144 protein-coding genes, 2 tRNA genes and 1 pseudogene (2 of these 147 only partly in view) are annotated in these 230,686 nt (G+C 37.9%); 43 read left to right on the top strand and 104 right to left on the bottom strand.

The window, feature by feature from the left end; translation table 11 throughout:
• The 16 genes from ACFSR8_RS15665 to ACFSR8_RS15590 all read right to left on the bottom strand — a co-directional run.
• Positions 1–1,224, bottom strand: partial view of a two-component regulator propeller domain-containing protein gene (locus ACFSR8_RS15665; RefSeq protein ID WP_380293742.1) — the start only. The gene continues 2,835 nt to the left of window position 1, outside the view; the window shows 1,224 of its 4,059 coding nt (coding positions 1–1,224); it begins with the start codon at positions 1,222–1,224; its stop codon lies off the left edge, out of view.
• 175 nt (positions 1,225–1,399) lie between these two features.
• Positions 1,400–2,440: a GntR family transcriptional regulator gene (locus ACFSR8_RS15660; RefSeq protein ID WP_380293740.1), complete on the bottom strand. Its 1,041-nt coding sequence runs from the start codon at positions 2,438–2,440 to the stop codon at positions 1,400–1,402.
• 152 nt (positions 2,441–2,592) lie between these two features.
• Positions 2,593–4,023, bottom strand: coding sequence for a sulfatase (locus tag ACFSR8_RS15655; RefSeq protein WP_380293738.1), 1,431 nt, complete (start codon positions 4,021–4,023; stop codon positions 2,593–2,595).
• 9 nt (positions 4,024–4,032) lie between these two features.
• Complete coding sequence (locus ACFSR8_RS15650; protein ID WP_380293736.1) at positions 4,033–5,562, bottom strand: sulfatase family protein; 1,530 nt, start codon at positions 5,560–5,562, stop codon at positions 4,033–4,035.
• A gap of 25 nt (positions 5,563–5,587) precedes the next feature.
• Positions 5,588–6,571, bottom strand: coding sequence for a family 43 glycosylhydrolase (locus tag ACFSR8_RS15645; protein ID WP_380293734.1), 984 nt, complete (start codon positions 6,569–6,571; stop codon positions 5,588–5,590).
• Entirely contained in the window at positions 6,571–9,321 is a 2,751-nt protein-coding gene (locus ACFSR8_RS15640) for a family 78 glycoside hydrolase catalytic domain (RefSeq protein WP_380293732.1), read from the bottom strand. Before ACFSR8_RS15640 ends, ACFSR8_RS15645 begins: the two co-directional genes overlap by 1 nt.
• Complete coding sequence (locus ACFSR8_RS15635; RefSeq protein ID WP_380293730.1) at positions 9,314–12,109, bottom strand: family 78 glycoside hydrolase catalytic domain; 2,796 nt, start codon at positions 12,107–12,109, stop codon at positions 9,314–9,316. Before ACFSR8_RS15635 ends, ACFSR8_RS15640 begins: the two co-directional genes overlap by 8 nt.
• A gap of 197 nt (positions 12,110–12,306) precedes the next feature.
• Positions 12,307–13,116, bottom strand: coding sequence for an acetolactate decarboxylase (locus ACFSR8_RS15630; protein ID WP_380293728.1), 810 nt, complete (start codon positions 13,114–13,116; stop codon positions 12,307–12,309).
• 6 nt (positions 13,117–13,122) lie between these two features.
• Positions 13,123–15,174: a hypothetical protein gene (locus ACFSR8_RS15625; protein ID WP_380293726.1), complete on the bottom strand. Its 2,052-nt coding sequence runs from the start codon at positions 15,172–15,174 to the stop codon at positions 13,123–13,125.
• A 283-nt stretch (positions 15,175–15,457) separates the two neighbouring features.
• Positions 15,458–17,953, bottom strand: coding sequence for a T9SS type A sorting domain-containing protein (locus tag ACFSR8_RS15620; protein ID WP_380293724.1), 2,496 nt, complete (start codon positions 17,951–17,953; stop codon positions 15,458–15,460).
• Between the two features lie 127 nt (positions 17,954–18,080).
• The gene (gene rhaM / locus ACFSR8_RS15615; protein WP_380293722.1) at positions 18,081–18,395 is read right to left on the bottom strand and encodes an L-rhamnose mutarotase; all 315 of its coding nucleotides are present in this window, start codon (positions 18,393–18,395) and stop codon (positions 18,081–18,083) included.
• Between the two features lie 96 nt (positions 18,396–18,491).
• Positions 18,492–19,343, bottom strand: coding sequence for a T9SS type A sorting domain-containing protein (locus ACFSR8_RS15610; RefSeq protein ID WP_380293720.1), 852 nt, complete (start codon positions 19,341–19,343; stop codon positions 18,492–18,494).
• Between the two features lie 356 nt (positions 19,344–19,699).
• Positions 19,700–22,327 (bottom strand): hypothetical protein, encoded by a 2,628-nt coding sequence (locus ACFSR8_RS15605; protein WP_380293718.1) that lies wholly within the window; start codon positions 22,325–22,327, stop codon positions 19,700–19,702.
• A gap of 19 nt (positions 22,328–22,346) precedes the next feature.
• Positions 22,347–24,509: a beta-xylosidase gene (locus ACFSR8_RS15600; protein ID WP_380293716.1), complete on the bottom strand. Its 2,163-nt coding sequence runs from the start codon at positions 24,507–24,509 to the stop codon at positions 22,347–22,349.
• A gap of 141 nt (positions 24,510–24,650) precedes the next feature.
• On the bottom strand, positions 24,651–26,258 hold the full coding sequence (locus ACFSR8_RS15595) for a RagB/SusD family nutrient uptake outer membrane protein (RefSeq protein WP_380293714.1): 1,608 nt from the start codon (positions 26,256–26,258) through the stop codon (positions 24,651–24,653).
• 17 nt (positions 26,259–26,275) lie between these two features.
• A complete protein-coding gene (locus tag ACFSR8_RS15590; RefSeq protein WP_380293712.1) occupies positions 26,276–29,341 on the bottom strand; it encodes a SusC/RagA family TonB-linked outer membrane protein in 3,066 nt (1,021 codons plus the stop codon).
• Positions 29,342–29,606: 265 nt separating this feature from the next.
• Here ACFSR8_RS15590 and ACFSR8_RS15585 point away from each other — a divergent pair, with 265 nt between their 5' ends.
• Both ACFSR8_RS15585 and ACFSR8_RS15580 read left to right on the top strand, forming a co-directional pair.
• On the top strand, positions 29,607–30,452 hold the full coding sequence (locus tag ACFSR8_RS15585; protein WP_380293710.1) for a hypothetical protein: 846 nt from the start codon (positions 29,607–29,609) through the stop codon (positions 30,450–30,452).
• Between the two features lie 143 nt (positions 30,453–30,595).
• Positions 30,596–31,501 (top strand): annotated as a pseudogene (locus ACFSR8_RS15580) (IS982 family transposase).
• A gap of 89 nt (positions 31,502–31,590) precedes the next feature.
• Here the strand turns inward: ACFSR8_RS15580 and ACFSR8_RS15575 are convergent.
• From ACFSR8_RS15575 to ACFSR8_RS15475, 21 genes are all read right to left on the bottom strand, one after another.
• On the bottom strand, positions 31,591–34,569 hold the full coding sequence (locus ACFSR8_RS15575; protein WP_380293708.1) for a carbohydrate-binding protein: 2,979 nt from the start codon (positions 34,567–34,569) through the stop codon (positions 31,591–31,593).
• Between the two features lie 176 nt (positions 34,570–34,745).
• On the bottom strand, positions 34,746–37,664 hold the full coding sequence (locus tag ACFSR8_RS15570; RefSeq protein WP_380293706.1) for a glycoside hydrolase family 2 protein: 2,919 nt from the start codon (positions 37,662–37,664) through the stop codon (positions 34,746–34,748).
• Between the two features lie 81 nt (positions 37,665–37,745).
• Entirely contained in the window at positions 37,746–39,173 is a 1,428-nt protein-coding gene (locus tag ACFSR8_RS15565; protein WP_380293704.1) for a cellulase family glycosylhydrolase, read from the bottom strand.
• A 15-nt stretch (positions 39,174–39,188) separates the two neighbouring features.
• Positions 39,189–40,892: a GH39 family glycosyl hydrolase gene (locus ACFSR8_RS15560; protein WP_380293702.1), complete on the bottom strand. Its 1,704-nt coding sequence runs from the start codon at positions 40,890–40,892 to the stop codon at positions 39,189–39,191.
• Positions 40,893–41,021: 129 nt separating this feature from the next.
• Positions 41,022–41,795 (bottom strand): 3-keto-disaccharide hydrolase, encoded by a 774-nt coding sequence (locus tag ACFSR8_RS15555; RefSeq protein WP_380293700.1) that lies wholly within the window; start codon positions 41,793–41,795, stop codon positions 41,022–41,024.
• Between the two features lie 10 nt (positions 41,796–41,805).
• Entirely contained in the window at positions 41,806–43,368 is a 1,563-nt protein-coding gene (locus tag ACFSR8_RS15550) for a sulfatase (protein WP_380293698.1), read from the bottom strand.
• A gap of 38 nt (positions 43,369–43,406) precedes the next feature.
• On the bottom strand, positions 43,407–44,357 hold the full coding sequence (locus ACFSR8_RS15545; RefSeq protein ID WP_380293696.1) for a T9SS type A sorting domain-containing protein: 951 nt from the start codon (positions 44,355–44,357) through the stop codon (positions 43,407–43,409).
• Between the two features lie 196 nt (positions 44,358–44,553).
• On the bottom strand, positions 44,554–46,065 hold the full coding sequence (locus tag ACFSR8_RS15540; protein WP_380293694.1) for a nucleoside hydrolase-like domain-containing protein: 1,512 nt from the start codon (positions 46,063–46,065) through the stop codon (positions 44,554–44,556).
• Positions 46,066–46,134: 69 nt separating this feature from the next.
• Positions 46,135–48,993: an alpha-L-rhamnosidase gene (locus ACFSR8_RS15535; protein ID WP_380293692.1), complete on the bottom strand. Its 2,859-nt coding sequence runs from the start codon at positions 48,991–48,993 to the stop codon at positions 46,135–46,137.
• 123 nt (positions 48,994–49,116) lie between these two features.
• The gene (locus tag ACFSR8_RS15530) at positions 49,117–50,340 is read right to left on the bottom strand and encodes an enolase C-terminal domain-like protein (RefSeq protein WP_380293690.1); all 1,224 of its coding nucleotides are present in this window, start codon (positions 50,338–50,340) and stop codon (positions 49,117–49,119) included.
• Between the two features lie 15 nt (positions 50,341–50,355).
• A complete protein-coding gene (locus ACFSR8_RS15525) occupies positions 50,356–51,813 on the bottom strand; it encodes a sulfatase family protein (RefSeq protein WP_380293688.1) in 1,458 nt (485 codons plus the stop codon).
• A 78-nt stretch (positions 51,814–51,891) separates the two neighbouring features.
• On the bottom strand, positions 51,892–52,944 hold the full coding sequence (gene rhaT, locus ACFSR8_RS15520; protein ID WP_380293686.1) for an L-rhamnose/proton symporter RhaT: 1,053 nt from the start codon (positions 52,942–52,944) through the stop codon (positions 51,892–51,894).
• A gap of 29 nt (positions 52,945–52,973) precedes the next feature.
• Positions 52,974–54,377 (bottom strand): sulfatase, encoded by a 1,404-nt coding sequence (locus ACFSR8_RS15515; protein WP_380293684.1) that lies wholly within the window; start codon positions 54,375–54,377, stop codon positions 52,974–52,976.
• A gap of 12 nt (positions 54,378–54,389) precedes the next feature.
• On the bottom strand, positions 54,390–55,829 hold the full coding sequence (locus tag ACFSR8_RS15510; RefSeq protein WP_380293682.1) for an arylsulfatase: 1,440 nt from the start codon (positions 55,827–55,829) through the stop codon (positions 54,390–54,392).
• A 110-nt stretch (positions 55,830–55,939) separates the two neighbouring features.
• Complete coding sequence (locus ACFSR8_RS15505) at positions 55,940–57,352, bottom strand: hypothetical protein (RefSeq protein ID WP_380293680.1); 1,413 nt, start codon at positions 57,350–57,352, stop codon at positions 55,940–55,942.
• A gap of 25 nt (positions 57,353–57,377) precedes the next feature.
• The gene (locus tag ACFSR8_RS15500; RefSeq protein WP_380293678.1) at positions 57,378–60,626 is read right to left on the bottom strand and encodes a glycosyl hydrolase; all 3,249 of its coding nucleotides are present in this window, start codon (positions 60,624–60,626) and stop codon (positions 57,378–57,380) included.
• Positions 60,627–60,692: 66 nt separating this feature from the next.
• A complete protein-coding gene (locus ACFSR8_RS15495; protein ID WP_380293676.1) occupies positions 60,693–61,664 on the bottom strand; it encodes a PKD domain-containing protein in 972 nt (323 codons plus the stop codon).
• Between the two features lie 214 nt (positions 61,665–61,878).
• Positions 61,879–65,124 (bottom strand): family 78 glycoside hydrolase catalytic domain, encoded by a 3,246-nt coding sequence (locus tag ACFSR8_RS15490; RefSeq protein WP_380293674.1) that lies wholly within the window; start codon positions 65,122–65,124, stop codon positions 61,879–61,881.
• A 6-nt stretch (positions 65,125–65,130) separates the two neighbouring features.
• Positions 65,131–67,458, bottom strand: a complete 2,328-nt coding sequence (locus ACFSR8_RS15485) for a glycoside hydrolase family 78 protein (RefSeq protein ID WP_380293672.1) — start codon at positions 67,456–67,458, stop codon at positions 65,131–65,133.
• A gap of 51 nt (positions 67,459–67,509) precedes the next feature.
• Positions 67,510–70,041 (bottom strand): family 78 glycoside hydrolase catalytic domain, encoded by a 2,532-nt coding sequence (locus ACFSR8_RS15480; protein ID WP_380293670.1) that lies wholly within the window; start codon positions 70,039–70,041, stop codon positions 67,510–67,512.
• A gap of 23 nt (positions 70,042–70,064) precedes the next feature.
• The gene (locus ACFSR8_RS15475) at positions 70,065–73,322 is read right to left on the bottom strand and encodes a family 78 glycoside hydrolase catalytic domain (protein WP_380293668.1); all 3,258 of its coding nucleotides are present in this window, start codon (positions 73,320–73,322) and stop codon (positions 70,065–70,067) included.
• A 174-nt stretch (positions 73,323–73,496) separates the two neighbouring features.
• Here ACFSR8_RS15475 and ACFSR8_RS15470 point away from each other — a divergent pair, with 174 nt between their 5' ends.
• Positions 73,497–74,372 (top strand): AraC family transcriptional regulator, encoded by an 876-nt coding sequence (locus ACFSR8_RS15470; protein ID WP_380293666.1) that lies wholly within the window; start codon positions 73,497–73,499, stop codon positions 74,370–74,372.
• A gap of 7 nt (positions 74,373–74,379) precedes the next feature.
• Here ACFSR8_RS15470 and ACFSR8_RS15465 read toward each other — a convergent pair whose 3' ends face one another.
• From ACFSR8_RS15465 to ACFSR8_RS15295, 35 genes are all read right to left on the bottom strand, one after another.
• Positions 74,380–76,293, bottom strand: a complete 1,914-nt coding sequence (locus ACFSR8_RS15465) for a hypothetical protein (RefSeq protein ID WP_380293664.1) — start codon at positions 76,291–76,293, stop codon at positions 74,380–74,382.
• A gap of 137 nt (positions 76,294–76,430) precedes the next feature.
• Complete coding sequence (locus ACFSR8_RS15460) at positions 76,431–78,419, bottom strand: T9SS type A sorting domain-containing protein (RefSeq protein ID WP_380293662.1); 1,989 nt, start codon at positions 78,417–78,419, stop codon at positions 76,431–76,433.
• A 174-nt stretch (positions 78,420–78,593) separates the two neighbouring features.
• Positions 78,594–80,168, bottom strand: a complete 1,575-nt coding sequence (locus ACFSR8_RS15455; protein ID WP_380293660.1) for a T9SS type A sorting domain-containing protein — start codon at positions 80,166–80,168, stop codon at positions 78,594–78,596.
• Between the two features lie 75 nt (positions 80,169–80,243).
• Entirely contained in the window at positions 80,244–83,426 is a 3,183-nt protein-coding gene (locus tag ACFSR8_RS15450) for a BNR-4 repeat-containing protein (RefSeq protein ID WP_380293658.1), read from the bottom strand.
• Between the two features lie 18 nt (positions 83,427–83,444).
• Positions 83,445–85,859: a BNR-4 repeat-containing protein gene (locus ACFSR8_RS15445; RefSeq protein WP_380293656.1), complete on the bottom strand. Its 2,415-nt coding sequence runs from the start codon at positions 85,857–85,859 to the stop codon at positions 83,445–83,447.
• A 16-nt stretch (positions 85,860–85,875) separates the two neighbouring features.
• Positions 85,876–88,350, bottom strand: a complete 2,475-nt coding sequence (locus tag ACFSR8_RS15440) for an Ig-like domain-containing protein (protein WP_380293654.1) — start codon at positions 88,348–88,350, stop codon at positions 85,876–85,878.
• Positions 88,351–88,513: 163 nt separating this feature from the next.
• Positions 88,514–91,987 (bottom strand): glycosyl hydrolase, encoded by a 3,474-nt coding sequence (locus ACFSR8_RS15435; RefSeq protein WP_380293652.1) that lies wholly within the window; start codon positions 91,985–91,987, stop codon positions 88,514–88,516.
• A gap of 81 nt (positions 91,988–92,068) precedes the next feature.
• Entirely contained in the window at positions 92,069–94,666 is a 2,598-nt protein-coding gene (locus ACFSR8_RS15430; protein ID WP_380293650.1) for a glycoside hydrolase family 2 TIM barrel-domain containing protein, read from the bottom strand.
• Between the two features lie 29 nt (positions 94,667–94,695).
• Positions 94,696–96,441 (bottom strand): sulfatase family protein, encoded by a 1,746-nt coding sequence (locus ACFSR8_RS15425; protein WP_380293648.1) that lies wholly within the window; start codon positions 96,439–96,441, stop codon positions 94,696–94,698.
• Positions 96,442–96,513: 72 nt separating this feature from the next.
• Positions 96,514–97,641 carry a glycoside hydrolase family 88/105 protein gene (locus tag ACFSR8_RS15420; RefSeq protein ID WP_380293646.1) on the bottom strand — a complete coding sequence of 376 codons (1,128 nt, stop codon included), beginning with the start codon at positions 97,639–97,641 and terminating at the stop codon, positions 96,514–96,516.
• Between the two features lie 7 nt (positions 97,642–97,648).
• Positions 97,649–99,910: a glycoside hydrolase family 3 N-terminal domain-containing protein gene (locus ACFSR8_RS15415; protein ID WP_380293644.1), complete on the bottom strand. Its 2,262-nt coding sequence runs from the start codon at positions 99,908–99,910 to the stop codon at positions 97,649–97,651.
• Between the two features lie 24 nt (positions 99,911–99,934).
• Positions 99,935–101,251, bottom strand: coding sequence for a family 43 glycosylhydrolase (locus ACFSR8_RS15410; protein ID WP_380293642.1), 1,317 nt, complete (start codon positions 101,249–101,251; stop codon positions 99,935–99,937).
• Positions 101,252–101,287: 36 nt separating this feature from the next.
• Positions 101,288–102,262 carry a Gfo/Idh/MocA family protein gene (locus ACFSR8_RS15405; RefSeq protein ID WP_380293640.1) on the bottom strand — a complete coding sequence of 325 codons (975 nt, stop codon included), beginning with the start codon at positions 102,260–102,262 and terminating at the stop codon, positions 101,288–101,290.
• 267 nt (positions 102,263–102,529) lie between these two features.
• On the bottom strand, positions 102,530–104,389 hold the full coding sequence (locus tag ACFSR8_RS15400) for a DUF5060 domain-containing protein (protein ID WP_380293637.1): 1,860 nt from the start codon (positions 104,387–104,389) through the stop codon (positions 102,530–102,532).
• Between the two features lie 11 nt (positions 104,390–104,400).
• A complete protein-coding gene (locus tag ACFSR8_RS15395; RefSeq protein ID WP_380293635.1) occupies positions 104,401–106,497 on the bottom strand; it encodes a BNR-4 repeat-containing protein in 2,097 nt (698 codons plus the stop codon).
• A gap of 78 nt (positions 106,498–106,575) precedes the next feature.
• A complete protein-coding gene (locus ACFSR8_RS15390) occupies positions 106,576–110,109 on the bottom strand; it encodes a family 78 glycoside hydrolase catalytic domain (protein WP_380293633.1) in 3,534 nt (1,177 codons plus the stop codon).
• Between the two features lie 137 nt (positions 110,110–110,246).
• Complete coding sequence (locus ACFSR8_RS15385; RefSeq protein ID WP_380293631.1) at positions 110,247–111,668, bottom strand: sialate O-acetylesterase; 1,422 nt, start codon at positions 111,666–111,668, stop codon at positions 110,247–110,249.
• Between the two features lie 2 nt (positions 111,669–111,670).
• Positions 111,671–112,864 carry a Gfo/Idh/MocA family protein gene (locus tag ACFSR8_RS15380; RefSeq protein WP_380293629.1) on the bottom strand — a complete coding sequence of 398 codons (1,194 nt, stop codon included), beginning with the start codon at positions 112,862–112,864 and terminating at the stop codon, positions 111,671–111,673.
• 3 nt (positions 112,865–112,867) lie between these two features.
• The gene (locus ACFSR8_RS15375) at positions 112,868–114,211 is read right to left on the bottom strand and encodes a Gfo/Idh/MocA family protein (protein WP_380293627.1); all 1,344 of its coding nucleotides are present in this window, start codon (positions 114,209–114,211) and stop codon (positions 112,868–112,870) included.
• Positions 114,201–115,601, bottom strand: a complete 1,401-nt coding sequence (locus tag ACFSR8_RS15370; protein WP_380293625.1) for a 3-keto-disaccharide hydrolase — start codon at positions 115,599–115,601, stop codon at positions 114,201–114,203. Before ACFSR8_RS15370 ends, ACFSR8_RS15375 begins: the two co-directional genes overlap by 11 nt.
• Before the next feature lie 319 nt (positions 115,602–115,920).
• Positions 115,921–117,099: a DUF5627 domain-containing protein gene (locus ACFSR8_RS15365; RefSeq protein WP_380293623.1), complete on the bottom strand. Its 1,179-nt coding sequence runs from the start codon at positions 117,097–117,099 to the stop codon at positions 115,921–115,923.
• 39 nt (positions 117,100–117,138) lie between these two features.
• Complete coding sequence (locus ACFSR8_RS15360; protein WP_380293621.1) at positions 117,139–118,866, bottom strand: RagB/SusD family nutrient uptake outer membrane protein; 1,728 nt, start codon at positions 118,864–118,866, stop codon at positions 117,139–117,141.
• A gap of 27 nt (positions 118,867–118,893) precedes the next feature.
• Positions 118,894–122,100, bottom strand: coding sequence for a SusC/RagA family TonB-linked outer membrane protein (locus ACFSR8_RS15355; protein WP_380293619.1), 3,207 nt, complete (start codon positions 122,098–122,100; stop codon positions 118,894–118,896).
• Positions 122,101–122,138: 38 nt separating this feature from the next.
• Positions 122,139–124,070 (bottom strand): RagB/SusD family nutrient uptake outer membrane protein, encoded by a 1,932-nt coding sequence (locus ACFSR8_RS15350; RefSeq protein WP_380293617.1) that lies wholly within the window; start codon positions 124,068–124,070, stop codon positions 122,139–122,141.
• A gap of 11 nt (positions 124,071–124,081) precedes the next feature.
• Positions 124,082–127,228, bottom strand: a complete 3,147-nt coding sequence (locus ACFSR8_RS15345) for a SusC/RagA family TonB-linked outer membrane protein (protein WP_380293615.1) — start codon at positions 127,226–127,228, stop codon at positions 124,082–124,084.
• A gap of 514 nt (positions 127,229–127,742) precedes the next feature.
• A complete protein-coding gene (locus tag ACFSR8_RS15340; RefSeq protein ID WP_380293613.1) occupies positions 127,743–129,041 on the bottom strand; it encodes an MFS transporter in 1,299 nt (432 codons plus the stop codon).
• Between the two features lie 129 nt (positions 129,042–129,170).
• Positions 129,171–130,577, bottom strand: a complete 1,407-nt coding sequence (uxaC, locus tag ACFSR8_RS15335) for a glucuronate isomerase (protein ID WP_380293611.1) — start codon at positions 130,575–130,577, stop codon at positions 129,171–129,173.
• Between the two features lie 7 nt (positions 130,578–130,584).
• The gene (locus tag ACFSR8_RS15330; RefSeq protein WP_380293609.1) at positions 130,585–131,763 is read right to left on the bottom strand and encodes a DUF4861 family protein; all 1,179 of its coding nucleotides are present in this window, start codon (positions 131,761–131,763) and stop codon (positions 130,585–130,587) included.
• 18 nt (positions 131,764–131,781) lie between these two features.
• Entirely contained in the window at positions 131,782–132,624 is an 843-nt protein-coding gene (kduI, locus tag ACFSR8_RS15325; protein ID WP_380293607.1) for a 5-dehydro-4-deoxy-D-glucuronate isomerase, read from the bottom strand.
• Between the two features lie 14 nt (positions 132,625–132,638).
• Positions 132,639–133,814, bottom strand: coding sequence for a mannonate dehydratase (gene uxuA / locus ACFSR8_RS15320; RefSeq protein ID WP_380293605.1), 1,176 nt, complete (start codon positions 133,812–133,814; stop codon positions 132,639–132,641).
• 26 nt (positions 133,815–133,840) lie between these two features.
• On the bottom strand, positions 133,841–134,668 hold the full coding sequence (locus tag ACFSR8_RS15315) for an SDR family oxidoreductase (RefSeq protein WP_380293603.1): 828 nt from the start codon (positions 134,666–134,668) through the stop codon (positions 133,841–133,843).
• Positions 134,669–135,009: 341 nt separating this feature from the next.
• Complete coding sequence (locus tag ACFSR8_RS15310) at positions 135,010–136,011, bottom strand: GntR family transcriptional regulator (RefSeq protein WP_380293601.1); 1,002 nt, start codon at positions 136,009–136,011, stop codon at positions 135,010–135,012.
• 482 nt (positions 136,012–136,493) lie between these two features.
• Positions 136,494–136,568 (bottom strand) — tRNA-Pro (locus ACFSR8_RS15305).
• 21 nt (positions 136,569–136,589) lie between these two features.
• Positions 136,590–136,673: transfer RNA gene (locus ACFSR8_RS15300), tRNA-Ser, on the bottom strand.
• Positions 136,674–136,767: 94 nt separating this feature from the next.
• Positions 136,768–138,816, bottom strand: coding sequence for an HD family phosphohydrolase (locus ACFSR8_RS15295; protein ID WP_380293599.1), 2,049 nt, complete (start codon positions 138,814–138,816; stop codon positions 136,768–136,770).
• Positions 138,817–139,077: 261 nt separating this feature from the next.
• Here ACFSR8_RS15295 and ACFSR8_RS15290 point away from each other — a divergent pair, with 261 nt between their 5' ends.
• On the top strand, positions 139,078–140,256 hold the full coding sequence (locus ACFSR8_RS15290; protein WP_380293597.1) for an acetyl-CoA C-acyltransferase: 1,179 nt from the start codon (positions 139,078–139,080) through the stop codon (positions 140,254–140,256).
• Between the two features lie 96 nt (positions 140,257–140,352).
• Positions 140,353–141,102, top strand: a complete 750-nt coding sequence (locus tag ACFSR8_RS15285) for a C40 family peptidase (RefSeq protein WP_380293595.1) — start codon at positions 140,353–140,355, stop codon at positions 141,100–141,102.
• A gap of 22 nt (positions 141,103–141,124) precedes the next feature.
• Here ACFSR8_RS15285 and serB read toward each other — a convergent pair whose 3' ends face one another.
• From serB to ACFSR8_RS15250, 7 genes are all read right to left on the bottom strand, one after another.
• The gene (gene serB / locus ACFSR8_RS15280; RefSeq protein WP_380293593.1) at positions 141,125–142,348 is read right to left on the bottom strand and encodes a phosphoserine phosphatase SerB; all 1,224 of its coding nucleotides are present in this window, start codon (positions 142,346–142,348) and stop codon (positions 141,125–141,127) included.
• Positions 142,349–142,516: 168 nt separating this feature from the next.
• Positions 142,517–142,996, bottom strand: a complete 480-nt coding sequence (locus ACFSR8_RS15275) for a hypothetical protein (RefSeq protein ID WP_380293591.1) — start codon at positions 142,994–142,996, stop codon at positions 142,517–142,519.
• A gap of 29 nt (positions 142,997–143,025) precedes the next feature.
• The gene (locus tag ACFSR8_RS15270; protein ID WP_380293589.1) at positions 143,026–143,511 is read right to left on the bottom strand and encodes an ABC transporter ATPase; all 486 of its coding nucleotides are present in this window, start codon (positions 143,509–143,511) and stop codon (positions 143,026–143,028) included.
• A gap of 51 nt (positions 143,512–143,562) precedes the next feature.
• A complete protein-coding gene (locus ACFSR8_RS15265; RefSeq protein ID WP_380293587.1) occupies positions 143,563–144,354 on the bottom strand; it encodes a (Fe-S)-binding protein in 792 nt (263 codons plus the stop codon).
• Positions 144,355–144,407: 53 nt separating this feature from the next.
• Positions 144,408–145,724 (bottom strand): 4Fe-4S dicluster domain-containing protein, encoded by a 1,317-nt coding sequence (locus ACFSR8_RS15260; RefSeq protein ID WP_380293585.1) that lies wholly within the window; start codon positions 145,722–145,724, stop codon positions 144,408–144,410.
• Positions 145,725–145,726: 2 nt separating this feature from the next.
• The gene (locus ACFSR8_RS15255) at positions 145,727–146,665 is read right to left on the bottom strand and encodes an MlaD family protein (protein ID WP_380293583.1); all 939 of its coding nucleotides are present in this window, start codon (positions 146,663–146,665) and stop codon (positions 145,727–145,729) included.
• A gap of 56 nt (positions 146,666–146,721) precedes the next feature.
• Positions 146,722–147,843 (bottom strand): N-acetylmuramoyl-L-alanine amidase family protein, encoded by a 1,122-nt coding sequence (locus ACFSR8_RS15250; protein ID WP_380293581.1) that lies wholly within the window; start codon positions 147,841–147,843, stop codon positions 146,722–146,724.
• Between the two features lie 169 nt (positions 147,844–148,012).
• Here ACFSR8_RS15250 and ACFSR8_RS15245 point away from each other — a divergent pair, with 169 nt between their 5' ends.
• Positions 148,013–150,790: a putative LPS assembly protein LptD gene (locus ACFSR8_RS15245; protein WP_380293579.1), complete on the top strand. Its 2,778-nt coding sequence runs from the start codon at positions 148,013–148,015 to the stop codon at positions 150,788–150,790.
• Positions 150,791–150,849: 59 nt separating this feature from the next.
• Entirely contained in the window at positions 150,850–151,239 is a 390-nt protein-coding gene (locus ACFSR8_RS15240; protein ID WP_380293577.1) for a RidA family protein, read from the top strand.
• Here ACFSR8_RS15240 and ACFSR8_RS15235 read toward each other — a convergent pair.
• A complete protein-coding gene (locus ACFSR8_RS15235) occupies positions 151,236–152,666 on the bottom strand; it encodes a response regulator (RefSeq protein ID WP_380293575.1) in 1,431 nt (476 codons plus the stop codon). The genes ACFSR8_RS15240 and ACFSR8_RS15235 overlap by 4 nt on opposite strands.
• Before the next feature lie 111 nt (positions 152,667–152,777).
• Between ACFSR8_RS15235 and ACFSR8_RS15230 the strand changes: the two genes are divergently transcribed.
• Positions 152,778–153,818 carry a GMP reductase gene (locus tag ACFSR8_RS15230; protein ID WP_380293573.1) on the top strand — a complete coding sequence of 347 codons (1,041 nt, stop codon included), beginning with the start codon at positions 152,778–152,780 and terminating at the stop codon, positions 153,816–153,818.
• Here the strand turns inward: ACFSR8_RS15230 and ACFSR8_RS15225 are convergent.
• The 5 genes from ACFSR8_RS15225 to ACFSR8_RS15205 form a co-directional block, all read right to left on the bottom strand.
• A complete protein-coding gene (locus tag ACFSR8_RS15225; protein WP_380293571.1) occupies positions 153,806–154,939 on the bottom strand; it encodes an ATP-binding cassette domain-containing protein in 1,134 nt (377 codons plus the stop codon). The two genes, ACFSR8_RS15230 and ACFSR8_RS15225, sit on opposite strands and share 13 nt — an antisense overlap.
• A 135-nt stretch (positions 154,940–155,074) precedes the next feature.
• A complete protein-coding gene (locus tag ACFSR8_RS15220; protein ID WP_380293569.1) occupies positions 155,075–155,935 on the bottom strand; it encodes an N-acetylglucosamine kinase in 861 nt (286 codons plus the stop codon).
• Positions 155,936–156,024: 89 nt separating this feature from the next.
• A complete protein-coding gene (gene gap, locus ACFSR8_RS15215; RefSeq protein ID WP_380293567.1) occupies positions 156,025–157,026 on the bottom strand; it encodes a type I glyceraldehyde-3-phosphate dehydrogenase in 1,002 nt (333 codons plus the stop codon).
• Positions 157,027–157,047: 21 nt separating this feature from the next.
• Positions 157,048–158,034: a 6-phosphofructokinase gene (pfkA, locus tag ACFSR8_RS15210; RefSeq protein ID WP_380293565.1), complete on the bottom strand. Its 987-nt coding sequence runs from the start codon at positions 158,032–158,034 to the stop codon at positions 157,048–157,050.
• Between the two features lie 145 nt (positions 158,035–158,179).
• Positions 158,180–162,568 carry a translocation/assembly module TamB domain-containing protein gene (locus ACFSR8_RS15205; protein WP_380293563.1) on the bottom strand — a complete coding sequence of 1,463 codons (4,389 nt, stop codon included), beginning with the start codon at positions 162,566–162,568 and terminating at the stop codon, positions 158,180–158,182.
• A gap of 374 nt (positions 162,569–162,942) precedes the next feature.
• Here ACFSR8_RS15205 and tsaD point away from each other — a divergent pair, with 374 nt between their 5' ends.
• The 7 genes from tsaD (at position 162,943) to ACFSR8_RS15170 (ending at position 169,610) form a co-directional block, all read left to right on the top strand.
• Positions 162,943–163,965, top strand: a complete 1,023-nt coding sequence (tsaD, locus tag ACFSR8_RS15200) for a tRNA (adenosine(37)-N6)-threonylcarbamoyltransferase complex transferase subunit TsaD (RefSeq protein WP_380293561.1) — start codon at positions 162,943–162,945, stop codon at positions 163,963–163,965.
• A 687-nt stretch (positions 163,966–164,652) separates the two neighbouring features.
• Positions 164,653–165,291 carry a peptidylprolyl isomerase gene (locus ACFSR8_RS15195; protein ID WP_380293559.1) on the top strand — a complete coding sequence of 213 codons (639 nt, stop codon included), beginning with the start codon at positions 164,653–164,655 and terminating at the stop codon, positions 165,289–165,291.
• Positions 165,291–166,010: a 16S rRNA (uracil(1498)-N(3))-methyltransferase gene (locus ACFSR8_RS15190; protein ID WP_380293557.1), complete on the top strand. Its 720-nt coding sequence runs from the start codon at positions 165,291–165,293 to the stop codon at positions 166,008–166,010. Before ACFSR8_RS15195 ends, ACFSR8_RS15190 begins: the two co-directional genes overlap by 1 nt.
• Positions 166,011–166,013: 3 nt before the next feature.
• A complete protein-coding gene (locus ACFSR8_RS15185) occupies positions 166,014–166,655 on the top strand; it encodes a DUF4159 domain-containing protein (protein ID WP_380293555.1) in 642 nt (213 codons plus the stop codon).
• Between the two features lie 77 nt (positions 166,656–166,732).
• The gene (locus tag ACFSR8_RS15180) at positions 166,733–167,233 is read left to right on the top strand and encodes a TrmH family RNA methyltransferase (protein ID WP_380293553.1); all 501 of its coding nucleotides are present in this window, start codon (positions 166,733–166,735) and stop codon (positions 167,231–167,233) included.
• Positions 167,234–167,329: 96 nt separating this feature from the next.
• A complete protein-coding gene (locus tag ACFSR8_RS15175; RefSeq protein WP_380293551.1) occupies positions 167,330–168,418 on the top strand; it encodes an AI-2E family transporter in 1,089 nt (362 codons plus the stop codon).
• 7 nt (positions 168,419–168,425) lie between these two features.
• The gene (locus ACFSR8_RS15170; protein WP_380293549.1) at positions 168,426–169,610 is read left to right on the top strand and encodes a class I SAM-dependent methyltransferase; all 1,185 of its coding nucleotides are present in this window, start codon (positions 168,426–168,428) and stop codon (positions 169,608–169,610) included.
• A 166-nt stretch (positions 169,611–169,776) separates the two neighbouring features.
• Here the strand turns inward: ACFSR8_RS15170 and ACFSR8_RS15165 are convergent, their stop codons facing one another.
• Positions 169,777–170,271, bottom strand: coding sequence for a CAP domain-containing protein (locus ACFSR8_RS15165; RefSeq protein ID WP_380293547.1), 495 nt, complete (start codon positions 170,269–170,271; stop codon positions 169,777–169,779).
• Between the two features lie 167 nt (positions 170,272–170,438).
• A complete protein-coding gene (gene pdxH / locus ACFSR8_RS15160; protein ID WP_380293545.1) occupies positions 170,439–171,086 on the bottom strand; it encodes a pyridoxamine 5'-phosphate oxidase in 648 nt (215 codons plus the stop codon).
• Positions 171,087–171,194: 108 nt separating this feature from the next.
• Here pdxH and ACFSR8_RS15155 point away from each other — a divergent pair, with 108 nt between their 5' ends.
• Positions 171,195–171,608: a hypothetical protein gene (locus tag ACFSR8_RS15155; RefSeq protein ID WP_380293543.1), complete on the top strand. Its 414-nt coding sequence runs from the start codon at positions 171,195–171,197 to the stop codon at positions 171,606–171,608.
• On the opposite strand, the gene ACFSR8_RS15150 is transcribed toward ACFSR8_RS15155, so the two are convergent.
• The 5 genes from ACFSR8_RS15150 to pyrR all read right to left on the bottom strand — a co-directional run bounded on the left by ACFSR8_RS15150 (position 171,601) and on the right by pyrR (position 174,823).
• Entirely contained in the window at positions 171,601–172,509 is a 909-nt protein-coding gene (locus ACFSR8_RS15150; RefSeq protein WP_380293541.1) for a ribonuclease Z, read from the bottom strand. The two genes, ACFSR8_RS15155 and ACFSR8_RS15150, sit on opposite strands and share 8 nt — an antisense overlap.
• Positions 172,509–172,937 (bottom strand): hypothetical protein, encoded by a 429-nt coding sequence (locus ACFSR8_RS15145; RefSeq protein WP_380293539.1) that lies wholly within the window; start codon positions 172,935–172,937, stop codon positions 172,509–172,511. The genes ACFSR8_RS15150 and ACFSR8_RS15145 overlap by 1 nt, the downstream gene beginning before the upstream one ends.
• 9 nt (positions 172,938–172,946) lie before the next feature.
• Entirely contained in the window at positions 172,947–173,279 is a 333-nt protein-coding gene (locus ACFSR8_RS15140) for a ribonuclease Z (protein ID WP_380293537.1), read from the bottom strand.
• A gap of 3 nt (positions 173,280–173,282) precedes the next feature.
• Positions 173,283–174,212 (bottom strand): aspartate carbamoyltransferase catalytic subunit, encoded by a 930-nt coding sequence (locus ACFSR8_RS15135; protein ID WP_380293535.1) that lies wholly within the window; start codon positions 174,210–174,212, stop codon positions 173,283–173,285.
• A 71-nt stretch (positions 174,213–174,283) separates the two neighbouring features.
• A complete protein-coding gene (gene pyrR, locus ACFSR8_RS15130; RefSeq protein WP_380293533.1) occupies positions 174,284–174,823 on the bottom strand; it encodes a bifunctional pyr operon transcriptional regulator/uracil phosphoribosyltransferase PyrR in 540 nt (179 codons plus the stop codon).
• A gap of 137 nt (positions 174,824–174,960) precedes the next feature.
• Between pyrR and ACFSR8_RS15125 the strand changes: the two genes are divergently transcribed.
• Positions 174,961–175,515: an NUDIX hydrolase gene (locus tag ACFSR8_RS15125; RefSeq protein ID WP_380293531.1), complete on the top strand. Its 555-nt coding sequence runs from the start codon at positions 174,961–174,963 to the stop codon at positions 175,513–175,515.
• A gap of 26 nt (positions 175,516–175,541) precedes the next feature.
• On the opposite strand, the gene ACFSR8_RS15120 is transcribed toward ACFSR8_RS15125, so the two are convergent.
• Together ACFSR8_RS15120 and ACFSR8_RS15115 are read right to left on the bottom strand one after the other, a co-directional pair.
• On the bottom strand, positions 175,542–176,669 hold the full coding sequence (locus tag ACFSR8_RS15120; RefSeq protein ID WP_380293529.1) for a D-2-hydroxyacid dehydrogenase: 1,128 nt from the start codon (positions 176,667–176,669) through the stop codon (positions 175,542–175,544).
• Between the two features lie 170 nt (positions 176,670–176,839).
• Positions 176,840–177,406: a YceI family protein gene (locus tag ACFSR8_RS15115; RefSeq protein ID WP_380293527.1), complete on the bottom strand. Its 567-nt coding sequence runs from the start codon at positions 177,404–177,406 to the stop codon at positions 176,840–176,842.
• 370 nt (positions 177,407–177,776) lie between these two features.
• Between ACFSR8_RS15115 and ACFSR8_RS15110 the strand changes: the two genes are divergently transcribed.
• The 3 genes from ACFSR8_RS15110 to ACFSR8_RS15100 are packed head-to-tail and all read left to right on the top strand — an operon-like array spanning position 177,777 to position 181,262.
• Positions 177,777–178,262, top strand: a complete 486-nt coding sequence (locus ACFSR8_RS15110; protein WP_380293525.1) for an acetyl-CoA carboxylase biotin carboxyl carrier protein subunit — start codon at positions 177,777–177,779, stop codon at positions 178,260–178,262.
• Positions 178,263–178,265: 3 nt separating this feature from the next.
• The gene (accC, locus tag ACFSR8_RS15105; RefSeq protein WP_380293523.1) at positions 178,266–179,708 is read left to right on the top strand and encodes an acetyl-CoA carboxylase biotin carboxylase subunit; all 1,443 of its coding nucleotides are present in this window, start codon (positions 178,266–178,268) and stop codon (positions 179,706–179,708) included.
• 3 nt (positions 179,709–179,711) lie between these two features.
• Positions 179,712–181,262: an acyl-CoA carboxylase subunit beta gene (locus tag ACFSR8_RS15100; RefSeq protein WP_380293521.1), complete on the top strand. Its 1,551-nt coding sequence runs from the start codon at positions 179,712–179,714 to the stop codon at positions 181,260–181,262.
• A 327-nt stretch (positions 181,263–181,589) separates the two neighbouring features.
• On the opposite strand, the gene ACFSR8_RS15095 is transcribed toward ACFSR8_RS15100, so the two are convergent.
• Positions 181,590–183,158: a helix-turn-helix transcriptional regulator gene (locus ACFSR8_RS15095; protein ID WP_380293519.1), complete on the bottom strand. Its 1,569-nt coding sequence runs from the start codon at positions 183,156–183,158 to the stop codon at positions 181,590–181,592.
• A gap of 268 nt (positions 183,159–183,426) precedes the next feature.
• Here ACFSR8_RS15095 and ACFSR8_RS15090 point away from each other — a divergent pair, with 268 nt between their 5' ends.
• Positions 183,427–184,041, top strand: a complete 615-nt coding sequence (locus tag ACFSR8_RS15090) for a fumarylacetoacetate hydrolase family protein (protein WP_380293517.1) — start codon at positions 183,427–183,429, stop codon at positions 184,039–184,041.
• 4 nt (positions 184,042–184,045) lie between these two features.
• Here ACFSR8_RS15090 and acs read toward each other — a convergent pair whose 3' ends face one another.
• The 4 genes from acs to ACFSR8_RS15070 form a co-directional block, all read right to left on the bottom strand.
• Entirely contained in the window at positions 184,046–185,953 is a 1,908-nt protein-coding gene (acs, locus tag ACFSR8_RS15085; RefSeq protein ID WP_380293515.1) for an acetate--CoA ligase, read from the bottom strand.
• A gap of 204 nt (positions 185,954–186,157) precedes the next feature.
• Entirely contained in the window at positions 186,158–187,936 is a 1,779-nt protein-coding gene (locus ACFSR8_RS15080; protein WP_380294054.1) for a sodium:solute symporter family protein, read from the bottom strand.
• Positions 187,929–188,186, bottom strand: coding sequence for a DUF4212 domain-containing protein (locus ACFSR8_RS15075; RefSeq protein WP_380293513.1), 258 nt, complete (start codon positions 188,184–188,186; stop codon positions 187,929–187,931). Before ACFSR8_RS15075 ends, ACFSR8_RS15080 begins: the two co-directional genes overlap by 8 nt.
• A 2-nt stretch (positions 188,187–188,188) precedes the next feature.
• Positions 188,189–189,556: an alanine/glycine:cation symporter family protein gene (locus tag ACFSR8_RS15070; protein ID WP_380294052.1), complete on the bottom strand. Its 1,368-nt coding sequence runs from the start codon at positions 189,554–189,556 to the stop codon at positions 188,189–188,191.
• A 74-nt stretch (positions 189,557–189,630) separates the two neighbouring features.
• Here ACFSR8_RS15070 and ACFSR8_RS15065 point away from each other — a divergent pair, with 74 nt between their 5' ends.
• The 3 genes from ACFSR8_RS15065 to ACFSR8_RS15055 are packed head-to-tail and all read left to right on the top strand — an operon-like array spanning position 189,631 to position 191,653.
• The gene (locus ACFSR8_RS15065; RefSeq protein ID WP_380293511.1) at positions 189,631–190,737 is read left to right on the top strand and encodes a heparan-alpha-glucosaminide N-acetyltransferase domain-containing protein; all 1,107 of its coding nucleotides are present in this window, start codon (positions 189,631–189,633) and stop codon (positions 190,735–190,737) included.
• A 4-nt stretch (positions 190,738–190,741) separates the two neighbouring features.
• On the top strand, positions 190,742–191,113 hold the full coding sequence (locus ACFSR8_RS15060; protein ID WP_380293509.1) for a TfoX/Sxy family protein: 372 nt from the start codon (positions 190,742–190,744) through the stop codon (positions 191,111–191,113).
• Between the two features lie 30 nt (positions 191,114–191,143).
• A complete protein-coding gene (locus tag ACFSR8_RS15055) occupies positions 191,144–191,653 on the top strand; it encodes an IS1096 element passenger TnpR family protein (protein ID WP_380293507.1) in 510 nt (169 codons plus the stop codon).
• Between the two features lie 5 nt (positions 191,654–191,658).
• Here ACFSR8_RS15055 and ACFSR8_RS15050 read toward each other — a convergent pair whose 3' ends face one another.
• Positions 191,659–192,723 (bottom strand): hypothetical protein, encoded by a 1,065-nt coding sequence (locus ACFSR8_RS15050; protein WP_380293505.1) that lies wholly within the window; start codon positions 192,721–192,723, stop codon positions 191,659–191,661.
• A gap of 112 nt (positions 192,724–192,835) precedes the next feature.
• Here ACFSR8_RS15050 and ACFSR8_RS15045 point away from each other — a divergent pair, with 112 nt between their 5' ends.
• The 6 genes from ACFSR8_RS15045 to uvrB all read left to right on the top strand — a co-directional run bounded on the left by ACFSR8_RS15045 (position 192,836) and on the right by uvrB (position 210,372).
• Positions 192,836–193,732: an ABC transporter ATP-binding protein gene (locus ACFSR8_RS15045; protein WP_380293503.1), complete on the top strand. Its 897-nt coding sequence runs from the start codon at positions 192,836–192,838 to the stop codon at positions 193,730–193,732.
• Between the two features lie 10 nt (positions 193,733–193,742).
• Positions 193,743–194,567, top strand: a complete 825-nt coding sequence (locus ACFSR8_RS15040) for an ABC transporter permease (RefSeq protein WP_380293501.1) — start codon at positions 193,743–193,745, stop codon at positions 194,565–194,567.
• A 27-nt stretch (positions 194,568–194,594) separates the two neighbouring features.
• Complete coding sequence (locus tag ACFSR8_RS15035) at positions 194,595–197,369, top strand: T9SS type B sorting domain-containing protein (protein ID WP_380293499.1); 2,775 nt, start codon at positions 194,595–194,597, stop codon at positions 197,367–197,369.
• A 130-nt stretch (positions 197,370–197,499) separates the two neighbouring features.
• Positions 197,500–202,383: a T9SS type B sorting domain-containing protein gene (locus ACFSR8_RS15030; RefSeq protein WP_380293497.1), complete on the top strand. Its 4,884-nt coding sequence runs from the start codon at positions 197,500–197,502 to the stop codon at positions 202,381–202,383.
• 167 nt (positions 202,384–202,550) lie between these two features.
• Positions 202,551–208,286 (top strand): T9SS type B sorting domain-containing protein, encoded by a 5,736-nt coding sequence (locus ACFSR8_RS15025; RefSeq protein ID WP_380293495.1) that lies wholly within the window; start codon positions 202,551–202,553, stop codon positions 208,284–208,286.
• An 82-nt stretch (positions 208,287–208,368) separates the two neighbouring features.
• Entirely contained in the window at positions 208,369–210,372 is a 2,004-nt protein-coding gene (gene uvrB / locus ACFSR8_RS15020; protein WP_380293493.1) for an excinuclease ABC subunit UvrB, read from the top strand.
• A 61-nt stretch (positions 210,373–210,433) separates the two neighbouring features.
• Here uvrB and ACFSR8_RS15015 read toward each other — a convergent pair whose 3' ends face one another.
• Positions 210,434–210,847, bottom strand: coding sequence for a TerB family tellurite resistance protein (locus ACFSR8_RS15015; RefSeq protein WP_380293491.1), 414 nt, complete (start codon positions 210,845–210,847; stop codon positions 210,434–210,436).
• 373 nt (positions 210,848–211,220) lie between these two features.
• Between ACFSR8_RS15015 and ACFSR8_RS15010 the strand changes: the two genes are divergently transcribed.
• Positions 211,221–211,475 (top strand): DUF1456 family protein, encoded by a 255-nt coding sequence (locus ACFSR8_RS15010; RefSeq protein WP_380293489.1) that lies wholly within the window; start codon positions 211,221–211,223, stop codon positions 211,473–211,475.
• A gap of 34 nt (positions 211,476–211,509) precedes the next feature.
• Here the strand turns inward: ACFSR8_RS15010 and sucC are convergent, their stop codons facing one another.
• The gene (sucC, locus tag ACFSR8_RS15005; RefSeq protein WP_380293487.1) at positions 211,510–212,700 is read right to left on the bottom strand and encodes an ADP-forming succinate--CoA ligase subunit beta; all 1,191 of its coding nucleotides are present in this window, start codon (positions 212,698–212,700) and stop codon (positions 211,510–211,512) included.
• Positions 212,701–212,908: 208 nt separating this feature from the next.
• Here sucC and lysA point away from each other — a divergent pair, with 208 nt between their 5' ends.
• Entirely contained in the window at positions 212,909–214,144 is a 1,236-nt protein-coding gene (lysA, locus tag ACFSR8_RS15000) for a diaminopimelate decarboxylase (protein ID WP_380293485.1), read from the top strand.
• A gap of 61 nt (positions 214,145–214,205) precedes the next feature.
• On the opposite strand, the gene ACFSR8_RS14995 is transcribed toward lysA, so the two are convergent.
• Complete coding sequence (locus ACFSR8_RS14995) at positions 214,206–215,222, bottom strand: T9SS type A sorting domain-containing protein (protein ID WP_380293483.1); 1,017 nt, start codon at positions 215,220–215,222, stop codon at positions 214,206–214,208.
• 159 nt (positions 215,223–215,381) lie between these two features.
• Here ACFSR8_RS14995 and ACFSR8_RS14990 point away from each other — a divergent pair, with 159 nt between their 5' ends.
• The 11 genes from ACFSR8_RS14990 to ACFSR8_RS14940 all read left to right on the top strand — a co-directional run bounded on the left by ACFSR8_RS14990 (position 215,382) and on the right by ACFSR8_RS14940 (position 230,416).
• Positions 215,382–216,803 (top strand): amidohydrolase family protein, encoded by a 1,422-nt coding sequence (locus tag ACFSR8_RS14990; RefSeq protein WP_380293480.1) that lies wholly within the window; start codon positions 215,382–215,384, stop codon positions 216,801–216,803.
• A 195-nt stretch (positions 216,804–216,998) separates the two neighbouring features.
• Positions 216,999–217,724, top strand: coding sequence for a hypothetical protein (locus ACFSR8_RS14985; RefSeq protein ID WP_380293478.1), 726 nt, complete (start codon positions 216,999–217,001; stop codon positions 217,722–217,724).
• Between the two features lie 96 nt (positions 217,725–217,820).
• On the top strand, positions 217,821–218,702 hold the full coding sequence (locus ACFSR8_RS14980; RefSeq protein ID WP_380293476.1) for an ester cyclase: 882 nt from the start codon (positions 217,821–217,823) through the stop codon (positions 218,700–218,702).
• 361 nt (positions 218,703–219,063) lie between these two features.
• Positions 219,064–220,200, top strand: coding sequence for an FIST signal transduction protein (locus ACFSR8_RS14975; protein ID WP_380293474.1), 1,137 nt, complete (start codon positions 219,064–219,066; stop codon positions 220,198–220,200).
• 92 nt (positions 220,201–220,292) lie between these two features.
• A complete protein-coding gene (locus ACFSR8_RS14970; protein WP_380293472.1) occupies positions 220,293–221,432 on the top strand; it encodes an FIST signal transduction protein in 1,140 nt (379 codons plus the stop codon).
• Positions 221,433–222,467 carry a sensor histidine kinase gene (locus ACFSR8_RS14965; protein ID WP_380293470.1) on the top strand — a complete coding sequence of 345 codons (1,035 nt, stop codon included), beginning with the start codon at positions 221,433–221,435 and terminating at the stop codon, positions 222,465–222,467.
• 47 nt (positions 222,468–222,514) lie between these two features.
• A complete protein-coding gene (locus ACFSR8_RS14960) occupies positions 222,515–225,025 on the top strand; it encodes an ATP-binding protein (protein WP_380293468.1) in 2,511 nt (836 codons plus the stop codon).
• A gap of 113 nt (positions 225,026–225,138) precedes the next feature.
• Positions 225,139–228,387 (top strand): sensor histidine kinase, encoded by a 3,249-nt coding sequence (locus tag ACFSR8_RS14955; RefSeq protein WP_380293466.1) that lies wholly within the window; start codon positions 225,139–225,141, stop codon positions 228,385–228,387.
• A 32-nt stretch (positions 228,388–228,419) separates the two neighbouring features.
• A complete protein-coding gene (locus ACFSR8_RS14950) occupies positions 228,420–228,794 on the top strand; it encodes a response regulator (RefSeq protein WP_380293464.1) in 375 nt (124 codons plus the stop codon).
• Entirely contained in the window at positions 228,794–229,834 is a 1,041-nt protein-coding gene (locus ACFSR8_RS14945) for an adenylate/guanylate cyclase domain-containing protein (protein WP_380293462.1), read from the top strand. Before ACFSR8_RS14950 ends, ACFSR8_RS14945 begins: the two co-directional genes overlap by 1 nt.
• Before the next feature lie 12 nt (positions 229,835–229,846).
• Complete coding sequence (locus ACFSR8_RS14940; RefSeq protein ID WP_380293460.1) at positions 229,847–230,416, top strand: Pycsar system effector family protein; 570 nt, start codon at positions 229,847–229,849, stop codon at positions 230,414–230,416.
• A gap of 11 nt (positions 230,417–230,427) precedes the next feature.
• Here the strand turns inward: ACFSR8_RS14940 and ACFSR8_RS14935 are convergent, their stop codons facing one another.
• On the bottom strand, positions 230,428–230,686 hold the 3' portion of the coding sequence (locus tag ACFSR8_RS14935) for a hypothetical protein (protein WP_380293458.1). The gene runs 299 nt beyond the window's last position; only the last 259 of its 558 coding nucleotides appear in the window; its start codon lies off the right edge, out of view; the stop codon is at positions 230,428–230,430.

The raw sequence follows: 230,686 nt of genomic DNA, 5'->3' as shown, positions 1-230,686 counted from the left end.
TTTTACATATAACATAGATTGAATACCGTAGACTAAAGATTTTTCACGGTTCTGAACTTTAAAAAGCTCATACACAAGACCCTCATTATTCATTACATTTACGCTACCTCCATCTGTTCCAAAATAAATATTGCCCTTTTCGTCGGCAACGATACTTCTAGCTATGTTATTGTTAATCTTGCCATTGTAAAAATGCATGAAGTTTTGATTTGATTTATCCCAAATACAGACTCCCCTATTTTGTGTTGCCAACCAAATACTTCCGTTCTTATCCTTAAAAAGATTTCTTATCGAATTTTGGCTAATTGATGTATTTACGCTTTTATTCTCCATCAAAGCAACAACCTCTCCGGAGCTTGTGATAATAAACAATCCAGTTGTTGTGGCAATCCATAAATTTCCAAAATCATCCCGCTCTAAATCCCTGACGTCAATAGTCTTAGGTAAATCTATGGTTTTAGGGTAATAAAAGGCTTCTGTTCTGGTATCAAATAAAATATACCCATTAAACCTTGTAGCAAGACCCAAAACTCCTGGACTCACCTCCAAAATGCTATTCACGAAAAAATTCGTACTATCTGGAGTTAAATTATATGCCTTGGTAATGAATTTATTTTCTTTGGTTCTTTCTATCTTAAATATACCGTTGTTTGTTGATAGCCATATATGCTTATTGGAGTCCAAATAAATGTGTTTTACTACTTTAGGCTTTTCTCCATTTTTAGCCTGCAAAAATCTTATAAAATGCCCCTTTCTTTTATTGTAAATTGAAACCCCATTTCCGGTCCCAAACCAAATACTCCCATTCTTCATGTCCAGGCTGCTCATGATCAAGTTACTGCTCAAGGATTTAGTGCCCGACGATTTCCTGTAGTACCTCCTAAACGTATTGGTCTCTGGGTTATATTTGTTCAAGCCATTAATCGTCCCTACCCAAACAAAGCCGTCCCTGTCTTCTAATATGTTTAAAATCTCATTATTGCTTAGACTCTGTTTGTTTCTGTGGTCATTTCTATAAACAGTAAAGTCTTTGCCGTTATATTTGTTTAAACCATTATTAGTAGCAAACCATATTTGTCCTAACCTATCCTGTGTAATAGCCTCCACGGAATTATTTGACAGGCCATCACCAGTAGTAAGCTTGTCAAAGAAAAAACTAGTATTTTGAGCATTGAAAAAACTTATATAAACTAAAAAAAGAATGGTATATAAGCTCTTGTCCATAAAATTTTGATTTAATCCTTTACTTCGTTTCCAAATAAATATGATGTATTAGCTCTCCCTATTTTTCAACATACCTGAAGGAGGGTTTATCAAATATAATATAAGACTTATAAATTTCATGAAAAAAGAAAAGGAAGCCTGAAAAGACTTCCTTTATGTTCTAAATAACCAAGGCTTAAGCAGACCCTCTATCAATAAACCTAAAGGCTACTTTTTCCTTTTCTATTCTACTTTCTAAAATCATTTTTGCAGCCCTGATTCCAATATCCTCAAAATCTGTAGTAATAACCGTGATATTGGACACTTGTTTTAGTGGCGCATCATTATAAGATATTACTCCAACGTCCGACCCCAACTTAAAACCATTTTTTCTAATTCGAGAAATGACTTTTACAAGATCTTCTTCTTCAATTGTGATATAAAGATTCTTTGGAGCTACCTCAAATTCCATTGAAATTTCCTCGAGTATTTCAAAGTCAAAATTATTAAAAGAGCAGTATTTCATGAAACCATGCAAAATTTTCGTAGGATATGGGTAGAATGTTTTCCTCGGGCAAACTAAGTTCAGCTTATCATATTTAGAAATTTTTTCATGACCCGTTTCCAAAGCTTTTAATATATCATTTTCAAAATCTTGATATACCTCAATAAAATCACCTGGTAGTTGATGATTGTTATTATCCAATAAAACTAGCTTTTCATTTGGGATGCTTTTAATAACACTACTTACTTCTTCGGTAAAACCAGTGTACGATAAGTTTTCGGTTCTAAAATGGGGCAAAATCACAAAGTAATCATAGGCAGATTTGTACTTACTCATTAACTCTACAAATAGTGCTTGGTCACAATGAAAGCTGTGTATATCCACTTGACAGTTTTCCCCTATAGCATCCACAAACGCCTTATAAACTTTCATTTTATATGGACTCAGTTTGTTTACCAAAAACAATATTTTTTTATCTCTCACTAAATCAGCTTGAGCTATATAGGTCCCTCTGCCACGAACGGAAACCACAACATTTTTTTTCTTTAAAATATTGTAAGCCCGCTCTACGGTATCTCTCGATAGATAAAATTCTTGGCTTAAAGTATTTATAGATGGTATTTTATCTCCAATCTTAATGTTTCCCGAGGATACGTTATCAATTATAGAATTGATAATCTGAATATATTTTGGCACCATCGAGTTGCCGTCTATCCGAATGTAATCTAACATAGCTTAATTAGTTTAGTCAGCCCAAAGTTATTAAAGCCTCTTAAACCAATAATCTAAAATAGGGTAACCAAAAATTTTTTAACACTATCTAAGGTTTAACAACCTTAATGCTATGTTGAGCTATGCTATGTTTTGTTCACTTCAACCAGCTTTTATTTTCTTGGATTATCGTTTTGTGGAAATGGAACTCCGTTTCTTGGGAATTGAGATTCCAAAAGTGCTTTCATTCGTTCTTCAACATCCTTGTAGGCTTCATTGCCCGATAGATTAATAAAAGACAAAAGATTATTTTTATGCTCATATAATTCCGCTCCTAAAATTTCATGTGAATTAGAATCTCGCCATTCGGTATATCTCCAATTTCCATCCGTGGCAGTACAGCCCATAATATTTTTACCTCTTGCAAAAACGCTTGTAGCAACCTCATCCCACTTTGCATCAGGGTTATCTAATACTGGAACTAAACTTTTACCGTCGGACTTTGGCGTCTCAAAACCACAAATTTCGGTTAGCGTTGAAAAGATATCTACATTTTCTACCAATGCATTTGATAATTCGCCCGCATTTCTCTTTTTATAGTTTCCTTCTCTACTTATAATTAATGGAACCCTCGTGTCTATTTCCATATTGGAATGCTTGCACCACGCTCCATATTCTCCAATTTTATAACCATGATCGCTCATGAAAATAATCATGGTGTTTTTGCGTAAATCTAAATCTTCCAGAGTTTGCAATACTTTACCCACTTGGGCATCCATATAACTTACGCAAGCGTGATACCCATGAATTAAGGTTCTTGTAATATCATCATTCAAAGGGTCTTCCTTTGGGATTCCATGATAGTTCTTAAGCTCTCCCCATTTACTCAAAGCCAACCTGTACATGTCTTGTGGCTTTTCCTTTAATGGAATTTCAAACTTACTTTTATCATGCAAATCCCAATATTTTTTTGGCGCATTAAAAGGCAAATGTGGTTTCATCAAACCAACAAACATTAAAAATTTGTCATCCTTATATTGGTTCAACATTCTAATAGCATCGTTTGCAACAATGCCATCTTTATAGCCATCATCTGCTACGTCCGCATCTTCATAAGCTGGACCTTTTGTACGTTTTCCTGCCATAGCCTCAAGACTCTCTGGTTTTAAATATATATTAGAAGGCCTTTTTACAAGTTCTGTCCAACTTTCTTTATCATCCACAAAATGATGATATACCTTCCCTGTACTAATGGTTTTGTACCCATTTTGCTTAAACAATTGTGGAAGTGTTACGACATCTTTATGTACTTTACGTAACGGTGTAAAAATGCTATAAATCCCTAATGTTTCGGGTCTTAAACCCGTTAAGGTGCTCATTCTTGAAGGCGCACAAATGGCTTGTTGGGTATAGGCCTTGTTAAACATTATACCTTCAGATGCCAACTTATCAATATTCGGAGTAATTGCTGTTTCACTTCCGTAACATCCTAATTCCGCTCGTAAATCATCAATGTAAAAGACAAGAATATTTGGTTTTTCACTTTGAGAAAACACATTTGAAATGCAAAACACAAGTGCAATTAGCGCTAAATAATTTTTCATAATTTAATTTTAATTAGAGATTGGTTTTGGTGATTGCACCATTTTTGTAGTTCCTACATTTTTAAGCGCTCCTTCGCCTTCATTAAAGCCCCAATGTGGTATCGCTTTTTTCTTTTCGTCTAATATATAATTATACTTTTTCAAATAGAAGTCGCGTGTTCCAAACTCGTCATTAATTTGAGTTAAGGCTTTATTTAATTTGTTATCTAAATCGATTTGAATATCACTTAATTCAGCTTTTCCTATTAAGTTGTTTTGTTGAAAAGGATCCGCAATATTATCATAAAACATACTTGGTCCACTTGGAGTTCTAGCATACGTATATTGTTTGGTTTTAATGGCGCGATAAGGTTCATCTTTGAAATTAGCGCCAAAAGGTGCTGGATTCATAACTAAAGCGACTCTGTCAATATTTGGATTAGGATTTTTTATGAGCTGTTCCAAATTTTCGCCCTCTATGTCTTCAGGTATTTCAATATCGGTCAGCCCCAATAAAGATGGTAAAATATCCGGTGTGGTTAGAGGTGCATTTACTGTACTTCCTTTATGTTCCCCAATAGAAGGATAACGGATTAAAAAAGGTACTCTAATCGCTTCGTCCCAAGCCAATTGCTTTACGAATGGTTTCACACCGTGCGCCCCCATCATTTCTCCATGGTCGGCTGAAAATACGACTATGGTATTATCTATTAATTCAAGCTCTTTCAGCTTATCCAAAATAGCTCCAATAGCTTCATCTGTTGCGGTAGCATGCGCATAATAGCCTTGTAATTCTTTGCGACACCGTTCCTCAAATTCCTTTGGAATATTTGGACCTAGTGTTAATAACTCAGGAGGATACATATCCTTATATTTCTTAGGAGCAGAATTATGCGGATAATGTGGCGTTGCAATAGAAATAAAAGCTAAAAACGGTTGTTCATCATTAGCATGTTCACTAATATAATTGTTAGCGTCCTTTACAATTGCAAACGGCGAATACTCTTTCCAGTATTTTAATTCTGTATTGTCATTATCATAGTAAGGCATTTTAGTGTAATTATGCGAACACTCCAAAGCTTTCCAATAATCAAAGCCTTGACGTCTTTCTTTCGGAATGAAAGTTGACCTGCCATGACCGTCCAAATGCCACTTGCCCCAATAGGCTGTATTATAGCCCTCCTTTTTGAAGATTTCAGCCATACACAATTCTTCACTCGGTAAATACAAATCGTTTAGAAACATTCCCGTTGTAGTTGGAAACTTTCCAGTAAGCAATGATGCTCTATGCGGTGTACACACCGGCAATACAGAAACGGCATTTGTAAAATTAATAGCTTCTTTCGCAAAAGCGTCTAAATTAGGCGTTTTAACATCGGAATTACCCGCATAACCTAAAGCTGAACCTCGCCATTGGTCTGTAAGAATGTAAACAATGTTTGGTTTCTTTTGCTTGGTTTCTACTGAAGTTTTGTCTTCGTTTTGCTTTACTTCTTTTTTACAACTCGATAAAGAAAATACTAGTACTAAAAAAACTACTGAAAATAATTTAATTTTCATTTTTATGATTGAATTGTCTGTTTGTTTATTGATTTATCTTTTGCACGCCTTCCGTTGTAGCAACAATCTCTTGTATCGTACCATCTTCATTGTAATACAAATATTCTACACAAGTGTTTCTACTAAACTTTGAACCGCCTTTCCAATTTTGCCAGTGGTAAAAAAAATAATCTTGCCCTTTGTAATTTACGATAGAATGATGGTCTTGTCTTTGCTTTGGATTGATAGCACCTTTGTACTCAAATGGCCCATACGGATTGTTAGCCATTCCGTAAAAACCACCTAAACCTGCATTATAAGAAAAATAATAGATACCATTGCGTTTGTGCATGTAACTGGCTTCAAAAAAGTTATCGCTTCCATATTCAATGGTTCTTGGTGTTTCTGCTAACTCTAAAAGATTGTCTTTTAAACGTGCAATTTTAGGCACTTTTACGCCCCAGTATAAATACACTTTTCCATCATCATCTTCAAACACACAAGGGTCTAGCCATTGGCCCTCAACACCTTCAATCCAACCTAAATCTTTAAATGGACCTTCTGGAACATCACTAACGGCAACACCGCATCGCATATCGTCTTTTGAGCCTTTTACAGAATGTGGGTAGAGCAAATAGTATTTATCATTCTTATAAATCGCAGTTGGTGCCCACATCCAGCCTTTTGCACCCCAAGGAATATCTCTGGAATGTAATACTTCGCCATGGTCTATCCAATTTACCATATCTGTTGATGAAAACGCACGATACCCATCCATAGAATCGTAAAATGTTGCGTCCTCCATATCACGAGAGGTGTACATCCACACTTTACCATCGTTCCAGATATGAGCCGAAGGGTCAGCAGTTCGAATATGGCGAATTACAGGATTATTACCTTCATTTTGTACAGAGGGCTCTACTTTTACTTTATCAGCTGGATTAGCTTCTTGTTCTTTTTTTTCATTTTTACAGCTTATTAAGGATAAACCAAATATCAAAACAACAACTATTTGAAATCCTTGTTTCATTATAATTTAGAATTAAACGTGTAGGTTCCTGGTTGCACCAATAATTCTGTATCGCCAGTGTCTGAGCTCATCGATTTTATATCATTTGTATCTTCAATCGATTCTGCAGTTCCTGGTAGTATAACTTTTGCTGTTGTATTTGGTGGAATAGTGATATTTATAGTAAAAGTACCATCCTTAATTTCCCATGAAGAAGCCACTTTTCCATACGGCGTATTTAATTCAGCTGATGCTGAAGTTAATGGACTTTTAGGTTCTGGAGCAATACGAATGGCTTTATAACCCGCCTCTAATGGTGCAATCGCCCCAATTCTTTCGTACATCCATTCGCCCACTGCGCCATAAGCATAGTGGTTTAAACTATTCATTTTTTGCGGATTAAATCCTTCTGCCTTGCTATAGCTGTTCCAACGTTCCCAAATAGTTGTGGCTCCTTGATTAATAGAATAGAACCACGATGGATAGGTTTCATTAAATAATAGTTTATATATTAAATCTGTATCCCCCATTTCGTCCAGAACTCGTGATAATAGTGGTGTACCTAAAAAGCCTGTTCGTAAGTGATTATCGGCTTCCTCAATTTTTTGTAATAAATACATTTTAGCATTTTCTCTTTTATCTTCAGACAATAAATCATAAGCCAATGCTAATAGATATGAGGTTTGTGTTTCTTCAACGCCTTTTACTTTCCCCGATTCATCAAAAAACTCATTTTCAAAAGCATTTGCAACAGTTTTAAATAAAGCCTCATATTTCGCTTGTTCATCTTTTTTACCTAATACCTCTGCAGTTTTTGCCGTTAATTTGGCTGAATGTGCAAAAAATGCTGTTCCAATTAAGCTTTTAGATGTATCTCCTCTATTATCGCCGTTTTTAGGCAGTGGTTGCAACCAGTCTGCAAAAAATCCCATAGAAGAAATATAATTTTTGGTAGTAGCCTCATGGTATGCTACCCAGCCCTTCATGGTTTCAAAGTTTTCTTCAAGAATTCTTTTATCCCCAGTTCTGTTGTATATATCCCAAGGGATTATGGCACAGGCATCTCCCCATCCTGCACTTACTTTATTGTTAAAAAGCACATCTGGTACTACCCAAGGAATACCGCCATTTTCATATTGGGATTCTCGAACACTTTGTAACCAACTTGCCCAAAACTTATGCACATCGGCATTAAATATAGAGGTTGGTCCAAATACCTGTGCATCTGCAGTCCAACCCATACGCTCATCACGCTGTGGGCAATCGGTTGGAATATCAAAAAAGTTTCCTCTTAAGCCCCAAACAATATTACTTTGTAATTGATTTAACTTTTCGTGAGAGGATGTAAATGTTCCATTTTCTTCAAAATCTGAATACTGCACCAAACCTGTTACCCAATCAGTTGATGGGGTTTTTGAGGTATCAAACCCACTTAATTCCACATACTGAAATCCGTGAAATGTAAATTTTGGCATCCACTCTATAACACCATCTTTTGATGCTGTATAATAGTTTGTAGACAAAGCTGTTCTATAGTTTTTTGTATAAAACGAACCATCTGGAGACAACTTTTCAGCGAAACGAATTTTAAGTGTCTCCCCCTTTTTCATTGGTACTTTAAGTAATGGTACACCAACCATATTTTGCTGAAAATCGAAAATTAAAGCACCATCTTTTTCTACAACTTCCTTCGCTTTTAATTCAATTTTAGATTTTACGGTAGTGTGTCTTTTTGGCTCTAAACGAATAGCATCTGTTACAGGAAATGTATTAACCGTTTCCCAATTTTTATCACTAAAGTTATTGGTTGTCCAATTGGGCATTTCTAAATTAGCATCGTAAGTTTCGCCATCATAAATTTCTGAAAGTCTTATTGGCCCATTGGTTGTAGCTTTCCAGCTTTCATCAGATACAATTACTTCTTTAGAACCATCTTTCATGGTTAATTCTAACTGACATAATATTTTAGGCGTTTCTGTATCAACCCACAATTCTTTTTTCCATCCTAATCTACTTGAATGCCAACCTGAAGCTAATTCTACTCCAATAGTATTCTGACCTGATTCAATTAAATCGCCAACATCATAAGTAATGGTTTCTATGCGTTCTTTGTAAGGTGTGTATCCTGGAGGCATTACATCGTCACTTACATCTTCGCCATTAATTGCAACATCAAAAACACCTTTTGCTGTAATATATAATCTTGCAGATTCCACATCGTTAGATAGCTCAAAACCTTTTCTTAAATATTGTGGCCGATGAATAATATTATCTTGACTTCCTAATATTTTTTCTTTTTTAGTATCTAAACCAATCCACTTTGCTTTCCAATCACTGTTATTCAGTAATCCTAATTCAAAATGGTTTATTGAACTCCACGCTGAAGCATCTTCATCCTGATTCCAATATTTTACCTGCCAAAACACTTTTTGACGAGACTTTAAGGGTTTTCCTTGGTATTTTACCCAAACGGACTGGTCTGTCATTTGCTTACCCGAGTCCCATAAATCGGCATTATCGGGCAACAAATCTTCACTAGTCGCTACTACAATTTGGTATGCCGACTGATGCTTAACACCATCTGAAACTGGCAATTTCCATGAAAATGTTGGAGATGCGTCGTAAAACCCAAGCGGGTTTTTAAAGCCTTCGGAAATGGTTAAGTCTTTTGCGCTTGATAATGAAACCTTTTCTTCACATGAGGTGAAGCCTAAACTAATTAAGCTAAAAAAGATTAAAACATAAATCTTGACATTTGTTTTTTTATTCATCGGATTTTAATTTAGTTTGAAATTGATATGACCCTGAATTTACAGCGATTATAATATGATTATCGGTTTTTTCTATTAATTCAAACTTAGAAGATTCATCTAAGATTTCACCATTTACAAACGCATCTTGTTTTGAAGTCTTTGGGAGATGAATTTCTGCCGTCGTATTTGACGGAATAACAACATCTAAATTGAACATAGTATTATCTATTTTCCAAGAAGATGACCCTTTACCATAAGGTGTAGTTACGCTAGCAGAAGCCGAAGTTAAGTACTTAGTATTTGGCACAGGCGCAATTCTAATTTTTTTATACCCTGGTTCTAATGGTGCTATACCGGCAATCCGTTCGTACATCCATTGGCCTATTGCCCCATAGGCATAATGATTAAGGCTATTCATGGGCAGTGGGTTATACCCATCTGCCTTACTATAACTATTCCAGCGCTCCCACATGGTGGTAGCACCTTGATTTATGGAGTAAAACCACGATGGATAGGTTTCCTTAAACAAGATGTCGTACATCAAATCTACCTCTCCCATATCATCCAAAACTTTCGGTAATATTGGCGTTCCTAAAAAACCAGTTCCTAAATGATTATCTGCTTTTTTAATTTCTTCCAATAAATGTTGTTGCGATTTTGCTTTAGTTTCTGGTTGTAGCAAATCAAAATATATGGCTAATAAATAGCTAGTTTGGGTTTGTTTTTTGTTTTTAAACTTTCCGTTTTTATCAAAAAACTTGTTTTCAAAAGCTAGAGCGATTTCTTTATACAAGTCTTTGTATTTTTTTTCGTCTTCAGTTTTACCAAGAACACCTGCCATTTTCGAAACCAAGTGCGCCGAATGGGCAAAATATGCTGTATTTACAAATAATCTTGGTGTATCGCCTTTATTACCTTCTTTTCCAGATTTTGATGGGTAAGGCTGTAACCAATCTGTATAGGAGTAAATATTGGGAATAAAGTCTTTTGATTTAGATTGATAGTAACCAACCCATTTTTTTCCCATATCATAATTCTCTTCCAAAACTGATGTATCTCCTGTGATATTGTAAATATCCCAAGGAATAATAACACAGGCATCGCCCCAACCCGAACTGGCACTATTTCTCTGCAATATATCAGGAATCACAAATGGCACTAAACCATTATCGTGTTCAGATTGGGTTTCGCGCATACTTTGCAACCATGCCGTCCAAAACGCATGCCCTTTGAAATTAAACATGGCTGTTGGCGAAATCACTTGCGCATCACCAGTCCAACCCAAACGCTCATCACGTTGCGGGCAATCGGTTGGTATATCTAAAAGATTGTCTCTTAAACCCCAAGTGATGTTTTTTTGCAGTTGATTTAATTTATCGTGTGATGATGTAAACGTTCCATTTTTTTCAAAATTAGAATGTTGCACCAATCCTTTTACCCAAGTTGAATTTGGAGTTGCCGAGGTATCAAATCCTGACAATTCTAAATATTGAAATCCGTGAAATGTGAATTTTGGTGTGTACTCGATAAGGCCATCTTTTGATGCGATGTAATAATCTGTTGATTTTGCTGAACGGTAATTTGTTGTATAAAACGTGCCATCAGACAATAACATTTCAGAAAAGCGAATCTTTAACGTATCGCCTTTTTTCATGGGCACACTTACCTTTGGTACACCTACCATATTTTGTTTCAAATTGAAAATTACAGAAGATGTTGTCAATGATACAATTTCTGCATCCTCAATAACTGTCATTGTTTTTACAGTTTCATGACGTTTTGGTTCTAAGGTTACACTATCAGCTATGGGTTCTATTTCTGTATTTTCCCAAGAGGCATCATCAAACGTATTCATTGTCCAATTGGGCATTTCCAAATTTGCATCATACACTTCACCATCGAACAGACCTGCTAATCGTATTGGCCCATTTGTTGTGCCTTTCCAAGTTTCATCAGAAATAATGGTTTTTTTTGAACCATCTTTTAAAGTGATTTCTAACTGACATAACACTTTTGGAGATGCTAAAAAGTCATAAACAGCTGTTCCTCTGGTAATTCTTCCTGAATGCCAACCAGATGCCAATTCTACAGCAATTGCGTTTTTTCCTGAAGATAACATATCGGTTACATCATAGGTTAGTGTTTCAAAACGTTTGTTATATGGTGTCCAGCCAGGTGTTAACACATCATCACTAACATCTTTTCCGTTCAAATGCACATCAAAAACGCCTTTCGCGGTGATGTATAATCTTGCTGATGCTATATCTGATGGCAAATCGAACCCTTTTCGCAAATATTGAGGCCTGTGCATTAAAAAATTATTCACCCCTTTTATGCTATCTTTTGCAGTATCTAAACCCGCCCATTTTGCTTTCCAGTCAGAGTTTTTCAGTAACCCCAATTCAAAGGAATTAATATCGCTCCATATTGATGGGATACCATCTTGATTCCAAAATCTAACCTGCCAATACACTTTTTGACGGGATTGCAAATCGGCTCCCTCGTATTTTACAAAGCTGGACTGTGAACTTACTTGTTCTTCAGAATCCCATAAATCAGGATTATTTGGCAGTAATTCTTCCGAAGAAGCTACAACAACTTGATACCCCGATTGAGACACAACATCTGTTGAAACCGGTAATTGCCATGAAAAGGTAGGTTTCGGATTGTAAAAGCCTATTGGATTTTTAAATCCTTCAGAGACAGTTAAATTATTAGCCTGATAGACTAGTGCTTCTTCGCAAGATACAGTCAACAAAAAAACAAATAACAACGAGATTTTAAAAAATAGAGACAGACGCTTCATTAATCTTGAATAAATTTTAATACTGAATATAATAGAACAATATCCTACTTTTTTTGGTCAAAACTGTCCTGATGTATCTCGATTTTACAAAAATTCCCCAATCATATTAGCAGGTCGTTGAAGTTTATCAATACCAAAAGAAAAATAGAATGCAAAGCTATAATCTTCCAATAAAATTATATTAAATCAAAAATCGTTTAATTATACTGAAACTCACTATCAAGTTTTACGTTTTCAAACGTTTCATTTTTGGGAAGGTCGAATGCATAACTTGTTTTTTGATCCCAAGGAACATCGATATCATGCTGTGTTTTAAATTCCATCACATGGCCACCCCACTTACGGTCATCAGAGATAAAATGAAAATGATGACCAAAGGCATTAATATTACCAATATATTCCGGACAATAAAAACCAACCAAAGTGCCACTTATATTTTCAGCTTCAAAAACTGGACGAATAGGCAATAGTACATCAAGCCCATCGGTAAATGGTTTTTCAACCTTTGGCACACCTCCAAGCTTAATATAATCCAATTTTACGGGTACTCTGTAGGCATAAAAATAATGCTCAGATTCCATTTCCGAATTTAGACTTTTTTGGAACGATGCATAATCTATTGGTCCTTTTACTTGAAAGCTACCATCCTGATTGAAAAAGGTAGCATCGGAATATACAATTTCGTCCTCATCTTGCCCCACTGTTATTTCTCCGTTTTCCCTGATTCGGTATGGAACTCCGTCCAGCATTACTAATTCGCCATCTAGAAAATCAAAAGAGCCTAACCCTATATCACCTTTGGTTTTAAGTTCTGAAACTTTTAAATCGCCATCAAAAACCTTGTTAACAAAAGCGAACCAAATGGAATATTGGTAAAATATATCAGATTTGTTTTGAACAATCGCACGACTGTCTTCTTTAGTCTTAACTAAGGAATCACTTTCTTGCCTGCATGAAATTATCAATGTCGAAATTACAATTCCGATGGCTATATTTAATTTTTTCATAATATATTATTGTTTTGCAATTTCAATATCCTGTTTAACCCATTCGGTAATTTGAATCCAATCCACAATACCCACTCTGTTGGTCCACAAAGGATTATGATTTTGTAACATGGCTTGGTGCACATACTGCTTCCAAAAATCTAGTGCATTTTCTAAGGCTTTCACTGCCAAATCTTGGTACTCCTTTTTGTTAGAATTTCTAAATAGTGCTAAATAAGTTGCGCCTTCAATTTTGTAGGCATAATACTTTCCTAAAAAGGACACTGTTTTAATATCGTTTAAAGTGAATTGCAACTCTCTACTATCGGTAGCCTTAAATTCTTCCAAAACATTTAAAGCACTGTTTGATACATTCATGAGTTCTTCGGAAACCTGTAAAGGTGTTTTTAAAGTCGTGGTACTTCCGTTGGAAACCATTTTTACATAGTCTGGAATGGATTGATTTCCTGATTTAGGATGCACCCCAAGTGATATAAACCGATTGACATCATGAAACCCAGTTTCATTCTCCGCCTGTTTAGGTCTACTTTTACAACCCTCAATATACCATTGAAAATCCAGACTGCCCCAATGAAATCCAGTTGTTAGCGGGTAAACCATAGAAGCATTTTGCCATGCAGAAAATAATTTATCGGCATTTATTCCTTTAAATTTATGTGCCAATAAACCTTTAAAACGCTCGTTTGTTATTGTAGGATCATAACTTAAACGCCCCCAAAGTAACCATTGATACCAATGTTTTGACACTTCAATTTGATTGGGTGTTAAGGGATTTTTTGTTAAAAAATCGCGTCCCCAAATCCATTGGTCCGAACCAAAGTAAATACCTTTTGCAACATCTTCGTAAGGCAGGTTATTGATAAACTCCCTTGTGAAATCTGGTGCGCCCCACCTAAAGTAAAAGGTGTCATCATTACGCAAACCCCATAAGGTTTTCATACCTTCAATTTGTTCCAAGTAGTTGGCATCTTCATGATAAGGCTGTTTTGTAGCACTATAAACATGCGCTTTTGCATACTTAAAGCAGAATAAAAACTCCACGTTATCGGCATCAACAACAGCTTTAAATTTTTCAGCAATTTCCTTTGCTCCAGATTGGTGTTGTCTGTGAATAAATTTAAACTGTCGCTCTGGCATTTCTTTGGCAACATCTAAAATTCCTTTGGCATAGGTATCATAAGCCCAATTTTCCTTTTCTTCCCGTGAAGCTCCATGCATATTTTCTCCAGTTGTCAACCCTATTCCAGCCAAATCTGGATAGGTCACAAACAGTTGCTCAATGCTCTTTCTAAAATAGTCTTTGGTAATTTCATTATTTCTATCGTCCGTAATGCCATATTTTCCTTGGGTGCCATAGTCAAAAATATTCCATGTGATGATATGAAAATCAATGTTCCTGCGCTTTCCGTAGGCCATCACTTTTTTCCAGAATTCGATTTTTTCGTCAATAGTTATTCTTTTTAAAACTTCTACATTTTCTAAAATTTCTGGGGCATCAAAACCAATGGCCATAAGATTATAATTTTCCTTCCATTCTACGGTAGAACGTTGAACATCATCTAAAGCGACCTCTTCATACCCAGTCACTTTCACCAACGAAGGAAACGGATGCAAGCTCCATAATGAAATATAGTTATACCGGTACCGTGCCATTGTATCGATATAATCCTTCCAAAAACTGAAATCCCATATATGTGGAATATTGTACTGGGCCGCATCGGAAACATCGGTATAACTGGGCGTGCGTACATCAAGAGGTATATTAAATTTAGGCCCGCGCATTTCTAAATACGGATTACGAACCATTGGTTTTACACCCTCCAAACCATAAAGTTTAATCTGTTCCACCAATTCCAAAGTGCCGTACATTAAACCTGCTTCGTCATATCCCGTAACAACTATTCTATTCGCCTCCTTTCTTATTGAAAACCCTTCCTCACTTAAATGAGTTAAAGTATCAATCTGTAACGTAATATTCGGGGCGTCGTTCCCTGGGGGATTAACTTCAACATATCTATCTCCCAGCGCGATTTGCAAATCCTGCAGTGCGAATTGCACGCGAGCGTCTTTTGAAGTTTTAACAATTTGTATCTTGGAAGGCTGTTGTGAACATCCTAATAAGAAAAAAATAGATATAATGCACGCGAACGGCATGCCCCAATTTTTCATACTCAAAAATGTATTAGAAATATTATTTTAAATGTACAGCAACACATCAGAAAGTATATCCTGTGCTATACTGTATTAGCGATCTTCAAGGCTAAACGTATCTTCTTGGAAAGCAAAAAACCCGGAGAAAGACAATTTCTCCGGGCTTAATATGACCACTGTTTTGTTTAACCTATTTTATAACAAGCTTCTTGTGAAATACACGCTGGTATTCGTCAACTACTTTTATAAGATATAATCCCGATTTAAATCGACTGTTGTTTTGCACCTCTATTCTGTTGGAATTCATGGTGGTTTTATAAACTACTTTACCCAGCATATCGTTAATAGTCACGTTGGCCGAATGAAAACCATCAAGTACAATGTTAAAACTACCGCTGGAGGGATTTGGATACACCATTACGGCATTCGACGTTAACACATTGTCATCAATGCTCAAAGGTGCACTGCTTGCTAGCTCCAATTGCCACTTACTTCTTACATCACTTACGTCCGCAGAAAAGTTAATAAAATTACCACCTACATCATTGTAAAGATAGTTCCCAGTATTCCTTACTTCAAACCTATAGGTCTCATCTGTGGTAATGTAATGCGAAGTCCAAATTTTATCGACATCGTCATTTGGTGCAGATTTAGAAGTACTAAAAATAGCATTACCCTGACCCGGACCTGCTCCTCTTAAGGTTTCTCTAACCTTGCTTTTAATATTATAATAGTCCTGACCGTCACGAGAGGTTGCTACAAATGTCCAAATTAGTGCATCATCCCCTTCAACATAATCACTCTCAAACACATCCGTAGAGCTCGAGGAAGATTTAAGATACTTGCCAGTGGCCACATTCTTAAATCGATACTCAACCCCAGTCAAATCATTTGGGTTAATGGCTTGGGCGTTCACTGCTATTTCGGCGGAGTTTACTGTTTCATTACTTGCATTATAGGCAACCGCTTGAAGGGTGTATGCCCCTTCAGTTGATGGTGTCCAGTCAATCGTGTATGGCTCTGTAGTGTCCTCGTCAAAATATGTACCATTTACCCAAAATTCCACTTTCGAAATACTTCCATTTTCATCAACAGCATCAGCTGAAATCTGAATCGTTTGATCCACTTCATAAGTGTCTCCATCAAAAGGTGATGTTAAGGATACCCTAAACGGCTCTTTTACAATATCTAAATCTATAATTTGCAAATAAAGTGGAAGTGCATTGCCAGATCCACGCTCCATTAAGTAATAATAAAGCTTACCGTTATTAATATGCACCCTGCCGTGATCAAAGGTTCTTCCGGTTGTGGCTTCATACACTGTTGTAAAACTATTGGTACCACCTTCTGCCTTTTGAATAAACACCCTATTGCTTTTTAGGCCTATGATAAATACGCTATCGCCAGAAGTATAAATTGAAGTTGCACCTGCAAAATCTTCCGAAGTAATAAAATCAGTAGCCCCCGATGGTTTATAGGTATGCAAGTATTTGGTAATATTGTTTTCAGTATCCCTTACTTTGCTTATTATGTGTACATCCCCATTTTCGGTAACTGTCCAGTCAAAATCACCAACAATGTAAACTTCGTTTTTTGTTGTTGTTGGCACATAATCTCCAGGCTCCATTACTTTGACAAAATCGGCATTTAATAACGGCAGTGAGAAGCTTTGTCCTTGATGGTTTTTCCAACTATTTAAACCATCCTGATTATCTGAATATGCGTAATACACACCGTTTTGATATAAGTACTTGTCATTGTTATTGGAAGATCTTCGTTGAAAGCCAACCCTAATTTTTCCGTTCACATACTTCATGTTTCCATAAAGCCCCCAATTATAAGGTTCGCCCTGATTTTTAGCATTTACAACATTAAATTTTGTGAAATTGGACCAAGTAGATGTAGAAGCTGAATATTTAGAAAACTTGTAGGCGCCATTGTTATTACCGTTTTCACGCATATACATAAAAAGATCTCCCATATCGTTTACAAAGAATTGAGGATATGTCAGGCCGTTAAAATTGCTATAATCTTCTTCGGGATAACCCAATCTTCCACTATTTAATGATAAATGTTTATAAACTCCCGTTTTAGAAGGGTGTTCCACAAATTTATTTAAAGTGAATTCTGCATCAGAAACCGATAATGTACCGGCTACAGAATAGGAATACCTAAAATAATCATCGCTTAAGCTGCCGTTAGAAGGTTTTGTCCTACTGTAGGCGTGCATATCATAAATCAAGTGTATCGTTTGGTCTATGGGGCTTATCCCTATACCAATGGTATTATGGGATTCCCCTATCCACCATTGGTTTTGATAACCTGTATGCCTATGCGGAAACTCAATGGTCGCCATTGTTCCTGTTGTCGTGTTGTATCTGCTAAGCATGACATGCCTATCGTCTTTTCCTCCGCGATACCACGTCATAAAAACATATTCATTATAGGTTTTTATGCAATCACCATGTGCCGAAATATTATTGCCAAACCAATAATCGTATTGACCACTTTCAGAGGTATTGGGGTTCGATCTATTTCGGCTTCCATCAAAATGAAGTCCAAAATCCGTTATCTTAATTTCGTTTTCTAAAACAACCTGTGCGTTTAAAATAGTTGAAGACACCACAAGTAAAACTAGAAGTATCTGACCATGGAGCATTTTTTTGAGAGGGTAATTCTTTTTCATAATTTTCTTTTTTATAGCAATAACCTTAACCAAAGATGTATCGGATAAAATTACATCTAATTCAAACAAAAAGTGTCCTGCCCTATACTGTTAGTTATTAGCCGGTTATTGGACTTGTGGAACAAGGCTACTCTAAATAAAACAACTCCTCCAGCGGTATTGAAACAGGCGAGTTGTCCGGGTTGGTTTCCATGATATCAGCCATAAAATCCCACCACTTTTTAACAACAGGATTATCGGCCAAGTCTTGGGACCCTCCTTCTCCAGATACTTTTTGAAAAGCAAATAGCGTACTGGTTTCTTCATCCAAAAATATAGAGTACTCACTTACGCCATTGTCCTTAAGTAGTTGTTTCAATTCAGGCCATAGCTGGTCATGCCTTTTTTTATAGGCCTCCCTTTGCCCATTGTTCAATTTCATTTTAAATGCTAATCTCTGCATAGTATCATAATATTTTAAATCAAAAAAAACATCCTATGCTCAATATCAGCATAGGATGTTTTTAAAAAACTTTATTAAATAAGGTATTGGCCTTACTTATAGCTTTAATACTTTTTTAGTAAAGCTTCCACCATTTCCAGTGAAATTAACTAAGTACATACCGCTAGTAAATGCGCTAACATCCAATTTAAGCGAAGACTCTCCACTTAATTCTCTTGATAAAACCTCTTTACCAACAAGTGAGAATACAGTAACTTTTTCAACATTAGAAGTCAAACCTTCAATAGTGATTTCATTATTTACAGGGTTAGACACAAATATTGAACTGGTATCAAACTCATCGTTGCTCAATAGCGCTACTAAATGCATACGAAGCGGTGCAATTGCACCCGGACTTTGAAACAGTACTGGATCATCAGCTGCAGATGGAGCATCTCTATATCTTAAGTTTCCTTGTCCTGGAGGTTTAGCGAACAATGCATTGTTTCCAGGGCCTCCCCAACCACTCTCTCTTCTTCTTTGAAACTGGTCCCAACCGTAGTTTGCATCTCCTGCATCACTAATTGGTCCACCAGCTGCAGCAGTAATTTTAATTTCAGGATCTGAACCACTCCCATCAATAGAAGTTTGATCTACAACCATTCTCCAAGTTCCAGCACTAAGAGAAGAGAGGTCTGCTGTAATTGAAACATAGCCACCAGAAGCTGGATTTGGATGATCCTGTATCGTCCAAACTTGAGTTATATCATCACCCGGTAATTCTGCCGCCCATTTTAAATCGCCTGAACTAAGATCAAGGGTCATGTAAAGCTCGGGCGTCAGACCACATGTTGAAATCTTATAAGAACCTGGGTTCTCATATATTTCAGGACATGTTTGAGACTGCACTTGAAATGCAAACATGGCAAATAATACAAATGCACTAATTTTTAAAGTAATTTTTTTCATAATAAATTAAATGTTTATTAGTTAATAATAGTTTTACCCTATAGAAAATCCCTATAGACCAGCACAATATATAATACTTTTGGTTTTTAGCTATCCTGTACAATCATGGTTCAATAAAATATGCCTATTTTTTCTTTTTTTTGAAAAGGATCAATCTAAACGGACACTCTCGTGTTTGCGCCGTTTATTGACTATCAAACAGCAATTTCAGGGAATACTGACGGAAGCCCATATTATTTCAGGTTCACGGATTATGGTGCAACTATTTTCTTAATATGCTTTATAACTGACACTTTGTTTTAACGTCAATCATTTGTGCTGGCCTCACAATATTGATAGAAAAGTACTTCCAACCCTTACCTCTCAATATGGAGGTAGGGCATGCTGTGTGTTTCGTTATAAAGGCCAGGGTAAATTATGGCTTCCCCATTAGTATCCAACAGTGTAAAATATAACAGTACATCATAATTTGAATCCAACTCTTCAAGGGGTATTTTAGCTACATATTTTGTGCCGTCCCATTCCATATTCAGTTCGTTAAATTTACCTTTGGTCATATTTGCTTCTCTATAGTGTACTTTTGGCTGTTGGAAATCGTCTAATCTCGCTCCAGTTAGCAGAGTAACGGCTAATTCCCCTTTGGAGGGTACTTTACCGGGGACTGACGCCCTTAAACTTTTGGCAAATTCATCATTTTTCGATTCTAATTCTCTCCAATGGGTCAAGGTGGCTATTCCAGAGGGGTCTTTAATAATGCCCTCTATTTTTTTTATATCCTTATCCATTTCAACCAAACGGTCCTTCCACGAGCCATTGTCATGCAAAAATCGTGGTGATTCAAAATATAGCTGGGCCGTCAAACTATCAATGATAACCCAACAGCTTTTAGCTTTATACATCTGTTGTAATGATGACTTTAAATACCCCTGATTTTGCGTTTCTTCATAAAATGAAAAGTCTGTAGCAGCTCTGATTTTAAATGAATGGTACAGCGCTAGATTGGATAAAATTTTGAGATCAATTTCATTTGTAATAAATTCCTTTTTATGAGCTTCACGTATATCTACCAAACGGATGCTATCCAATGAGCGCGATACATCTTTGGCCAAAATACTGAAACGTCTTGCCAGTTGCATAGGAGTAATTTTTGGCCTGACGCTATCCTTTAACTGATCTTTTACGTAACCCTCTATACTATAAAACAGCCCAGGATCACCGGGTTCCGACGATTGATAGGTCCTATTTTTCAGAACATAATAGGGGTTGGCATTGTGTGGCACGAAAAGCGCCCCGCCGCTCTCTATTTCAGCCCAGTTATAATTGCCGGGGTGAAATGTAAGGTGTGAGGACGTAATTAAGGGCAATACTTTACTGGCCGAACTGTAAGCGCTCAAAATATTTTTATAGGCTTTGCCGTAACGTACTTTGAATTCCCGCTCCCAAACCTCTGGTTTCGTGTTGCTGGAATACCCTAACCTGCCAAATAATGCATACCATGCCCAATAGCGCTCATCTTCCCACCTGTAAAACTCCATGGCGACATCCTTGAAAAGACGCCAGGTATTTAGCTTTCTCCCCAATGGTGGCGTTACCTGAAATCCTTTGGCATTACCAAAACTAGTGCTTTGCGAAAACCGGCGCGTATAGTCGGGGTCTGCCCAAGTAAACATGCGCATCGTACCAACGCCCCATAACCTATAAATAAAGTCGAAATTGCGGGAACGGCTTAAAAAGTCTGCGTAACCATAGCGCTGCCGTTTATCAACGTTGTACAACATAGTCAGCTCTCCCTCCCTCATTTCCATGGGATGGTATGGCAACCCAACACCTTCCCAGGTATATTTACTGGTTACACTAAAATCCAAGCCTGTTTCAGTAACAAACTCCCTTATGGGTTTTGTGAGACCTTTTGCCCGTATGTCCAAAAAAACATTCCTGTTCTGCTCGCTATTACTAAGGGCAATAGCGTCGATTATTTCCTTCCAAAAATTGTCTGCTGTATTCCCAAATCCCCCGACACCGGACTCATAATTTACACGTAATTGAATACCATCTATCTCTGGCACTTTCTGCAACAGCGAAAGCATGCCTTTCGAGCAATATGTAGTATATGCCGTGTCGTCTTCGGGTAAACCAGAAACTAATTCATCGCTCCTGCCATGCCCCCAAATACCGAAAACAAAATCCAGCCCATAATCATGGCATGTTTTGCCTATTTTCCTTAGCTGATTAAGATACTGCGTTGGAGAATTTTTGTATTCCCCAATTAAACTAACCCCTTCAAATCCCTGAACATCAAAAAGGTAAGGATACACAGGAATCATAAATTCCTGATTTTTGCCATCATTGTAGCCCGTAATCAAGGTAAGTCTATTAAAGCGGTTTTTAACAAGCTGTCCACAATAATATTTCCAATACGCCTCAGAAAAGAACCATGAATCGTCGTGTTCACTGGCTATAAACTTATCCAACCCACGTACTTGATTGTCGGGATATTCAATAGTATTTTCAATCCCGGTTAAAGCATCAAGCCCTTTATGATTTACTTGATCTGCAAGCTCATTTAAAGCGTATGCTAGGCCTATGGAGTTTGTACCTCCTACAACCAATGCTGTCCCCTTCTCTGTATTTCGCCATTGGTAAAAAACCCCCTCTGGTTTATTCAATTTTATCTTGGGTTCATCAGCAACCCATCTACCGATAAGACTGTCACGTAAAGCACCAATAACAAGGGTAATGGTTTTAGTATTTGTTAGCGAATTCTGGACTTTATTAATTTTTCCACCGGACGCTTCTATGGCACGAATAAGATTGCGCTTTCCAAAGTTAACCGGGCCTACACTATCTTGAAGTGTAGTTCTGTCAATAAGTGTAATTTCATTATTCTGAACAAAGGTTTTCTCCTTGATAGATTGTGCTACTGCCTTAATTGGTAAAACTACACAGCAAAAAAGCACTAGATTTATCAGAGTAAAACACTTCATAGTATTATTTAGACACCCTTTATTTCACAGTTAATGTAGCAGTTTTCAAATCTTCATTCGAAGAGGAAGCTCCAATTGAAATGGTAAAAGTTCCTGGTTCAACGACTTTTTTCAATTCCTGGTTCAAAATATTCAATTCGTCAAAGCCCAAATTAAAGCTTACGGTTTTTGTTTCACCGGGTTTTAAGGTGATACGTTCGAAGCCTTTTAATAGTTTTAAATAGCGCCCAACCGAGGCATAATCATCACGAACATACATTTGCACCACCTCATCACCTTCTCTATCTCCGGTATTGGTAATGTCCACTGAAATAGTTGTGGAACCATCTACTGGAATCGATTCATTTTCAAGCTTTGGGGTCCCATATTCAAAAGTTGTATAACTTAAACCATATCCAAATGGAAATAATGGTGATTTATCTGCATCTTTAAATAAGCCTTTGCCCGAACCTATAAAATCTGGACGCTCTAAATACGTTACGGGAAGCTGTCCTACATATCTTGGAAAAGATACTGTAAGCTTACCTCCTGGATTCACATCTCCAAAAATAGCATCTGCAATAGCATCTCCAGAACGCATACCTAAATACCATGTTTCTAGAATTGATGGAATATTTTCTGCAACATAGTTGATTGATAGTGGTCTACCATTAATTAAAACAGCAACAACAGGTTTACCTGTTTTATGGATGGCTTTTACCAACTCTTGCTGCACACCATATAAATTTAAATCGGCTCTATCTACACCTTCACCACCTGTTTTTCTAGAGCCTCCAATAACTAAAACAACTGCTTCAGACTTTTTTGCTGCTGCAATAGCTGCTGGAAAACCTGCTTTAGAATTACTTAATAAATCACAACCTTTTGCATAATTAATTTTTACTTTATCTCCAACTTTAGCTTTTATTCCATCTAAAGCAGAAACATAAAATGGTGGTAAACCAGAATAGCCTCCTAATAAAGAATACGTTCCTTTTGCAGGTCTTTCTTCATGAGCATTAGGTCCAATTACTGCTAATGATTTAATTTTAGAAATATCTAAAGGCAATACATTATTATCGTTCTTTAATAAAATGATGGCTTTTTTTGCCATTTCATATGCAAAATCTTGGTGTTCTTTTCTACCAGCATATACCGTTTTTGTGTCAATCTCTTTTGGTTCTGTATCAAATAGACCCAATTGATATTTTGCGGTTAAAATACGAGATGTTGCTTTGTCTATATACTTCTCCAATTCAGGGTTCTTTGTTATTGTATCTTTCAACACTTTGCTATTATACGCTGCTAATTTCTCAATCTTTCCAATGACTAAGTCCATATCAACACCGGCTTTTAATCCTAAAATTGCTGACTTAGTTCTGGTTTCAGCAATAAAATGCATGGTTCCTAACCTCGCAATATCATTATTATCGGAAACTATAAGCCCGTCAAAACCTAATTCATCTCGTAAAATATCCTTGAGTAACCAGGTATTCATATGGTTTGGAATACCATTATAATCTTGATGACCTGGCATAAGAGAACCTATCTTTGCTTCCTTTATAGCAGCCTCAAAAGGTGGTAAATAAACTTCTCTTAATCTACGTTCAGACATATCACTAAAACCTCCGTTAATTCCACGTCGGTTTTCAGGATATCCAATAAAGTGCTTCGCTGTTGCCAGCACATGATTCTCATCAAATCGCTCCTCACCCATACCTTGTAAACCTTGAATGAATGCAACACCCATTCTAGATACCAAATAAGGGTCTTCGCCATACGATTCTTCAACTCTACCATATCTTGGATCTCCAGAAATAACATCTAAATTAGGTGAATAACAATGTGTAACACCTAAAGCACGTGCCTCTATTGCTGTTTGAGAAGCCATCTTTTTGACTAACTCAGGTTGCCAGGTAGAAGCTGCAGCAATAGCTTGTGGATACACCGTTGTATTACCATAATAATCAAGAACAAGCCATAATCCATGAAGAGCTTCCCCGTATTTCATATAAGGAATACCAAGCCTTTCATTGGCCGGAGCATCTTGAGTCATTTCTGCAATCTTTTCACCTAAAGTCATTTGACTTAGAAGTTTTTCTACTTTTTGATTTATTTCCTGGTTATCGGATACTTTTTCTTCTGACTTACAACTAATTAAAAAGGTAAGAATTAAAATTACGGGTAAAAAGCAATGTTTCATTTTTAGTCTGGATTATTTAAGCCACTAATCTAATACAAATTTGGATTAATCATATCCTGAACTCTCATGTGTTTCATAAAAAAGACCGAAAACTTTCGTCTTCGGCCTTTTCAACTAAACAACTAAAAAACTAACTTAATATTAATTTCCTGATCTATATCCGTTATTGGTTGGGTCTGATTCCAATAATGCAGGATTGTTTATAACTTCTTGTAGTGGAATCGGCAATTTTACATGCCAAGGCTCTATATTGGCCGCAGGTGTCCAGAAGCGGTATTCCAGATCTTCCACGACATCAAATAAAATACCCCATCTTATCAGGTCATATCTTCTCCAAGCTTCTCCGGCTAACTCCCATTTGCGCTCGTCATAAATAGCTTCTCTAAACTGTTGTTGAGTTAAACCAAGTATTTCTTCGGCTTCTGCAACGGTAGCAAAAGCACGCTCTCTAATTGGCCTAATATACTCGAAGGCAGCATCTGGATTTCCACCAGGACGCTCATTCTCACATTCAGCAGCCATTAAATGTACATCTGCCATACGGAACACCAGTCTGTTGTCAGAGTGGTTGAAACGTGGTGACGTAGCCAAGTTCAAATTCATAAACTTAGGCATATACGTATGATTCAATTGAATACCTTCATACATGTCGTTAACATTTAAAGGTCTTCTTAAATCATTCATAGGGAACTTCTCAGCAAAATCTTTTGATGCTATTTGAAGCCCTGTACCATTAAACGACTCTCCATTGGCCGCCAAGGCATCCTTTAAAGGTTCTAAATCTTCAGCATTTTGTGGCTCATCCCGTAAACGTGGATTAAACATACTTGGTCTCCAGTTTCCATTGGAGTCTCTTGCAAAATTAGGTAAGTTCCCATCAGCATCTTGAACACCAAGTTCGAACTGACCTATAATGTCTTTGGCAAAATCTAACGACCAAATAATTTCAGCGTTGTATTCATTATTAGGGTCAAACACTTCAGCATATGTTGGCAATAAAGAATGTGGCGATTGATTAATAATCTCTAGACATTTATCCAGACCTTCTTGCCATTTTTGTTGCTGCATAAGAATTTTTGCCTCAATCAGTGCAGCTGCCCATTTTGAAGCCCTTCCTGCATCATCACCAGTATAAGAATCTTTAAGATTTGCCTGTGCAAATTCTAAATCCTCTAAAACACCTTCTATTATTATGGCTTCATCTGTTCTTCCCAAAGAACTAATCTCTTCAAGCGTAAGAATCTCCGTATAATAAGGTGCATCACCCCAAAGATTTGTAATATGCCAATAACATAAAGCCCTTACAAACCTTGCATCCGCAATAAAGTCTGTTCTAGCTTCTTGCAAAATAGCTTCATTATCTGCAATTCTATTAATTAAAATATTTGTATTTAAGATAACTCTGTAAAGGTCTTTCCAAGTATCTGACACACTCATCTTTTGAGTTGATACGTCCGCAGATGCTTCCGTTAGAGAATAATTACCCATAGGCTCAAAGAAACCTGCTTGCCTATTAGGTTCTATAATGTCGGCTCCGTTGTCGTAAAATACATCTAATCCAACCTGTCCGTAAATGGAATTATTCTTTAAAATGGCATAATACCCTGTTCTAAAAGCCTCAGCCTCAGTTGCTGATGATAAAAATGTTTCTGGAGAGATAAGTGCTCTCGGTTCTTCTTCCAAAAATTTCTCACAGGCAAAACATGAGAAAATCATGAAGACGTATAAAAATATGCGCTTTGTTTTCATAATCTATTTTTTATTTTTTAAAATGTTACGTTAAGACCAAGTGTTATAATGCGTGGATTTGGATATGACCCATTATGATAACCTTGGGCAATATTACCTATTCCATCTCTTCCAAATCTACTTGCTTCCGGATCAATCAATCTAAAGTCTGAAAATAATAATAAATTATTTCCAGAAAAATAAATAGAGGCATTTTTAATCCCATCTAATCCCCAGTCGCTAACAGGCACATTATAAGCTAATCTTAATGTTTTAAGACGTATATGCGAGCCATCTTCAACATATTCTGAGTTAGGAGGTGTACCTGTTACAGTATCTTGTCCAGCTCTTGGTATATTAGATGTCTCATTAACACCTTCGATCCATCTGTTTGCTAAATCAGCATATTTAGTAGTTTCACCACGGTTAAAGTAATTATTACGCATGGTTAAATTAAATACTTCATTTCCTGTAGTCCCTTGAAAGTAAAAGGATAAATCCCAATTCTTGTAAGAGAAATTATTTTCAATTCCAAATATTAAGTCTGGAGTTGGATCTCCTAATACAACATAATCATCTTGAGAAATTCTACCGTCTGGCACTCCATCTGGCCCACTTATATCTTCAAATCTTGCACCTCCTACAATGGCATTATCAAGAAAACCTGAATCATCAATTTCTTGTTGACTCTTCCATGTACCTAAATATCTAGCCCCTGTATATACAGGAACAGACTCTCCAACAATTAAACGTGTGTTACCTGATCCTAGAATCTCATCAACGGTAACATCAATGAAATCGACATCTCCCAAGTCTAATATTTTGTTTCTATTAGCAGATAATGTTACCGTAGAGTTCCAGCTAAAGTTTGCGTTACTAACATTAGTAGAATTAACAAGTAACTCCCACCCTTGATTTTCTAAAGAACCAATATTTTGTAATTGACTTGTGAATCCAGTTTGTCTAGGAATCGTTACATCTAACAATAGGTCATCTGTTTGCTTATAGTAATAATTTAGCTCTGTAAACACTTTACCCCCAAAAAAGGATGCTTCTAAGGCAATATCATAAGAACTTGTGGTTTCCCACTTTAAATTAGGGTTGGCTGGTCTACCTACCGTTAAACCAATTAATTCATTACCTCCTAAAGTTGTATTTGCCTCTGTTAGTAGACCAAATGTTCTGTATGCTTCAATGGCTTGGTTCCCCGATTTACCCCAACTCGCTCTTAATTTCAAATCTTGGAACACATTCTGATTTTGCATAAAAGACTCTTCTGAAATTTTCCAAGCACCTGCTATAGAAGGATAAAACTCATATTTGTTACCTGGAGCAAAACGAGAACTACCATCTGACCTGCCTACTAAAGTCAATAGATATTTATCTTTAAAAGCATAGTTTATCCTTCCGAAGAAAGAGGCGATTTGGAACCCATCATAATCACTTCTGATTACAGACCTAGCGGGATCAGAAAAACCTAAATTGTTAAACCCAGCGGCATCACTAAAAATACCTAATGCTTCTGCAAAAGCTGTCTCCGTCTCTACCTTTTGAAAAGAAGCACCAGCAAGTGCTGTTATACTATGATCTTCATTTACATTGAATTGGTATTGAATCGTGTTTTCATTATTCCAACCAATACTAGATATTGTTTCAACACTAGCAAACCCACCATTAAACACATCTATCGCAAGATTACTTGGCGCTTGACTGGAAAAAAATCTATTTTGCTTAGAATTATTTATTTCTGGGCTAAATGTTGAACGGATAATTAAATTTTCTATTGGACTATACTCTAAATAAGCAGTTGCCAACAAATTATTACTCAATGTTTCATTTGTATTTTGCTCAAGGGCAGCTATCGGGTTATTAAATGGTGCTCCTACAACTTCATTAAATCCATTATAGGTTCCATCATCATTAAAAATAGGCTGTGTGGGAAGCGTACCAAAAGCACTTCCAAATCCAACTACACCATTTTGCCTGTTAATTCTAGAATAATTTATTCTAAAGCCAGCCTTTACCTTTTCACCTAATTTATAGTCTAAATTAGACCTGAAAATAAACTTTTCAATACCAGAACTTTTAATAATACCTTCTTGATTAAAATAGCTCAAAGAATTGTAGTAATTAAGGTTTTCTGTTGCGCCAGAAACAGAGACATCTGCACTATATATAGGTGCGGTATCCATTAAAAGATCAAACCAATCGTTGTCAGGATAGGTTGATGGATCGTTTGGAAATGGCTCTGTAACCCCTCTAAATCTTGCACTTTCGTTAGTATATGCAATTTGCTCCCTCTGAGAAAGCATATCTGGTAGTTCTGGAACACTTTGTAAACTTGTATAAAGGTTTACAGACACCTCTGGCTTTCCTGTTCCTGCGCCTTTACCATTTTTTGTAGTCACTAACACTACACCATTTGCACCTCTAGACCCATAAATAGCAATAGACGAAGCATCTTTTAAGATTTCAATAGATTTAATGTCATTACTATTTATATTATTAAGGTTGAAGTTAGTCCCTACTACAATACCATCAATAACCCAAAGTGGTTCGTTACTTCCTGTGATGGAATTACCACCTCTTACTCTAATTACAGTACCCGCACCTGGCGCACCATTAACCTGTGTTACCTGAACACCAGAAGCTCTACCTTGTAGCGCTTGATCCACCCTAGAAACCGGAACTGCAGTAATATCCTCTGCACTCACCGAAGATACAGATCCAGTTAAATCCGACTTTCGTTGCGTACCGTAACCAATTACTACCACTTCATCCAATGCATTGTCCTGCTCTAGTGTTACGTTAACTACGGTTTGATTGCCAACTGGCACCTCCTTTGTAGAATACCCCACATAGGAAAAAACCAAAGTACTTGTTGCGTCGGCATTGATGGTGTAATTACCATCAAAGTCAGTACTAGTTCCTGTAGTTGTTCCTTTTACCAAAACGGTTGCTCCGGGGAGAGGCTGGCCATCCGCAGTAACAGTTCCGGAAACGGTTTGGGCAAAGGACATTGCCACAAACGCAAAGAACAAAATGATGCTCAACTTAGCCTTTCTAAGATATAGCGTCTCATTTAGTTTAGTTTTTAATTTCATAAAATTTGAAGTTTAAATTAGTTAATTTTTCGTTTTCTAAAATATTTCTTAAAATTTTAACGCGTATCCTGCACTTCCTGTTCTGGACTGTGCTGTATCATCATTTAAAACATATTTTACGAGAAACAGGACACCACAGGTTAAAATAATAGACGGCATGATTTAGTTTTATAACTTATGAAGCGCCAATGCTTTATGTATATCAAAAATATAACTCTTTATATGTTGAAAAATGAATAGGACGTCATTAATATTAGTACTTTTTATGTTAGTTTCTTTTGTTAGCCCGGTTTGGGGTCAAACTATAAACCCACCCAAAGGAAGAATAGCCGTTGTTGCAGATGGCAATTCTCCAGACCCTGATGATTTGGGAGGTACGGCAATCACCATTGCCTTATTGCGTGCCAGTGGCTTAGAGGATAGATTGGTACATTATTCCCATAGTTGTGATTTGGTAAGGGACGATCGCATTTCAAAACAGGCCGAAAAAGAACGCCACCATTTAATGCAGATAGCTTGTGACATGACCGCACGACGCTGGGGCGGATTTGGAAATTTAACCTTTTACGATGCGATGTGGCAGAAAGAAGCTACTATCAATGATTTGTGCTGGGCCATTAATGCCTCAACTGCCGATGACCCATTATGGATTATCGAAGCGGGCGAACCGGATATTATTGGTATGGCATTGAAAAAAACACCCAAAGAGAAACATCAATTTGTAAAAGTAGTTACCCATCACCCTGCCAATGATAATGCGGGCGATTTTTACACGTGGCAACAGATTTTGGATTTTGGTATTGAAGAAGTTCGTATACCAGACCAAAATATTAATTTGAAACTAAATCATGACCAATGGGATTGGGCTAAAAACCATACCGACCCGCGTATACGATTAGTTTGGACTATCGGAAACCTTGCTGAAGTTGACAATATCGTTAATTTCCAAAAAGGAAAATGGGATTGTTCCGATGCGGGTATGGTATTGTATTGGATTACGGGTGCCAATGTGAATGATGGCCTTGAAGCTGGTAGTATGGAAGTGGTAAAGGAGCTTCTGGAAAGTTACATAGAGCGTCATCCAGAGCCGTCAAAAAAGAAGAAAAAATAATTTCCTAAAGATTGAGCTTAGCTCATATTGAATTTTTAACTAACGTGAGTTCGACATAAAAAATCATATTATATAGTATGAAAAAAGCGGAATATTTAGTAAATTAAAGTACTGAATTCCAATTAACTAAAACAATCCGCTTTATGATTTCTTCCTCTAAAATTACCGAAATTTTCTGTTCCATTGATGATTTTTGCAAAGAATTTGTTCCTTTATTTGAACAAAGGCTCATAGGAAATGGTAAAAAGCGCAAGAAACCCTCCAAATTGTCTCTGTCCGAGGTAATGACCATTCAGGTGCTGTTCCATTTGAGTGGTGTTAGGACTTTTAAGAAGTTCTATCTAGGCTATGTTGGTTTGTACTTGAAAGACTGTTTTCCAGATGTCGTATCCTATAATCGTATGGTAGAACTGTGTTCCGAGAGCATGCTTCCTCTTTTGGCTTACCTGAAAACGCAGGGGACGGGGCACTGCCCAGGTATCAGTTTTATAGACTCAACACCTTTAAGGGTGTGCCACAATAGGCGCATACATTCCCATAAGGTATTTGACGGCCTGGCCCAAAGAGGGCAATGCTCCATTGGTTGGTTCTTTGGCTTTAAGCTTCACATTGTGACCAATGATAGCGGGCAGATTATTGATTTACTGATAACCCCTGGGAATAAAGACGACAGAACGCCTTTAAGAATAAAAAACTTCATTAAAAGGTTATGGGGCAAGCTCTATGGGGATAAGGGGTATATCGGCAAGGAACTATTTACGAACCTGTTTTCCGAAGGCATACACTTGGTAACAAAACTCAAAAAGAACATGAAAACCAAACTGTTGACCCCAATGTATGATGTGATTATGTTAAGAAAAAGAACTATTGTTGAGACTATCATAGACCAGCTCAAAAACATATTCCAAATTGAACATTAAAGATATAGAAGCCCAATAAACTTTTTTACCAATGTATTCTCTGGACTTATTGCTTATAACTTTACTGAGAAGAAACCCAGCCTGAACATTAATTTTGAAAAAAACAATCAATTGTGTTTGAATCTTTAATTATGTCGAACTCACGTTAACTAAAATAAAAATGGCCATGATTGTATAACTCCATCATGGCCTTTTAATTTTTTGCAAAAGAATAGTTGCTAGTTGTAAAGCAACTTCTTAATTATTCCTTCATCCGTCTTTAAGATATATATCCCTTTGGAATATTTTGAGATGTCCACAGTATGCCCATTGCCATGGGTTATTTTTCTTCCCAACAGTGAATATACCTCCCATGTTTTAGGTTTGCTTAGTTGAAATCTTCCATCACCACTTGGTATTGGGTACACTTTGAAGTCGTTATTAAACGCAAATTCGTCAACATTCAAGCTTCCCAATCGATTTAAAGTAACGTAATCGTACAATGGACCAGCACCTCCGCTTGGTATTTTTAATTCCAAAACCCAAAGGCCTGCTTGCAAACCAAATTCATCTGAGGCGTAATCCTGAAAATCACCACCTCCGGTAATTTTTCTAATACCATCAGTTGTTGAGCCATTTGGAGCAGAAAATAACAACTCTGAAGATGATAAATCTTTTGGTAACAAATAAGCTGAAAATGGTTTTGAGGTGTTAGAAAACGTAGCGTAGTTTACCAACATTTCGTATCGTCCACTTTCTGTGACATTAATGGTATATCTTGTGTATTCGTTCCCACTGAGTCCTGTTGTTACAAATCCCGTTCCCCCTTCAGCAACATCAACATCATCGCCTGCTTCGGTACGATACGCACCCCCAGAATTGCCTACTGACGAATCTGAAAATGCCAATCCTGAACCTCCTAAATCGTAATCCTCAATTTGAATAACCCCCGGAACCATATGCGCTGTTCCTAAAAATGGCCTTGTTGGGTAATCTGTGCTTGTCACTATAATTGTGCTCTCCTTAGTTCTACCCCTATCATCGGTCAACACCAGTTTTAGATTATAGGTGCCTTCGGCAATATTTTCAAGAAGTGTATCATTTTGTCCAGAATATCCCCATGTGAATGGCGCAGAAGCAATACTGCGCACCAAAACGTCATTTACAAAAAGTTCCATACTGGCAATGTTCTCGGGTGCGCTGGTTGTAGAAGCTTCAACTTCAATAGAATTCCCAGGTTCAATATTGTCCAAATCATTAGGCATCACAAACGTTGGAGCTTCTAAAATTGGAACCGCCATTATATTAATTTTATCTAAATTGAAACCTCCATTCTGCACATTAAGCTTCAGCTCATGCAACCCTTTCGTTAACGGAACCGTTAATTTTGTGGCGGTCTGAAAATCGGTGGCACTGGCCGTTTGTAGCAATGAAAAGTTATCAAAAACAACAACATCGTCGATCTCTATACTCACCAAAGCCCCGGCTATTGCAGAAGCGTAAATAAACTCAAAATCGTAATCATCGGCTTTTAAAACATTGACATCGTACTTTAACCATTCTCCATTTTGGGTATCACCAACGTAAGTGATACCTACGTCCGTTCCCACATCCACCCCATCGGTATCGATACCTGGGCTCAATGTATTGTCGGCAGTTGTATCTGAAAAGCCAACACCTTCACCACCATCCTTATAATCTTCGGCTTGAATGGTGCCCGCAATAAGGTGGATGGATTCATCAAAATATATCTCTGAAATTTTGCTAACAGATAACGGTGGCAATGTAATTGTACCTGTACCTTCCTTAACCAATTGCATCGGGTCTGAAAAATAATCTATCGGATCTACTTCGCCTAAATTTTCAAATATCAGTGCCTCATGCTTAAAACTTCTGGAATACACCACATCATCAAACTTTAATTCAAAAGTGACAGGTTTGTCCGTAAGATTTACTACGACTACTTTGGTTTCGCCAAATTCATCAGTCGTGGCCCTCGCATTTACCGCATTTACCGAACCCCGAGCAACGGTTAATTGTGCCGAAGACGTTACCGTACCATTTAATAAAGTGGCATCTCGAAATACATCTTGAATAATTTCGTAGGTGGACAGATAGCCTCTTTTTTGAAGCGGGTAAACAGGTTCTCTATTGCTCCCAACTACCACCATAGAATTCAAAACTCGATTAAAGATAAACCAGTTGGCACGTTCGTAAATATCCTGGTTTTCAGCCATAAACAGAAATACATCAGCCATTCCTAAACATGCGCCTCCATGAACGTTATCTCCTGCTGAAACACCCCATTCTGTTAACCAAACTGGCTTTCCAGGAGCAAAGCTTCTTACCCAGTTTGCAGAATCTTCTAGTTCCAATTTTGCAGTTAACAATAGGCCGTATGCAGTATTACTATCTGCTGCTTGATCAGGATCGGATCCCATATATTTATGTAGTGATATAGCATCAAAAAAACTTCCATCTCCGATAATGGTATTGTTGTAGCTTGTATGGTCTATTGAACTGTCAATACCATTTCTCCAACTTAAAGGCAAAGACAATTTAATATCTGGAAATTCTGCTTTAAGCGCACTAGACACTTCTGAAGCGGCCGATAAATACATTTCGGGTGTTTCTGTTCTTAATGAGCGCTGTCCTCTCCAAAAGTGCTCGTTTCCTAATTCAATGGCTTTTACTTCCAGCCCTAAACCAATATCTTTTTGCGCTCTGGCAACGCTACTTGCCCCATCATCAAAATTGATTGAGTAGGTCCACATCATATCATAGCCCTCACCTCCAGTTCTGTTCTTTTTTTGTGTATTTAAATCTGCAATACCATCGATGTCTCCCGTGATACAGCATACAAAGGTTTGTAATGCTTCCTCATGATCCCTGTTATCATAGGCATCATCCTGATAGCCATCGGTTTGCCATTCGTAAAAATTGGCCCAAACCCCATGCGGAAATCGAATAGTCACAGGATCCACAAGATTTATAAAATCCTTTTGAAGTTGGGTATCAAACCCTTGAATATTATAGCCTATTATTTTGTTATTAAAGGGCTCAGTATCATCCGTATCCACATTTAAGGAGGCAGTTATATCATTCGGCAGGGTAAACGGATATTCCTGTCCGTAAAATTGTGAATAACAAGCGAATACTAATATTAAAAGAATTACGCCTTTATATGATTGTAATTTGTATCTAGTATTCTGAGTCATAACTATAATTTTTGCGTAAGTTATACCAATCTTCACTAAAAAATATCCTGAACTATGCTGATTGTCAACAAAAATCCGATAAAATAGCTCATTTAATCGTTCCGACTAAACTATGGTGGTTTTTCAATATTTCTGACAAACAAGGGCCTATCCTAAAAATTAAATACTTTAACCTTTTAAAACTTTTTACCTATTACGGTGTACATTTTGGCATCCTCAGGCACATCACCATCACTATTTCCAGCCATAATAATACTCTCTCCTGCTTCTGCTACTCGATGAAATAATGACATAACAGCTTCATCTAGTTTTATGTTATCTTTAGTATCCTTAAAATCTTCCAACAAAAACTCTGGACGTGGTACACGGTCGTCATGTAAAACGTAAATGTGCATTTTTTGCCCTGCAATAAATTGTAATTGGTCTCTTGCCCAATAGCCTTTATCAGAATTTGGTGTTCTTATGTATTCAGAGCCAACTAAGTACCTGGGGATTACTGTATAGTTATGTTCTAAATCGGTATGTGATTTTTTACCCCAATGCATGTTTGTTCTTAACATCGCTTTTCCATCACCGGTGTAACTAAACTTAGTAAACAATTTACTTTTGTTAGTTTCTCCTGGAATATACTCTGGGATTTCGGGCATATGTATTGGCATAGGCTCTTCGGTCAACACATTTTCATAAACCTGTGGCAACTCTAAAGTTAGTCCATCTACAATTTCTACCTTGTTTGATGTTAATGTGACACTTGCTGGAGTTAAACCCTCTTGTGTAGCAGTAATCGTAACGGTTCCAGCATCTAAAAGTGACCGCACCGCCACCCGATTAATACCGGCTTCAACATCTAAAAATAAATTGTTGGTAGAATTTTCCTTTCCGCTATTGTAGCCACCGCGCCATATTGCCGGCCCCTCAATGGTAAAATCTACACGTCCTTTGGCTAAAGGGCAACGTCTTCCTTTAGTATCCACAACCTCAACATCAATTAATGCAATATCAGAACCATCAGCTTGCCATCCCTTTGGGCCAACAATTGGGGTTAACTTGAGTGCTACTGGCTCGCCCGAGGTTTCTTTTGTATGCATTGCTTTTACTTCACCATCAACAATCCCTTCCGCTTTAATTGCTCCTGCTTCCCATACAACATTTTTGAATGCATAAAGATATCCGCTTTCAGGTGTGTTGTTTTCACCTACCAACCTACCGTTAACATAGAGTTTTATCCCTGCGGTATTAGACACTACAAAAATGTCTTTTTTTGTACCTTCTTTATAATTCCAATGCCCTATGATATGCACCTGTGGTTCTGGTCGCCACATGGCTTTTGTGGCATAAAAGGCCTCTTTGGGCAAACGCACCGCGTCTACCTCTCCACTAGCTCTGGTCACTTCGGTTTGTCCACGACCACCGTGCGTACCGTCTGTAAAAACCCAATTGGCACCACCAACATGATAGGCTTTTCTGCCCATTTTGTCCCACCAGTGTTCTACTTGTCTTACGGCAAATTGCTCCGAGGTAATTTTATAGGTGTTCTTTTTAATGTTAGGATGGCTAAAGAAATTATCATCAGGCGAATGCTTATCCCAAATTCGCCTTGGTGCTTCTTCGCGCATGTATTCGCTTTCAATCAAGGGTAAATCAGGGTATTCACGCTCCCAACCTTCGGTTCCAATTTCAATAGAAATATAACCCTCTGAGTCATTTTTAACATCAGCCCTTCTATTACCCATTAAGCGTTTTCCGTTAGGGTCGAATGTACTGATAACCTCTAAAATTTCTTTATAATGCGCTTCACTTTCGGCCCAATTACCACCTTCCCATATAAAAATTGAAGGGTGGTTTCGGTAGTACACAATCATATCCTTAAATGCCTTGATACGGATATCCCAAGTTTCGCCTTCATCTTCAGACTCTCCACTTACTCCCGGCATCAAGGTTACAAAACCGTATTTATCGCCCATGGCCACCTCGGCTGGCGATCCTGCACAGTGCCCCCACCGAATAAAATTACCTCCAGCTTCATCCATCAATCTAAACGTATAATCGCGCAACCAATCAGGTAGGGCTGTGCCTAAACCTGCCCATGTATTGGTAGGCTTTTGTCCCCAACCGTGTAGTTTAGCATACTCCCCATTATTGAAAAAACCTTTGTCCTTATCGAAATTGAAATTGCGTATTCCTAAAGGTGTGTTATAGGAATCGATGGCTTTACCATCAACTTTCAATACACTTTCTACGGTGTACATATACGGATGACGCGTGTACCAAAGGTTTGGATTTTCTAAAGTGGTTTGAACTGAAAAGGTGAATTTTTCTCCAACATTTACACTTTGTTGCGCTCCTGAAACCCCAACAAGTTTTCCATCGTTATCAAATATCTTCGCTTCAAAAGATACCGTTTTAGGCTCACTGTATTCATTTTGAACCTCGGCATTTACGAAAATATCCGCACTGGCTTCCGATATATTATCAGCATACACGTAAGTCCCCAATGTTTCCAAATTATCATAAAGCGGAAGGGTTATATGAAGTGGGTCCATTATATGTAAAAACACGTTTCGATAAATACCGCCATGGGTAGGATGCCAATGCTCATGGTTCCAAACCAACGGAAAATTGTCCCTAAAATGATCGCCACGATCGTTGTTGACCTTTACCGCGATGACGTTATCTCCTTCAAAATTCAAATGAGGCGTTAAGTCGTATCCAAAAGGAATAAAACCTGTTTGGTTTTGCCCTAAATGCACACCATTGATGTACACATCGGCGATTTGACGTACCGACTCAAACTCAATAAATACTTTTTTTCCTGCGTCCGTTTCAGGCAACCTAAAATGCTTACGGTACCATACAGTACCTCGCCATTGGTTTTCCTCACCATCATGATGTCCTAAACTGTAATCGTCAAAAGTATCCACATCATTAAAGGTATGTGGGCAACTTACCGTACTCCATTCAGCATCATTAAAACCTTTATTTTGGGCATTTTCTGGGTTTTCTTTGATAAACTTCCAATCAGGATTGAAGTTGTATTTTGTTCTTGTTTTTTCAAAGGTATCGGAGGCATTATTTGATTTGTTCTCACAAGACAAGCAACCAAAAGTTAGAAAAAGAAGACATACGAATTGGATGTTAAAGGTTTTAATAATCATCATCGCTTGGTTAAAAAAAATTTAGTTATTATTAAAGTTTCGAATACCAGGTACGATTCGCAAACTGATGTTTTCTTGTGTTTCAGGCCATTTTAGTATGAATAGCTTTTGCGTTTTTTCATCCCAAATAAAGTTTGAGATATCAAACTGTTCTGGAGCTTTGTAAACTTCCAATCCTACATTTTTTATAGGATTATGGTATAACACGATATCATCGTCAATTAATACCGAAAAACCATCAGGATAGTGCCTATTGGCTCCAATAAAAATTTTGGAAGCACCTTGCTTCTTATTTGGTTTGAAATTGACATTTAACTTTCTAGTGGCATGGTTAAAAAAGAAGGATTTGATATCACCTGCAACGGTTTGCGGAAATGGCCTTGAAATTACATCAGTAATATATTTGCGCTCGACAGTTCCTGCATCTGTACTATCGCTAAAAATGGCCCAAGTTGAAGGTCCTCCGGATAAGAAATGTTGCATAGTTCGATTGCCCAAAAACCATGCTTTAATGGAACCTACCCCCATTCTATCAAAAACCTCGGCAGTTTTGATGTAAAGCTCCTTGTATTCCAATTGCCCTAACCTACCACTGATTAAGGTATCGGTTTTTGCGAAGGTTGGAAACCCCCACTCCCCAATTAGAATTGGTGCATTTAGCAAATCGGATTCCTTGTCAAAACGATCCATCACTGGTTTTATAAAATCGATTTTATTTTGATAAATATGAGGTGCAAACACAACGTTTTTCCGATTTATAGGCGCAGTAATTTCGGCATATTGATTGTTGTCAATCCCCTCTCCTTTATTCATAAATATGGATTGAATCAGAATCTTTTTATCAGCATTGATTTTTTGACTTTCATCAATAATTTTTTGATATAGCGGAATTAAATACTTTTTGGTCAACTGATTATACGAAATATCCATGGTGAGTTTCCTTGGCTCATTAACCACGTCATAACCTGCAACAGCTGTGTTTTTGGCATACCGATTCCAAATCACTTTCCATGCATCAATATAGGTTTCATACTCGTTATTCTTGTTCAGCCAAAATTCTTCCCAAACAAATTTTTCAACTCCATACACCGTCATTTTAAAAACGGTTTTGATATCATGATGTTTTCCTAAGGCGACAAGTGAGTCCAGTTTTTTCAAATAATTAGGCTCTAGTTTTCCTCCTGGAAATTCGCTTAGTTTTCCAAGTTCTAAACGAATCACTTGATAATTGGACCCCATTCTAACCATACGGGCATAGTCATCGCTATTAAAAAACACTTCACCTTTATGATCGTTGGTATTCATCACGAATCCCCTAGGGATAACATGTCTGCCCAAATCATCACGTAGTCCATGTTTAATTTGGCTAAAAGTTGCAAGTGTAATTAAGCTAAAAAGCAGAAAAAGAACTGCTTTTCCCGTTTGGATTTTTGTTCGTTGCGTTTTCACAAGTTAGTTTGGTTTTTATTCCGGAATTAATTCAATTAGCTTTACGCTATGCGGTTCTAAATCAACTTTAAGTATCAAGCTTCCATTTCTTTTACCTACAAGAGAATCTGTCATGGTTTGAGGCAGTCTAGCTAAATCAGTGTATTTGGACAAATTGGCATTTAGCACATCTTTCCACCCATCTTCAAATCTATCAGATGGTCTGTTACCATAAATGCGTCCATCAGTTTTTTCATTGACTCCTGCATTTCTTACATCCTTATAAAGCTCGTGCATCATAACCCCATGGTTTTTATCGACAGTCCATTCATTCATTTTCCAGGTTGTTCCACTGGCAATTACCCCACTTTCCAATTTAGGATATAGGGTGCGTTTCGCTGTACTCGTTCTTGATGGATTGTGATTGTAAACCAACAAATAAACGATATCGCCTTTTACCACTGGTATAACCCCAGCGTAGCCGTTTAAATTATCTACGGCTTCTAGCCTATTGCCGTCCTCCATCTTTTGAAACATACGCATTACATTTTTTCTGGCTTGTGGCAAAACACTGGATTCTATCTCCTGCCCCCAATCGTAAACTTCATTAATTTTAAATTCGTAAACCATATCTGCTACAGTGGCGTACCAACTAGCTCCTAGTTCTGTGGCGTCGGATAAACTTAAACCCCTTATACGGTTTTCGTCCCTTAGCATTCCAAATTCTTGAATATCCAAGGGAATATTTGAAAATTTGGGGATACTATTTAGTTTATTTCTGTAAGATTGAATTTTTTCGGGCAAAGCCACGGTGTTTTGGTCAATTTTCTCATAATATGAAATACTGAAAAAATCCATTTTTGTCCCAGTAGCACCTGTGGCATAATTAGTACCGGTTGCACAATGGTCTATTAGCTCTGTTGTATATGTCGCCGCACTAGCTTCGGTTAACATATTTCCAGGCCCAATAATGGCATCAGGAATCACTTTTAAAACCTCATCAACAGTGATATCGTAATGCTTAAAATAATCTTCTTTTGTACCGCGCCAATGATCTGGGGTAAAATTGGGCTCTGTACTCACCCTAAATCGCCAAGTCTTTACTTCATTCATGCCAAATTCGTTAACCAGCGTGGTTAAAAAAGCATTTACATACTGGCGCCAGTGATCGTAATTATCAGGAGGACTTGTATTACCATAAGTACTAACCACTTTGTTTTCAACCATTTCCCATGGTACTTTACTTAGTACAATTCTCGGTTTAAAACCAGTACTCATAAAATCGCGCATATTGGTAAGCAAATCACTAAAATCTGTGATAATATTACCTGAGGCGTCCACTCCTTGATAAAATATATTTCGGTTATCTGTTCTTCCACCCATTGTCCTCACAAGATTATAACTTTTCACATAATCTTTTATGGGGATTATCGAATTTCTAAAACCAGAGGCACTAAACCTTGTTTGATTAATCATAGGTCGTGTTGACCAAAAATTATGAAATGGGGCAACCACCGCACCTGTATTAATTGTTACCAATTGGTTGGGGTCTACATCATTTTCATCTATACCTCCAGGTTCTTGTGGGTTTTCAGGTTCTTCGGGCTCTTCTGGGTCAACCGGATCAGGTTTTTCGGTAATAACTTCTTGAACATCTTCTGCCTTTGAGCACGTGTAGAATACTGTAACTACACAAAGCAGAAGAATCACGCCAAAACTAAAATTAATTATTTTCTTCATATCATTTTTTATTTAGCCTTCCAAAGTTCGAGGATTAATAAGCAACCACCAATTATACTTTGACTATTTAGACCTAATTTTACTTAAAATTTAAGTTTATGGCATTTCTTCCGGAAAGGCACACCATAGTTAATCTAAGGTTTTTAACATTATATCTTTGTATTCTATTTTCATTGGAGGACCTACATGGACCTGAACGCCTATAAATCCTTTAACCGACCTATTCAGTGTATCTAAATCAGCTACTTCACTCATCAAAACGCCGTTTACATAATGTTGCATTATGTTTCCATTTACTTTGATATGAACACTATTCCAGTCGTTTGATTTAATATGCGATCTTAATTCAGGCTTAGTGGCCAATGTGTCCACAACTGTTCTTGTTTGCCAACGGTTCTTTTTAACATTCTTACGCAAATTAGTCTCAGGGATAGAATCTGGCATGTTTGGTATCACAACTTTTTCTCCCATGTAGGCTAATGTGGTGCGTTTTTTTTCTTCGTAATTCTGACCTGTATATTTATTTTTACCATCAATATCGCATTGATAGCCTCTTAATGCAAAAGGCACACCTTCAATAATTTCGCTTCTATAATTGAATCCGCTATTCCCAGATTCTGAAACTCTATATTCCAGTTTTAATTCAAAATTTTCAGGTTGTTCTTTTTCGTAAATGATAAATGAATTGCGCTTTAAAATAGTCTCTGGAGTAACTTCGCCTACCAATATTCCATTTTCAACACGCCAGTATGTAGGGTCTCCTTCCCATCCTTCAAGGTTTTCACCATTAAAAATTGAAATAAATTCATTTTTATTATCGTCTTTCTTTTTGGATTTTGTTCCGCAAGCAACAAGAACACCAACTAACAAAACACTTAAATAAGAAATATAAATACCTTTCATCGTCTATTAATTAATCAACGGTTATTTGACTTCCCCACCAATCTTTGTTGGGTTTAAAATCTGGAGATAATACTTCCAGTCTTTGTTTTTCTAAGTTTGGCAATTTTTCGTTTACAAGCTTTTGCAAACGCATTTTTCGCTTATCTGGATTAAATTCGGCATCCGGGGTTGGGTACTGTGCATTTACTTCTTTCAACCAAGTGAGTAATTGATTGCTTAAATTTTTGGCGATTTCTGGGTGTTGGGCAACCACGTTCTGATTATCATTTTCTTCAGAAGGGAGTTTAAAAAGCTCCTCACGCCCATCTTCCCAATAATGAATGAGTTTCCAGCCCTCTTTTTGAATAATTGAAGATGGCTCGCCACCTTGATTTCCATAATGCGAATAGTGCCAAAATAAAGGTCTGTTAATTTCTGCTTGCTTACCCTCTATTAAAGGTTTTAAACTTACGCCGTCTAAATGTTGTTCTTGTTTCAAAGGCAAATTTGCCAAATCTAAAAGTGTAGGATATAAATCCGTACTCACCACTGGCACTTCAGACTTTTTTAACTGTTTTAACCAAGGTATTTTTATAAAAAACGGTTCTTTAATACCGCCTTCCCATTGGTAGCCCTTCCCCCCTCTTAACGGTAAGTTACTAGTGGCGTAATTATCACCAGAAGCAACGCCACCGTTATCAGAGGTGAATACTACAATGGTATTATCATCTATACCATTGTCCTTTAAGGCTTTTAAAACTACACCTACGGCATCATCCATAGATTCCACCAGACCACCATAAACCGGGTTATCCTGAACTTGGCGAATTGGTAAAACGCGCTCCATCTTATAACCCTTTATGGCTATGCCCAAACTATCTGCTTTTTCTCTATATTTTGCCCATTTCTCTTGAGTAGTTTGTATTGGGGCATGTACGGCATAAAAAGATAAAAAGGCAAAAAACGTAGAGTCTTTATGTTTAGAAATAAAATCAGCTGTCTCGTTTGCCAAACGCATGGTTAGATTTTCTCCTTTTTGTTTATTTTTTAGTTTAGGGTTATTCCAAGGCGCAAAAAAACCTCCTGCAGGTCCACCGCGATGAAACCCGCCTTTGTTAATATCAAATCCATGATCCTCTGGGTAAGAGCCTTTATCACCCAAGTGCCATTTTCCCGCAAAAAAAGTTTTGTATCCGTTTTCCTTAAAGGCCTCTGCAATAGTAATATCGTCATGAGGCAACTGCATCACATAATTTGCCGGAAGTAATTGGTCATGCCGGCCTCTTGTGCGCCACGCTTCTCCTGCCTTAGCCCCAATCCAATCTGTGATACCGTGGCGCGCAGTAAATTTACCTGTCATAATGCTTGCCCTTGAGGGACTACAAACACGGCTTGAAGCATAACCATTCGTGAATATTATTCCTTCACTTGCTAATTTATCGACATTAGGCGTTTCATAAAACGTACTGCCTGTTACGCCTAAATCATGATAACCTAAGTCATCAACTAAAATGAAAAGGATGTTGGGTTTACTATGTTTGCTTACCTTCTCTTTTTTACAGTTAAAAAACAGAATTATAGGTAATAATAACAAGCTTCTACCCCACTTAATCAACTTAAAATTGTGAAATGTTATATCTTAATAATCTTTTTTACAAAATAATTACTTTTATCAGTACTTGATATAAAATAAACACCACTTCCTAGGTCACTAATATCAATAATTTCTGAGGACTGCTTTGTATTTATTTTTCGGATTACGGCTCCAGAAATATTGGAAATAATCAAACTAGAATCAACAGGAAGATTGCTGATTTCTATTTTCCCAGTTGTTGGGTTTGGGTAGATTTTTGCTTCCCTTTTACTTACATCATTTATAGATAAAGGGTCATAACAAGTAGATTCCGGGTTATTTAAATTCCGTGACACAGCATCAGAAACATTGCTTCTTCTTAGCACCATTTTATCAATGAATAAATATGATGATCTTGCATCTACAGTAATGGTATATTCTTTAGCTTCTTCAAAAACAACCCAAACTTTATGAGAATCATGGTCGTTGGTGTTTGTTACAAACCCCCAAGTTAATCTGTTTCCAAAGGCTTTTATAAAGTTTTGAGTAGAACTACCTGCAGCACAAGTTAAAGCAGGATCGCTATTACATAAAGGTTTGGGGTAAACCTTATTTCCATTTTTGATGCCATAAAAATCTTCTCCATCTATTTTTAACCAAGCATCGTTATGTTCACCGGTCCTAGTTCCCATTCCTACTCTCATGCGCCATTCAAATTTATAGGTTCCCGGAGTGTTTATTTTTATATTATAAACGATAGGCGCACCAGAAAGAGCATTAAAAGACTGTGACCCCGTCCAATATAAATAATTAATAGTTGATCCAGTTAAATCAGGGTCTGCTTCACTTCCTATTTGCCAATCTGACCCAGAAGGTAAGATACCAGATTCCATTTCAATTGTCAAAAGCCCATTTTGCTCTTCAAAAGGAAGTAACCCGTCACATGTTGTTTGCGCAAACCCTCCAATTGTTAAACAAAAAAAGCAAATTAAGGTAATTCTATTTTTCATAATTTTTTTTTATCATCAAACTAACAAATTAGTAAAATATAATTTTGTTATACTTCAATTATAAAAACAACAAGAATTGTTTTTACAACAGCAAATATAGTTAAGATAATAGATTCCTTTATCCTGAACTGTCATGTAGTATCAACTAAAAGAAGCCCCCCACCCTTAAACTTATTAGTTTTAAAGTTGTTTTAAACTAATTAACCTTAATCACAACACGTCGATAATCAACTAAAGGAACAATTTTGTTCTCATCCCAAACTTCAAGTATAAGGTGTAACTCCTTCCCTTGCGCATCTTCTGGAATATCGAAGGCTATTTTATTTGTTGAAGCATTTTCAATTGGAAACACCTTGTTATATGGGGCTTTACCTGCTTCTGAATACATAAACCAGTTGAATCTCAATGTATCATTATCAGGGTCTGCAGACTTTGAGGCATCAAAACTCAAAGTTTCACCTATTTTACTTTCTAGAAATAAAATAGCGTCACTTTCATCACCATTAATAACCGCTTTTGGATAATGGTTTGCTTCTTCAAAAGACTTTACACACCAATCCATTCGTGCCTTAAAATCATTCCACATGGCTTGTCGCCACCTGAAGATACCTGTATTTTTATCGGCATATTGTTTGCCAGTTTCAGGGTCTGTCCAGTTGTCTTTAGCATCCGTGTACATGGCCCAGGGCTTAAATCGTGCTTCCTCTTTGGCAACAAAATCGAATCGGGCTGGAATATTTTCTACCTTTTCAAGGGTGTACCTTCCACTCCAACCTCCCCAAGTTTGCTTTGTTGGGTCTGTAAGTCCTTCGGACACAAAACGCATCCAAGGTATGGTTCCTCCACCTTCAATAAAATTGGGCAATGCTTCTGTGAAATAGGCATTTTCGTTAACATAAGCTCTCACTGGATACAATTCACCTAGTGGCCCATGTCCTGTCCGAACATGCGCATTCGCCCAATCGTCTTGTCCTTTGGCAGTATAATCAAAGGGTTTCCAATGGTGAGGCCCTAAGTCATGCGCCCAAGGTCCCCCATAGGCTTTAGTTTGGTAAATACTTCTAACCCAATGAATCTCTGGAAACTCCCTACATGTCCACGCCCCTAAGGTGCTTTGACCTGCGTTTTCAAATACATACAGTTTTTTAATAGCAGATTGGAGTTCCGTTTCAGTATGGCTTTCCCTATAGTCTAAAAGTGCTTGCGCAATGGTTCCTGCTCCTCCATTACAAATGATATGAATAGGCCTTTCATCGTCTTTATTAAGTGCTTCAATTATCAAATTGGAACCCTCTGTACTTTTTCCATCACCAATACCGATGCGCCTGTTGTCAGGTTGCCCAACCACTATAATATTTCTTAAACACTCTGGGTCATGCCATCCTTTGGCATGTAGCTTTAAATTGGGCAACACCATTTCATAGGCATCTATAAGCTCGAGAAATAATTCAGGCTTAAGCGTTTGATACTCGGGATTTGGATGATTTAAACCTCTAAACGGACTAGAAACCGCTATAAGACCTTCTAAATCGAAGGTGTTGGAACATATTAGCATATGTAACATTTGCTGAACCTCATCCGGTTCATTACCCATATCAGCTAGAATAATGACTCTAGACTTTTCTACGTTTTTAAATTCAATTTCAGGAGTGCATCCAAAAGAAGAAAAGATAAAAACAATTAATAATATGGGTTTAAATGATTTCATAAGCGATATATCAACTTCAACAGTCTATATAACTGACTTAAAACACACCAACATCACAAAGTTTTAGAGTTAAGATTTTGAATAAACTATTTCATAGTCTCCAGAACCTACAATTACACTTGAGTTATCCCCAATTTGTAAACCATATTCATTTTTCGCGTTTGAGAACGATTTTCCATTAATAACTAAAGTTTCTAATTCTTTATCATTTAAAATTAAAATTGCTTTTGTATTAAACGGCACAGTAAGATTCATTGCTAATGTTCCGTTTTCAAAATTCCAATCGCTTGTAATTGTACCATAAGGTGTTGGCACATTAACTTTTGTATTGGTAATTTTTGATGGAAATTCAGGATTTACAGTAAATGTCTTAAATCCTGGTGCATCAGTAGATGACTGAACACCACCTAAACTCTCATAAAAATAAGTAGCAAAACCTGTATGCATCGGGTGATTCAAGGAATTAGTTGGACCTTCCATTTCCTCCCATACAAACTGACGCTCTGGCCATGTAGTGAAGCCAGAATTCATTACATAAGTCTGACTCGGAAAATCTGGTGTGGTTAAAATATCATAAGCTAAATCTGCCTTTCCATATTTTGACAAAACTGTGTAAATGTATCTGTTACCATGAATACCTGTAGAATGATGACCTCCTTTTACATCAACAATATCGTGCACCAATCCGTTTACCACCGTTTCAATGTCGTTTTCTGGGACGATTCCAAATTGTAATGCTTGAACGGTAGCGGTCTGACTTTGATACCATTTATGATTGGTTCCTGGGATTTCAACTAAGAATTCTTTATTGAATGCAGTTTTCAATGCTTCTTTCTCTTGTTTCATAGTTGCTTCATATTCTGAATCATCATTCATTTTGGCAAAGCGCTCCATAATACCCAACACATCATAAAAATAGGCATTTGCCGAAATGATCGGGTCGCATTCCATGGCACTTGGATTTTTACGTCTATCCCAAAGCGGCGGACACCAATCGCCCATACCATCTTGCATAATACCGTTTTCACCTTTAAAGTTTAGATAGAAATCCGTTAAGCCTTTCATGTCATCATAATATTCTTTTACAATGTCATCATCACCATAAAACTTATAATTATACCAAGGCAAATACATGGTGGCTACTCCCCAATCTATTTTTGCGTAAGTTGAAGTACGCTTACCCGGAGCAATCATTGTAGGTACTGGAAATTTCAATTCAGGGTTATTATGACCTTTTGTTGGACGCATTTGCGTGCGGATATCTTCCATGTATTTTTTATAGAAATCGTACATATCATAATTGTACAAGGCGTACTCACAAAATGCATGTGCATCGCCCAACCAACCGCATTTTTCGCGGTGGGGACAATCCTCCGGGATACCGTGAATGTTATCAACAATAGTCCACTTACTAATACTGTGCATTTTGTTAAGTAAATCATCCGAAGAGGTAAAACTTCCTGTTTCTTGAATATCAGTAGCTACTAAAACCGCCTTAATCATGTTGCCATCTGGTTTGGTTGAAACGCCTTTCACTTTAGCAAACCTAAAACCATGATAACTAAATTTTGGTTCCCAAGACTCCAAACCATCCCCTTTACAGATATACTCGTATAATTGAGGCATACCATTTGCTCCACCACCAGTAGAACCCGGATAAATATCACTACCATCGGTTAATAAGGCTTCTGTAGTAATCACCTCAATCAGCTGTCCCTCTTTTTCTGTTACATTCAACGTTATCCAACCTGCAATGTTTTGTCCGAAATCTACAATCCACTCTCCATCCGCGCCTTTAAAAATCTTTTGGGGTTCAAACTCTTGAAGCTTTTTAATTGGAGGAATTTGTTGCGCACTAATCTTTTTAATTTTTGGTAAAACTTCCTTGGCATGTCCCCATTCTGAATCGTCGTAATCCACCGTGGTCCAATCGCCAATTTCAAACCGAGCATCGTAGGTATCACCTCCGTAAATATTATTAAACACAATAGGTCCGGTAGATTCTTTCCAAGAGGCATCAGTAACAAAATCAGATTCGGAACCATCCGTATATTTTAACTTCACCAAACAACGCACCGTTGGTGGCCCATAAGCCAAATCTTTATCCGATTCAGGGTCGCGTTTCCAAGAAATATTTTGACCGTAGAACCCATTTCCTAAATTAATTCCAAAGGCGTTTTTACCTGATTTTAAATCGTCTGTAATATCATAATTTACATAATAGGCTTGCTTATCGTAGTTTGATGGTGCGGGGTCTAAGACATGGTCGCCCAACTTCTCACCGTTTAAAAACAGTTCATAATACCCTAAACCACATATATAAACTTGAGCGTTTTCAATCTCTTTTTCAATTTCAAGTTCCTTTCTAAAATAACTTGCAGGAAAACCATCCACTGGTTCAGGTTTATTCATTTTTCCTGTTTTATAATCTCTAAAACGGTATTCTGAAATTCTCTTATCTTCGTTCAACGTAATCCATTTGGCATCGCCCCAATTCACTTCATTCATCAATCCCATTTCAAAAGTTTGCACATCGGACCAAGAAGAAGCTACGCTATCTTCGTCCCAAATTTTCACTTTCCAGAAATATCTTTGTAATGCCTCTAGGGTTTTACCCTGGTACTTTATAAAGGCTGAATTATCGCTTTTTATCTCACCCGAATTCCAAATATCAGCATCATTTTCGTTTAATTTTCCTTCCGAAGATGCTACTAAAATATGATATGCCGACTGCGACTTGTTAAAACCATTACTATTTACAATCCAAGAGAAAGTAGGCCGAAGGCTTTCTATCGTTTTAGGATTTTGCTTTGAATTGACTGATAATGTTTCAAAGGACAAAGAAGATTTAGACGTTGAAACTTGTTGACAAGATACTCCTCCAAATACCAATAATAGTACTAAAAAAATGGATTGACTTTTTTTCATTTTAACGAAATTGCTTTTTAAAGTAAATACTGGTGAATGTAGTGAAGTGTTCTTTAACAAATATCCTGTACCTTCACGGAAATCACATACTTAATTTAAGAAAGATGATGAGAATTAAATAATTTAGACCTCAATATACCGTTTACAAATGCGCTTTAGTCGCTTTTCATCAAGCTCTAAACCAAAACCTGGTCTTGAGTCCATTTTATAATAACCATCACTTCGTTTAGTGGTGGCAGATTTTAATATACATTCCAAATATTCTTTAGAATCCTCTTCTTTCTCAATAGCTTCAACCCAAGTAGCCCCTGAACCAATAGCAATTTGTTGCCATGCGGTACATGCAGGCCCCACCAAACTATCATCACCAATCATAACTTTTGCACCAATATCATGTACTTTTTTTGCCAACATAGCTGTATGACTAAAACTTGCCATTGTAGAAGGATGCAAGTTGATAATTCGCCCCATCCCCTTTTGTAATTTATCTACACCCAACCAAGCTGGACGCATGGGTGCATCTGGAATTAAATCTAAATCTCCAGTCATTTTTTGGAGTGCAATCCATTGGTCAGTGCTTAAAGGCGCTGGATCTTCAATGGCATTAAGCCCATTCTCTTTAAAAGTATTTAAAATTTCAGCCAATTCTTCTAGCGATTTCCATTTTTTATATCCTTTATTGACATCAGAAATCACAGTAGCATCTTTTCCTAAAACCTCGCGAATAATTCGAAGTAACTTTAAATCCACCTCAACATCACCATACATTTTAAATTTCATGTGGTGCCCAAGGTTTTGCTTCAAACTTTTTTCAGCTTCCTCACGTACTTTACCTTCATCTTTATGTAAAATACAATATAAACCAGGAACGGCTTCTTTTTGATGCAACCCTAATAATTCAACCGAAGGTTTATTTTGCAAACGACCTGCCAAATCAAGCAAACCCATATCCATCAATTCTAAATATTTAAAAGATGTTTTAGAACCTTTTACTTGTTGAGATTGTAACAATTTTTGCGCTTCTAAAACTTGTAAACCTTTGAACTGTTTTACATAGTTAACCCATGGGCTCAAATCGACTTCAGGATTATTTCTAGAAGCAGGAATTTCAGACCAGCCATAATAATCGCCTGCACTAATTTTCATAAATATGTGTTGACGATTTAACCAAGTACCAAAAGAAAAATAACGTGGTATATTGATGTTGTATTGGTAAAATTCAATTTTTGTGATTTTCTCAGCCAATACTTCTTTATCACTAATACAGGATGATAATAAAGGATAGGATAAACTGAATAGTCCAACACTAGAGATACCTTTTATAAAATTTCGACGGTTTGTTTTCATTTGTAATGCTTCAATTTACCAAGGGTCGTTCATAGAGGTTAGTAATTCAGCTAATTCAGACTCCATTTTATGATCCAGCTCAGGGTTTTCACCCCAAATATTGGTCATTTGATACGGGTCTACAGCATCATGATAAAGATAATGATACTTATCCCCATTTTCATGTCTTACCACAGCGTAAGTATAGTCTTTAGTTCGAAAACCTCTGGCATCGCCTTTTGATACAAAACTTTTACCACCAAAATACAACTGCTTTTCTGGACGGATGACTTCCTTATCAAAAAATAGATTGGAATAATCAACACCTTCAACAACCTTAGGAATTTCAGTCTTTAAATCCATTAATCCCAGAAGCGTTGGCATATAATCTGGTACGCTGATTAGTAAATCCTCTTTTTTCGGCTTAACTTTCTTTGGATAATGAACTATAAAAGGAATACTATACGCCTCTTTAAACCAAACATTTTTATGCATCAACCCTTGGCTTCCTAACATTTCACCATGATCTGCTGAAAACACAATAATAGTATTTTCATATAAGCCTTTCTCCTTTAATTTTTCGATAACACGACCTATTTGGTCATCCACGCCATTAACAGAAGCAAAATAATCTTTGGCTTCATTTAAACGTTTTTCTACGCCATGGTCTCCTCTTTTCAAATCATAATTATCAGTAAACTGAACATTTGGACGATTCAACACTTCTTTATAATCTAAGCCTTCATAACGTTTTTGGTAACGTTCTGGCACTTGTTTAAACGGTGTATGTGGTGGATTAATAGACCAAAACAAGGCAAATGGCTCTTTACTTTTTCGCTGATTCTCAGTGTTATCTAAATAATCCATAATAACATCAGCCTCGTGTTCTGCAGACCATTTTTTGATGTATGTTTTTTCATCTTCTTTAGCATTTGTAGTCCAATAATAAGGAGCATTATGCCTGTTATGAGTACCGTAAGCATACCAAAACGAGAACCCATGCCTTCTATCTGGTGGGCACCAAGTATCCCAAACACGTTTTACATCTGGTGGTGTTGGCTCTGGACCATCTAAATGCCATTTACCAATATAACCAGCATTGTAACCATTGTCAACTAAAACATCTGAAATACAAACCTCATCTTTTTTTAAATAGTTCCCAAACTCTGTTCGTTGAGAGTTGCAATTTTCCACCACACCTGTGGATAGTGAATACCGCCCTGTCATCAACATGGCTCTATACGGACTACATAATGGGTTGTTTGACACGGCTTCACTAAAAAAAACGCCTTCTTTTGCAAGCTTATCTAAGTTTGGAGTGTACACAGGGTCTTCATTTAAAAAACCCAATGAGGCCTGTCTGTATTGGTCTGCAAAAATGAAGAGTAGGTTGGGTTTTTGGACTACAACCTTTTCCTCACTTGTTTTGCTTCTACATGAGAATAAACACACTACTGCGAAAAATAATATGCACTGCTTTTTTATTTGTTCCATGATAAATTAAAACTACCTTTTAATTATTTAAAATAAGTTATAAGTCAATAAGTTATCCCTATGTATCTAAATTTAAGGTTATAACGAATTGCCTATTCCAACCAATACTACGGATAATAGAATTACTGTGATACCAGCAGTAATTGTCCATTTAGTTTTACTGGCCACCCCATGCCATTCTTTACGATAGATACCCCAAAAATTAGCGGTTAAAATAATGGTGGACATGTGTAATATCCAAGAACTTGCACCACTACCCAGTTTGCTCTCACCCATACCGTAAAAGAAAAATTGTAAAAACCAAATTGTGCCGGCCAAAGCAGAAAACATTAAATTATTTTTTATTGGGGTATTGGTATTCACAAAATCCCTATATGATTTGTTTTTAAGACTTAGTATAGTTGTCCAAACCAAATTAGTAACAAGTCCACCCCAAAGTATGACCACAAAAGTTACATTATTAGCGTATAAATGGTCATATCCCGCAACCACAGCGGCATCAGCCAACGGTTTTCCTGCTTCAATACCAAAACTAAAAAAAGCGCTTAAAATTCCTGATAACGTGGCTACAATAAGCCCTTTTACTAAATTGAACTCGCTCACAGTTTTCTTCTTTTCTTCCTCTGACAGCTCACCCTCTTTCATCATACCTGCTTTACCAGAAATAACTATACCGAGCAAGCAAACCAAAACGCCTACAAAAACTATTCTTCCTCCCGAGGAAGAAAGCATTTCCGTAAACGATGTTTTGCCATCCGTGGGAACGAAATTATAATAAACAGAAGGCACTAATGCTCCAAAAGCCGCACAAAACCCAAGTACAACAGAGTTACCCAGAGACATGCCTAAATAACGAATGCCTAAACCATAAGATAAACCACCAACGCCCCAAAGTAGCCCCATTAAAAATGTAAACCCTATAATGGTTCCTGAACTGGATGCTATGATTTCAGCAAACCCGGGCACGGTTAAATACGCTGCAATCGGAGGTACAATCAACCAAGACATAACCCCACCTACCATCCAGTAGGATTCCCAGGCCCATCCCTTTACTTTATTGTAAGGCATATAAAAACTGCCCGCGGCCACGCCACCTAACGAATGAAATATTACACCTAAAATTGCTTGCATAATTCTAATCGATTTATCATGATTAATCTTTAATTTTTAGAAATAAATTCTGGATTTAGCTCCTTTGGAATCGGTGCATTGGTTTCCAACCACCAGTTTTTTAGCTCACCCAACAATTCTTCCTTTTTGTCAGTTTCTATTGAAGCCAAATTATTTTGTTCTCCAATATCTTCAGAAAGGTTATACAACTCTACCCCATCATCCTCAAAATAGTAATGCAATTTCCAATCGCCTTTGCGAATCACAGAACCTGGCCGTGTTCTAAATAAAGGGTCTCTATTTTCATTGTCTTTTCTGTAATAGGCCTGTAAATAAATAGGGAAATGCCAAAACAATCGTCGCTCTAGTGTTTCTGTTTTTCCTTCTAAAATCGAAGATAGATTGGCTCCATCCAATTCAAGTTGGGAATTTTCTAAATCAGCATAATTCAATATTGTTGGAAATATATCGATATTGGTTATCGGCACATCGCTTTTTGTATTAGGTTTAATTTTGTGGTTATAAACGAAGAAAAAAGGCTCTCTAATTCCGCCTTCGTAATAACTCCCCTTTCCTGCTCGTAAAGGTTTTTGTTTTGTTATTCCATAGAGTCCGCCATTATCAGATGTAAACACTAGAAATGTATTATCGAAAAGATTTTTCTCTTTTAACTTCTGAATTAATAAACCAATGTTTCTATCTAAATTATCAACCATTGAGGCATACTTAGGGTTTCCTTGACCATTCCAAGACGCCTTATTTTTGTATTTAGGCAATAAGCTATCTACAGGCATTATTGGCGTATGTACAGCATAAGGCGAATAATACAGAAAAAATGGGGATGAAATTGTATCTACAAATTTCAACGTGTTTTCCATTATCAAATCGGTTAAATATTCGCTCTTACCCTTTTCAATTTTAACATTTTTATAGGGTGGATAATAACTTTTGGGAAGTCCGTTATGTCCCCCTCCAATATTCACATCAAACCCATATTCTAAAGGGTCGTGACTCAAGTGCCATTTCCCTGCATGACATGTTTTATAACCGTTCTTTTTTAAAACTTTCGGGATGATTTCATGGGTTGGCGCAAGTATGGTTGTATTTGGTGTCGGAATTAGTTTTCGGTCTTTCGATTGCCCTCTTTCAGAAGAATTAACCGTATAAATACCATGACGTGGTGTCCATAACCCTGTCATTAAACAGGCTCTGCTTGGAGCACAATTCGCCGATGCGGCATAGCCGTTTGTAAATACCATGCCTTGACTAGCCAAATAATCTATATTGGGTGTTTCGTAATACTCACTGCCCATAAAACCAACATCTCTCCACCCCATATCGTCCACATTTATGATAACGATATTGGGTTTGGTATTTTGTTTTCGATTGGATTGGCTATTACAAGAGCTAATTGAGGTAATCAAAAGAGTCAATATTATTATATGTATTCTCATATTTAGGAGATGTCAATGATTATATTTTTTAAGCGTCTTTTTTATCAAAGGAAACTCCGGATGTTCTGTTCTAGAATTGTTGATAAAATATAGTAGCTCCTTTGCCTTTTCTGGATGCTGTTCTGCAATATTATTTTGCTCGCCTGTATCATTACTTAAATTATATAATTCAACAGGTTTTTTATCGAACTTAACAGCTTTCCAATTGTTTTGTCTCACCGCTTGAATTGGCCCTTGTCTTTCATTAAACTCCCAATACAAATAGTTGTGTTTTTGTTGCTGATTTTCATTTCCTAAAAGTGTTGGAGCATAAGAAATACCATCAATTTCATCAGTTGGTGTTATACCAGCCAAATCACATGCTGTTGGCAAAAAGTCCCAAAAAGCGGAAAGATGATTTGTGGTTGAACCAGCTTTAATTTTATTGGGCCAATAGGCTACAAATGGGGTGTGAATGCCACCTTCGTACAAATCCCGTTTATGTCCTTTAAAATCGCCATTACTGTTGAAAAACTCATTTTTTAAATCGTCGTATTCGTGCCCATTATCACTTGCAAATATAACCAAGGTGTTTTCGGTAACACCAAGATCTTCCAGTTGCTTCATAAGTTTACCAATATCTTTATCCATAGTCGAAACCATAGCTGCATAGGTAGTATGCCCTTCTGCATCGTGATAGTAGCCCCCTGGTGTCATCTTGCGTTTAGGCCATCCCAAGCTTTTGTATTGCTCTTTTTCTTTTTCATGAATAGTTAACTCAAAATGAGGAATGGTATAAGCTAAATACAAGAAGAAAGGTTCCTTATAGTTTTTGTCAATAAATTGAGTTGCTTTTTCATTTATTAAATAGTGAATATACTGCCCTTGTTTAGTTTGAGGGTCGTTTCCTTCTAAGGTTAGCTCATTCCCGTTTTCAAATATGGTTTTAGGATAATAATGATGTGCTGGTGAATGCTGATTGAATCCGTAGAAATAATCAAATCCTTGTTTGTTGGGTAAACCATCTGCTAAGTTTTCTGCTAAGCCCCATTTACCAATAATACCCGTGGTATACCCTGCTCGTTTAAGCTCTTCTGCCACAGTAATATCTTCTGCATTAATATCTACCGGAGTTCCACTGGCCGTCCATCTAGGGTTACCTCTTACTGTACTGTGTCCTGTATGCTTACCTGTCATCAATACCGCTCGTGATGGTCCACATACGGTAGAACCAGTATAATGATTAGTAAAAACCATCCCGTTTTTAGCTAGCTTATCAATATTTGGCATTTTTATTTTTTGCTGACCATTGAAGCCCACGTCGCCATAGCCCAAATCGTCTGCTAGAATGAAAATGATGTTGGGTTTATTCGGGTCCTCAGTCTTGTTATTTGTTTTTTCTCTTTTACAATTAACCCCGAAACACAAAATAAATAAAAGCAATAGCAGGTAAGTTGTTTTAAATTTTGTCATTTTTTAAGTCTTGTCTTTATAAAACACTCACTTTTTTGAACAACTGAAATTAACCTTTCTCTCCATTATCGTTATCCTGTATTATCCTGCCCTAGATACGCACAATTGAACTAACAAATACGCTCGACTCTAAGCTTCAACAGACCCCCCAATTTCTCAATTTTATTAGCAATATGCCCTACTCCAATAGCACAATGATGCGACGGGCCTTGTTTAGACCACTCGTTCATAAATGCTCTGGCACCGATAGAAAAACGATAACGGCTATTGGTATTACCAATATGAAGCACAGGCCCTTCAACAGATTCACCTTCAGCAACCAACAGAAATACGTCATCTTTTCCTTCTACGACCGACAATAAAGTCACAGGACCATGTTGTACCGTCATTTGGATGGATAAACCTTTTCCTGGTTTGCCGTGATATACGGGTAAAGGCACGAGTTGTACTCTGCCTTCGGCTATAGCGAAATGCGCAGGACCGTCATGCCCTAACATTACGATATCATCATTAAAATCCATAGCATAGAACTCAGAGAACGAACCACCAACCCCAAACGCATCCATAATTTTCATGGCTTGGGCATTTTTAACTTCGTACTCACCAGCTACAGGCACATTTTTCCCCGTTAGCAAGGTGTTTCCAGCAATTACTGACGTAACTATATTTTCATATTCGTTGGCTGGTTCGCCTTCATAATAATACGCCATGGAGCCCAGATTATGGTTTTCAACAAGCTTGTCTAGCGCTAAAGAGGTCTTTGCCGCGCGTACCAACTCAGACTGCTCACAGGCATCGATCACTTCGAAAGTACTTCGGAATTCAGCTATTTTTTCTTCTATCTCTGTCTCGGTTACGGCATCTCGATATTTTTTAACCTCGCACATTTCTAAAATTTCAATGTGAGTCCCAAAAGCTGCCGATTGCTTGGTTAAATCGGCATAGACATCTAGCATACCGCAATAGTAATTCCCCAGAACCCCTAGGCGATTACTGCTCATAATTTTAGCGACGTTGGCGGCGTCAATCCAATCTTGGATGTCATCCCATACGGCTGGTTCGCCTAAATAACCGGTTACAAATTCATAATCTATACCCGAACGGTTAAAGACATTAGCCAATTCCGGTACGGAACAGGCTTGACAATGGGCCAACCACTCGCCGGTCATAGTACCCCGGTCTCCCAGTTTATTAAAACTTTCATAATCTATCGCGGCAACAGGCTGAATGTTTAAAATAATGGTTGGACATTTTAATTTTTGCACTACAGGCAAGACCGTAGAGGATAATGCATAGGTAGATACATATAAAAAAAGTACATCGACGTCTTCCGTCTTTAACACTTTTGCCTTTTCCCTGGCTACCTCTGGAGAATCCACCAAACCTACATTAACTACTTCGGCACCAAAGCCTTCCATTTTATCCGCTATTTGTTGTTGATAGCCTTCCAATCGTTCTAATAAACCCTCAAACTGAGGCCAATACGTATCTAATCCGATACCAAATAATCCTACTTTTATCATTTTTATATGTATTTCTATTCCTAAATTATTTTGAATAATTAGCTATTTCAATCTCAACAGGTCCCAGTAAACCTGAAGGTTGCAATGGAGATTGTGGTGTGATTTTATCAACAACAATCCACGTATATTTTTCGTTTTCTGGACGTGATTTATCTCTAATTAACTGATTTCTCCAAAGGTTGACCACTTCTATTTCGAGTTCGTTTTCACCCTTTTTAATAGCTTCTGAAATATTTAATCGGTAAGGAGCCACCCAAACGCCACCAACATATTTCCCATTCAATTTTACTTTTGCCATTACTGATACTTTTCCCAAATTGATGTATATTTCTTTATTCTCAGGAAGTTCATCAATTGTAAAGGTTTTGGTATATGTTGCTGTACCAGAATAGAACTTTATTTGTTCATTATCTGAAGTAGACCAGTCTATTAATTCGTTTAACAAAATTGGGGCTTTTGTTCCAATCTCTTTATTTTGAAAGTCGACATTAAAATCTTTATCTAAGATTAATAAAGGTTTGTATTCTGGAAAATTAGATGTTTTCTCGATTTTAGCTTCTTTATTAAAAACAACAAACCAGCTTTGAGCTCCTTCAAATTGCAATGGCACTTTAATTCCAGTTGGAGTTATTTCATACTCGGGTAAATTTCTTATTTCGCCACTAACTGCATCCCATAATTGTGGTTTTAAATTTTTATCTGTTCTAAATGTTGGAGATATTTCCAGTTTCTCATCACTTTGATTGGATATAAAATAAATATCCATTTCTGGTGATTTTCGATGTGTCCATAATACTGAAGCTCCTTCTGGCACTTCTACATCTCTCGCTAAATTTAGATCCGCTAATACGTTTGACAATTCGTATCCATCCCAAATTTTTCCTTCTCCATAGGTTGTTTTCATTTTACCATCAACAGAAGAGGCATTCCACATTTTGTTTGCAAGATTGGTTACTACCGTATCACAACTTGGGTAATCCTCTAAACTTGGCGATTTTTCTGGTTTTGGGCCTAAAATTGTTCCGCCTTGCGCTACTAATTGCTCTATTTTTGCTAACAATTCCGGGCGCATGGTTTTAAAAGGTGGTAATACCATGACCTTATAAGACATACCATCTGGCAACACAAATCGCCCATCTTTTACTGAGAGTCTGTTTAGAATCACCTCAGCATTTATATAATCATAAGAATAGCCTTTTGGAATTTCTGGCACTCTTCCTCCTGTCATTATTGGCGCATCTTCACCAATAAAATAGCAAACGTCGGCTACGTATTTTCCTTGTTGCAACAAATGTTGACAACGACGCAAGTAATCAAAATAAGTATCTGCCTGACTAAACCAAGTGTTATGGCGATTGAATTCTGTACCAAACCACGCATTCATCCCTGGCTTTCTATTATCATCAGGTTGCTGGATGTATAGATGTAATACGAAATGATTGATTCCCTCTGTTAATGCCCAATCGCCACGCTTTTTTAACATGGCTGGATGCCTTAAATAGGCTTTTCTTGCTGATGTAAATGCTTCTGCAGAGGTTATGGGTTTTCCATAAGTATGTGCTGTTGAAGATGATGCTTTACATTCTATATTACCTAATGTGCCCTCGTTCCAAAACTCTCCAGAAATTAAATCTGACTGACCTCCATACATCATAAACTCACTTGGAAATCCCCAATGCCCATAGTTTTCTAACCAGATTTTCAAGTTGCGTTTGTTGCTTGCTTTTTTAAGTGCTCCAACATATTCGTAAGCTACGTCGTCTGCTATACCTCGTCTTAAATCCCATAAAAAACGTTCAGATTCTTCAACACTACCAACAATACGACCTGATAAAACTGGTAAATATTTTACTGGATTGTATCCATACTTTTCTTGAAACTTTGATTCATAATTGTCTGTCCAGTTTTGGGACCCCATTTCGTAGCTATCGGCTACTACATATTTAAAGGCAGATTTACTTTCTTCTGGAACTCGCTTTAATAATTCGCCTACAAAATTATCGAAATGATATTGCACCAATTCTGCATTCATTTTGTCAATTTCATAACCTACACCTTGTGGTGCAGCTGGTGCATTTTTTGTCCCAGTTGGCGACATGCCCATTCGCATGATTGTCCAATTGCCTTGTGGCGCTTGCCAATTTAAGTTTCCGTTTTTATCTACTTTATCGCTTATATCAACAACTTCATTTGGTTTTAATCTAACGTCATCTTCACTTAATTCCTCTTGTCTACCAAAAACATATGTATCCCAATCAGGCTTTGGTGTAGGATGCATTTTGCCCAGTTGCTTTTCGATATATTTGTCTAAAATGGGTGCTTCTGAAATGGTAATTTCAGCAAAACCATATTCCTTTGCTTGAGATGCAAAATCCGTACAGGTCAGTTTAAACTGATTTGATTTTACTTTTGAAAATGCAGTGGCATAAGTTCCTTTTTTAATAGGGCCTACATTGGGTGTTATCTTAGAGCGATCAAAGTTAAATGTCTTAATCACAACTTCTTTGCCTCCTACAACAGCAGATAATACAACTTTACATTTAAAGGCTGTACTTGGTATTAGTGAAATTGATTGTGCTTCTATAGGTTCTGCCAAATCAAAAGTAATCTCTAAAGGCTGTTTATTTTTAAGCTGAAAATTGGTATCTGAATTTGGGTCGCCATCGTTTAATAATTTCACTTCAACATCACTCCAATTTGAAGTAATCTTAGTAGGCATGAACTGTGTATTTCTTTGCTCATTTTCAAAAGATTTAAAGGCTAAAGTATGAGTATCTTGAAATTCGTCTTCAGGTTGCTTAAGTTTTACATTTAATAGTTTTCCACCTTCAACTTTTGTTTCGCTAAACGTTAAATAGCGCATGGCTTTTTTGGAATCTACCCAAGGCCCTCCACTTTGACTCCAACCGGGACAATTAAAAACACCAATATCCACACCGATGCGTTTTCCTTCAACAACAGCGTGAACCATGTGGCTCCACCATGCTTCACTAAGCATAGGTACTTTACCATCCTCTTTTGCAGGATTGATATTACCAATTAGCGCCCCTCCAATTCCCGCTTTTTTCATGGCTTCTAAATCTTTGGTAATTCCATCTTTAGAGATATCGTCATTAATCCAATACCAATAACACCAGAGACTGTTATCTTCTGTTGGCTTTATAAAACTAGATTGAATTGCTTCAAAGTCTTTAGAATTATTACATCCCAAAAAAAGAGAAATCATACAAACAAAAACTATCATTGAAGAATTTTGGAAGTACTTATTTTTCATTTTTTTTAGATTTTCATTTCTTAAATTGATGGTTTTCATTTTTCAGTATATCAAAACTAATTCAACCTATTTTGTAACCACATCCCAAACTTTAGAACGTACAGATTTACCATCTTTATTTTCAATCGTGAGTACAACCGTCCAGTGCCCTGAAGTACTGTATCGATGCACAGGATTTTGTTCCTTAGAAGTTGTTCCATCTCCAAAATCCCATGTCCACTTTTCTGTGTTGCCTAACGATTCATCCTTAAATGCGAAAACACGCCTATCCCTATCCACCTCAACAAAAGACCAATTGGCTTGCAATTCTGGTTTTAACTCGGCTATTAAAGGCATTAATCTAAAATAATTCATAAAATCACCATCATGAATCATATCTGTATCATGTGAAAGACTAATAAAATCCTTTCTTACTTTGTTATCGTTATCATAATCAATCACGCTCCAGGACATCGCAATTATTTCATTTTCCTTTAAATCTGAAACGGCAGAACGGTTTATACCCGCAATCGATGCGTGGTCGAATGGTGTTATCCAAAACTCCATTTTAAGTGTACCAGATTCACCTTGTTTTAAATCATGTTTATAGGATGCATTGGCATAAGGAAAATCTTTAATCCAAGGGGTATTTCCCCAGACCATAGCCCAGTCTTTATTTATGGCAGGCATAAAAACATGGTAGTTTTGAGCATGAGAACCATGCCCTCTAAAATGTAATTCTTCAATAGGAATCCTCATTTTATTTGCGTTCCATTTTTTTATGAAATTACCACCGGAAACATCGGCATCTACTACCAGTTCAAAAATATCTTGCTTGATATTTAGTTGTTCAAATTCCCAGAAATCATCAAAAACTTCTACATAAAAATATAAGCGGTTTAAGTCCTTTACCCACCCTACTTTAACGGTAATATTCAAATCGGTAGCATCAAGGTTAAAGCCAATACCATTGATAGCTTCTTTCATTTGGTTTAAACCAATGGCATAGGTGTCTGGAACCAAATTCCAATCGCTAAAGTCGCCATCTATTCGTGGCATTTTGTTTTGTGGAAATTGAAAAACAGGATAAATAGTGTCTCTGCTTTGTATGGCATAAGATTTAAATGCCTCACAGCAACAAATTATAGTTAATACAAAACAAAATAGTAAACGCATATGTATTAATTTCTGTTAATTATCACTTTTAGTCTAGCCAAAACTCTTCTTTTTAGCACCTATTTCCTATAAGTATGTGTTATTGAAACTTAACCGGTTATTTTTGATTATATAAAATTTTCAATTCTTTGATGGAAGGTGGTTTTTTAGCATCTTCTAGGAGCAATCTACATTTTGTGGTTGTCACCCCATCAAAGTCATGTGTTTTATTTGTTCCGCAAATGGTTCCTTCTTCTATATCTTTCCACTCATTATTTTCCCAATATTGTAGTTTGTATGATGTGATATTCTTTTCAAACTCATCAATAATTATCTGATTAAAGGTTTGTGGTTGTATCCACTCAAACTCTAAATATTGATTTTTTGTTTCGGTAGCCAACCAGCGGGTGTCATTATCGTCATCATTTACTCTAAAGGCTTCAAAAACGGGTAGTTTTTCTGTTTTAATAAACATAGATGATGCGTTAACTCTTGCAAGTTTAGACAGGTTTTTAGTCCCTCCAAGTGGCTTAGGGAATTCCGTATCTGGTACCGTATCTACCTTAAAATCATAAACTCCAGAAGCCACATTGTATATTATATAATTGCCTACTGCTTCACTTTTTTCGTTACCCATATACGCTATACCTTCAGAACCTTCTGCTAATTGTCCTCCCTCTTTTACGTCATCTTTATTATTTGCAGGTAAATAAACTTTAGCTGTAGTGTTCACAGGAATTTCTATATGAAATACCGCACCGCTATCTTCTTTTTCCCAATTCACAACTACACTACCGTACATAGATTGGTAAGATGTATTGGCATACTCTAAATCTTTTACTGGAGTTGGTTTAATGACCATGTTTTGCATGCCCAATTCTTCGGGATTAGGGCGAATGCCACCAAAACCTTTAATAAAATATCCCCCAATACCCGTGTAACACGTGTGTATTTGACTATTCCCTATGGCCGACCAACGTTCTGGCCATACCGTTTTACCTTGCTCTAAAAAGTATCCGTAGCTTGGGTGGTGTTTGTCTTTTAGTAATTCGTGAATTAAATCCATACGTTCCCCATATTCGGTAAAATATCTGGTGTACAGTGCTTGTCCAGAACTTCCTGTATCGTAATATGGAAATCTATATAATACGTTATCTGTTAAGTTTGCTTCTACTCTTTTCTTTTCAGATTTTGGTGTAACACCTGCTAACAGAGCAAAGGCTTGATCTACCTGTTGCCCATTCCCATAAGTACCTGTTTCTGGATTATAGGACAGTTTGTGCGTGGCTTCGCGTTGTACTTTTAAACGCCTTGCATACTGTTTTGCATCTTCTGTTTTGCCTAATACTGTGGCAATATTTTGCGCGTTTTCTAACATAAAGGCATATAAGCAATTGTTAAAATGCACCGCTTCTGGCGAGTTGCTACTAGTCCAAAAATTACCTCTTGGGGTACACCAGTCGCCTAACCCTGGAAATTGCCTTTGCCCTTGCTCTCCAGCTTTTAGCGCTCCTCCAGTTTCGTAATTAGAATTGTTATATAACCATGTCATCCATTTTGTCATTGACTCATAATTATCCTCCAATACTTTTTTATCGCCCAACATTCTATAGGTTTCCCAAACCGTCAGGGGATTATTGGCTTTCCACATTAAAAACGGACGGTCTTCTTCATTAATAACCGCGCGTATTTTTCCATCGGCAAATTGGGCATCTCGTGTGTATTGTAAATATTGGTCCATGTAGGCGCCACTTTCAAAATTTGGTAGTGCATCCCCGTACATTGCAGCAACAGTTACTTCTCCCCAGCCACGCCTTTCCCTGTGTGGGCAATCAACCAAAATACCATCCATGGTATTGGCCAAGTATGTATCGAGGTTTACTTTGTAAATCCTATTAAGTAACACATCAGAAGATTCAAATTGGCTTATTTGCTTTCTATTGTTGGTTACTACATAGCCTTTTGCATCGTAAATTCTAAGTTCAGTTTTTAGACCATAAACGGTTATATACCTTCCACCGGCAACATTAAAACGGTTGGTGAATTTACCATTTCCAGATTTCCCGAAAATGTATTTGCTCTTTTGATTCCAATTCATTACGACCTCCTTCTGGTCGCTTATTTCAAAAAGAACAGAATCGCCTTCAACGCCGTTTTTGAGGTCTATCTCAAAAAATCCGGTATAATTCCTCCCCATATCTATGCGATAGGTGCCATCTTTGTTATTTCTAACAGCTACAGGTTTTATTTCTTCAAACTTAACCTGGGGTTCAACCATTTGCGCACTTAATTGGGCCGTTATAGGCCCATATAATGCCCGCAGCTCCCTGTTTTTATTGCTATTTAATGCAAACCTTATATTATTTCCCTCGGGTATTTTTTTGTTTAATGCTTCATGATTGTAAACGGTTGCATTTATCCAATCCGTATCGTCATACTCAGCAGTATTCCAATCGTCCTCGCGTTTTCTATCGTCAATGGTTTCGCCGCCAAAACGTAGAATGTCCCAATCGCCATAATATTCGGAATGGCTTTTTTTGGTTTTCCAAGAGGTATCCGTTTTTAGAGTGAGTTTCTCTTCTCCAACAACAATTTCGGCCTGGGCCTTAAAAACAAAAGGAATGTTTCGGTATTCCCTGATGCGTCGCCATCTTGACCAACCTGCAGCATGCCATATAGCAATGACGTTATCTCCTTTTTTCAATTTATCCGAGACATCATAAGTGAGGTACGGAATCCGTTTTTTCATGTATGAAGACACCGGATTCAATACATTATCCGTAATTTTTTCTCCGTTTACATACAATTCGTGATACCCGAAAGAGCCCACAAACACAAAGGCTGAGGAAGGGTTGTCTTTTAATTCGAAATTCTTTCTGTACCAGTTATGGTCTGTCTTTTTCTGGTCTGGTTTCATAATCCAATCGCCTTTCCAGTCAGATTGGTTTAACAAGCCCATAGAAAATGAAGCAGGGTCACTCCAATTTGAAACAGCACCACCTTTATCCCAAATTTTTACTTTCCAGTAATATGCCTTTGCAGAGGCTAAAGGAGCTCCTTGATAGGTATTATTTACCGATTGATTAGATTTTATTTTACCAGAATCCCAGATGTCTCCGGTGTTCTTGTTTAGATTATCCAAACTACTGGCCACAAGTATTTGATAAGCCGTCTGTTCTTGACCTCTGGTTGCCGTTTCATCCACCAATTTCCAACTTAATCTTGGGCTTGTATTGTCTATGCCTAGTGGATCTGTTCGATACTCGCAACGCAAATCGGTAAGTTTTACCGATGAAGGTTTACAACTAGTTAAAGCGGATATCACAAATGCTAAACTTAGAAAAATTGAAATACCTCTTTTCATTTTTTACTATTCTGTTATTTTTAAATTATCAAATAGATTTTCATCATAAGAACTTGCAAGCATCACATACCCATTACGCTTTGTATTCGATAGCTTAGTAATTGATTTTCCGTCAACAAAAGCTTCTAAGTTATTATCCTGAAATGTAAGCTGAAGATTATGCCATGTATCGTCATTAAACTTTTTCATCCTACCACTTTCTAGTTCATCAGTATGAAACATTAGTTTCCATTCGCCATTTTTAGCCAGTTGAAAACGATAGCCCTTTAAATAACTGGTTGTTACTCGACCTCCTAATTCCACGTTACCTCCTTTAATAAACACATCGACACTACAGGTATAGTTTTTCCAATTCACATCACCAATTAAAGTATTTGGTTTTATGTTTGAACGCCTATAAACGCGCATCCAGTCATAGCCCTGTTCGGGAACAATCTGTTTTAAACATTGTGAACCATCTTCTTTTAAAGCTATTTCAAAACTTCCTGTTTGATCGGAGTGATACTTGGGAAGATCTCCTGCTTTACGATCTTCATAATCTTCGGTATAAGGAAAAGGAAATGCTTTTTCCTCAGGAATGTCATAAGTTCCTTTTTGCTGTCCCGTGGTCGTGGTCAATGAATAAATACATTTGGGGTCCAATGACAATTTTAACACTCCATTTTCAGGCGTTATGGATTCTTGTTGCACAAACTGTTCGTTTTCATCGGATTTCCAAATATTGACAGTACCCATTGACAAGCCATCTGCAATTTTAATCTCTATATCCTCTTTGGTTTCCGTACAAATTACCATACTCCAATTGGAACCATCTTTCTCCTTCAATGCGACGCAACTACCTTTATAGGTGGCATCATCAAAAAGTCCGCAAGCACTGTTTAAGTATTTCCACGTATGAGGTTCTGCAAACTGCGTGGTGTGGGCTGTTGCCCAAATAGTTGGCCAAACCTCATAGTATCCGCTCCAAGGGCTGTTGGCTTTCATGGCACCGGCCTTGTCCCAGGTTACCGATTTGTAAATGGATCCTATTGGGGCCCAAATTAAAGATTTTGTAATCCTATCACGGATATAAAATTTATTGTAAATACGAGCCAAATTTAATGCGCCTGCACCATCCCAATCTTTTCCCGTCCAGCTCCAATCTTCACTTGCCCATAAGGGTTTACCAGTCTTTTTAGCCTTTTCCGTAGTGGGACGTCCCCTACCATCAACCATATTTTCATTGAATTCCCGCCCCGTAACATAATGATAGCCTACGGCTTCAACAACATCATCAAAAGCCTTGTCGTTTTCAAATTCGTTGAATATTTTCCAATCGCCGCTATTATCATCCGGTCCTTGAATTTTCACATTTTTGTAACCCCTAGAATCCAATAATGGACGTACATGGTTAACAAGCCAATCCCTATCGGTGTAATTTTCATTTTCGGCGGCCGCCACCCAATCAATATCCATATCCCATTGCTTTTTTGCCACATCAAGAAAAGAGACAAAGTATTCAGCAGATTCTGCAGTAAAAATATTGGGCTTTAAATAGTATGGAAAACTCCACGGTAAATATTCCAAGATAACTTGAGGGTTTCGATTTCGGGCTTCTTTCATTAACCAAAATTCGTACCCTCGGGATACAGGATTTTTTAATTCATCTCTAGTAATGGCATGTGAAGGCTCCGATCCACAAGTAGAGTTTTCGCCTCCACCCATTTCTACTTTTAAATGTTGAAAACCTGCACCAAATTTGGGTTTAAACAAAATATCGAGTATTTGACCTCGAATAGGATCTTCGTAATCATACAACAAATCTGTAGAAGCTCCTGCACTAACACCTCCAATACCTTCAAAAGTGCGTCCTTCGTCATTCCCATCTAACAGTATTTGTACGACGCCATCTTTTTCAGGAAGGATAAGAGGCTGAAAGGGCGTTTCAGGATTTTCGATTTCACCCATTTCAAACCATGCCGGTTCACTGTGGGTTACACCCCTATTATTTCCCCAAGCAGTTACCATCCAATACACACGCTGACCTGGTTTAAGAGGTTCTCCACAATATTTGAATGGTCCAGTTTCTGAAGTACTCGTTGGTCCTGTATCCCAAATATCTGGATATTTTAGTTTCTCAATTGAAGTTGCCATCATAATGCGATAGCCACCCTGTTTCGGGCTATTGGCATCGCCGACAAACGTCCAACTAAACTCTGGTCTTGCTTCAACTATACCTATTGGATTTACCTGTCCGTTGCATTGTAAATTGATGACTTCCGTTGCCCAAGTTGTTGTAGTTAACACTAAGCAGATAAGCAGATAAATACTTTGGTTTGATTTTAAATACTTCACAAACATTTTACAGTCATTAAAAATTTATAATTCAATTAAAGCAATGTTCTACTACAGATTAATGATTACAATATGTTTTCCTGATTTCAACTTAAATGTATTGTTTGTAATACTTTCATTGTTTAGTAGAATCTGTTTCGCTTTAAAATGAGGCAATTGCACCATGGCTGTTAACGTTTTTGGAACAGTTATTAACCATTCAATTTGGTCATTATTCTTTTTCCAAGAGCTTACAATTCTACCTCTGGGTGATTTATGTGTGACTTCACACCATTGCAAGCCTGATAAAAAAGTTGGCATTAAAATAAATCGCTCAAATCCTGGAAAATCTTCGTTAGGCCTTATACCTCCTAAACTTTCATGAAATGAAGCGGCGAACCCACTTTGCATTGGGTGGTTAAATGAATGTCTATAATACCGCTCCTTTTTGTCCCAATTGCTAACACCTTCTGGCCATACGGTTAAATCGTGTTCCTCGGTCATAAATCCCAAACTCGGATAATCGGTAATACTCCATAAGTGCTTTGTCACAGCATCATGTCCGTAATCATTCAACAAGGTATATAAGGGACGATGACCAAAAATACCCGTACTGTAATGTCCATTTTTATCTTTCATGATAAGGCTTGCCAAATTATCGGCAACCAACTGCTCTAAACCTTCAGGAACCAAACCAGAATACAATGCAAATGCATTACCTGTTTGTGAGCCGTATGACTTAGTTTCTGCATTAAAAAAAGTTTGATTAAAAGCGGTCTTTACCAATTTCGCTTTTTCAGCATAATTATTAGCGGCTTCTCTTTTTCCTAAAACCAGTGCCATTTTTTCCATAGACACTAAAGACTGATAATATAGTGCAGTTGACGTCAATGCGGGTGGTGTATCCATTTCGGGATTACCTCCAGGTGGGCACCAATCCCCAAATCCGCCATTAATAATCCCATATTCTTGTACCTTTTCATCCAGGTAAGCCATCCAACCTTCCATCATATCCCAAGCACCTTCAATAATGGTCTTATCGCCATAATACACATACGAAAACCATGGTACCATAATAGTGGCAGCTCCCCAATCCGGTCGCGCTTGTAAACAGAGACGTTTTCCAACGGAAATATTAGACGGCGCGCGCGAATCATAAGGAAAAGGGTCTTTAAAATGTGCTTTAGACACCCCTAAAACTGTTTCCATATCTGAAGATGTTTTTTGCCACAAGCGCTTTAAATCGAAATTAAAACTAGCGGCTTCTGCCACCACATAAGCATCGCCCATCCACGCACAACGTTCGCGGTGCGGACAATCACTTAACAAGCCTTGAATATTATCTTCGATAGTCCACATGGACACGTCGTAAAACTTGTTTATTAATGGGTCTGAACATTTAAAAGTTCCTATACGTTCTGCATCTGTGCGTACCAGCCAACCCGTAAATTGACTTAAATCTGGTTCTTTACTTAACCCTTCAATTTGAACATATCGAAAGGCATGATAGGTAAAACGGGGTTCCCAAGTTTCAGTTCCATCACCCTTACAGATATATACATCGGTTTGCGTATTTCCAGTTACGTGAATCCCAGTTGATGCGGGGTCTATATTTTGTTTATCGGGCATGAGATGTTCAGCAAAACGCATTTTTACAACAGTACCTTCTTTCTCTTTTACAGAAATGGCCAACCAACCCGTCATGTTTTGTCCCATATCCAATATCCAACCCTTTTCTGCTTTCCTTACAGCAATGGGTTTAATTGGTCTAATTTTCCGCATGGGCTCTAAATCCTGCTCCAATAAATTATGCGTTGGTGCTTTCATTATTTCTGAAGTTTCCCATGAGGTATCATCAAACTTAAAGGTACTCCAATCGCTCAACTCCGCTCGTGCATCATAAGTTTCACCTAAGTAAATATTATCAAAAAGTATTGGACTACCATGTGCCTTCCAGCTTTCATCGGTTACAATTTGTTCTTTAGTCCTGTCTTTGTAGAGTATATCTAGTACCAAAATTGCTCTGGGTTTTCCATAAGCAAGTCCTGGCCAAAATGCCATATTTTGCCCATAAAACCCATTGCCCAGCATTAATCCCACACTATTGTTTTCACTAATCGTTTCTGTAATATCATGACGCACATAAAAAGCCCGCTTATCGTATGAGGTTTGAGCAGGGTCCAGCACGCGGTCTCCAACTTTTTTACCGTTTAAATAGAGCTCATAAAGTCCTAGCCCACAAACTGCGATTTGCGCCGATGCAATATCCTTTGAAATTGAAAACGATTTTCTTAAAAGCACTGATGGGTGTGTTTTTCGTCTAGTCACTTTTAAGTCCTCTTCAGTCGGCTCCCACAAATTAATATTCATTGGAGGTTGGTTACGCATAAGTTCTCTCGATGCCCACTTTTCTGGGCGATTGTCCTTGGTGTAGCCAATCCATTTTGCATTTTCCCAATTGATTAAAACTTTGACGTCGTCATGTTTTTTGTGAATTTCACCAACAATTTGGGATGTAATTACAACACCTGTTTCCTGTGCGAATAGTAAATATATTGCCCCAAAGACAAGTAGTAGAATTGAATACACTTTAATGTTTTTCATATCAAGGCTTTAATACTATTATTTCATTTTGAATGAAAGATTTTAAATTCTGAAATGGCTGGCTTGTCCTTAGAACTCTTTATATATATTCTACATTTTGTAGAAGTTACAGCCTCAAATTCATGACTCTTATTTGAGCCTAAGTTAGAATCACTGGCTACATCCTTCCAATTGCCATTTTCTAAATATTGAATTTTATAACTCAAAATATTGTCACCTTTTTCTTTAATAACTATATTATTAAAAGTCTGCTGTTTAAACCATTTTACTTCTAGCCATTCTTTAAATTTTGTATTTGCCTTCCAGTACGTTTCCAGGTTTTCATCGTTTGCTCGAAATGCTTCAAAAAGCGGTAGTTTTTCAGAATCGATAGTCATTGAAGACGCATTCATACGTCCTATTAATGCCAAATTATCTGGTTTATTCAAAGGCTCTGGATAACTTACTTTTGGCAATTCTGCAACTTCAAAATCATAGCTACCTGATTCTACTTCAAAAATGATAGAATTACCAACCGCATCGCTTTTCTCTGAACCAACATATTTAATAACCTCAGACCTTTCAATATTCATTCCTCCTTCAAGAACTGATTCTTTTTCATTTGCTGGGATATAAACTTTAGCTGAAGTATTTACAGGAATTTCAATATGAAACGTTGCCGTGTCATCAGTAATTTTCCAATTTGATACAACATCACCGTAAGGCGATTGATAACTTGCATTTACATAGCTTAAATCACCAACAGGAGCAGGCTTCACGATAAATTGTTGCATTCCTGGTTGCTCTGGGTCTGGTCTGATACCCGCAAAACCTTTAATAAAATAGCCACCAATACCCGTGTAACAGGTATGAATTTGACTGTTCCCAATAGCAGACCAACGCTCTGGCCACACCGTTTTTCCTTGCTCTAAAAAGTAACCATAACTAGGGTGACGTTTATCCTTTAGCAGTTCATAAATTAAATCCATGCGTTCACCATGTTCAATAAAATAGCGCGTGTAAAGGGCTTGCCCCGAACTACCCGTATCGTAATAGGGAAATTTATATAAAACTTGGTCCACCAAATTATCGTAAACCTTTTGTTGTTCCGACTCTGGAGTAACTCCAGAAAGCAGAGCAAAAGCCTGATTGACCTGATGCCCTTCTCCGTATTTTCCAGTTTGCTCGTCATATATCTTTTGATGTGTTGCCTTTCGTTGTACTTTTAAACGGTCTGAAAATAGTTTTACATCATCCTTTTTATTGAGGGTTTTTGCAATTTCTAAAGCCGATTCTAACATAAAAGCATATACACAATTATTAAAATGCTCGGATTCTGGAGAATTACTCGACGTCCAAAAATTACCTCGTGGTGTACACCAATCGCCCAATCCCGGGAATTCTAGTGTACCGCGTTTGCCAATCTTTAAGGCTCCTTTCGAATCATAATTGGAATGCTCGTACAACCAATGCATCCATTTTTTTAGTGTTGGATAATGGCTTTCTAAAAGTTTTTTATCTCCTAGCATTCTATAGGTTTCCCAAATGGTAATTGGACTATTTGCCATCCACATTAAAAACTCAAAATCGTCTCCATTAATAACGGCTCGCATTTTTCCATCATCTGCCTGAGCATCTTGCATAAATTGGGCATATTGCATCATGTAGGCGCCACTTTCAAAATTAGGTAAGGCATCGCCATACATGGCGGCAACGGTCACTTCTCCCCAACCTCGTCGTTCTCGATGTGGGCAATCTACCAAAATACCATCAATGGTATTGGCGATATAGGTGTTCAGATTTACTTGATAAATCTTGTTTAACAACTCACTTGAGCTTTCAAATTGACTTATTTGTTTTCGGTTGTTGGTTATAACGTAACCTTTAATATCTTTCAATTCTGGTATATAATTAATACCATAAACCGTTAAGTAACGTCCTCCTGCAAGATTGAATCTATTGGTAAAATGTCCCGTTCCAGTTTTATCATAAACGTATTTACTGCGCTGTTCCCAAGATGCGGATACGTCTTTATGATCGGCAATTTCAAAAGTAACGGTATCACCATCTTTACCATTATACAGATTCATTTCGAAATAGCCAGTGTAATTTTCACCCATATCAATCACATAATGGCCTTCCGCGTTTTTAGTAACATCAATAGGCTTTACCTCCTTGTATTTAACTTGAGGCTCTACCATTTGGGCACTTAAGGTCGCTGTAATTTTACTTGTGGGCGGGTTAGCATCTGTACTCGGGGCTCTTATGGCGCCTTTTGGCCCTAAATTAACATCAGCCATACCAACATCCTGCATTTCTGGTTCATCAAAAACAACAGCATTTGCCCAATCACTATCATCATACTCAGCGGTATTCCAATCGTCTTCACGTAAACGTTCGTCAATAATTTCACCACCAAAATCCAATATATCCCAAGAACTATGATAAGAACTGTAGCTTTTTTTACATTTCCATGAAGCATCTGAGACTATGGTAATCCTGTCTTCACCTAAATCAATATTAGCCTGAGCTTTAAACACAAAAGGCGGGTCGAAATAAGCTTTAACACGTCCCCATCTTGCCCAACCTGCGGCATGCCATATACCAATAACATTATCTCCTTCATTCAAATAATCTTTTATGTTATAGGTAAGATAAGGTAAGCGCTTTTTGAAAAAGGAATTTACGGGATTCATCACCTCATCGCCTACTTTTTTACCATTGACATACAATTCATGATACCCAAAAGATGCTACATGAATGAATGCAGATTCTGGGGTTTTTTCTAAAATAAAATTCTTTCTATACCAATTATGATCTTTTTTATTTTGGTCTTTTTTGTAAATCCATGCTCCTTTCCAATCGCTTTCCCCTAGCATGCCCATTGAAAAATGAGCAGGTTCACTCCAGTTTGAAATCCTATCATCTTTATCCCAAACTTTTACCTTCCAGAAATACTGCTTTCCAGACTCTAAAGTAGTTCCTTCAAACTTCACATTAACTGATTGATTGGATTTTGTTTTGCCAGAATCCCAAATATTACCAATATCCTTTTTAAGATTATCAAGACTATTGGATACTATGACTTGATATGCGGTTTGTTTTTGCCCTCGGGATCTCTCAGCGTCAACCATAATCCAACTAAATCTTGGGGCTGTATTGTCAATACCTAAAGGATTAGTTCGGTATTCGCACTTTAATTCTTCAATAGTAATTGAAGAAGACTTGCACGACACCAATGAAAAAAATGCAATAATTATTACAAGTGATGAAAACCTAGTGGTGATAGGTGTAATTTTCATTTTTAAGGAAGTTTAGTTTTGTTAGTATGATGGATAAATTAGAAAAATACATTTACAAATGCATCATGCCGAAACCTGTATGCCTACAATTATTCTAATCTAGATGACGTAAATTTCTTTTATTTTCTTGTCAAAAACAATTAACAAATTGATATATTAGTTGCACAAAATGATATGAAAAATAGTTATAGAAAATATCTTATTACCACTAAAAATGATGATTATTGGGGGTTTTACATAAATAATCTAGGACGAAATGTTATTGAGAAAAACTCTGAATATCCATCAAAAGACCATCCGGACCAATATAATTTCACATGGAAAGAAGGTCGGATTTTGGATGAATTTCATTTAGTACTTATTACAAAAGGCCAGGGTGTTTTTCAAAGTAAAGCTACAGAAAAAATAAATGTTAATGATGGCGATATGTTTTTGCTGTTCCCTGGGATGTGGCATAGCTACAAGCCTAAAAAAGGTACAGGTTGGACTGAACGATGGGTTGGTTTTTCTGGAGAAATAGCTTCTAAATTTCTTTTGAATGGTTTTTTTAATAGTGAAAACCCAATTATTTCAAAATGCAATAGACCCTCTGTTTTAAATCACTTTAATACGCTTTTTAAATTATTTGATGAAGAACCCTACGGTTACCAAAGATTAGCCTCGGGTATTTGTTTGCAGCTTATGGCCGAACTTTATAATATTAAAACTGGTGGTAGCAATGCAAAACATCTTAGTTCCATTGTATCGAGAGCCAAACAAACCATGTATAAAAACATAAATTCAACTATAGATTTGGTCGCTATGGCATCCCAATTAGGTATTAGCTACTCTAAATTTAGAATAGATTTTAAAAAGCAAACAGGAACTTCGCCATTGCAATACTTTTTATTATTGAAAATTGAAAAAGCTAAGGAACTCCTTTTACAGACGGATAAATCTCAAAAAGAAATTGCTTTTGAATTAGGTTTTGAATCGGACTATTATTTTAACCGACTGTTTAAACGTAAAACAGGTTTAGCCCCCGGTAAATTCAAAAATAAAACAACTTAACACCAACTTAACTAACTAATATTGAAATCTCTATCGCTTTACTATCTTCAAAAAAGATTTCAAACGGTAAAGCCTCTACACCAGGCACCATATTAAAAGTTCTTTTACCTTCAAGTGCTTTCATTTTAATTGGTGCGTTAGCTTTAATGGTTACTAAGCCTTCTGGTTTTTGAACTATAATTTCAGTGTCACTTACTATTGTAACTACTTCATTATTTGGAGAAACAATTGGTAATACAAAAGCAGTTGGAGTAGTGATTTCTTGATTCGTTTTAGCTAAAATAGTAGTTTCATTGGCACTGCATCTATAGGTAATATCAAAATCGTTTGCTGTTCCCTCTACTAACTCTCTCTTACCATTTTTCAATTTTACATCTGCAACCAAATCTACAACGCCATCCACATCTTTTGAAGCCACAGTAGCTGGTAAATCATACAAATTAGTATACCAAACATCATCTTTGAAAGTTTCTATGCGAGGCGTTAAACAAATGTCCTTTCCTGGTTGTACTTGTTGGTTATTCTTTTCAACCATCTCATACTTTGCCATACTCGCAGCACAGATTAAACCAACTTTATTGTGATACAAAATACCTAAAGCACCACCTGAAGCTTGCCTAAAATCCTCTTTGTAATGGTATTCAGCGTCATAAGCACTTACCGTTCCTCTCCAATCACCTCTTGCAAACAAAAACACATCCAAATCCTTAAAATGCTTGACCCCATCTGCGGTTAACCTTGGCAAGTTAGTATTCTTATTAATCTCTGGAAGATGTTCCCAATGGTCTAACAATGCCGCCAAAGGTTTAGCATGTGTAAACGTATGGTGCACGCAAGGAGGAATTTCGGCTTCGATAAAACCAGGGCCCCCATGAATTAAACCGTCTGCTGTACATCTTTGCAATAGTTCTGTATTTTTTACTGCCGCTGTTCCAAATGCAGGATTTATATGTGCCATCATTCCAAATGCGGGTTGGCTACCATCGCAGGTCCTACTTCCCCAATAACTCCACTTGTACATACGGTTACCCCAACTGTTATCCCAGGCACCGTCTGGTAACATAAATTCTAAATGACTATTTAACGATTTTGTTAATATTTGTAAAAGTTCTTCATCTTTTTCCTTAAGGGCATACATTACCAAGCTATTTAAGGTTTCCTCTACATTATATCCTAAATCTACGCCATGCAAGCCTTTTTCGCTTAATTTACTGGAACTTTTTTTACACTCTCCAAATAGCAAGCCTTCGTTTGGAGTAAAATAGGCTTTTACTTGAGAAGCTAATGTCTTACTCTTGGCTTTAAAATCATCTCTGTTTAAAACACCTCCTATTAAATTTAATCCGTAAACTGCAGTTCCTGGGTAATTGATGTTTGTAAAATCGATTGTAAACGTATCATAAATATACTGTCCCGCCCGTTCCAAACGGTTTGTCCAAGCTATATGCGTTTCATCATCCAAAACATGACCATGGTAATGCAATGCCTCTGCCAAGGCAATGGCTCCAAACACGGTAATACCTTTCCATGATTTTGGGTTTTTGATAACGGTCCATGAGCCATCTTCCTGCGAGACATTATTTTCGGCCCAAAGCATTACCAATTTGGCACCTTCAATATATTTTTGGTCTCCCGTTTTATCTGCCATATACAAAAAAGGATATACCGCATCCATACATCGCCCGTGAATATGTGAACATGAAGGGCAACCTAAAGCACCATGCACTTCTAAATTGGACGGATTGTTGATTTGGACTTTCAGCATTCCATCACTCCAATCTTTTAACAAACCTGTAATTAGGTTATTAAATTCGATTGAATGTTCTGGATGGCTTTCGCATGCATTTAGCAATCCTGCCATTGGCAATGATAAACCAACACCGGCAAAAGTTGATAATTGTATAAAGTTTCGTCGTTTCATTTAGTATATTTTTATGCTTCATGAAATTTAAAAAGATACCCTTTATAAACCATCCTGTTTTGTCCTGTTTACAAAATAAAAAAAGCCAGAAACAAATTTGTTTCTGGCTTTTCTACACTTCTAGATTTTTCTAATTTTTATTTAATAACAAGTTTTGTGTGATATGTTTTATTCCCATCAACAATTGCCTTTACTAAATAAACACCTGCTTTAAAATTAGCGCTGTCAACCACCAAATCACTTCCATTTGACACATTTTGATAAACGCGTTTTCCTAAAATGCTATAAATTTCTACACCCTCAATATTGCTTATGTTTTTCAATGCAATTGTAAACCTATCATTAGCTGGATTAGGATATATTTTTATTGAAGCCGTTTTTACTTCTGCGTCAGAACTACTTAAAGTTGTAGATTCCAAAATCCATTTACTTCTGTTATCTGTATTGGTGGAAATTACCATAGCATTGTCTACATCATGGTATAAAAATGGTACTCCTGCCTTACCAACGGCTTCAAAGCTATAGCTCCCATCTCCGTTATCAATAACATCCCACATCTTATCATTATCACTAATTGGAGGTGAAACATTGGTACTTACCAATTCAAAAGCACCGTTATGCCTTATGACACCTTTTGATCCGAACTGGCTATCAATATTATAATAACTAGTTCCAGGAACTGCTACAAATTGCCATTCTTTATCCGAACCTTCTCCAGAATCACTAGCTACAATTGTAGTCCCTGATGACATCAAATACTTGTCAGTAGCTACATTTTTTAGTCTATAAATACCTTCTGGCGCATCTCCTGAATCCACAACCTCCATTTTGTCGTATGTGGTTTCTGCCCATCTAATTTGAGCTCTACCGCCTCTAACTCGGTAAGCCCCATATCTAATACCGGATTCTAATCCTCTTTCTGGGTCAGGAATATTAAAGTTAAAAGGGTCTCCTCCAATTACGGCATCACAATAATGTATTTTTTTTGTAGGATCGCTTGGATCTTCTCTAAACCCTACCTCTAGTTCAAAGCTAACTTCCTCATCTTTATCTACCTGCTTTAAAAATACAACTTCTCTACCGCTACTTCCTTCTCCACCACGTTCTGTGATACGTTCAGCATAAATATCAAAAGCCACTTGCTTGTCCGCATTTATTCCTGTGCCGTAAACAGGATGTGCTCTATATAAACAAATGGCTGGGTCCGGAGAACCTCCCCCTCCAGTATGCTTACCTTTGGCTTGTGCGATGTAAGTTCCATCTTGACCAAAACTACCTGCATCACCTACCTCTAATATCCTGAATGTTCCCGTAAATCTTGCATAACTCCCAACACCTGTTTCTCCAGATCTAGATAAGGAACGCTCTATTCTTGGTTGTAAGGTAGCTCCGTCCCAGTGGTTTGACCCATCAGTAATATTATATACCCCCCAAGTTTTTCCATAAAGATCAAATTGCGAGTAATCGGAGTAGCAGGTTCTATCATCAGCAGTCCCTACATTAACAGGGCTAGGTACATCTACATTTCTGGTACTATCGTTTTGGAATTCACCTGAAGATGGACAAGTTAGATCTGCACTCGTATCTTCATCATCCGGTACCACCACCGGAGTTTGTACATAAGGAACAAGTTCCCAATTGCTTCTATCATCTGTATCTGCGACTAAAGCATGAGTTACGGTTCCATCTACTTCATGATACATAAATCTACCTGGTGTTCTAGATTCAAACCTATACGTATCATTTGTACTATTATGAGATATTGTCCACGTTTTATCATTATCACTAGCTGGTGGGGCCTTAAATGTACTTAACACTACATAAGGCCCACCTGGGCCACCTGCACCTGGTGCACGCAATATCCCAGCACTATCATCTTTATTATCTATATTATAAAATGCCCCACTTTCTACAAACGTCCAATGGGTACTTACATCGTCTTCATCTAAATTATTTGTCATGGTAACAGGTTGCGCGCTCGCACCTGCATCGGTTAAAAATTCCCCTGTTGCTACATTTCTCAATCTGAAAGTGTCACTAGAAGGAAGTACGCCTTGCGCTGTTATACTAGATGAGCATAACGTTAAAACAAAAAATAAGATGGATTTAAGAGTAATTTTTTTCATAGCAGTATTAATATTAATTTGCTGATTTTTAATTAAATAGCATGTAAATTTATTAAATATAGCGTAATAGACTATCCTGCGCTGTCCTGAACTGTCATGAATTTAATGTACCCGCCGGATATTTCATCAAAACCATCGAGTTACAACAACCAAACGTTAGCTAATGATAAAAAGTTACTTTACAATCAACTTGGAATGAAACATACGGTTATCTCCGGTAAAGCCTTTCACCAAATAAACACCAGACTCAAAATTTTCCTTAACTTCAAGCTTGCCGTAGCTGTTAGTCAATTTTTCATATACAACCTTACCCAAAATATTGTAAATAGTAACTTTTGTAACATTTATATTTTGAAAGTTTATTGTGAACTTATCTTGAACTGGATTTGGATATATTTTTATTGAAGCGTGTTGATTTTTTTGATTAGAAATACTCAATGACTCACTTTTTAAATTAGCTTTCCATTTACTTCTGCTATCGCTCTCTGAAGCAAAAGAATGGATTACATTTCCATTTGTATCATGATATAAGAATCTACCGCTACCAGATTCAAACCTAAATGTATCATCTGAGTTGTTATAATGTATTATCCAAATTTTATCACTTGTACTATCTGGCGAAGGCCATTCTGTACTTAAAATAACATAAGGACCTCCTGGACCTCCTGAACCTGGAGCACGCAGTATTCCTAAAATTTCACTATCAATATTAAAAAATGGTCCTGTGTTAACAAAAGTCCAATGTGCGCTTTGAGCTTCATCTGTATCACTCATAGTAACTGGAGTAGCTTCTACACCTGCATCGGTTAAAAATTGACCAGTAGCAACATTTTCTAAACTATAGACCCCTTCTGTTAAATCTGGATCATCATTTTCTATGGGCTCTCCTTCCACCTCCTCCATCTCGTAAGTTGTATTTGCCCACCTAATTTGGGCTCTACCACCTTTAACCCTATAGGCTCCATATCTAATACCTGATTGCAAACCTCTTTCTGGCTCTGGAATGTTCCAATTAAAGACTTGCCCACCAATAACGGCATCAGCATAATGTATTCTTTTTGAAGGATTGTTTGGATCTTGTCTAAAACCTACCTCTAGCTCAATATCTGTCGGTACATTTTTCTGAATATTAGTTAAATAAACATAATCCCTACCTGGACCAACTCCTCCTCGCTCGTTTATTTGTTCTCTATAAATATCGAAAGACACTTGCACATTACTATTAACCCCTGAACCATATATTGGTAACGCCAAATACAAACAGATAGCAGGATCAGGCGATCCTCCTCCACCAGTATGCTTCCCTTTGGCTTGCATGAAATAACTACCATCTTGACTTAGCGCACCTCCTCCAAAAACATCACCCACTTCAAGAATTCTTACGGTTCCTGTAAATCTAGCATAACTCCCAACACCTGTTGTTTGAGATCTGGGTAATGAACGTTCTATTCGAGGCTGTAAAGATTCTGGAAAATGGTTTGAACCCTGCGTTATATTGTACACTCCCCAACTAGTGTCATAGACATTACTTTCTGAATAATCTGCATAACAACTTCTATCATCAATTGTTCCTACATTAACAGGATTTGGCAAATCTGATGAGGTTCTAGTTTCGTTTCTAAACTCATTTGATGCTGGACACGATAAGTCTGGATTCGTGTCTTCATCTGGTGCCGTTTGAGCATTAACTGAAATTGCAAAAAGAACAAAACATAAGAATAGAATAGGTTTAAGAATATTTTTTTTCATAGTTATTTAGGGTAAACAGACTTATAATTCACCAAAATACTTATATTTAATTAGCTTAAAGTGAATAATATTGTTTTATTTCACAATCAATTTATAATTGAACACCTCGTTTTCAATTGAAAAAACTTTGACTAAATAGATTCCAGCTTGAAACCCCGAGCTATCTACTTCTAAAACATTACTTGATGGTGTGTTTTGGTACAAACGCTTACCTAGTATGTTATAAATTTCAACCTGCTTAATACTATTAGTATTTTGAAAGCTTATTGTGAATTTGTCTTGTGCTGGATTAGGATATACTTTTATTGATGGTACTGAAACTTCGTTTTTATCGATACTTAATACAAATGGCGATCCATCTGTCTCGAGATACCACTTACTTCTTTCATCTGAAGCATCTGCGGCCAAATTATAAATCTTGTTATCAGTTTCATGGTATAAAAACCTACCAAAATTCCTGGCTTCAAACCTATATGTTTGATCGGAGCTATCATAATATGCTGTCCATATTTTATCCCGATGGACTTCAACGAAAGCGGGAGGCTCAATTCCCGTGCTAATAACCGCAAAGTTTGCCCCTGACCCAGCACCTCTTAATATACCGCGTACACCATTATCAATATTGTAATACTCCACGCCTTCGTAAGTTCCTTTAGTAAAAGTCCATTCCTTGTCCTGTCCAATATCCGAATCACTTACGGTTACTTCACTTCCATTTACGCTTAAATACTTTCCTGTTGCTACATTCTTAAACCTATAAATACCCTCTCCTCCACCGGTTTGAACGTTGCCAATTTTCATTTTATCATAATTAAAGCCACCTACTTCGCCTACGACTTTGATATTTTGCACTCCTTTTTGAAGTGAAATGATCGCTTTAGTCCCTTTAAAATTTGTCAAATTAGGTGTTGTAGTAAGTGATATTGAAGCCAGAGTTGTTGTTCCTTTAACTATTTTAAGTTTTTTGGTAGCACCAGTTGAAGCCGCAAATACCTCAACCTCATAGTTACCATCTTCAGGAACATCTAAAGTGTATTCAGCAAAATCATTTACACCCCAAGAGTTCAGATAAAACACCGTGTTACTCCACCGGGTAACTTCCACACCACTTTTTGAAGTGTAATACTCAGCCTCAATTGTAGAAGGTATTTGATGTATTTTAGGGTTAACAGTCAACGTTTGAGAGGCTTGAGCTGAGTTAAAATAGTCATTTCCAGTATCGGAAACTGTTATTGTAGCAGTACCAGCCCCTAAAATCTGCCGTACTTGGTCATCCCAAACCACAGCTACTTGATTGTTTGGACAAAGAAACCTAAGATTGGCGTCTGGATTATTGGAAGTTGCCACAAGGCTAAACGCCGGGTCTCCTGAGGTTACCTCTGGAATGGGCGAAAACGTAATTTGCTGTTGCCGTATTGGCACTGTATATTCATGACCCACAATAGGTGCCGCATTATAAGTAGCATCACCAGGTTGTAACGCATTTATAATTGTTGTTCCTGCCCGCTTTACTTGTATTTTTCCATCTACAATAATGGCAACATCTGTATTCGTGCTTTCATATTGCACCTGCAAACCAGAACTTGCAGTGGCGTTTAACTCTTGGTCCGGGTTTCCCCAAGAATATGTATTGGGAGATAAATTAAACGTAATGGTTTGATTTGACTTTGAAGCATTGGCGTTTACCACTAGAGTTTGAGATACTTCCGGAGCTTCATCATAAGTGCCATCGCCTTTTTGGCTTGCAATAATATCGCACGAGCCCACACCCATAATTTGCACTTCGTTTTCATTCACAATACGGGCAATATTGGCATCTGAAGACCTGTAAGCTACTGGTAATCCAGAACTTGCAACTGCATTCAATGTAAAATTGGAATCACCTTCAGTCTTACCCTCAATAGGATCAAAACTTATGGTTTGCGATGTGTATTCCTCTTTGGTCAATTGGAACACAAAGCAGTGAATTGGCACGGTAGCACTATTTACAGCTTCACTAAATACCACGGCAATTGTCCCATCATCCATAATGGTAATACTCTTTCTATCATTTATTCCAACGCTGGTTCTGTAATCCTCGCGCCAATTGTATGTTCCCGCGAGCGCACTTGTTATGACAAAATCACCTCCCGTTAAATTAAATTTATACATACGATTACCATAAAACACCCCTAAAGATCCTTTGTTTCTATCCTCAGTAAACTCTGTTTCACATGATTTTCTTAGATAATTATACGCACTTGTGCCTTTAGGTTTTTGATACAGATATATATCATTTTTAGGGGAAATGGCTAGTTGCGGTCCTCCTGCCCAACCTGCATTATCCGGTACGCTACGAGGATCAGCGATAATAAAGGGCGCATGGTCTATAATGGGCAATGGGTAACTTTTTCCATCTAAAGTCGTCGCCTGGCTGTCCATACGCGAACCCAACTCCATCACATAAACACCCTCGTTTAATCTTGTTGGCGATTCCGCCCATCTTGGTGAATAGGTATAGTAAAACTTCCCGTTTAGAAAATAAGCACTCCCATAGCAAAAATTACGCTCTCCTTGGGTGACTTCAGCCCCTCTTCCCTGGATAATTTTGACTTCATTAGACCAGGTGTCGCCATTATAATAAGTCATTATGATATCACCTCCAACGGCAGACCCCAATCGCCTTTCAAAATACATTTCTCCTAAATCGTTATTAAACAAATCTGGATAGGTAACACCAGTTACTTTTTTCCCTGGGATTAGGTAATCTTGCTGTGCCAAAAAGTTGGCCGCTGTAAAATCACTATCAGGACCAAAAGCAATATTCTTTTTGGACCTTATATAATTCAAATCCTCGTTATGATGGTCGAACATTAAATGCACAGTCCCATCAATAGGGCAAATCCCAATGTTTGTGGTTAAATGGGTATCTCCTTTCCCTCCAACCAAACTCATTTTAGCAGGTAATGCTACGTGAACCCAGTTCCCTTCGCCAATTTTCTTTCGGGACACCATTAACGTACGGTCTGCCCACCCACCACGGTACCAAGTATAAAACACATAACCATTTGATACTTTCATACAATTTCCATGAGGGTTTATACTTGCCCCATAATGATACGGTTTTGGATCATCAGCCTTCCAAAAGTATAAGGCTTCATTGGTAACGACTGTGTTTTCTATAAAAGTAACTTGTGCAGTTGCATTTATTGAGCTTATAATAACCAACAAGCCAAAAACTTTCCATCCATTGATAATGTAGTACAATTTTGAAACCATATTAATAATATATTTTATCTATTTAACAACTAGCTTTTTGTTTACAATTGCCCCATTAAGTCCCTTCACTTGAACAATGTATAGTCCTGAAGAAAAGCCTTCTGTTTTAGACAACTCTATTCGGTCTTTTTCAGTAATCTTTGAATAAATTACTTTACCTAAAATATCTCTAATAGAAACGGTAGCTCTATTTAAACCCTTAAATACAATTATAAATTTATTTTCAGCAGGATTAGGAAATATTTTGACAGAAGAGGTTTGTAAATCATTTTCATCAATACTTAAGGTTGTAGACTCCACCTTCCATTTGCTTCTATCGTCTGTTTTAGTAGAATGCATTACTGTACCGTCAGCCTCATGATATAAATACCTATTTAGATTTTTTGTCTCAAAACTAAAACTACCATCACCATTAACAATTATGGTCCATATTTTATCTACCGCTTGATTAGGCGCTCCAAAATTAGTACTCACCAATTCACCGGCCGACCCTCCTTTAAACCTTATAGTTCCTTTTACCTCACTATCTATATTATAATAATCGAACCCCGCAACTTCAGCCTTTACAAATTGCCATTCTTTGTCTGAGCCTTCTCTGGAATCACTTGTTATGATACTTGAACCTGAAGATGTTAAATATTTACCAGTGGCCAAATTTTTAATTCTATAAATATCACCTGACAAATCGTTATCCAACCTTTCCTGAACATTAATTGTAATTTCGGTTGAAGACACTGTTTCGTTGCTAGCATTGTATGCAATGGCTTGTACCTTAAAGACTCCTTCTATAGTCGAGGACCAATTAATCTTATATGGAAACGTATTATCTGTACCATAAACTTGATTATCGACAAGAAATTCAACTTTTGAAATTGAACCATTTTCATCAACTGCATCTGCCAAAATTTCTACCGACTCATTTAAATCATAAGTTTCACCATCAACAGGGGCAGTTAAAGATACTCTAAACGGGTCTTGTACTATACCTAAATCTATAATTTGCAAATATAAAGGGCGCTGATCTCCAGTTGCATTTTCCATTAAATAATAATATAACTTCCCATCGCTTACGTAAGCTCTACCATGCCTAAACTTTCTTCCAGAAGTGGCCTGATAAACTCTTGTAAAATTATTAGTGCCGCCTTCTGATTTTTCAACAAATATCCTCCCAGAATTCAATCCAATTATATAGACATTATTACCCGAAGTGTACAAGCGTTCTCCGCCTGAAAAATCAGTTGATGTGGTAAACTCTGTATCTCCTCCTTTCTTGTATGTATGTACATTTTTAGTAACGTTATTTTCATTGTCTTTAACTTTACCAATAAAATGCACGTCCCCTCTATCTGTAACCGTCCAATCAAAACCACCTACCATATACACCATATCTTTTTGTGTAGTGGTAACCAAATCACCAGGTTCATATATCAATATCTTGTCTGCATCTCTTATTGGTGTAGAAAAGGGTTCGCCTTTGTAATTTTTCCAATTGGTTTGGCCACTTTGGTCATCTGAATAGGCATAATAAAACCCATTCTGGTATAAATACTTGTCAGTAGTATTTTGAAGTCTTCTTTGGTAACCAATTCTAATTTTACCACCTACGTATTGCAGCCTTCCATACATACCCCAGTTATATTCTTCCCCGTGATTTCTCGCATTTTTATCAGCAAACTTTACGAAGTCAGACCACGTAGAGGTACTCGCATCATATTTGGCAAAATGATACCCACCGTTGGGACTAGCCCCTTTTCGCATAGAAAAAAACAGGTCACCTTGATTATTGGTGAAAAATTTAGGGTAAGTGAATTCGGAAAATACACCATGATTTTCAATACCGTTTAAGCTAAGATGCGTGTAATCGTCATTGCTATCTTTTATAAATTGATCCAGCGTAAATTCATTATCAGGAACTTCAGCTGCATTCTTTTTTGAATATGAATACCTGAAATAATCATCACTTAAGCTTCCATCAGATGGTCTAGTTCTAGTATAGGCATGCATATCAAAAAGTAAATGGATGGTCCCATCCAATGGACTAACTCCTATACCAATTGTGTTATGAGATTCTCCAATATACCAAACATTACGCCAACCGGTATGCCTATGCGGGAACTCAATAGTTTTCATACTTCCTGTTTCCGTATTGTAACGTGTTAGCATCATGTTCCTGTTCGCCTTACCGCCTTTATACCAAGTCATAAAAACAAAATGCTTATAAGTAAATATGCAATCTCCATGAGCTGATATTTGAGGCCCAAAAGCGTAATCGTAACCTGAAGTTGAGTTTGGAGCATCTTCTGAGGTCACTTTTACGCCATCAAAATGCAATGCTATGTCTGTAATTTTAACTTCTTTTTCAAATACTACCTGAGCATTTGAGATTACAGGTAATATTGTTAAAATAAGTAATAAAATTTTTCTTAATTTCATACTGTTCTTTTGATTTCTATTTTATGACAAGTTTAGTATGGAATTCTTTATTACTATCTGAAAAAGCTTTAACGATGTAAACCCCAGCGGTGAAATCAGAACTTTCAATTTCTTGTTTACTTTTTGATATTGAGTTTTGATAAACAAGTTTTCCTAAAATACTGTAAATCTCCACACGCCTAATAGTGCTAATATTTTGAAAAGCCACGGTAAATTTATCGCGCGCAGGATTGGGGTATATTTTTATTGAAGGCGAACGCAACGCTTCATCAGTAATACTTAAAGACTCACTTGTTGAGATTGCCTCCCATACACTTCTTATATCCGTTTCGGGAGCACTAATATTTGTTACACTGCCACTTGCATCGTGATATAAAAATCGGCCATTGTCTTTAGATTCGAATCTAAAAGTATCATCAGTCTCATTATAATGCACAGTCCAAATTTTATCGGTATCGCCTGCTGGAGCGACTTTCCCTGTGCTTACCACAAGATAAGCCCCTGGAGCAAAACCGGCTCCTGTGGCGCGTAATATCCCATTGGTTTCGCTATCAATATTGAAATAATCGGTACCACCTACATTGGTTTTAACAAAGTTCCAATGTTTGTTTGTGTCCTCTCCAGTATCGTTCATTGAAACTGGATTGGCACTGCCACCTTCATCACCTAAAAACTTACCCGTAGCTACGTTTCTTAATCGATAAACGTCTCCTGTTAAATCACTTTCATCAACTTCGGTTACTTCGATAGTTACCTCTGAGGATATAATGCTATCACCTCCTGTTTTGTATGCCTTAGCTTTTATGGCATAGATACCGGTTGTGGAAGGTGTCCAATCCAACGAATACGGGGAGGTGTTATCTTCTCCTATAAGGGCATTGTTGGCATAAAACTCTACTTTGGTAATTTCACCTTCGTCTGCAGTTGCAGTTGCGTAAAGCTGAACGATATCGCCCTCTTCAAAACTATCATTATCACTGGGTGTAATTAAGGTAACAGCAAAGGATTTTGGCCCGTTGTCAATACCCAAATCAATAATTTGAAGATAGGTTGGCTGTGTATCGTCACTATCTGATGAGTTGTTTTCCAACAAATAATAATATAATCTGCCATTTTTAATATACACCTGCCCCTTTCTAAAACGCTTCCCGGACGTAGCCTCATAAACTCTAGTAAATGAGTTAGTGCCACCCAAAGCCCTTTCTACAAAAGGCCTACCTGAAGAATTTAATCCAATAATATATACATAATCCCCTGAAGCATAAAGCGTCTCGGCTCCAGAAAAATCTGTAGTGGTTATAAAATTTGAAGCTCCTGCGGGCTTGTATGTATGTACCTGTTTTGTTTGTCCTGCCGTACTACTTGTAGTACTATTGTCTTTTACTCTTCCAATAAAATGAATATCATTATTATCAGTTACCGTCCAGTCAAATCCTCCAACCATATAAACTTTGTCTTTTTCAGTGGTTGTAACCAAATCCCCAGGTTCTGATATCTTGATTAAATCCGAAACAGCTAGAGGACGTGTAAAGCCAGTGCCTTCATGGTCTTTCCATTGTGTTAAGCCACTTGGATCATCCGAATAGGCATAGTAAAACCCGTTTTGATAAATATACTTATCATTATTTAGGCCAGCTCTTTGCTGAAAACCAATGCGTATTTTCCCGTTTATATATTTTATATCACCATATAATCCCCAGTTGTATGGGCTACCATGACTTGAAGCCTGCATTCTGTTAAAATCGGTATAGCCCTCCCAATCCGTTCCATCATATTTTGCAAACAAAAACTTTCCATTTTTGGAGTAGCCAAATCTGTTCTTCATAAACAAATCACCCTGATCATTGGTGAAAAATGCAGGATAGGTCAAAAGCTTTGTTGTATTTACATCATTTATACCCGGAAAGGCTAAATGCTTGTAATTGTTGTTCGGTGATTGCACAAACAAATCAATGGTAAACTGTTCGTCTGGCACTGTTGCGGCATTAGCTGTAGTATATGAATAACGAAGATAATCGTTAGAAAATGCCGGCACATTGCCATTACGGTGCATATCGTAAACCATGTGGATAGTTTCGTCCTTGGGGCAAATGCCAACCGCAATGGTATTATGGGTTTCCCCGATCCACCATCTTCCATTGTATCCCGTATGCTGATGCGGAAATTCAATGGTTTTCATGGTTTCAGTTTCTGTATTGTACCGTGTAAGCATCACGTGGCGGTCATTTTTACCACCTCTGTACCAGGTTAAAAAAACGAATTTATCATAAACCTTAATACAATCGCCGTGAGGTGTTAAACTTCGGCCATACACATAATCATATCCATTGGGGTTATTTGTAGTAGTATTTAAGGATACTTTGTTACCATCAAAGTACATGGCTAAATCGGTAATTTTTATTTCGCTTTCTAGGGTAACTTGTGCCTGAGAGAAAACGACAGCGAACAATAATATGGAAAAAACAAAGTGCTTAAGTGCAATTCTTTTCATAATGATTCTAATTAAATTTCTTTGGAAGCAATAAACCTTGCATAAAATTCGAAAAAAAACAAAGGATTTGTATCCTGAACTATCATGAGTTCAGGGTAAACGACCAATTAATTCGCTAAAAAACAAATGTTTGACGGAGAATAGCTCCAGATAAGAATTTCGTCTAATCAATGAATCTTAGAACAACTGGACCGATTAAACCTGAAGGCTCCAAATCTGTCTCTTCTTTTTTGGGAGGACTTGTAGTCCAGGTTTTCTTTTTAGCTTTTGGCCTAGAGTTATCATAAATAAGTTGGTTGCGCCACGTATTGGTGACTTTTACCTCAAGTTTATTTTCACCTTTTTGAACATGGTCGCTAACATCAAACTCAAAGGGTGGTACCCATTTTACGCCAACTTTTTTACCGTTGCACCAAAGTTCTGCAATATTGGCTACATCACCTAAATCTAAAATGTTATGCTTACCAAGCTCATCAAGATTAATTGTTTTTGAATATGTAACAGTTCCTGAATAATGTTTTATCGTCTCGTGTTCAAATTCCGTTAGTGATTTTAATTTTGAAGCTTCAGTGGTTTTCGGCGTATCCCAACCTTCCTCAAAAGACAAACTCCAATTATTTTGAAGTGATTTTTCTTTGACTGCAACGATCTTTTGGGTTGTGCTTTCATTTTGATAAAATACATATTCCCCTGATTTTGATGTGATAATATCTTCTTCTTTAAATGAAAGCTGAGCCCCTCCTTTTTCTTCGTTGACCCTATACCAGACGGTTTTTGTATCTAGAATTACTGTATCGCCTTGAGTTACTTTTGAAGCCAAGGGCTGTTTGCTGTTTCTTGAAAATACGATAATGGCACTTCCATTTGGCGGTAGTGACAATACCACATTAGTTCGGTTTTCTTCGGATTTCCAAATTTTGGCATCTTGTTGATTCCCTGTAAAGGCATCCCAAATCTGAGGCGACCTATCTACTACTCGAAAACTCATGGAAACATCTATGGGTTTGTCTTCTTTTGAAGCCACAAAATAAATATCGGAATCTTTAGTTTCACGATGTATCCAATTGATAATGAGACCATCCGGAACAATAACATCTTCTGCAATTTTTTCTTCCTTTAACACCTCATCTAAGGTTAGCCCCCAATACACACGCCCTTTACCAACTTGCTTTACACCGCTTTTTGTTTGTCCCCATAATTTATCAGAAATGGATTTAAGTTGCTTTACATCGTCTTCGTCATCCATTAAACTTGGGGAATCCAACGGTTTATCTCCTAAAATTACAGCACCTGCCTCCACTAATTCTTCCAATTTCTTTATAGTGGAGAGCAACATTTCTTCGGAATCCCTTAGCATGATAACACGATAATCCCCCGCATCTTCCACATGGATTTTCCCGTTGTTCGCACTCAATTTGCTGTGCAAAATCTCTGCATTCAAATAATCAAAACGATAGCCTTTTGGAAAGACATCCAAATCGAATGGCGGCCGCTCGCAATGGTCTCCGTAATACCATAACACATCTGCAACATACTCTCCTTGTTGCAATACATATTGGTTACGCGCTAAATAGTCCGTCCAATCTTTCATGTATGGCCACCATGTTTGTTGACGCACCAAAGGGAAGCCGATATGCCCGCCAAAACTAGAACCGGGGTACACATCCGTTTGGGGTGTATGCGAAAACGTATGGAATACTAAATGGTTAACCCCTTTGGCAAAATTATAATCGATTAAATATTTTACGCTAAACGGATGTTCATTCCATTTTACGCCTACCTGAGTACAGGCCTCGGCTGCCAAAACAGGCTTATTGTACAAATGCATTGCCGAAGCGGCATTGTAAATGGGTTTTGCGTATTCATTTTGAGCAGATGGTGCCGATGGGTACCAAAACTCCGTCATAGGTATATCGCTTACACCGTAGTAGCGCATGGGGTCCACAGGAAGCACTTCGCCACCTGCGCCCTCTGTATAAACTTGAGCGCCCATGTCATGTGCAACCGTTGCAAAGTGTTTGAAAAAATTATCGATAAATACTTCGTCCATGGTATGTCTCAAATCCCTTAAAAATTTGGTAGTTGTAGCCGGACTATCTACAATATATCCCATTGTAGCCGGAAGGTACTCTTTCATACTATAACCACGTCGGGTTTCAAATTCATTGAACATATCTTCTGAATTCATCGTCCAGGTAGGCACATGGCTTTCCCAACTATCAATTAATAAACCGTGCAGTTTCCCGTCGCCAATGGGGCCACCGTCTTTGATTAAATTCCCAATCATTCCATTACGTAAATGGTTTTCGATAGCAATTTTGTCTAATTTACTGGACTCCCAACCCGTCGCCTCTGGAACTGCTGGTTTGTTTTTTAATCGCATATTGATATGTCCAAAGCGCACAATCGTCCATTGCCCTTCAGGCACCTGCCAGGTTAATTTACCATCAGCCGACATTTTATCCGTAAGGTTGATGATATCGCCCGTTTTAATGATTGTATTTTCAGCATAATTATACTGAACATCTTTTTCCAAACGTCTTAGTACTTTCGCCGCTTTTGCTTCGTGATTATGCAATCGTGGCTTTGAACTCAATCGGATAAACTCTGGCGCAATACTATGGCTACCTTCAAAGCTAAATACAAATTCGTTTGAGGTGGTTTCCGGTATAGTGAGCGTCAAGTGTTTGCGTCTGTCGTTCCAATTGGCATCTGGTAAATTTAAAGTTGCAATTTCCGATAATTTGTTGTCGATACGTGCTTCAACATTAATTGCCACATCTACAACCGGGTACTGCGTATTCATAATTATATGTCGCAACTGTGGAAAAACAATTGTCCGCAAAGTGATGGGCGCATCAAAACTTGTTTTTACCCAAGTATCTTCACTATTTACTTTTGAAATGCCAGTTTTTCTGTATTCAGCTAAAGCTTTATCTAAGCGTGTAGTTTTTCGTGTAACAATAATTTTAGAATTGGGATTAAAAATATCCTCCCATGGTACAATGGCATTATTTGTTTCAATTTTCGATGGATTGAAAGCCTCAGAATCATCACCTTCAGGTGTTGGAAACGCCAATACTTGAATGTCCTTGTAATCATAATCTGGGGTGTGATACAGGGCATCTAATTCTAGGATCTCATTAAAGGTTTTGTTCCCGGAAATGTGATATGTAGTTTCAACAACTTCACGTTGTGCTTCTTCAACAGGCACCCAAGGTCCACCCGTCATGGACCATCCGGGACAATTCTGCATCGTAAATTTTAAGCCCAAGCGTTTACATTCATCCGCAGTATGCCGAATCATGTCCTCCCATTCGGGCGATAAAATTTTAATAGGTTCTACATTAGGATATAGTCGTCCAGCTTTATTAAATAGATGAATCCCCTGTAAACCGGCTTGTTTTATAGCTTCTAAATCCAAGGTTAAACCTTCTTTAGAAATATTGTTTCCGTTAAGGTGAAACCAAGTTTCGGGGCGGTATTGTAATGCCGGCGATTTAAAGTTTTCAGATAATTCATTTAAGCTTGGACCATCATAGTTTTTTAATAACACCTTATTAGTTGATGAATCTGCACAACTAAAAACCAAAAACGTCAACAAAAAAACATTTAAAACAAAAACTAAAAACCTCATAAAACAATGATTAATAAAAGTTTTATAAGGTATTTATTGTTTCCAAAATACGTATCCTGCAATGCCCTGTACGTAAAATGGTCAATTGACCTTTCTTAGTTTAATCCCACTTAATCTGGTTTCTCCTTTTTTAGCTTTAAACTCAATATTAACACCTTGGTTGTTTACCACAGTAACTAAAAAGCGCTTGGCAACACCACGATCCTTTCCGTAGTCCTGTTTTAGGTTGAGGTTGTTCCAAATTGGCTTTCCATTCACAGAAATATCCATAATGTTTTCACCCTTAGACTTGAGTTCAGCTAAGAGTAAGGACAACTCATACGTTCCGTCAGGCACATCAAATTTATAGGCTTCAATGCCGATACGCTGGGTTTGATAAATCGGGTCGTTCTCAGTCCCCTTAACACTCACATTGGTACCGATATTATTCCTTCGTTTACTTTTGAATCTTAAAAAATCACCTCCAACATATCCAAAACCACCTTCTTCATAAGGCCTATCGGGCATCCATAAATAATCTACATTATCGCTTTCAATAAAATAGCAATATGAACCCACATTAATGGCTATTTCTTGGAATGGATTGGTTTCACTTTTCAAATTTTTAGGCTGAAGGGTAAAATCTATAATAGCGAAGTCTTTTAAGACTTGCCCATCCTTTTCTGAAACCACCTCAATTAAATTTTGCCCCTGTTTAAATGGCACCTCAAATGTTGCCGTTGCAAAATCAAACGTTTGTTTTCCATGAGAAGTACCGCTTATGAACAACTCTACCTCTGTTCCATTCCCTACAACAGTTATGGGTTGGGTAGCCACATTGGCTCCTTCATTATCTTCGACACCGGAGCGCTTATTCCATCCCTTTGAGGCAATAGCTAAAAAGGGTGTTTTCATTAAAAGTGCTTGATATAAATAATAGGCGTCTTTCTTTTCCCTCGAGGCCGATACAATTCCTTTATTATTAATATGGGGCACCGCATCTATCCTGTGTTCTACCTGAAAATCGGCGTAGTTCCAGACATTAGCCCCTACAATTTCGGGAATATCTAAAATAGCCTTCATATAAGCCTTATGCAACAAGAATTGGTACTCTACACTAAAATCAAATCGGGTGGGGTTGTAGGTTCTTAACCTTGGGTCTGCACCTCCACCGTATTCACTTAAAATTAAGGGTTTATCAGGGTTAAAGGCCAAAGTACGTTTTACTAAATCACGTAGATTTTCATCTATTTGCTCCAGCTCATCCCGATACCAACCATAGTATTTATTATAACCCACCAACTCCGTCACGCGAATACCAAGCTTATCCTGATAAGCAGGTTCCCTGAAGAACACCGTATATGAATATCGCGTTTCATCTTCTTCTTTAATCGTTTTAGCTAAAGCTTTATGTGTCTCTATAAAATGTTTTGTGTAATCTTCTCCGAGTTTATCCGGTGCTTTCATGGTGGTTTCGTTTCCTAAATTCCATGCCACAATGGCTGGATGATTATAATTAAATCGAATGGCCTCCCTTAGCATTTTAATACTGTTCTGTTTTCCGGCTTCATTGGCCGCCGCCTTATCCACAAAAGGAATTTCCAAGGTTGCCACAAAACCCATTTTATTACACATTTCTAAAATAGCGGGATCCTGAGGATAATGCGCAATACGTAAAAAATTAGAGCCCATGTCCTTTAGGAGTTTCATATCGTTACGGTGAATTTCATCACTCACTGCATTGGCTTTTCCTAGAAAATCCTGATGGCGACAAGTCCCTATCAATTTGGTTTGCTTCCCGTTAATAAAAAAGCCTTTGTTTGCATCGAAACTAAACCATCTGAAGCCCACTGGGTTTTCAATTCTATCGTAAACATTACCTTTTCTATCCACAATTTCTGAAACTAAGTTGTACAGATACGGGTGTTCTGGCGACCATAAATTAGGATTTGTTATTGCAAATTCACTGAACGCATCTTTTCCGTATGAAGATTTGGTTTTTAACTGCTTTACTAGATTATTACCAGCATCGAACAAAGACTGCCTAACGTAATAGGTTCCTTTTTTCGGCCGAACCAACTTAGATTGTACCGCAACTTTTGCCGAGGCTTCCGAAACCTCTGGTGTCCTTATAAAGATGGGATTCGCTCCTAAATTGGCTACTTCAAAATGTACTGGTTTTGTAATGATTAAATGCACATCGCGATATATGCCTCCATAAAATGAAAAGTCTGCCGATTGCGGAATAATTTCATCATTATGGGCATTATCTACTTTTACGGTAATTTCATTTTTACCCGCTTTTAGTGATGCCGTAATATCTCTCGCGAATGTGGTATAGCCACCGATGTGATCTTCCCCCACGGCTTTACCATTTATGTAAAGTGAGGTTACTTGATTCACCGCTTCAAAAAGTATAAATACCTGCTGATTCTCATAAATCTGCGGAACATTTAAAGTCCTTTTATACCAACCCTCGCCACGATAATAACCATCCTCGTCATCTAATATATCTTCCGTATTCCATGAATGCGGGATAGTTACATTTTCCCAAACAATAGTCTCGTCCGCATTAAATGGTTGCTCTAAACTTCCTTTGTAAAAACACCAAGCTTCATTTATGGTTTCTATGTGCCTTACTTGTTGCGCATAATTCGAAATAGAAGATAGCAATAATAGTAGTGATAGTACTTTTTTCATTTAGTTTAGTCTATTTCTTAAATATTATCTTAGTTATACTCAACAACATCGCTTGGCGCAAAACCTATACGATGTGCTTGAACCATTAATTTAGATCCTTCGGGCAGTTGTATCGGCCCCTGATACACCTCCCACGATTGTGGTGTGTTGCCGTCCTGACCCATAATTTTATAGCCAATAGAAGCACCTTCGGTCTCACAAGTTACTTGCACCAAACCATCTTTAGCATTAATAATGGGGTGCGATGTTACGGGCTTGGTGTCTTTACCAGACCAAAGTTTTTCAACTAATTTAGCCTCGTCAAGATTTGGTTCGTCCCCAATTGCACTCAACCATCGATCCATTTCAGCACTGAGTTCGTTCAGCTTTTCTTGATATTCTGGTTTGTCTGCCAGATTGTTCAGTTCATTGGGGTCAACTGCACAATCAAATAATTCTTCTTTTGGCTTTTGCTCCCTAAACCATTGCATCTGGACATCGTTTAATTTACCTTCGGCCTTCAATCTTAACAATTCCTGCATGGTTGGTATTTTTTCCCTATAAGCCACTGGCAAATAGTAGCCTTGTTCTGGCCGGTAATTGCGGATGTATTTAAAGCGACTATCCCTAACGGCTCTTATGGCGTCCGTAAACCCATCAAACCTGTCGGCGGCGGCGTGGATGTATTTCCGCTTTTCAACTTTATGTTTTCCTAAAAAGGCTTGACCTTGCATGTATGTTCTGGGTGCTTCCCCTATAATTGACAATAAGGTGGGAGCAAAATCTATAAAACTGATTAATTGGTCATCCTTTGTACCTGCTTTCATTTTATTAGGAAAACGAATGATCATCGGGGTATTTAAACCAGAATCGTAGATTAAACGTTTTTCCCGCGGTAACGGCCCCCCGTGATCTCCATAGAAGCATATAATCGTATTTTCCAATAATCCATCATCCTCTAACTGCTTCAGTACGGCACCTACTTGGCTATCCATTTCAGCGATATTATTATAAAGCTTCCACATATCGCGTTTTACGGCATCAGTATCTGGAAGATATGGCGGTATGTTAAATTCGGTATCTTTTGGTAAATGCTGTTTTGTTGCATCTTCATCTGTACGATTTTTGGCGTGATTCGCCCCTTTGTTTTTCCAACTGTAACTTCTATCTCCAGAATGGTAATGTCTGGTTTCTATTTGCCTAAAGCCATAAGGTTCAAATAAGCCGGACTCGTGGGTTTCCGTAAAATTAAAAACTGCAAAAAATGGTTGATTATCCTTTCTATTGCGCCAGTGTGCATAGGGACTGCTCTCATCCCATGCCGTAACAGGCTCTTTAAACTGATAATCCGTTTTGTAATTGTTGGTGCAATAATACCCCGCTTGTCTTAACCACTCACTTATCATTTTTACTTCTGAGGGTGGTACAGCTTCATATTTTGGTATCCCAATTTCATCATTATAAGAATTGACACGCATGTGATTAGCACCAATACTTGATGGGTACATCCCCGTTGCAATGGCGGCCCTACTTGGTGCACAAACCCCTGAGGTTGAATATAGATTAGGATAAATTACGCCTTCGCTTGCCAGCTTACTTAAGTTGGGAGTGGCTACTGTGGAATCCCCAAAGGGCGTAATATAGGCACCCATGTCTTCGGTTACAAACCATAAAATGTTTGGGCGTTTTGAAAGCTCTAAATTTGATTTATCCTCGATTGATGCCTTGGATTTATCTTTTGACTGACAACCCAATAAACCGGCGGATACTATTAATAATACTTGAAAAAATCTCATAGTGTAACTGCCAAAAAACAAAAAAGGATAATAATTAAATTAATATCCTTTTTTGTGTTTTTGTTTTTGAGTTTAGTCTAATTTTAAAACCTCGCTTCCTGCCATTAAAAAAGCACCTGTGCCAAAATTTTGCCAAGAATCTGCAGATGCTGGCTCTGGGAAAGCTCCAATATTTTGCACCCAACCTACACGACCATCTTCGTGCTGACAAGCGGCTATTGCATTCCAAGCCTTTTTTACCGCTGGGGTATGCTTTTTATCTACTAAACCATTGTTGATGCCCCATGCTAAAGCAAAAGTATGGAAACCGCTACCACTCACCTCTCCGTGATCATAAGTTTCTGGACACAATAAGCTTGTACGCCATAATCCATCCTCTGGCTGAATTTTCAACATTTTATCAGCAATTTCCTTGTATAGTTTCTCATAAAATGGACGATGTTCATAATCGGCTGGCATATCATCCAAAATCAAAGCTAAACCTGCAATTACCCAACCATTGCCTCTAGACCAAAATACTTTTTTACCATTAGGCTCTTTAGTAGGGTTGTCGTTACCTTCCCACACAAAACGCATGTCCCTGGCAAACAACTGCTCCTCTTCATCATACAATTGATTGTAGGTTTGCATGTAAAACTTATGCATATCGTCTAAGTATTTAGGCTGGTTTGTGTGTTTCGCATACAAGTTTAACACAGGAGGTGCCATAAAAAGTGCATCACACCACCACCATAAAATAGTTCTACCATACTTAGTTTTATCTGTCCCTGCTTTCCAATTATCATCTTCGTATAAATGTGCATCTAAGAATTTTTTAGTAGGCTCTAAGTCAACAAAATTTCTTCTGTTCTCATTTCTATCAATATATATATAGCTATATGAGATAGCAACATCATCAGCATGATGTAAACGAGTATATGTTTGCCAATTGTTCCAATAGGCTTGATTTTTTAGGGCGGCCATGTACATCATATCTTTGGTGGTCTTGTGGGCTCTTGCAACCCCTACATAATAGGCTCCTGCCGTCCAATCTGTTGGTGCTAAAGCAAAAATAGGATGTGCTTCCTGCCATTCCAGAGCCTTAATCATAGAGGCCTTTACCTCCTCTTTATTTATAGACTGTACTTCTGCTACTTTTTGTGCAGCGGAACAGTTGAACAATAGCATAACCGCTATTAGTGTTACAATGGATTTACTCATGGTGTTTTTATTTTACAAGTTTAAATTTAGTTTCTAAATAATCTTTTGAAGAGGTACCAAGCATAACGGTGTAATCTCCGGCTTCTAGTCCTTTTTGCATGTCCAGACGGGTGAACTCGAGCATTTTAGGTGTTATTTTGAATGAAACCGTTTTACTTTCCCCTGCATTAAATTCAATCTTTTGGAATCCTTTAAGCTCTTTGTCTGGTCTTGTAACAGACCCTATTTCGTCCTTTATATACAGTTGTACCACTTCCTTGGCTTTCATACTTCCGTTGTTAGTAACCTTCACACTTACCTCGAGTTCCGTATCTGGAGTGATTTCTCCGTTAGAAATTGAAATGTCTGAATATTCAAAATCACCATAGCTTAAACCATGACCAAACGGATACAATGGTCCTTTACCTAAGAACAAGTATTCTTTCTTGTAATTGATTTCCTTCATACTATAATGAAATGGAATTTGCCCAATAGACCTTGGAATAGTGACAGGTGATTTACCCGATGGCGACACTTCACCAAAAATAATTCTTGCGGTAGATTCGTCTCCAAACTCACTTAAATCCCAAGTATCCAGAATAGCATCGGCGTGCTCCGCAATGGCATTAATAGAAAGCGTTCTTCTATGCTTTAATACCACAATAACTGGTTTACCTAAGGCTTTTACGCGCTCAATCAATTCGTCCTGTGGTCCCACAGGATCTATCGTGGCTCTATCGCCTAAAGCATGGGTAAAGAAAGCTTCTTTTGATGTAAACTCATCGCCTCCCATAAATAATACAACAACATTAGAGCTTCTAGCAATGGATACCAGTTTATCTAAGGCCCTTCCATCTCTTGGCAACAATTTTGGCTCACCACCTGTTTCGTCTGTTAAATGAAACCCTTTTTCTGCAACAAATTTAATATTGTCGCCTGCTACAGACTCAAACATAGCTTTAGTATTCTCTGTTACAAGAGGCCCTAAAAGCGCAATTTTAGTCGGTTTTTTAGCATCAAGTGGTAACGTATTAGCTTCGTTTTTTAGAAGAATAATAGACTCCAGATCTGACTCTTTCGCTAATTCTAAAGACGATTCTGCTCTGTTTCCTTTCTCTACATCTTCTATATTAATATAAGGATTATCAAAGAGACCTAAAATAAATTTTGTTCTTAAGACACGTCTTACAGATCTATCAATTAATTTTTCAAGTTCTGGGTTTTTCTTTACCATTTCCGGAAGATATGAATAAGAATCCTCCGCATATAAATCGATGTCTATTCCTGCTTCCAAACCCATTTGTGCGGCATCCTCAGGGGTTTCGGCCACATTCATAAAATAGTGCAAACGTGCAATATCGTTTGAATCAGAAACCACATATCCTTCAAACCACCATTGGTCTCTTAAAACACCGGTAAGCAACTCTGGATTACCATGAGAGGCCACTCCATTTATATCACCATGCGAGGCCATAATACCTAAAGTTTTAGCTTCCTTAACCGCGGCTTCAAAAGGCGGGTATATTTCGTCAATTAATGTTCTTGGAGAAATTTCGATAGCTGCAAAGTTGGAGCCACCTAATACTTGTCCGTAAGCTGCAAAATGTTTTGTAACTGCACCAATATGGGTACCATTACCTAAACCTTCATAATTACCTTGCACACCAATAACGGCGTTTTTAACCATTTGAGTGGTTAAATACGTGTCTTCACCAAAGGCCTCGCTCATTCGCCCGAATCTTGGGTCGCGCACTAAATCCGCTTCAGGTGAATGGCACATATGCATCCCTCGTAGTCTTGCTTCTCTACCTACAATATCCCATTGGCGTTGCACCAATTCTGGGTTAAAAGATGCTGCAGAAGTCATTGGGCGTCCAAATCGAGTACAGCCTTCTGCATCTACACCATTATAGGATTCCGTAACGAACAATGCTGGAATACCCCACCGGTTATTTTCAATAATATATTTTTGAAGTTCGTTATTCATTTTTGCTGCCGCTACAGCATCAATATGCTCTCCAGGGTTTTTAATTCCTGCAATACCCAACTTTAATTTTTTAATAACTCGATCTGAAAGTTTTAATTTGCCATTAGCATCGGGTTTTGTACCAATATTGGCATGAAAAATTCGCATTTGCGCCACTTTCTCTTCAATGGACAACTTTGGAAGCAATGCTTCTACACGTTCGTCAATCGATAATGATGCATCTTTATAATCTTTGGAACTCGAGTCTTCCGTCTTGCAAGACGCCAGAATTAGGAGTACTGTTAAAAAAAGTAATTTCTTCATTAGTTTTTAAGTGTTTAAATTGGTTTAGTTTTTAAATTGAAAACGGTTTAACATTACAGATGCTTCACCTCTGAACACCAAACAAATAGTAATGTCATCGCTTAAGTTTTTAATCTCAAATTGTCTTTTTTGAAAAGTATAAATATCATTTTTGGGTATTTCTAATGTCGCTAATAATCTACCAGTAGCATTAGTATCTCTTAGTTCAATTGTACTAGCTTCACTTGCTAGCACTTCCAATTCTAAAATAGTTTTATCATCCAACCCTTTCACATTGGGGTAAACTACATAACTTTGATCTGCCATTGGTTGAATTGAAAACCCTCCCAAAGTGTTTTCAACTTTTTTGATGTCTTCGGCTTTAAAATAATCCTCTGCCTCAATACTCATATCGCCATCATAATTACCTACTCCAATACCATCTACCCGTATTGTGGCCATTTCGCCACTATCCCTGTAATGTACATAGCTGATAAAGCTGTCCCTAAAATAACGATTTCCTGTTTGACTGATATCGCAATATACATAGTACCATTGATTATGCCACTCAAAAAACGAGCCGTGACGACCTTGTAAAAATCCGTTAGGCCATGTAGGTGCTTCAAAACCTTCAGCAAAACTCGTTTCTTTTATGACCGAATCTTTATAATCATAAGGCCCATAAAGATTATCTGACATGGCATAAAAGCAACCCCAAGATAAATAATATTTTCCATTGTATTTGTGCAAAAACGGCTTATCGTCCGTTGGCATTTTTTTGTTGTTCCCATCTGGGTTATACGGTCCTCGTGGATTATTAATTTCGATTTTCTTCGGTGTTTCGGCCAGACTGATCATATCGTCATTCAGTTTAGCAATATAATAATCCCAAACACCAAAGATGATATAATGTTCTCCGTTATCTTCAAAAACGGCCATATCATATTCGTGAGTAGGCGTCAAATCTGAAGTTAACAATGGCCTTCCCAATACGTCTTTCCACGGACCAACAGGAGTATCACCCACTACCACACCTGTTTGTTCGTTTCCTTCGGAAAAATAAAAGTAATACTTCCCATTTCTATAGGCCGCATCAGTGGCCCAACATCTTGAAAACGCTTTACCGATATAGGTGTCTTTCGGACTTAAAACACTGCGTTTGGTCCAATTTACCAAATCTGGGGAAGACCACACCCACCAGTCTTCCATGATAAATTTGTCATTTTCAATAGATGTGTCATGCGAAGCATAAACATAAGCAGTGTCATTAAAAATATGAATATGTGGATCGTTCAATCCTACATTCTGCACAATAGGGTTTTGAGCAAAAATTGATGATACAAAACTTATCATCGCAATCATTAAAATTTTTGAAATTTTAGAATTTACTTTCATAAACTACTCAATTCCACAAAAGGTATCCATAATTTTAGTCACTACTGCGGCCTCTCCCACTGGGCATGGATTTTCGCTTTCTCCTAAAAAATAACCAACAACCTGTTCTATCATAGGTTGCTGTACATGTTTAGGGTTTTTAAACCTAAAAGTTTCGATTTTGTTGTTGTTGGTTTCAACGCTAATTTCATCGCTATAAAAAGAAAGCGTAATAGTGCCCTTTTTGCCTGTAATAGTACATCTATCACTATCTTCGGAAGCTGCAAAATTCCAACTGCCTTTAAATTGAACGCCGTTTTTAAATTCCACTTCACCTATAACCACATCATTTGAAGAAACACTACTTAAAACGTTGCCCTTTGATATTTTGGCAACTTCACCAAAATAATGATACATTAAATCTATTTGATGCGGTGCAATATCATGAAAATAACCACCACCCGAAATTTCAGGATTTAACCGCCAATTTTCATCGGTTTTGGCTATTAAACTTGCGTTTCGAGATTGTGCAATATCAATTTCTGCTAAGGATACTTTTCCAATTACATTGGCTTCTAACAATTCCTTAACCTTGATAAACAAAGGTAAATTTCTACGATAATGCGCTACGGTAACCTTTACATTGCTTTGGCTCACTATCCCTAAAAGCTCATCGGCCTCCTTACTATTTAGTACCATAGGTTTTTCTAAGTACACATTTTTACCGGCCTGAATAGCTTGTTTTGTATAGTTTAAGTGTGAAGAAGGCGGAGTTGCTATATATACAGCATTCACCTTTTTATCGTTAATTAACTCTGAAGCACTCGTTGTATAATTTGGTACATGATGTCGCGCGGCAAAATCCTTTACTTTTTCCTCATTTCGACGCATGACGCTAATTAAAGACGAGTTCTCTACCTTTTGAAAAGCAGGACCACTTTTAATTTCCGCAACATCACCACAACCAACAATTCCCCAATTGATATTTTTTAAAGCCATTTAATTAGAAGTTATCTCGCCGAAAGTAGCATTTTGCGCCCGAGATGGTGTTTTGTCCGATTTTAAATAATGTAAATTGATAAATTTATTGATTAAAACCTCCCTTTATGCTCGAGGGCAGAAGTCCTAAAGTCAATTTCAAAATAATAATGTTAAAGATAAAATTTGAAATCTGTAGACCTGTCCTGTACTGTGCGGTAATTGTTAAGGAAAAAAGAAAAAAAACTACTTTATATTGAACGAACAGACCATTTTAACCTAATTAGCTCAAATGGAATCCGTACTCACTAAAACCATCCAATCTTTATCAATTTCTGACGGTGGCTCTCCTAATTTAACTATTCCTGGGCCTTTGGCAGAAGAAACCCTGCCTTCTTGCAAATCGCCACCCTTCCTTGGGTCGAACCATTTTATTTTATATGAGCTAGTAGAGGCTCCTAAATCTAGGTTTATTTCACCTGCATTCGCTTCTGTATAAATAGCATAAACCTCCCCTTCCTTGGCTAAACAATAAGATATTTCTTCAGAAACTACTAAATCATCACGCGGTTCCATTTTCCAAAACGGGATATAATTATTGAAGAAGTATAATGCATATCTATTTTGATCCCAAAACAAATCGCGACTTCTAAAATCCTGACATGTTAAATCAGAATTGGGGCTGGCATAGCCAAAATACCATTCTACTCCGTAACCGCCTGCCATCAGCGTACCGTACATAGCCCTTCCTCTGGCATAATTATGTTCTGGATCTTCATCGTCCGGCAATAGTGCAATATTTGCTTTTCCCGGTTCATCAACGGCCAAGGCCCACTTTTTACCTGTGGCGTTTGATTTTTCTCGCCATTTTAAAACCCTTCCATGAACGTCGTTAAAATCTGGATGACTCAATTGCAAAGATGCTCCTGTTAAGGGTGATTGATCACCAATAAAATCGTAGTACCTATCGTCCTTATTCGGGAAGGTGTGCAAGACCAAATGACTATTATATGCGTCTAATTTTGAAACGTAGTCCGCTACCTTTAGGACTTCCTCAGTAGGTTGATTATTTTCTTCGCCTAAATTCCAGTTCATTGATAAGTGGTGCCCAAAACGGGCAATTAGCTCGCGGTAGTACAATTTACCTTCGGTACCAAACACACCCTTGTCCATTAAATGATCGGTTTCGGTTTCGTGGGTTTTAAAGTGCAAAAACATGCCTTTGGTCTCGGCATATTCAAAAATACGCTCCCATTGGTCTAGTTTAGAAACATCAAACCGTGTTTTGCGAAACATGGTTTCCCAAGCTTCTTTATTTTTCTTTATGCTAGCATAGGTTTCATAATCTTCAATCGGGACTTTCAATAAATGAGGGAAAATATTTCGGTCGTCTCCATCAACATTAAAAGTTAAAAAAGAAAATACATTTAATTCCTCACTTGCCAAATAGTTGATGGCACCTAAAAGGTTCCTTCCTTTGGTTTCTTGCCATAGGTACGGAACGGCACTATCATCAAAATCTTTAGTATGTGGCTCCCATGCTTTTTGAAAACCGAGTGCATTTGTGGACACGTCAAAATCAGTATAGGCGAGCAAATTCTCTGGGGCATCCACTCCCAATTTTATAAAATATTTTTGGCTGTCCGCAAACTTAAGGTATGACTCGCCGATATACTGTAACTTTCCTTTAGCTCTGTTATCATTGCCCGTTTTATCAGATTCTGCAATGGTAAAACTACCTGTTTGGCCATCCATAAAACCGGCACTTGAGGCATTGGTTACATCTTCTGCAATAGCAACATTTTCTCCTTCCTTAAAGGAAACGTTATAGGTCCATTCCCCAGTAACGTTGGGCGTAAAACGCACCTGCCATATATTACCTGAATCACTACTGGTTTCTGCCGAAATACCATCGGCAGCATAAAACCCTGGGATGACAAAAGTGTTTTCATCTTTTTTGAACGTTACATCCAGGCGATAGTTCAAAAATGGATTGTTAGCATCCATTTCACTAGTTTGTGGGCCTTCAAAATTAAGCACAATTCTGTGCCATTTTTTTAATTCACCATCTATTTTAGCATCTTTTTGTTGTTGACATGAACATAGAATAATGAGAAAGAAAAAAAGAAAAGTAAGTAGCTTATTCATTCTGTATTGGTTTATTCAATAACTATCTTTTTAATAAGTCTATTACTTTCATTTGATAATTCTAAAAAATAAATCCCTTGTGTGTGGTTTGAAAAATCTACTTTACTTTTAGAAACTCTTCCTCTTTGAATAATTTGGCCTTGAATATTTAATAAGTTATACCTAAGGTTTTGAATATTGGATTTAATATTGAAAACACCTTCACTAGGATTAGGGTAAACCAGTACTTTTTGGATATTAAAGTCGCTTGTACTTAAGGCTGACTTCAACTCAAACTCAATTTTATCAGGTTCGCTAGATAATGATCTTCTTTGTGTAAGTCTTACCGTATTCTCTCCTTGGCTTAGTGTTATATTGGGGATTCGAGTTTCTAAATACACATTCCAGTCAAAGGTTCTTGTGATTAAAACATCGTCATATAAAGTTCCGTTTATTTCAATATCCATAATGGAATCATCTCTATTTCTATTTGCCGCAAAAAGAATAAAATCATAAGTGCCCGCAGTGGTAACTTGAAATTTATGTTCTATAAACTGACTTGAAGCGAAAGCATCGATATATTCGCCTCCAGAAGCAGATGCGCCTGAGCCCACATTAATATCATTTGAAGCCGTGGTATAATCTTCGGCCTCTAGTGATATCAAAACTGGGGCATCAACTTCAGATAGTGTAAATTCTTGAAAATACAATGGGCGCTTATCACCAACTCCAGGCGTATTGTTTCCAGTATCTTCCATGAGATAAACATATAGTTTATTACCATCAACAAAAGCATCAAAATGTGCATAATTTGTACTTTCTGTACCTGCATAAACTATTTCCCAATTACTCTGATCCTCCAATGTTGTTTTGATATTTACCTTTCCGCCTAAAAGCTCTACCATAAACACATGATTTTTATAGCTATAAATTTCCCCACGAACTTGTGGATTTGGAATAAGTCCTCCTACGTCACTAGAAAAATTAGTATCAGTAGCCAACTTATAATAGTGCACATTTCTATTATCGACACGTTGCACAAAATGAATCGCACCATTTTCAGTAACTGTCCATGCTGGATCAGAAGACGATCGAGGCAATGAAGCTGTCCCATAATCATCACCTGGTTGTGCAATCTGAACTGGATCTAGATTTGGGTTAATATTATTTCGGATTGGTAAGGAAATAGAAGCATCATCAACATCAAACCAGGGTATGGATGCATTTGCAGGAATTCCGTTAGTGTACGCATAATATAATCCGCTATTTAACATATATCCGTTACTAGTATTGGTATCACTATTAGTGGAGTATCGTATAGAAAAACCAGAATAAAATTTGCCGTTTAAAAAACGTTCACCGCCGTACATATTATTCGTATTTGGTGAAGACAAAGTACCTTCATGAAACAACCAATTATCACTCCAAACACTACCATTATAGTGCGCTAAAAGTATATCTCCATTACCAGAGCCACCTTGCCTGTATCTGGCAATCAAACTTCCATCATCAGCTCTGTGGATCATCGGGTAAGTCATCCGCTCATAGTCCTCACCAGATTTTAAATAATTTCGCTTAGAGTTAAAAATATCAAGGGTAAATTCATTATCAGGCACAAAAGCTTTGTTTGCCATGGATACCGAATAATTAAAAAAATGATTGGGCAACGAAGATGACCTATAAGCATGCATGTCATATATAATATGAATGGTATTATCAATTGTACTTACGCCAATAGCCGCTGTATTATGAGAATCGCCACGTATACCTGTACCATTAAGAAGTTCCCCGCCTTGTCCAACATGTTGGTGTGGAAATTCAATAGTAACCCAATTGGAGTTTGAAACATTTAAGTTCTTTCTTGACAACATTAAATTACGGGTATCCATACCTCCTTTGTACCAAGTAACAAAGGCATAACCGTTAACAACATCTACACAATCGCCATGTGGTGTTATTCTTGGAGAAAACCTATAGTTTACAGTCCTAGTTCCTGCAAAATACAAACCGCCTTCACCATCACCAGACACTCTAGTTGAATTGTCTAATGCAGCAACTAATTCTTTTTGAGCTTCAACAAAAGAACAAAACACTAATAACAAACATAACCCAAAGTAACTCTTTTTCATTTTTATCTTTAGTAAAACTTACAAAAAAAGCCAGTAAAAACATAATCTTACTGGCTTTTTTTAAGTATTCATTTTCTTTTAAAATGAATTAATTTTAAGCTGAATAGTGTGCTTACCTGGTGACAACCTTATATACTCGAAAGCAGATGGCACCTTTTCTCCGTTGTGAATTAAATCTTTTCCATTTAAATCATTCAATGTAAATTCGGCTACCATATTACCAGGAATCTCGATTTCATAAGTTTGCAATCTAGCACCATTGTACTTGTAGCTAGCTTTTATTGAACCTCTAACCGTTGGTACAGTAATCTCACTTGATCTTAATTTACTCATTTGTGGTTTAATAGTAACAATGCCAAATCCTGGAGTTTTAGGTTTAATACCCCATAACCCTCTTGGTATCACATTAGCCGGAGCTGCACCCCATGCATGATTCCAATCTAAATTAACTTTATACTCATAATCCCAGGCTTCTAAACTAATTGTTGAGCCTATTCTGATCATATTGTACCAACTTCTTTTGGCTTCACTTGTTAATAATTCCAGTGCGTAATCTGCCTCACCCGCGTTGTACAAACCATCCATTAAAAATTGTGCGCCATAAACACTGCAGGCCATGCCTCGAGATTTAACATAATCTACAACAGAACTAAAGTGTTCTTCTGGAACAAGCCCAAATGCTAAAGGCATCATATTAGCGTGTAAAGATGCGTGGTCTGTACCAATACCATCTACATAAACACCACGCTCTTTGTCGAACATTTGTTCATTAACCGCTTTTTTAGCTTTTGCCGCCCTATATTCAAAATCCAAAGCTTCTTGCGTTTTTCCTAACAATGTAGCAAACTCAGCCATAATTTTCATATTCTCATAAAAGAAAGCATTAATAACTGTACTGTACGGTTTAAACACAAATCCATCGCGTTCTCCCTTTGTTTTGCTTCCTGCAAAATTCTTTGAAGGCCAATCTACAATATCAGTCAATGGTTTTTTATAACCTTTTTCGAACCCTAGCTTATACATAAACTCTTCGGTAACTTTTGTTGATGTTATTAAACCATCTTCATTAGAAAGTTCATAGAGGGTTTTATGCTTTAATGGCTCATAGTAACGCTCTATTAATTCCGTATTTCCGGTATACATATAATCTGCATAAATTAACAACGCTACATGCTGTTGCCATTCTGTTGGCCAAGTAGGATTCTTCATAAAATACTCTATGGTACGTCTCGCTATTGCGTATTCCCTATCGGTGGTGTAATGGCTTAACTGATTAAGGTATGCATCGGCTTCATAAGGAATGCGCTCTCTGTCGCCATCTACATATAAACCAGCAAAAGTGGTTGCTTTAATAGAGTATTTACAGAAATCCCAAACTTGGTTTAAAATATCATCATTACTTTCAAAGCTACTTGCATTATCATCCCAGTAGCTGGTGTATCGTAATTGTTCGAAGTCTTCTGCTTTTAAATCTGTCTGAGCGCCTTCAACTTCCGCATATCTAAACGGCTGTAAAACAGGCCATCCTTCTTGCAAAGGAATTGCTTTACTTGGCCCTTTCATACGCTTGTCTGGAACTGGGTTAATTTCTATTTGGTATTTTGTTTTTCCAGGTTTTACATCAACTTTTATTTCTTGATAACGAATGTTACTTTTTGCCGGAGGTGTTCTGTTTACATTCCCATTATCATCCAGCATTTCACCTATTCTAAGAGTCAAGGTGTGTGGTTCTTTAGCTGTGTAGTTGAAATCGATGGTTGCAAAAGCCGCCTTACCAAAGTCAATAAAGTAAAAGTCCCCTCTATTTTCGAATTTAACAGGGTTCACCTTGTCAATAAGGTATTTATTTTCAGTTGAAATGATATAGTTATCACTCTTACCGGTCGTAAACTTTTGAGCTTTAGAATAATCTACCAATCTGTTTTCTTGTTCCCAAATTCTAACTTTCCAATAGTAGCTTTTTCCAAGTTCTAAAGGACTACCTTCATACTCAACATCTGTTGATTTAGTTGAAGCTACTCGACCACTATCCCAAACATCTCCGTTATTGTTATCAATATTTTTTAGGCTTGAAGCAACCAATATCTGGTAAGCCCCTTGGAACTTAGACCCCAATGGCACTGTCCATCCAAACTCTGGTTTTAGATCAAAAATTTCAACGTCCGTTGAGGGTTCTCTTATTAACTCTACAGTTAACTCTGTGGGCGCCGCTCTGTATGCGTCGCTATTTTTTTTGCTCAACTCGTCAAGCTTAGCTCTTAACTTATCAGCTACGGCTTTATATTTCTTCTTGCCAATGAGGTTTTTAGTTTCCTTAGGATCCTTCTTTAGGTTGTATAACTCCTCAATGGATTTGTCGTTTACGTATCTAAAATACTTCCACTCCTCAGTACGCACGCCCTCACTTGGAGGTATATTTACAAAATCCCAAAGGTGCTCTATCAAAACAGTATCCCTACTCATCATATTGGTTTCCTGCTTAACGATTGGCAGTAAGCTTTTGCCCTGCCAAGTTTCTGGCGCTTCTACACCTGCTATATCAGCTATGGTTTGTGGCACATCAATATTAAGTACCATTTCCTTAATATCTTGATGTTTATTCACCCTAGGATCAAAAACAATTAAAGGTACACGAATTGAGTTCTCATACATGAGCCATTTTCCTGCAAACTGTCGCTCACCAAGAAAATAGCCATTATCACCCATAAGGATAATGACAGTGTTTTTATCAACACCTTTTTCTTTTAGTTTTTCTCGGATTTTCTTGATTTCTAAATCTATCCCAGAAATCATTCGGTAATATCCTTTTAAACTATGCTGATACTTTTCAGGAGTATCGTAGCGCCAAATCCAACGTAATCTATTAAAACCATCTCTTACCATTTTCGGTTGTGCCAAAAAGTATTTATCATCGCCTAGTTCTGGTTCTGGAATTGTGGTATCAACTAATAAATTATCGGTAGTATTTTGCCAGAAATATTGTTCTGGAGCACCATCATGGGCGTGGGGTGCACTAAAACTTAATGATAGACAGAATGGTTTTTCGTTTTTAGCATTTTTATCTATAAAATCTAATGCTTGTTGCCCGGTGTATCTTGTTAGATGAACCGTATCGTTGTCAATAGTTTTATAATAGTAGCCTCTGCGATCCTTAAAACGATTGTTTCTATCGTAATCATCATATTCATCAAATTGTTTTTCCTTACCGTTGTAACGCACACCATATTTACCGAAAAAACCAGTGTAATATCCATTGTTTTTTAATAGCGTTGGATAAGAATTGGCCATATATTCATCACGTATATTTCCCGTTTGGAAGTTATAATTATGCGTTCTTTCATGTAAACCTGTGAAAATACTGGCTCTACTGGCTGCACAAATAGGTGTTGTAACGATAGCCGAATGAAAATAGGTTCCTGATTTTGCTAAATTGTCCATCTCAGGAGTTTCAACAAATTTGTTGCCCGCGTAACCTATGGCATCAAACCGCTGGTCGTCTGTTAAAATAAAAATGATGTTCGGTTTATCGGAAGCGTTTTTTTGCTGAGCATTTAAAGGTGTAAAAACGTATAAAATGCTGAAAATAAGGATTAAAAAATTGTTGTTTCGCATGAGAATTTATGTTAAAATCTGATTTTTTGTATTTGAATAATCACGTCTTAATACGAGGAACTAAAAATAAAACTTGACATAACAAATTCCGTCCTGTTCTGTCCTGAAAGTTAAAAAAAGTAATGCAATTGTGGTAATTACCATTTATCGGTTCTAAAAATGGAAATTGGCAAACCCGATTTTGTTTTCAAGTTGCTTTCAAAACAGTCCTCAAAACCATATCTGACAGCTACTGGTTTTTTTACATTTTCGCTATAAAGGATGATACTCTTTTTATCCTTGCTAAAACTTACTTGGGCAGGATGAAATTTTTGATTTGAAGAAGCGATTGTAAACCCCTTTATATTTTCTTGTGTTATGAAGAAATCCCCTTTCTGAAATTTAAATTTTAATGTTATTTTATTGTCCTTTATGGTAGTTCGCTCCAAAATTGCACTTCGAAAATTGGTGGTCTTAAAATTGTATTGATTAGCTAGGGCAATATTTGCCAGACGCATAGCTATAATCTCTTTTTTTGAAGGATGAATATCATTGCAATCGCCAGCATCTGTAGTAACAACAATAGCCGTATTTTTTATATCTCTGGATACCTTTAATTGAGCTTCCCGAATAAGATTTGCATTAAATGCAATTCTCTTTTTAAATTTGGTGTAGTTGTATGGTGCAATCTGGACAAAATAAAAAGGAAGATTTTTATTTTCCCATTGGCTTCTCCAAGAGGATATTAAATCGGTCATATAATCATAATATGGTTCCGGTTGGCCACTATTACTTTCACCCTGATACCAAAGCATGCCTTTTACTTTGAAATTTTTGAAAGGATGAATCATGGCATTGTACAGGAAAGAAGGTTTTTTTTGTTTATTCTGCTCTTTCGGCAAACTATCTGAAAATTTTATGCCATCATACTTTAATAGATAACCCTTAGGAATCCAACTTTCTATTTTGGTGCCTCCCCAAGAAGATTCAATAACACCAATGGGAACATTTAATTTTTCAAAAAGTCTTGTGCCAAAAATATAGCCAATTGCACTAAAGGACAAAGCTGATTCCCTATTCGATTCTTGCCATTTTCCATTGACATTAAAACTAGGTGAAACATTCGCAGTTCGAGCATTATTAAATAATCTGATGTGATTATTATCAGATTTTTGAAGATATCCTTCGGCGTTTAATACTTTAGATTTCCTTAGCCCTTTTAACGGCATTTCCATGTTAGACTGTCCTGAACAAAACCAAACTTCACCTATTAAAATATTTCGTAATGTTATAGTTTCACTTCCCTGGATTTGAAGTTCTTCAGTTTTAAAAGATGCCTTTTTAGTTTTTATTGAAGTCTCCCAAAAGCCTGCGGAATTGGTGGTAGCCTTTGCACTTTCGCCCCAGGTTGAAATAATATTTATCTCAGCATGTGGTACATCTTTGCCCCAAAAAGCCACCTGTTCGTTTTGCTGTAAAACCATATTATCTCCAAACACAGAAGGTAATTGTGTTTGACTATATGCACAAAACGTACAAATAGCAAAAAATAACACCAGAAGTTTTGTTTTATATGACATTGTTAGGGTAGCACATTATTATTCCAGGTTACAATTTTATTATTGTACATAGCATCCAAGCCCATTTGTACACAAATTGAAGTTTTGGCCCCTGTGATTACATTTGATATTGGGCTTGAATTATCAATAATTGCAGTTTTAAAATCCAATAATGCTTGTTTACTTGGACCTAAGTGTTCAACATTAATGCGCATACCTTTTTCGGCATCCCATTGTGCGGTTGCCCCACTAACTCCATCTACATCCTTAATTACTCTATTTTTGCGCTTGCCTTCAGGATAAAACCAGGCATGCCTAGTATCAATAATAATCGTGCCCTTATCGCCGATAACCTTTATTTGATAACCATCTTTGGCATTGCTGGTCAAACAGGTGAATTTTGCCTTTACACCGCTTGCATAACTGTAAATTAGATGAATGTTATCATAGGTTTCCCTGCCATCTTTCCAATAATCAATGCCGCCAACTCCCATTACTTTTTGTGGCGTTTCGCCCAATACCCAATTAGTAAAATCAATTTGATGCGAACATAATTCTGCAACAAGTCCGCCTGAAAACTCCTTATACATCCGCCAGTTGATAGCCCGCTCAAATTTTGGATCTGGAACAAGCCGCCTCCAATTACTATGTCTATTCCATTGGCATTCAAAGGCTGTAATATTGCCTACTTTTCCATTTTTAATTAAATCCACAACGTGGGTATATAACCTTGAACTGTGGTACTGATGACCAGTTTGAAAAATGTGGCTTGAATTTTGAGCTTTTTCCACTAACGCCCGAATGCCTCCATATCCTTTTGCCATTGTTTTTTCGCAATACACATGTTTGCCTGCATCAAGTGCATCAATCGCAATTTTGGAATGCGTATTGAATGGGGTTGCTACTATTACCGCATCAATGTCTTTATTATCCAAAAGTTTGCGATAATCGGCATATCCTTTTGAATTTGAATCCACCTTTGCCAAGCCTTTTTCTAACCTAAATGGCAAAATATCACATAAACCGACAACCTTTACGCCATCGATTGTGTTAATTATAGAACTAAGTCCTCCACCTCTATCTCCTGACCCAATAACACCAATGTTGATAGAACGATTAGCGCCAATTATGGAAAATGGCTTAGCATATAAGTGACTTCCACTGGCAACACCTATGGTTGCTAGTCCTGTTTTTGTAATGAATGATCGTCTTTTCAATTATTATAATTTCGGTTCCCAACCAGGTTCGTAAGTTCTGGACCAAAGTTTCATAGCCTCCCTATCGAAAATTTTGCCTGTATTCTCGTCCACATTGAAGCCCTTGTTAATTCTATAAGAAATGTTGGCATAATGCGTAAGCATTTGAGAAATAGCGCCTACTTCTATGTGCGAGTTAAGCTTTTCTTTCCCTCTAATGGCATCAAAAAAGTTGACTACATGCATCGTAGATAAATCGCCTCCACCACCAAGGGCAGTACCACCTTCTTTTCCACTGGATTTATTTTCCTTTATTAGTTTTCCTTTAAGGTCATAAAGTTCATATCCATTTCTGTCCACAATTACAGAACCTTTAGAACCATAAATAATAGTTCCACGCCCTCGTCCGTATTTTGAATATCCATTTCTACTACTCCCATCCCACTGTATCATTTTATTGTCAGCAAATTTATAATTAGCTTCCATTGTATCGTACATCTCCCATCCGTCATCAATAAATTGATGTTTTCCGGCTATAACATCCACATATTCTGGATATTTCACATCCAATGCCCATCTAGCAATATCCAATTCATGAGTAGCATTATTACCCATTTCAGCGGTACCGTAATCCCAACCATACCAATGCCAATTATAATTCCAAGTGTCGTGCCTATAATCTTTTCTTGGCGCAGGGCCTTGAAACAACTCCCAATTTAATCCTTCAGGAGGCGGGGATTTAACAGGATGTGGCACTGCTCCTCTTCCGTTGGTATAAAACGCTATGGCTTTGTATGGATTACCTATAATACCGTTATGAATTTCGTTAATAATTTCGATACTCTGTGGAGAAGACCGCTGCTGGTTTCCCATTTGCACCACTTTACTATATTTTTTTTGAGCCTCTACAATAAGTTCATTTTCTCTTGGATTATGACTACAGGGTTTCTCTACATAAACATGCTTACCTGCATTCATTGCCATTATAGCACCTGGAGTATGCCAATGATCGGGTGTAGCCATAAAAATTGCATCAATGTCTTTATCGTCCAATATTTTACGAATATCAGCTTCTAATTCAATCTTATAGTCAATTTTTTCACCAACCTTAGCAGTTGCTTTGGTCATTTGACTGGGCAGTACATCGCATAAATATTTCAGACGAATATTATTATCTTTTGAGGCTATCGCCGGAATGAATGCACCATATCGCCTTCCCAGTCCTTGTATGGCAACATTTATTCTATCATTTGCTCCGAGTATATTCCCATAACTCAAGGCAGACATTGCGTTTACACCTCCTGCGAAGCTTACGCCAACGCTAGCCAAAGCACTCTTTTTAATAAAGGTTCGTCTTTTATTTTCCATTCTTGTCTTTTTTTGGTGTGTGGACCTTAATTTTAATGTTTCTAAAAGCTACTCTATCCCCATGATCTTGGAGTAAGATTTGCCCCTTTTCTAACAGGCCAAAATTTGGCCATTTTTCGTATTTGCTTTCTGATACCAATTTTAAAAATTCGTCGCTACCACGCTCATATTCCAAAACCTTAACATCGTTTATCCAGTGTTCCACATGGTTATTTACAGACTTAATATATGCTGTATTCCACTCTCCAATAGGTTTAACTGGTTTGTTGGGATCTGCCTTTATTAAATCGTATAGTGAACATACAGTTCTGCTACCCTCATGGGAACCTCTTTTAGCATCTTCGTGTAATTCATCATCTAAAATTTGATATTCTAATCCAATTGAAGAACCTGGACCTTTGTTAATTTCAGTATCTACATAATATTTTATCCCACTGTTTGCCCCGGGCGTTAGTTTGAAATCTACTTTTAACTCAAAGTTGCTATAGTCTTCTGTTGTTACAATATCCCCTCCAGCTTCGGATTCGCCACCTCCAGAGGCTAAAACAATTAATTCTCCATTTTCAATTACCCAACCAGTATCTGGAAATCCATCCAATTTTGCACCTCGCCAACCTTTAGTGGTTTCTCCATCCCATAGCATTTTCCAACCGGCACGCCTCTCATCAAATGTGATATTGTTTTTCGTAATTATTGGTTCTAACGGTGTTTTCCGTGAATATTTTTCCAAATCTTTTGTCATAATTTTAGCATTTCGCCACATCACTTGTTTTCCTAATTTTTCTATGTGTTTTCCTATGCCATGCACCTGTAGCCCAATAAAACCGGAAGGGGTTTTATCATCAATCAGGTATGATGCCGGAACATCATTTATCCATGTCTTTATAGTATCAGCGATAGCTTCCACACGATAATGGTTCCATTCATTTTGCTTGAACGCTTGTTGAGCCTTAGGATTATTTTCAAGAGGATGAAGCCATCTACGTCGTTTTTCATCATATATGCCCCCACTCCAAGCACGTTTGGATGGATCGATCTCCACTTGATAACCGTGCACCATACCATCTCGGTAATATGGTAAACTATTGCTGCGTATCTGGATACCAGAATTCATTGTTGAATCTACATTAAACTCTATTTCAAAAATGAAATCTCCATACATTTCATTAGTCGTTAAAAATGTATTTGGTGTATTGGCTACAGTCGTACCTATGATGACGCCATCAACATTTTTATAAGGGGCATTGCCTCCTTTTACGTTCCAGCCATCAAGGCCCTGATCGGGTATTAAGTTAACCCAGGGTACAGTTTCCTGCTGCTTACACGAATACACATTGCTCAAACTGATAAAGCCAACAACAATTAACAAATACGAATAAAATTTTTTCATGGTATATTTTTTAAAAATAAAAAAAGCTTTCCATCATAACAAACTAAAATATATGATGGAAAGCATTGACTAACTCAAACACTTAAATAAATTTAACTGTGCTATAAAACTGATTAATGCTTAAAACTAAAGAAATAAATAATAAATCCTATCCTGCTGTATCCTGAATGAATAATGGGCCATATGCTTTGGTGATGATTTTTAAGCTAGATATTGTTATCTATATTAATGTCATGAATAAAAAAAGATGGGCTTAAAGCCCATCTTTTCATTCTTTTATTTTCAAAACCATTAATTAAAAAACGGTCAAGTTTTTTAATTATGGAGTAGCAGTGGTTAAATCAACCGTAAACTCCTCAAATTTAACATCCCTGTCTCTAATAACTAAAGTATCTTTAACTGAATGTGTTAAATCAAGAGTTGCTGTTGTCGTTGAAACTAAGCTACCTAAAAAGCGGACCTCAGTGACTTCAACTTCCAGTTCTCGGTATTGAAAATCTAAGTAAATTACGTCTCTAGTTTCTCCTCCCCATTCATCTGCATCCTCTACAAACCTTCCTGAGCCCGTTACAGTAACCGTGCTATTTGGGTCAGCATTAGTAACAGTAATTTCTTCATTATCGTTAAATGTCAATAGTAAAGACAATGTATTATTAGTAGCAAGATCTGGATCTGCTCTTCTAACATTAATAGTAGTAGTCGTTGCACTCCTTCCTGCAGTTGATACTGGAAGTAATTCATCTTTTACAACAAACTCAGATCTATAAACTGTAGAGCTATCAATGGCCCTTGATTCTGATTCTGTGGGAGCACCATTTGCAAAGACCGTTTCCAATGAAACAAATCCTTCAACTGCATCCTCACCACGTCTTAAATAAATACCATGATATTTATTCATAAACTTGATACCAAAAAGCGTATAGTCTTTAGGTTGTGTTTCCCAATCGTCTGCTTTAATCTTAATAGGATTTGTAACACCTTCAGCCGGTACACCCGCTAAAAGCGAATCTAATTCTTCATAATCTGTAATTCTTAATGGAATTACATAATGCACTTCACCAAATTCTGCAAATGATTCCGGGTCATCAAAAAAGGCATCTGAAAGCTGCACCGGAATACGCCCTTTTGTAGAGCCGGAAGGAATGGTTACTGGGCTCTCCTGTTCAATAGTATAGTAAGAAGCTGGCAACACCTTCACATTTACAGTATCTAAGCCTAAAGCCGTAGCATCTATTAATTCAGGAGCCAGCTCAAAATGCACTCTTCGGTTTGCATTATTATTATAAACTCCCGACATGATAACACCGATTTCAAACCGTCCATTATTATCGTTATCGTTAAAACCCAAATCATACTTACCCTGAATTAGTGTTCTTACAGGCGTCTGAAATGGAAAATACACTGAAGTTGATCCAAAATCAGGAAACTCATTTTCCTGATTTTCACAAGCCATTAAACTAAAGGCAATTGCGAATATTATTACTAATTTTATTTTCATGTCTAATATTTTTTAATTCTTATAAAATATACATTTGTCCTACCAGCCATTATTTTGCTCCAGTTCAGGAAATTTTATAGTCTCAGCATTTGGAATTGGCATATAAGTCGCAAATGGTTGGAAATTTCTAATTTCAACAGACGGTAACTCAACATAATTACTTCCGTCAAAAAAGTAACCTCTAGCTGATTCATTTAAAGGTAGTTCCCATCTTCTAATATCCCAAAACCTGTGTCCTTCAAAACTAAGTTCTATACGACGTTCATTTCTAATAAGCTCTCGCATATCCTCTGTACTGGCAATAGAAGCCAAGTAATTATCTGGTTGTGCAATTCCTGCTCTATTGCGTATTGCTGCAATTACGTCGCGAGCGGTAATACCATCAACCTGATAGTCAGGTCCACCAATTTCATTAGCTGCTTCTGCTAATATTAAAAACAATTCAGTATATCTAAAATACACATTGGCATGTCTCCTACCTTGAGCAGTTCCATCATTATTTATTCTAACTCCTGGATGCAATAATTTTTTAAGGTAATACCCTGTAGTTGTTGACTGCCCGGGGATAGAATCCAATCTATTATTGCCTCCGCCAACACCTGTATTAATTGTAGCATCTACAAAAGTAGCGCCATTAACAACAACATATTTTTCTAACCTAGGGTCTCTGTTAGCATAAGGGTTTTGAGGGTCAAAACCATTAGCTTCAGTTGCAGGATATCCGTCTTGCATTGGAAATGCCATTACAAAGTTATGTGTTGGGTTAATCTCCCCATTTCCATTCACTGAAGGCGGAAACATTCTTCTTTCATAGTTAAAAGTATTACCTCCTATAGAAGCACGCCAAAGGGATTCACTACTCCTTATATTATCATCTGATATATAAAATTCAAGACCATTTGGATCTAAACCAGAAACACCTCCAATAGTATTTAAAACTTGAGCTGCATTAGTTGCCGCGATACTGTAATACCCTTGATCGTCTAAAAACGCCGGGCTAGCCGCAAAAAGTGCCAAACGTGCTTTTAAGGCTCTTACTATTTTTCCTGAAAGACGTAAATTAAAAAAGTTATCATTTACTATTCCATATTTATCATAATCAAAATTTTCTAACTCCGAATACCATGGATCTACTTCTGCTAATGGTAATCCATAATCTGTTGGTAATAAATTAAGTGCCTCATCAAAATCTGCTATAATAGCCTGAACAGAAGCTTCAAATGATAATCGTGGTACATTAAAGTTACCCTCAGGTTCGATAAACTTAGTAAAGTATGGGATACCTAGCAATTCTCCAGATTCACCTACACCAGCATGGGCTTGAAGTACATAAAAATGATGCAATCCTCTTAAGGCCAAAGCCTCTCCTTTCATGCGCATTTCAAACATTGTGTTAGTTAATGTGTCTGTGCTCCATCGTGTTTCTCCTGTTTCAATAGCTTCTAGGAATCGGTTTACCCAAAATACCTGTTCATACCTAGCCCAACGCGCTGCAGGGTTAAACCATGCGTTTAACTCGCCAAGAGCCATTCGTTTATAATCGTTGTCCAAAACATTATTAACAGCATCATCAGTAGCTCCTTCAGAAAATGAATATTGATTTACCAAACCATTATATCCATTTAATAATACACCTTCCGCAAAATCCGGATTCGTAGCTACATCTTCAAAATCCCACCTGTTTTCATCAATAGGCTCCAGGGTATCGCAGGCAATCATGCCAGTGAACACCAACACAATCAATATATATTTTATTAAATTTTTCATTTTATTTATCTTAATTTTCTAATTATACTAAAATGACATTCTCAAACCAAGCGTATAAGTTCTAGTTAGAGGTGTCCTTCCAATTCTTAATTGACGAACATCTCTATTTTCAGCTACCTCAATAAGATTGGTACCTTGAAAATTCAAGCTAAAATCTTCAACTCCTATCTTATCGCATAAAGCGTCCGTAAATTCATAGGTTAACTGAGCGCGACTAATATTAAAGAAACTGTTATCGTACAACCAAAATGTAGATCTTCTAAAATTATTTTGATTTGTACCCGCCGATAGTCTTGGATACGTTGCCGTACTTGCTGTTTCTGGCGTCCATCGTCCTAAAACAACTTCTGAGTATTTATCATTACCATCAACTGAATAATATTCGTTAAAATCATCATCTAACTTATCACCGACAGCTCCTGTTTGTCCAGTTCCTAAAACAAATAAATTGAATCTTTTATAGTTTAAGTTTAGGTTAATACCATATGTCCATGGGCTAGCAGTTTGCCCAATCTCCACTTGATCGTCTTGATCAATATTGCCATCACCATTTTGATCTGCATATTTTATGTCTCCTGGCTGAACTCTACCAAATCGAGGCACTGGCAAACCGGCATTTAAAACTCTATTACCGTTTACATCTGTAGTGAAATCTGTTTCAGCATAAAAACCTTGGTCCACTAATCCAAAAATAGAAGACAATTCTCTTCCAACTCTATTTCGGTAATCAAACTCATTAATCTCTGATCGTTGTATAGCTTCTGTTTGGCTATACAAAACATTGGCACCTATACTTACCGAAACATCGTTAAAGGACTTTTTAAAATTCATCCCTAGTTCAAAACCAGTGTATAAGTTCTCATTAAAATTGCTATATGGTCTGAACGCATTATAAAAAGAAGGATATTGCGCTTGTAAGAATGCCAATTGCTTGTCAAGTTCTGTCCTAAAGTAATTAGCCTCTATCCAAAGTGAATTCATTAAATACGTTTCGAAACCTAAATTTAAATCAATACGCTCTTCAAATGTTAAATCAAGATTTTCCCCTTGTGAAACATTTAGTCTCTGATTGGAACTTGAATTAGCATCACCATCAGCCCAAATAAATCTACCTCCTCTAGAATAATTTAAATCATATAAATAGTAAGCACTGGCATTATTATTAACAGTACCATTATTATTAAGAGCTCTAATACCTTGGTCTGACTTTATAATACCAGCTGAAGCCTTTAACTTAAGGTAATCAATAAATTTGCTGTCTTTCAAAAAATTCTCTTCACTTATAATGTAGGCTATACCTGAAGTTGGTGATAAAGCACCTCTATTTCCTTCTGGTAGTTTTATTGAATTAGCATAGGTTGCAGTAAAATCTATAAATAGTTTCTTTTTGTAATCATAGGCCATTTGTAATCCTAAGTGCGTATCAACATCTGTTTGCCTAACATCATTTTGCCTTTGCGAATTATAAAAACCTAATACCGTGGTATTTAAAGAATGGTCCTTATAGAAAGTGGTATCGTAATTTATCAGTCCATAAAAACCAAATCGAGATATAAAACCGTTGGTATCAAGATTTTCAGTTTGATCTTTGAGGTCTTCACCATAAATACCCGAATTATCTGCAACAGGGTTTAGTGGATCAGTGTTATCAACACCAAAATTGGTTATCCTATCGCCCTCCCAACCTGGAACATAGGTTTTAAATTGGTTCAAAATTGTTGCATTATAAGAATCGTAAAAATCAAAACTTAAATAGGTTTTAGCAGACAACCCTTTTGTTACCCTATCCAGATCAAAATTGATGGTGTTGTTAAACTGTGTAGAACGAAATACCGTATTTTCATACCCACCGGCAATGGCTAGTGCCACTGGGGCTCTTTGCGTTGAAGTTGGATCAAATGCATCATTATTACCATCCTCATTATTAAGATATCTTGCCCCTTGTTGTATTGAAGTTCCTAAAAGCATTCCATTAAAAGTACGCGCTGCCAGCAACTGTCCTGCTACTGTAGGGTCACTGGTGTCTATAAGATCTATAGGCAAAAACGGCGAATATTCATGAGGTCTTACAGAAGTAGCTGCGTCCAAAAAATCCGTTCTAGATGACTTTTGCGTACTTATAATCGCAATACCATCTATACTACTAGTAATCCAATCGTTTACTTTAAAATCTATGTTACCTCTTACATTAAAACGGTCTGTGCCTGCATTGATATCATCATTTAGATCTACCCAAGCTTCGTTACGACTCCAACCCACATTAACATAGTACTGATTCTTATCATTCCCACCAGAAAACTCAGTTATAATTTGTGTAGAATTCACAAAAGGTTGCACGAATTCCGTTGAATATAAATCCACATCTGGGTATCTGTACTTATTTACGCCATTAAAGGTATTTCGAATAAGGTCGTTTGAAAACCTTCGTCCATCATTTATGGCTGCACCATCGTTATCCAGAGCTTCATTAAAAAGTTGCATGTAAGGTACCGCACCTAAATATCTAGGCAAAGAAACAGGAGTACCAATAGCAGAACGAATATTAACATTAACTTCTCTTTTATTGGCTTTTCCACGCTTGGTGTTAATAACAATAACACCATTTCTTCCTTGACTTCCATAAAGCGCAACAGCATTAGCATCTCTTAGCACTGTTATCTGCTCCACCTCTTCCATGTTTAGGATGTTAGGATCACGACCTAGTACACCATCAATAACAAAAACAGCGTTACCAATACCCCTAATATTATCAGAACCTCTTACACCCAACATTAATCCTGTAATGTAATTTCTCACAAATTGCGTGTTGTCATAAGTCAATCGGTCCTTTGTGTTAATTGACGATATTGCTCCAATAGCATAACGCCTATCTTTAGTAGCAACTCCCATCTTTAATTCGTCATCTTCCGAAGCGAGGAAAGGAGATTTCCGCATGGTAATATTGCCTACTACATCAAAAACATCAATAATCTCCGATGCATACCCCCTTTTTTCAAGGACAATGGACGACTCGTCATCTTTTAGATTCATTTTGAACTGTCCGTTAACATCAGAAGATGTCTTACTTCCTTTAGGTCCAAAAACCTTAACACCGCTTATGGGGTTACCTTGTTCATCAACCACGGTTGCTTCTATCTCTGTACCATCATCTGTTTGAGCCATTGTAACATTACAAAAGCAAAACAACATTAAGCTAACTAGAGTAAACAACCTATATAATTTATTTATCTTCATTTTTTTTCTTTATATTAATTAAAGCGAATTGTACAAGACTACCACCCCGGGTTTTGAGGGAAACCTGCGTAAATAAGTGTTTGCCCCGGAGGGAATGGTAACCAATAATGCTTAGGAAACTCACAAATTCTTTCTACAAGAAGTGTTTCTGTAAAATTACTTCTGTCTTGTGGAAAATCTAAGGCCAATTTTCTTTTGTATTTATCCAAATGAGCTACTCCCCATCGTCTAATATCTACCCATCTATGTGCTTCATAACTTAATTCAACAGCTCTTTCTCTTCTTAGTTCATCCATAAACTTATTGTTATCCGAAACTATACTAGGGTGTACATTAGGAATACCCGCTCGATCACGGAATAAATTAATAGCCCCCTCAGCAGTTAAGCTGTAAGAAGCCGGTGCTGTGGTTGCTCCCTTAGATGCATGTAATGCTTCAGCATACATTAAATACACATCTGTTAGTCTCATATGCAGTCTAACTCCAATGTATTGACTTATAATAGGATTCCATATGGTATTATATTTACCGTCCACTTTAGGGTAAAATTTAGTCCACATATACCCTGTATTATTTACTATTTTGAGGTTTTCAGCATTAGTACTACGATGAACACCTTTAGTAGTAGAAGATTCAAACCAAAGCTGGGCTGTTTTATGCGGATCGTCAGCTCCAGGATCTATAACATCACCATCAATAATATGCCATTTGTAAAAACGTGGATCACGATTTTCAAAAGGCTTAGTAGGGTCGTACAATGTTGGTCCGTAAGCACCACTAATGTCGTCCTCTATAGAAAGTCCGTTAGCCATACCAAAATTGTTATGGATAAAATTGTGTGTAGGACTAATAACTTCAAATCCATTACTAGTGGTGTGGATAGCTCGATTTACTCCCGATGTCATAAATCTTGTAGCTTGTACTCTATTACCCCCGGTAGCAGCGAACATAAATTCTGTACTTCCTGGCCATGCTCCAGGTGCTGGTGATCTCCAAAACACATCATCTAATTCGTCCAATGTCGAAGCTAAACGATAACGTCCTTGATCGGCTAATTTAAGAGCTCCTGAAAAAGCTTCAACTGCCATATCACATAACTCTGTATCATAGTCATATGTATTTATACTAACATTGTTACCTTTCATTAAGGGGCTCGCCGCTAAAAGTAAGTTTTTACCTTGAAAAGCATACGCCGTTCCTTTAGTAAGCCTACCCTTATTATCACCACGTGTTAGTTGTCCATAAGGCTCATTATCCCAATCTACGGGCAACAATTCAATGGCTCTTTTGTAATCTTCGTTAGCTAATAAAGCAACTTCTCTATAGGTCTCTGGACGTGGTAGTTTAAAATCATCTATTAAAACTTTATCTATATATGGATAGCGCCCCCAAAATTTCATAATCTCATTATGGAAAAACGCTCTAAAAAAATAAGCTTGCCCAAGAATAACATCTTTTTCGGCTTGGGTGGCATTTACCATTAAATCAATATTAGCAATTACAATATTAGCTTTACGGATACCAAATAAGCTACCACTATATAAACCAGGTCTTTGCTCATTGAAAGCATTAGTACTAGTGACATTAGCCCCCCCTTGATAAGTCCCTCCACCAGGTCTTGCGTCTCCTCTGTTTGTTCCGTAAGGAACTTGATAGTGGTTATTTAAGTAACAAAAATTATCAGTTATAACGCTAAAGAACCTTCCCGCATCAATATCACCACTTGCTTTTGTAGGTCTATCCACAAACCCATCATCACCCAAAAGAAAATCTTGAAAGGTATGCGTTTGCTGTTCATAAGACACCACTAAGGAATACATTTCTTCAACGAAACCTTGCGCATTTTTAAAGGTTGAAAAAACATCTTCTTCTTCTATGAGTGACTCTGGTGCCACATCTAAATAGTCCTCGCATGAAAATGAGAATACGAGTCCTAAGATTATTAATATTTTTATTTTATAGCTTTTCATAATTTCTTTTTTTAAAAGTTCATATTAAAACCAAAGTTATAACTTTTTAAGGTAGGATAATCCCCTCTTGACTGTCCTGCACCTTGGTTTGCTCCACCCGTGTTAAACTCTCTATCATCGGGCATGTTAGACCATAAGTACAGGTTATTTCCATTTGCAAAAATTTGAAGTTTCTTCAGCCCAAGTTTTTCACAAAACTCTTTTGGTATATCATAAGTTAAAGAAACCGCTCTAAGCCTTGTTAATGACATATCCAACCAGTTATCTCTGGGATTTGTATCACCTGGAACTCCAAATGATGGCTGTGTATCTGTATTATTTGGGGTATCTACAGTCCAATAATCTAAATCCTGCGTAAAGATTAAAGGTGTTGAATTACCAAAAGTTTGGTTACTGAACAATCTAGACGCATTCTGAGTACCATACAACTGCGCTGAAATACTGAAACCTTTGTAACGGGCCCCTAGCGTAGCACTCCAGTTTCTTTGCGGTTGAGATGGATAACCAAAAGGTGCATTATCAAAAACATCGTAAATACCGTTTCCATCAAAATCCATAACATCATAATACCCTACACGTGTTAAATTTTGATCTTCAACTTTTGGTGTTGACATATAAACATCGTCCCAATTTGTCAGTATCCCGGCCGGAATGGCTGTTCTTTGTTGACTAATTGGAAAACCAGCATCTTTTCGGTGATCAAGTTCAAATTCTTCATCATCTCTTTGTATTATTTTGTCTATGGCTTGCGTAAAATTAAAATCACCAAATATATTGATACCGTTATCGAAGGTATAGTTGGAACCAAGAACAATCTCATAACCCCTTATCTCAACGATACCTTGATTAATATCTGGAGGACCTGCCCCAAAGAAATCTGGTTGTGTATTAATTTGATCACTAACAATTACAATATTATCACGATCTTCTGCAAAATAATCTAACTCCGCAGTTAATAAACCATTAAACAAAGAGAACTCGGCTCCTATGTTATATTTAGTAGCCGACTCCCACTGAAGATTTGGATTTCCTACTACAGCCTCTCTGTAAAACGTGTAAGGCGATCTTCCTCCACTACCTTGATATGTACTTGGCACTAAAAACGCAGAATTACCTGACTCCCAGCGAGAAATATATCGCCATCTACCAGCAAAATTATCATCACCAACAATACCATAAGAACCTCTGAATTTAAGATTATCTAACCAATCTGCATTTTCCATAAAGGCTTCATTTGAGACTGTCCAACCTGCTGCAATAGAAGGGAATAAGTCGAAACGGAATCCTGGGCCAAATTTTTCAGAACCATTGTAAGCACCGTTAATATCTAAAAAGTATCTTGAATCGTAGTTATAAGTCACCCTTCCTACCCAGTCTTCACGGTATCTTGGAAAAGCACTAAGACCTCCACTACCACTTGCAGACTCCTGTCTCCTAACCAAGAATAGCGCTGTTAGGTTGTGTTTTTCAGCAAACGTCCTGTTGTAATTTAATGAAAAGTCATACACCATTCTACGTCGGCGTCGATTGTCCTCAACTTCTAAAGTTTCTAAATTCCAAGGTCGTCGCACAAAATCAAATCGATTTTCGTTACGCGGAGGTTGAGGAATCGCTTCATCACCATTGTAAACCCTATAAGTTACACCTCCATCATTTAAATCTTGCCGACTTCTCTGTTCATTATCTAAAGAAAATCGTGCTTGAAAAGACAAGCCTTCAGTTATAAAGTCCAATTTTTGTTTTAGTATAAAATCTGTATTGACTCGAAAGGTTCTAAAAGTATCATAACCGTTAGCCTGTAAAGTCTCAACAGAGTTTACGTATGTATTAAAATAACTAAAGGGGTTTCCATACAACCCATCTGGATATACGGGAGTATAAAGACTTGGCGCTATTAAGTAAAGTCCATTAGCAACATTACCTATTGCACCAGGCGTCTCCCTAATACCATAGAAACCAGCTAGGTTAACAGACAACTCAGTAGTATTTGTAATATTAAAATCGATATTAGACCTAAAGTTAAATCTATCATATCGATACTCACCTAAATAGCCTCTTCCATTATCGTATTTTCCACCATCAAAAATATCACTTACGGTTTGATAAGCCAAACTACCAAAATATTTAGCCGTTTTATTACCACCACGTACTGATAAGTTAACCCTATAATCTTGCGCAAAATCTTTCAACAACTCTTCTTCCCAATCCACATTAGGATAAATATAACTCTCCTCCAAACTGGCAGGGTTACGGTATTTATCTACAATAGGCAATGGCGTATAATTTTCCCATGTATTGGGGGCTTGAGCTACCCCTCGTAAAATAGCACTATTTGCTTCTATTAAACCATCATAAGAATCTAATTTTTCTGGTAATTGAGAAACCGTCTTAATGGTTGTATTAAAAGTTAGCGACAGTTGCGCTTTTCCTGTCTGCCCTCGCTTTGTGGTAATTAATACTACCCCGTTAGCGCCTTCAACACCAAAAACCGCGGTAGCGGAAGCATCTTTAAGTACCGATATGTTTTCAATATCATTCATATCTATATCGGACATCGATCTCTTAACACCATCCACAAGCACAAGAGGATCGCCATTACCATTCCATGAACTTCGACCACGAATAAAAATCCTCATATTATCTTCTCCAGGAACACCACTACCTTGTATAGCGGTAACACCCGGTAAATTTCCTTGCAATGCTTGTTCAACATTAGCTATACCCATTGTCCTTTCCATCAAATCCTCACCTTTCACCTGAGTAATGGCTGCTACAACACTCTCTTTTTTCTGAGTACCATAACCTACAATAACGACTTCGTCAAGCGCTGCAACATCTTCTTCTAGACTTACATTGATTGTTGTTTGCCCGTTTACCGAAATTTCCACTGTTTTAAAACCTATATAAGAAAACACTAAAGTTTTCTCACCTAGGGTTAATTCAAGAGAATAGTTCCCGTCAAAATCTGTTGATGCTCCTCGAGTGGTGCCTTTTTGAATCACACTTACACCTGGTAAGGGTATCCCACCTCCATCTGTAACAACACCAGAAATCTTTTCCTGTGCATGAAGATTAACACTTGAAAAACTGGATAACAACAGCGTAAGCATTAATACAAACCCAAAGACAGGAAATTGTCTTTTAATTTTTTGTTTCATTTTGAGTTTTAGTTTTAACATTCTTTTAGTTTAATAGTCAGTATAATTGTTATTAATTTAAGCCAATGTATAGCCACAAAATATACCTAACAATTTTACGATTAAAGTTAGGTATTCGTATCCTGTTCTATCCTGTTAGAACAGCATTTTTACGAAAATATGTGTACCAAAGCTATGCTGACCTGAATTGTTTATCAAAATGTTAGGTTCAACATAGTTTTTCTCAATATTTTAAAGGTTTTTAATAATAGTATTACTCTTAAATAAAACCATCAATATTATTCTTATTACTCATTCATTAAGGTTTTTGATCTTACAAATCAAACAACCGGGGTAGCCCTAGTGATATCAGAAGAATTTATCGATCCAGGAGACATATTTATTTAAACCATCTTGGTTTACAATAAGTGAATCACACAAAATAACCCTTCCAATATAAAAGAGACATTCATAGATAAAGGCTACTGCCAAGAATTTTGATTGTAGCCTTTAAGGTCATTATATCATAACCTGCCTACCCCTCTATTAGGTTTAAGTTTTCATCCATCGGTGTCATTTTTGGCATAATTAAATGCACAAATCCTAAGATTATTAGGTAACTAGAACCAGCAATTAAGAATGCCCAAAAGTATCCTGTATTACCGGCCTGATCTAAAACAGATCCTAGAGCAAAATCGGCAACAATACCGGCAACAGCACCAACCATTCCACCAATTCCAACTACCGATGCTGTGGCCTTTTTAGGAAACACATCAGATGCTAAAGTGAATATATTGGCCGACCAGGCTTGGTGACCCGCGGCTCCTAAGCCCATCAAACAAATTGCCAACCATTTGTTATCTGTTATAGCAACAAAAGCTACAGGAAGAATTATGAGTCCACAAATGAGTAAAGTTATTTTTCTTGCTTTATTTACGGACCACCCCTTTCTTATAAACACTCCTGACAGGTATCCTCCTAATATACTTCCTCCATCTGCCAATATATAAATTACAAAGAAAGGTAAAGCTATATTTTTAATATTTACATCAAAGGTTTCAGCTAAAAATTTAGCACCCCAAAAAAGATAGAACCACCAAACTGCATCCGTAACTTTGGCTAAAGCAAATGCCCAAGTTTGACGTTTTCCTGCAACAGCCTTCCATGGTAGCTTTTCTTCATTTTCAGCCTCAGAATCTTCTTGAATATAAGCCAACTCTTCTTTGGATACCTTTGGATGTGCCTCAGGTTTCTTATAAGTTCTTAACCATAAAAATACCCAGATTGCACTAAGAACACCTGTAATTAGAAATGGTATTTGCCAGTTTTTTCCATTTTCATGGACAATCCAACCAATAACAAAGGGAGCTGCAATTGCTCCAATACTAGTAGCGGCATTAAATAATCCAGTTGCAAAAGCGCGGTCTTTTTTGGGAAACCATTCTGCTGTAGTTTTAATGGCGGCAGGGAAGTTACCCGACTCTCCAAAACCTAAACCAAATCGGGCCGCTGCGAATCCTATAACGCTAAAACCTGGACGCACAGCTGCATGTAGCATTCCAAACACACTCCAAAGACCAATGGATAGCACGTACCCTTTTTTAGTCCCCAAACGATCAATTAAACCACCCATTGAAAGCATACCAATTGCATAAGCTACTTTGAAGGAGATCATAATATTTGCATAGTCAGTATTTGTCCACCCAAACATTTTTTCTAGTGTAGGTGCCATCACACCAATTATACTTCTGTCAAAATAATTGATCGTTGTTGCAAACATTAACAACGCCAAGATTCGATAGCGATAATTCCCAATCTTATTTGTTTTACTCATAATTTATGTTGGTTAATATATTTCTAGTTAAATATTCTAAGAAAACTACGTTTAAATCGCTACCCTCTATAAAAAAGCATAATCAAAATCGGCCGTAAAGCCAAATGTATTCAAATTAGTTGAATTGTATTAATTAAAATCAAAATAATTCTTAGCGTTGTAATAGCAGATGTCTTGAACCATTTTACCAAGAAACTCTAAGTCGTCAGGCAATAGGCCTCGCTCAACATCCTCTCCCAATAAATTGCACAAAATACGCCTGAAATACTCATGCCGTGGAAACGACAAAAAGCTCCTGCTATCGGTAAGCATCCCGACAAATCTACTTAATAGCCCCATATTAGACAAACAATTTATCTGGTTTTCAATACCATCTTTCTGATCTAAAAACCACCAGGCTGAACCCCATTGCATCTTGCCTGGGCAATCTGAATTTTGAAAATTACCCATCATAGTGGCAAAGGTTTCATTTTGCGATGGGTTAAGGTTATAAGTTATTGTTTTGGCTAACTGGTTAGTACTGCTTAACGCATTGAGAAATTTAGATAGACTATCTATCATTGTGTAGTCTCCAATGGAATCACAGCCAGCATCAGCACCGACCATATTCTGTAAATGATCATTATTATTTCTAATCACTCCTAAATGGAATTGCTGTACCCACTCTTTTTCATGGTATTTTTTACCTAAATGAAGTAAAACAGCGGAACGGAATTTTTGGGCATCTTGCTCCGAAAGCGATTCTCCTTTTAACTTGTTCTTAAATATTAAGTCAACTTCTTCTTCGTTAAAATCTATATAAGCAAAAGCGCCACTTATACCATAGTCTGAAAGCCTGCAACCGTTGTCATTAAAAAATTCGATCCTTTCATCAATAGCCTTAAAAAGTGCTTCAATACTATCAATTTTGAAACCAACGCACGTGGCTAGTTTTTCGAGGTAGTTTAAATAAGTGCCGTCCTTAATGAGCATCAGCGTATCCGGCCTAAATGTTGGAAATACCTTTGTGAAGAAATCAGATTTTGCAATCTCTTGATGGTAGTATAAATCATCTGTTGGATCGTCGGTGGTACACACTACTTCTACCTTCATATCCTCGAGCAATTGCGCGGGCGTTCTATCCTCCAAAATAGCATTGCATTTTTTGTAGATATCTTCTGCGTTGCTGGGTTGCAAGATGTCGTCAACACCAAAATAGCGCTTAAGTTCCAATTGGTTCCAATGAAACAGAGGATTACGCAATGTGTACGGCACGGTCTGAGCCCATTTTAGAAATTTCTCTTTATTTGATGTAGCCGAACCTGTGATATAAATCTCCTCTATACCATTAGCACGCATTGCCCGCCATTTATAATGGTCTCCCTTAAGCCATGCTTCGGAAATATTTTTAACAGGCTTATTTTCTGCAATTTCCTTGGCCGAAAGGTGGTTATGATAATCTATTATTGGCAAATCCTTGGCGTAAGAATGATAAAGCTCTCTGGCGACCTCAGTTTGCAAAATAAAATTGTCCGAAATAAAGTTTTTAGCTTTCATAAATCACTTAATCAATAGTTACTTTAAGTGGATTATTAATTTTTAGTGAAAATTCATCCAGATAGTTTTCCCATTTAGACTTGGAGGTAAAATCTTTTGACTCTTTCCACCCAAAGCCAGCATAATACATTGCAACTCCATTTTCCACTTTAATTTCAGCAAATAGGTTACTTTGATCCTTTAAAGGTGTGTCAAAGAGAACGCTTGATACCATATTATCATTTGGCACAACTATAGCTGTCCCTAATTCTGAATCCCCATGAGGTTGCCAATAAGACACCCATCCCGAAGTTTGATTTTCGGTGGGCTCACCATCCTTTTCATGGAGTGTTAATCCCGCATAGATGGTTTCTGCACCTTTCAATTCAATCTTAAATTTTGAAAGATGACTCCCATAATCTAACGATATGTGTTTCCTTTCTGAAATTTTGTTCCCTCCAGCATCCCAATCCGCATATTCCAAAATAAAACTTGTTCGTATTGGGCCAGTGGCAATCGTCTTCCATTTGGTAAAATTTTTGGAAATATAATAGATTGAATCACTCTTAACCGCTATGCCTCCAACACCGCGACTTACACCAACATGAAAATTATCCAAACCTTCGCCTTTGTCCTTATGATAGGCTCCCTTTTCTTTTTGATCTTCGGCATACCACTTGTTTATAATTGGGTAATCTACCTTTTTCAGCCATGCATCAATACCGCTGGTCAAGGTACCCCCTTTTACGGAATCTTCTACCATTTTTTGAGCGGTAGGCCCAAAAGTTCTAAAGGCCACTTTGTTATTTTCCCAGGCATAATCGTCAGTGCGCTCTGGGACAAACCTTGAATAACAGTAATCTGAAGATTCAGGTACCTTAGAGGATTCAGCTTTTACCAATTGAAACGTTTTTATTTCATTGGCTCCCATCTGAGGTTGAAAGAGCATTACATCGGCATTTCCATCTCCGTCTTCATCTACAAATTGTGATATGAGGAAGGTATTACTTTCTGAATCCTTGACCGACAAATGCTCAAATTCCGCATTCTCTGCCATTTTCAAATCAGACTTATTGATTTCAATAGTTTCAAAAGAGCGTTCAATATCCAATGGATTTTCCACTGTTACAATATACTGAGCTTGATGTTGACATGAGGTTAAACATATCATTATGGCTACCAAAACCTTGTATAGGCTTGCATTCATATTAGGTATATATAAGTTCTATCTTAATTCGGTTATTTTGGCAACATCCATATCGCCATAATCTAAATTCTCCCCAGCCATACCCCAAATAAACGTATAGTTTGAAGTTCCCGAACCAGAGTGGATCGACCATGGCGGAGAAATAACTGCTTGGTGGTTCTGCATCCAAATGTGGCGTGTTTCTTGTGGTTGCCCCATAAAATGGCATACGGCTTGACCTTCAAGAATATCCAAATAATAATAGATTTCCATTCTTCTGTCGTGAACGTGTGCTGGCATGGTATTCCAAACACTACCCGTTTTAAGCTCGGTCATCCCCATTTGCAATTGGCACGTATCTACAATACCACCAATTATTTGTTGGTTCACAGTGCGATGGTTTGCCGTTTCTAAAGACCCCAATTCAATTTTATTGGCTTCTGCCTTACTTACTTTTTTTGTTGGATAATTCCTGTGGGCCGGGGCCGAGTTGAGGTAAAATTTTGCAGGTTTTTTTGAATCTACACTTTTAAAAACTACATTTTCGTTGCCGCTACCAATGTAAAGTGCATCTTTTAGCGTTAGCTCATAAACCTCTCCATTTACTTCAACAATACCGTCACCACCAACATTGATAATGCCTATTTCCCGTCTTTCTAAAAAATATGATGATTTTAACGGGTCGATGGTTTCCAAAGCAATTGGGGCTTTCACCGGTACGGCTGAACCCGCCATATATCTGTCGTAATGTGTATAGACCAAAACCAACTGGTCTTCCTGCATTAAATTATCAATTAAAAACTCATCTCTTAACTCTTTGGTATCATACTGTTTTACAGCTTTTGGGCTTGATGCGTATCGCGTTTCGTAGTGTACTTTCATTTCTTTAATTCAATTTATATTGTTTGTTTTAAACCGTATTCCAATCCTCTTAACTCGGCCAGGCCTCGCAATCTGCCAATTCCCGAATAGCCAGGGTTGGTTTTTTTATGTAAATCGTCAAGCATTTGATGGCCATGGTCCGGTCTTACCGGAATTGCAAAATCGGCACGTCCTTCGGCACGCCTTCTTTTTTCTTCTGCTAGAACTTCTTTCACAATACTGTACATGTCCACATCGCCTTCCAAATGGTTGGCCTCGTAAAAATTACCATGCTCGTCGCGCTTTGTACTTCTTAGGTGAAGGAAATGTGCGCGATCGGCAAAACGCTTGAATATTTTCACCAAGTCATTATCGCCCCTTACGCCAAGGGAGCCCGTGCAGAAGGTAATACCGTTGGCCCTATCGGGAACATTATCGAATAAATAGGCATAGTCTGACTCGGTACTCACTACTCTTGGCAATCCTAAAATAGGATATGGAGGATCGTCAGGATGGATACACATTAAAACATTGTTCTCGGCGGCCACAGGAATGATTTCCTTTAGAAATGCCACTAAATGCTCCTTCAATTTTTGAGCATCAATATCCTTATATGTATCTAACACAAGCTGAAACTGCTCCAAGGTATATCCTTCCTCAGCTCCAGGAAGCCCTGCGATAATATTATTTATTAATTGCGTTTTTCCTTCTTCTGAAAGATTATCGAAATAAGCTTTGGCCTTCTCCTTCTGTGCTTCAGAATAACTATTTTCCGCTCCTGGTCGTTTTAATAGGTACAGCTCAAAACAGGCAAATGCCACTACATCAAATCGTAAGGCCTTTGAGCCATCTGACACCTCAAAACCTAAATCTGTTCTTGTCCAATCCAATACTGGCATAAAATTGTAGCATACTATATTAATACCACATTTGGCCAAATTCTCAATACTCGTTTTATAGGTTTCGATATAGTTTTGAAAATTCCCAGAGCGTGTTTTAATACTTTCATGAACAGGGATGCTTTCCACAACGCTCCAGGTTAAACCCGCCTCTTCTATTATATCTTTTCTTTTTTGGATCTCATCAACACTCCAAACTTCACCATTTTTAATATGATGAAGTGCAGAAACTACCCCAGTAGCTCCTGCTTGTTTAATATCCGATAAACTAACGGGATCATTGGGCCCGTACCATCGCCATGTTTGTTCCATAAATTTAAATCTGTTGTTCCTTTTAATTAAACTCCGCTGTATGCGCTAAATCCGCCATCAATTGGAACGACTACACCCGTTACAAATGATGCGCCTTCACCGCACAACCATAAAGTTGTTCCCACCAAATGCTCGGGCTCTCCAAATTTGCCCATAGGTGTTTGTTCTATGATTTGATTTCCTCTTGGGGTCAAACTACCATCTTCGTTAGTCAACAAAGTTCTATTCTGCTCAGTTAAGAAAAAACCGGGCGCCAAGGCGTTTACGCGAATACCAACTTTCGAAAAGTGCACGGCCAACCATTGTGTAAAGTTTGACACGGCGGCTTTTGCTCCGCTATAAGCTGGTATTTTTGTTAAGGGTGTAAATGCATTCATTGACGATACATTTAGAATACTACAGTTATCCCGACCTACCATATCTTCGGCAAAAATTTGGGTTGGCAACAAGGTTCCAATAAAATTTAAGTTAAACACAAATTGAATTCCTTTTGGATCTAAATCAAAGAAGGTTTTAAATCCTTCTGTTTTGTTCAGCAAGTCTTCTGCTTGTAAAAACGGGTTGCTAGTTGTACCTAATGGATGATTTCCACCCGCACCGTTAATTAAAATGTCGCATTTACCGAATGCCTTGTTAACCTCTTCTTTTGCCAAGACCAAAGAGTCTTTTTCTAAAACGTTGGCTTTTACCCCAATGGCTTTGCCTCCGGCATTATTTATTTTTTCTGCAACCTTGTCGGCAGCATCTTTGTTTAAATCGAGTAAGGCTATTTTATGTCCTTCCTTTGCTAATGCCTCTGCCATAGTACTGCAAAGCACCCCACCTGCTCCGGTTATTACTACTGTTTTTCCCATTTTCTACTTAGTTCTTCAATTATATTTAATTTGATTCAGTTAAAATTTGTTTATCTTATTTTTGAAACCAACGAAGCTCAGCTATATTGTGCTGAAAATGTATCTGCAAGATGGCTTTTTTTCTTGAAATAAGGGTATATCTGTTCGAAGATATTGTTATTGAGTCTATAAATCATACATCATGTCCTTAGTTCAACTTCTTGATCCTGGAAAAAGCACTTGGGACATATGCTCAAATAGTTATAGCAAATCTAAAAAACATACATGTTTAACCTGTCCTGCTCTGTCCTGATAAACTTGCTTTTTTTTCCGTTTTACGGAGATGGATTTATCAGAAGCACTTAAAGGGATTCCCTTAAAATTAGGTTAGTTTTTAAATATGTCTGCAATGGAGCATCGGCCGTAATAAATTGGGCGACTTTATTACCAAATTCTCTAAAATCAACCGAAATGACGGAGATGCCTTTTTTAGTAAAACGTTTTAACGGGGTATCGTTATATGACAAAATTCCAACATCCTTACCTACAATTAAATCGGCATCAGCACATTGACCAAGTAATTCATATAAAATGCGATCGTTCACACATATATAGGCTGTCTTCTTTTTAACAACCAGCTCTGAACCATTATTACTTACACTGTATTCTAAACGATTTGAATTACAAAACTTTTCGAAATATGACACACTTTCATAAGGGTGATGTGTATATTCAGGGTAGATAAAACATAACGCTTCATAATTCTTAAATAAATGAAGTGCGTCTTCCAAACAAGAATAAAACGCTTTGCCGAAATCTTGAAAAACATAATTTTCGGCCAATTTCAAATTAGCCTTCCAATCGATAAGCAACAGTTTATGTCTGTCAATTTTGGAAAGGGTACTTTCTACGTCTGGATGGTCAAAACCCATTACAATATATTTATAATACTTTCCGTTTTCAACATCCAGCATAGACTTGAAATTTTTGATATTATAGTGGTGAAACTGCAAATCAACTATTACATTATCGGGCAGGCAACCCATAAAGGAGTGATAAAAAACTTCTTTGTATGCCTTGAAAGTGCTAATTAACATAAGCACCTTTTTAGTGTTCTGAGATATGTAATAACCTTTGTTGGGGGTAGCCTGAATGTAGCCCTGTTTTTTAAGCAATACGTAAGCCTTATAAACAGTATCCCTTGAAACACTGTAATCCTTACTGAATTCGTTTATCGAAGGTATAGATTCGCCCTTTTTTAAAGCATTTGTCTCAATAGATTCCTTAAAAGCATTTACAATTTTAATATATTTCGGGGAATCATTATTGCTTAAATTCTTTAATTTTATAAGTTTAGTTGGCATTTCCTGTACAATCTGATTAGCTTAAATTTGTTCTTAAACTTTAGAAGGTTTTACCTCAAAATAAAAGGATATTAAAACAATAACTATCCTGCTGTGTCCTTTATCAAAATTTAACAATTTCGTAGAGTTTATATTCTATTGTCCTTTATCAGAACAAAGATTTTAACCAATTAAAAGCCCTTTAACTCAATGTGGTATTCGCATTGATTTTAATAATAATACCCTATCAATTCTAGATACTATTCTAAATTATTGATTTAATATCGGTGTTTGTTTTGTTAAAAATCTCATTCTAAGAATTTATCACAAAAAAAACTCGGTCTTTCCATATATATTTGACAGTGAAGAAACTTATTCCTTAATCTAAAAAACAACACACTAACAAATCCGCTTTCAAAAGGCACAAAAAAACCAGTAAAAATGTGTTTTACTGGTTTTTATTAATATAAGTGCCAAAGCATATTTCTTTAGTACCTATTCCGTCGGGGTGGCAGGATTCGAACCTGCGACCTCCGCGTCCCAAACGCGGCGCGATAACCGGGCTACGCTACACCCCGAATTGGCTATCTTTAAACTTGCGGAGAGACCGGGATTCGAACCCGGGCAACACTTACGCGTTGACAGATTAGCAATCTGCTCCATTACCACTCTGGCACCTCTCCCAGCTCTTTAAAGAACTTAGCAATCAAAATTGCGGTTGCAAATGTAAGCCTTCATCTTAAAGAACACAACTTTTTTTATTTATTTTTTCATTTTTTATTCAGGATATTCTATCCGTAAATGATAAATATTTGCAAGCTTGTGTTTTAGTATTTTTTTGATGGACTGTATTTCCTTAAACGTAATATTCGCATTCAAAAATTGCTCTTCATCAATCTGCTTATTGATAATGTTTTCAACAAAGGCATCAATTTTGGTGGACGTAGGGTTTTTTAAACTTTTTGATGCCGCTTCAACACTATCGCACATCATTAAAATTGCCGTTTCCTTACTAAAGGGTTTTGGTCCGGGATAACGGAACAGATCCATATCTATATCCTTATCCGTTTCTTTAGCCTTAATAAAAAAATAATAGACTACGCTGGTCCCATGGTGTGTTCTTATAAAATCAATGACCCTGTCCGGGAGGTTATATTTTTTAGCTATTTCGATGCCATTGATCACATGATCCGTAATAATCCTAGCACTTTCCGTTGAAGATAGTTCATCATGCGGGTTTATTCCCGTAGATTGGTTTTCAATAAAATAATTAGGGTTTACCATCTTCCCAATATCGTGATACAATGCCCCTACTCTAACAAGCATAGCGTTGGCCCCAATTTCATTGGCCGAAGCTTCGGCTAAATTTGCAACGTTTAAAGAATGGTGAAATGTTCCCGGAGCAATATTGGACAACTCCTTTAGTAATTTTGTATTGGTATCGGACAATTCCAAAAGCGATACATCGGAAACCAATCCGAACAATTTCTCAAATGCATAAATCAAAGGTTGAACGAATAATGTTGCCAATCCGCAAAGGAAAAACAACAGAAAGTTGGTCAAATCAATGGTTTCAATACTACCTTCATGAATTACAAAAAATGCGAAATACGCAATAATATAGATTAGAGTAATCTGCCCGACAGAAATAAAAAGATTGGCCCGCTTATAAAGTTCTGAAACCGTTAGTATGGTAACAATACCTGCCAAAATCTGCAAAAACATATATTCGTAGCTATTGGGAACTATTGAACCTAAAAGTAACACCGTAATCACATGGGCAAACATCCCAAGTCTGGCATCAAAAAAGGCTTTTAAAACCAAAGGCAGCACGCATATGGGCACCACGTATAAGAACTCCGAGTTATAGTTTACAACCAAAGTTGTGATAAACACCATCAACAATACATTGAAGAAAATAAAAGTAACCTTTGTATTGTTTTCAAACACTTCAATACGATACTTCCTCAGAAAAAGGAGTAACATCAGCAAGGCCAAAGCCACCAAAAGTGTATAGGCAAAAAGAATCCAATTGTAGTTGGACTCATTCCACACTTGCGACTCATATTCGGATTGAAGGGATTTCAAAATCTGAAATTTATCCCCCTCAACCACTTCCCCTTTGGAAATGATGAGCTGCTCCTTTTCTACACTTCCTCGGGTATATGAAATTTTATTCAAGTCGCTATTTAGGGCCTTTTCGGTAAACGACTTGTTATATTTCAGATCAGGCTCAATAATATCGAAAAACAATGCCACATATTGAGGGATGTAGATTTTCAAATTGCGCTTCATCAAAGCATTCTCGATGAAGTTCCTTATTTCATCCTGCTGTATCAAATTGGAAAAGGTGGTACTTTGCTTCTCAACATTTCCGCTTAGAATAGTCACCAACTTATCATCTTCAAAATTCATGGATTCGGAAAGGACACCATAAGCGTAGAGCTCATCGATAATATCCAATCCATTTTGTTTCAGCCTTTCAGAAAGCGTGTTGGAAATTGAGTCCGTAAAGTTTTCCTTAAAATCAGCTTCGTAATTTTTTAGGACTTTATTTTTGATGCTTTCATCTACATCGAAATATGCTGGCGCCCGGTTTTCAATATCCTGTATTTCCTTGGCAATTTCGGCATCAGATTTTTTGATAGCAAAATCAAAAGGAGCCTGCAAATCCTCTGATTGCCAAGGCTTTCCCCTTTCAAAATTATATTTAAATTTTCCACTCTTTGGAAAAAGATAAACAATTAAAAAGGTAGTGGAAACAAATAATAGGACCTTATAGATCAGCGAATGATTTCTGTAAATTTTATTGATAAAGTCCTTCATAGTTTATCTTAGTAAGTTCAAAAGTACATGAATTTTTTCACTTGAAAACTCACAAAAGACAAATGAAATAAATCACATGGACTAGGGAAGCAGTTACTGATACGAAACTGAGTTTTGTAGTTTTAAAATTTAAGAAATTCAGTTTTACAGAAGAAAAGTAATAAATTTTGTAGCGTTATCTTGATTTTTATAATAGCCCCAATCCTAATATTATATGTTAAAAATTGATTATTTTCGCCTGTAATAAACTCGCGAATAAAGATGGATTCAGACGTTGTAATTGTTTCTGTGGCAAGAACACCTATTGGTAGCTTTTTAGGGGCATTATCCACTGTACCCGCTACAAAATTGGGTTCGATAGCCATAAAAGGGGCTATGGATAAAGTAGGGTTAAAACCTGAATTGGTGGAGGAAGTGTTTATCGGCAATGTGATTCAGGCCGGTACTGGGCAAGCCCCGGCAAGGCAAGCCGCGTTGGGTGCAGGTATTCCAGATACGGTGCCATGTACCACGGTAAATAAAGTTTGTGCATCCGGAATGAAAGCCATTATGCATGCCGCTCAGTCCATCCGCTTAGGTGATGCGGAAATAATAGTTGCTGGCGGTATGGAAAATATGAGTTTAATCCCACATTATCTTTATGCGAGAACTGGAACAAAATTTGGCCCAGGTACTTTAGTGGATGGCATGCAAAAGGATGGACTCGTCGATGCTTACGACCAAAATGCGATGGGTGTTTGTGCAGATGCTTGCGCTACTGAATATGAGTTTTCAAGGGAAGATCAGGATGCCTATGCCATTCAATCTTACCAGCGTTCGGCGGACGCCTGGCAATCCGGAAAATTTAAAAATGAAGTCGTTCCAGTTGAAGTACCGCAGCGAAGAGGCGAACCGATTATTGTAGATACCGATGAGGAATTCACCAAAGTAAAACTTGAAAAAATCCCGAGTTTGCGCCCCGCTTTTACAAAAGAGGGTACAGTTACTGCCGCCAATGCGTCCACCATTAATGATGGTGCAGGCGCGATGGTTCTAATGAGCAGGAAAAAAGCTAACGAACTTGGGCTTAACATACTGGCTACTATTAAAAGTTACGCTGATGCGGCACATGAGCCAAAATGGTTTACCACAGCTCCGGCAAAAGCACTGCCAAAGGCTTTGGCCAAAGCAGGAATTGTTCAAGACGATGTTGACTTTTTCGAGTTTAACGAAGCCTTCTCGGTTGTAGCTCTTGCCAATATGAAACTGCTTGGTTTAAATGATGACAAAGTAAATGTTAATGGTGGCGCAGTGTCTTTGGGTCATCCGTTGGGTTGTTCGGGCGTTAGGATTTTAATTACTCTTCTGAGTGTTTTGGAGCAAAACGATGCCAAGATTGGGGCAGCCGCAATCTGTAATGGAGGCGGTGGTGCTTCTGCAATGGTTATTGAACGCCCCTAATAAGTTGACAGTGAACAGTGGTAGTCCCGATAGCTATCGGGAGCAGTTTAATTCGTATGGAAAACATTTTCTTTTTTTGATACTAACTTTTGATTGATGCAGTACGGAATTTGTAATTTAAGTATCGTTCCCTTAAGATTTGAGGCTTCTGACAAAAGCGAGTTGGTGTCGCAGGTACTTTATGGCGATTTTTTTAAGGTGATTGAACTGCGTAAGAATTGGAGCAAAATCCGTTTGGCATTTGATAAATATGAGGGCTGGATTGACAACAAGCAATACCTTGAAATTTCAGCCGAGGATTATAAAAGCCTTAATACCGAAACACCCAAAATTGCAACTGATTTGGTGGAATTTGTTCAAGATGAAAATGAACAACTGTCTCCTATCCCATTGGGCTCCTCATTGAATGGGTTGGCGCTTTTGAATCATCAATTCGATGGTAATTCTACTGAAGGTGTATCGGATAAATCGAATCTAGTCAACACTGCATTTTTGTATTTGAACAGCCCATATCTTTGGGGTGGAAAAACCCCGTTCGGTATTGATTGCTCTGGGTTTACGCAGATGGTATACAAACTTAATGGTTATAAACTGCTTCGAGATGCTTCACAGCAGGCTACGCAGGGTGAACCTCTAAGCTTTATTGAAGAAAGCGAGCCTGGGGATTTGGCTTTTTTCGATAATAATGAGGGAGATATTATCCATGTGGGCATTATCATGAAGGACAATTACATCATCCATGCCCATGGTAAAGTGAGAATTGACCGTTTGGATCACTCCGGGATTTATAACGTGGACAAAAAAACACATACCCATAAACTTCGGGTAATCAAAAAAATAGTCTAATTTGAAAGTATTCGGTTTGTTTCTACTCCAACAAATCAATATGCCTGTCATGGTAGCCCAGCAGATATAATACACCATCTAGCCCTATACTGGAAATAGAACTTTGGGCATTGTCCTTTACTTTTGGCTTAGCGTGAAACGCGATACCTAGACCTGCTAAATTGAGCATGGGCAAATCATTTGCCCCATCACCCACCGCAATAGTCTGGCTAATGTCTATACCCTCCTTTTCAGCAATTTCTCTAAGATATTCGGCCTTTTTGTTACCGTCCACAATTTCGCCAATATATCCTCCGGTTAAAGCGCCGTCCTTTATTTCTAACTGGTTGGCATACACATAATCAATCCCCAATTCCTTCTGTAAATAATGCCCAAAATAGGTAAACCCGCCAGATAATATCGCTGTCTTAAAACCATAACTGTTCAGGGTGTCAATTAATCTTCGCGCACCTTTGGTTATAGGCAAATTCTTGGCCACATCTTGCAAAACCTCCTCGCTCAGCCCCTTCAAGAGCTTCATTCTGCGTTTAAAACTTTCGTTGAAATCAATTTCGCCCTGCATGGCAGATTCGGTAATGGCTTTCACCTGTTCGCCTACTCCCGCCAATTCTGCTAGTTCATCAATGACTTCTGTTTGAATTAAAGTCGAATCCATGTCAAAACATACCAAGCGTCGGTTCCTTCTGAAAATATTGTCCTCCTGAAAAGCAATATCTACATCCAATTCTTTGGAAATCTGCATGAATTTCTCAGTGAATTCAGATTTATTGTTGATTTTGCCTCTAATAGACAACTGAATGGACGCACGAGGATACTCTTCCTTTTTGACTAGAGATAATCGCCCTGTCAATCGTTTTATGGAGTCTATATTAAGGTTCTTTTCAGAAATTATTTTTGTGACTTCGGAAATCTGCTCAGCCGCAAGTTTCTCACCTAAAATAGTGACGATATACCTGTCTTTTCCCTGCAAGCCTACCCAATGCTCATATTCATTAAGGGAAATTGGCCTGAACTTCGCTTTAATACCTAATTCATAAGCCTTGAACAACAAATCCTTTAAAACAGCAGCAGACTTTTTTCCTGACTTAATTTCAAACATGATGCCCAAAGACAAAGTTTCGTGAATGTTAGCCTGACCTATATCCAGCACTTTTGCGCCATATTCAGCTAAAACGCTTGTTAAACTAGAAGTTAGCCCTGGTTTATCAGGGCCAGAAATATTTAAAAGAAATATATCAGTAGCCATAATTTATGCTGTCCGTTTTGAAAGCTGTAAAAGTCACTAATCTATTTGAGAAATGAAAATTTTTTGGAATTTAATCCATTGCTATGAATTGTTGCGAGGGTTACACGAAACTTTGGTCGATATAGAGTGGACTTAAAATCAACTTGAAATTTATGAATTAGACGATAGCTAGTATTTTATACCGTTGTTATTTAATATTTCTTTTATTTCTGCTTTGTTTAACTTTCTAATCGTCCTTCCAGAATGACCATATAGGTCATAGGTATTTTTCGGCCTGTCATACTCTTTCAATGCGTAATTGAATTTTTCAGTTTCGTAATTGTAGTTAATTGAAACTATTGCTTTTATAGAATCGAACATAACAACATAATTGTCATTTTCCATTTCGATTCCTTTGTTCCATTTGTCAAAAGATACATATTTGGCGTAAAACCGTGGAACAGTCGTACTTTCATTTCTCCAAGTTTGATATACACTAGTATTTTTACCTGTCCTCACCATAGTTGAGTCAATTGCAACGAGTCCAATTTCAATCCGCTCATCGTTGAATGAAGTACCATAAAAAGTAGGGTGATATTTTTTAAATAACCCAAATCCAAGATGCAAAACCAGGATAAAACCCAATATTTTCCATAAATGGTTTTTCATTATTTGGCACAACTTTGTACTTAATCCTACTATTTCAAAAATCGGCCATGCCAGCTTTCGCTCGCAGGGACTTCCCAGTTCTCCTTAAATTCAGCAATACTAGCTACAAGATTGTTGAAGACTACAGTGTTCTTTGACACCGCTTTATCCTTTGCCATTTTTCTGAAATCCGTTAAAGATTTATAGGCCACAAACTCTCCCTGCTTATAAGACACATTCATTTTGTCCATTAGATCTACATTGAAATCTTTCTCCAACTGTTGGATAAAATTTACAGAAGCATCAATTGAACACCCTGTAGCAGAATTCAATTGTTGATTCAGCCCTATGACAATAAATCGCTTATATTTAATAGTATAGCCTGCCTTCAAGTCGGCTCCGTGAGCGGTCCAGTTTTCAATAAACTCAGCCAACCTTGACTCTATCTCTTCAATTTCTTCGGGAGTAAAAGAACGATTGGCTTGGTAAATCCAAACTCTGGCATCATCGGGCAATGTGTTAAAATCGACTAACATTTTTAATTTATGATTTACGTATTACGATTTTAGATTAAAGTCAAAATCAATTTAAAGATTCATGGATTGAGCAATCAACTCGGCAACGTCCAATACTTCAATTTGGTTTTCCTTTTCTTTGCTTTTTACACCATCGGTCATCATCGTGTTGCAATATGGGCAACCGGTTGCAATAATATTAGGGTTGGTTTCTAAAGCATCCTCGGTTCGAAGTACATTGATGTCCTGATCCCCTTTTTCAGGTTCTTTAAACATTTGTGCGCCGCCTGCGCCACAGCACAGTGCTGTGCTTTTATGGCGTTTCATTTCTACGAGATTAGCTTTTGTTTGTTGCAACAGTGTTCTCGGTGCGTCATATTCACTATTTGCTCTACCCAAATAACAGGGATCGTGAAATGTGATGCGCTTCCCTTTATAAGTATCGCCTTCTACCTTTAATCGCCCTGATTTTATGAGCTGGTCAATATACTGTGTGTGGTGATACATCTCATAATTACCACCCAATTCTGGATATTCATTTTTGATACAATTATAAGAATGTGGATCGCAAGTGACTATTTTTTTTACCTCATAACCGTTTAGCACCTCAATATTCATGACGGCTTGCATTTGAAACAAAAACTCATTTCCAGCGCGTTTGGCTACATCTCCAGTATTGCTTTCTTCCGTTCCCAACACCGCAAAATCTACATTGGCCTTGTGCAGAATCTTAACGAAAGCTTTGGAAATTTTTTTGGCCCTATCGTCATAGCTTCCTGCAGAACCTACCCAAAATAAAATCTCGGGCTGTTTCCCTTCGGCAAAATAGTCCGCCATGGTTGGCACTTTTAATGACTCACTCATATGATATTGTTATGTCGTTAAGTTGTTCATCGTTTAGTCGTTTGACTCAACTTTTACTCATCCTTCCAATTCAGGCGATCCATTTGATTGTATGGCCATGGCGCCCCATTGTTTTCAATGTTTTGCATCATATTGTTCAACTCTGATGGGGCAGCGCTTTGTTCCATCACCAGAAAACGGCGCATATCCAAAATAATAGAAAGCGGATTGATGCTTACAGGACATTCCTCCACACAAGCATTACAAGTCGTGCAAGCCCAAAGCTCCTCATGTGTGATGTAATCACCGAGCAATTGTTTGCCGTCATCCTTGAATTCACCATTATTGGTATCGATGTTTTTGCCCACCTCTTCCAAACGGTCACGGGTGTCCATCATGATTTTTCGTGGGGATAATTTTTTACCAGTCAAATTTGCTGGACATGCAGACGTACATCGTCCGCACTCCGTACACGTATAGGCACTCAATAATTGAAATCTGTCTAAATCCATCACATCACTAGCTCCGAATTTGGCGGGAACTTCGTCCTCCGAAACGTCCTCGGCCGGCGCCGCAAAAGGGTCTGCATTGGGGTCCATCATCAGCTTTACCTCATTGGTAACGGCCTCCAAATTATTGAACTGGCCCTTTGGCTTTATTGGTGCCCAAAACGTATTTGGAAATGCCAAAAGAATATGTAAATGTTTTGAAAAATAGAGGTAATTCAAGAATACCAAAATACCCAAAATGTGCAACCACCAAGCGCCTCGTTCAATGATATGCAATGTAGTTTCGGGCAATCCGGAAAACAATGGTGCCAAGAATTGGCTGACCACATTACCCGATTCCATGCTTTGAAACTGTAAATCCGTGGCATTCATCACCAAAAACAGGGTCATCAGCACCATTTCAAAATACAGGATGTTATTGGCATCATTTTTTGGCCAACTGGTCATTTCTTCTTTCCAAAAACGGGCAAGCCTTATCACATTTCTTCTGATCCAAAAGACAATAACTGCTATAAACACCAGAACCGCCAATATTTCAAAACTTCCAACGAGAAAGCCGTAAAACGCAGTTGGCAATACGCTCAGACCAATTCTATGGGTGCCAAATAGGCCGTCAATTATGATTTCCAAAACCTCGAGATTGATAATTATGAAACCAACATAAACAACAACATGAAGGAATCCTGATATTGGCCGGCGCACCATTTTACTTTGCCCTAAAGCGATGTTGATCATATTTTTCCAACGTTCGCCCCTATTATCGCTGATATCCACTTTAAGGCCCAACTTTATGTTTCGGATGAGTTTTTTAACGTTTTTTGAGAAATAACCAATCCCTGCGATAAGGGCAATGGCAAAAAGAATATTGGGTATGTAAGACATGCTTAATTGGTTTCTTCTTCGTAAGGTATTTCCTTTTTGGATAAAATTCTAAAGTAACGCTTAGGATGTAATTTTACGTCTCGCAATAATTCTTCTAATTCCTTTGACGCACCTTTCAAGTTGATATACAATTCGTCATCGTTCATCAGTTTTCCAATGGAACCTTCGCCTTTATCGATTTTAGCCGTCAATGCGTTAAGGTTTTGAATTGTACCTTCCAGTTTATCGAAAGTTTCTTTTAAGTTAACTTGGGACAATTGATCTGCAGTTTGCGAAAAATCATCAGTAATGGTTTCTAAATTTGAAAAAGTCGAATTCAGCTTTGCCTCGTTATTTGCCAAGAGTTTATTCAATGTACTCGAAGCTCCATTAAAGTTCTTCATTGTCTCGTCCAATTGCGCAATGGCATCTCTCAAATTTGCTTTCGTTTTGGCATCAAAAACTTCGTTGACGTTACCCAACAAGGAATCGGCCCCGACCATCATAATTTCAATTTTTTCCTGCAAAGGGGTTAAGCGCTGATTCACTAGTTCCGTTAGGCCAGCTTTAACACCACCTTGCAATACATCGCCACTCGATGCTTTTTCAGCACCATCAAAAGCGGGTATAATGGCTATGGCCTTACCTCCTATTAAACCGGTTTCATAAAGCTCAGCCCTGCTGTTTTTGGAAAACTCAAAATCGCTATCAACCACCATTGTTACTTTTAACTTTCCGGAACCATCACCTTTAAAGTCGATGTGAGTTACTTTTCCAACACTTAATCCATTAATTGTAACTGGAGTTGATGGCACAAGGCCTTCAACGTTTTCATATTCGGTGAAGAATGTATCGGAGGAACTGAGTATGTCCTCCCCTTTTAAGTAATTAAACCCGTAAATAAATAATGCGATGCCTAAAAGAACGAGCACGCCTACTTTTACTTCTCTTGAAATTTTCAAAATGCTTTCTTTTGAAAACAAATTTAAAACAATTTTAGATAGGAACTATTGAATTCTTAATTAGAAGTAGAATTTAACACCTCTGCCAAAGGCACTTTTCTGTCGCCCTTGAAAGCCACCACAAAACTGGAGGCATACCCCTTGGATTTTGCGGTTTGCACCAAGTTCATAGCTTCATTATAATTGGAGGTGCTTCCATAATAATACTTATAAAGATTATTCTCCTGAATACGGGAAATATTGTCCAATTGCTTGAAATTATAGGGTTTGGGCATTAACTTTCTGGAACTTGCCGCAATTTGCACCTTGAACGTTACATCTTCAAATGCTATTTGTGGAGCATCGGAAGTAACAGTATTCGTTTTATCATTTATGGTCTCTGTCGCATTTGCGCCCATGTATTGGATATACTTTTTAAAAGCCCTAAATAAGGATTTTGACATAATGGCCTTACCCTTCTTCGAGTTCAAAAAATCTTCCTCCTTTTTATGTGTTAAAAACCCGAGTTCCACCAAAACACTTGGCATGTAGGTATAGGCCAGAACATATAAGCCTGCCTGCTTAACCCCTCTACTTTTTCTTTTGCCAGTTACTTTAAACTCCGTTTCTATGTAATTTGCCAGCTCAATACTATTATCTAAATAATCTTCTTGAGCCATCATTAAACTGACTAGGGATTCGGGAGAACTTGGGTCAAACCCTTTATAGGTTTCCTTATAATTATCTTCTTGATAAATCACTGAATTTTCACGTTTTGCAACTTCTAAATTCGCTGCATTTTTATGAATTCCTAGTACAAATGTTTCAGATCCATAAGCGGAGCCTTTACCTCCTGGCTGGGCATTACAGTGGATTGAAATAAATAAATCCGCCTTCTTTTCATTGGCTAAAACAGCTCTATTATTCAAGGTTGGATATACATCCTTGGTTCTTGTGTATAATACCTTTACATTGGGCAAATTTTGCTTAATAAGCTTACCCACAGCCAGAGTTACGTCCAGGGCTATATCCTTTTCAGCAGTCTTATAACGTTTGGTACCAGGAGTTCCTGAATCCCTGCCTCCATGTCCTGCGTCTAGCACAACAATAAATTTATCGTTGCTTTGAGCACTCAACAATCCTGCAAATGTTAAGACTATCAAAAAAGATACGAAATGCAATACTCTGTTCGTTTTCATTGGGTAAAAAATGGCTATTCTATTTTTGCACCATTTTAATTTGACATTTATAAAAAAGGTTCAGTTTTTGATGCTGTTTGCCCTTTTAAACGTTATGGAAAATGGGTTTATTTTACTTGGAAATATTTCTACGGAAATATAAATCAATCCAAGAAAAATATATGTAATTTTGGCGTTTCAAAAACCGAGCCATACTTTTACAAAAATACATCTAAAAGCGTTGGGTACAAACAAGTTTAAAATACTTTTTGCATTGAGTTTTACAGTGTTTATCAACACGTTTGGCTACACTCAAGACATCCCAGAAAAGAAAAAAACTATCAAACCAAGCAGGGCAGATTCGGTGGCTGTAAAAATAGATAGTTTGATTACGCCCCAGATCGTTAAAAACACCGAACTTACAGAGCCAGTTCAAGATACCATCGTAAACGATTCCATAAAACCCAAGAAAAAGGAGTTTTTGGATCATATTGTTACTTATAAAGCTCAAGACTACACCTCCCTTAACCAGAAAAAACAGAAAATATACCTTTATAACCAAGCGGAGGTAACTTATGGAGATGTCAACATAAAATCCGGGGACATTACTATCAATTATAAAACCGATGAAGTTTATGCCAAGGGAATTGTAGATTCAACAGGAGCATACACCCAAGGTCCAGTTTTTACTCAAGGGAGCCAAATAGTCAAACCTGATTCGATTTTGTTTAACACGAAAACGCAAAAAGCGTTAATCTATAACAGCGTTACCGAACAGGAAGGTGGAACTGTAATTGCGGAAGTGACCAAAAAAGAAAACGACTCCGTATATTTTGTGAAAAGAGCAAAATACACTACTGCAGAAAACCTTGAGGACCCGGAGTATTATATCAAAATGACCAAGGCCAAAATTGTGCCAAAAAAGAAGATTATTACAGGTCCTGCGGGACTTTTTATTTATGATGTACCCACGCCTATTTGGTTGCCATTTAGTTTCTTTCCGCAAACAGAAAAACACACTTCCGGTATTTTGATGCCGACCTTTGGAGAACAGAACGAAAGAGGGTATTTTTTACAGAACGGTGGCTACTACTTTGCCATTAGCGACTTTGTTGATCTGGCCATAAGGGGCGATTATTACACTAATGGAAGTTACGGCCTTAGGGCCGAAAGCACCTACGCCTGGCGCTATAGGTTTAGGGGCAATTTCGCCTTTCGATTTGAAAACCTCATCACTAGTGAACGTGGTTTTCCAGACTATGCTATCAACAGGTTGTACAATTTGCGATGGTCGCATAGCCAGGACGCTAAGGCCAGCCCCAATTCGCGTTTTACTGCTTCTGTAAACCTCGGTAGTAGTTCATTTTACCGTGCCTCTATCAACCAAAATACCACAGGAAGTTTCTTGAATAACAACTTATCTTCCTCAATTTCATATTCCAAAACGTTTCAGGGAGAGCCTCAAGTAAATTTCAGCCTGACGGCAACGCATTCACAAAACACACAAACCGAGCAAATCGACATGACCCTGCCTACTTTTCAGGCGAGTGTTGGCCGGATATTTCCTTTTGCTCCTCGAACCGGAACCAAAAAAGGTATCATTCAAAACGTCAACTTTCAGTATAACGTAAGAGGTGAAAATAGAATTAGAACTACGGATTCGCTATTCTTCAAAAAGGAAATGTTTGATGATGCTAGGGCAGGCTTTCAGCACAACATTCCATTGAGTACAAATTTTAAGGTATTCAAGCATTTTAGTCTAACGGCAGCAACCAATTACAGTGAGGTTTGGACCTTTAATACCATTGACAGAAGTTTTGACCAAGAGGAACAGGTGGTCATTACAGACACTATTGGTGGATTTGATTCTTTCCGTACCTACAATTTCAGTACTAGTTTAGGAACTACGGTTTATGGGATGTTCAATTTCGAAAAGAAGGGTGAGGATCGAAAAATAAAGGCCATAAGGCATGTAATGCGCCCCTCAATTAGCTATAATATCAATCCAGCCTTTGATAAATATTATGATACTTACGAGGTAGTTAGTGCGGACGGATTAACTCGTGAGGATGTCGAGTTTACACGTTTTGAACAATCCATTTTTGGTGTCCCTGGAAAGACGTTTTCAAGTTCAATGGGGATTTCTTTATCTAATAATTTTGAGGCCAAAGTTAGAGATAAGGATTCTACGGCCACAGAGCCTAAGAAGGTCATTCTTTTAAACAATCTGAACTTTTCGACTGCTTATAATTTTGCTGGCGACTCATTGCAATGGAGCCCTATTCGGATGAATGGCGGAACCCAGTTATTCGATAACAAGATGAGCGTTAACTTTAGTGCAACAATGGATCCGTACGCTTTGGATAATAACAACCAAAGAATTGACAAATTCAATATCGACAATGGAGGAAGTCTATTTAGGCTAACCAATGCTAATTTAAACCTTAGCTACTCTTTATCCAGCAAAGACAATAAAAGCAAGAAAGGAGACAAGGACGACCCTGCTATCCAAGAAAACTTGTTAAACGGAGGGCGCGCAGACGACCTATTTGGACGGCCGGAAGATTTTGCAACCGACCGTTTTGACGCAAAAGAGGAGGACAAAAAGGAAGAAGACGACGAGTTCTATAACTTTAAGATTCCCTGGAGTTTGCGTTTGGCGTATGCCATTAATTATTCTAATCAAAGGAGGAACAACGAAATCTCATCGCATTCCCTTATGTTTTCGGGAGATATTGAACTCTCCCCAAAATGGTCGATAGGCGCTTCTTCAGGTTATGATTTAAAAAACCATGGATTTACATTCACCCAATTGCGCTTTGAAAGGGATTTATTGAGTTGGCGAATGAATTTCAGCTGGGTTCCCTTTAGCTCACGTAGTTCTTGGAATTTCTTTATCGGCATCAAATCTTCGCTGCTTCAAGACCTGAAATACGAAAAGCGTAGACAGCCAGACCAAACGCTTTAAAATTTATTAAGGTATTTTCTTCATTTTATTGCTATCTTTAAAACTACAATTGAGCGCATATGAAAACCATAATTAATACAGACAATGCTCCTGCCCCACTTGGGCCATACAACCAAGCTGTTTTAACCGGAAACACATTGTACATTTCTGGACAAATTTCTATAAATCCAGAAACCAGCGAATTGGTTTTGAACGATATAAGGAGTGAGACCCTTCAGGTTATGAAAAATCTTGGTGCTATTCTTGAAGCCGCGGATTTGACTTTTAACAATGTGGTGAAATCTTCAATTTTCATTAGCAACATGGATGATTTCGCGTCCATCAATGAAGTATACGGCAGTTTTTTTGACGATGCCAATGCGCCAGCAAGGGAAACCGTTCAGGTGGCTAAACTTCCAAAAGGGGTAAATGTAGAAATAAGTATGATTGCCTCTGTTATGGGCATTTAGGACACATTTTCTTTTTCAAGAGCATATCGCTTTAAGAGGTTTCGCAATTTTTGATTGTCGATAGGTTTGGCCAAAAATTCATCTACGCCCGAAGCCTTTGCATTTTCAATATCTTCTTCAAAAGCGCTGGCAGAAACCGCAATTATCGGAATCTTGTGCTTCGCGAATTTATCAGAGTTTTTTATAATCTTGGTAGCCTCATAGCCGTTCATTTTCGGCATATAAATGTCCATAAAAATCATATCGAAATCAATGACCTTATAAAGATTAACTGCATCCAAGCCATTGGTTACAAACGTACATTCAGCCCCTTGCTGTTCCAATAAAAACTTAATCACCTTTTGGTTCATTTTATTATCCTCGGCTACAAGCACGTTAAATCGATAATCAAACTTATTGAGCAAAATGGGGGTTTCCACCGGAAGCTCTTGCTTCAAGTTCAAGGTTTTTTTCAATTGTAAACTAAAATAAAATGTGGAACCTTCGTTTTCCTTACTTTCCAATTTTAATTCGCCACCCATTAGCTCAACCAGCTTTTTAGTAACGGCCAACCCAATTCCAGAGCCCCGGTAGTGTTGCAAAGGCATGATATCACGTTCTTCCAAAGTACTAAAAGCATGCTCTACCTCGTGCCTCTTCATGCCCACACCGGTGTCTTTTATATAAAAAGTAACCACTTGATGGTCGTCGTGAGTTACTGTATGGTCGATAGTCACCGCAATTTTCCCCGAATGGGTAAACTTTATAGCGTTGTTGACCAAATTAATCAATACTTGTTGGATTTTGCCCAAATCGCCTAAAAGCAAAAATTTCGGCTTTTCCTCACCTGCAAAATTGTACTCGAACTCCAACCCTTTTTCCCATGCTTGGTATTCAAATATTTTGAACAGTTTCGACAAGTCGGACTTTATGTCGATCGTTGCTTGCTCCAATTCCATATGGCCTTCAATGCCCTTGGAGTTATTCAATATCATATTAATAAGTTGCAACAAATGCTCTGAGGAGTATTCAGCAATTTCAACCTGTGCCCTCTGGTCTAAGTCTAAATCTGTATTTTTCAACATTCTTATCATCCCTAAAATAGTACTCAAGGGAATTCGAATTTCATGGCTCATATTTGCCAAGTAAATAGACTTATGCTCGGAAGTTTCTAAAGCTTTTTGGAGTTCTAATTCCAATTCGTTTATCCTATTATTAAGGTAGGATTCCACAACATCGCCTTCTATCTGGGAACGAAGATTATACAACAGTACCAAGACTGTAAAAACCAATAAAACAAAAAGTAGCAGAGAGAAGGTAACTAGGTAATAATCATCGCTGATTAATTTAGTACCCACAAAAAATAATACCCCTAGAAGGACAATTCCTAAAGCAGAAGCAATAGCAAGGACTTTAAACTCTTTTTTTGTCTTTGGGGGAAATGTCATTCTTCGAGAAATAATTCGATAAAGATACGAAAGAATAATCATTAATATCTTGCAAACATAGTTACATAGTCAAATTTATAATACATTTGAAATAACCTAAAACACAAGAAAATGCGCATAGAATATGATATTAAATTAGGGTTTAAGGATGTGATGATTCGTCCGAAACGTTCCACTTTGAAAAGCAGAAAACGAGTAAGTTTGGTGAGGGAATTTAAATTTTTACACAGCCCGATACAATGGTCGGGGATTCCTATTATAGCGGCAAATATGGACACGGTCGGTACTTTTGAAATGGCGAAATCCCTTTCGGAAGATCAACTTGTTACTGCTGTCCACAAACATTATAATGTTAATGAATGGAATGCTTTTTTGAAAGATGCTCCAAAAGACATAGAAAATTATATCGCTGTTAGTTCCGGGATCAGTGTAGAAGACGCTGATAAGCTTTATGAAATTTTTCAGGCGCACCCTAACCTAAAGTTTATCTGTATTGATGTGGCCAATGGCTATTCGGAGTATTTTGTAGAATTCGTAAAAGAAACAAGACGAAAATATCCCGAAAAAGTGATTATTGCCGGCAATGTAGTTACTGGAGAAATGGTGGAGGAACTGTTGCTTTCGGGTGCGGATATTGTAAAAGTGGGCATTGGCCCGGGTTCTGTTTGTACAACAAGGGTTAAAACCGGTGTCGGCTACCCCCAACTTTCGGCAATAATTGAATGTGCTGACGCGGCGCATGGTTTGGGAGGACAAATAATAAGCGACGGAGGCTGTTCATCACCAGGGGATGTGGCCAAAGCTTTTGGAGCAGGTGCCGATTTTGTAATGCTTGGGGGTATGCTGGCAGGCCATGACGAAAGCGGAGGCGAAACTTTTGAAAAGGACGGGATGCTCTACAAAAAATTCTATGGAATGAGTTCGTCTACGGCAATGGACAAACACTCAGGAGGTGTAGCAGATTATCGTGCCAGTGAGGGCAAAACCGTTGAGGTACCCTATCGTGGAAAAGTGGATGAGACGGTGAAAGACATTTTGGGGGGATTGCGCAGTACCTGCACTTATGTCGGGGCTGCACGGCTAAAAGAATTAACCAAGCGGACCACTTTTATTAGAGTAAACGAGCAGGAAAATAGGGTTTATAGTGAATAGTTGTCTGCTTTCTTTTCAATTCCAACTGACCCTGTTTCCGAAGGTATCAACTCATAAATAAAACTTGGTCGGATATGCGCTTCCTTTCTATGCGATACATAAATGATAGCCGCATCGCTTTCTGAAGCAATTTTATTGACCAGCTCAGCAAATAATTGGGCATCATTGTCGTCCAATCCGTTTGTGGGTTCATCTAAAATGAGCAATGGCGGGTGTTTTACCATTGCCCTGGCGATAAGCACCAATCGTTTATGCCCATTGGATAAGGACTGGAAACTCTTATCTTTTATATGCACCATATTTAAAAGTTCCAGCCATTCATGGGCAATGTTGATTTGCCTTTCAGATGGGACCTTATAAAGTCCGATAGAATCCAAAAAACCAGAAATAATCATCTTTTCAATAGAATCCCTTCGTTTAAACCCTCTAAGCATTTCTGAGGAAAAAAAACCAATGTTCTTTTTGATATCCCAAACGGTTTCCCCACTGCCTTTTTTCATCCCAAACAGGATCATATCCTGAAGAAAACCCTTTGGGTTATCGCCTGAAATCAATGTTAGAATCGTACTTTTCCCAGAGCCATTGGGTCCGATCAATTGCCAAAACTCACCAGGTTTCACTTCCCAATTTATGTCCTTAACTATTGGTCGCCCCCCATAATTTACACAAACTTTGTTCAATTTAATCAAGGGGTTTGGAACTTTACTTTCTAAAACATACGGACGTGGCAATGCCTTTACAAAATAGGCCTTTGCTTTTTGGCTCGCAGCCTTATCATTATTTAAGGGTTGTACCTCTTCATTTTCAACCGAAAATACCTTATCGATAAAAGCTAAAATATCCCTTCTCCTTGTAGCAATTTGAATGATTCGGACGGATTGACTTAATTGCTCTAAAGCTAACTTAATTCGCCTTTGGGCCTCAATATCCAAACAATCAAAGACATTGTCCAGTAAAATGTAATCCGCTGTTTTTTGAGTCAAAATGTGATTGAGCAAGGCTCTTTTGCGCTCACCTTCCGAGGAGTTTTTTAGGCTATTCTTAGTTTTTGTCCGGATGTTAAAACGCCCGTGCCTCAATTCTTCCTCGATAAATTTTTCAACCGCAATATCAGAAAACAATTCGCCACTTAAACCTTGAAACTCCGCAAAAATTTCGCCGGACAGAATACGTTTAATGAGTTGAACCTTATTAGTAGCATTGGATATGTATAATGCGATATGTCTGGCGGAAGTACTAATAAAACAACGGTTTAATTACAAATCCTTGGTATGAAATTCGACTAAACGGTCAATTGGCCGGCGTACTATGTTTCCAACTTTAAAGCCCATTTCTTCGGCTACCGCTTTTATTTCATTTTGGGAAAAGAAAGCTATAGAACCTGCAAAATGTACAGGTACATTTTTTAACTCTTCTTCATATTGGAAAATCATATTCTTTGCAAATAGGCGTATGCCATCTTTGATTAGATTTACCGTGTACTCCGAATCTTTTTGCAAAAACATAAATTCGGCAAAATTAGCGAGATAGGCATTGGGATTGGGCTGTTTGTAAATATTGTATTTGACAAAATCGGCTTCTAAGTTGTATTTGCTTCCAAAGGCCACCTTAACATTTTCTGGCATGTGGTTGAAATAGTAGTCCCTTATCAACTGTTTGCCATAATAATTTCCTGAGGCATCGTCCATCATAATATATCCCAATGATTTCACCCTTTGGTGCAACTTGGAGCCGTCATAATAGCTACAATTGGAACCCGTGCCAAGAATACAAACCACGGCTGCTTCGGTTTCATCGTTTATAGTCCCGTAAACCGCAGCCAAGGTATCTTCTTCAACTTTGATTTTTGCATTGGTAAAAACTTCAGAAAGGGCATCAAACACAATTTCTTTACCCCGTTCTGTACCACAACCGGCACCGTAAAAGAAGACATGTGTTACAATATCTTTGTTTGTCTTAAGTTCCGGGCTCTTTTTTATAATCTTTTTCAGTTTTTCTTCCGAAAGAATCTCAGGATTTAAGCCCTTGGTACGTATTTTTTCCAGTAATTTATTTCCGTTGTTATCTATGGCAATCCAATCGGACTTAGTAGACCCACTATCAACAATTAAAACCATATCTAGTTAGTTTTGAGATAAAAAAACTCCACAAAGTACTGTGCTAAACACACAATATCCAGTGGAGTTTAAATTAGATTAATTTATTTTTAAACAGTTGCTATATATTGCGCTAGGTCAACCAATTTAGTTGAATAACCAAATTCGTTATCGTACCAAGATACTAATTTAAAGAAATTATCATTTAAGGCAATACTGGCACCTGCATCGAAAACACTGGTTTGCGATTCTGAAACAAAATCCTGAGATACCACAGATTCTTCAGTGTATCCAAGCACTCCATTTAAAGGACCATCAGCTGCTGCTTTCAAAGCTGCTTTTACTTCCTCCCATGATGCTGATTTTTCAGTTCTTACGGTTAAATCCACTACAGACACATCTGGAGTTGGTACTCTAAATGCCATACCTGTCAATTTTCCGTTCAATTCTGGAATAACCTTACCTACTGCTTTTGCCGCTCCAGTTGAAGATGGGATGATATTAGCCAATGCGCTTCTACCACCTCTCCAGTCTTTCTTTGATGGTCCATCTACAGTCATCTGAGTAGCCGTAGTAGCATGAACAGTAGTCATTAAACCTTCAACAATTCCAAAGTTATCATCGATAACCTTAGCCAAAGGCGCTAAACAGTTTGTTGTACAAGATGCATTTGAAACGATGGTATCAGCCGCAGTAATCTTATCGTTGTTTACACCCATTACAAACATAGGCGCATCTTTTGAAGGTGCAGAAATCGCCACCTTTTTAGCTCCGGCAGTAATGTGCTTTTGAGCCAATTCCAGAGTAGTAAAAATACCTGTACAGTCTAAAACAACCTCCGCACCAACGGCATCCCATTTTAAATCCTCCGGATTGCGCTCTGCGGTGATTCTGATTTCATTGCCGTTTACTACTAAGTTTCCATTATTGATATCCACTGTACCGTTAAATCTACCGTGTACAGAATCATATTTTAGTAAATAGGCCAAGTGGTCTACATCCAACAAATCGTTGATCCCCACTACTTCTATATCAGGTCTTGAGGCTGCCACTCTAAAGGCAATTCTACCTATACGACCAAATCCGTTAATTCCAATTTTCAATTTTGACATAATTTATTAAATTAATTAGTGTTACGTGCTCATAATGTCAGAGACACGAAGTAATTCCATATTTATTTTAGATTTTCCTTTTATTGCCTTATCCAATGGGGTTAATTCCATTTTATTGCTCAATAGCCCAACCATGTAATTGGTCTTTCCTTCCAGTAATGACTCCACAGCTTTTACCCCCATTCTACTGGCTAGTACCCTATCGAAGCAGGAAGGCGCTCCACCTCTTTGCATGTGTCCTAATACGGAGACCCTTACGTCGTAGCCTTTCATGTTTTCATCAACATACTCTTTGAGCTCAAAAATATTCTTTCCAATTTTATCACCTTCCGCAACTACAACGATACTTGAGGATTTTCCAGACTTTCTACTTTTGTTCAATGACTCAACTAATCTGTCTAATCCCAAATCCTCTTCTGGTATCAGTATTTCTTCAGCACCACCGGCAATACCTGTATTCAGAGCTATATGACCAACATCGCGACCCATTACCTCTATAAAAAACAGTCTATTATGCGAACTTGCCGTATCACGAATCTTATCTATTGCCTCCATCACCGTATTCTGAGCAGTATCAAAACCTAATGTATGCGAAGTTCCAAATATATCATTATCAATGGTACCAGGAATACCCATTACCGGAAAGTTAAATTCCCTGTTGAAAATCATCGCTCCAGTAAAGGTTCCATCACCTCCAATAGCAACCAAACCTCCTACGCCAGCTTTTACCAAGGCGTCGTATGCTTTCTGTCTTCCTTCCTTGGTTCGGAAGTCTTTTGAACGGGCAGATTTTAAAATCGTCCCCCCCTTATTGATGATACCCCGAACACTTCTAGCACCCAAAGGCTCAAAATCACCTTCCATAAGGCCTTCGTAACCCCTGTAAACACCCACACACTCAACATTATGATAGGCACAGGTTCTAACTACTGAACGGACTGCGGCATTCATCCCCGGCGCATCCCCTCCAGAGGTAAATACACCAATCTTCTTTATTTCTGCAGACATGACTTTTTTTGTAATTAGCAGGCTAAATTACTAAACAAAATCAATAATTCACAGCTTTTGAAGTTATATTAACTGGAATGTAAAAACTAAAACGTTTGAGTTAATAAATAATTAGATTTGGATAGGCTAAAGGTCTAAAAATCGACTATTTCCCTGCGTCTTTGGGCTGTCTTATGGAAATAAAATCAGGTAAACTTTGATTATCTTCTTTTGGCTCTGGTTGCTCCAAAACCTCCGCCTCTTTGCTTTTTTTGAATAAAGCCCTGAGCAACTCCTTAAAGGTATCAAAATCAACATTATAAGAAATACCTCCGCCTTGGGTGTAGCCAATGGCCTCGCCAAAATTTCGTATGCTGTTTTCGCGATTGAATACGTTGGCCGTTAACGTTCCATCATCATTCAAAAGAAAGTTAATTTCCAGATCGCCTGCAATGACGGTTTGGGTTTCCCCAGCCCCGCCAACTGGTACACCTACTTTACCATTGAAAAGAATCCGGTCGCTTAATTGCGTTTGAAAGGTGAGCCCCACCCTATCATCCGTTTGATAGTCCGGCCTGTTCTGTCCAGCTTCGTAATAGGGATTGATATTGAATTTACCGTCCTCGCTTGAAAATATGCCACTTACGATGCCATTCAAACGTTCGGCAATTGTACCAGAAAAATTCAAATCGTTTAAGCCCCTGGAAAAAGAGCCTGTAGACACCAAATACAATGCTTGATTTTGTCGGTCGTCCGTAGATTCCAAACGGTAATTCAACTCTGATTTAATGGTAGAATTTACATTGGGGAACTCAAATTCGAAAATTGGGTCGGGGCGCTCCAAATCCCCAGTAAGGGTAATATTGAGTTCCACCGGAATACTCCTATTTATTGGTGTATCCAATAATGGTGAAGGGTTTGCTTCAGTTTTATATGTGGCCAGAATGTTTATTTGTGCTTTTAACGGATCTCCTTCCCATGCGATAGTTCCACCTGGTTGCACAATAAATCGTTTTTGGAACAGGCCTCCGTAGGCAAAATCATAAACCCCTTCAAACACAGAGAAATCCCCCCACATATCAAACTTGCCATTCGTATTGATTTCAACCAAGAGGCCACCAACTCCACGTCCTTTTAACGCATGCCCCGTTTCCTTGTTAATGATTATTTCTAATTCAGCATCTTGGGTGACGTCCAAATCAAAATCCAATTCCAAACCTTTTATTTCGTCAAATACATAAGCTTCACCCTTTTCCCTCGCCCGCTTTTCTTCGAGGGTAATAAAATGGATGAATGAGTTATCCCCAAAAGATTCGGTATCGGACAGCGGGATTTTAAACACGGTACCGGGCTTGGTTTCTCCAATAACACTAATGACTAATTGTTCCGTCGGACCATAAATTTTTGCCGAACCACCTACGAAGCCTGTCCCATAGTAAAGGGCATCCTCCGTTTCCTTGGTATCCAGTACTAGCAAGCGAGAGGTGTTAACGTCCAGATCCAAGCTCCAATTTGAAAGATTGACATGGCTCAACTTTCCATTCAACCTTCCTTTCGAATTAAATTTCGTATCCGTTAGCAATATGTTATTGAATATGAAACTTTGTTCCTCCAGCCTCACCAGGGCCTTATCGTTAAAATCATAGTCCACATTCAAATATGGGATTGTGAATCCCGAATTGTTCATGACCAATTGCCCGTTGATATCTGGGCGCCTTAAATCGCCAACAATATTGGCTTTCCCAGAGGCTTCACCCCGAATATTGGACAATACATCAACCAGTAAAGGGTTCAATGGCAATAAGTTAAACTTGTTAAAACCTAAATCCACGTTAATACTGGCCCTTTTGCCACTAACATTGATATCCCCTTGGGCGTAAAAGGATTTCTTCACGTCATCCTTTATGCTGACATCCACTTTATAATTGGTTAGATCAGAGTTGCCCGTGATTTCAGCATCGAAATCACCTAAAAGGAAATCGTTTACCCTAAGATCATTGACTACTACTGTTGAATTGGGCAAATAGCTTCCGTTTTTCTGTAAAATATCCAACTTCCCGTTTACCTTACCGGCCAGTTTCAAACTATCTATATCGGGTGTGATTTTGGACAATTTTACATTTTTAAAATCCAGCTTCAAATCCTTTTCGGTGGAATCCCTTAAAAAGCCGGAAAGCCTCACCTCTTCTTTGCCATGATTAATTTTGAATCTGTCAATCTCAATGGAATTCAGATCTTTACTGAATGTTACCTTATTGAACCTATCCTCATCGCCATTAACGTACCACTTGTAATTCTTAATGGTAACATCCGAAGTTTTAAAACCGACTACCGACTTGTTGTCTTCGTTAATCGTATGGTAAAAGCTTAGATTGAATTTATCATTGTTGCGCCGCCCTCCGGTAAACTCCGAACGCATAAACAAGGTATCATTTACGGTAACATTAATCAAATTGAAATCCGCTGCGTTGTAGTACTTTGTGTTGATACTATCCACCTCTACATAGGTATTGAAAACTGGGTTACTGTTATCCACTTGAAGCTCAATATCTTTTACAAAGTTGTCCAATAGCTTAATTTGGGGTGATTTAAATGTTACCCTAAATTTCTTGGCATCGCTTTCCAATCTACCTCTTATAAAGGTGTTCTTTCCAAGTTCAATATCAGGATAAAACACCTCAATAATTTTGTTATATATTTTGAAGTTAAAATTCACCCTTTGATTTTCGGCAACAACATGTGGCTTATAATTGGTGTAAATGTTTCCCACAGAGTTTTCTAGAAGTTTCACCATATCCCTGATAATGAATTCACCTTCAAGGCTACCCTCAATAATATCCGGCGAATCAATATCTATAACCCGCGTATCTCCATCGAAACGCGAGGCTATCTTAAATGAGGTGAAATTATATGTGTCATTTTCGTTTCGATAGGAGGTATTCCTAAAGGTAATTTTCCCATAGGCATCATCGAGACTACTACTGTTCATATTCATGTTTACAACACTCCGGAAAATGGAAATACTATCCTTCTTTACAAAATTAAGTGCATTAAGATTGGCATATCCCACATTGGCCTCAAAATCATATTTGTTCACGGTTTCTGAAAAATCGACCAAACCGTTGAAGTTGAGCTTTAAATTTTTGTCATTAACTAAAAGAATCCCGTCAAAAATCTTATTACTAACCTTACCCGAAACCTTGGACTGTTTGTAATTGTAATCATTATAAACTAAGTCAAATATATCACCCTTTACCTGAGTATCAACTGTTTCAGCTACAAAACCTATCCCATCAACATTAATGTTTGCGGACACCGTTCCGACTTTTGGGTCTTCAATAAATGTTCCCAAATCAAATTCGTCAAAAACTAAATTCCCCTTGTATTTGGCATTGTCTATATCATCTATTTTTTGAATGCTCAAATCAGAATTCACTAAACCCAAATCAGTATCAATAATAACGTCGGCATCAACGTTAGTTGCCGTAACCTGGGAGTTACCTTTAATCTCAAACTTTCCCAACCTTTCAAAAGATGAAGGGATCGCCTCACCTAATACATTAGGCAAAAGCGCGGTTAAATCTCGATAAGTAGAAGTTAAATTTCGAAATTGGCCGTCCATGGAAAAATCGTTCGATGCCTTGCTAAAGAGGTTTTTAAAATCCAAATCACCATACACTTTAGTTCGTGCGCTGGTATTCAACTCTAAATTGGTAGCTTTTAAATCGTTCAACGTTCCAGAAACATCCACGTTGAATTTGGCGTACTGGCCCTTTCCAAATTCGTTATAGAAGGCATTGAGCTCGTCCAACAGAACATTGCTATCAGTAAATGTGGCATCCACCAACACCTTGTCAACAAAAAACTGCAAATCTTCCCTTTTGTAAGAGAACTTTAACTGGCCTTTTAGGATTGAATTGACCGTCTTTACTTCAAGGTCGTCAAAGGTCATTCCAGTACGGGCGTACTTAAAGTTGGTCATCAGGTTTTTCACCTGAACACCTCGGGCATCGATAAAAGATAGTGTATTGATTCTGGCACTGACATCGCTTCCGGAAATTAAAAAGTTGGTAGCATTAATATTTAAATCATTGAATTCGAGGACTCTTGTTGTTTCCTTATTTTCATCAGAAAGTTTAAAAACGCTGTTATAAATAGACACATCGCTAGAACTCAACAAAAAACTCCCGTCCCCCTTTGTTGGGTTGTCACCTTCCAATTTTTCAACAAACACGTCAAGATTTGTATCCTCGAAGTCTTTGTAGGTTTTGATGTGGAACACCAAATCCATAATATCGATATCTCCAAACACCAATCGGCCCTTGTATAAATTACCAAAACTTAGGATAGAGGTATTGAGTTCGCCAATGCTAATTAGGGTATCCTTCTTAAAATCTTCAATGTAAATCCCTATGAGTTCAACGTCCCCATTAAATTGAAGGCCGATACGTTCAACATTGATGTTGGTCTTATATTCTTCATTTAACCAATTGGTGGTCCTTTCTCCTAGTGAAGTTTGAACGGCTGGGATACTCAAAACGAGTACCAAAATCACAAACAGCAATACGAGTATTGCCAGAATTTTTGATAGTATTTTAAGTACCCTCTTGATAGTATTTGGTTTTAAAAAGCAATTTTTGCAAAGCGAAACAGGTGCATTCGTTTGACACTAAAAATGAGTAGTTTTGCATTTGCATAACCACAGGCACCAGGGCCTCTTTGGTTATGCCCTCAAAATTAACAATTATTGTGCCTAATATTTGCGAGCCTATTTAAAAATATGCCAATTATTTTTTTATCGCCCTTTTTGCGCATAATTTTGTTAAAATTTTAAACCGTAACGATGCTATGCTTGAAAATTTTGCCTCATTCTGCATCAAAAATAGCTTATAAAAATTCTAATCGCACATTTCTAAATAAGCTCTGACAATGCCCGAACAAAATATTTTTATCCTCGGAATAGAGTCCTCCTGCGACGACACCTCTGCCAGTGTAATACATAACGGTAGGGTTTTAAGCAATGTTGTGGCCAGCCAAAAAATACACGAGGAATACGGTGGTGTGGTACCAGAGTTGGCCTCCAGAGCGCACCAGCAAAATATAGTACCTGTGGTACACCAGGCCATCAAAAAAGCAGGGATTACAAAAGGGCAACTTAATGCTGTTGCTTTTACAAGAGGCCCTGGATTGATGGGCAGTTTGCTGGTAGGTACCTCCTTTGCAAAATCTTTGGCTTATGGATTGAATATTCCGCTGATTGATGTGAATCATATGCAGGCCCATATTTTGGCACATTTTATTGAAGAAGATGGCTTTGAAAAACCACCATTTCCATTTTTAGCAATGACCATTTCTGGAGGGCATACGCAAATTGTGCGGGTGGACGATTATTTTGAAATGACCGTTATTGGGGAAACCATCGATGATGCCGTTGGCGAGGCTTTTGATAAAAGCGGTAAAATTTTGGGATTGGGCTATCCCGCTGGCCCTGAAATTGATAAACGTTCCAAACTGGGCAACCCCAAGGCGTTTCCATTTCCCAAGCCAAAAGTGGGTGAGCTTAATTTTAGCTTTTCCGGTCTGAAAACTGCGATATTGTATTTCATTCAAAAGGAAGAAAAAGCTAATCCCAATTTTGTTGCTGAAAATCTGAATGATATTTGTGCTTCCATTCAATACACAATTATTGGAATTTTAATAGACAAATTGAAGAAAGCCACGAAAGAAACCGGCATCAAACACATCGCTATTGGTGGTGGGGTTTCCGCAAATTCGGGCATCCGGAAAGCATTAAAAGACGGTGAACAAAAATTTGGCTGGACCACCTATATACCAAAATTTGAATACACCACTGATAACGCAGGAATGATTGCTATTGTAGGCTATTTAAAGTATTTGGAGGGGGATTTTGCGGAGCAGGATGTGATGGCTTCCGCAAGGTTGAAAATTTAAAAAATGGATCACAGAGATATTGTACTCATTTTTGAAGCCATATTCTACGGGTTCTGTTTCACCTATTTTATATGCTATTTTCTGTCAAAACTTAAATCTGAAGAAATTCTTGATTTTTCAAAAATATTTTTGAATTATTCAATTAAAATTATTCGAATCATTGGAATAATTTATCTTATTTATTGTGCCGTAGATCTTTTAGAGTATTCTAGGACTGAAGAATATCTACATTATAGAGAGGGAGATCAATTGGTCTGTACAACTATTTATATTCATTGATATTGTTAAGGGCATTAATTTTCTCTGCATTGACACAATTATTTTGGTTAAAGCGATTTCAGAATTTGTCTTTTAAAAGTTTTGCATTAGCCTTCATTATCTTTTTCATCCTTCTTTTTTCTGGCCCAAACATTGAAAGGTACATCATCGTAATTACTTCTATTCGCCGTGATTATTTACCAAGCAATTGGACTTTACTTGAATACAGGTATCAAACTCCACTTTTACTTATTGCTGTGGTTATTGAAAGAATTCTGATGTATATTTTTTTGGTTTCAATATATTGGTTAGTTGATATCAAACTTATCAAAAGAAAGTTTTAAACAATCCATTCTTAAAAACTTATTACCGTAGGAAATTTATCGTTTTGATTAAAAATTAAATTTGAAAAACTTAATTAAATACACCATGAAACAACGCCTACTTTTTATTGCGATTGTCTTAATTTCATTTTCATCTCAAGGCCAGAATAGTACCGAAGAAGCCCTTTTATCTGTTGAAACCCAAGAACAGGCCAAGGATTTCATCGAAAATAAATATGCTTTTGAAAGCAAAATTTTCACCTTCAATGAAGAAAAGCACAAAACACAATTGGCCACGGCCCTATTTAAACTTCAAAAAGGTCAGGTAAAATCAGTAGAAACCCAACGCGAAAAAACACTCTATAAAATCCTTGAAAAAACAAGCAAAACCTATTACCGAGTGGCCTATATTGTTTTGGACGGTTCAACATATTCTTATAAGAGCATCCAAAACCTAAGAAATAACCTGATAGAAAAACACACAAATGGCACACCTTTCAGCGCATTGGCCCATCAATATTCCATGGACGACAATGCCAAAAAAGGTGGGGATACCGGATGGTTCACTATTGGTGATTTATCGGCCAGTTTTGAAGAAGCTATAATAACTCAATCTCGCGGTTTGGAAGACATTTACACCATAGACTTAGCGCCTGAACAACTCTATTATTTGGTATTACAAACCCATGAGCCCAAAGACATTTCAGAAATCAAAGTACTTAAAATTGTTGAACCGACTGAGTGATGCAACTGTTCTATAACCCTGAACTTACCGATGGAACGACCAATTTTTCTTTTTCAAAAGAAGAAAGCAGGCATTTAGTCAAAGTACTTCGTAAATCTGTTGGCGATACCGTTAAAATTACTAATGGAAAGGGCGGGTTGTTTACTGCATCCATTAGGTTGGCAAACTACAATTCATGCAGGGCCGAAATTGTTTCAAAAGAAATACAACCCAGGCGCAACTATAATTTGCATTTGGCTGTGGCTCCAACGAAAATGAACGACCGCTACGAGTGGTTTTTGGAAAAAGCTACCGAAATTGGCATCGATACCATCACCCCGATTATTTGTGACCACAGCGAACGCAAAGTCATCAAACCCGAGCGTTTTGAACGGATTCTGCAATCGGCCATGAAACAATCCTTAAATTGTTATATGCCGAAATTAAATCCCGCGATGGCGTTTGAGGATTTTTTAAACCAAAATTTTGAGAGCCAGCTATTTATTGCACATTGTGCAGAAACCGATAAAAAATCCCTGAAAAAAGAATTAAAGGCAGAAACAGACGTTACTATTTTGATCGGTCCCGAAGGTGATTTCAGTACGAAAGAAATTGATTTGGCTTTAAAACATAACTTTATTCCTGTAACTTTGGGCGAAACGCGACTGCGCACCGAAACGGCTGGTATTGTAGCCTGCCATTCGGCAGCTTTTGTAAATGAAACCCATAATGGGAAATAAAACATGAAGCACCTTTTTTCTCTTATCTCTTGCCTCCTATTTCTTGTTTCCTTTTCCCAAGAAATCGCAGTCTTAAAATATAAAGGCGGAGGCGACTGGTACAGCAACCCCACTGCCTTGCCTAACTTGATTAAGTTTTGCAACGAGAACATAAAAACCAAAATAACCGAACAGCCCCAAACCGTTGATACAGAAAGTCCTGATATTTTTCAGTTTCCGCTAGTACATATGACGGGACACGGCAATGTGTTTTTCAGTGATGCAGATGTCGAAAACCTTAGAAATTATCTATTTTCGGGAGGATTCTTGCACATTGACGACAACTATGGTATGGCACCATTTCTAAAAAAGGAATTGAAAAAAGTATTCCCGAATAAAGAATTAACTGAAATTCCCACGACCCACCCTATTTTTAATATTTCATATAAGTTCCCAAATGGATTACCAAAAATTCACGAACATGATGGGAAACGCCCTCAAGCTTTAGGTATTTTCCATGAAGACAGATTGATTTTGCTATTCACTTTTGAAAGCGATTTAGGTGATGGTTGGGAAGACCCCGAAGTACATAACGACCCCGAGGATGTGCGTGAAAGAGCATTGAAAATGGGGGCAAATATTGTAAAATATGCTTTTGAGAACTAAAAAAAGCCCCCTAACCCCCGAAGGGGGAACCCCTACTCATACTGCTAACTGAAGACTGAATACTGCTGACTAATAAAATGCAACTCACCCATTACAATTCCAAATTCAAAAAACAAAAATTCCCTGTCACTTTGGTTTCCGATAATGTGACCAATGCCACAAACATCGGTAGTTTATTTAGAATTTCGGATGCTTTTGGGGTTGAAAAACTTGTGCTCTGTGGTGAAAATATTCTGGTAGGCCGTAAAATGACAAAAACTTCAAGAGCGACAGAAAAAGTCGTTGATTTTGAAATACACCCCTCAACAATCGAAGTTACCAAAAAGCTCAAAAAAGAAGGTTATCAAATCATTGCGCTGGAAATCACCACCAACAGCAAACCCATCCATAAATTTTCATTTTCAAAAGAAAAACCAATAGCTTTGATTGTTGGAGATGAAAACTTTGGGGTTTCGCAGGACGTTTTAAAGCTTTCGGACTACATAATTCACATTGAAATGTACGGGCAAAACAGTAGCATGAATGTGGTACAAGCCACAAATATTGCACTTTACGAAATTACCAAACAGCTGAGATAAACGTCATTGCGAACATAGTGAAGCAATCTTTATGATAAACAAAGAGATTACTTCAGTCATTCTTCCTTCGTAATGACAAATTAGTATATTTACTACATGAATTCAAAATCCATCACCAATGGTATTTTACGAGCCGTCGCTATTATCTGTGGCATTGCGCTGTTGCTTTATTTCCTTTACGAAATCCGTTCAGTGATTGGCTACGTGGCCATCGCGGCGGTTATTTCATTAATCGGAAGGCCAATTGTTCTGTTTTTGGAACGAAAACTGAAATTCAAAAACACCATTGCCGTTGTTGTCACAATGACACTTCTCTTGGGTATTTTTATTGGATTGGTAAGCTTGTTTGTCCCATTAATCGTAAAACAGGGGCAAAATCTATCGTTGCTCAACATTGAGGAACTACAAGGAAACATTGAAAACCTTTACGCCGAAATAGTAAGCTATTTTGATTTACACCAAATCGATGTAGAGCAATCTTTAAAGGATTCTAATTTGTTATCGAAAATTGATTTTGCGTTGATTCCAAATTTTCTGAATTCAGTCATCAGTGGACTTGGCAGTTTTAGTATAGGGTTGTTTTCAGTGATTTTTATTTCTTTTTTCTTTTTGAAAGACACCCGTTTGTTTGAAAGCAGTTTGCTCACTTTGGTCCCTGATGATAAGGAATCTCGCTGGAAAACTTCCTCCACAAAGATTAAAGATTTGTTGTCTCGCTATTTCGTCGGATTGATTTTTCAAATCCTTATACTTTTCATTATTTATATGATTGGGTTGTTGATTATTGGTGTGGAAAATGCTGTAGTTATCGCCTTCTTGTGTGCGCTTTTGAATTTGATACCCTATGTTGGCCCATTAATTGGAGCTGTGTTGATGATAACATTGACAATGACGAGCAACTTGGGACAAAGTTTTAGCGATGTTATTTTGCCCAAAACATTTTGGGTATTACTGGTTTTTGTTATCGGGCAATTGGTGGATAACTTCGGAAGTCAGCCTATCATTTTTTCTAAAAGCGTGAAGTCTCACCCATTGGAAATCTTTTTGGTAATATTAATCACAGGGATTTTATTCGGCGTTATTGGATTAATAATTGCCGTACCGGCTTATACTGCCATTAAAGTGATTCTAAAAGCTTTTTTATCAGAAAATAAGATTGTAAAAAAGCTAACTAAAGACTTATAGCTTTTATTTGAATAAATACATTTTAAATACTGAAATACAGGATTTTATAAATTCAAATATTTATTCAGACATTAGCACTATTCTTCTGAAAGGTACTGATTTTGAAAATGTCTCAACTTCTGAAATTGTTGAACAAATTGAGGCTAAAAAACGGTGCCACAAGAAGCTCCCCACTTGGTTTGAAACTGACAACATTTACTTCCCCAATAAGTTAAATATTGAACAAACATCGTCTGAAATCACCGCGAAATACAAATCAGAATTAATCCATGGGAATTCGATAATTGACATCACTGGAGGTTTTGGAGTGGACTGTTTCTATTTTTCAAAACGATTTAAAAACGTCTCGCATTGCGAAATAAACAAGGAACTATCTTCAATCGTAAAAAACAATTTTGAACAGCTTAATATCAAAAATACCGAGACCATAATTGGAGATGGCTTATCGATTGTAAAACTTAAAAATCAAAAATTTGATTGGGTTTATATTGACCCTTCCCGACGGCACGACACAAAAGGAAAAGTGTTTTTTTTAAAGGATTGCCTACCCAATGTTCCGGAAAATCTGGATTTTCTATTTGAATATTCTGAAAACATTTTAATTAAAACGTCGCCCTTGCTGGATATTTCCGTTGGCATCAACGAGCTTAAACACGTAAAAACAGTTCATGTTGTTGCCGTAAATAATGATGTAAAGGAACTACTTTGGATATTGAAAAAAGGTTTTAATGCCCCTATTTCTATTGAAACGGCTAATATCAAAAACAGCACAACAAAATGCTTCAGTTTTAGGCCTAATGATGAAAAAGGGACTAAGGCGCACTACAGCAAACCGCTTTCTTACTTGTACGAACCCAATGCCGCCATTTTAAAATCTGGAGGGTTTAACCAAATTGCTATTCAAAATAATGTGTTCAAATTGCACCCCAATTCGCATTTGTACACAAATGATGCTCACATCGATTTTCCGGGAAGGGTTTTTAAAATAGAAAAGGTTGTAGCTTATAACAAAAAACAAATTGGGAAGCTAGCCAAAAGCAAGGCAAATGTATCCACACGCAACTTCCCCGAAAGTGTTAAACAGCTTCGGAAAAAATTCAATATTGAGGAGGGTGGTGATATTTATATGTTCTTTACAACGGATATCAACAACTCAAAAATCGTTTTGATTACTTCAAAAAGTGAATTTTAAAAATCCGAAGTACAATCAAAAACCCTCCTGGAAACAGGAGGGTTTTATACCTAAAGCTAAATTCAATAACAATCAAGTTATCGATATAACCGCATTAATTCGCAAAATTTTAAATTAAGTATTCAAATTTTAATTTATAGCTATTAATCGGCAAATTAATTACTGGTTATTTCTTAATAAAAATGTTGGTGTAGTACCACCTACCATCAACATCCTTTTCGGCAGAAATTCCAAAATTGGTATAATCGCCTTCAATATTTTTTTTATGACTTTCACTGTTAATCCAAGCCCTTACTACAGATTCTGCTTTGGTAAAACCGTAGGCCACATTTTCAGAAACACTCTTGGCTCCAGCCTTTGACTTCAAATAGTTACTTCTTTCGAAGAAATTAGCATGAGAAACCGTCTGGGTATCCACCATATAATCGGTATGGCTAAAGGCAGCAGTTTTGATAATGGACATACTCTCTAAGGGAGACAACCCTTCAGATAATCTAAAATCGTTTATTAAATCTAGTATTTCCAGTTCTATGTTCTTGTCCTCAGGAACAACAAGACTTTCTATAGCCGAATCGGCTTTATCGTCAATACTATCAGTAGAGCAGGAAAGGGAAAGTAGGGTTAAACATGCCACGAATGACAACTTGGTTAGTAACTTCATGGTTAAGTAAATTTAGATTTGGGACTATAAATCTACCTTCTAAACCACGGCTTAAGCGTTAATGAAATGTTAAAATCGATGAAAAACATGTATTTCGTCGAACTAATATGTTTTTTATCGATTAAATACACCTGAAAGATAAGAAAAAGTGTATTTCATCATCGTTTTTATGGAGATAATCGATGAATAAGCCAATTGTAATCTGATTGCAATTGATACCTGATACGATCGTGCAATCTATTTGGGCGTCCTTGCCAAAATTCGATTTCCACTGGCTTTACGATATAACCTCCCCAATGCTCAGGTCTTTCTACTACTTTGGCATCATATTCAATTTCCAATGCTTTTAGCTTATTTTCTAAAAAGGCCCTATTAGGAATTATTTCACTTTGATTTGAAACCAAAGCACCAAGCTGGCTCCCCTTAGGGCGAGACTCAAAATAGCCGTCGCTCATATTGGGCGCAATCTTCTCAGCTTCTCCCTTTATAATAATCTGACGTTCAGCGCCATGCCAAAAAAAAGAAAGACATACGTTTGGATTTTCAGAAATTGCCCGACCTTTTTCGCTATTATAATTCGTGTAAAAGATAAAACCTTCAAAGGTGAATTTTTTAAGCAACACTACCCTATTTTTAGGATAACCATCCAAACCAACTGTTGCAATGGTCATCGCGTTATTTTCATCCTCAGGAAAATATTTATCTACTTCATAAAACCATTTTTGGAACAACTCCATTGGGTTTTCCGGCGTATCTTTAAGAAGCAGTTCTCCCTTATCATAAGACTTTCGATAATTGCTCAAATCATTTTCCATACAACGAAATTAGTGAAAAATTAACGGCAAATAAGCCATTATCTCATATAAACTTCTTAACTTCGAATGTCTCTCAAAAAATTTGATTCAAAACAAATACGACCATAAATGACATTTGAAAAGTCGCCTTTTTTTGAGAAACTAAAGCCTTATAAACTTTCACTTTCTTTCGGGAATTATTATTTATGTGAACATTTTGTAGTTGCCGAACCTCATGAAGGTGTACATTTTGATTGGTCAAAAGCCCAAGTTTTAATTAAAGAGTTGACCAAGTTTTATGGCGAAAATGCACAAGTGGCCTATGTTGCCAATAGGATTAACTCCTATTCCATAGACCCTCAAAACTGGTTGCGCATCGAAAAGCATTACAATATTTTGGTGGCCAGTGCTATTGTGGCTTATAACAATGCCTCTTATATCAATGCCTCCTTGGAAAAGCACTTTTCCAACAAAAGCATAAAACGTTGCCTGTCTCTGAGCGAGGCCATTCGATGGGTAGAAAATCTAAAGGAGTTTAATTGAAGCTAAAGGTTTTCCCGTCTTCCGCGAGCTCAACATTATCAAAAACAGTTAAAGCTTCACTTCTGAAATCCTCCAAATTAGGATAGCGAGAAGAATAATGTCCCAGAACTAAAGTGCCTGCATTAGCCAATTTTGCAATAGTCGCTGCTTCCTTGGCTGTGGAGTGTTTGGTTTTTGGTGCCAAATGGGCGTGCTGATCTAAAAAAGTAGACTCATGGTAAAGTACATCCACATCCTTTATAAGGGGCAAAATATCTTCTTTGTAAACCGTGTCACTACAAAACGCATAACTTTTAGGTTTCTCGGCAGGCTTAGTTACCGTTTCGTTTTTTATCAAAACGCCATCCTCGTTCATAACATCAAAACCCTGTTTTAGTTTACGGAAATAGGCCACATCAATATGAGCCCGCTCTACCGCAACGATATCCAACTTGCGGTCTCTTTCTTTTTCCTTAAACAGATAACCATTGGTATACACGCGGTGTTCCAACGGAATGGTGTAAACCTCTACCGCATCATCTTCAAATATCAATTCGGATGTATTGGATTCCAACTCGTGAAAAATCAATTTGTAATTGGTCCAGGAATCGGCCAGTTTCATTTGAAGAGTAATCACTTCCTTTATGCCTTTCGGACCATATATGTGCAAATCGGCCTCTCTGGTCAACAATCGAAATGTTGAAATCAGCCCCACCAAACCAAAAAAATGATCACCGTGCAAATGGGAAATAAATACATGCTTAATACGGTTGAATTTTATTTTATGGCGTCGCAATTCCACTTGAGTGCCCTCCCCACAGTCAATCAAAAACATGTGATTATTGATTTCAAGCACTTGGGACGTGGTGTTGGATAATGTACGTGGGGTTGCGCTGTAGCAACCTAAAATGGTTAATTTCATTATATATTTATGTAACTTTTTATGCGCTCAAGTTCAACCATTGCAGGATTTTTATTGGGCATTTTCTTTATAAATGAAATTTTACCATCCTTCTTTTTAGCCACTATCTCAAAATATAGGTCATTATTCTGGGCTAATTCTATTTTTTCAATTTCTGAAATAGGGAAACTTTCAACTTTTCTTAATCTACCTAAAAATAAAGTATAAATATCTTTCACAAGCAAGTTATTCGAAATTGACACCCTTCGAGAGATTTTCATTATACTAATAACTCCAAAAATGAACAGGTAACTTATAATATCAGAAATAGTTTGATTTTCGACCAAATTATTTAAAACAAAAGAGGGAAGAAATGAGCAGAAAAACAATAAGACCTGACTAATACTGTCTAAAATCTCTTCTTCATGAAGAACTACTTTTTTGCTCATAAAATAAAACTAAAACCCTAAATCGCGCTCCATTTCTTCCATTTCGATGATATCGAGTGCCTCCTGTTGTGTTGGCACCACCACTAGCTCATGAGGAATTTCATCCAGATCTACCTTGTCGGAAACGACAACGAACGAATGTTTTTTGCCTCTGTGGATGTTCGAAATGTTCAAAAATTCAACCACATCCTCCAGCGCAATTTTGTCCAACGCCGTTAAAGCGACAATAATATTGTCATTTTTAAACTTGGGATAAAGTGCTTCCATCTTTTTAACAAGTTCCACTATCGTAAACTTTTCCTGGGTGATAACCGTGGTATTTCCGGTTTTATCGATAATCATATCCTACTGTTTTATCTTGGAAGCTAATAAATAAATCACTGCCATCCTAATAGCTACTCCATTTTGTACTTGATCCAAAATGATGGCCTGCTTAGAATCGGCCACATCACTGGTGATTTCCACACCTCTATTGATCGGTCCTGGGTGCATAATGGTGATTTCCTTATCCAAACTATCCAGCAAAGCTTTGTTTACTCCAAACTGTTGAGTATACTCTCGGGTCGATGGAAAATAACTGATATCCATCCGCTCATTTTGAACGCGAAGCATATTAGCAACGTCGCACCAATTTAAGGCTTTCCGCAAATCGGTTTCTACCTTTACACCCAATTTATCGATATATTTTGGAATCAAGGTTTTTGGGCCACACACCATCACTTCAGCACCCTGCATCTGCAAAGCAAATATATTTGACAATGCGACTCTACTGTGCAAAATATCCCCGACAATGACCACTTTTTTGCCTTTGACTTCGCCCAAACGCTCTCGAATGGAATAGCTATCCAATAAGGCCTGAGTGGGATGCTCGTGAGCACCATCGCCTGCATTAATGATGCTTGCATCCACATGCTTTGACAAGAAAACGCCTGCTCCGGGATTGGGGTGTCGCATCACGACCATATCCACCTTCATGGATAGAATATTGTTGACTGTATCGATTAGGGTTTCCCCTTTTTTTACAGAGGACTGCCCTGATGAAAAATTAATGACATCGGCAGATAATCGTTTTTCGGCCAGTTCAAAAGAGAGTTTGGTTCGCGTGGAATTCTCAAAAAACAAATTGGCGATGGTGATATCCCTTAACGACGGTACCTTTTTAATTGGACGATTGATGACCTCCTTAAAATGGTCGGCGGTTTCAAAAATAAGTTGAATGTCCTGCTGGTTCAGGTACTTTATTCCCAATAAGTGATTTACACTTAATTCGCTCATTCTTTTTCAGTATTCAGTCGCAGTCTCAGCCTGCAGTTACACTCTCTAGTTAATTTTAGAATCTTTACCCTCTATTTTTCAATCAAATACACGGAATCCTCTTTATCATGTTCTTCCCAATTCACCACCACTTTTTCACTATTGATGACATCCACTTGTCTCCCCCGGTAATCTGGTTGAATCGGCAGGTGCCTGCTAAACCTTCTATCTATCAGTGTTAACAACTCAATTTCGTTTGGCCTTCCAAAGGACTGAATAGCAGTCAGCGCGGCTCTAATACTTCTTCCCGTATACAACACATCATCAATAAAAATGATGTTTTTGTCCTCCACCAAAAAATCTATTTTGGTGGTATTGGCTTCCAATGGCTTTTCACTTCGTCTGAAATCATCACGATAAAACGTAATGTCCAAATAGCCCAGTTTTATATTCTTTACTTTGTAATCGCCCTTTAAAATAGATGCAATCCTATTGGCCAAAAACACCCCTCTGGGTTGCAGACCAATCAATACGGTATTCGAGAAATCAGTGTGTTTTTCAATAAGTTGACAAGCCAATCGATGAAGAATGATGTTTACCTCTTTTGCGTTAAGTAAAACTTTCTGACTCATATCTGCCCAAACGTGTTTGGAAGGCAAAGGTAATGCAAAAATTAATATGATTTATTTTAAATAATCATTTCTAAAAGTCTTTGTTTTTTGAAATTTGAACTAGTTTTGAGGAAAATACACAACTGCAATTCAACATCATGGATGAATATATTGACGTGGCTACAAAAGAAGGCTTGCTAACGGGAAAAAGTGAATTAAAATCTATCATTCACAAAAAAGGACTGTATCATCACACCTCCCACGTTTGGTTTTACACGAGTAAAAAAGAAATCCTTCTGGCCCAACGTTCGGCACAAAAGGTAATTTGTCCATTGCTTTGGGATGTTTCAGTAGCCGGCCACATCGATGCTGGCGAAACCCCAAAAGAAGGGGCTATTCGGGAGGTGAAAGAAGAAATTGGTGTTGCGGTTTCAGAAGAAGATTTAATTTCTATTGGTATATTCGAATGCTTTCAAAGCTACGACAACGGTATTACCGACAACGAATTCCATAATACCTTTATTACCGAACTAAAAGTCCCAGTTAAAGAACTTGTTCCTCAAGAAGGCGAAGTCGAAGCCTTTAAATTGGTGTCTTTTGACGAGTTTCAACATTTAATTGATACCATAGGCGATAATGGCAATCATTTTGTGGCTTCCAACAAAAGTTACTATGTATTCGTACTCCAAAAAATAGTTGAAACTGTGAATTGAAAGCGCACCTCAAAGACAAAAACAAGCTAATAGCCCCGAGCTAAATCCACCATGTTTAATAGTTTTTCTCCCTTTATATAGCGCCTTAAGTTCTCCCTGGTAATCATCAATGCATTTCGCCTGCTCAAATCCGATCTTCCCGCGGTATGCTGCGTAATTATCACATTTGGCATTCCCCACAGCTCATGTCCCTCTGGTAAAGGTTCCGGATCTGTAACATCCAGGCCTGCCCCACTCAGCTTTCCACTATTAAGCGCTTCTATCAAGGCATTGGTGTCGGTAGTTTTTCCACGGCCAACAGAAAGATAGTAACTTCCTTCTTTCAAATTATTAAAAAACTCGGCACTAACAATCCCTGTTGTTTTATCTGTAAGAGGTAAAGCATTTATAACAATATCTGCCTGTTTCGCTAATTCCTGAGTTTCATCACTTAAACCCACATAATCCACATAATCCGGCCCCGTCCTACTCGAATTCCGAGTCCCAATTACCCTCATTCCAAGACTGTTCGCTCTTTTGGCGATCTGGGACCCTATTCCCCCAAGCCCAAGAACCAGAAGAGTTTTGCCCTTTAACGAGATTGCTTTTGGTGCATCCGGTGCGTTTCCACGATTCCAATCGGAATTTGTTTTTAAGCCGTCAAACATAGGTAATCGTCGTGCTAAGGCCATCATCATCGCAATGCTATGCTCTGCAATGGTTTCACTACTTACCTTGGCATTATTGGTAGCGATCCAATGAGTGGTTTTTATCCCGGGGATGGAGGCGCATCTATCAATTCCTGCAGATGTAATGTGTATATAATCCAGATTTTTACCTGTCGATATGACATCTGAACACCTCCCAATATAGACATCGCTATCCGCAATACTATTTTCTACGTCATCCGTGCCGCTTACAAAATCAATTGGGACCCCATCAGCAACCTCAAGAATCCAAGCTTTTGACCCGATACCTGTTACGGTCTGAGGGATATAGCCAAAAGTCACTTTTTTAGGACGAGACCACCCTTCCATGTCTTTGCTAGCCACTTTCGATTCACGAATCCCCAATTCAATGATTAGGGTGTCAATATGAATCTCGGCCATCTGACCAAAACATAGAGCAGGCAATAAAATGCCAAATGCCGTAACCGTGATAATAAACTTTTTCATATCCAAGGAAAAATTATGACACTGAAATTACTCTTTTTTGGCCAATTCACAAATATGACTTTGAAGGCAAAACTTTCGCTTGTCTAAAATAGAACCAAAAAAAAGCCTCTTAGAATTGGGATATCATTAAAAATCCAATTCATAGAGGCTCTTGATTATTCAACTATAAATTACAAAACTGCCGATTCTGTAAATCTAGCTTTAAACCTTAACATTATATTATCCTCTGCTTTAATCGTTCCCATCAAAGCTTCTGGGGGTGTCAAATTAAAATCCGTCATTTTCAATATAGCCTTGCCCTCAAGTGTTACCTTATTGTTATCGATGGTAACGTAAAAACGTATTGGCACTGATTTTTTTGTTCCAGCAATTGTTAGATCTCCCTGTGCCAGTACCTCAAAAACGCCATTATCTTTCTTTGTACTCTGTTCCACTTTCGTAAGTGTAAACAAAATGTACTTATACCTGTCAGACTTAAGGGTTTTTGATATGGTTTCAACCATTCCTGGTTTTGCTCCTTTTAAACCTTTGGTAAGTACCGTAAGTGATAAATGATTAATATCACAAGCCTGTAGATTGTTAAAGTTTATGGCTCCTTGCTGTGTTTGGGCATCTACTTTCCAACCATGCAAATTAGAAGTCCCAAAAACCGTCAAAGAAGACGCACTATTTTCAAGCCCAAATATTTGGCCTTGCGAATAGTTAACCGAAAAGCCTATTGCTATTACACAAATCATTAGCTTTCTAAAAAATTTACTATTAGTATCCATGAGATTAAAATTAAATGATTAAAAATATGCAGCAAATGTAGATTTCTATATATTGAAATAAAATGATTATTATCATGTATTTATTAAATATATGATAATTTAACACTTATTTATGTATTTAAAATTATCATATTTTCAGAATTTAAATAAATAAAGGCTTCGGGCAAAAGTGGACAATTTCAGGACAATCCTATAAAAATCTACGAGCACAGCACGATATAATTTGATCCTTTGGTACAATGATTTAAATAAATTCAATCAATTATCCACAATCGAAATTATTGTTAAAAGTTCTGAAACAGAATAACTATATTTACCTAAATCAATTTTTAAATGTATGGGCAAAGTTTTCAAAACTAAGGTTAACGACGCTTTTGATTTTGAAATTAATACTGATGATATATCCCAATTTGATGCACTATCGGTTTCAGAATCAGAGTTCCACATTCTTCATAATAATACATCCTATAAAGCTTCTATTGTTGGCGCCAACTTCAACGACAAAACCTATGAGGTAAGAGTGAATAATAACAATTACAAAGTCGATATATTCAATGATTTAGATTTGCTTATAAGAGAAATGGGCTTCAATATAGGCTCCTCAAAACACATTGACTCCATAAAAGCTCCTATGCCAGGTCTGATTTTGGAAATCAGTGTCAATGTAGGCCAGGAAGTCAAGGAAGATGATGCTTTGCTTATACTTGAAGCTATGAAAATGGAAAATGTTATCACCTCGCCTAGAGATGGGGTGATAAAATCCATTTCAGCTCAAAAAGGAGATGCTGTTGAAAAGAACCATTTGTTAATCGAATTTGAATAAGCCATGAAAAAAATACTGGTTGCCAATCGTGGCGAAATAGCGATACGCGTAATGAAAACCGCAAAAAAAATGGGTATCAAAACCGTTGCGGTATATTCAACAATTGACAGAAATTCACCCCATGTAAAATTTGCAGGCGAAGCCGTTTGCATTGGCGAAGCCCCCTCAAATCAATCCTATTTGAAAGGTGAAAAGATTATTGAAGTTGCTAAAAGCCTAAATGTTGATGGCATTCATCCCGGATATGGTTTTTTAAGTGAAAATGCCGATTTTGCTGAATTATGCGAAAAAAATGATGTCGTTTTCATTGGACCACGTTCCAAAGCCATTAAAATTATGGGAAGTAAATTGGCCGCCAAGGAAGCCGTAAAAGAATATGATATCCCCATGGTTCCTGGCATTGATGAGGCTATCACAGATGTAGTCAAAGCGAAACAAATTGCGAACGACATAGGTTTTCCTATTTTAATTAAAGCTTCGGCAGGCGGTGGTGGCAAAGGGATGCGCATTGTTGAGAAAGAAAAGGACTTGGAATCCCAAATGAATCGCGCCATTAGCGAAGCCACTTCGGCTTTTGGGGACGGCTCAGTGTTTATTGAAAAATATGTGGGTTCGCCTCGTCATATCGAAATTCAAGTGATGGCGGATAGCCATGGCAACATTCTTCACTTTTTTGAACGCGAATGCAGTATTCAGCGTCGGCATCAAAAGGTGGTGGAGGAAGCGCCTTCCTCAGTTTTATCACCAGAATTAAGGGAAGAAATGGGCCAAGCCGCCATAAAAGTGGCAAAATCCTGCGATTATTTAGGTGCAGGAACGGTTGAGTTTTTGTTGGACGCCGACCACAATTTTTACTTTTTAGAAATGAACACCCGATTGCAAGTTGAGCATCCCGTAACCGAAATCATTGCAGGCGTTGATTTGGTAGAACTTCAAATTCGAGTGGCCCGAGGCGAAAAACTAAATATCAAACAAGAAAATTTGAAAATCCAGGGACACGCCTTAGAACTAAGGGTTTATGCTGAAGACCCGTTAAACGATTTTCTTCCAAGTGTTGGTCATTTGGACGTTTATCAAATTCCTGTTGGCGAAGGTATTAGGGTGGATAATGGCTATGAAGAAAGCATGGATATCCCTATTTATTATGACCCGATGCTCTCCAAACTCATCACATTTGGAAAATCTCGCGAGGAAGCCATCATGTTGATGAAAAAGGCAATTACTGATTATAAAGTGGAAGGAGTGGAAACCACATTGCCTTTCGGAAAATTCGTTTGCGAGCATGAAGCATTTACATCAGGCAACTTTGACACCCATTTCGTAAAACAATATTATTCACCCGAAGCTTTAAAACAAGATACTGAAAAGGAAGCAAAAATTGCTGCGCTAATTGCGTTAAAACAATATATGGTAGATCAAAAAATGTTGCGCTTACCCAATCATTAAACTATGGAATCAAAACAAGATAAAATCAACACCTTAAACGAACGCCTGGCTCTTGCAAAATTAGGTGGAGGTCAAAAGCGTATCGACAAACAGCATGCCAATAAAAAACTAACCGCAAGGGAGCGTATCGAGTACTTAATGGACGAGGGGTCCTTTGAAGAAATTGGAGCTCTGGTCACCCATCGCACGACAGATTTTGGCATGGAAAACCAGATTATATATGGTGATGGCGTGGTAACAGGTTACGGCACAATTGATGGTCGACTAGTGTATGTGTATGCACAAGATTTTACGGTTTTCGGAGGCTCTTTGTCTGAAACACATGCCGAAAAAATCTGTAAAATCATGGATATGGCGGTAAAAGTCGGCGCACCAATCATTGGCCTCAACGATTCCGGTGGCGCCAGAATACAAGAGGGTGTCCGTTCTTTGGGAGGTTATGCCGATATTTTCTATCGCAACGTGCAAGCTTCCGGAGTGATTCCACAAATTTCTGCGGTAATGGGGCCTTGTGCCGGTGGTGCGGTATATTCACCGGCAATGACCGATTTCACCATCATGGTAGAGCACACAAGCTATATGTTCGTTACGGGGCCCAATGTGGTAAAAACCGTGACCAATGAAGAGGTTACCAGCGAAGAACTAGGAGGTGCTTTGACGCATGCCTCTAAATCAGGTGTATCGCACCGAACTTCTTCCAATGACATCGAATGCCTAGAAGACGTAAAAAAGCTACTTAGTTATTTGCCACAAAATAATACGGAAAATCCCAAACTTTTAGACTTTAATTTAAATGATGAAATTCGGGATGAATTATCGAATATTGTGCCAGATAACCCAAACAAACCTTACGATATGCATGAGGTGATCTCAGGTATTATTGATGAAGATTCGTTTTACGAAATTCATAAAGATTATGCTGAAAGCATTATTGTCGGTTTTGCCAGATTGGGAGGTAGAAGTATAGGTATTGTTGCGAATCAGCCTATGGCTTTTGCTGGTGTATTAGGAGTTAATAGCTCCAGAAAAGGGGCACGTTTTACGCGGTTTTGTGATTGCTTCAACATCCCGCTTTTGGTTTTGGTTGACGTTCCGGGGTTTTTGCCGGGCACGGACCAGGAATGGAACGGTATCATTGTCCACGGCGCAAAATTATTGTATGCATTTAGCGAAGCCACAGTTCCCAGGATTACGGTGATTACCAGAAAAGCATATGGTGGTGCCTATGACGTGATGAATTCAAAGCACATTGGAGCAGATTTTAACTACGCATGGCCAGGTGCAGAAATTGCAGTTATGGGCGCGAAAGGCGCAAGTGAAATTATTTTTAGAAAGGAAATTGCCTCTTCCGAAAATCCAGAGGAAAAACTTGCCGAAAAAGAGACTGAATATGCCCAAAAATTTGCAAACCCCTATCGTGCGGCCAAACGCGGGTTTATCGACGAAGTCATTCTACCAAAAAATACACGAAGAAAATTGATAAAGGCTTTTGCCTCTTTAAAAAACAAGGAGGTCAATAGACCAAAACGAAAACACGGGAATATTCCCCTTTAATCGATTTTAAACAACCTAAAAAAGGAGCCCTAAAAGGCTCCTTTATTAAACTTCAACTTAGCAACAAATTTTGCTGCATAGCAATTAAATTAATCCCTAAAAAAATCTTGTTTCTTAATTAAAACAAATTAACATCCAACCAACCTTAGATATATTTACGAAGTGTTTTAATCAACCCTATGAAACAAGATTTTTAAATTATCTAGAAATTATTCAATCGATAATAACAATGCAACAAATATCTAAAAATAGGTGAGTTTTTCGATATAAATCACTACGCACTTATTACGCACGAGAAAAATAATTGGCTTCTTGAAGAGTTTGGGTTCAATTTATTAAAGCCTTTACTAAAATGGCATCCTTAAATGTTTCTTGAAGATGGTTCAACAGCGAAGTATTCTTTCGATTGAGATCTATTTTTTTTGAAATCCGATAACGTTTGCTTTCTACCGACCTCAATGTTGCATTTAAGAATACGGCTATTTCTTTATTACTGAAACCTATCAAAATATAATAGCAAATAATGACTTCCGATTTATTAAGCTGAGGATAAACTTTATCAATTTTCTTAAAAAATCCGATGTTCAAATCGTTGATCAATTCCAAATGAGAATCACTTTTATCTAATATGGTAGCAGAATTAATATGCAGATTTTTATAAAGTGCCTTTATACGCGCTTTTTGCTCATCAATACTTTCCACAATTGAAATAGCCTTTACTTCTTTCTTTAAATTATTGATGTATTCCTCAAGACCTTGAACTTTTACTGTCAGTTGTTCGTTATTCGATTTTATGATAGACAGGTCATCTGTTTTTTCTGTAATTTCCTCAATCTTCGCTTTATGCCTTCTGTAAAAAACAAAATAGAACAAGCATATCAAAAGAAGAAAGGCCACTAGTAGCCCTAGGGCCAAGTATTTACTAAAAGTCGATGTTTTGCCCCAACCTATTAATTCTGTTTCTGCCTCCAACAGGTCATCACTTATTTGAAAACTGGCATCCACAGTACTTTTGTGAATGTCTTGCTCAAGATGGATTAAGGAATCAACATATGCCTTAGAAGCATCTATTCTTCCAGAGTGCTTATGAACTTCGGCATAAAGTTTATAATAATCCCTGAGTACATCTTCACCCATGAAAGGCTTTAGGCGCTTGGTCATATTCAAATAATACTTAGTAGAATCTATTTGCTTTTTTTCAAAAAAATATTCCGCGCCACTTAAATTAATCCCAGACTCAAATGAATAGTAGTTATATTGTGCAATGGTGGTGTTGTTTTCTAGAGTTTTGAAGGCCTTAAAATAGTAGTCGGCATTTTCCTTATCATGCAATGAATAATAGTTAGACGAGAGCATATAAAGCGCGAACATGTAATAGTAAGCATCCTCACTGATGGTCTTATACTTTTGAAGCACTGGTAAAATCAACTCATTCGAGGCCTCAAATTCACCGTCAAGAAATTTTACGTAAGCATACATCTGCTCTACTTGCACCAACCCATTAGGGTCATCGCATTTACTAAAATACTGTTCAGCTAAATCGATATATTTGAATGCCGAAGTATCCCCATCTATCAAATAAACATCAGAAAACAAATCTATACATGCTTGTCCGGCTATACAGAAGTTTTCTTCTTCTTTGGCGTACTTTAATGCCAAAATATTACAACGATGAAATTTCAGAAGCTCCTTATTTCCGTCATGGATCAGTGCCATATCGGCATAATATTCGCCTACTCTTCCCTTAATATATTTTTCAGCGGGTTTAGGAATACTGTCCAAAAACTTTCGGGATATTTCAGAATCCGTATCGATATGAATATCTACAGAATCCAAAAAGCGATAATAATTTTCTTTTGATTGGGAAAGACCGCTTTGGGCAATTGCGCAAAACAAAAAAACCGCGCTTAGAGTCTTGAGAGAAAGAAACCTTTTAAGCATCAATCGTTGTAAATATACCAGATTAATATTCTCACAAATATATACAAATAGATTTACTTCAGAAATGTTTTCTGAAATGAAAACGAATAACAATCGGCAAATTAGGTTGAAGCATGCTTTTGCGCAATTTTCAAAGTCCTATTGGAATTGGTTTATTGGCATCGGCATTGAACCTAAATGTTATATTCAGTACATTTACCTTATCAATCCAAAAAAAATATAAATGAAAATAATAGGCATAGGCAAAAACTACGTGAATGATCCTTCCGAAATCCCTGGGCTAAAAACAGGGTCTCAATTAATATTCCTCAAAGCCGACAGCACCTTGGTTACCGGGAACAAAAATGTTGTTTACCCTTCGATTACTAAGGAAATTGTGTATGAAGTTGAATTGGTGGCCAAAATCGGAAAAAGGTGCAAAGACGTTTCACTAGATGATGCACCCAATTTCATTAGCGAGATTGCAGTTGGTATTGACTATACGGCAACGGATATTTTAAAGGCCTACAGAGAGCAAAAATGGCCATGGGCACTAGCCAAAGGTTTTGACGGCGCCTCCCCTATTTCGGGCTTTAAACCGATTTCAGATTTTCCAAACCTCAACAATATTAATTTTGATTTAAAAATAAATGGTGAAGTCAAGCAAACAGGAAACACTTCTTTAATGATCTATAATTTTGCAGAAATTATCTCTCATGTTTCCAGCTTCATGACCCTCAATGAAGGCGACTTGATCTTTACGGGTACACCCGCATCTGGCACTGGTTTAATTTATAAAGGCGACCATTTACAAGCGTCCATTGAAGGTGAAGTGTTATTGGATTTTAAGATGGTTTAACAAACTACAAAGCATTATCCATAATATCCTGAACCACCTCAGGATTCAACAAAGTACTTGTATCACCCAGGTTACTGGTTTCGTTGCATGCTATTTTTCGCAAAATACGCCGCATAATTTTTCCTGAACGGGTTTTTGGCAAGCCTTTGGTAAATTGGATCTTGTCCAGTTTTGCTATAGGGCCAACATGCTCCGTAATAATTTGGTTGATCTCTTTTCGCAAATTATTGTGGTCTCGGGTTTCACCAACTTCCTTTAAAATCACGTAACCATAAAGCGCGTTCCCCTTAATATCATGTGGAAAGCCAACAATGGCACTTTCCGCAACCGCAGGATGTTCGTTCACTGCATCTTCAATAGGTGCGGTACCTAAATTATGGCCCGAAACGATGATGACATCATCCACACGACCGGTGATTCGATAATACCCAACCTCATCACGTAAAGCACCATCACCCGTAAAATATTTGTTTTCAAAGGCTGAAAAATAGGTATCCTTGTAGCGCTGATGGTTTCCCCAAATGGTTCGAGCCATAGACGGCCATGGAAATTTTATGCACAAACGTCCCGATACTTGATTTTCTTTTAACTCCTTCCCATCTTCATCCATTAAGGCAGGCTGAATCCCAGGGAAAGGTAACGTAGCATAGGTAGGTTTTGTTGGGGTTGCAAACGGTATTGGCGTGATCATTATGCCTCCCGTTTCGGTTTGCCACCAAGTGTCCACAATTGGGCTTTGTTTTTTGCCTATGTTGTCATTATACCAGTGCCAAGCCTCTTCATTAATAGGCTCTCCTACTGAACCTAGTACTTTTAAAGAAGACAAATCGTATTTATCAACCAGCTCCAAACCTTCTTTGGCCAAAGCCCTAATAGCCGTAGGCGCGGTATAAAACTGATTGATTTTGTGCTTTTCAACAATCTCCCAAAAACGACCAAAATCAGGGTAGCTCGGTACGCCCTCAAACATTACGGTGGTAGCCCCATTGGCCAATGGGCCATACACAATATAGCTATGCCCTGTAATCCATCCAATATCGGCAGTACACCAGTAAATATCGTTTTCTTTGTACTGAAACACATTCTTAAAAGTATAGGCCGTGTAAACCATATAGCCCGCCGTGGAATGCACCATCCCTTTTGGCATACCTGTAGAACCTGAAGTGTATAAAATGAATAAAGGATCTTCGGCACTCATTACTTCTGGTTTGCAGTTATTATCAGCATTGTCCAAAAGCGGTTGCAACCATTCATCCCGTCCTTCTTTCATGGAAATATCAGATTGAATCCGTTTTGCAACCAAAACAGTTTCAACACAAGGGCAATCCTCCAGCGCATCATCCACAATACCTTTTAAGTCGATCGTCTTTGCACCTCGATAGGAGCCGTCGCTTGTAATCACCATTTTACAATCACTATCATTTATTCGAGTCGCCAAAGCAGTAGAAGAAAACCCAGCGAAAACCACCGAATGTATCGCACCAATTCTGGCGCAAGCCAAAGTAGCAATAGCCAGTTCAGGAATCATCGGCAAATAAATACACACTCTATCCCCTTTTGCGATGCCTTTCGACTTTAAAACATTGGCAAACTGGCAAACACGTTGGTGTAACTGCCTGTAAGTAATATGTTCAGCTTTAGCTTTTGGGTCGTTCGGCTCAAACAAAATTGCGGTTTTATCGCCGTTCGCAATCAAATGCCTGTCAATACAATTTACGGTAATATTCAATTTTGCCCCTTCAAACCATTTTACCTCGGGTTTTGCAAAATCCCAACTTAAAACGTTGTCCCACTTTTTATACCAAACAAAATGCTCTTCGGCTATTTCCTGCCAAAAGTTTTCCGGCTCCCTCACCGATTTTCTATACACTTGATAATATTCCTCTAAATGTTTGATGTGGTAATTACTCATGCAGTCTGATGATTTATTTTTTGGATGTCTAAAATACTAAATTCAAGTAATTTTGAGGTGAGATTTTATTCAATATTTGGGCGTTACCCCGAGTACTCGGGGTCGGGCTTTCCGTTCCAAGTCCTCGGGCCCTCTTTCAGGGGCCCTGTGGGCTTTCCTCTGCAATCCCTAACGCGGGACAGCCCCAGAGCCCGTTCTCAAAACCTAATGTGAGGCCTCTCCCGCACTGCTTGGGATTCTAATATTCTCAACAATCTCTTGAACATCTTTTGGAGGTGCAGGTGTAAATTTCATAATCACAATTGAAACGATAAAGTTTAACAGCATAGCCACAGTACCAAAACCTTCAGGCGAAATCCCGAACCACCATTCACTCTTATCAGGAATGGTTTCGTCAAACCAACCTAACTTGTACTTAATCATATAAAGTAGCATCGCCGTAATCCCGACAACCATTCCTGCAATAGCCCCTTCTTTGTTCATTCGCTTATAAAAAATCCCTAAAATAATAGCTGGGAAAAAAGAGGCCGCCGCCAATCCAAAGGCCAAGGCCACAACCGCGGCCACAAAACCCGGCGGATGAATACCAAAATAACCTGCCACGCAAACTGCCCCAACGGCAGAAATACGTGCCGCTACCAATTCGCCCTGCTCCGAAATGGAAGGTTTAATAATCTTTTTAATCAAATCGTGAGATACCGATGATGAAATCACCAATAGTAAACCTGCCGCCGTAGAAAGTGCGGCTGCCAAACCACCAGCTGCCACAAGGGCAATCACCCAATTGGGCAACTTTGCGATTTCTGGGTTGGCCAACACCATAATATCCCTATCCACATAAAGTTCATTTTTTGTACTGGAATCGGGCTTGGTAAAATCTACTTTACCATCCTCGTTCTTTAAATAAGCATTGCCCTTTACATATTGAATTTTACCATCATTATTCTTATCCGTAAAACTGATGAGCTTTGTTTCCTCCCATTTTTTAAACCATTCTGGTACAGTCGCATAAGGCTGATCGGAAACCGTTTCAATTAAATTTGTCCTTGCAAAAGCCGCCACTGCCGGTGCTGTGGTGTATAAAATCACGATAAGTAACAATGCAATTCCCGCAGACTTTCGGGCATCTTTCACCCGCTTCACGGTAAAGAATCGAACGATAACGTGTGGCAAACCCGCCGTCCCGATCATTAATGCCAAGGTTATGGCGAATACATCAATCATGGATTTTGAGCCCTCAGTGTATTCATCAAAACCCAACTCTGTACTCAAACCATCTAATTTGTCCAAAAGATAGGCTCCCGATCCATCCGTCAGGATATCACCAAAACCCAACTGCGGTATGGGGTTTCCCGTCATTTGTATTGAAATAAAAATGGCTGGCACCATAAAAGCAAATATCAATACGCAATACTGTGCCACTTGAGTGTAAGTGATACCTTTCATGCCACCCAAAACAGCATAAAACAGCACAATCAGCATCCCGATAATCACCCCTGTATCAATATCAACTTCCAAAAACCTTGAAAACACAATACCCACACCTCGCATCTGCCCAGCCACGTAGGTAAACGACACCAACAAGGCGCATAACACCGCAACAAAGCGTGCCACCTTGGAATAATACCTGTCACCAATAAAATCAGGTACGGTAAACTTTCCGAATTTTCGTAGATAAGGTGCTAAAAGCAATGCCAGAAGTACATAACCACCTGTCCAACCCATTAGATACACTGCCCCATCATAGCCTGCAAAGGAAATGATTCCTGCCATAGAAATAAACGATGCAGCACTCATCCAATCCGCAGCCGTAGCCATGCCATTTGCCAAAGGGGATACGCCCCCACCGGCCACGTAAAACTCTTTAGTGGACGCCGCCCTAGACCAAATAGCGATTCCGATATAAATCGCAAAGGTGATGCCCACTAAAATGTAGGTCCAATTTTGAACACTTATGTTCTCTGCTAACATCAAACTATGCATCATATCCATATTTTTTATCGAGCTTGTTCATAATTCGAACGTACACAAAAATCAGTATAACGAAAACGTACATGGACCCTTGCTGGGCAAACCAAAACCCTAATTTAAAACCACCTATTTTAACGGTGTTCAATGTGTCCTTAAAAAGAATTCCAGCCCCAAAGGAAACCAAAAACCAAATTGATAGCAGAAGAAGCACATACTTAATATTTTCTTTCCAATAGGCCTTCGCCCTTTGTTTTGTTTGCATATTTATTGCATTTGTTTGATGTAACGTTTAATTTCCTTGGTCACTTTGGGCGCTAAAATTAGGGTAGCCAGCATGGTTGGGAAGGCCATCAGGGCAAAAAACCCATCAATGAGATTAATCATCATACTCAGTGTAGTGATGGCTCCCAAAATGATACTCACAATGTAAATATAATTGTAATACTGTTTTTTATCAGCTCCAAATAGGAAGCCCATGCATTTTGATCCATAATAGGCATAGGAAAATAATGAGGAAATACTGAATACCGCAATGCACAACAGCAAAATATACTGCCCAAAACCGGGAATGGCACTAGCAAAAGCCGATGCCGTCAAACTGACGCCGTTGGCATCCGTGGATTGCCAAACTCCCGTAACCAATATGGCCAATGCGGTAAGGGTACAAACCACCAAAGTATCAATTGCCGGCCCCATCATAGCCACCAAACCTTCGCGGACGGGCTCGTTGGTTTTGGCCGCGCCGTGTGCCATTGGCGCCGTACCTATTCCAGCTTCATTGGAAAATGCCCCTCTACGTATGCCCAATAGAATCAATCCGCCCAATGTGCCTCCTAAAAAGGAATCGCCTAGAAAGTTATCGGCATTAAAGGCATCTTTAACGATTAAAACCAAATATTTCGGTACGCTCTCAATGTTCGCCATTAAAATAATTAGCACCGCCAAAAAATACAAAACGACCATTGCCGGCACCAATTTGGAAGCAGTTTTGCTTATGCGTTTTAATCCTCCAAGGATAACTATTCCCGTGATGAGCACTAAAAACAATCCGATACATAAATTTGAAAAAAGCGTCACCTTCACTCCGTTTGGTACCAGTAGAATATCATTTATTGCCTGCGTTAATTGATTGACATTGAAAACTGGTAGGGCTCCCACCAAGCCACTTACGCTAAACCATATTGCCAGAGGTTTCCATGCTTTTCCCAATCCTTCAACTATAAAATACATGGGGCCTCCCTGAAGCTCCCCAGCACTATCCTTCCCGCGAAACATAATGGACAATGCCGACGTATAAAATTTAGTGGACATCCCGATAACTGCACTCACCCACATCCAAAACACCGCTCCAGGTCCACCAATGGAAATAGCCACCGCAACACCTGCAATATTCCCCATTCCTACTGTGGCGGATAAAGCAGTAGTCAATGCCTGAAAATGGGAAATTTGACCGGGGTCCTCTGGATTATCATATTTGCCCCGAAGTACTGCAATGGCATGCCCCAAATATCGAAAGGGCAAAAACCTTGAAAGCAACAACAGGTATAAACCTCCGCCAATCAGCAATATCAACAATGGCAATCCCCAAACAAAGGATGAAAAATCACTAAGGAATTGCTCTAAAAATTGCATCATAAACGGATATTATTTTATAAATATATCATTTTACTTCATTTTGGATTCCGATATTTAAAAGTATCTTTAGCTTGAACAAACCCATTGCTTTGCATACCAACCGTTTGTATTTTATAGATGCTGTGAGAGCATTCGCCATCTTGATGATGCTTCAGGGCCATTTTATAGATACCTTGATAGATCCTATTTTTCGAGATCCAGAGAATACCGCCTACTCTATTTGGTCGTACTTTCGCGGTATAACCGCACCTACCTTTTTTACGATTTCGGGTTTGGTTTTTATGTATTTGTTGTTGCGGGCTTATACCAAAGGGGATGACAAACCAAGGATAAAAAAAGGCTTGTATCGGGGCGTATTGCTTATCGCTATCGGTTACAGCTTGCGCATCAATGTGCTTAATTGGTTCAGCGGGAATTTCAATTTAAGGTTTCTTGCTGTAGACGTGTTGCAATGTATCGGACTGTCACTCATTATAATGGTACTTCTTTATATGCTTTTAAAAAAGCACTCCTACATTTTGTCCATCGTATTGGCCGTTATCGGAATAGCGTGCTTTTTAACTGAACCACTTTTCCGGGAATTATCCCTTCCAACTGTTCCCAAACTTTTTGCAAATTATATTATCAAGGAAAATGGGTCAGTATTCACCATTCTCCCCTGGTTTGGATACACTGCTTTCGGTGCTTGGTTGGCCACGGTATTTTTTAGGCACGTGCACCGGCCACGGTTTAAACTGTTAACGATAATTACCTTTTTTTTAGTTGGACTCGTCTTAATAAATTATTCCTCATGGTTCTTGATAAAACTGTATCGCTTAACTGATTTTGAATTGTTGTACGCCTCCGCAAACTATAATTATCTGTTCACCAGATTTGGTAATGTTTTAGTGATCTTTGCTATCTTCTACACCCTTGAACGTTTTATGAAACAATCCATCATCACAAGTATTGGCCAAAAAACCTTGTCCATTTACGTGATTCATTTCATCATTATTTATGGAAGCTATACGGGTTACGGACTGAGTCGCTATTTGAAAAAATCGTTAAATCCAACAGAGGCCATTATTGGCGCAATTTGTTTTATACTTGTGGTCTGTTTTATCTCGTTTTATTATGCAAAAACAAATGCATTTTTGTATAATACCTTTAGAAAATTAGTAGATAAATTCAAAAGCTGAAATCATGGCATACGACGAATTTTTAGCAGACCGCATTAGAAGGCAATTGAAAGAAAAGCATACTGGGTTTTCCGAGCTTAAAATGATGGGAGGTCTTTGTTTTAAAGTGGACAACAAAATGTTATGCGGTATCCATATAGACAAAAAATATGGCGATAGCTTATTGATGGCTCGCATTGGATTGGACGCTTACGAAAATGAACTCGAAAAACCCGAATGCCTCCCGATGGATTTTACAGGCCGACCCATGAAAGGTTATATTTTTGTTACGCCCGAGGGTTTCGACTCCGAAGAAACGCTCTCTTACTGGCTAGATTTATGCTTAAAATTTAACCCCTTGGCAAAGACCAGCAAACCCAGAAAACCAAAAAAATAAAGTTATCTTTGTACCCAATATTTAATTGAAATGATTTACAGATTTCGAGTGATTTTGGACAACGATACCGAAGACGATGTGTTTCGGGATTTAGAAATTCGGGAAACGGATACCTTGGAGGATTTGCATAACATCATCACACAATCTTTTGGTTTTGACGGCAGTGAAATGGCTTCGTTTTATATTAGTAACGACCAATGGGACCAAGGTGAGGAGATTTCGCTTTTTGATTTGAGTGAAGATGGCTCAGCACGATTGATGAACGAAACCGCAATAAATGATGTGGTACACGAAGCGCAGACCAAGCTAATCTATATCTACGACTTTTTAAGCATGTGGACGTTTTATGTTGAATTGGCCGAAATTGTAGATGAGGCAGAAGGTTTTGATTATCCAAATTTAATGTTCGTGCAAGGGCAAGTTCCAGATAGTGCACCGGAGCGAATTTTTGAAGCCGAAGATGACGATTTTGATGAATTCGATAATGGTCTGGATGTCGAAGATTACAATAATCTTGACTTCGATGAAAACTGGAATTAAACTTATTAACGTCTTAAATTTAAAGGGTTTACATTTTCATAATTATGTACTAGATACGCCAAAGCCTCTTCGAGGATTTCTCCCATATTTTTACACTTCTTAAACTTGCTGTCGTAAGTATACTCAAATATTTTTTCCTTTAGCAAGTCCACATTTTCATCCGTGGAAATCACATCTTTCATCATGCATTTTAGGAGCGCATTAATCCTGTCATTAAAACTTTTTAAACGCTTAACCAATATGGAGCGCTCCTCAATTTTATATTGGTCAATGGATAGTTTTTGAATACTTTCAGAAACCATTTCAACCATTTTAGTATTTTCCTTAAAAAATTGTGGGCGGTAAATATTAAACTTTCCTTCGTACGACTGTTGGTCAAAATCAATAGCTCGAATCCTGTACACCACATTGTCAAAATCATGCGTGGGTACAATTACATAATTGTAAGAGCGCATATCCCCAAGTAATCGAATCATGCATCGCTCATTAAATTTCACAAATTCCTTTGCTATTTGAGACTTTTCCCTTTTTGTGCAATTGGGTAACATATCTTTTATAAACACATCTCCCGGGATACCCACAATATGCTCTTCAATCAAGGTGGTATTGTTCACCAAAAAATTCAAATTATAGGGCGAAAGCATGTGCTCCAGCTCCAATCCATAAATACGTGATGCATCTGCCGTTTTCACATAGAAATAGGTATAGTTATCGTTCATAATATTCCTAATCTTTATTCGAAAAGGCTTAGAATTCCCAAAAGTGCAGTAGTCAATGGCATCAACACTTAAAAACGGGAAAATGCTCTCGTTGCCATCAGAATGCAGATAAGCATACACCTTTTTCAGAGCCAAATCGATTTCCTCCCGGTCAAACTCACTGTAGTACACGCGAATCCAAAGGGTATCGTTATCATCCTTATCATACACCTCAATGGCCCCTTGAAACCGCAACAAATCATCATAAAAAATTGGGGTTTTTGTAATCCTGTTGTATTCCGACAGGTATTTATTTAGCTTAGCAGAAATTGGATACGACGGTTTTCGCTTAGATATTTTTAAGTCTTCCATAATACTTCGATTGCTCAAATTTAAGGGATTTTATGTAACAAAATATGCAACACCTCGTCATAAATATAAACTAATCAATAGCCGAACACTTTTCGGCAAAAAACTTTTTCGCTTGGAACCTATTTTAACAATCAACAACCTGACAAAAAAATTTGGATATTTAACTGCAGTACAAGATTTGTCCTTCACCATAAACAAAGGCAATGTTTATGGGATTTTAGGGCCTAACGGAAGCGGTAAATCCACTACCCTTGGCGTAGTACTGAATGTTGTGAACAAAACCTCGGGAGGTTTTAAGTGGTTTGATGGCAATACCACTACCCATGATGCCCTTAAAAAAGTAGGCGCTATTATCGAGCGCCCCAACTTCTACCCATACATGACAGCGTTTGAAAACCTCAAATTGGTTTGCAGAATAAAGGAAGTTGATTATTCTAAAATTGAGGAAAAACTTGAGATCGTTGGTCTTTTAAGCAGAAAGGACAGTAAATTCAAAACCTTTTCATTGGGAATGAAACAGCGATTGGCCATTGCCTCCGCCCTTTTAAACGACCCTGAAATTTTGATTTTGGATGAGCCTACAAATGGTTTAGACCCTCAGGGCATCCATCAAATCCGACAAATCATAAAGGATATTGCCAATCAAGGCACTACAATATTATTGGCCTCACATCTTTTAGACGAAGTTGAAAAAGTATGCACTCATGTAGTTGTACTGCGAAAAGGCGTAAAGCTGTATTCAGGCCGTGTGGACGAAATGATTTCAAGTCACGGTTTCTTTGAATTAAAATGCAAAAACAGTCAAGAACTTCTTGATTTTTTAAATAACAACTCATCCTTTGGAAAGATAAAGGTAGAAGGCGAATTGATTACCGCATTTTTAAATGAACCGCTGCCTTCGGACGAATTCAACAAACTTCTTTTCGAAAAAGGTATAATTCTAACACATTTAGTCCAACGCAAAGAAAGCCTTGAAGAACAATTTTTACAACTAACCGACAACCAATAACCCCATAGAAATGTTACGACTTCTGAAGCTAGAATTGCAAAAACTAATGCTCAATAAAACGAGTAAAACACTTATTTTCATCTCGTTTATTTTACCTCTTTTTATAATCTTTTTATCCTCTTTAAAAATACCTTTTTTCGGCTATTTCACTATAGAACTTGGGGAATGGGGCGTTTTTAATTTTCCATTAATTTGGCATTTAGTTACCTATTTTGCGGCACATTTCAAGCTCTTTTTCGCCATTGTAGTAGTGAGTATGATAGGAAACGAGTATAGCAATAAAACCATCAAACAAAATTTAATTGACGGCTTGAGCAAAAAAGAATTTATTCTTTCCAAGTTTTACACTATCATATTCTTCTCCTTGGTCTCAACTGCCATTATTTTTGTATTGACTATGGCCATAGGCCTTTATTATTCTAGTTACAACGAGTTTAGTATCATATTTGCCGACACAGAGTTTCTTTTGGCTTACTGTGTCAAACTGATTGGATTTTTCAGCTTGTGCCTATTACTTGGAATGTTAGTAAAACGCTCGGCTTTTGCGTTGGCCTTTTTATTCATCCTTTTCATCTTGGAGTGGATTATATATGCCATTATATACAAATTTACCAATGACGATATAGCTACGGGCATACACAATCTTTTCCCTTTAAAGTCCATGTACAAATTGATTGACTGGCCCGCATTGCGCATAGCATCAATGAAGGCTCCAAACAACCAGGAGTTTATTCACGATTACGGAGTGCACTTCCATGAAATCTTAATCGTTTTGGCTTGGACAGGACTATTCATCTTTTTATCGTACAGATTATTAAAAAAGCGCGATTTATAATATCTTTGATGGCATTGCTATGAAAAGATGAAAAAAATTGCCCTTTTAGTGATTCTATTTGTCGTAAACGCTGGTGTTTGTGCGCAAGGTGAAGCCTCCAATTGGTATTTTGGATACGGCGGAGGCGTAAGTTTTGATCCTTTTACCGGAGTAGCCACTTCATTGAACGACGGAAACCTTTTTACAAATGAAGGCTGTGCTTCAATTTCTGATAATTTTGGCAATTTGCTTTTTTACACCGACGGCTCTACCATTTGGAATAAGGAACACGATGTCATGATAGGAGGCACAGACCTGTTTGGGGACGCCTCCAGTACCCAATCGGCAATAATAGTTCCGAAACCAAGCCATCCAGATTCGTATTACGTATTTACTGTGGACAATGAACTTGACGGGTTTAATTATGGCCTAAATTACTCTGAAGTTGACATGAGAAGAGACGAAGGCCGTGGAGAAGTTACTACGAAAAACATCAACCTTTTAGGCACTTGTTCAGAAAAATTGACTGCCGTTTTAAAAGATTGTGAGACCGAATCCCTTTGGGTAATTGCTTTTTCCTCAGAGAATGGATTAGAGGCAGGTTTTAATACGTATCACGCTTTTGAGGTAAGCAACACTGGAGTCCGTACGACTCCGGTTAAATCGACATTTAACAATCTAAGTGTATTTGATGCCAGAGGTAATTTAAAGCTCTCGCCGGATGGAACAAAAATGGCAGTAGCCAATATGACCAACAATACCATTGATCCACCAGGCAACAACAGACTATTACTCTATGATTTTGACGCCACCACCGGAATTGTAAGCAATCAATTGCAGCTAAATATTTCTGGCTTGAACAATTTTCCATATGGTGTGGAATTTTCGCCAAACAACCAATTCCTTTATGTCCATTCCTCCAACAACTACAACAACCTGAACATCCCATTGGCAAATAACGACCCAACTAACCATAGGTCCACTTTAACTCAATTTGATGTTACGGAAGCCGATATCCAAGCATCAGAATTTACCATAGACGAGCGTCAGCTGTATAGAGGCTCACTTCAGTTAGGGCCAAACGGAAAAATTTATCGTGCTTTAGCTGCTACCTATAATTTTGGGATTCCGTATTTGGCAATAATACATGATCCCAACCAGAGAGGACAGGCTTGCAATTACGACCATAATGGGATTGAGTTGTCCCCAAACCGCTCCACTCAAGGCCTTCCACCTTTTCTTACTTCTTTTTTCAATGAAAAAATCGATATTATTCAAAATGGATCTTCCTCAAATTCACTTAGTTTATGTGAAGGCGACTCGTATACATTGCGGGCGCCGGACATAGATGGAGCAGTTTACTTTTGGAGCAAGGACAATTTAGATCTTACCAATGATACAAACACCTTATCCGTCAACGAATCGGGGATATATGAAGTAATCATTGAAATTGATGGAGAAAAATGCAACGGACTTGAAGGGCAAGCTTTAATGCAATTTAAGCCTAAACCCATTACCACAGACTACACATTACTTCAATGTGATGAAGACGCACAGCCAAACGACGGAATAACTCGCTTTAATCTTAATAAAGCTATTGAAATTTTTACAGCAAGTGAGCCAAACCTGTCTGTCAACTTTTACAGGGACGCCTCAAAAACTAATCGGATTTCAATCCCCAACGATTTTCAAAATGCAACCAATCCACAAATAATTTATGTTGAAGTCATAAATACAGATACTACCTGTAGCAACACTTCAGAATTGACCTTAGCTGTGAGCCTAACAAGTGTTTTAAACGAAGAACTGACTACATGTGATGATGATGGTGTGGAAGACGGCTTTCAGGAATTTACTCTGTCCAATGCAAATACCACCATTTTGGGAGGGGCGCCAGCCAGTGCAAGTATTGCTTTTTATGCAAGCTATGATGATGCATTACTTGAACGAAATGAGTTGCCAGAACAATATACCAACACTACTGCCTTTAGCCAAACTGTTTATGCAAGGGTTGAAAACGAGAATAACTGTTACGGCATTGGCGAAATCAAATTAACGGTTTACCCGCTTCCGGAGATCGATGATGCAAGTACCACGGCCTACTACTGTACTAATTTTTTCCCAGAACCCATCACTTTGGAAGCTGGAGTATTCACATCGGATATTTCTAATTTCAGATATGAATGGACAGATAATACAGGAACGCTTATCTCACAAAGCCCAACTATTACAGTGAACCAAACAGGAACCTACCAAGTAAACGTAATAGATAAAATCACCGGGTGTTCCAAAGCAAAAACTATAGAAGTTGAACCATCAAATATCGCCAAAATTGAAGGCTTTGATTTTAGCGACAACAATACTTACAACAATACACCTGTAGCAGTTATCGTTTCGGGAGATGGCACCTATCAATTTCAGCTAGAAGATAGCGACGGCAACATTGTGGCTCCATACCAAAATAGCGATACATTCGTTAATATAAGACCCGGCATTTACAGGGTTTATGTGAGAGATGTGAAAAACAATTGCGGTACAGTATCGGAAGATGTCTCCATAGTAGGTTTTCCAAAGTATTTCACACCCAATAACGACGGTTCTAGCGATACTTGGAATGTTTTAGGTGTTTCTGAAATGTTCCAGCCTAATACTAAAGTCAAAATTTACAATAGATATGGTAAATTGGTAAAAGAACTAGATCCACTTGGCAACGGTTGGGATGGTACACTGAATGGTTTGAGATTGCCAACCGACGACTATTGGTTCTTTGTAACCCTTCAAGACGGCAGGGTGTTCAAGAACCATTTTACACTAAAATATTAAGGCATTATGAGAATAAAACCAATTTAATTGCATTTCATCGGATTTTTTTTGCGTTTCGTCTAAAAAAAAGTTATTTTCGATGCCTAAATAAGCCCTCAAAAAATATATTGTTTCACCCAAATGTTACAAATTGAAAAAGAGCCTACATGTTTGTCTATTGCTAATTGCATTAGTCTTTGCAGTTAACTCAGCGGTTTCCCAGCAAATTACTGTTAATGGAAACGTAACCGTTCGGCAGCTTATAGAAGATAATTTAGTAGACGGTTGTGTTGAAGTATCTAACATCACCTCTACCGTTAATGGTAATAGCACTGGCTTTAGGAGCTATGGGGAATTTAGCAGGGGAAGTTCCAATTTTCCATTTGAGAACGGTATCATGCTATCCACGGGGGCAGCCGAATCTGCTGGAAATGCGGTTACCACAACCACACTAAGCGAAGGCTCAGATATTTGGGGCACCGACCCTGATTTGGAAGCTGCACTTGGTATTACCAATACCCTTAATGCAACCTCCATAGAATTCGACTTTGTTTCCATTTCCAATAGGGTACAGTTCAATTATTTACTGGCCTCGGAGGAGTATTCTGGTATCAATCCCTGTAACGTTTCCGATGGATTTGCATTCCTGATACGAGAGGCAGGTAGCGGGTTGCCCTATCAAAATATTGCCTTGGTTCCTGGTACGACAACTCCAGTAAATACAAATACGGTGCACGACGAAATTGTAGGTGTGTGTGCCGCCCAGAACGAGCAATATTTTGACGGCTATAATATTGGTGACACCAACTATAATGGAAGAACTGAAGTATTTACTGCATCGACTACAATTACCCCTTTCGTAACATACCATATCAAATTGGTAATTGCCGATGGGTTTGATAATGAATTTGATTCAGCAGTATTTATCGAAGGAGATAGTTTCAAAATTCTGGATTTAGGAGACGATATTGACACTTGCGCCCAATCCATCACACTGGATGGAGATATCCAGAGTCCCAGTGCAACTTACGCCTGGTTTCGTGATAATGTTCTAATTTCCGGAGAAACGAACCCAACATTAGATGTTACCCAAAGTGGCACCTATCGCGTTGAAATTACCAATACTCTTAATAGCACAGCCTGTGTGGAAGAGGACGAAATTGTGGTTAACATTCAAACCGAAATCACCCTTTCTCCAATTTCGGACTATATGCTCTGTGACGACCTCAGTGGCGATGAAGTTGAAACGTTTGATCTCTCTACAAAGAACACAGAGGTTATGGGCATCTTTCCGTCCACATTTACAAATACCACTTTTTCATACCATTTGTCAGATGCTGACGCCAGAAATAGTGCAAATCCCATCACCACTCCAATTCAAAACACATCGTTAACGCAACCTATTTTTATTCGAATAGACGATATGGACACAGGGTGTATTGCCTATTCTACATTCAATTTAGTGGTAAACCCCATTCCGGATATTATGGACCCCTCCGTTCTGGAAATATGCGATACCGACAATGATCCAAGTGATGGATTTACGACTATAGATCTTACGGTAAAGGATGACGAAATTACTATGGGAGATACAGCGCTTACGGTAAGTTATCATTACAACGCACTTGATGCCGATAATGGGAACAACCCCATCCCAACACCTTATGTCAACACTAATACCCCTAGCGAAACAGTTTATGTTAGGGTTATCAATTCTGCCACAGGATGTTATAATACCTCAGCTCCGCTTACCATCAATATTACCAACGGGCCCGTAATTAATAGGGAACCCACACCGTTAGATGGTTGTGACACCGACCATGATGGTTTTGATACATTTGACTTAACTCAAGCCATATCTGATGTTTTAGACGGCCTACCCCTTTCAGATGTTACAGTTTCGTTCCATGAAAGTAACGATGATGCCGTAAATAACACTGATGCCATTGCCAATGAAACCAACTATCAAAATATAGCACCTGAGGTGCAAGTAGTGTATGTTCGGGTAGAGGATAACGCTACCGGCTGTGCTTCCATTGCTCCATTGGAAATACACACCAATTTATTGTTAACTGGTACCGACACCGGAGATTTTGCACTTTGTGATGACCCGTCAAACGATGGCATAATTGATTTTAATCTATTTATTGTCGAAACATTTATTGCGGACAACATAGACAACGTTACAGTCACATTTTATGAATCGGAAGCAGAATACAATGCCAATAACCCAATAGATAAAAATAATCTTTATCCAGCTTCCAACCCTACTACTTTATTCATTGAAATCGAAAATGGTTCGTGTACCGAAGTTTCTGAAATCAATCTAATTGTAAACCCAGTATTGATTTTCGATCCGTTTGACCCAGTACCTTACTGCGACGACGATGATGATGGTATTGTAAGTATAGATTTATCGTCGTTTGACGAATTAATTCTTGGTGGAAATACTGATTTCATTGTAACCTATTTTGGTTCCTTTGATGATGCCGATACAAACTTTGACCCATTGCCACCGTTTTATACCAACTCACAACCTCAGGAGACTATTTATGCAAGAATTGAAAGCGATGGGACTGGCTGTTACACCGTTAACGAATTTCAAATTGAAGTGGTTGCCGCCCCTGGTGTTACAACTCCAACGCCTTTTACCGTTTGTGACGACGACCAAGATGGCTTGACCGTTTTAAATCTGGAGGATAAAATTCTCGAAATTGTTCCTGATACCACCGGGCTTGATATTTCGTTTTTTACTAATGAAAACGATGCCATTAATGATACTAACCCCATTACAACACCAACAGATTATGAGACCGGTACGCAAACTATATATGTCCGAGTCACTAGCAACACCACAGTTTCAAGATGTTACGATATTGCCGAGCTTGAAGTTTACGTAAATACCGTACCCGTTTTTTCGACCATCAGCAACTTTCAAATTTGTGAGGACGACGGCGACAACCAAGCCGAGTTTTTGTTTTCCGATTGGGATGCCGAAATCCTGAACGGCCAAACGGGTAAAGAGGTGCTTTATTTTGAAGATGCAGGATACACAAACCCAATTGACAAAAACACTCTATATATAAATACCTCGAGCCCACAAACCATTTATGTAAGGGTAGAAAATATTACAGATGCCTCATGTATGGCAGAAACGTCCTTTTTTATTGAAGTGGGCGCCAATCCTGTTTATAACGTTCCTGGTTCTTTTTTGGTTTGTGATGACGCTTCAAACGATGGGGTAGAAACATTCGATCTTCAACGAAAAATTGATGAAATCTCACAGGGTTCACCCAGTGACTTAATCATTAGCTTTTTTAATGACGAGCAAAATGCCCTTGACAATGTTAACCAAATTGACCTACAGTACACTAATACACAAAATCCGGAACAGCTTTATGCGCGAATAGAAAATAATGGCTCCGACTGTACGGTAATAGAAGAGTTCGGTATCAATGTGGTAGCCTCCCCCGACCTATCGGAAGCAGAAGTGTTTACGCAATGCGATGACGATTACGATGGTCTGGTGTCCTTCAATCTTGATGATGCGGAATACGAAAACTTCGATAGGTTTCAAACGGATATTTCTGTACATTACTTTGAAAATATGGCGGACGTTGAGGATGATAATCTGGCCATTCCAAATCCGAACAGCTATATGTCAGCTTCCGGCACTGTTTATATCAAAGTTACCAATAATCAAACAACTTGTTTCACAGTAATACCATTAACATTGGAAGTTATTGCTTTGCCCAATATCAATTTTAACGACATTATTCCAATATGCGATAATGATACAAATACTTTCGACTTGTCCACGGTAGATGAGATGTTGGTAGATGATGTCAATGCCGTGATCATCAACTATTTTAATAGCTCGACAGACGCCCAAAACAATATGGGGGCTTTAAACGATACTTATTCATATTCGGCAAGTAGCCATACGATTTATACGCGTATTGAAAGTGTGTCAACGCAGTGCATCACCTATAGCAGTTTTACACTTCAAATTAACCCTAATCCCATTGCCAATGCACCTCAGAATTTGATAAAATGTGATGATGACGATGATGGTTTACTGGTTTTCAATCTAACCGAAGCGAATGCCGATATATTGGGTACACAACCCGCAGGCGACTATAATATCACGTTCTACAATACATTTGACGATGCCGAAATGGACACCAATAGAATTCCGTCTTCTTACGAAGCTACCGATGGCGAAATCATATATGCTAGGCTAGAAAACGGAAATACAGGCTGTTATGATACCACGCAATTTGCAACCATGATCAACCCACTACCTATCATACCTATTGAGGATGTGCCTCTGTGCATAGACGATTTGCCTCTTATTATTGATGCCTACACAGGTAACCCAAATGATACTTATCTTTGGTCGACAACCGTAAATCCTGCCGTAAACGGCTTTACGGGTTCCCAAATTACTTTGACCAATACTTCCCAGGTTGGCGATTATACGGTTGAAGTAACAAGGCCACATGCCAATGCCGAAAGTTGCGTGGATTCGAAAACTATCACTGTTATCGATTCGCAACAAGCTATTTTTGCCGAACCTGAAATCGTCAATTTTTCAGACCCAAATTCAGTTGTGGTAAACGTAAATGGTATCGGTAATTATGTTTACCGATTGAATGAGGGGGAGCCGCAAACTTCTAATGTATTTTTAAATGTACCACTTGGCGAGAACACCATTTATGTCGATGACCTAAGTGGTTGTGCCACTGCAGAAACGGAAGTTTTCATAATTGATATTCCAAAATTTGTAACTCCAAATGGTGATGGTGATTTTGACACTTGGCATATTGTTGGTGCAAATATGCTCCCCGGTTCATTAGTTTACATTTATAACCGCCATGGTAAACTTTTGAAAATGTTGGCCCACAACTCCCCAGGTTGGGATGGCACTTTTAATGGGTCTAACATGCCTGCGGATGATTATTGGTTCTCGGCGGACATTGTCCAAAACGGGGAATCCTTTAATATTCGAGGACATTTTGCCCTTAAACGCTAGACTAAGGACCTATTTGATTTCGGCATATCAATAGAATTCAAGGATCAAAAAACGCATTTTACCCCAAATTTTAAACCTTCGAAGTTTTTATAAGTCAAATACAATTAAAAGTGATATTTTAGGCCTTGGCTTCATTTGTACTTTAACTTGTGCTTATAATAATATAGATGCGTTTTAGCAATCGGACAACAAATTTAGTAGTATTACTTGTACTTCTATTTAGTTTTAAAGGGTTTTCTCAATTAAGCAAAACCCACTATATTCCGCCTTTGACTTATGCGGCAAATGGCAATGCCAATCCTGAAGATCAGTACATTTATATATCAACACCGAGTAATGCCAATGTGCCATATACCATTATCCCGGTTGGGCAACCCGCCACTAACTACATAAATGGAACGGTATCCAACGCCAACCCGGACCAGATTTCCATAGGAAGCGGCAACACTCAACTCTTTATTCCGTCAATTCAAACGAGCGCAGTAGTCGACAATAAAGGCTATATCATTGAGGCTGCAGCGCCAATTTATGTTTCCGTTAGGATGAACGCCGGTAACAATGCCCAAGCAGGAGCTTTGGTTAGTAAAGGAGCCTCAGCATTGGATACTCAGTTTAGGGTGGGCACTTATACGAATGCCAATCCGCAGGACAACTATTTGAATTTTGTTTCAGTAATGGCCACCGAAGATAACACCCAAGTTAACTTTAGTAATCTACCAGCCGGATTAATTATTAGAAACTACGCTGGAGCCATTCCAATAAATACCACTCTGGATGAAGGCGAAAGCTATTCAATTGCCCTAAATAGCTTTGATACACTTGTTAACAGGACAGGATTGATAGGGTGCTTAATCCAATCTGATAAGCCAATTGTGGTAAACTGTGGCTCAGCCAATGGTAGCTTCGGTGCGGGTAACGGACGAGATTATGGAATAGACCAAATTGTTGGTGCGAGCAAAGTAGGCACCGAATATATTTTTGTGAGAGGTGATGGCTCAAATGAATGGGAAAATGTTCTTATTGTAGCCCATACCGACAATACCTCTGTAAGCGTAAATGGAAATGCGCCGATAGCCACGCTTAATGCAGGCGAACATGTTGTGATTGAAGGTAACCAATTTAGCACCACTGGAAATATGTATGTGGAAACCTCTCAACCTGCCTTTGCATATCAAGGTGTAGGTGGCTTGGGAAACGCCGGTACTCCGAATGAGGCTAATCAAGGTATGTTTTTCGTACCCCCCTTAAGTTGTGAAACCAGAGGAAACCTTGACAATATTGCTAATATCAACAATATAGGCACTAGAAATTTTGATGGTGGTATTACGGTGGTCACCAAGACAGGTGCGACTGTAACCCTTAATGGTACCCCAATTGCAAGCTTCAATCCGTTGGGACCAAGCCCTGTAACCGGCAAACCCGACTATGTCACCTATAAAGTAAAGGGACTAAATGGCAATATTGCAGTTGCCAGTTCAGATGAATTGTATTGTGCCTACTTTAACTATAATGGTGCCGCTACCTCTGGAAGCTTTTACTCTGGATTCCCATCACCACCAGAAATCATTTTTGATGCTCAGTTTGTAACATTGGGCAACTGTATACCAAACATCACCCTTGAGGCGGCAAATACCCAAAACTTCGATAGTTACGAGTGGCTTTTTGATGACGGTAATGGGACTTTTAATGTTGTAGCCTCAAATGTACCTTCCTTTACCCCTACCGTTCCTGGAAAATACAAGCTTATCGGAATCATTACCTGCACCCTGGAAACACTAGAATCCGCAGAAGTGCCTATAAGTATCTGCCCAGACGATAGGGACAGTGATGGTATTATTGATAATATTGACATCGATAATGACAACGACGGTATAGTTAACTGTGATGAGTCTAATGGTGATGTGAATATAAATTTAACTGATGCTTTAAATCCTATATTAGAATTTCAAGATGGCAGCACAAACAATGCCATAGTAAGTACCAACTACACGCAATTCAACGACAATGGCAATCTTAATAGTGTTACTGGTGGTATTCAAGGGGAATTCAGTAGTATTGTTGGCGCATCTGTGAATGCCCAGAATAATTATACGATGAACTTTACAGAACCATTAAATTTCAAATTAATGGAAAATAGTGCAATACCTATAAATACTAATGAAGTATTTGTTGCTCGTGTGTTTCCTGCCAATAAAAATATAACACTAGTGGATCCTGATGATAGACTTTTAGTAGATTCTAATTTTGACGGTATCTTCGAAACTGGTATAACCCAAATATCAGGATCAGAAATTCAATTTAAAATAAATACTTCAGCTACTGGAAATACGCCATTCGCTTTTTATGCAAATCAAATAGATGGTTTTGCTTTCATACATAGTAATGCTAATTTATCTACATCTTCTATTTTTAATGGTATCATATCATTTACATGCTATAAAAAGGATAACGATGGTGATGGTGTAAAAGACGAGTTTGATTTGGATAGCGATAACGATGGTATTCCAGATTTTGTTGAAAACCAAGGCACATTAACACCACTGTCAGGAATCGATGCGGACTTAAACGGATTGGACGATATATACGATATAAATGCAACACCAATCGATACAGATTCTGACGGGATTTGGGATATGTACGATTTGGATAGCGACAACGACGGGATCACGGATTTATTTGAAACAGGGCAGTTGGGCACATTATCTGACACAGATTTGGATGGCATTGAAGACGGCCCAACTTACGGAGCAAATGGCTGGGCAGACGCTGCCGAAACCACACCCGACAGTAATGAAATAGGCTATAACCCCAATGATGCCGACAACGACACCATCTTTAGTTATATCGATGCTGATAGCGATGGAGACAGTTGTAGCGATGTTATCGAAGCCGGTTTTTCGGATGCCAACGGCGACGATTATTTGGGCGATGATATCCCTGTGGTTAATACACCTGGAAAGGTAATCAATGCTGCCGACGGCTATACCCTGCCGGATGCGGATTATTTGAATGGCGCCCCAATAAATATTACAACTGAGCCAGTTGATACAATCGTTTGCGAAGATTCGAATGCTGTGCTATCTGTCGTTTCGCCAGAGGCAGAGACCTACCAATGGGAAGTGAGCACTGACGGTATTAGTTGGACTTCCATTGTTGACGATGGAACATATTCTGGAGCAATTTCTGCAGATTTATTTATTAGTACTGCACCTTTGAGTTTTAATGGATACCAATACAGGGTAAAACTTGATAGAGACGGCAACACCTGTGGCCTCTATTCAGATGAAATAGACTTAGAGGTTGATTTACAGCCTGTGGCGAATACTGCGTCCACCATGAGGTTGTGCGATGACGACAACAATGGCTCTATGCCTTTTGATTTGACATTACAAAATAGTAGCATAAATACCCAACCTGGCATGAGCATCAGCTACCATGATTCCCAGGCGGATGCGGACGCAAATGCGAATCCGATAACTAGCCCATTTGAAAGCAGTGATACAACAATTTATGCGAGGGTCGAAAATATCAATAACATTTCATGTTTTGACACGTCCAGTTTTGATTTAGAGGTGTACGAATCTGCCTTTCCTGCCAATGCTTCAGCTATTGCCCCAATAAAGGAATGCGACAATACAACGGGGGGAACAGATACAGATGGGCGTATCACATTTGATCTTACCCAAAGGGAAACAGAAATCCTTAATGGGCAATCTTCTTCGGATTTTTCAATAACCTATTTTGAAGACCCTACTTATACTGCACAGATTGGAGCGCCAGGGTCCTTTAACAATACTATTTCTGGAGGACAGACCATCTATGTGAGGGTAACGAACAATTTATTTTCAGACTGTTATACCGATACGTCCTTCCAGATCGAAGTTTTTGAATTGCCAGTTGTCAATAGTCCAAATACCTACGCGCAGTGTGACGACGACAGTAATGACGGTCAAGCACTCTTCAATCTTACCTTGGATGATATAAAAGAAGAAATAAATCCCGACCACCTTACAGACGGGCTTGTATTCACTTATTACGAAACGCAACTGGAAGCTGAAAATGCAACAAACCCAATTCCGAATCCAGATGCTTATCAGGATGCGCCAGGCTTTACACCCGAGACCATTTGGATTCGTGTGGAAAACCCAAATACTTGTTCTAGAGTTGTACCAATAAACATAGAAGTAAACCCCAGCAGTGCGGCTTTGGCATCATATAACCCCTCCCCAAAATACGAATGTGATGACGGCACGGACTTCAGGGACGGCGTGGCAACTTTTGATTTAACCGATATTAGGGATGAAATTTCAAATACGATATTCCCCAGCATTAACGTAACGGTTCATTTTTATGAGAGCCAAATAGATGCGGAATTGGAAAACAATGAAATTCCAAATATTTCGGCACATCAAAACACCAATAGCCCAAATGTCCAAGCTATTTGGGTACGCGTTAAAAGTGATTTGGGCAATGATTGTCTTGGTTTGGAAGAATTTCCAAATCTATTGAATGTTGAAGCCCTTCCGGAGGCCTTCCCTGTTAATGTTGCACCTCAATGCGATATGGATACCACAGATGCCGTTCTCTCATTCCCTTTTGATACTAGCCAAGTTGAAAGTGACGTTCTTAACGGGCAATCCCTTGCAAATGTTACAGTTAGCTATACGTATTTAGATCAGACAGGGACGCAGGTCACAACAACTAATTTACCCAACCCTTTTCTTACGGAAAACCAAACCATCACCGTGAGATTAACCAACAATAACACTTCAGATCCAGACGGCCCTTGTTTTGACGAAACCACTGTTGATTTTGTGATTTATGAACAGCCGATTGCCAGTACTGTCTCTCCTCAGATTGTATGCGATGGCGATGCCGGGGATATTGATGACGACGGTAATTTTGAATTTGATACCTCAACCTTTGCTAGCACAATTTTGGGCACACAAACTAATATGGATATTTTCTTTGACTATATTGATGAAAACGGAGCAACTATTACAGAGGCTCCCGCATTGCCCAATCCATTATTTTCCACTAGCCAAACCATTACAGTAGAAGTGGTAAATCCACTAGATGCGAGTTGTTCGGCTAACACAACTATCGAACTCACTGTAAATCCTTTACCTGATTTTGATATTAATACGAACGAACGGATTTGCTCTTCTGATCCCACTTTTAGCATAGACCTGACACCCATTGAAGCAGATCCTACTGAAATATTTACCTATGAATGGCGTTGGACAAACTCCAACGGCACGGTCGTTGATCAACTAATAACCAATGATAGGGTTTTGCCTGTTTCAACGCCAGGCACCTATAAAATCACCCTAACAAAAACAGACGGTACGGGGTGTTCAAGATCTAGGGAAGTTCTAGTGGAAGGCTCGCAATCCCCAATTCTGGATGAGGAAAATGTACGTGTATCCAACCCTTCATATTCACATACCGTCGAGATTATTGATCTTTCACTTTTGGGTGAGGATGACTATGAATTCGCTTTGCAAAAAGTGGAAGATAACAGTTCGCCAAGTTATCAAAGCTCTTCGGTTTTTAGAAATATACCTCCGGGATTTTACACTTTATACGCCATTGACAGTGGTCAAATATGCCAGCCTAACACCTTAGATTTGGCCATTATCGGTTACCCTCAGTTTTTCACTCCAAATGGTGATGCTTACAACCCCTATTGGCAAATTAAAGGCATAAGTGCTACCAATCAACCCAACAGTATCATTCAGATATTTGATCGTTATGGCAAACTTATCAAGCAACTGAGTCCTTCGGAAAGGGGCTGGGACGGTACGTTCAATGGGCAATTAATGCCTACTGATGATTATTGGTTTAAGGTATTCCTTCAAGATGGAAGAACATTTATGGGGCATTTTACGTTGAAACGATAGCATTAATTTTCCAAACTTAAATTCCAAATTTCAAGGACTTTCAGTAATTTAGACATTCCTAATTTTTTAGGCTTCAATTACTATGAAATTCACGATCGAATCCGAATTCAGACCAACTGGTGATCAACCCGAAGCTATTGGACAATTGGCTGATGGTATTTCTTCCGGTGAAAATTACCAAACCCTTTTAGGAGTGACTGGCTCGGGAAAAACTTTTACTGTGGCCAACGTAATCGAGGAAGTGCAACGCCCTACCCTAGTTCTGGCGCATAATAAAACCCTTGCCGCGCAACTGTATTCGGAATTCAAGCAGTTTTTCCCGAACAATGCTGTAGAATATTTCGTGTCTTATTATGATTATTACCAACCGGAGGCCTATATTCCGGTTTCTGGGGTCTATATAGAAAAGGATCTGTCCATCAATGAGGAGATTGAAAAAATGCGATTGAGCACCACCTCTTCCTTACTTTCGGGACGGCGGGATGTTTTGGTTGTGGCTTCAGTGTCCTGTCTATACGGTATTGGCAACCCAATCGAATTTCAGAAAAATGTCATCACTTTAAAACGTGACCAAGTGATATCCCGCACTGCGCTGTTGCATCAACTCGTGCAAAGTCTGTATTCTCGAACCGAAGCGGATTTCCGTCACGGTAATTTTAGAATCAAAGGGGATACGGTGGATATCTTCCCAAGTTATGCTGACGACGCCTATCGCATTCATTTCTTTGGGGATGAAATTGAGGATATTGAATCGTTCAACATTCAAGCCAATCAGGTCATTGAAAAATACGACAGGCTAAATATTTATCCGGCAAATATGTTTGTAACCTCGCCTGAAATCCTTCAAAATGCCATAAAGGATATTCAGGACGATCTGGTAAAACAGCATGATTATTTTAAGGAAATCGGCAAACATTTAGAAGCAAAACGATTAAAAGAACGTACCGAGTTTGACCTAGAAATGATTCGGGAATTAGGGTACTGCTCCGGTATTGAGAATTACTCACGCTATTTGGACGGAAGATTGCCGGGCTCCCGCCCTTTCTGTCTTTTGGATTATTTTCCTGAGGATTATTTAATGGTGGTGGACGAAAGCCATGTGACCATTTCCCAGGTGCACGCGATGTACGGAGGGGATAGAAGCCGAAAGGAAAATCTGGTGGAATACGGTTTTAGGTTGCCCGCCGCAATGGACAATAGGCCTTTAAAATTTGAAGAATTTGAAGCTCTTCAAAACCAGGTAATTTATGTGAGCGCCACCCCAGCAGATTATGAACTTCAAAAAACGGGAGGAATCTATGTAGAGCAGGTCATTCGTCCGACTGGCCTTTTAGACCCTGAAATAGAGGTGCGCCCAAGTTTAAATCAAATTGATGATTTGATTGAAGAAATTCAGGTTCGGGTGGAAAAGGACGAACGTACCTTAGTGACTACCCTAACTAAAAGAATGGCAGAGGAGTTGACGAAATATTTGGAGCGCATTCAAATCCGTTGCCGATATATCCATAGTGATGTGGATACCTTGGAGCGTGTTGAAATTATGCAGGATTTGAGAAAAGGACTATTCGATGTACTGGTTGGGGTTAATTTATTGCGAGAAGGCCTAGATTTACCCGAAGTGTCCCTAGTTGCTATTTTGGACGCTGACAAAGAAGGGTTTCTGCGTTCCAACCGATCGTTGACCCAAACCGTTGGGCGCGCTGCAAGAAACCTAAACGGAAGAGCCATTATGTATGCTGACAAAATTACCAACAGCATGCAAAAAACTATTGATGAGACCAATTATCGTCGTGAAAAGCAGATAGCCTACAATATCAAGCACAACATTACGCCGAGGGCATTGAACAAAAGTTTAGACAACGCTCTCGCCAAAAATTCTGTTAGTACTTATAAATATGAATTGGAAGCGGCAAGAGCAGCCGAGCCTGAAAGTGAATATTTAAGCAAGCCTGAACTGGAAAAGAAAATTCGCGAAAAACGAAAACTGATGGAAGAAGCCGCAAAAGCTTTGGACTTTATCGTTGCCGCCCAATTGAGGGATGACATCAAATCTTATCAGGAAAAATTAGAAAAGCTAAAAGTGTAACACTTTTAGCTTTTCTGAAAAATATAGCCGAATAGCAACTTACTAGTTGTCAACACTAATACTAATTATACTGAGTTTTAAAAATATCTATTAAAACATCCGGCGGTACAATTTTGTTAGGGAAACTCTCCATAAGGTAGAGCACTTTAGAAATGGACTCATGGCTCAAGCCCATTCTTAATCCAAAATTATATAATTTGATAACCCCTGAAGAACTATTACCGTTACCATGTTCCTGCTCAATATTCATTAGCAGAACAAGTCTATGAAACTGAACGATACGCTCACTGTGGGACTTTAAATGTGTATAATGCACAGGGTGTTTGATAAGATAATCGAAATCCTCACGGGAAATATCCAATTGTTTCGCTACACCCAGCAAAAAATTATATTCTATATCCTGTATATCCTTATCATATTTTGCAAAAGCAATCATTTCAGATAAAAGACTTAATTTTTCTACTCTATTTATCATTCTTGAGGGTTTAATTTAACTTCAATATAAAGGTAAGTAGAAAGGGCAGGTTGTTATCGTGTATATAATGTCTCTTATCGAAAAAGCAGGTGCCTTTTATCGTCGATTTTATTGACTTTATCAATCAAGGGTATTTTTAATCCTAAAATAAGTGCGGTTTATCATTGAGGATATTTAAAGTGTTTTTCCGCAAAAACACACCTTAACAACCTTATTGTCAATATTTTAAAACAAAATATTTAATCCAAAAATTAGCAATTCTTTTACTATATTTTGAGGTATCTTTACAAATGTTATTAAAACGCCAGAATCGGAAGTGCTAAAATGCAAAATCGATGAAATGCATGTGTAAATAGGAAATTTTAGTATTACTATGACAAACAATGATATTTTAAAGAAATTAAGGGTAGCCCTAAAATTAAGGGATGATGAAATTGTAGAAATTTTAAAATTGGTTGATTTTAGAATCTCCAAAAGTGAATTGGGCGCTTTCTTTAGAAAGGAGAACCACCCAAAGTATAAAGAATGTGGAGATCAAATACTCCGGAACTTCTTAAATGGTTTGGTAATACATCTTAGGGGACCAATGCCTCAGAAACAAAAATCCACAAAAAAAAGGCAACATTAAAAATGATGCCCTTTCAAATATTATTCGATAAATACTAGCCCAAAACCTCTTGTACTTTATCGGCCGCTTCCTGAAATTCAGTAGCACTTAGTACATCCAAACCTGAACTATCAATCAATTCTTTGGCAATATCTGCATTAGTACCTTGTAATCTTACTATAATTGGCACATTGATATTACCCATGTTTTTATAAGCGTCAATAACACCTTGGGCTACACGATCGCAACGTACAATACCACCAAAAATATTAATAAGGATGGCCTTCACCGCAGGGTCTTTCAATATAATTTTGAATGCTGCTTCTACCCGAGCAGCGTCTGCGGTACCACCAACGTCCAAAAAGTTGGCTGGCTCCCCTCCTGCCTGCTTAATCAAATCCATTGTAGCCATGGCCAAACCTGCGCCGTTGACCATACAACCTACATTTCCGTCAAGGTCCACATAGTTTAAGCCTACTTCCTTGGCCTCTACTTCAATTGGGTTCTCTTCACGCAAATCGCGTAAATTCACATAATCTTTATGTCTATAAAGAGCGTTATCGTCAATGGTTACTTTCGCATCCACTGCCATAATTTTATTATCACTAGTTTTTAATACGGGATTGATTTCGAATAAAGATGCATCGGATTTAACGTAAGCCGTATACAACGCTGAAACAAACATGGTCATTTCCTTAAATGCCAATCCTGATAAACCTAAATTGAAAGCTACCCTTCTAGCCTGAAAAGGCATTAAACCAACCGCAGGGTCAATTTCCTCGGTAAATATCAAATGAGGCGTTTCCTCAGCTACGGTTTCAATATCCATACCACCTTCCGTGGAATACATAATCATGTTTCTTCCGTTCCCGCGATTCAACAAAACAGACATATAAAATTCATCCGTTTCGCTTTCACCTGGATAATACACATCTTCGGCAACCAAAACTTGGTGTACTTTTTTACCTTCGGCCGAAGTTTGTGGCGTTACCAAATTCATACCAATGATTTGCCCTGCCAATTCCTCAACTTCCTGTAAATTCTTCGCAAGCTTAACACCTCCGCCTTTTCCACGTCCACCGGCGTGAACTTGGGCTTTAATAACGTGCCAACTGGTCCCAGTTTCCGAAGTTAATTGCTTTGCTGCTGCAACAGCTTCATTGGCATTCTGGGCCACAATGCCACGTTGGATGCGTACTCCAAAAGTGCTTAAAATTTCCTTGCCTTGATATTCGTGTAAATTCATAGTTTGCTCAATCGTTTTTAAGAAAAACAAAAATAATTAATCGGGACTAATAAATCTAATAATTGAATGGCGTATTCATTCAAATATTAAGAACTCAATTGTCTATTCGTTAAATAATTAACATAATGTTTAATTTGTATAATTTTTGAGTATTTGTTTTTTTTTCGACCTAAAAAAATATCTTTGTCGGCAAATTAAAAAAACCAAAATGGAAAACAGCCAATTAGTTAAGATTGCAAAAGAATTCGGGAGTCCGTTATATGTGTATGATGCTCATAAAATCGAAGCACAATACAAAAGATTGACAGGTGCTTTTAAATCTGTTAAGCAACTAAAAATCAACTATGCTGTCAAGGCATTGTCCAATATATCCGTTCTTAAATTGTTCAAAACACTTGGAGCGGGTATCGACACTGTTTCTATTCAGGAAGTGCAATTGGGACTGGCGGCAGGTTTTTCCGCAGAACAGATTATTTTTACTCCAAATGGTGTGTCTATTGATGAAATTGAAAAGGCGGCAAAGTTGGGCGTTCAAATAAATATTGACAACCTTTCAATTCTGGAGCAGTTTGGGTCCAAACACCCAAATACCCCAGTTTGTATCCGTATCAATCCGCATGTGATGGCTGGTGGAAACAGTAATATTTCGGTGGGGCATATTGATTCAAAATTCGGTATTTCCATCCATCAAATTCCGCATTTGTTACGTATTGTTGAAAACACCAAAATGCGTATTAACGGCATCCACATGCATACGGGAAGCGATATTTTAGATATTGATGTATTCTTATATGCCAGTGAAATTCTGTTTGAAACTGCTAAACAGTTTAAGGATTTGGAATTTATCGATTTCGGTTCTGGTTTTAAGGTACCTTACAAAACTGGAGACATTGAAACTAACATTGAGGAACTTGGAAAAAAACTATCAGCAAAGTTTAATAGCTTCTGCAAAGACTATGGTAAGGATTTGACCTTGGCCTTTGAACCCGGAAAATTTCTCGTGAGTGAAGCCGGGCATTTTTTAACCAAGGTAAATGCTGTAAAGCAAACAACTTCTACGGTTTTTGCACAAGTGGATTCAGGATTCAACCATTTGGTACGCCCTATGTTTTATGGGTCACATCACGATATTGACAATATTTCCAACCCTAACGGAAGAGAGCGATTTTACTCGGTTGTGGGTTATATCTGCGAAACGGATACCTTTGGTAACAACCGTCGTATCACTGAAATTAACGAAGGGGATATTTTGCGATTTAAAAATGCAGGAGCCTATTGTTTTTCAATGGCCAGCAATTACAATTCTAGGTACAGACCTGCAGAAGTGCTTTGGTACAACAACAAGGCCCATCTGGTTAGAAAGCGTGAAACGTTTGATGACATTATCAAAAATCAAATTGAAGTTGATTTTTCGGTAAAAAAAGAAAAAGCAAGTTCAGTATAAACCAAAAAAAGCGTTTCGATATCGAAACGCTTTTTTTAGTTCTTGCAAATACAAAATGTGTTTATTCTTTTACAAACTTCCTTGAAACTGCTCCTTTGGAAGTTTCTAAAGTGGCTATGTAAATTCCGGCGGTAAGTCCGTTTACGTTCAAAGAACTTCCGGTGGTGTTCATACTCAAAACTTTTCTACCAGTAACATCAGAAACAATAATAGCTTTTATCGTAACGGTTGAAGACAAGTCAAAATTTAATGTTTCTTTAACTGGATTAGGAAAAATCCGCATGGTACTTAAGTTTCTTACCGAACTTTCAGCACTAAGCGTGCTGGACAACAAACTCTCCATCACCGTTTCGTCCACACTTAATAATGGCACCTCAATCCTAGCAGTCCTAAACACCAAATCTGTATTATTGGCATCATAGTAAAAATAGGACGTTTGTGTTGCCGTAGCTGTTATAGGTAATGGGGTAACAGCCATTAAGGAAAGGCTTTGCACAATTTTCAATCGAGTTACTTGTCCACTATACGCGCCAGCACCAACATCATTAAGGTTCAATGTCCCATAAGCATCTACCTCAGCTGTAATTGTACCAGTAAAAGTACCAGAAGCTGGTGTAGAGCCACTTAGGTTAAAACTTCCTGCAACAGCATCTGTTCCATTAGTATCGGTGTAACTTAGTGGAAAGGTCCCTATCAATCCGTTGTCCGAGTTATAATTTAACTCCAATCCTTCCGCCAGCAAACCAGTAAATGATGCCTCACCCGCGCTATCTTTTAAATAGATTTTATTCACAGACCCTCCGAGAACAGTGGTGGTCGATACCAATGTTGTTCCCGGGTAAGTAGTCATTTCTCCAGCGGTAGGAGTAGCATGGGCATCTGATGAATCCCCAGTTTTAGTCAATGTATTAAAGGACCATGTAACGTCCGCCCCTGCCGTACTCTGATCTAAGGCGGGGGTAGAGTCAACTACGGCATACATGGAAGCCGTAGCACTTTGAAATTGTTCTATATCAGTTCCTTGAGAAAAACTAAAAAAAGTTCCTAAAAATAATGGCAAGAGTAGATGTGTTTTCATATCAGATAGATTTTGAAACAAAAATATAATTCTAGTTCTCTTTTTATAACATTTCTATATGAAACGCTAAATAAATGGCTGAAATGAGTTTTTTAATTGAAAAATTTGTTGTTAGCATGCAGTTTACCTAATTTAAAACATTCTAAAAAAACCACTCACATGTTAAAAAGATGCATTATTATATTCCTAAGCTTATTAGCCATCCAACAAATCACAGCTCAGGAGTTTACAGACGAAGTAAAAAGATTTATAACAATAGACACAACTGTGGTTGCCATCAAAAATGTTACGCTGATTGATGGCAAAGGAACTCGTATTTTGGATGGACAGACCATTATCCTAAAAATGGGCAAAATTGTCGCCATCGGAAAGGGAAATACCATTGAAATACCCGAAAATGCATTAATTATAGACGGTACCAATAAAACTGTAATCCCTGGATTGGTGATGCTGCATGAGCACCTGTTTTACACTAAATTTTTTGAAAATTGGTTCAGTGTGGGCCAAATGACGTTTTCATTTCCACGATTATATTTAGCCGGCGGGGTTACAACAATGCGCACCGCCGGAAGCATCCAACCACAATCGGACCTGAATGTGAAACAATGGATTACCGAAGGCAAAATGACAGGGCCAAAAATGGACGTTACCAGTCCTTTTATTGAACGTGAAGGCCTGCCAATTTCGGAATTAGGCTATATAAAGGATACCAAAGAGGTTTATGAAATTGTCAACTTTTGGGCAAACCGAGGCGTAACGTCTTTCAAATTGTACAATAATATTACAAAAGAGGACATGAAAGTTTGTATTGAAGAAGCCCACAAAAGAGGCATGAAAGTTACCGGGCATTTATGTTCGGTCACTTACGAAGAAGCTTCCAATTTGGGGATTGACAATTTGGAACATGGATTTATGGCGGCTTCCGATTTTGTGGATGATAAAGAAGAAAATATTTGTGATCCGTTTTCAGCTAGAAATTCGATAACTGAGGAGCCCGTCGATGGTGAAAAAATCAATCGGCTTATTGATATTTTAATTAAAAATGGAACAACGATTACTACCACTCCCAATGTTTTTGAGCCTTGGACGGATAGGGAGTTGATTCCCGGGGGAGGCGAAAAAGCGGTAACTCCAGAGGTTTTAAAGGATGTAAAAGAAATATATGATGGTGCGTCCGGCAAAGATTCCTTATATCTGGTTCGATTTAATAAAAACCTCTATTGGCTGAAACGGTTTTACGACAAAGGTGGCAAATTGGTGGCAGGAACCGATCCCACAGGGGCTGGAAGAACCGTGGCGGGATACGGCAATAGGCGTACCATTGAAATTTTGTCCGAGGCAGGATTCCCATTAGTAGACGTCATAAAAATATGCACACTAAACGGTGCTACATATTTGGAACAACAAAACGACATCGGCACCGTGGAAGTTGGTAAAACTGCAGATCTGATTCTCATTGATGGGGATTTAAGAACCAACATTAAAAACATCCGAAATATGGAAATTGTGTTTAAGGATGGCATCGGTTTCGACTCCAAAAAGCTATTTGAATCGGTCCATGGCAAAGTTGGTTTGAATTAGCCCTATCCGAAAAAATATTTTACATACTTCTTATATTTCATTCAAAAAAACCTATCTTTAGAAAGTAAATTCTATTGCGATAGTACGTTTTCTCCCCATTAGGCAGTTGATTTAGAATAGCATAGCCCTAAATTAATATTAAAAATTATGTTGGAATCGATCCAACAGCTTCTATATTAATTTAAACCAACTAAAATGAAAAAACTAGTATTTCTTTTACTATGCTTGCCCCTATTTGTTATTTCGCAAAACGAATCGTTCCTTCTAACCCTCTCCGAGGTTACCGTTAAACCTGGCCACGATGCCCAATTTATAGAGGGCTTAAAATCCTATAAAGCCTGTTATTTGGAAAATGATGGCGAGGAAAAATGGAATACGTGGAAACGCCTGCAAGGCGAGGGCAATGTGTACACATTTACTGGCAGAATGGCCAATTGGGCCGAAATGGACAAAGATGACGACCCATCCGGAAATGCCTGTCAAAAGGTAGTCCTTGATGAAATTATGCCCCACGTTAAAAGTTTTCATTTCAATATAGCTCGTTCTATGCCGGATGTGAGCAGAACAGCGCCATTTTCTCCTGATACGGGGTTGGTCTGGGTGTATAATGTAAAAACGAAGAACTATTCCAGTTTTATGGAGTGCGTTAAAGCAATATCCTCGGCCATAAAGAAAGCAGAAGGTGATGGAAGAGGCTATTGGTATTCGTTGATGGGCGGCGCACCTTATGTAGCAGATTATTTTATCAGTATCCCGTTTAAGAATTTTGCCGAATTGGATGTAAAAGTTGACAGTGTCTGGAAAGTTTATGAAAAAGAACATGGCAAGGAAAAAACCGATGCCTTGAGGGAAAAGTTCAGAAAGGCAGTATCCAAAGACTGGTCTTTCATCTACATGCTTAAAAAAGAACTATCTAATTAGATTTGAAGATTGTATGCATAAAAGTCCGTCAGGTTTGATGGACTTTTATGCATAACTATTTCTTTTCAAAAAATTCCAACCACTAATCCATTAATTATGAAAACTTCCTTAAAACTATTGCTTTGCCTATTACTTTTTTGTGCTCTGTCTTGCGAAGACGCACAAGTGAAAAAGAACATTACCACGTACAACAACGTTTGGGATGGAATTGTCAATGATGGCAATCTTGATTTGATTAACGACACCAATTTTGATACCAATATCACCATGGTTTACAGTCCCGAAAACGTAGTTGGTATTGAAGATTTTAAAGCCTACTATTCCAATTTTATCACTGGGTTTTCTGAAAGGGAATTTACGGTTGAAAACATTTTTGGCCATGGTGATCAACTCGTAAAACATTGGCGCTTTAAAGGAAAGCATACCGGGGAGTTTTTCGGCATGCCTGCCTCGGGAAAACCTGTAGATTTAACAGGTGTGACTATTGCCAAAATGAAAGATGGAAAAATAGCTCAGGAACAAGATTTTATGGACAATATGGTGTTTATGAGCCAAATGGGCATTGATCCTTTTTTAAATCCAAATAATGTCAATACGGTTAGACAATTGTACAACGATTTTGCCAACGGAAATATTGAAGCCGTTGGTGCCGTTATGGATGAAAACCTGGTTTGGAACGAAGCCGAAAATTTCCCATTAGCCGATGGCAACCCCTATAAAGGCTTTAAGGCCGTTTTAGATGGCGTATTCTCAAGAATTATGTCAGACTGGGACTATTGGAAATTATCAGATTTGGAGTTTCACGAAATGACCAACTATAAGGTGCTAGCTACAGGACGATATGAGGCCAAATACAAAAAGAATGGTGCTAAAATGAATTTGCAAATGGCACATTTATGGACACTTAAAGATGGTAAAATCATTTCCTTTCAACAGTATGCCGATACTAAGGGTATTGCGGATGTAATGGCGAAATAAATTTAAACACCATAGGAAGTTATTGTTATACTTAAACAAGCAATGACATTATAGCTCTTTTAAAACACTTCCAAGGGCAATAATTGTCAGAATTGTAACAATTTATACATATTGACGTCCAATTGGTTATCAAATAAAGGGTATTGGTTTATAACCACAACCCTTACAAGTTGCCCCCAACATTACCAACTTTAAGATTGCATAGAGTAATCTACTTTAAACTCGAACAACGAAACCAAAAGAAAAGCAACTTTAAATTCTTCGTTTTTATTATCCTTATAGTGGCAAGTTCAAAGTAGAAAACGTTGATTGAAGTAAGTGAATCACAATAAAACCACCAATCATTGCATAAAAACAAATCATGAAAGCAAAATCAATTAAAGGAAAATCAACCGAAGCCATAAAAACGGTTTTAAGAGATAGTATGGCAGATGGTTTTAAGCCAACACTCGCTTTTGTTTTCATAACAAATATTGAACATGCAGAAGCCTTGGATGAACTATTGGATAAAGAAGGTATTGCCATTTTTGGAGCAAGCTCAAGCCAAAAATTTACAGAACAAGGCATTGAACCAGATGATATTATTGTGCTTTTATTAGACATTAAAACAGATTGTTTTAAAATTGTATTGAAAGATTATCAAAAAATGTCTCCATACGAATCTGCCCAACAAACTGGTGAAACTGGAATTCAGGCTTTTAAAAATCCAGGCTTTATTATCTCTCCTGCAGATTATTTAGTGCCCGGTGAAGATATTATCAAAGGACTAACAGATGCAGCTGGTAATAATGCTACTATCATGGGTGGTACAGCTGGCGATCCAAATAGTTTTACAGGTATTGTATTTACAAATAATGCATCCACCGTAAGCGGTCTTCTGGCGCTAATAATTGACCAGGATAAAATTACTATAAATGGTCTCGCTGTTTCAGGCTGGAAGCCAGTCGGAATAGAAAAGGAAATCACTAAGTCTGGAGGTTCATGGGTACATACCATCGACAATGAACCCGCCATGAATGTTATCCGAAAATTTTTGGGCAGTGACATATCATTAAATAAACCAGCTGAAGGTTTGGTTCGTTTGGATTCAACGTTTCCTTTGCAATTTCAAAGAGCATCGAGAACTCCTATGATGAAACCCGTATTACTCTGGAACACAGAAGATGATTCTGTAATGGTTGGCGGGCAAGTTAAACATGGCCAACACTTTCGTTTTTCACTGCCTCCTGATTTTGATGTAATTGATACGGTTGTTGAAAGTACAAGGAAGGAAAAAGAAAAAAATATGCCTGACGCTGATGCATTGATTGTTTTTTCCTGTGTGGGCAGGTTAGAAACATTAGGCCTCATGGTTTCTCAAGAAATAGAAGGACTGGCATCAATTTGGAACAAACCAATGATAGGCTTTTTCTGTATGGGTGAATTTGGAAAACTTGATGACGGCCCCTGTGATTTTCACAGCACTACAGTAAGTTGGGTGGCATTAAAAGAAAAATAAAATCATGAATCGAGCATGTTAAAAACGTTATCAACTGAGAAAACAAGTACTAACGAACAATTGTTACCGATTTAATAAAATAATATAAACCCATGAAAGCAAAATCGATAAAAGGAAAATCAACTGGCGAAATTAAATCTGCCTTAGAAAATGCTATAGCAGATGGTTTTAAACCCACACTGGCCATTGCATTTATATCCAAGAGCCAGGACAGAACGGCTATCAGTGAGTTACTCGATGCAGAAGGCATTGCTATTTATGGTTGTACAACCAACGGCGAATTTATAGATGAAAAACCCGAAAAATTCTCAGCGGCATTATTGCTTTTAGACCTCAACCCAGATTTTTTTCAAATTCACTTTGAAGAATATCAGAATAAAAACTATCACGAAGTTGCCACGACCATTGCGAAGAAAGCCAAGGAAACATTCAAAAATCCAGCCTTCTTAGTAGGATTGAGCGATGCCGCAGCGGACGGCGAAGAAATTCTGCATGGAATCGAAGATATTGCCGGAAAAGATGTAAACGCTTTCGGTGGCGCAGCAGGCGACGATTATTCCTTTACGCAAACCTTTGTTTTTACAAATGGAAAAGAAAGCGATCATGGTATGGTCTGCATTGCTATTGATGAAGAAAAGGTAGAAATTCAGGGTATTTCTACTTGTGGATGGAAGGCCGTAGGTACCGAAAAGACGGTCACTAAAAGTAAGGGCAACCATGTTTTTACCATAGACAATATTCCTGTATTGGACATCACCGCAAAATTTGGCGGACTGGAAAATGTAAATCCGGACAATGTCAATTTATTAACTGAAATCGCCTCCAATTTCCCCCTGCAATTACAGCGTGAAAATGGCGACCCCGTAATGCGCCCCGGTTTGGTGGTAGATTGGTCAGATCGTTCTTTTTACACCAGCGGCTCTGTCCCTCAGGGCTCAAAAATCCGCTTTTCCTTACCTCCCGATTTTGATGTGATAGAAAAAGTAATCAAAGGCGTTGAAAAACTAAAGGAAACCAAAATGCCCGAAGCAGAAGCGCTCATTGTTTTCAGTTGCGCAGGAAGAATATTATCGCTCGGACCTTTAATGCCCCAAGAACTGGAAGGCATAAAAAATGTATGGAATGTGCCCATGGCCGGCATGTTCTCAAATGCAGAACTAGGAAGAGCAACTGGCGGAAATTTAGAAATGCATAACCTAACCACCTGCTGTATTGCCTTAAAAGAAAAATAAATGAACCCACAGCTTCAAACCATACACGATTTTATTCAGCAAAATGAAAATTTAACTGCCGATGAAAAGGCTACGCTCCTAAAATTGGTCAAGAAAGTGGATTCCGATTTAACGATTTCAGAATTCAAACTGGAAAGAACGGAGAAGGTAAAACGCACCACTGGCATTTTATTGGAAGAAACCATTGAAGAGCTGGAACAGAAGCGGAAAGATATTGAAAAAGCGAATAACACCTTAAAGCAATCCCTTGAAAATTTAAAAGCCACCCAATCCCAACTCATCCAATCCGAGAAAATGGCAAGTTTGGGTGAATTGACCGCGGGCATCGCCCACGAGATTCAGAACCCTTTGAATTTCGTGAATAATTTTTCGGAAGTCAGTAAGGAACTTCTTGAAGAAATGTTGGAAGAACTAAAAAATGGCGACCTTGAAGAAGTAAATGAACTTGCCAATGACGTCATTCAAAACCTCGAAAAAATCAATCATCACGGCAAACGAGCCGATGGTATTGTAAAAGGCATGTTACAACACAGCCGGACCAGTAGTGGTGTAAAGGAATCTACTCATTTGAACACCCTTGCCGATGAATATTTACGATTGGCCTATCATGGGTTACGTGCTAAGGACAAATCGTTTAATGCCAACATTCAAACGCATTTTGATGAATCCATAGGAAACATAGACATCATACCTCAGGATATTGGAAGAGTTTTATTAAATTTAATTACCAATGCCTTTTATGCTGTTACTGCAAAAAAGAAACAACAGCCATCAGATTACGATCCGACGGTTACGGTCACCACAAAAAAAACAGACAGTAGTATTTCCATTTCGGTAAAAGATAATGGTAATGGAATCCCAAAAAGCATTTTGGGCAAAATTTTTCAGCCCTTCTTTACCACCAAACCTACAGGACAAGGCACCGGACTGGGCCTAAGTCTAAGTTATGATATTTTGAAAGCACATGGCGGAGAAATCACAGTAGATTCAACAGAAAACATTGGAACGGAATTCATTTTAATATTACCCATTTAGTTATGAAACAGTATGTAACCTTTGTCTATATAACAATATTTTGTAGCATGTTTTCCTTTGGTCAGACGCAAGAAACGGTAACTGTTGCCCAAACCAAAATAGATAGCATAAAACAGCGCATCAACAACCATAATAAAGCAGACGAGGAAAAAGTATGGCTACTTAATGAATATGCCAGGGCATCCTTTTATGAAATGAATTTTATGGACGGTTTGAAAGCGACCCGTGAAGCCCATGAACTCTCTAAAGATATTGACTTTGAAGGGGGCAGGGTTATGTATTGCGAGACATTGTCCTTGTTTTGTGGATATGGTGCGATGGCTGACTATTACCAGAAACAGGCCGAATGGTTATCATTACAACCAGAAAAAAATCTGGAGAAGTACTATTTAGAGCTACCCAATGCGCCATATAATTTTGAGGGCGCCTCAGAAAACTGGTTAAATCAATTCTCTGAGGCATATACCTACTTTGAAACGCTAGAAGCCAAAGAAATACAAGCCACTATACTTTCCTGGATTATGTATTTTCATGCAAGGCAAAATAACTTTGAGGAAGCATTACAAACAAGCCAAAAAGGGATAAAACTCTCCGAGGAGCTCAATCAACCGTACCTTGTTTTTTTGTTTATGTCGCGTAAAATGACTTATTTAAATGACTTGGGCAGACAAGAAGAAGTCAGCCGTATTGAAGCAGAATTAGTTGAGTTTATTGCCAAAAATAAAGACGCCAACACCATAGGACTGATTACCAGCACGATGGCATTCGGATATCGCTTGAGCGGCAGACATGCACTTGCCATTGAATATTACTCACAAGCCATCGAGATATTTGAGCAAAGTAAGGATACCATGATGTTGGCACATTCGTATAACAGGATTGCTTTTGCGTATGCACATCTGGAAATGTTCGATAAATCAGTTGAAATGCATGAAAAAAGCATAGCTATACGGGAACATAAAAATGACAAAGAGGCGCTAATTAATGACTATAACAGCGCTGTTTTTCCCTATTTCTATATAAAGAATTATTCCAAAGCCAGGGAGTATATGAAACTGGCACTGGAAACAACGGATAAGCAAAGACTCATATACTTAAAGGCCAGACAAAAGTCTTTGGAGGCACAAATTCTTATGGATCAGGAACAATATGCTGAGGCGGTTCCAATCATTCAAAGTTCCCTTGACACCTATCTGGAACATAACAGGTTTCAGTCGATGCCATTCGCATATATGTTTTTGGCCAGATGTTATTACAACCTAGAAAATTATCCTGAAGCATTGAAAAATGCACTTTTAAGTTTTAAAATTGAAAATGCGAACAACCGACACAGGATAAGGGTAAAGCATGAAATCACCTTATTGATTGCTGAAATCTACAATAAAATGGGGGATCAAGGCAATGCCTATCGTTATATGAAAATACATCATGATTTACGGGATGCCAATGACAAACTGGATGCGGCAAATAGACTGGCTGATGCCAAAGTACTCTCCATAATAGAAAAAAGCCAAAATAGAATTGACGCTATTGAAAAGGAAAAAGAGCAATCCGTTCAGAGAAACCGTGTCCAACGATTATGGCTTTTTAGTATAACAGGAGGATTACTTTCCGCTTTACTCCTAGCGCTATTATTGTATCGCAACAATAAAAGCAAACAAAAAGCCAATAAGCTCTTGCAAGCGCAAAAAGAAGAAATTCAGAATACACTCAAACAACTGGAGGCTACCCAATCCCAACTCATCCAATCTGAAAAAATGGCTTCTTTAGGAGAACTTACGGCTGGCATTGCTCACGAAATTCAGAATCCGCTAAACTTCGTCAACAATTTTTCTGAAGTGAGCAATGAATTGATTGATGAAATGAACGAAGAAATTCAAAAGGAAGATTATGATGAAGTAAAGGCTATTGCTTCTGATCTGCGATTGAACCTCGAAAAAATAAACCATCATGGTAAACGTGCCGATGGCATAGTAAAAGGTATGTTACAGCATAGCCGAAGTAGCGGAACAACAAAAGAGCCCACTGATATTAATAAACTGGCAGATGAATATTTACGATTGGCCTATCATGGTTTACGTGCTAAAGACAAATCGTTTAATGCTACCATGCAAACAAATTTTGATGAATCCATAGGAAAGATTGACGTCATTCCCCAGGATATGGGACGCGTTATTTTAAATTTAATCACCAATGCCTTTTATGCCTGTACTGAGCGGAGCCGAAGTGCGGTTACCGAAAAAAAGAAAGAGCACCCCACGGTCTACGAGCCCACCGTTACCATCACCACCAAAAAAGCAGGTAACAATATTTCTATTTCTGTTAAAGACAATGGCAATGGCATTCCAAAAAGTGTTTTGGATAAAATTTTTCAACCATTTTTCACCACCAAACCTACCGGGCAAGGCACAGGATTGGGCTTAAGTTTAAGTTACGATATTGTAAAAGCCCATGGCGGAGAATTAAAAGTAAATACCATTGAAAATGAAGGCACTGAATTTATAATTCTGTTACCTGCTGATCATCGGCATAGACCAAAAAAAGTTGTTTCAGCATGAACGATTCAATCAATAAGAAAAACAAAACGATGAAGATTAAACTTATTACTATATGCGGGCTCCTCTGTTTTTTAGGCACAAGCTTCTTTACAGTTTTTGCACAGGAAATAGTTATGCAAAGAATAGCACAAAACGATGGTACTGATTTTAATTATGTTCATGATATTACCCAAGATGCAGATGGTTTTATGTGGTTTGCTACCAATAGAGGACTTTTTAAGTATGATGGAAACCAATTGTATGAAATAAAAAAAGACCCCTTCCGAGCTAAAGAACAAGGTGTTACTGGTGTAAAAACGGTTTATGCCGATGCCGACGGTATACTATGGATTGGCACATTGAAAGATGGCTTAGACCGATACAATTCCAAAACAGGTGAGTTTACCCATTACGGACACGATCCTAACGATCCAAACAGCATTGCCCATGATGTGATACAGGATATTTTAAGAGACCGTAAAGGGACATTGTGGATTGCCACAAGAAATGGACTCGACCAATTCAACCCAGAAACAAATGGCTTTATACATTTTCAACCTAAAAAAGGAGATACCACCTCATTAAGCGATTTGCGGGTAAAATGTCTATACGAAGATAAGCAAGGTACCTTATGGGTAGGTACAGGTAACCCCTGGAAAACTATCGAGGGACATGAGCCAGAATATGGGGGATTAAACCGATATAACCGTGACACCAATACCTTTACTCAATATAGAAGCCAGTCCAACGCCTCAAACAGCTTAAAGAACAATAAAATAACGTCGGTATTTGAGGATAATAAAGGCGTTCTATGGGTAACCACACATAAGAATGGTTTATACCAAATGAACCGCGAAAAGGGAAGCTTCAAGCTGATGAATTACGATCCTGAGCATCCAGACACTTTTGGTAATCCTGAAACAGATTTCGGGAACGAAACTGTCAACTTTATAACACAAGATTCCTTGGGTGGCTATTGGATTGGTAAAAACAATGATGGACTCTATTATTTTAACCCCTCAACAGGGGAAATGATAAACACAAATGAGGCAAGTGAAGGAACAGGCGCCATGGCAAGTGCAAGGGTTGCCTATACATCACGCGATGGTATTTTTTGGGTGGGTAGCGCAAGAAAAGGCTATGTGTTTTATACAAATCTATTACCGAAAAAAATTCCCAGTCCCTTTGTTTCTTCGGAGCAGGTGAATGCATTGTACGAGGAAAAAGATGGCACATTTTGGATAGGGAAAGACAATGAACTGCTACGCATAGATCCTAGAAAAAGGGATACCTTAACCTTCAAAGCCGAATTAAATTTTCTACCCGATTCTACAAATACGGTTTATACCATTGTAAAAGACCGAAATAAGGATTTGTGGGTAGGCGCTTCTACGGGATTGTTTAAATGGGATGCCATAAATCAGACGTTTACCGGTTATCATCTAAACCCAAAAGATGAAGCGTTTTTGAACTTGAACCGTGTTAATAAAATTCTTGAAGACAGCAAGCAAAACTTTTGGGTAGGCACCAATGATGGCTTATATATATTGGAACGGTCAACAGGCACGTTTACACATATAGAAGAGAGTGAAAACTATTTCAATACCGACCTAATGGAAGACAAAACGGGTAACCTTTGGAGCACATTTTGGGATAGACGCGTTGGGATTAGTCGTTATAACCCGGTTACAAAAACGATAAAAACCTACCAACCCATTTCCCGTTTTTCTTTTATTTTTCAAGACTCCAACCATGTGATATGGGCGGGTGGCGAAAATGGGATTTTTAAATATGATCCCGAAAGGGATGACTTCTTTCCTTTAAAAAAGTCTAATGCACCATCTGATTTGACAAGCGTCTGGAAAATGGATGAAGACCACCAAAAGAATTTATGGGTTACATCACGTGACGCCATTATAAAAATAAACCCTGAAAGGAATCAGGCAAGCACCTATGGCCGTAATTTTGGTGTTGAACCCAGATCATTGAGTTATTTAGGCATCCATAAAGGCGTTAATGGCGACCTATTTTTTGGACATGAAAAAGGGTATTATCAAATCAATCCGGACGATTTTCCAAAAAATGCAAAAGCATCCAACGTGTTTTTTACCCGCTTTTTACTTTTTAATCAAGAAGTTCACCCGGCATCCAAAGGGCTTTTAAAGCAACCCTTACAGCATACAAAAACCATTAAACTACCCTACCATCAAAATGTGTTCTCTATCGATTTTTCCATCATCGATTATCAACACCAAGAAGATACCAAAATGCTGTATTACCTTGAAAATTACGACAAGGATTGGATTATGGCCAACACAAACAGACGCGCCTCCTATTATGATTTAAAACCGGGCAACTATGTATTTCATGTAAAAGGATGCAATAGCGATGGTGTTTGGGCCGAAAACAAAATGGAGCTTATTATTTTACCGCCTTGGTACAGAAGTTGGGTAGCCTATATCTTTTATGCTTTATTTCTAGTTGCAGGTTTTATAGCTTTTGACCGATTTCAACGAAAGAGAATCATCAAACGAGAACGGCAAAAAAGCCAGGAAAGGGAATTGGCACAGGCAAAAGAAATTGAAAAGGCCTACACCGAATTGAAATCCACGCAGGCCCTACTCATCCATTCCGAAAAAATGGCATCGTTGGGAGAACTCACCGCGGGTATTGCGCATGAAATTCAAAACCCATTAAACTTCGTCAACAATTTTTCTGAAGTGAGCAACGAACTTATTGATGAAATGCACGAAGAAATTCAGAAAGAGGATTATGATGAAGTAAAGGCCATTGCTTCTGATCTGCGGATGAATCTTGAGAAAATCAATCACCATGGCAAACGTGCCGATGCCATTGTTAAAGGGATGTTACAGCATAGCAGAAGTAGCAGTCAAACTAAAGAACCTACAGATATTAACAAACTGGCGGATGAATACTTCCGTTTGGCTTACCATGGTTTACGTGCTAAAGACAAGAGCTTTAATGCCACTATGGAAACAGATTATGACGAAAGTATTGGCGAGGTGAAGATCTTCTCCCAAGATATTGGGCGGGTTATTCTCAACCTCATAACCAATGCATTTTATACGGTACACAAAAAGAAAACATCCAGTCCTGACAACTATACCCCAACCGTAAGCCTAAAAACCAAAAAAGGAAAGGAATACGTAGAATTACAAATTACAGATAATGGTAGTGGTATCCCAAAAGATGTAGTGAGTAAAATATTTCAACCCTTTTTTACCACAAAGCCAACGGGCGAAGGTACAGGCCTGGGACTAAGTTTGAGCTACGAAATAGCTAAAACACACGGTGGCGATCTAAAAGTAGAAACTACAGAAGGTAAAGGAAGCACCTTTACTTTGGTTCTACCTATTGAATAAATGTGTAAATTTAACTAAACAACTAACCACGTATGAAAATTTTAGTAGTAGATGATGAAAAAGATGTCCAAATCTTATTTCAACAACGGTTTAGAAAAGAAATTAAAAACGGTGACCTGAATTTTATGTTTGCATTTTCCGGTGAGGAAGCCATAGAAACTTTACAAGACATTGAACAGGAAGCGGTACTGATACTGTCTGATATTAATATGCCCGGTATGAGCGGGCTGGAACTTTTGGATTATATTAAAAGACATTACGACACTCCGCCTCCAGTGGTGATGATGATAACAGCTTATGGTGACGAAGAAAATCGAAGAAGTGCCAAAATATTGGGAGCCGATGCGTTCCTCACCAAACCTCTGGATTTTAAATCCTTAAAAGACGAACTTCTAAAATTGAGCTAATGACAAAAATATTAGTTGTAGATGATGAAACGGATTTGGAAATTCTGATTAAACAGAAATTCCGAAAAGAAATACGTGGCAACAAGTATGAGTTTCTTTTTGCTATAAACGGCATTGATGCTCTGGATAAACTAAAGGACCAACCTGATGTTGATATTGTTTTAAGCGATATTAACATGCCCGAAATGGATGGTCTTACCCTGCTTACCAAGTTAGGTGAATCCCGTCCTTTAATTAAGTCTGTTATCGTTTCGGCCTACGGCGACATGGAAAACATCAGAACCGCCATGAACCGCGGTGCTTTCGACTTTATTACCAAACCTATAAATTTTGAAGACCTCAACATTACTGTTGAAAAAACCATTAAACAGGCTAATCAATTGAAAGAGACCTTAAGGGCCATCAAAGAGAATAATATTTTAAGAATGTACGTTGATGAAACCGTGCTTAATTTTATGGGCGGTAAAGAATATGAATCTACAGTTATGGCCAGTGAAACCATTGAGGGTACTGTTTTATTTATTGATATTTGCGGATTCACGGCCATTAGCGAATCCATTACGGCAGATAAAGTAGTAAAATTGATTAATAATTACTTTGATGTGATGGTTAAAGAAATAATGGATCAAGAGGGCTATATTGACAAATTTATAGGCGATGCCGTCATGGCTGTTTTTAGGGGAGATTATCATTTAGACCGGGCCATAGATGCAGCCCTAGCAGTTCGAGATCGTATCAATAACTTATCGGCTTTTGGTGAAGACAATAAATTTCAACCTAAGGTTTCCATAGGAATCAAAAGTGGAGAAATGGTGTCCGGAAATATTGGGTCCTCTAGCTTAAAACGCCTGGACTTTACAGTTATTGGAGATACGGTAAATACGGCGGCCAGGCTACAGGATGCTGCTGGAGAAAATCAAATTGTTATTTCCGAAGATTGTTACCAAAAAATTAAGGAATCCTTTGTTTGCGAAAGTCTTGGGAACATTTCCGTGAAAAACAAATCTAATCCATTAAATATTTATGCCGTTATAGAATAACCACCAAAATCAATGAGTCACATGGAAGAAGAAGATAACATAAAACAAGTGCCAATAGTAGAAAAAAATAAACACCTTGATGATCTTGTGGATCATTATTGGGGCAGCATTAACTATATTTTCAACCTTATCAGAGCCTCTGAAATTAAAGCGGGTCTTATTTTATCGTTTTATGGCATCATGCTCAACTTTGTTTTTAAAAGTGTGGGCACAATTTTGGAATCGGACAAAGACAACACTGGATTCTATATTATCGCGGGCTTTTGGATTATCTCCACTGTCATCTCTATTTACTATAGTATCAGATGTTTTATGCCGAAAATCGAAGGCAAATTTGATAAGAATATTTTCTTCTTTGATGATGTCATCCAGAAATATGGAAACATTAAGGAATTTTCCCAAACATTTTACAGCATTAGCAAGGATGAAGATGAATTATTTGACCAATTAGGACAACAGATTTATGTTAACTCTAAGATTGCGTCAAGTAAATTCAAAAGTATTAATCGCTCCATAAGGTTTTTGGCAATTGGGCTGTTTATAATGATTATCCTAGGGATTTATTATGTGATTATTGGGTGATTTTGCCGTGTTCAGTCCTTAAGCTTCCCCCAAAACACACTGGCTTTGGAATTAAAGGGATTTCCGGAGGCCCGGCGCAATAACACTACTTGACCGCAATGCCAAAGGGCATCAGCGATGGGGCCGTTGATTAGGTTCCAAAAAGGATATTTGTGGTTGTCGAATTTTGATAAGTCTTCTGTAGCACTTAAAATATCCGAAGCCATTTTAAAATTTAGAAGGGTTTGTTTTCGCTTTTCTTCAAAGCGCATGTCTTCACCGTTTTTCTGT

It is taken from the genome of Hyunsoonleella rubra (assembly GCF_042684665.1).
Classification (GTDB): Bacteria; Bacteroidota; Bacteroidia; order Flavobacteriales; family Flavobacteriaceae; genus Jejuia; species Jejuia rubra.
The sequence above is the reverse complement of the archived record's forward strand: the minus strand, read 5'-3'. Positions and strand labels throughout refer to the sequence as shown.

Excerpts from the sequence above, each read along its gene's own strand:
- ACFSR8_RS15660 (WP_380293740.1), bottom strand. The coding sequence starts at position 2,440 with ATGTTAGATTACATTCGGATAGACGGCAACTCGATGGTGCCAAAATAT.
- ACFSR8_RS15655 (WP_380293738.1), bottom strand. The coding sequence starts at position 4,023 with ATGAAAAATTATTTAGCGCTAATTGCACTTGTGTTTTGCATTTCAAAT.
- ACFSR8_RS15650 (WP_380293736.1), bottom strand. The coding sequence starts at position 5,562 with ATGAAAATTAAATTATTTTCAGTAGTTTTTTTAGTACTAGTATTTTCT.
- ACFSR8_RS15645 (WP_380293734.1), bottom strand. The coding sequence starts at position 6,571 with ATGAAACAAGGATTTCAAATAGTTGTTGTTTTGATATTTGGTTTATCC.
- ACFSR8_RS15640 (WP_380293732.1), bottom strand. The coding sequence starts at position 9,321 with ATGAATAAAAAAACAAATGTCAAGATTTATGTTTTAATCTTTTTTAGC.
- ACFSR8_RS15635 (WP_380293730.1), bottom strand. The coding sequence starts at position 12,109 with ATGAAGCGTCTGTCTCTATTTTTTAAAATCTCGTTGTTATTTGTTTTT.
- ACFSR8_RS15630 (WP_380293728.1), bottom strand. The coding sequence starts at position 13,116 with ATGAAAAAATTAAATATAGCCATCGGAATTGTAATTTCGACATTGATA.
- ACFSR8_RS15620 (WP_380293724.1), bottom strand. The coding sequence starts at position 17,953 with ATGAAAAAGAATTACCCTCTCAAAAAAATGCTCCATGGTCAGATACTT.
- rhaM (WP_380293722.1), bottom strand. The coding sequence starts at position 18,395 with ATGCAGAGATTAGCATTTAAAATGAAATTGAACAATGGGCAAAGGGAG.
- ACFSR8_RS15610 (WP_380293720.1), bottom strand. The coding sequence starts at position 19,343 with ATGAAAAAAATTACTTTAAAAATTAGTGCATTTGTATTATTTGCCATG.
- ACFSR8_RS15605 (WP_380293718.1), bottom strand. The coding sequence starts at position 22,327 with ATGAAGTGTTTTACTCTGATAAATCTAGTGCTTTTTTGCTGTGTAGTT.
- ACFSR8_RS15600 (WP_380293716.1), bottom strand. The coding sequence starts at position 24,509 with ATGAAACATTGCTTTTTACCCGTAATTTTAATTCTTACCTTTTTAATT.
- ACFSR8_RS15595 (WP_380293714.1), bottom strand. The coding sequence starts at position 26,258 with ATGAAAACAAAGCGCATATTTTTATACGTCTTCATGATTTTCTCATGT.
- ACFSR8_RS15590 (WP_380293712.1), bottom strand. The coding sequence starts at position 29,341 with ATGAAATTAAAAACTAAACTAAATGAGACGCTATATCTTAGAAAGGCT.
- ACFSR8_RS15585 (WP_380293710.1), top strand. The coding sequence starts at position 29,607 with ATGTTAGTTTCTTTTGTTAGCCCGGTTTGGGGTCAAACTATAAACCCA.
- ACFSR8_RS15575 (WP_380293708.1), bottom strand. The coding sequence starts at position 34,569 with ATGACTCAGAATACTAGATACAAATTACAATCATATAAAGGCGTAATT.
- ACFSR8_RS15560 (WP_380293702.1), bottom strand. The coding sequence starts at position 40,892 with ATGAAGAAAATAATTAATTTTAGTTTTGGCGTGATTCTTCTGCTTTGT.
- ACFSR8_RS15555 (WP_380293700.1), bottom strand. The coding sequence starts at position 41,795 with ATGAAAGGTATTTATATTTCTTATTTAAGTGTTTTGTTAGTTGGTGTT.
- ACFSR8_RS15545 (WP_380293696.1), bottom strand. The coding sequence starts at position 44,357 with ATGAAAAATAGAATTACCTTAATTTGCTTTTTTTGTTTAACAATTGGA.
- ACFSR8_RS15540 (WP_380293694.1), bottom strand. The coding sequence starts at position 46,065 with ATGAAATCATTTAAACCCATATTATTAATTGTTTTTATCTTTTCTTCT.
- ACFSR8_RS15535 (WP_380293692.1), bottom strand. The coding sequence starts at position 48,993 with ATGAAAAAAAGTCAATCCATTTTTTTAGTACTATTATTGGTATTTGGA.
- ACFSR8_RS15530 (WP_380293690.1), bottom strand. The coding sequence starts at position 50,340 with ATGAAAACAAACCGTCGAAATTTTATAAAAGGTATCTCTAGTGTTGGA.
- ACFSR8_RS15525 (WP_380293688.1), bottom strand. The coding sequence starts at position 51,813 with ATGGAACAAATAAAAAAGCAGTGCATATTATTTTTCGCAGTAGTGTGT.
- rhaT (WP_380293686.1), bottom strand. The coding sequence starts at position 52,944 with ATGCAAGCAATTTTAGGTGTAATATTTCATTCGTTAGGTGGCGTGGCC.
- ACFSR8_RS15515 (WP_380293684.1), bottom strand. The coding sequence starts at position 54,377 with ATGAGAATACATATAATAATATTGACTCTTTTGATTACCTCAATTAGC.
- ACFSR8_RS15510 (WP_380293682.1), bottom strand. The coding sequence starts at position 55,829 with ATGACAAAATTTAAAACAACTTACCTGCTATTGCTTTTATTTATTTTG.
- ACFSR8_RS15505 (WP_380293680.1), bottom strand. The coding sequence starts at position 57,352 with ATGATAAAAGTAGGATTATTTGGTATCGGATTAGATACGTATTGGCCT.
- ACFSR8_RS15500 (WP_380293678.1), bottom strand. The coding sequence starts at position 60,626 with ATGAAAAATAAGTACTTCCAAAATTCTTCAATGATAGTTTTTGTTTGT.
- ACFSR8_RS15495 (WP_380293676.1), bottom strand. The coding sequence starts at position 61,664 with ATGCCACGAATAGATGGCGACTTTAGCGATTGGAATTTGGTTCCAGAC.
- ACFSR8_RS15490 (WP_380293674.1), bottom strand. The coding sequence starts at position 65,124 with ATGAAAAGAGGTATTTCAATTTTTCTAAGTTTAGCATTTGTGATATCC.
- ACFSR8_RS15480 (WP_380293670.1), bottom strand. The coding sequence starts at position 70,041 with ATGAAAAACATTAAAGTGTATTCAATTCTACTACTTGTCTTTGGGGCA.
- ACFSR8_RS15475 (WP_380293668.1), bottom strand. The coding sequence starts at position 73,322 with ATGAAAATTACACCTATCACCACTAGGTTTTCATCACTTGTAATAATT.
- ACFSR8_RS15470 (WP_380293666.1), top strand. The coding sequence starts at position 73,497 with ATGAAAAATAGTTATAGAAAATATCTTATTACCACTAAAAATGATGAT.
- ACFSR8_RS15465 (WP_380293664.1), bottom strand. The coding sequence starts at position 76,293 with ATGAAACGACGAAACTTTATACAATTATCAACTTTTGCCGGTGTTGGT.
- ACFSR8_RS15460 (WP_380293662.1), bottom strand. The coding sequence starts at position 78,419 with ATGAAAAAAATTACTCTTAAATCCATCTTATTTTTTGTTTTAACGTTA.
- ACFSR8_RS15455 (WP_380293660.1), bottom strand. The coding sequence starts at position 80,168 with ATGAAAAAAAATATTCTTAAACCTATTCTATTCTTATGTTTTGTTCTT.
- ACFSR8_RS15450 (WP_380293658.1), bottom strand. The coding sequence starts at position 83,426 with ATGGTTTCAAAATTGTACTACATTATCAATGGATGGAAAGTTTTTGGC.
- ACFSR8_RS15445 (WP_380293656.1), bottom strand. The coding sequence starts at position 85,859 with ATGAAATTAAGAAAAATTTTATTACTTATTTTAACAATATTACCTGTA.
- ACFSR8_RS15440 (WP_380293654.1), bottom strand. The coding sequence starts at position 88,350 with ATGAAAAGAATTGCACTTAAGCACTTTGTTTTTTCCATATTATTGTTC.
- ACFSR8_RS15435 (WP_380293652.1), bottom strand. The coding sequence starts at position 91,987 with ATGAGGTTTTTAGTTTTTGTTTTAAATGTTTTTTTGTTGACGTTTTTG.
- ACFSR8_RS15430 (WP_380293650.1), bottom strand. The coding sequence starts at position 94,666 with ATGAAAAAAGTACTATCACTACTATTATTGCTATCTTCTATTTCGAAT.
- ACFSR8_RS15425 (WP_380293648.1), bottom strand. The coding sequence starts at position 96,441 with ATGAGATTTTTTCAAGTATTATTAATAGTATCCGCCGGTTTATTGGGT.
- ACFSR8_RS15420 (WP_380293646.1), bottom strand. The coding sequence starts at position 97,641 with ATGAGTAAATCCATTGTAACACTAATAGCGGTTATGCTATTGTTCAAC.
- ACFSR8_RS15415 (WP_380293644.1), bottom strand. The coding sequence starts at position 99,910 with ATGAAGAAATTACTTTTTTTAACAGTACTCCTAATTCTGGCGTCTTGC.
- ACFSR8_RS15410 (WP_380293642.1), bottom strand. The coding sequence starts at position 101,251 with ATGATTGCGATGATAAGTTTTGTATCATCAATTTTTGCTCAAAACCCT.
- ACFSR8_RS15405 (WP_380293640.1), bottom strand. The coding sequence starts at position 102,262 with ATGGCTTTAAAAAATATCAATTGGGGAATTGTTGGTTGTGGTGATGTT.
- ACFSR8_RS15400 (WP_380293637.1), bottom strand. The coding sequence starts at position 104,389 with ATGAATAAGCTACTTACTTTTCTTTTTTTCTTTCTCATTATTCTATGT.
- ACFSR8_RS15395 (WP_380293635.1), bottom strand. The coding sequence starts at position 106,497 with ATGAAAAAGAGTTACTTTGGGTTATGTTTGTTATTAGTGTTTTGTTCT.
- ACFSR8_RS15390 (WP_380293633.1), bottom strand. The coding sequence starts at position 110,109 with ATGCGAAACAACAATTTTTTAATCCTTATTTTCAGCATTTTATACGTT.
- ACFSR8_RS15385 (WP_380293631.1), bottom strand. The coding sequence starts at position 111,668 with ATGTCATATAAAACAAAACTTCTGGTGTTATTTTTTGCTATTTGTACG.
- ACFSR8_RS15375 (WP_380293627.1), bottom strand. The coding sequence starts at position 114,211 with ATGGAAAATAAAAGACGAACCTTTATTAAAAAGAGTGCTTTGGCTAGC.
- ACFSR8_RS15370 (WP_380293625.1), bottom strand. The coding sequence starts at position 115,601 with ATGAAAAAATTTTATTCGTATTTGTTAATTGTTGTTGGCTTTATCAGT.
- ACFSR8_RS15365 (WP_380293623.1), bottom strand. The coding sequence starts at position 117,099 with ATGAAAATAAAATTAGTAATAATATTCGCAATTGCCTTTAGTTTAATG.
- ACFSR8_RS15360 (WP_380293621.1), bottom strand. The coding sequence starts at position 118,866 with ATGAAAAATTTAATAAAATATATATTGATTGTGTTGGTGTTCACTGGC.
- ACFSR8_RS15355 (WP_380293619.1), bottom strand. The coding sequence starts at position 122,100 with ATGAAGATAAATAAATTATATAGGTTGTTTACTCTAGTTAGCTTAATG.
- ACFSR8_RS15350 (WP_380293617.1), bottom strand. The coding sequence starts at position 124,070 with ATGAAAAGCTATAAAATAAAAATATTAATAATCTTAGGACTCGTATTC.
- ACFSR8_RS15345 (WP_380293615.1), bottom strand. The coding sequence starts at position 127,228 with ATGAAACAAAAAATTAAAAGACAATTTCCTGTCTTTGGGTTTGTATTA.
- ACFSR8_RS15340 (WP_380293613.1), bottom strand. The coding sequence starts at position 129,041 with ATGAGTAAAACAAATAAGATTGGGAATTATCGCTATCGAATCTTGGCG.
- uxaC (WP_380293611.1), bottom strand. The coding sequence starts at position 130,577 with ATGAAAGCTAAAAACTTTATTTCGGACAATTTTATTTTGCAAACTGAG.
- ACFSR8_RS15330 (WP_380293609.1), bottom strand. The coding sequence starts at position 131,763 with ATGAATGCAAGCCTATACAAGGTTTTGGTAGCCATAATGATATGTTTA.
- kduI (WP_380293607.1), bottom strand. The coding sequence starts at position 132,624 with ATGAAAGTACACTACGAAACGCGATACGCATCAAGCCCAAAAGCTGTA.
- uxuA (WP_380293605.1), bottom strand. The coding sequence starts at position 133,814 with ATGGAACAAACATGGCGATGGTACGGGCCCAATGATCCCGTTAGTTTA.
- ACFSR8_RS15315 (WP_380293603.1), bottom strand. The coding sequence starts at position 134,668 with ATGGGAAAAACAGTAGTAATAACCGGAGCAGGTGGGGTGCTTTGCAGT.
- ACFSR8_RS15310 (WP_380293601.1), bottom strand. The coding sequence starts at position 136,011 with ATGCCAACTAAACTTATAAAATTAAAGAATTTAAGCAATAATGATTCC.
- ACFSR8_RS15295 (WP_380293599.1), bottom strand. The coding sequence starts at position 138,816 with ATGAAGGACTTTATCAATAAAATTTACAGAAATCATTCGCTGATCTAT.
- ACFSR8_RS15290 (WP_380293597.1), top strand. The coding sequence starts at position 139,078 with ATGGATTCAGACGTTGTAATTGTTTCTGTGGCAAGAACACCTATTGGT.
- ACFSR8_RS15285 (WP_380293595.1), top strand. The coding sequence starts at position 140,353 with ATGCAGTACGGAATTTGTAATTTAAGTATCGTTCCCTTAAGATTTGAG.
- serB (WP_380293593.1), bottom strand. The coding sequence starts at position 142,348 with ATGGCTACTGATATATTTCTTTTAAATATTTCTGGCCCTGATAAACCA.
- ACFSR8_RS15275 (WP_380293591.1), bottom strand. The coding sequence starts at position 142,996 with ATGAAAAACCATTTATGGAAAATATTGGGTTTTATCCTGGTTTTGCAT.
- ACFSR8_RS15270 (WP_380293589.1), bottom strand. The coding sequence starts at position 143,511 with ATGTTAGTCGATTTTAACACATTGCCCGATGATGCCAGAGTTTGGATT.
- ACFSR8_RS15265 (WP_380293587.1), bottom strand. The coding sequence starts at position 144,354 with ATGAGTGAGTCATTAAAAGTGCCAACCATGGCGGACTATTTTGCCGAA.
- ACFSR8_RS15260 (WP_380293585.1), bottom strand. The coding sequence starts at position 145,724 with ATGTCTTACATACCCAATATTCTTTTTGCCATTGCCCTTATCGCAGGG.
- ACFSR8_RS15250 (WP_380293581.1), bottom strand. The coding sequence starts at position 147,843 with ATGAAAACGAACAGAGTATTGCATTTCGTATCTTTTTTGATAGTCTTA.
- ACFSR8_RS15240 (WP_380293577.1), top strand. The coding sequence starts at position 150,850 with ATGAAAACCATAATTAATACAGACAATGCTCCTGCCCCACTTGGGCCA.
- ACFSR8_RS15235 (WP_380293575.1), bottom strand. The coding sequence starts at position 152,666 with ATGACATTTCCCCCAAAGACAAAAAAAGAGTTTAAAGTCCTTGCTATT.
- ACFSR8_RS15230 (WP_380293573.1), top strand. The coding sequence starts at position 152,778 with ATGCGCATAGAATATGATATTAAATTAGGGTTTAAGGATGTGATGATT.
- ACFSR8_RS15220 (WP_380293569.1), bottom strand. The coding sequence starts at position 155,935 with ATGGTTTTAATTGTTGATAGTGGGTCTACTAAGTCCGATTGGATTGCC.
- gap (WP_380293567.1), bottom strand. The coding sequence starts at position 157,026 with ATGTCAAAATTGAAAATTGGAATTAACGGATTTGGTCGTATAGGTAGA.
- pfkA (WP_380293565.1), bottom strand. The coding sequence starts at position 158,034 with ATGTCTGCAGAAATAAAGAAGATTGGTGTATTTACCTCTGGAGGGGAT.
- tsaD (WP_380293561.1), top strand. The coding sequence starts at position 162,943 with ATGCCCGAACAAAATATTTTTATCCTCGGAATAGAGTCCTCCTGCGAC.
- ACFSR8_RS15195 (WP_380293559.1), top strand. The coding sequence starts at position 164,653 with ATGAAACAACGCCTACTTTTTATTGCGATTGTCTTAATTTCATTTTCA.
- ACFSR8_RS15190 (WP_380293557.1), top strand. The coding sequence starts at position 165,291 with ATGCAACTGTTCTATAACCCTGAACTTACCGATGGAACGACCAATTTT.
- ACFSR8_RS15185 (WP_380293555.1), top strand. The coding sequence starts at position 166,014 with ATGAAGCACCTTTTTTCTCTTATCTCTTGCCTCCTATTTCTTGTTTCC.
- ACFSR8_RS15180 (WP_380293553.1), top strand. The coding sequence starts at position 166,733 with ATGCAACTCACCCATTACAATTCCAAATTCAAAAAACAAAAATTCCCT.
- ACFSR8_RS15175 (WP_380293551.1), top strand. The coding sequence starts at position 167,330 with ATGAATTCAAAATCCATCACCAATGGTATTTTACGAGCCGTCGCTATT.
- ACFSR8_RS15165 (WP_380293547.1), bottom strand. The coding sequence starts at position 170,271 with ATGAAGTTACTAACCAAGTTGTCATTCGTGGCATGTTTAACCCTACTT.
- pdxH (WP_380293545.1), bottom strand. The coding sequence starts at position 171,086 with ATGGAAAATGATTTGAGCAATTATCGAAAGTCTTATGATAAGGGAGAA.
- ACFSR8_RS15155 (WP_380293543.1), top strand. The coding sequence starts at position 171,195 with ATGACATTTGAAAAGTCGCCTTTTTTTGAGAAACTAAAGCCTTATAAA.
- ACFSR8_RS15150 (WP_380293541.1), bottom strand. The coding sequence starts at position 172,509 with ATGAAATTAACCATTTTAGGTTGCTACAGCGCAACCCCACGTACATTA.
- ACFSR8_RS15145 (WP_380293539.1), bottom strand. The coding sequence starts at position 172,937 with ATGAGCAAAAAAGTAGTTCTTCATGAAGAAGAGATTTTAGACAGTATT.
- ACFSR8_RS15140 (WP_380293537.1), bottom strand. The coding sequence starts at position 173,279 with ATGATTATCGATAAAACCGGAAATACCACGGTTATCACCCAGGAAAAG.
- ACFSR8_RS15135 (WP_380293535.1), bottom strand. The coding sequence starts at position 174,212 with ATGAGCGAATTAAGTGTAAATCACTTATTGGGAATAAAGTACCTGAAC.
- pyrR (WP_380293533.1), bottom strand. The coding sequence starts at position 174,823 with ATGAGTCAGAAAGTTTTACTTAACGCAAAAGAGGTAAACATCATTCTT.
- ACFSR8_RS15125 (WP_380293531.1), top strand. The coding sequence starts at position 174,961 with ATGGATGAATATATTGACGTGGCTACAAAAGAAGGCTTGCTAACGGGA.
- ACFSR8_RS15120 (WP_380293529.1), bottom strand. The coding sequence starts at position 176,669 with ATGAAAAAGTTTATTATCACGGTTACGGCATTTGGCATTTTATTGCCT.
- ACFSR8_RS15115 (WP_380293527.1), bottom strand. The coding sequence starts at position 177,406 with ATGATTTGTGTAATAGCAATAGGCTTTTCGGTTAACTATTCGCAAGGC.
- ACFSR8_RS15110 (WP_380293525.1), top strand. The coding sequence starts at position 177,777 with ATGGGCAAAGTTTTCAAAACTAAGGTTAACGACGCTTTTGATTTTGAA.
- accC (WP_380293523.1), top strand. The coding sequence starts at position 178,266 with ATGAAAAAAATACTGGTTGCCAATCGTGGCGAAATAGCGATACGCGTA.
- ACFSR8_RS15100 (WP_380293521.1), top strand. The coding sequence starts at position 179,712 with ATGGAATCAAAACAAGATAAAATCAACACCTTAAACGAACGCCTGGCT.
- ACFSR8_RS15090 (WP_380293517.1), top strand. The coding sequence starts at position 183,427 with ATGAAAATAATAGGCATAGGCAAAAACTACGTGAATGATCCTTCCGAA.
- acs (WP_380293515.1), bottom strand. The coding sequence starts at position 185,953 with ATGAGTAATTACCACATCAAACATTTAGAGGAATATTATCAAGTGTAT.
- ACFSR8_RS15080 (WP_380294054.1), bottom strand. The coding sequence starts at position 187,936 with ATGCATAGTTTGATGTTAGCAGAGAACATAAGTGTTCAAAATTGGACC.
- ACFSR8_RS15075 (WP_380293513.1), bottom strand. The coding sequence starts at position 188,186 with ATGCAAACAAAACAAAGGGCGAAGGCCTATTGGAAAGAAAATATTAAG.
- ACFSR8_RS15070 (WP_380294052.1), bottom strand. The coding sequence starts at position 189,556 with ATGCAATTTTTAGAGCAATTCCTTAGTGATTTTTCATCCTTTGTTTGG.
- ACFSR8_RS15060 (WP_380293509.1), top strand. The coding sequence starts at position 190,742 with ATGGCATACGACGAATTTTTAGCAGACCGCATTAGAAGGCAATTGAAA.
- ACFSR8_RS15055 (WP_380293507.1), top strand. The coding sequence starts at position 191,144 with ATGATTTACAGATTTCGAGTGATTTTGGACAACGATACCGAAGACGAT.
- ACFSR8_RS15050 (WP_380293505.1), bottom strand. The coding sequence starts at position 192,723 with ATGGAAGACTTAAAAATATCTAAGCGAAAACCGTCGTATCCAATTTCT.
- ACFSR8_RS15040 (WP_380293501.1), top strand. The coding sequence starts at position 193,743 with ATGTTACGACTTCTGAAGCTAGAATTGCAAAAACTAATGCTCAATAAA.
- ACFSR8_RS15035 (WP_380293499.1), top strand. The coding sequence starts at position 194,595 with ATGAAAAAAATTGCCCTTTTAGTGATTCTATTTGTCGTAAACGCTGGT.
- ACFSR8_RS15025 (WP_380293495.1), top strand. The coding sequence starts at position 202,551 with ATGCGTTTTAGCAATCGGACAACAAATTTAGTAGTATTACTTGTACTT.
- uvrB (WP_380293493.1), top strand. The coding sequence starts at position 208,369 with ATGAAATTCACGATCGAATCCGAATTCAGACCAACTGGTGATCAACCC.
- ACFSR8_RS15015 (WP_380293491.1), bottom strand. The coding sequence starts at position 210,847 with ATGATAAATAGAGTAGAAAAATTAAGTCTTTTATCTGAAATGATTGCT.
- ACFSR8_RS15010 (WP_380293489.1), top strand. The coding sequence starts at position 211,221 with ATGACAAACAATGATATTTTAAAGAAATTAAGGGTAGCCCTAAAATTA.
- sucC (WP_380293487.1), bottom strand. The coding sequence starts at position 212,700 with ATGAATTTACACGAATATCAAGGCAAGGAAATTTTAAGCACTTTTGGA.
- lysA (WP_380293485.1), top strand. The coding sequence starts at position 212,909 with ATGGAAAACAGCCAATTAGTTAAGATTGCAAAAGAATTCGGGAGTCCG.
- ACFSR8_RS14995 (WP_380293483.1), bottom strand. The coding sequence starts at position 215,222 with ATGAAAACACATCTACTCTTGCCATTATTTTTAGGAACTTTTTTTAGT.
- ACFSR8_RS14990 (WP_380293480.1), top strand. The coding sequence starts at position 215,382 with ATGTTAAAAAGATGCATTATTATATTCCTAAGCTTATTAGCCATCCAA.
- ACFSR8_RS14985 (WP_380293478.1), top strand. The coding sequence starts at position 216,999 with ATGAAAAAACTAGTATTTCTTTTACTATGCTTGCCCCTATTTGTTATT.
- ACFSR8_RS14980 (WP_380293476.1), top strand. The coding sequence starts at position 217,821 with ATGAAAACTTCCTTAAAACTATTGCTTTGCCTATTACTTTTTTGTGCT.
- ACFSR8_RS14975 (WP_380293474.1), top strand. The coding sequence starts at position 219,064 with ATGAAAGCAAAATCAATTAAAGGAAAATCAACCGAAGCCATAAAAACG.
- ACFSR8_RS14970 (WP_380293472.1), top strand. The coding sequence starts at position 220,293 with ATGAAAGCAAAATCGATAAAAGGAAAATCAACTGGCGAAATTAAATCT.
- ACFSR8_RS14965 (WP_380293470.1), top strand. The coding sequence starts at position 221,433 with ATGAACCCACAGCTTCAAACCATACACGATTTTATTCAGCAAAATGAA.
- ACFSR8_RS14960 (WP_380293468.1), top strand. The coding sequence starts at position 222,515 with ATGTTTTCCTTTGGTCAGACGCAAGAAACGGTAACTGTTGCCCAAACC.
- ACFSR8_RS14955 (WP_380293466.1), top strand. The coding sequence starts at position 225,139 with ATGCAAAGAATAGCACAAAACGATGGTACTGATTTTAATTATGTTCAT.
- ACFSR8_RS14950 (WP_380293464.1), top strand. The coding sequence starts at position 228,420 with ATGAAAATTTTAGTAGTAGATGATGAAAAAGATGTCCAAATCTTATTT.
- ACFSR8_RS14945 (WP_380293462.1), top strand. The coding sequence starts at position 228,794 with ATGACAAAAATATTAGTTGTAGATGATGAAACGGATTTGGAAATTCTG.
- ACFSR8_RS14940 (WP_380293460.1), top strand. The coding sequence starts at position 229,847 with ATGAGTCACATGGAAGAAGAAGATAACATAAAACAAGTGCCAATAGTA.